Raw genomic sequence first — 230686 nt, forward strand, 5'->3', positions numbered from 1 at the left:
CCGCGTGTGGCCCAACGACCTCGATGTGCTGCGCCACATGACCAATGGCCGCTACTTTGCCATTCTGGATCTGGCGCGGGTCGATCTGTTGTTGCGCTCGCGCGTCTGGCAACGCGTCAACGCGCAAAGGTGGTATCCCGTCGTCACGCTCGAAACGATACGATTTCATCGATCGCTGCATCTATGGGAGCGCTATGACGTCACGACGCGGGTGATCGGCTGGGACGAAAAACATGTGTTTCTGGAGCAGGGATTCATTCGCGGCGGAACCCAGGTCGCGATCGGCGTCGTGCGAACGCGGTTCCTGAAGCGCGGCGGGGGCACCGTGCCGACCCGGGAACTACTGGCTTGGATCGGCGTGACCCAGCCATCACCCGATCTGCCCGAATGGGTCGCGCAGTGGAACCGGGCCGAGGGCGGCGCGGCGGTGCATGAGCAATCCGTTGCGCAAACTTGAGCGCCGCGACGGCAGTCGCGCACGGGCATACCGTCAGCGGTCGCCATGGTTTTCGGCCGTGCCGGCGGTATGGCACTCGGCGTGACCGACGAGCCGATTGCCGCCCGAGCAGCGGGCCCGATATTCATCGACGAGACGAGGCTCGATTGCTTGCCGCGACTCGCGCGTCGATGATCGGCTTGCCCATCTCCCCGAACCACTCGTCACGACGACTCGGGTAACAGGTGTAGAGAAAGCGCGCCGCTTTCGAAACCGTCCCCAGGCCACTTCAGGCCGCGCCGGCCAGCTCGCCGGCGCTGGCCGCGGCACTCGCCAGCCGGCGCGCCGGGCGCTTCAAGCCCAGATGCTCGCGCAGCGTGGTGCCCGTGTAGTCGTCGCGGAACAGGCCGCGCCGGCGCAGTTCCGGCAGCACCAGCGCGATGAAGTCGTCGAGTCCGCCCGGCAGGGTCGGCGCCATCACGTTGAAGCCGTCCGCGCCGTAATGGACGAAGCGCTCCTCCAATGCGTCGGCGATCTGCTTCGGCGTGCCGATCACCTGCCAGTGACCGCGCGCGCCGGCGATGCGCAAGGCGAGCTGGCGGATCGTCAGGTTCTCGCGGCGCGCCAGCTCCAGCGTGAGCGTCTGGCGGCTCTTGCTGGCGTTGGTCTCGGGCAGCTCGGGGATCGGGCCGTCGAAGGGATGGGCCGACAGGTCGAAGCCGCCGGTCAGGCCCGAGACGAAGGCCAGCCCGACCACCGGGTCGATCAACTGTTGCAGGGCCTCGAACTTCTCGCGCGCCTCGCTCTCGTCGCGGCCGACCACCGGGAACACGCCCGGCATGATCTTCAGCTCGTCGGGCTCGCGGCCCCATTCGGCCATGCGGCCCTTCACGTCGGCATAGAAGCTCACCGCCTCGTCGAGCGTCTGCTGCGCGGTGAAGATCACCTCGGCGGTGCGCGCGGCCAGCCGCTTGCCGGCCTCGGACGAGCCGGCCTGCACCACCACCGGCTGCCCCTGCGGCGCGCGCGGGATGTTCAGCGGCCCGCGCACCTGGAAGAAGCGGCCGCGATGCTCGAGCACCTGGCGACCGGCCGGATCGAAGAAACGACCGGCCGCCTTGTCGCGCACGAAGGCGTCGTCGTCCCAGCTATCCCACAGCGCGCGCACCACGTCGGCGAATTCCTCGGCGCGATCGTAGCGCTCGGCATGCGCGTAATGTTCGTCGCGATTGAAGTTCTCGGCCTCGTGGCGGTTCGACGAAGTGACCAGGTTCCAGCCGGCCCGGCCGCCGCTCAGATGGTCGAGCGAGGCGAACTTGCGGGCGATGTGATACGGCTCGTTGAAGCTGGTCGAGGCCGTGCCGACCAGGCCGATGCGCTCGGTCACGGCGGACAGCGCCGAGAGCAGCGTGATCGGCTCGAACTGCGCGTTGTAGCTGTGCGCGGTGCGGCTCAGGTAGTCGACATCGTCGCCGCGCGTGCCCACGCCGTCGGCCAGGAATACCAGGTCGAACCTGGCCGCCTCGGCCGCCTGCGCGAGCCGCGCGTAATGGCGGAAGTCCACGCCCGCGTCGGCCTGCGTATCGGGATGCCGCCAGGCCGCGATGTGATGGCCGGTCGGATAGAGGAAGGCGCCCAGCGCCAGATGTCCGCTGCGGGATCGGGTCATGGATTCGGTCTCGATGAGATGGCGACGGCGGCGCGGGTTCGGCGCGGCGCGGCGTGCTTCAGAACACGCGGCCTTCGGTCAGGTGGGTGGTGGTGCCGTTCAGCTCGTAGTCGCCCACCACGCGCGCCTTGTGCAGCAGCGGGTTGTGGCTGAAGATCGTGCGCAGGTTGCGCCAGTGGCGATCGAGATTGTGGCGCCGCGAGGTGGCCGAGGCGCCGCCCACCTCGAACAGCCGCTCGGCCGCGTGCAGGGCCAGCTTGCTGACCACCAGCTGGGTGCGCGCGGTGGCCAGCGCGCCTTCGAGTATCAGCGCATCGGCTTCGGGCGCGCCGGCCTCGATCGCGTCGGCGGAACGATCGAGCACGCGCGCGTTCTCGCGCACCAGCGCGTCGATCGCGTGGCTGTGCGCCGTCAGCTCGCCCACCGTCTGCTGGATGAAATGGTCCTCGCGCGCCGAGGCGGCCGGGCTGTGCAGCACCGGGCGCCCGAATTCGATCACGTAGCGGCGCGCGTCGGCCGCCACGTTGCGCACGATGCCGGCCGCCACCGCCACCAGGTGCAGTTGCCGCAAGGCGCCGCCGTGGCGGCCCACCAGCGAGCCGCTGTCGCGCTCGACCACCTCGTCGGGCTCCACGCGCACCTGGTCGAGCACCAGGGTGCCGCTGGCGGTCATGCGCTGGCCCATGCCGTCCCAGTCGTCGTCGATGCGCAGGCCCTCGCGCGCCACCGGAATCACGATCGCCACGCGCGCGTCGTCCTCGCCCTGCACGTTGATGCGCGCGTAGTCGGAGAACAGCGTGCCGGTCGAATAGTATTTGCGCCCCGTGGCGAGGAAGTGGTCGCCCTCGCGCACCAGGTTGGAGGTGACTTCGCCGGGGCGCGAGGTATGGCGCTCGGTCAGCGCCCCACCGAAGATCGCGCCCGACAGCACGCGCTCGACCTGCAGGTCGTTCGAGGCCGAGCGCGGGGACAAGCGCAGCGCCTCGGTCACGTCGTAGTGCAGCCGCAGCGCGTGCGAGAGACTCGAATCGGCGGCGGCCAGCGTGGCGATCACCTCGAACAGCTCGACCAGGCTGGCGCCCAGGCCGCCGCGCGCGGTCGGGATCCGCAGCGCGCCGAGCTCGGTGCCGCGAAACTTCGCGAACCCCTCGAAGGGCAGCTCGCGATCGGCCTCGCGCTGCGCCGCGCCCTCGCCGATCTGCCTGGCCAGTTCCGGTAGCGCGGCCAGCGCGGCATCGAGACGGGAACGGGAGGCGATGGTGTGCGGGGCGTTCATGCGGGGCATCCTTGTGCGGGTTTCGTCAGGCGCGCCGCCGGGGCTTCCGGCGGCGCGCCTGACAGTATAGGAATCGCCTCGCGGGGCAGTTCGACCGATTTCAGCTAAGGATATGCGGGGCGAGGATAAGCTCGCCCCGCGTTGGCGGCGCCGGTTCGCGCGCTCGGATCAGACCCGCTCGCGTTGCAGCTCGACCACGTTCACCCCCGCGCCGAACACCTCGCGCACCAGCGGCAGCAGGTGATCGTGGTGCGTGAGGAACAGCACCTGGGTGCGCGAGGACAGCTCGCGCAAGGCTTCGAGGCCGGCCTTCGAGCGCGCGTCGTCGAAGTTGATGAAGAGATCGTCGGCCACGAAGGGCAGCGCCGCCTTGTGCTCGAGCTGCAGCTCGAGCGCGGCGATGCGCAGCGCCAGGAACAACTGGTCGCGCGTGCCTTCGCTCAGCCCGCCCACCTCGACCGAGCGACCGCTGGCGCGCCGCGCCGACAGCTCGGGCGGCTGCCGCTCGGTATCGACGGTCAGGCGCAGGAATTCGCCCAGCGTGAGGCCCGCGAAGATCTCGCCGGCGCGGCTCAGCATCGGCCCCTGCTTCTGGTCGCGATAGCGATCGATCGCCCAGCGCAGCAGGCGGCTCGCGGTGGCCGCCTCGATGTACTGCTCGGCCGTGTCGCCCATCGCGGCCAGCGCCTCCTGGCGCCGCGCCTCGGCCAGCGCCGCGCTCGACTGGCCGGCGATCGCCGCCAGCGCCTGGCGCGCCTCCAGTTCGCGGCGGGCCAGCTCACTGGCGGCGGCGTTGAGCCCGTCCTGTTCGCGCCGCGCCGCCTCCAGTTGCGCGGGCACCTCGGCCAGGTCGTGCCGGTCGATCTCGGCGGCAATCTCGTCCTGCGAGAGGCCATCGCCGTCGCGCAGCAGCGCGGCCTGCGCCGCCTCGATCTCCTCGCGCAGGCGGCGTTGCTGGTCCGAGCGCGCGGCCAGCGGCAGGGCCTCGTCGATCGTCGCGGCGCCGGCGCTGGCCAGCAGCGGCGCGATGCGCGCCTGCTCGGTGGCCAGCGTGGCCTGGGCCGCCTCGAATTCGCGAGCGGCCTGCGCGATCGCCTCGTCGGCACGCGTGATCGCCTCGGCCGTCTTGCGGGCGCCGTCGAGCCTCGCGGCCAGCGCCCGTGAAATGGCGGCGCCCTCGCCGGCCTCGCGCACGGCGGGGTCCTCGAGCGCATCGGCCAGCCGGCGCGCATCCGCGTCGCGCGCGTCCAGCTCGGCGCGCATCGCCTCGATGCGCCGCGCCGGCTCCTCGGCCGCCGCGAGCTCGGCCACCACCTCGTTGGCGAGATCGACGGCGCCTTGCGCCGCCGCGTCGGTGCTCGCCACCTCGGCCAGCCGCGCGTCGGCCAGCGCGGTGCGCCATTCGCGCAACCAGTCCTCGTGCTCGCGCTGCGCGCGCTCGACCTGCGCCGCGGCCGCCTCGCGCTGGTGCCCGGCCTCGGCCACGCGCTCGTCGTGGCCGCGCCGCTGTTCGGCGGCACGCTCGGCGGCCTGCACGAAGGCCTCGGCCGACATGATCCACTTGCCCAGCGAGTCCGCCTCGGTAGCGGGCGCCACCGACAGCAGCGCCGTGACCAGCGCCTGCTGCGCGTGGCTGCGCTCCGCGCGCGCGGCTTCCAGCTCGCGTGCCAGCGCGTCGAGCTTTTGCTGCGCGGCGAGTGCGGCATCGCGTTGCGCGAGCCAGGCGCCGATATCGTCGAGCGCGATGCCGGGCAGGCCGGCGCCGGCCGCGAGATCGGCCCAGGCCTGGCGCGTCGCGTCGAGCGAGCGCGTCGCCTCGGCCAGGTCCGCTTCGCGGCGCGCCAACTCGGCCTGCGCCGCTTCGCGCTGCTGGCGCAGCGATTGCAGTTCGGCCGCGGCCTGCACGGTATCGAGCTGCGAATCGACCAGCACGTCGGCATGCCGGATCGCGTCGTCGACCGCCGCCGCGCCGTCGGGCAAGGCCAGCGCGCCGCGCTTGACCTCGCCCCAGGCCTGGTCGCGCTGCTCGCGCGCGGCCCGCACCTCGCTGCTGGTGACGACATGATTGCCCTGCGCGAAGTGCTGCTCCTGCAGCGCGAGTTTCTCGAAGCGCTCGCGAGCCTCGCCCAGCGCGCCACGCGCCATGGCGGCGGCGCTCGCCGCCTCGCTGTCGGCCTTCTGGCAGGCGTTCAGGCGCTGTGCCGAAGGCAGGTCCAGCGTTCGCAACTGCGCGACGGGCATGCGCCAGCGGCCAAGCCGGTCGAGCGCCTCGTCGAGCGCATGTCCGGCTTCGGCCCGCGCCTGCTCCTGCGCGCGTTCCTTCGCCTCGCCGTGGCGATGGGCCTGGGCTTCGGCCAGCGCGAGGCGCAGCGCATCGGGCACGGCCTCGACCACGATCGCCTCGCGTTGCTTGCGCAGCCGATCGAGCGCGCGCTCGCGTTCGTCCAGCGCGTCGCGTGCGCCGGCCAGCGCCTGCGCCAGCCCGCCCTGGCGGCGCAGCAGATTGCTGACCGTCTTGAGCGCCAGCGCGGACGGCAGCGCAGCCCGCAAGCCCGCTTCCTCGCGCGGCCAGCCCAATTGCCCGGCCGCCGCCGCCGCCGCGTCGAGATGCTGCCGCCGCGCCGCCTCGACGCCCGGCAGCGCCTTCTCATGCGCCGCGCAACTCGCGCTCAGCGCCGCCAGCGCGTCGATCTCGGCAGCGAACTTCAGCGCCTCGGGATCGGCGACGATGGCTTCGCGCGCGGCCTGCCGCCGGGCCAGGTCCTCGCGATGGAATTCGAGGCCCTTGGCGCCGACCGCGAGTTTTTCCCGCGCCGCCAGCAAGTCGGCCGTCGCGCTGGATGGCAGCTCGACCACGCCGCCCAGCTCCGCCAGTTGCGCGGCCTTCTCGCGCCAGCCATGCAGATAAGGCGCGAGCCGGCGCACGCGTTCCAGCGTCGAGCGCAGCCGGTCCACCTGCCGGCGCCGTTCGTCGGCCCCGGCGATCTCGCGGCGTACCGCGTCGAGCGCGTCCTGGCGTTCGGTCCAGTCGCGGGTGCGCACCTGGACGGCCTTCAGTTCGCTGCTGGCCGCGGAGAAATCGGCTTCCGCCAGGGCAAAGCTCGTGCGCGTGGCGCGCGGCGCCCACAGGCCGGCACGCAGCGCCTCCAGCTCCTCGCGCACCGGGCCCAGGCTGCCGACGCCGGCCGCCGATTCGAACAGCACCTGCCCGAGCCGGTCCGAGGCGTCGAGCAGGCTGCGCCCGCCGGCCACCAGCCGCTCGTGGTCGAGCCCGAACATCTGCTCGAAGAACTCGCGCGTCGCGCCGTCGAGCACGGCGTCGAGGTGGTCGTCGGGCAGCTTGCCGTCCTCGGGCGTGCGCAGCGAAGTGCGCCCGCGCGCGCGATGGAAGGCCAGCGCGCCGCCGGCATGATCGAGCAGGCCGCCGAGCCGCAGCTCCGGCGTGTCGTGCAGGAAATCGAGCGGCGTGCGCTGCTTCATGCCGAACAGCAGCTCCGACACCGCGGTGCGCACGGTCGACTTGCCGGCCTCGTTGGGCCCGACGATCACGTGGAAATCCTGCGCGGCGGCCGGGAAACGCAGCGTGGCGTCGGTGAACTTGCCGTACTTGAACAGATCGAGTTGACGGATCCGCATCGTTCATTCCCCCCGCGCCAGACGGGCCAGCAAGGACTCGCCGACCTGGCCGACCAGCGCCGACAACTCGCCCGAGCGCGCCTTCGACAGCATCGGCACGTCCTCGCCGCGCACCTCGCTGCGTACCTTGCCGACGAAGGGTTTCAGCTCGCGATCGAGGCTCGCGAGGAAATCGGGATCGTCCACCGCCTCGGCGAGGATCCGCTTCAGGTCCTCCAGTGCCTCGAGCGCCTCGCCGTGCTCGGCCGCGGGGGGTTCGGTGCGCAGCTTGACCTTCTCCAGCCAGAGCCGTTCGTTGCCGATGATGCCGATCTGGTTCAGCACCTCGGCGCGCAGTTCGGCCGCGCGCCCGAACAACTGGCCGTGCAGCGGCGAGGCGCCGGTCACCGTCACGCGGACCGCGCGCGGCACCTCGCCGTCGCTGGCGAGCAAGGCTTCGAGCGCGCGGCCCGCCTTCTGCGCCAGCGCCTCGATGGTCTCGCAATCGCCCGCGTCCACCTCGACCGCCTCCCAACGCAACACGTCGATGAACAGTCGCTCGACCCGCGTGCGCGCGCCGTCCACCTCCACCAGCACCGCGCCGCGCCGGCCCGTCTCGCGGATATGGCGCCCTTGCAGGTTGCCGGGGAACACGATGGTCGAGGCCTCGTCCCATTGCTGGAATTCATGCACGTGGCCGAGTGCCCAGTAGTCGTAGCCCTTGGCATGCAGTTCGGCGCGCGAGCACGGCGCGTAGTTCGCGTGCGCCGCGTAACCCTCCAGCGCCGTGTGCAGCACGCCGATGTTGTAGTGGCCCGGCACCGGGTCGGGATAGGCGATCGCCAAGTTGTCGGTCACGGACTTGTCGCGAAAGCTCTGGCCGTGCAGCGCGACCTTCAGGTCGTCGAGCCGGAAGGTCGCCGCCTTGCGCGAGGGAAACACCGTCACGTTGTCGGGCAGCGTCAGCTTCCTGCTCATCTCGCTCTCGGCGTCGTGGTTGCCCCACAGCAGGTAGACGGGGATCCCGGCACCGCGCAGCCGGCCCATCTGCTGGCCGAAGAAGATGCCGGTGTTGTGGTCCTTCCAGTCGCCGTCGTACAGGTCGCCCGCGATCACGACGAAGGCCACGGCTTCCTCGATGGCGCGGTCGACCAGCGCGCGCAGCGCCTCGCGCGAGGCGTTGCGAAGCTGCGCGGCCGGCGCGTCGGGATACGCGCTCAGGCCATGCAGGGGGCTGTCCAGGTGAATATCGGCCGCGTGGATGAACTTCACGGCGAGTCCTCTCGTTCGAATCGGTGGGGGATGGCCGGGCCGCGCGCCGGCGCCTGAGGGACGGGCGCGGCGCGGGCCGGCACGGTTCCCGGATTGTAGAGGGCAATCGCGGCGGGAAGGGAAAACGCCGCGCGGGGATTAGCCGGGCGGCCGGGACGGGACCGGGTCGATCCCCGCGCGAGGACGGGGCGATGGCGGGTAGGCGGCCCGCCTATCGCACCCGAACTCGCGCGGTTTGAACGGGTCCCGCGTGCGATGCGGCGGCCCGTGCCGCGACGCTCAGCGCACCGCGGTGGCCGGGCGTGGCCGGTCCGGCGCGGCGGGCATCGTCAGCCGCGTCACCTGCAGTTGCGGGTCGGCGGCGATCTCGTGCTCGTCGAACGGCACGCGCAGCCAGCGACGCGCCGCGTAACGACGCGTGCCGTCGGCGAAATGCGGCGAGGCCGGATCGTCCGATTCCGAATGCGCGAGCAGCGTATAGGCATCGGCGCCATGCGCGTCGAAGCTCACCACCTGCAGATAGCTGTTGCCGCCGACCGTGTCGGCCGAGATCGGCGCGTTCGCCCGGCTCTCGCCGTAGTGGCAGATCGAGGCGAAATAACCGAGGCCCGAGCAGCCGCCATAGAGCGGCACCGGCACGCCGTCGCGCGTCAGGTAGAGCGTCTCGCCGCGCGTCGCGTCGAGCGCGTAGCCCGCCTCGCCGACGGCCAGGATCGCCGCGCCGAAGGCCTCGGCCACGGCCGGCTCGCCCGCGCGGATGCCGGCCGGCGTGTGCAGCGGATCGGCCGGATCGAAGGGCCTCGCATAGAGCTTGCCGGCGTCGATTTTCTGGGCACGCTCCCAGAACCGATCCCACAGATAGGCACCGCGCGCGTCACGTTCGGCCGCGCCGTTCCAGGCTCGCAGGATCCGACACGCATCGGCGGTCTCGACCGTGCGCGGCGGCGTGAAGCTCGCGCCGCTCAGCGGATCGCGCGCGACCGTGATCCGTGCCGTCGCGCAGACCTGGTCGAGCACCGGCCGCTTGAACAGCGCGGCGGCCAGCGTGTCGCCCTCTAGCGTGAAGCGGCGCACCTCGGCGGCCGTCAGCGGCTCGCGCGCGGCGCCCTGCTCCGGCGCTGCGTCCGGCGCGGCGGCCTGGCCGGCGAGCTGCAGGCCGAGCCGCGCGCGCAGGTCGAGCGGCGCGACGCCGATCCCCATCACGCGCGGAAAACCGGTCAAGGGCGCCGCCGGGTTGGCGAGCCAATAGCTGTTGTTCATGTTGGCCACGAAGTCGCGCCGGGCCAGTATGGGCATCGCCGCAGCCGGCATCGAGCCGCGCTGGACCGCGGCGGCGTCGCCGCGCCAGGCGCAGGCCGCGCGCGAGCCGTCGAGGAAGGGCACGCCCGGCAGCTTCGCGTCGACCACCTTGCCCAGCGGCGTGGTGCAGCGATCGGCCAGTTGATCGGGCACGTCCGGCACGTTGCCGACGTCGGCATACCAGACCTCGGGCTGCCGGCGCCCGACCACCAGCGTATTGACCCAGGGCATCGCGGCCGAGGTCTTCAAGGTGGCGACGAAGGCATCCAGCGAGCCCGCGCGCCCGAAATCGAGGAAGGTCTGGAAGATCCGGTGGTTGTCGCGGTTCACGTCGCGCAGCGCGAAGGCCTGCCCACGCGTCCAGCCCAGCGCCGGCGACCACGACGACAGGTCGACCACCGGCCCGTATTCAGTGGTGTAGAGCGTGCGCGTCACCCCGCCCAGCGTGCCGTCGGGCTGCCGCACCGGCACCGTCAGCGTGACGGGCCGCATCGCGACGCGCCGGCCGTCCATCAGGTACTGGGTGGGATCGTCGTCGGCGAGCCTGAGTTGGAACACGCCGAAGCGACGCGCGCTCGATACCGTGTGGGTCCAGGCCACCTCGTCGTTGAAGCCGATCATGATCACGGGCACGCCCAGGAAGGACGCGCCGCTGACATCGAGCTGGCCCGGAATCGTCAGTTGCGCCTGGTAGAAGCGGTCCGGGCCGCTCCAGAACCAATGCGGATTGCCGAACAGGATCGGCTCGCCGCCCGTCGCGTCGCGGCCGAAAGCCATGCCGTTGCTGCCGATGCCGTAATGGCCGCCGACATGCAGCTGGTTCGGGTCGAGCCCGGCCAGCGCGGGCGCGGCGGTATCGCGGGCGGCATGCGGGGCGGGTTGCAGAGCAGGCTGCGAGGCGGCCGGTGAAACGGGCTGCGGGACCGGTCGAGAGGCGGGCGGCCGCGCGCTCGGCTGCGCCGCCTGGGCGGCCGCCGGCGGATGCGCGTTGGCGATCGCCTCGACGAAGCGCGCCTCGCCGCCGGCCAGGTTGGCCGCGTTCAGGCGCCGGTAGATATCCGCATCGGTGATGTCCGCCAGCCAGGGCGCCGCGCGGCAGGCCAGGTGGCGCCCCGGCGCGCCGCCCGCGCGAAGCTCGCCGAGGTAACGGTCGTAGCCGGCCGCGAAACCGCGCACGAGCTGGCGGAACCGCTCGGGCTGGCTGTCGCGATAGCGCTCGATGCTGCCCGCCGAATCGGCCAGGCGGAAGAAGAAATCGGAATCCAGGTTGGTCGGCTCGCCCAGCGTCGAGCGTGCCGCGGGCTTGCCCTGGGCGCCGAAATAACGCGAACGCTCGCCGCGGTAGGTGACGAAGGCCTCGGCCATGGTGCAGAGGTTGTCGCTGGCCTGCGCATAGCCGTAGCCATAACCGAGCGCCTCCCAATCTCCGGCCTCGATGTGCGGGATGCCGTCGGCGGTGCGCCGGATCAGCACCGTGTCGCCGCCGGTCTCGATCCGGGCCATGCCGGCCGCCGGTGCCGAGCCGGCGCAGCCGGCAATCGCGGCCACGCCCGCGAGCCCCGCCAACAGCGACAGCGCGGCCAGGCCATGACGAAGCAGCCGGCCGGATCGGCCAATCGCGCCGCGCCGCTTCGTTGAAACTGATAGGAACATGCTGATTCAATCCGTAATGCCATGCCGCGAGCGAGCCTCGCGCGCGGCCGGTGATGTCGAATGCGAAGCGCCCGCGCTTGGCAGGCAGGCTTCGCCCTATCCCCAGTCGGACCATTGATTTGTTGTTATGAGACGCGTGCGATGACGCGATTGAACATCGGTGGCGGCTGCCGCGAATCCCGCCACGCGATGAATCGATCCGCATGATATATCGTTGCAGGCACAACGATCATCCTCGATTCCGGAATGATCCGCCCGACTCCCGCAGGATCATCCTCCCAGTTCCGGCAGGCCGCGAGCCGACCGTTCAGCCCGCGCCCTGCCGGTCCTCGTGCCCGGCCGCCCCGGCCAGCGCGGCCTCGTCGGGCGCCGGCCGCTGCTTCGGCCGGCAATCGGCGCAGTAGCCGTGCAGCACGAGATGGTGACCGGTCAGCAGGTAGCCCAGCGCATCGGCCGCGGCCTTCTCGCGGCCGTCGATCAGCGGGTCCGAGAACTCGTCCACCTTGCCGCAGCTCAGGCAGATGATGTGATCGTGGCGCTTGCCGTCGTTGAGCTCGAAGACGTGCCGGTTGCCGTCGAGCGTGCCGCTGGTCAGGATGCCCGCCTCGACGAATTGCGACAGCACGCGATACACCGTGGCGAGGCCGATGTCGATCTTCTCGGCCATCAGGTGGCGAAACACATCCTCGGCGCTGACGTGGCGCGGGCCCGCCGCCGCGAAGAACTCCAGCACCTTCACGCGCGGCAAGGTCGCCCGCAGCCCCGCTCCCTGCAATTGTTCGAGTACCGGCATCGGCATGGATGAATCGTCGAAGAGCGGACTTGCCGGGCCAGCCGCCACGCGCATCGGCGCGGCGGCTTCGGCGAAATCCGTGGTCCGGGAAAATCCGGCGCGGCCCGAAGGCACCACACCGGCACGGCTGCACGGCAAGCCCCACCGCGCATGGGTATTACGATAACCGACAAAAATGCAAATGAGAATCATTTGCACAAATCGAGACAGTTGCGCATCATATCGCGACCTTGAACAACGGAGCACTCCGACCATGACGCAAGCCAGTCCCGCCACCCTCGCCCATGCCGCCCCGGCCGGCCGCGCGCTCGTCGACATCCTGCTGTCGCGACAATCGCATTTCCAGCTCGCCGAGCCGGCACCGCGCGACGAGGAGATCGAGCTGATCTTCGACGCCGCGATGCGCGCGCCCGACCATGCGCAACTGCGCCCCTGGCGCTTCGCACTGATCCGCGACGAGGCCCGCGCCGAGCTGGCCGAGGTGCTGGTCGAGCTGGCCGCCGCGCGCGAGCCGCAACTCACGCGCGACGAACTCGAGTCGCGCGGCGACACGGCCCGCTCGACGCCGCTGATCATCGCCGTGGCAGCGGCGATCCGCGAGGACGGCGGCATCCCCGAGGTCGAGCAACTGCTCTCGACGGGCGCCGCGACGATGAACATGCTGAACACGATCCATGCGCTCGGCTACGGCGCGTTCTGGATCACCGGCGACGACAGCTACGATCCGAAGCTGCCCGCCGCGCTCGATTTCGAGCCCGGCGATCGCCTGCTCGGCTTCCTGCTGGTCGGCACGCCGGTGTCGCAGGATGCGCCGCCGCCGCGCCCCTCGCGCGCCGATCACGTGCGCGAGTGGCTCGGTCGTTCGTCGATCTGAATCTGAGGCCGATCCGGCTGGATGACCCCGGGGCCGCCCGGCGGCCCCGGGCATCGCGCCCGGCGTCAATGCGTGCGGGCGCTGTCGTGCGTGGCGGCCAGGTCCTCCAGGCGCGTGCTGCCGCGATCCTCGTAGGTGAAGGCATCGCCGCGCGCGGTCTGGATGATCTGGCCGCGCTCGATGCGGATCACGCGATCGGCCACGTGGAAGTAGCGATCGTCGTGCGAGACCACGATCAGGGTCTTGCCCTGGCGCTTCAGCTCCGGCAGGAACACGGTGTAGAACACGCGGCGGAAGGTCGGATCCTGGTCGGCCGCCCATTCGTCGAACATCATGATCGGGCGCTGCTCGAGCATCGCGTGCACCAGGGCCAGGCGCTTGCGCTGCCCGGTGGATAGATCGATGGTCGAGAACACGCCGTCCTCGATCTTCACCTTGTGCGCGATCTCCAGTTGCTCCAGATAGGCCTGCGCGCGCGCGACCAGCGCCGGATCGTGCACCACCAGGTCCTCGAACAGGTGATAGTCGGCGAACACCGCCGAATAGAGCTGCCGGTAGGCGTCCATGCGCTCGGCCGGCACCGGCTCGCCGTTGAACAGCAGCTCGCCCTGCCCGGCCTCGTAGAGCCCGAGCAGCAGCTTGATCAGGGTGGTCTTGCCGCTGCCGTTCTCGCCGATCACGAACAGCATCTCGCCGCGCTCGATGCGCAGGTCGATCGGGCCGAGGCGGAACGGCGGCTGCTCGCCCACCGCCGGGAATTCCCAGCACGCGCGGCGCAGCTCGATCTCGCGCAGTTCGGCCAGCGGCGCCGGCGCCTCGCCGTCGAGCAGGCGCGCCTCGCGGTTGGTGAACTGCTCGGTCAGCTCGGCGATCCGCTGGAACGAGATGCGCGCCTGGCTCAGCGCCGGCAGGCTGCTGGCGATGGTCTCGACCGGGCCGCGCACGTAGAGCAGCACGATCACGAAACCGCTGACCACCTCCGGCGACACGCCCAGGCGCTGCTGCAGCAGGAGCAGCACGCCGATCACGATGAAGAACAGCGTGGTGACCGAGGCGCTCGCGCCGTAATAGAGGCGCATCGCCTTGATCTTCAGGTCGGCCACCTGGTCGGCCGCGCCCGCCAGGCGCACGCCGAACACGCGCTGGCGCCGGTCGCGGTTGATGCGCAGCTCCTTGGCGCCCTCGGTGATCGCGCGGTACTGCTTCTGCAGGTCGTCCTGCGCGCCGCGCACGCCGCGGTAGTACTGCCCCCACTTGAGGCTCGCGTACTGGTTGATCAGCGCGCCGACGATGATCGCCACCAGCGCGATCAGGAACAGCACCGGCGAGAGCACCAGCATGTAGGCCACGCAGCCGGCGGCGACGGCCGCCGCGACGGCGAAGTTCGGGAAGCTGAAGGTGAAGGCGCTGACGGTCTCGACGTCGCTGTTCAGCGTCGAGAGCAGGCGGTGCGTCTTGTAGCGCTCGAGCGCGGCCACCGGGGCGCACACGATGCGCGCGGAGATGTCCTTGCGCAGCGCGGCGATGATGCGCTGGCCCGTGACGCTGTTGCCGATCCCGGCGACGGCGCTGCAGAACAGCGTGACGAGGCAGAGCGCGACGAAGGTGACGGCCGTCTTCGTGCCGATGCCCTCGGGCGCATGCAGGCTGGTATTGATCACCGACAGCAGCCAGGCGGTGCAGAGGCCGCCCACGATGCCGAGCAGGGTCGCGATCAGCGTGATCGGCAGGAACGGCCGCAGCAGTTGGATCAGCGTGCCGCCGTAGTTCGCGCGCTGGGTGTCGCGCTGGTCGCGAGTCATCCGTGTTTCCTCGAGTTCATGGTGTGTTCTGGTGATGCCTTGCGTGGGTCGGGGCCCGGCTCGGGCGAGTGCCATGGCGCGTAGCGTAACGCGATCCCGCGACCGCGCGAACCGCCGGGCTGCCCTTCCTGGGGCCGGCCGGATTGGGAAGCACGCTCGACTGCCGGCCGAATCCGCTCGTGGAATGCCCGGCCCGGGCGCACTGCCGCGATAATGATTCTTATTTGCAACTCGCGAATGATATTAGCTGGGCACCGAAATGGCAACCGCGCCGACGCGCCGCAAGCGGGTTTCCGCACCGGCCGGCGCGGCTTTCGGCGTCTTCGGGGCAGCCCGTGGCGGCCCCTGGACAGGCCGTTCGGCCGGAACTGTCCGGCCCCGTTTGTTTCGATTGTGCGCACCCAAAATACTGGATATATTCACAGCACTGTATTGATAACCAGTATCGAGGTGAGCCATGGAACATCGCGTACGACTTGTCAACGACACCGACCGTCAGGTCTTCGCCTGGCTGCGCAGCCAGGCCGGTGATATCCGCGTCGCGCGGGCGCTGCATCAGCTCGGGCGCACGCGCAAGCCCTATGTCTCGGCGCTGTGCCGCTATCTCGGGCTGCGTCCGCCGCTCACGATCCAGCGTCCGGTCCGCCGCGCCGCCGCCGATCACTCCGTCGGCGATCACTACCTCGCGCTGATCCGTCAGCATCTCGCCAGTCATGCGGCCCGCTGAGCCTTGCGCCGGCTGGCGCGTCTCCATTGCCACCACGCTGGCCTCCCGTTCGGGCGAGGCGTCGCGCCGCCGTGCCTTCACGCTCGGCGCACCGCAGCGTCATGCGCGGCACGCAACGTCCTATCGCGACTATCGCGACGCCACGCGCATCGGGGCCGAGGTGGATCTGGCGGAGCCGCTCGCCGGCGCGGCCTGAAGATGAACGGCGGGGAACGGCGGGGAACGGCCGGCATGAATGGATACGCCGGTTTCGCGCTTCGCGCGGCGGCCGGGGTTTGCGGCGCCGCTCGCGGGAACATGCCTGAATCGGGCGAGCGGCCTTGCACCGCTCGCCATGTCTACCGCGTTTCAGGGGCTCAGGGCTTCATGCTGCCCGTGCGCACGAAACGCTCGTGCCAGGACAACGCCTCACCCAGCAGATGCGGCGTCTGCTTGCCGAAGCTCTCGCGGCTCGCGCGTTCGAAGTAGTCGGCCAGCATCGGGCGGAAATCCGGATGCGCGCAGGTATCGATGATCTTGCGCGCGCGCTGGCGCGGCGACAGCCCCCGCAAGTCCGCCAGGCCCTGTTCGGTCACCACCACGCCCACGTCGTGCTCGGTGTGATCGACATGGCTGGCCATCGGCACGATCCGCGAAATCGTGCCGCCCTTCGCGGTACTCGCCGACATGAAGCAGGACAGGTAGCCGTTGCGCGCGAAGTCGCCCGAGCCGCCGATGCCGTTCTGGATCTTCGTGCCCATCACGTGCGTCGAGTTCACGTTGCCGTAGATGTCGGCCTCGATCATGCCGTTCATCGCGATGCAGCCTAGCCGGCGCACCAGCTCCGGGTGATTGCTGATCTCCTGCGGGCGCAGCAGGATCTTCGAGCGGAACAGCGCGATGTCGTCGGCGAAGCGCTTCACCGCCTCGGGGCTCAGCGACAGCGCGGTGGCCGAGGCGAAGCTCAGCGTGCCGTTGGCGAGCAGGTCGAGCATGCCGTCCTGGATCACTTCCGTGTAGGCGCTCAGGTTCGTGAAGCCGCCCTCGCCGAGCCCGGCCAGCACCGCGTTGGTGATGTTGCCCACGCCCGATTGCAGCGGCAGCAGGTTCGCCGGCAGGCGGCCGCGGCCGATCTCGTGGCGCAGGAAGTCGATCAGGTGGGCCGCGATCTGCTTGGAGGTGGCGTCCGGCGCGTTGAAGGCATTGCTGCGATCGGGCGCGTCGGTCTCGACGATCGCGATGATCTTCTCGGCCGGGCAGCGCAGGTAGGGTTCGCCGATCCGGTCGTCGGCGGCCACCAGCGGGATCGGCTTGCGATGCGGCGGCAGCGCGGTGCCGTAGTAGATGTCGTGCATGCCGTCGAGGCCGAGCGGCTGCCGCGTATTCACCTCGAGGATCACCTTCTTGGCCTGGTCGAGCCAGGTCTTGTTGTTGCCCACCGAAGCCGAGGGAATCAGCAGCCCGTCCTCGCGAATGCCGGCCACTTCCACCACGGCCACGTCCAGGTCGCCGAACAGCCCGAACCAGGCGTATTGCGCGACATGGCTCAGGTGGATGTCCTGGTAGTCGAGTTCGCCGGCATTGATCTTCTCGCGCAGGATCGGATCCGATTGATACGGCAGGCGCATCGAGATGCCGTCCGCCTTGGCCAGCGCGCCATCGAGTTCGGGCGCCGTCGAGGCGCCGGTCAGCACGTTGATCCGGAAGTCCTCGCCGCGCGCATGCGCGGCCGAGATGCGCGTCGCCAGCGCGGCGGGCACGGCCTTCGGGTAGCCGGAGCCGGTGAAGCCGCTCATCGCGACCGTCATGTTCGGCGCGATCAGCGCGGCGGCTTCGTCGGCGGTGCGGATCAGGGAGCGCAGGGATTCGGCAAGGATTCGGGATGTGGGCATGGCGGAAATCGAACGGGTCTGTTGGTATCGCGTCGAGCGGCGCCGCGGCGGGGGTGTCTCGGAAGCGGCGCGTGGCCTGGCGGCTTGCGGCGGCAGGCCGAGGGCAGGACACGGCGCGCAGTATCGCCCAGGCCGCCGCCGGCATAGAGGCGCCATGCTGCAAAACTGCATTGCCGGATTCGCTCGGTATCCGGGCGCCAATGGCATGCAACGCGACGCGAAACGGGTTGCTTCCGCGCCGCTTCCAAATGCTTCCATGCCGCGCCGAGCCCCGCCGGAATTGTGTCTCCGCCGTAAGCCCGCGTTGTGGACTGGAAATACTTCCGATTGCCAATTGAAATATTTTCGGCAACTATCGATCGGCGCGTTTTGCCGCATGAGACGACGCGCGGCGCCAACTCACAAAACAAATCCCTCTCGCGATCCGATGAACAAGCCCAGACTCCTGCCCTACGTTTCCGCGGTACTCGCGGCCACGTTGATGGGGGCATGCGGTGGCGATACCGAAACATCCGCCCCCGCCGCCTCCACCCCGCCCGCCACCACCGACTCCACCTGTCTGGCGATCGACAGCAGCGGCTCGACCGCCGTGGTCGGTTCGAGCCAGCCCGGCGACCCGTCCCTGCCCGAGCCCGCTTCCGGCTATCGCAAGGGCCTCAAGCCGATCACCGCGAAAAGCTACCTGGTGGCCACCTCGAACGCCTACGCGAGCGCGGCCGGTTGCGCGGTGCTGCGCAAGGGCGGCACCGCCGCCGACGCGGCGGTGGCCGTGCAGGCCGTGCTCGGCCTGACCGTGCCCGAGGCGACTGGCCTCGGCTCGGGCGGCGTGCTGCTGTACTTCGATGCGCGCAACAAGACGCTGCAGGCCTACGACGGCCGCGAGACGGCACCGGCCGCCGCCACCGAGAACTACCTGCGCTATGTCGACGACACCAGCGACCAGTCCGCGCCGGTGCCGAGCGCGCGCGCGAGCGGCCGCTCGATCGGCACCATCGGCGTGCCGCGCCTGATCGAGTTGCTGCAGCGCGACCACGGCAAGCTGCAATGGCGCGACCTGTTCGGCGATGCGATCTCGCTGGCCAGCAACGGCTTCCCGATCGGCGGCCGGCTGGCGGCCGCGATCTCCTCGAACGCCGCGAGCCTGAAGCGCGACGCCGAGGCCGCCGCCTACTTCCTCAATGCCGACGGCTCACCGAAGGCGCTCGGCACCGTGCTGAAGAACCCCGCCTATGCCGATGCGCTGACGCAGATGGCACAGAACGGCGCGAATGCGCTCTACTCGGGTGCGATCGCACAGGACATCGTCGCCAAGATCGCCACCACCACGGGCGCCGACGGCTCGAAGATCACCCCGGGCAAGACCACCCTGGCCGACCTCGCGGCCTACCAGGCCAAGCGCCGCGACGCGATCTGCACCACCTATCGCGGCAGCTACTGGGTCTGCGGGATGCCTCCGCCGTCCTCGGGCGGGATCGCGGTGGCCTCGGCGCTCGGCATCCTGGAGAACTTCGACCTGAAGTCGATGGGCCCGGCGGCGATCGACCTCGAAGGCGGCAAGCCGAGCGTGCAGGGCGTGCACCTGATCACCGAGGCCGAACGCCTGGCCTATGCCGACCGCGACAAGTACGTGGCCGACACGGACTTCATCCCGCTGCCCGGCGGCAGCGCCGACACCATGCTGAACAAGCCCTACCTGAAGCAGCGGGCGGCCCTGATCAGCACCACCAGGAGCATGGGCACGGCGCAGCCCGGCGATCTCGGCGCGATTCCGCTCGGCGTCGATACCACCCTGATCGAGCACGGCACCAACCAGTTCACCATCGTCGACGGCGACGGCAACGTGCTGAGCGCGACCACCACGGTGGAGTCGAGCATGGGTTCGTTCCACATGACGCACGGTTTCCTGCTCAACAACCAGTTGACCGACTTCTCCGCCTCGCCCACCGACAGCAACGGCGCGCTGGTCGCGAATCGCGTGCAGCCGGGCAAGCGGCCGCGCAGCTCGATGGCGCCGACCATCGTGTTCAAGGTCGCGGCGGACGGCTCGAAGGGTGATTTCGTGATGGCGACCGGCTCGCCCGGCGGCGGCACGATCCCGCAATACGTGCTGAAGACGCTGGTCGGCACGCTCGACTGGGGGCTCGACGCGCAGCAGTCGGCCGGGCTGATCGACTTCGGCGCCAGCAACAGCCCGACCACCACGATCGGCGGCGAGCATCCGAACGTCGACACCAGCAACAGCGGCGCGAACGATCCGCTGATCGCGGGGCTCAAGGCGCTCGGCCACACCGTCTCGACCTCGGCGCAGGCCAGCGGCGTGAACACCGTGCTGCGCATCCAGCGCAACGGCACGAACCTGCTGCAAGGCGGCACCGATCCGCGTCGCGAGGGGGTGGTGCTGGGGGATACCATCACGCCCTGACCGCGTGACGATGCGCTTCGCCGCGCTGCCCGACCGGCATCGCGGCGAACCGCCCAGGCATTCAGCGCCGCGTGGCAGCGGCGCGCCGAACCGGCCGGCATCGCGCCGGCCTGCTCATCTCAATACACATCGCGCAGATAACGCCGCTCCTTCGACATCTGCGCCACATACTCCCCCGCCCTCGCCTCGTCCATGCCGCCATGCGCGGCGACCACGTCCTTCAGCGCCAGGTCGACATCCTTGGCCATCCGCGAGGCATCCCCGCAGACGTAGAAATGCGCGCCGGCCTCCAGCCAGGACCACAGCTCGGCGCCGCGCTCGCGCATGCGGTCCTGCACGTAGACCTTGCTTTCCTGGTCGCGCGAGAAGGCCAGGTCCAGGTGCGTGAGCAGGCCGTCCTCGCGCATCGCGGCCAGCTCGTCCCGGTAGTAGAAATCGGTGGCCGCGTGCTGCTCGCCGAAGAACAGCCAGTTCCGCCCGCTCGCGCCGCGCGCGCGCCGCTCGTGCAGGAAGCCGCGGAACGGCGCGATGCCGGTGCCGGGCCCGACCATCACGATCGGCACCTCGCCGCTCGCGGGCGGCCGGAAGTGCGCGGACTTCTGCACGAACACCGGCACGCCGCCGTCGCCGGCACGATCGGCCAGGAAGGTCGAGGCCACGCCCTTGCGCTCGCGCCGCCCATTGCTGTAGCGCACCGCCGAGACGGTCAGGTGCACCTCGTCGCGATGCGCGGCCGGGCTCGACGCGATCGAATACAGGCGCGGCTGGATCCGCTTGAGCATGCCGACCAGCTCGGCCGCCGACAGATCAACCGGGAATTCGTGCAGCACGTCGGCCAGTTGTTGCCCCCACAACCAGTTCTTGAGATCGCCCTTGCGCTCGTCCGACAGCAGCGACTTCAGCGCGCCGTTGCTGCTGCGCTCGGCGATCAGCGCGAGCGCATCGGGATGCGGGCGGGTGATGTCGAGATGCCGGCCCAGCGCATCGGCCAGACGCACGTCGCCGACGCCGCTCACCGTCACGGGTGTATCCCCCGAGAGCCTGGTCAGGCCCAGCAGCTCGTCGACCACCGAGGGGCAGTTGGTCGGCCAGATGCCGAGCGCGTCGCCCGCCTCGTATTCGAGCGCGGTGCCCTCGGTCGACAGCGACAGGTAGCGCGTGTCCTTGGCCGCGCCGGGCTGGTTCAGCTTCAGGTTGGCCACCAGCTTCGAGGTCGCCGGCCGCGCCTTGGTGGGCAGCAGCGAGGGAATCGCGCCGCCGTCGGGCACGGCGTGCAGCGCCGCGTCGACCGCCTTGATGCGCGCGATCACGCGCTCCAGCCAGCTATCGGCGGCGGGCTGGAACTCGACGTCGCAATCGACGCGCTCGCCCAGGCGCTCGCCGCCCAGCTCGGCCAGCCGCGCGTCGAGCCGGCGGCCGTGGCCGCAGAACGCGTCGTAGTTGCGGTCGCCGAAGGCCAGCACCGCGTAGCGCAGGCCCTCGACGCGCGCCGCGCCCTCGGCCGCGAGCGCGTCCCAGAACGCGGCGCCGTTGTCGGGCGCGTCGCCGTCGCCGAAGGTGCTCGTCATCAGCAGCGCGTATTGCGCGTTCGCGAACACGGCGGGCGTGGCATCGGCCATGCAGGCCACGCGAATCTCGAACCCCGAGTTCATCAGCAGCGTGGCGTACAGCTCGGTCAGCGATTCGATGTTGCCGGTCTGCGAGGCCCAGAGCAGCACCACCTTCGGCCGCGCATGGACGATCCGCACGCCGGCCGCGGCATCCTGCGCCTCGATCGCGCCGCCCGCGCCCGGGATCGGCAAGCCGGCACCAGGCATGGCCGGCAACTCGGCGCGCGGCGCGCGGCTGTAGAGCCCGGCCAGCATGCCGTCGAGCCACAGGCGCGTGGCCGGCGCGCAAGGCGCGTTACCCGGCAGCACCGGCACGCCATCGGCGGGCGCGGCGCGCAGGCCGTTGAGAAAGCCGGCGAGATAGACTCGTTCGGCATCGCTCAGGCGCGGCGCGGCGAGATCCTGCAGGCCGAGCGCGGCCGCGAAGGTGTCGAGAGCTGCGGACATGGTCGATTCCTGGTGCGCGGCCGTCGCGATCGGAGCGGCGGCCTGCGGGTTCGATTCAGGGGCCGCGCCGGCGGCTTGCGCCGGCGCGACGGCGGCCGCGGACGCAACCCGCGTCAGCGACACCGCGCAGAATTTCAGCTCGGGTTGCAGCGAGATCGGATCGACGGCGTCGCTGGTCAGGGCGTTGACGCAGAGATCGTCGCCATACACGTCGTTCCAGTGCATCGGCGCGAAGGCCGCGCCCGGCAGCACGCGGTCGGTCACCACCGCCGGCAGCACCGCGCGACCGCGCCGCGAGCGCAGCTCGACGCTGTCGTTGGCGGCGATGCCCAGCGCGGCCGCATCCTCGGGATGCACCTCGACGAAGGGCTTGGGGTTCAGCTTGTTGAGCATCGCCACCTTGCCGGTCTTGGTCATGGTGTGCCACTGGTGCTGCAGGCGCCCGGTGTTGAGCACGATCGGGAATTCGGCGCTGGGCAGGTCCGTCGCCTCGGCATGAGGGCGCGCGAGGAAACGCGCGCGGCCGGAAGGCGTCGGGAACACCAGGGCCGGCACGCTGCCGTCCCCGGCCACGCGCAGCGGCTGGCTCACGCCGTCGTTGAGGTAGCGCAGCGGGTGGCGGTCGTTCGCATCGTCGGGCGGACAGGGCCATTGCAGCGGCGTCGCGCGCAGGGCGCGGTGGCTCGCGCCGCGCAGGTCGTAGCCCGTCCTCGGGTTCGAGAAGCGCACGATCTCGTCGAACACCTGCTCGGCCGAGTCGTAGTCGAAGGCCTCGCGAAAACCCATCTCGCGCGCCACCGCCGCCACCATCGCCCAATCGGCGCGCGCCTCGCCGGGCGGCTCGATGGCCTGCCGCGTCAGCGTCAGGTTGCGCTCCGAGTTGATCATCACGCCCTCGGCCTCGGCCCACAGCGCGCCCGGCAGCAGGATGTCGGCGTAGCGGTTGGTCTCGGTATCGAGGAAGGCATCCTGCGCGATCACCAGCTCGGCCGCTTGCAAGCCGGCGATCGCCTTGGCGCGGTTGGCCACGGTCGCCACCGGGTTGGTGCAGATGATCCAGCAGGCCTTGATCTCGCCCGCGGCCATCTTCTCGAACATGTCGACGGTGCCGCCTCCGCCGCCGTCACGGCGCAGCGTGCCGGCCGGCAGGCGCCAGACCTCCTCGACGAAGCGGCGGTCCTCGTCGTCGAGCAGGCTGCGCTGGCCCGGCAGGCCCGGGCCCATGTAGCCCATCTCGCGCCCGCCCATCGCGTTGGGCTGCCCGGTCAGCGAGAACGGCCCGCTGCCGGGCCGGCAGATCGCGCCGGTGGCCAGGTGCAGGTTGCAGATCGCATTGGTCTGCCAGGTGCCGCGCGTGCTCTGGTTCAGGCCCATGGTCCAGCAGCTCATCCAGTCGCGCGCCTCGCCGATCATGCTCGCGGCGCGGCGGATGTCGGCCTCGGCCAGGCCGGTGATGGCGGCCACCTTGTCGGGCGTGTAGTCGGCCAGGAAGGCCGGCATCGCCTCCCAGCCTTCGGTATGCGCCTCGATGAAGGCCGCGTCGGCATGGCCTTCGGCATGCAGCAGATGCAGCAGCCCGTTGAGCAGGGCGAGGTCGGTGCCGGGCTTGATCTGCAGGAACAGCGAGGCCTTGTCGGCGGTGGTGTTGCGGCGCGGGTCCACCACGATCAGCCTGGCGCCCGCCTTGACGCGATCCATCATGCGCAGGAACAGGATCGGGTGGCAATCGGCCATGTTCGCGCCGATCACGAAGAACAGCCCGGCGCGGTCGAAATCCTGGTACGAGCCGGGCGGGCCGTCGGCGCCGAGCGAGAGCTTGTAGCCGCTGCCGGCGCTGGCCATGCAGAGCCGCGAGTTCGACTCGACGTGCGAGGTGCGGATGTAGCCCTTGGCGAGCTTGTTGACGAGGTATTGCGCCTCGATCGACATCTGCCCCGACACGTAGAAGGACAGCGCCTCGGGTCCGTGCGTGTCGAGCACCTCGCGCAGCCGCCGCGCGGTCTCGACGATCGCCTCGTCCACCGCCAGCGGCACCGGATCGCGTTCGCGCGCGTCGCGCAGGTAGGCCGTTTCCAGCCGCCCGGCATGACGCAGCGCGACGTGCGCCGACGAGCCCTTGGTGCAGAGCCGGCCGAAGTTCGACGGGTGCTCGGTATCGCCCGATACCTTGACCACCTCGCCGTCCTCGACATGCAGCACCATCCCGCAGCCGACGCCGCAGTAAGGACACACCGTCTTCACGCTCGTGCTCGCCATGCCTGCTCCGTGTTCGCCCGCCTGTTCCTCTCCGATCCGTTCGGTCTCGTGCCGCCGCGCTCAGGCGGTGCCGACCCAGACCAGCCCGTCCTCGATGCGCGAGGCATAGACGCCGACCGATTTCTCGGGCGCCTCCACGCACTCGCCGGTGCGCAGGTCGAAGTGCTGCTTGAACAGCGGCGAGGCCACCACCACGCGCTCGCCGAGGCTGCCGACCAGGCCGCGCGAGAGCACCGCGGCGCGCGAATGCGGGTCGATGTTGTCGATCGCGTAGATGTCCACGGCGCCGTCGCCGGCCTCGACGCGGAACACGGCGACCTGGCCGCCGTTGACGAGCGCGCAGACGCCCGTGTTCGGCACGATGTCGTTCAGTTGGCAGACGGGCGTCCAACTCGAGGCGGACGAGGTGGACGAAACGGTCGATGGTGCTTGCATCAGGGTTCTCCGGAATTCGTGATGAGTGGGCGGCCCTCAGGCCGTCACGGCTTCGGTGGCGGCCGGCGCCTCGGCGCGTTCCTCGGGCGTCGCCGGCCGGATCTGGCCGCGTTCCTCGACGAAGGCGATGGTGGTGTCGGCCGCCTCGCTGTTGACGAAATGGCGGAAGCGGCGGCGCGTGGCCGGGTCGCTCACGGCCTTCTTCCACTCGCACTCGTAGGTCTCGACCACGTGCGCCATCTGCGCCTCGAGTTCCTCGGCGAGGCCGAGCCGGTCGTTGACCACCACGTCGATCAGGTAGTCGAGCCCGCCCTCGAGGTTGTCGCGCCAGGTGCTGGTGCGCTGCAGGCGATCCGCGGTGCGGATGTAGAACATCAGGAAGCGATCGACGTAGCGAATCAGGGTCTCGCGATCGAGGTCGGAAGCCAGCAGCTCGGCGTGGCGCGGCTTCATCCCGCCGTTGCCGCAGACATAGAGGTTCCAGCCCTTCTCGGTGGCGATCACGCCGACGTCCTTGCCCTGCGCCTCGGCGCATTCGCGGGTGCAGCCCGACACGCCGAACTTGATCTTGTGCGGCGCGCGCAGGCCCTTGTAGCGGTTCTCCAGGTCGATCGCGAGGCCGACCGAATCGCCCACGCCATAGCGGCACCAGGTCGAGCCCACGCAGGACTTCACGGTGCGCAGCGACTTGCCGTAGGCATGGCCCGACTCGAAACCGGCCGCGATCAGCTCCTCCCAGATCAGCGGCAGTTGCTCGACGCGCGCGCCGAACAGGTCGACGCGCTGGCCGCCGGTGATCTTGGTATAGAGGCCGTACTTCTTCGCCACCTGGCCCACCGCGATCAGGCCTTCGGGCGTGACCTCGCCGCCCGGCATGCGCGGCACCACCGAATAGGTGCCGTCGCGCTGGATGTTGGCCAGGTAGTAGTCGTTCGAATCCTGCAGGCTCGCGTGCTCGCGCTTGAGCACGAACTCGTTCCAGCAGGAGGCCAGGATCGAGGCCGCGGTGGGCTTGCAGATATCGCAGCCGAGCCCCTTGCCGTACTTCGCCAGCAGCTCGCCGAAGCTGCGGATGCCCTCCACGCGCACCAGGTGGTAGAGCTCCTGGCGCGAATAGGCGAAGTGCTCGCAGAGGTGATTGTTGACGGCCAGGCCCTGCTTCTTCATCTCGGCCTTCATCACCTGGGTGACCAGCGGCACGCAACCGCCGCAGGAGGTGCCGGCGCCGGTGCAGGACTTCAGCGCGCCGATCGAGGTCGCGCCATTGACCACCGCCTCGCAGAGCCGGCCCTTCGAGACGTTGTTGCAGGAGCAGATCTGCGCCGTGTCCGGCAGCGCGTCGACGCCCAGGCCCGGCCTGGCGGCGCCGTCCGATTGCGGCAGGATCAGCGCCTCGGGCTCGGCCGGCAGCTCGATGCGGTTCAGCATCATCTGCAGCAGCGTGCCGTATTCGGCCGCGTCGCCCACCAGCACCGCGCCGAGCAGTTGCTTGCCGTCGGCCGAGGTGACCAGCTTCTTGTAGACCTCGCGGCGCCCGTCCGCGTACTGCACCACGCGGCAGCCTGAGGTCTTCGCGTGCGCGTCGCCGATGCTGGCCACGTCCACGCCCATCAGCTTGAGCTTGGTGCTCAGGTCGGCGCCGGCGAACACGGCGTCGCCGCCCGCCAACTGCTGCGCGACCACCCGCGCCATGTCGTAGCCCGGCGCCACCAGGCCGAAGGTCTGGCCGTTCCAGGCCGCGCATTCGCCGATCGCGTAGATGTCGGCATCGCTGGTGCGGCAGGCGCTGTCGATCGCGATCCCGCCGCGCGGGCCGATCTCCAGGCCGCAGTCGCGCGCGAGCTGATCGCGCGGGCGGATGCCGGCCGAGAACACGATCATGTCGGTGTCCAGATGGCTGCCGTCGGCGAAGCGCATGCGATGCGTGCCAGCCTCGCCGTCGACGATCTCCAGCGTGTTCCGGCCGGTATGCACCTGCACGCCGAGCGCCTCGATCCGGCCGCGCAGCATGCTGCCGCCGCCCTCGTCGACCTGCACCGCCATCAGGCGCGGCGCGAACTCCACCACGTGCGTGTCGAGGCCCATGTCGCGCAGCGCCTTAGCGCATTCGAGGCCGAGCAGCCCGCCGCCCACCACCACGCCCGAGCTGGCGCGCGCCCCGCAGGCCTGCATCGCGACCAGGTCCTCGATGGTGCGGTAGACGAAGCAATCCTCGCGATCGCGGCCCGGCACGGGCGGCACGAAGGGCGAGGAGCCGGTGGCGAACACCAGCTTGTGGTAGGCGATGGTCTCGCCGTCGGCGAGCGTGACGGTGCGCGCGGCGCGGTCGATCGCGGCGGCGGCGGTGCCCAGGCGCAGCTCGAATTGCGGATGCGACTCGAAGAAGCCCGGCGCGACCAGCGAGAGATCCTCGGCCGACTTGCCGGCGAAGAATTCGGAAAGATGGACGCGATCGTAGGCGGGACGCGGCTCCTCGCACAGCACGACGACGCGCCAGGCTTGCCCCGGCATGGCGGCGAGCGATTCGAGCAGCTTGTGGCCGACCATCCCGTGACCGATGACGACGATAGGGTTCATGGTGCGTTTCTCCGTGTGCCGGGTATCAGTTGACGACGTTCGCGGCGAGCGCGCTGGCGCGCAGCGCGGCCTCGCGGGCCATGTGCTCGGCGCTGAAGCGCACCGCGATCGCGCACAGCGAGGTGACCAGCACCACGCCGCCGAGCAGGGTGAGCGTGGTCTGCACGTCGCCCACGCCCTTCATCAGGAATCCGGCGGCCACCGCCCCCACGTTGCCGCCCGCGCCGACGATGCCGGCCACCCCACCCAGCGCGTTGCGATCGACGAAGGGCACCAGCGCGTAGGTTGCGCCGCAGGCCATGTGGGTGAACAGGCCGAAGGCGACCATCGCCAGCACCGCCACGCCGACCTGCCCCGCATGCGAGAACGCCAGCAGGCCGAGCCCTTCGCCGGCGATCAGCACCGCCAGCAGCATCGAGCGCACCGCGAGACCACGGCGCGCGGCGATGCGATCCGACAGCCAGCCGCCGAGCGCCCGCGCGAACAGCGCCAGCAGGCCGAAGATGCCGGCCGCGAGGCCCGCGTCGCGCAGCGACAACTGGAAGTGGTTCACGTAGTAGAGCGAGGCGATGTTGTGGATGAACACCTCGACCCCGAAGCAGGCGCCGTAGGTGATGGCCAGCATCCAGACGCGGTAGTTCCGGGACGCGGCGATGAAGCTCGCCCAGCCGCCCTTCTTGCCGCTCTCGACTGTTTCGCCGCGTGCGCGCAGCGTCACGAAATCGCCGCGCGGGCTGTCCTGCGTGCCGCGCCAGTAAGCCACGGCCATCAGCAGCATGGCGATGCCGGGCACCACCAGCGCGACGCGCCAGGCCGAGCCGTCGCCCAGGCCCAGCAGCAGCGCGGCCGACACGAACAGCGGAATCAGCGCCTGGGCCGCGCCCGCGCCGGCATTGCCCCAGCCGGCGGTGGTCGCGTTCGCGGTGCCCACCACGTTGGGCGCGAACATCACCGAGGTGTGGTACTGGGTGATCACGAAGCTGGCGCCGACCGCGCCGATGCCGAGCCGGCAGAGCATCAGGCTCCAGTAGTCGTGCGCGAAGGCGATCGCGATCACCGGGATCGCGCCGAGCACCAGCAGGCCGGTATAGACGCGGCGCGGGCCGAAGCGGTCGCAGAGCGGGCCCACCAGCAGGCGCACCAGGATGGTGGCGGCCACCGCGGCAATATTGATGTCGGCCACCTGGCCCGCGCTGAGCTGGAACTGCCTGGCGATCAGCGGCATCAGCGGCGCGCAGGCGAACCACGCGAAGAAGCAGACGAAGAACGCCATCCAGGTGAGGTGGAAGGCACGCATCGGCGCGGTGCCGAAGCTGAACAGATCGATGCGGGTGGCCTTGTTTGACATGTGGGGTCTACCAAAACGAAACGGCGTCCTGCGAATCCGGTCGATAGACCGGATGCACAGGACGCCGTTGTCCAGAAAGCCCGTCGCCGGGCCGCTCAGTATTCGTTGCTGCCGGGCACGTCGCCGTTGACGCGCCCGGTCGATGCTTCGCAAGCGTCGTGCCAGACGAGGGTTTTCCTCGTCCGGCCTGGCTTTCCGGCGATTTCGCGGGTGCTTGCACCGGCCCGGCGCGTCACGCGATGACGCAGCCCCGCACAGTTGTGGTGCGGCGCAGCACTGCCGACGTGCGATCGTCGTGCACCGCCAGCGGGTGCCGCCCCGGGACCTGCCGGCCGCCGCCGGCCGCTCGGCGCCATCGGCCGCGCGCCCGCCTGCCGCGTCGCGCCGGCCTTCCAGCATCGTCGTGCCGCGCCGCAATGAAGCTGGCGCGCTTATTGCAATAAAGGAAACGCGCCGGCAACGATGTCGGCGCACGCAAGACAGACGAACCGGGCCGCGCGGCGTATCGCGGCGGCCCATCCGGACAACGGCGTCCCGAACGCCCGGCCGCATGGCCGGCGCGCGGCGTCGTGCGGTTCCGGCGGCGCGCGCCGCCTCGTGCGCCACACTGGAACTGACGAGAATGACGAACCCCACTGGCAAGGTCACCCTGCTCGGCGCCGGCCCAGGCGATCCGGAGCTGCTGACGATCCGCGCCGCCCGGCGCCTGGCGGCCGCCGACGTGGTGCTGCTCGATGACCTGGTCGACCCCGCCGTGGCCGAACTCGCGCCGCGGGCGCGCATCGTGCGCGTCGGCAAGCGCGGCGGCTGCCGCTCCACCCCGCAGGCCTTCATCGAGAAGCTGATGCGCCGCTACGCGCTGCGCGGCCTGCACGTGGTGCGCGTCAAGGGCGGCGACGCGCTGCTGTTCGGCCGCGCCGGCGAGGAGCTGGCCGCCCTGCACGCGGCCGGCGTGCCGGTCGAGATCGTCAATGGCATCTCCTCCGGTTTCGCGGCGGCCGCCGAACTGGGCGTCTCGCTCACGCATCGCCGTCACTGCCAGGGCGTGACCTTCGTCACCGCGCACCTGCAGGACCACGGCGAGCCCGACTGGGCCGCGCTCGCGGCCGGCGGCACCACCCTGGTGATCTACATGGGCATGAGCCGGATCGAGCGCGTCGCCGCCGGCCTGCTCGGCACGCTCCCGGCCGCCACGCCGGCCGCCGTGGTGCAGTGGGCCGGCACCGCGCGTGCGCGTGCCTGGCACGGCGCGCTGGGCGCGCTCGCCACCGATCCGGCCGCCGCCGGCCTCGGCAGCCCGGCCGTGATCCTGGTCGGCATGGCGATCGGCGAGGCGCTCGCCATGCTGCCGCCGCAAGCCGGCCAGCCGGCCATCGACGCGGAGCGCCTGTCCGATGCGGCTTGAGCCTGATCGCCGCGCCCCGCGCGCCCCTCGCCTTCGTCCGATGGCACCCTGCCGGTCGCGCGGGCCGGCACGCGCCTGTCCGGGGCCGCTGGCATGATGGACGCGCACGACGCCCCGCGCCCGCTGCGCGTGCTGCTGGTCACGGATACGGACAAGCCGATCGGCGCCTTGCGCGACGCGCTCGCGCGGCTCCACTACGAGATGCTCGACGAGGTGGCCACCCCGGCGCGCCTGCCGGCCGTGGTCGAGAAGGAGCGCCCGGACGTGGTGATCATCGATACCGAATCGCCCTCGCGCGACACGCTCGAGCAACTGGCGGTGATGCACGCACGCGCGCCGCGCCCGGTGCTGATGTTCAGCCCCGATGCGGACCAGCAGCTGATCCGCGCGGCGGTGGGCGCGGGCGTGAGCGCCTACCTGGTGGAAGGCCTCTCGCCCGAGCGGCTCGCGCCGATCATCGAGGTGGCGCTCGCGCGCTTCTCGCACGACGAGGCGCTGCGCCGTCGCCTGGCCGAGGTCGAGAACGAGCTGGCCGACCGCAAGCTGATCGATCGCGCCAAGCGCCTGCTGATGGAGACGCGCCGGCTCGGCGAGCAGGATGCCTATGCCACGCTGCGCCGCCGCGCCATGGACCAGGGCATCCGCATCGTCGAAGCCGCGCGGCAGATCCTCCTCGCAGCCCGAATTCCCGATGGTGAAGCATGATGAAACCGACTTTCCCGCCGCCCGAACGCCGCGAGCTGCGGCTCGGCTTCGTCGCCCTGAGCGACGCCGCGCCGCTGGTGGTCGCGCAACGCCTGGGGCTCGACAAGCGGCACGGCCTGGCGCTGACGCTGGCGCGCCAGCCTTCCTGGGCCAGCCTGCGCGACCAGCTGCTGACCGGCCAGATCGACGCCGCGCATGCGCTCTACGGGCTCGTTTATGGCGTGCAGTACGGCATCGGCGGGCCGCGCGCCGACCTGGCCGTGCTGTCGGTGCTGAACCGCAACGGCCAGGCGATCACGTTCTCGAACCGCCTGGCCGATGCCTGGCGCGAATCGGGCGAGCTGCGCGCGGCGCTCGCCACGCTGGGCCGCAAGCCGGTGTTCGCGCAGACCTTCCCCACCGGCACCCATGCGATGTGGCTCTATGCCTGGCTCGCCGCGCACGGCGTCGATCCGCTGCGCGAGGTGCGCAGCATCGTGATCCCGCCGCCGGGCATGGCCGAGGCGCTGGCCAGCGGCGAGCTCGACGGCTTCTGCGTCGGCGAACCCTGGAACGCGGTGGCCGAGGCGCAAGGCGCCGGGCGCACGGTGGCCGCCTCGAGCGAGGTCTGGCACGACCATCCCGAGAAGGCGCTGGCCTGCCGCCGCGAGTTCGCGGCGCTCTATCCGAACACGGCGCGCGCGCTGATCCGCACGCTGCTCGATGCCGGCGCCTGGCTCGACCTGCCCGGCAATCGCGCGCGGGCGGCCGAGTGGCTGGCCTCGCCCGAGGCGCTCGACGTGCCGGCCGCGCGGATCCTGCCGCGCCTGCTCGGCGACTACGGCGACGGCGCGTTCGCGAAGCCGCCGGCGCCGGTGCGCTTCCACGATGGTGGCGAGGTCAACCGGCCGCGCGCGTCGGATGGATTGTGGTTCGTCTCGCAGTATCGGCGCTGGGGCATGTTGACGGCCGAGCACGACGACGCGGCGATCGCGGCGGCGGTGACGCAGACGGCCTTGTATGAGGAAGCGGTGGCGGGGTATGTGCCGCTGGGGGACGAGCCGGGACGGTAGGCAGCCGGGGCCGCCGCGCCGAGGCCGGTTCGCGCCGATCTCCACGTGGAGATCGGCACCACACATCCCGTGGATATGAACCAAGCCGCGACGGCAGTTCGCCATCGAGCCGCCGTCGCGGCATGCCTGGCTCTCGATGCAAAATGCCGCTCGACCTGTGAACCAGATCGGGCGGCATTTTTTCGACGGCATCGACCAGCGCGACCGGCGCGCCGGCCGGGCTACAAGCCAGCCAGGATGTCGTTCAGCTCGGCCGCGATGGCCGCGTCGCTCGTTGCGGGCGCGCGCAATGCATCGATCGCCTCGGCCAGCGCCGCGAGCGGCGGATTGCGCATCAGTTCCACCAGCGCGATATCGGCACCGAGCCTGGCGCGGACCGCCGTCTGCACCTGCATCGCCGCCAGCGAATGCCCGCCCAGCTCGAAGAAGCGATCGCCGCGCCGCACCGGCTCCACGCCGAGCACGGCCGACCAGATGCCGGCCAGGGCCAGCTCGGTCTCGCCCCGCGGCAGCGCTCCCGTCTCTTCGCCGGCCTGCGCGGCCGGCTCCGGCAAGGCGCGCCGGTCGATCTTGCCGTTCGGGTTGAGCGGCAACGCCTCCAGCACCATCACCGCCGACGGCACCATGTAGTCGGGCAGGCGTTCGGCCAGCGCCGCACGCAAGGCCGCGCCCTCCACCGCCGCGCCGGCGGCCGGCGCGACATAGGCCAGCACGCGCAGCCCGCTCGGGCCCTCGCGGGTGATCACGGCCGCCTCGCGCACGCGCGCATCCTGCAGCAGCACCGATTCGATCTCGCCGAGCTCGATCCGGAAACCGCGGATCTTCACCTGATGATCGGCGCGGCCCAGATAGGCCAGCGTGCCGTCCTCGCACCAGCGCACGATGTCGCCCGTGCGATAGAGCCGCGCGCCCGGCACGGCGGCGAACGGGTCGGCCACGAAGCGCTCGGCCGTCAGCCCCGCGCGATCGTGATAGCCGCGCGCCAGCAACGGCCCGCCGATGCAGAGTTCGCCCGCCGCGCCGAGCGGCACCGGGTTGCCCTGCATGTCGAGCACCGCCAGCCTGCGGCCGGGCAGCGGGCCGCCGAGCGGGACCTGGGCCGGCACCTCGGCCGCCGCGTCCTTCAACATCGCGCTGCAATCGAAGTAGGTCGCCGTGACGGTCGCCTCGCTGGGCCCGTAGGTATTGGCCAGCGTGAGCGCCGTGAGCCCGGCCGCGCGCCAGGCGCGCACGCCGTCGGCCGGCATCGCCTCGCCGCCGGCATGCACGCAGCGCAGCGTCGCGAGCGCGGCGCGCGCCTCGGGCCGCGCGGCGAAATCCTGCGCCAGCGCGTTCCAGTAGGCGGTGGTCAGGTCGGCCACGGTGATCCGCTCGCGCTCGACCTCCTCGGCGAAACGTCCGGTGCTCCACAGCTCGGGGCCGCGCACGATCAGGGCCGCGCCCGAAGCCAGGGTCGGGAAGACCTGCTCGACGAAGCCATCGAAATTGAAGGTCGAGAACTGCAGCACGCGATCCTGCTCGCCGATGCCGAACATGCCGATCGACACCTCGGCATGGCGCGCCAGCGCATCATGCGTGATGCCGACGCCCTTGGGGCGCCCGGTCGAGCCGGAGGTGTAGATCAGGTAGGCCAGGTGGTCGCCCTGCACGGCGCACACGGGCGCGCTGGACGGATGGCCGCTCGTCTCGGCCGCCAGCTCGGCGATATCGAGCGTCGGCACCGGCATGCGGCCGCGATCGTCGGCGCCCGCGCCTTCGGTCAGCGCCAGCGCGATGCCGCTGTCCTCGATCATCATCGCCAGCCGCTCGGCCGGATAGGACGGATCGAGCGGCACGTAGGCGCCGCCCGCCTTCAGCACGCCGAGGATCGCCACGATCATGCCGGCCGAGCGCTCGATCGCGATCCCGACGCGCACATCCGGGCCGACGCCGGCCGCGCGCAGGGCATGAGCGATGCGGTTCGCGCGCGCGTCCAGCGTGCCGTAGTCGATCGTCTCGCCGTCATGCACCAGCGCGACGGCCGAGGGCCGACGCGCCGCCTGCTCGGCGATCCGCCGATGGACCGGCGGCAAGGGCGCGACTTCGGCACCGCGCCCCCAGTCGGCCAGCGTGGCACGTTGGTCCGCCGGCAGCGGATCGAGCGCGCCGAGCCGCGCCTCGGGGTCGGCCGCGAAGGCGTCGAGCAGCGTGCCGAGCTGGCCGGCCAGGCGCGCGATCTGCGCCGCCGTGAACAGGTCGCCCGCATAGGCGAATTCGATGTCGAGCCGGGCCGCCGGGCTCTCGCCGGGCGTCGCGGCATGCGCCGCGCGAGCCTGCGTGACCGACAGCGTCAGCGGGAAGCTGGTGCGGTCCTCGTTGCGCAGCCCCGAGAAACGCAGGCCGTGCGGCGAGGCATCGTCGAGGATCGCGTCGACCGGGTAGTTCTCGAACACCAGCAAGGTGTCGAACATCGGCTGGCCGCCGTCGATGCCGGCGCCGCGCTGGATCTCCACCAGCGGCAGGTGCTCGTGCTCGCGCGCGGCCACGCCGTCGCGCTGCACCACCGCCAGCCACTCGCCCACGCGCATCGAGGGCGACGGCGTGCCGATTACCGGAATCGTGTTGATGAACAGGCCGAGCATGCGATCGGCGCCCGGCAGCGCATCGGGCCGGCCTGCCACGGTCGCGCCGAAGCTCACGGTGGCCTGCCCCGTGTAGCGCTGCAGCAGCACCAGCCAGGCGGCCTGCACCAGCGCGCTCAAGGTGGTGCGCTGCGATTTCGCGAAGGCGGCCAGGCGCGCGGTGCGAGCCGCGTCGCAGCTCAGGTTCAGCACGCCGTGGCGCGCCGCGTGGGCGGCCTCGGAGCCCGGCGCCGGCAGGGCCTGGGTCAGCAAGGTCGGACCGTCGAGACGCGCGGTCCGCGCGCGCCACCAGGCATCGCTGGCCTCGCGCGGCTGCTCGGCCAGCCAGCCGATGAAGCGACGATAACGGGCCGGCGCCTCGGCCGGCACGGCGCCGCCATAGATCGACAGCACCTCGGCCAGCAGCTGCGCCGCGCTCCAGCCGTCGAGCAGCACATGATGGAAGGTCCAGACCACGTGATGCCGCGCCTCGCCCGTGCGCAGCAGCGTGACGCGCCACAGCGGCGGGCGCGCCAGGTCGAAACCGCGCGCCAGATCGTCGGCCGAGAAGCGGTCGAGCCGCTCGGCGAGCGGGGCCGGGCCGTCGCGCCAATCCTCCTGCGAGAGCGGCGTCGCCACCTCGCGTGCCACCCACTGGCGCGGTTGATCGTCGAAGCTCAGCACGCCGGTGCGCAGCACGTCGTGACGCTTGGCGACCGCCATCCAGGCGGCCTCGAAACGTGTCGCGTCGAGCCCCTCGACGTCGACGCGCAACTGGTTCACATAGGCATGCTGCTGGGCGCCGAGCAGGCTGTGGAACACGATGCCGGCCTGCATCGGCGCCAGTGCATAGAGATCGGCCAGCTCGGCGGCCGGCACCGGCAGCGCGTCGAGACGCGCCTGGTCGATCGCCGCGAGCGGCACGTCGGACGGCGTGAGGCCGGCCGCGCCGCTGGTGCAGTGTTCGAGCACGGCGGTCAGCTCGGCACGCAGCTCGGCCGCAAGCGCCTCGAGCGTAGCCGTGTCGTAGCGGTCGCCGCCCGGGTGGCGCAGCGCGATCGACAACTCGCCGTCGCGAATCTGCGCGGCAATGTCGAGCGCGTGGGTCGGCCGGTTCTCGGCGCCGACACCGCGGCCGCCGCGTTCCGCCGCCAGGCGCCAGGCGCCCGCGCCGAGCGAGCCGTCGAGCTGGCCCAGGTAGTTGAACAGCACGTCGGCATCGCGGATGTCGGCGAGCGCTGCCTGTGCGGCGGCACTGCCGGCATATCGCAGCATCCCGAAGCTGTTGCCGCCGTGCGGTACCGCTCGCCGTGCTTCCTTGACGCGCTTGATGGCCGAGCCAAGCTCGCCGCTCGCCGCCAGCGGCAGCGGATGAAGGCTGGTGAACCAGCCCACCGTGCGGCTGACGTCGAGTTCGCCGAGCGGCGCGTCGCGGCCATGGCCTTCGACATCGATGCGCAGCGCCTCGCGGCCGGCGAAGCGGCACAGCACCCGGCCCGTGGCCGCCAGCAGCAGGTCGGCAAGCTGGGTTCGGTAGGCCGCGTTGGCGGTTTGTTGCAGGGCTTGCGTGGCGGCGCGCTCCAGCGTGACGGTGGCGCTGCAGGCGCCGGCCGGCGTGCCGGCACGCGCCGGCAGCGACGCGTCGATCTCGCCGAGCGTGCGCCAGTAGTCGAGGCTGGCAGCCACCTCGTCGGCTTGCGCCGCCTCGTGCAGACGCCGCGCGAAGCCGGGATAGGACAGCGTCGGCGAAGGCAGCGCGGCCGTCTCGCCAGCCTCGAGCTGGCGATAGACGCGATGCAGGTCGTCGAGCAGAATGCGCCAGGAGACGGTATCGACCGCCAGATGATGGATCGCGATCGCGATACGCCAGCTACCGTCGCTCACGCCGATCACGAGCGCGCGCAGCAGCGGGCCGCGCTCGATGTCGAGCGCCGACTGGATCGTGTCGCAAGCCGCGTCGATCGCGGCGGGCTCGACGCCGGTCAGCGTCGCGACCAGCGGTGCCGCGTCCGGCGCCGCGAGGTGCTGCCGCCAGCCTTCGGGCGTCGAGGACAAGCGCAGGCGCAAGGCCGGATGCGCCGCCGTCACGGCACGCAGGGCCTGTTCCAGGCGCGCTGCGTCGGGGGCGGTTTCCGTGGCCAGCAGCACCGACTGGTTCCAGTGATTCGGCTGCGCGAACGCCTTCGACAGGAACCAGGCTTGTACCGGCATCAGCGGCACGGACGCGCCGTCAGCGGTGGCGGCGGCGTCCTCGGCGGCCATCGCCTGCGGATTCGCGCTGCCCTGGTACAGCGGTTCGGCCACGGCGGCCAGCTCGGCGACGGTCGGCTGCTCGAAGATCTGCCGGGCCGTCAGGCGGTAGCCGGCTTGCCGGGCGCGCGCGACGATCTGCAAGGCCAGGATCGAGTCGCCACCGAGTTCGAAGAAATCGTCGTGACGGCCGATGCGCGCGCCTCGCAGCAGCGTCGACCAGATCGACGCAAACTCGGCTTCGATGCCTTCATGAGGGGCTTCGTAATGAGCGCCCGGGTCGGCTTCGGCGGCCGGCAGCGGCAGCGCGCGGCGATCCACCTTGCCGTTCGGATTCAAAGGCAGCGTGTCCAGAACCACGATGCGCCACGGCACCATGTAGTCCGGTAGCCGAGCCGCCAGCGAGGTTCGTAGTGCGGCGACATCGGGCGTGGTGCCTGTCACGTAGCCCACCAGCTTGCCTTCATGCGCGATCACCACGGCCTCGCGCACCGAAGCATCCGCCGTCAGCGCCGATTCGATTTCACCCAGCTCGATCCGCAGGCCGCGAATCTTCACTTGATGATCGATCCGGCCCAGATAGTCGATCGCGCCATCGGCACGCCAACGCGCGAGATCGCCCGTGCGATAGAGCCGCGCGCCCGGTTCGTCCGCGAACGGATCCGGCACGAAGCGTTCCGCCGTCAGATCGGGGCGGCCCAGATAACCTCGTGCCAGCCCCGCTCCGCCCAGATACAGCTCGCCCGGCACGCCAGGCGGCACCGGATTCAGCCTCGCGTCGAGCACCCAGGTCTGCGTGGCCGCGATCGGGCGGCCGATCGGCACCGCGCGGCCGGCTTCGTCCACGCAAGCCCAAGCGGTCACGTCGATCGCCGCCTCGGTCGGCCCATACAGGTTGTGCAATTCCACGCCCGGCAGCACGGCCGCCACGCGCTCGCGCAGATCGGCCGGCAAGGCCTCGCCGCTACAGACGATACGCTTCAGCGTCTTGCCGCAAGAGGCTGCCGCTTCCGGCATCGCCACGAAGGCTTGCAGCATCGACGGCACGAAGTGCAGCGTGCTGACGTCGTGCGCCACGATCGTCTGCGCCAGTTCAGCGGGATCGCGATGCGCGCCCGGCGCCGCGATCGCCAGCCGCGCGCCCACCATCAACGGCCAGAAGAATTCCCAGACCGACACGTCGAAGCTGAACGGCGTTTTCTGCAACACCGTCTCGCCACGTTGCAGCCCGTATTCGCGCTGCATCCAGATCAGGCGGTTCGACAGGCCGTCGTGGCGGTTGCCCACGCCCTTCGGGCGCCCCGTCGAGCCTGAGGTGAAGATCACATAGGCGAGGTTCGCGCCATGCAATTCGACATCGGGATTGGTGGTTGGGAAGGACGATACGTCCAAGGTTCCAATGTCGACACGCTCGACGCCCTCTCGCGACGGCAGGTCGAGGCCGCCCTGCGCAAGCAGCAAACCAATCCCGCTGTCATCGATCATCGCGGCGATCCGATCGGCCGGATACGAAGGATCGAGCGGCACATAAGCCGCGCCGGCCTTCATGATCGCGTACAAGGCGATCACCAGTTCCAGCGAGCGCTCGGCGGCAACACCAACCCGCGACTCCACGCCGATCCCACGCGAACGCAGCCAATGCGCAAGGCGATTCGCGCGCGCATTCAACTCGGCATAACTGAGCCTGGTTTCGCCAAACACCAGCGCATCATCCTCGGGATGCGCAGCGGCATGACGCTCGAAGGCACGAAACACCGGCTCGATCTCGTCATAACGCGTGCGATTGCGGCTCCAGCCGTCCAGCATCGCGCGCTCGTCCGCGTCCGTCAGCATGACATCGGCGATACGCATCGACAGGTCGCCCTGCGCGATCGCCTCGACACAGCGCCGATAATGCGCGGCCAAGCGCGCGATCGTCGCTTCTGAAAACAATTCGCGCGCGTAGCTGAATTCGAAGCCAAGCCCGCCCTGCCCATCCTCCTGCGTAGTCAGCATCAACTCGACCTGCGCCATCGCGCTCGGCAGGGGATGCGGCTCGATACCCAGGCCCGGCAAGCCTTCAAGCACCCGCCAGTCACGTCGCTGGTGATTGAACATCGCCTGGAACAGCGGGCTGTGGCTGAGGCTGCGCTCGGGACGCAGCGCCTCGACCAGTGCATCGAACGGCAGGTCCTGATGCGCCTGCGCGCCGACCGTGGCCGTGCGCAGCCGGTCGAGCAGCATGCCGAGCGTCTCGTCGCCGTCGAAGCTGGCGCGCATCACCTGGGTGTTGACGAAGAAGCCGATCAGGCGCTCCGTCTCGACGCGGTTGCGGTTCGCCACCGGCACGCCGACGCGGATATCGTCCTGCCCCGTGTAGCGATGCAGCAGCGCCTGGAATGCCGCCAGCAGCAGCATGAAAGGCGTGGCCGATTGCTGCTGCGCGCGAGCCTTCACGGCTTGCGCCAGTTCGGCGGGCACGCCCAGGGCGTAGCGGCCGGCCGTGTAGTCGCCATGCGCGCTGCGCAGGCCATCCATCGGCAGGGCCAGCACCGGATGCGAATCGCCGAGCACGGCCTTCCAGTAGTCGAGCTGGCGCTCGCGCTCGCCGACTTCGAGCCAGTCGCGCTGCCAGGCGGCGTAGTCGGCATACTGGATCGGCAGTTCCTCGAGCGCCCGGGTCTCGCCCGTCACGCGGGCACGGTAATTCGCGACCAGTTCTTCCAGCAGCACCTGCACCGACCATCCATCGGAGACGATGTGGTGCATCGACAAGGCCAGCAGATGACGGCCGCCCTCGCCCCGGTACAGCGCCGCGCGCAACAACGGCCCCGCCGCCAGATCGAAGGCTTCGTCGGCCAGCGAGCGAGCCGCCGCTTCGAGCGCATCGCCAGCCACCGTCTCCTCACGCCAATCGAGCGAGATGACTTCATCGACGAAGGCCTCGACCTCGCCGGCCTGGTTCGCGACGAAGCGCGTGCGCAGCACCGCATGGCGCGCCACGATCGCCGCGAAGGCCTCGCGCAGCGCCGCCGCGTCGACTTCGCCCGTCAGCCACAGGCCGCCCGAGACGTGGTACGCGCGATTGTCCGGCGACAGTTGCGCGAGCACCCATTGGCGGCGCTGCGCGTACGACACCTCCACCGGCTGCCCGGCCGCGCGCGCGCGCGGCACGATCGGGAACTGCGCCGGACTCACGCCGTCAGCCTGCATCTTTTCCCAGAACAGGCGTCGTTTTTCCGGTGCCAGCTCGATGAAGCGCGCGGCGATGCGGGCGGCCGTGGTCTTGTCCATGAATGCGTTCAAAGCGTGTCCATAAAGAGATCGAGGCTGAGCAGCGCGTCGTCGCCGGGCTGGCTGCCTCGCACCTGCGCGATGGCCTTGGCCTGCGCGGCCAGCGTGCGGGCCTCGAACAGCGTGGCGAGCGGCAGGCTCGCGTTCAGTTCGAGCCCGATCCGGGCGTTCAGGCGAACGACCAGCAGCGAATGCCCGCCCAGGTCGAAGAAATCGTCATGGCGGCCGATGCGCTCGATGTCGAGCAAACCGGTCCAGAGCGTCGCGAGTTCGGTTTCGATGCCTTCATGAGGGGCTTCGTAATGCGCGCCCGGATCGGCTTCGACGACCGGCAACGGCAGCGCGCGGCGATCCACCTTGCCGTTCGGATTCAAAGGCAGCGTGTCCAGTGCCACGATGCGCCACGGCACCATGTAGTCCGGTAGCCGTGCCGCCAGCGAGGTTCGCAGTGCGGCGACATCGGGCGCGGTGCCTGTCACGTAGCCCACCAGCTTGCCTTCATGCGCGATCACCACGGCCTCGCGCACCGAAGCATCCGCCGTCAGCGCCGATTCGATTTCACCCAGCTCGATCCGCAGGCCGCGAATCTTCACTTGATGATCGATCCGGCCCAGATAGTCGATCGCGCCATCGACACGCCAACGCGCGAGATCGCCCGTGCGATAGAGCCGCGCGCCCGGTTCGTCCGCGAACGGATCCGGCACGAAGCGCTCCGCCGTCAGGTCGGGGCGGCCCAGATAACCACGCGCCAGCCCCGCTCCGCCCAGGTACAGCTCGCCCGGCACGCCAGGCGGCACCGGATTCAGCCTCGCGTCGAGCACCCAGGTCTGCGTGGCCGCGATCGGGCGGCCGATCGGCACCGCGCGGCCGGCCTCGTCCACGCAGGCCCAGGCCGTCACGTCGATCGCCGCCTCGGTCGGCCCATACAGGTTGTGCAATTCCACGCCCGGCAGCACCGCCGCCACGCGCTCACGCAGATCCGCCGGCAAGGCCTCGCCGCTACAGACGATGCGCTTCAGAGTCTTGCCGCAAGAGACGGCCGCGTGGGGCATCGCCACGAAGGCCTGCAGCATCGACGGCACGAAGTGCAGCGTGCTGACGTCATGCGCCACGATCGTCTGTGCCAGTTCGGCGGGATCGCGATGCGCGCCCGGCGCCGCGATCGCCAATCGCGCGCCCACCATCAACGGCCAGAAGAATTCCCAAACCGAGACGTCGAAGCTGAACGGCGTTTTCTGCAACACCGTCTCGCCACGTTGCAGCCCATATTCGCGCTGCATCCAGATCAGGCGGTTCGACAGGCCGTCGTGGCGATTGCCCACGCCCTTCGGGCGCCCCGTCGAGCCTGAGGTGAAGATCACATAGGCGAGGTTCGCGCCATGCAATTCGACATCGGGATTGGTGGTTGGGAAGGACGATACGTCCAAGGTGCCAATGTCGACACGCTCGACACCCTCTCGCGACGGCAGGTCGAGGCCGCCCTGTGCAAGCAGCAAACCAATCCCGCTGTCATCGATCATCGCGGTAATACGATCGGCCGGATACGAAGGATCGAGCGGCACATAAGCCGCGCCGGCCTTCATGATCGCGTACAAGGCGATCACCAGTTCCAGCGAGCGCTCGGCGGCAACACCAACCCGCGACTCCACGCCGATCCCACGCGAACGCAGCCAATGCGCAAGACGATTCGCGCGCGCATTCAACTCGGCATAACTGAGCCTGGTTTCGCCAAACACCAGCGCGTCATCCTCGGGATGCGCAGCGGCATGACGCTCGAAAGCATGAAACACCGGCTCGATCTCGTCGTAACGCGTGCGATTGCGGCTCCAGCTATCCAGCGTCGCGCGCTCGGCGTCATCGGTCAGCGCAATATCCGCAACCCGCCCATCGGCGCCGACCATCGCCTCGACGCAGCGCTGGTAATGCGCGGCGAACCGGGCAATCGTCGCCTCGGAAAACAGTTCGCGCGCATAGCTGAACTCGAAGCTCAGCGTGCCGTCGACATCCTCGCGCGTATCGAGCATCAGCTCGAACTGCGCCATCGGCGCCGGCAAGCGGCAAGGCTCGATCGCCAGGCCGGGTAGCCCGTCCAGCACCCGCCAGTCGCGTCGCTGGTGATTGAACATCACCTGGAACAGCGGGCTGTGGCTGAGGCTGCGCTCGGGGCGCAGCGCCTCGACCAGCACGTCGAACGGCAGATCCTGGTTCGCCTGCGCGCCGGCCGTGGCTTCGCGCAGGTGATCGAGCAGCGTGGCGAGCGTCTCGTCGCCGTCGAAGCGCGCACGCATCACCTGGGTGTTGACGAAGAAACCGATCAGCCCGGCCGTCTCCACGCGATGACGGTTCGCCACCGGCACGCCGACACGGATATCGTCCTGCCCCGTGTAGCGATGCAGCAGCGCCTGGAACGCCGCCAGCAACAGCATGAAGGGCGTGGCCGACTGCTGCTGCGCGCGGGCCTTCACGGCCTGCGCGAGCGAGGCCGGCAGGCTCAGCGCATGACGGCCCGCCGTGTAGCCGCCCTGGGCGCTGCGTGCGCCGTCCATCGGCAGGGCCAGCACCGGATGCGTATCGCCGAGCGCGGCCTTCCAGTAGTCGAGCTGACGCTCGCGCTCGCCCGCAGCAAGCCAGTCGCGCTGCCAGGCGGCGTAGTCGGCGTACTGGATCGGCAGTTCGGCAAGCGCCCGGGTCTCGCCCGTCACGCGGGCACGGTAATGCGTGACCAGCTCGTCGAGCAGCACCTGCACCGACCATCCATCCGAGACGATGTGATGCATCGACACCGCCAGCAGATGACGGCCGCCCTCGCCCCGGTACAGCGCCGCGCGCAACAGCGGCCCCGCGGCGAGATCGAAAGGCTCGTCGGCCAGCGAGCGGGCCGACGCTTCGAGCGCATCGGCGGGCACCGTCTCGGCGCGCCAGTCGAGCGACACGGCATCGTCGATGATCGCCTCGACCTCGCCGGCCTGGTTCGCGACGAAGCGCGTGCGCAGCACCGCATGGCGCGCCACGATCGCCGCGAAGGCCTCGCGCAGCGCCGCCGCGTCGACCTCGCCCGTCAGCCACAGGCCGCCCGAGACGTGATACGCGCGGCTCGCCGGCGCCAGTTGCCAGAGGAACCATTGACGCTGCTGCGCGAACGATGCCGGCGTGCGTTGGCGCGTTGCCTCCGGCAGGCGCGGAATCGCGGCCAGCTCGGCAGCGGATTCCAGCGGCGCGGCGGGCGCCGCCTGGATCGGCGCGAGCGCCGGCTGTACCCCGGCCGAAGACGGTACCGGCTTGCTCGCCGCCGGTTTGGCCGCCGCCGATTTCTCGGCCAGCTCGGCCAGCGTCAGGCGCTGGAACAGTTGCTTCGGCGTGATCGTGATGCCGAGCTTGCGTGCGCGCGCCACCACCTTGAGCCCCAGCAGCGAATCGCCGCCGACCTCGAAGAAATTCCGGCTGCGGCCGATTCGGGCGCGATCGATCTCGATCACCTCGGCCCAGATCGTCGCGATCGCCTGTTCCGTCTCGCCGCGCGGGGCGTCGTCGGCGCCGGGCGCCGCATCGGTCGCCTCGCCGGCAGCGGCTTCGGCTTGCGTCGGCGCATTCGCCGCTCGCGCCAGATGATCGTCCAGGCCAGCCCGCAACGCGGCGCGATCGAGCTTGCCATTGGCGTTGAGCGGCAGCGCGTCTAGCGCGATCGCCTCGGCCGGCACCATGTAGTCGGGCAACACGCCCGCCGCCGCTTCCAGCAGCGCCTTGCCCGCCGCGCCGCCCACCACGAAGGCGGCCAGCCGCGTTCCGGCCGGCGTCTCATAGGCCAGCACGGCCGCCGCGCGCACGCCATCCAGCTTCGCGAGCCCGCGCTCGACCTCGGCCGGCTCGACGCGATAACCGCGGATCTTGACCTGGTCGTCGGCACGCCCACGGTATTCGAGCAGGCCGTCGGCACCGATCCGAGCCAGGTCGCCGGTGCGATAGAGCCGCTCGCCGGCCGTGAACGGATCGGGCACGAAGCGCTCGGCGCTGAGCCCGGCGCGGCCGTGGTAACCGCGCGCCACGCCGGGGCCGCCAACGTACAGCTCACCATCCTCGCCATCGGCCACGGGCGTCATGCCGGCATCGAGCAGGTGCAGGCGCATGCCGGGCAGCGCCTGGCCGAGCGGCAGGTCGCGCTCCGCGCCGGCGCCCTGCCAGGCATGCATGGCCACGCCGACCGTGGTTTCGGTCGGGCCATAGTGATTGAACACGCGGCAGGCCGGCGCCAAGGCCGAAACGCGCGCGAGCAGCGCGGCCGGCGTGCGTTCGCCGCCGACGATCAGCGCGTCGGCCGGCAGCACCTGCTGCGGCTGCGCCGCCGACAGCAAGGCGGCCAGATGGCTCGGCACGATCTTCAGCACGCCGACGCGATGCGCCGCCATGTAGCGCGCGAAGGCATCGGGCTGGAATACGAGATCCGGCGCGATCAGGTGCAGCGTGCGCCCCGAGGCCAGCGCGCCGAACAAGGTGGTGTGACCCAGGTCCGCCGCCGGCGTCGACACCATCGCGAACGAGGATTCGGGCCGCGCATCGAGCGTCGCCAGCATGCCGCGCACATAGTTCTCGAGCGCGCGATGCGTGACGATCACGCCCTTCGGCTCGCCCGTGGAGCCCGAGGTGTAGATCATGTAGGCGGCGCGATCGGCATGGCGCGAGCGCGGCACGATATGGGCCACCGGCGCCGCCGGCACCTCCAGGCGCAGGGCCATCGGCACCGCGTTCGCCAGCACGAAGCCGTCGGGCAGCGGCACCGCGTGCAGCAGAACGGCCGCGCCGCTGTCGGCCAGTTGCGCCGCCAGGCGCGCGGCCGGCGCGCGCGGATCGAGCGGCAGCCAGGTGGCGCCGGCCTTGAGCGCGGCCAGCATCGCCAGCACGTGCTCGATCGAGCGCTCGGCCAGCACGGCCACGCGCGATTCGTCGGCGATGCCCTGCATGCGCAGTTGCGCGGCCAGCGCATCGGCCGCCGCGTCGAGCGCGGCATAGCTCAGGCCGCGCTCGCCTTCCAGGCCGTCGCGCAGCGCGATCGCGGCGCCGTCGCGCGCGACGCTGGCATCCCACATCGCCAGGAAGTCGGTATTAGCCGCGTCGTCGGCCGGATCGGCCTGCGCCGCCTCGGCGATCGCCACGGCATCGGCGATAGCGCCGGCCAGCGGTGCTTCGGCATCGGCTACCAGACGCGCCGCGAATGCCTGGAAGCGCGCGGCGAAGCGCGCCACGAAGGCGGCATCGAACACCGCGTCGTCATAGGCGAGCAGGCAGTCGATCGCCTCGCCGCGATCGGTGAAGTCGAGTGCGAGATCGAAATGCGGCGCGTCGTTGAGCAGCACGCGCAGGCGCGCCTCGAGCGGCGCGAAACCGCGCGTCTCGAACGGCCGCTGCTCGGTCAGCTTGACCTGGAACAGCGCTTCGTCGCCGCTCGCGCGATTCGGCAGCAAGGCGCTCGTCAGGCGGTCGAACGGCACGTCCTGGTGCTCGTGCGCGGCCAGCACCGTATCGCGCGCCGCATCGACCAGCGCCGCGAAGCCCTGTGTCGCGTCGATCCGCGTGCGCAGCACCTGCACGTTGATGAAATAGCCGATCAGCGCCTGCGCCTCGGGCCGCTTGCGCAGCGAGACCGGCGCGCCGACGCGGATGTCGTCGCGGCCGCTCAGCTCGTGCAGCACCGCGTCGAGCACCGCCAGCATCGCCATGAACGGCGTAGCATGACGCTCGGCCGCGAAGCGCCGCAGCGCCTGGGCGGTGCCGCCCGGCAGCGAGAATTCGAACCCGCGCTGCCGGCCGGGCGCGCCGGCCTCGCGCGGGAACAGGCGTGCCGCGGCGGACGGATCGCCGTCGGCGGCCAGTTGGCCGCGCCAGTAATCGAGCTGTCGCGCGAGGGCGGCCTCGCCCAGCACGGCGCGCTCCCAGGCGACGTAATCGGTGTATTGCCAGGCCGGCGCGAGCGAGGCATCGAGCCGCGCCGCCGGATCGACATCGGCCGCCCGGCCGGCGCGCGCCGCGTAGGCTCGCGACAGCGCGTCGAGCAGCACGTTGACCGACCAGCCGTCGGCCACGATGTGATGCAGCACGATCAGCAAGCGATGCGAATCGGGCGCGACACGCAGCAGGTGCGCCCGCAGCAGCGGCCCGGTTTCGAGATCGAACGGTGCCTGCGTGACTTCACGCGTCAAGCTGTCGAGCGCGGCCGCGCGCGAGGCGTCGGGCAAGCCGTCGAACGTGGTGACGGGCAGCTCGATCGCCAGCTCGTCTTCGATGACTTGAAGCGCCTCGCCCTCCTCGCCCAGTTCGAAACGCGCGCGCAGCACATCGTGCGCGCGCACCACGTCACCGAGCGCGAGCCGCAGCGCGTCAACGTCGAGCGCGCCGTCCAGGCGCAGCTCGCCGCTCATGTTGTAGGCGGCGCTGGCCGGATCGTGCAGCCAGGTGAGCCACAGGCTGCGCTGCGCATCCGAGGCGACGGCCACCCGGCGCGCCGCCGCGTCGAGCGGTCTGAAATCGGCGCCGGCGGCCACGCTGCCTTGCGCGAGGCGCTCGGCGACGCGCGCCGCCGAGGCGCGCAAGCTCGGCGCGGTGAACACGTCGCGCGCCGTGTAGTCGATCGCCCAGCGCGCCTGTACCGCCGAGGCGAGTTGCACCGCGGCCAGCGAATTGCCGCCATGGGCGAAGAAGCTCGCCGAGCCGGCCGGCGAAGCCGGCAAGGCAGGCAGGGCCTCGCGCCACAGCACCGCCAGCGCGGCCTCGATGTCGGGATGTGCCGGCGGCTCGATGTCGTTCGCCACCGGGGCCGAAGCCGCCTCGCCTTGCCGATCGACACGCTGCCCGTGCTCGAGCCACGCATAGGCGTCGAGCGAACGATCCCGCCAGCCGCGCACGCAGGCGGCGCGCTGCACCTTGCCGCTCGAAGTCTTCGGCAGGCCGCCCGGGTTCAGCAGCACCACCACGGCAGCCGGCTCCCCGCAAGCGAGCGCGACCGCCTCCGTCAGCGCGGCCGCGATCGCCTCGGGCGTCGCCAGCTTGCGCACGTTACGCGATACCTCGGCCGCGATGCCGACGCCTTCCTGCCCGTTCAATTCCACCGCGAAGGCGGCCACGCGGCCGCGTCGCACCAGCTCCACCTCGCGTTCGATGCCCAGTTCGAGATCCTGGGGATAGAGGTTGCGGCCGCGCACGATCAGCAGATCCTTGATGCGCCCGGCCACGTACAGCTCGCCTTGGTGGATGAAACCCAGGTCGCCGGTACGCAGCCAGGTGGCGCCCTCGCGCTCGACGAAGCTGGCGGCGGTGGCATCGGCTCGGCGCCAATAACCGGCCGCCACGCTCGGCCCGCGCACCAGGATCTCACCGATCGCGCCATCGGCCATCACCGCGCCGCTGGCCCGATCGACGATCTCGATCGCGTGCTCGCTCGGCACGCGCCCGCAGGAAACCAGCTCGGTGCCGTTCGCGTCCGCCTCCGCACGCCCGGCTTCGAGCGCCTCGACCGAGAAACCCGGCGCATGCGCGCCGCGCCCGCGGCCCACGCCGCTCACGTAGAGCGTGGCCTCGGCCAGGCCGTAGCACGGGAACAGCGCGGCCGGATCGAAGCGCTGCGCCACGAAGCGCTCGACGAAGGCGTCCAGCGTGGCCTTGCGCACCGGCTCGGAGCCCGAGAAGGCGAGCCGCCAGCTCGACAGGTCGAGCGCGGCGCGCGCCTCGTCGCCGATCCGGTCGGCACACAGGCGATAGGAAAAATCGGGGCCGCCCGAGATGGTGCCGCGATGGCGCGCAATCGCCTCGAGCCAACGCACCGGCCGTTCCAGGAAGAACTGCGGCGACATCAGCACCAGCGGAATGCCGCTGAACACCGGCTGCGAGAGCGTGCCGATCAGGCCCATGTCGTGATAGAGCGGCAGCCAGCTGACGAACACGTCCTCGGCCGTCACGCCCAGCCCTTCGCGGATCGCGATCTCGTTGGCCCACAGGCTGCCATGGGTGACCATCACGCCCTTGGGCGTGGAGGTCGACCCCGAGGTGTACTGCAGGAAGGCGATGTCGGAAGCCGCAGCGCGATAGGGTTCGAAGGCGCGAGCGTCGATGCCCTCATGCTCGATCGCATCCATCTCGATCAGCGCGGCGCCGGGCGCGATGCTCGCGAAGGCCTCGCCGAGCTTGTCGGCCAGCGCGCGCGTGGTGACCACGAAGGCCGCCTCGGCATCGGCCGCGATCGCGGCCAGGCGCGCCAGGTGCTGGCCGCGCAGCGATTCGGGCGGATAGACGGGCACGGCCACCGCGCCGGCGTAGAGACAGCCGAAGAACGCGGCCACGTAGTCGACGCCGCTGTCCATCGCCAGCAGCACGCGGGCCGCCTGCGCGCCGGCGCCGCGCTCGCGCAGCAGCGCGGCCAGCGCGGTGGCGCGGCGATCGAGCGCCGCGTAGTCGTAACGGGTGTCGCCCTGCGCGTCGACGGTCACCAGCGCGGTGTCCGCCGCGCGCTGCCCGGCCAGCGCGCGCAGCCGTTCGATCATGTTCTCTGCCATTTCCGTACCTCGCCCTACCTTCATTGCCCCGCCGCGTCATGCGCGGCGTTTCCGGGCGCCATCGCGCCCGACCCTCGTCTGGTCACGGCCGACGAATCCGACCAATCCGATGAATCCGACAATCGGCCGTCACTCCTCGCCGTATTCGTGATGCTCGTGGCTGCCGTGCGGCAGATGGCGATGCTCCTTGCCGTGCCAGGCCGGATGCGGCGCATACGGGCTGTCGGGCGAGACGATCTTGTGCTGCTGCCAGTGGCGCGCGCCGGCCTCGTCGGCGGCGGCCGGCCTCGACTGCACCACCACCGGCTCGGCCGCCTGGCGCTTGGGCGCGAAATCGGCGGCGATCACCACCTCGCGCGGTGCGTCGCCGAACGCGTTGCGCGCGGCCTCGGCATCCTGTTTCTGGCGTTTCAGGAACGGGCAGCGATCGTCGGCCGGCACGTTCGCGTCGTCGAGGAAGTACTGCTTCCATTCCAGGTTGCCGGGGTCGCCGTGGAAACCGAGGTCCGGATGCGCGCCGATCTCGTCCCAGGTCTGCAGGCGCTTGCGCACCTGGTTGCGCGCCTCGCGGCCGATCACCTTGTTGGTGATGGTGTCGACGAACACGCTGCGCGGCTGGAACAGCAGCACCATGCCGGGGCCGAGGTTGCGGCTGTGTCGCGCGCGAAACGACGGGCAGGCGCACACCACGAAGGTTTCCACGCCGGCGAACGAGAACTCCCAGGCGCCGTCCGAGGGCGGCGGCTGCTGGTCGGCCTTGGGATCGGGATCGACGTCGTGCAGGTGCTGCAGGATCCGCCAGAAGTGCTGGTGGTAGGTCTCGTGCGAGAGCGGTTCGGCGTCGGGCTCGAAGAAGATCGCGATGTTGTTCTTGCGATACTCCGGACGCGACACCAGCTCCGAGAAGGTCTGCATGGTGGCGGGCAGCTCGGCGATGTCCTTGCCGTTCACGTAGCCGTAGAACATCTCGCCGCGCTTCTCGGCCATGGTGCCGAAGAAGCACGGGTATTCCGGGTGCATCACCTGCTCGCGCAGCGTCGCGTAGGCCGCGTCGAGCCAGGCCGGCGGGTTCGCCGCGGCGCCCAGCGCGCGGCCCGCGATGATGCGGCTCTTCCAGTCGCCCGGATCAAAGCCCTCGCTGCCCGGTGTCGCCACATCGGTTTGCGGCATCACGTTGACCTCATCCTCGGTTGATCGCATTTCATATCCTTGTTCGTCGCCAGCGCGGGCGAACGTGCCGGGCCGCGCGGAATGCGCGGCCCACCAGTCAAGAGCGGACGGCGGCGCCCGCCCTCAGGCGGACGCGCCGGCCTTCGCGTTTGCATCGAGTTCGGCGACCAGCGCCTGCACCCAGTCGTTCGGGATGATCGGCTGGTGGTAGGTGCACTCGCCCGAGAGCACGGTCGAGCCGTGCAGGCGACCGTCGGGGATCAGCACCTTGTCGCCGACGTTCATCTTCAGCTGCATGCCGACGTTGCCCCAGAACAGCATCTGCCCTTCCTCGATGGTCACCAGGCGGTGGTCGTTGTGGACATGGGTGGTCGAGCACATCTCGAAGGGCTCGACGAAGGTCTCGCGATCGATGCCGGGGCATTCGACGTCGATTCGGTCGCTGATGCGATGCGCGAACTTGATGTAGTGGCGGATCGACGACAGCCACAGCAACTGTTCGCCGAGGTCCCAGCGGGCGCGCTCGCAGAGCCGCTCGGCCGCGGCCGCGCCCTGCACCGCCTGCGTGTAGGCGGGCGTGCCGAACTGCGCGGCGATGGTCCTCAGCGCCTGCTCGAAGCGCGCCACCAGTTCGTCGGCACGGCGCGCGAATTCGCCCGGCTCGCGGCCGGCCGGCACCAGGTGCGCGCAGGCGCGCTCGAGCGCGGCGCCGAAGGCCAGCCATTCGGCCTCGGCCGCGAAGGCCGCGCCGACCAGCCCGAAGGCGCGATCCGGGCGGCGGCCCAGCGCGTACAGCAGGTTGGCCTTGGCGGTGCTGGTCGGCAGGTAGAACTGCCAGTAGGCGTGCTGCTGGCGCGTCACGCCCACCGAGGCGGCCACCTTCTCGAGCAGCGCGTCGGACGGCAGGTCGCCCTGCAGTTGCGGGCGCAAGGATTCCGGCAGCATGTCGAGGAAGCCGCTGGCGGTGGCGCGGGCCAGCGCGCGGCGCCTGGACGGCGCCAGCGTCCAGCGCTGCACGGTGATGAAGCGCAGGCCTTCCTGCAGGTAGTCGTTGCGCATCAGGCGCGCGAAGTTCTCGCCCCAGAACGCCGTCTCGTCGTCGACGATGCGCTTCAGGCGCGCGGCCGCGGCGGCCGGCTCGGCCTCCAGCGCCTGTTCCTGCGACAGGTACTCGAAGGCATAGGCCTCGAGGAAGGGCACGATCTGCGCGCCGAACACCTGCACGTCGTCGCCGTAGAAGCCGCTGAAGTGCTGCCATTCCTCGGCATCGGCGCTGCGCGGCAGGCGCGCCACGCCCAGCTCGTAGATCGACAGCAGGGTGCGGCCCGAAGCCAGCGCCGGCAGGCGGCTGACGTTGTGCATGCGCACCGGCTTCTGGAACTTCAGGAACTCGAAATCCTCCGGTCGCAGCGGGCGGCGGTGGAAGTCGTCCTCGAGCAGCAGTTCGCTGACATGCGCGCTGCGGAACGCGTGCGCGGCGGAGAACTGCTTGATCAGCTCGACATAGCGTTCGCTCTGGCCGACGAACGGCGAAAAATCAAATAGCAAAGGCATGGCTTGCGTCATGACGAAGGTTCCTGTGAAGAGATCTCGGAAGCGCGCGCTCGGCCAGGCGGCCGACGGGCGCGGAAAGAAGCCGGGAGTGCCGGCGAGCGGCATCGCGCGCGGCGAAGCGGCGCCGGGCGGAATCGCGTGAGCAGCGCGACGGCGATGCCGGCGGCGCGCTGAAATCGAATACCCGGCGCGAGGCGCCCGGGTGGACTGGACGAACTGCAATCGACATCGTCATGCACACGTCAGCGAGATTCATGTTCCCTCCATTGCCCGTGCGCGGCCGCGCCCAGGCATCGTTGGCGCCGCCGCTCAAGTCAACTGCACGACCCTCGCTTCGGCCCGAAGCTGTCGTACGCGGGTAAGTTATAAAAATTCACAATGCAAATCGGAATGATTCGCATTCTATATTTCAATTTCACGACCACTTCGTGACCGCCGCTGTCACGCACACCCTCACTGCCGGTACACGCTCCCGGACCAACCGGGTGAAGCCACCCGGGCTAGCGGAGCGCCCGGGCTTGTTGCATGGCGGCGGGACCTGCCCGCCGCCGGGTGGGTTCGATCAGAAGTCCGAGCGAACCGTCAGCATCACGTTGCGGCGATCGCCGAACACGCTGTAGAAGTTGCCGGGCGGACGGATGTAGTAATCGCGATTGAAGATGTTGTTCAATGCGAGCGTCGCCTGGACATGCTTGTTGAAGCGATAGCCGACCTGCGCGTTGAAGATCGCGTAGGCGCCCTGCGAGACGTTACGGGTGATCTGGGTCTGCGCCAGCACGCCGCCGCCGATCGACAGGCCGCGCACCATGCCGCGCGTGAACTCGTAGTTGGTCCACAGCTTGAACTGGTGACGCGGATCGGTGCCGTCGGTCAGGTTGGCCGTATCGTTCTCGAACGACTCGTTCAGGTACGTGTAGCCGGCGTAGATGTTCCAGTTCTCGACCGGCTGGCCCGTGACCTCGAACTCGAAGCCCTCGTCGCGTGCCTTGCCGCCGGGCACCACGAAGGTCGGGTTGTTCGGGTCGGTGATCGAACGGCCGTTGTCGTTGATGCGGAACAGCGCCGCGGTGGTCGACAAGCGACCGCCGAGGAAGGTGTTCTTCACGCCGACTTCATACTGCTCGCCGGTGCGCGGGCCGATCGCACCCCCGCCCGCCTCCGCGCCGGTCTGCGCGGCCAGGAAGCGCGAGTAGCTGACATAGGCCGTGGTAGTCGGCGTGATGTCGTAGACGAGGCCAACCGAAGGCAGGAAGCGGTGATTGATGTCGGCATCGGTCGACCAGTCCTGGGTGGTGGGCACCAGGCTCTGCGAGCGCTGCTGGTAGAACGCCAGGCGACCGCCGAGCACCAGCGTGAGCGGATCGAGCAGCTTCACGCGCGCCTGCGTGTAGAAGCCGTACTGCACCTGCCGCACGTTCTGGCCGAAAGTGGTGGGCACCACCACCTTGTTCATCGCGCTCGGATCGAACAGATTGCCGATGCCCAGCGGCGCGAAGCCCGAATAGGCCGTCTCCGACATCACGGAATAGTTGGCGCCGAAGGTCAGCGTGTGGGTGCGGCCGAACAGCTGCACCGGGCCCGACACGTTGGTGTCGGCACCGAACCAGTCGTAGGTATTGCGCTGGGTGCGCTCGTTGAAGCGGGTCGTGCCGTTCACCAGCGCGCCGGGGCCGGTGTCCGCATAATCGGCCTTGGCCAGCATGTGGCGATAGAACAGCGTGGTCTGCGACTTCCAGCCATTCTCGAACTTGTGGACCAGGTTGCCGTTGACTTCCTGGATCGAGGTGTAGCTGTAGTTCCAGTCCGGCGCGAAGTTCTGCGAGTACGAACTCGGCACGCGCCCGACGATGCTCGTCAGCGAGTTGTTGAAGGCGGCCGATGCGCCGTAATCGAAGCCCGAGGCAGGCGCGACCTGGTAGCCGGCCGACAGCGACAGCGTCGTGCGCGGCGTGATATCCCAGTCGAGCGCGCCGTACGCCGTCACGTCCTTGGTGCGCGAGCGATCGATCGACTGATGCTGGTCGGCGCCGACGATCACGGCACGGCCGCGCAGCGTGCCGTCCTTGTTCAGCGAGCCGGTCACGTCCACCATCTGGCGCACGCCGCCGAACGAGCTGATCTGGGTTTCGGTGCCGATATGGAATTCCTTTTGCGGACGCTTGCGCACCAGATTGACGGTGCCGCCCGGCTCGCCCGCGCCGTCGAAGGTGCCCGACGGGCCGCGCAGGATTTCGATGCGGTCGTAGATGCCGAGATCGAATTGCGTCAGGTATTGCAGGCCACCCACGATGGAGGTGCCGTCGAATTCGATGCCGAGCTGCGTGCCTCGCGCGCGGAAGTAGGCCGTGCCGTCACCGTAGTTGACCGAGGTCACGCCCGTCACATAGCGCAGCGCGTCCTGGATGGTGGTCAGGTTCTGGTCGTCCATGCGCTGGCGCGTCAGCACCGAGACCGAATAGGGAATCTCCTTGATCGCGGTCGGCGTGCGGCCGCCCACGGTGGCGTTGCGAGCAACGTAGGAGCCGCTGTCCTCCGTGGTCGCATCGGCCGTGGCCGACACGGAGACCGTGGGCAGCACGTTGCTCTGCGCCGCACTGCCCGCCTGCTGCGCGTGCGCCGCGCCGGCCCAGGTCGCGCACAACGCGATCGCGATCGGCGTCAGCCGGATCGCCCCTGCCTGTCGATACGAAACGCGTCTGCCGCGTCGCCACACGTCCATCGAGATTCCCATTTGTTGACTGCGCTCCAAGTGTGGTTTCGTCCGCCGTCGCCCGGAACAACGACCCGGCGGCCGTTTGTAAGAATCACCGAATGCAAGCGAAATGCTGGCAATGACATTTCGAGATACGGTTGATCGCGTCCGGTCGGCCTACGCACCTTCCCCACGCCGGAACGCGAGACGGAATATTACCGATAACGATTCTCATTTGCAATTCATTTACGAACGCAAACACGATGAAATTGCCCTTGCGGAACCTGGCTTCCAATCGTTCGAATGCATCGGCGCCGCAGCGGAGATGCGCGGCGTGCGCGAGGCGGCAGGATGCGAGGGGCGGCGCGCATTTGCCGGGCATTTCCGGCGTATTTCGCCGGCCCTGCCGCCCTGGATGCCGCATCGACGGGATTCCTTATCGAATGGAATGGCGTAACGATGCGTCAAGCCGATTACGCGCGGCAATTCGATGAATCGACGCAGCGACGCGCCGGCCGGCGGCAAGCCGCCCGGCGCGTCACGATCGTGATAGGAAATGAGGGGGATGGCGGCACGATCGGAACCGATCGCCGCGAGCCGGGGCGCGGCACGCGCGCGCCTCGAAAGGCATGCGCGTGCCGCCCCGGCCTCAAGTCGAGGTGGCCGTCTTGCGCAGCATCAGCGCGATCAGGTAAGGGCCGCCGATCAGGGTGGCCACCAGGCCCGAGGCCACTTCCTCGGGGAATACCAACTGGCGGCCCAGCCATTCGGCGAAGGTCATCAGCAGCGCGCCGATCATCGCCGCCACCAGGATCTGCGAGGCGGGCCGGCGCGCGCCCGAGAAGCGCGCGATATGCGGCGCGATCAGGCCGACGAAGGACAGCGGGCCGACCAGCAGGGTCGAGGCGGCGGTCAGCACCGCGGCCAGCAGCAGGATCAGCAGGCGCGCGCGCCCGACCGGGATGCCGAGCCCCCCCGCCACGCCGGCGCCCAGGCCGAGCGTCTCGATCCAGCGGCTCATCAGCGGCGCGCAGACCAGGCCGAGCAGCGCGATCACGGCGGCGGCGTAGGCGATCGGCGCCTGCACGTAATAGGTCGAGCCGACGATGAAGTTGAGCAGCAGCCCCACCCGCGAATCGCCGCTCGACATCATGGCGCTGACCACCGCCTGCAGCAGCGCGCTGATCGCCACGCCGATCAGCAGCAGCCGCTCCGGCGCGAAGGCCACGCGCGAGCCGAGCCACATCAGCACCGCCAGCGTGACCACCACGCCCACCAGGCAACTGAGGAACAGCATGCCGGGCCCGGGCGTCACGCCCATGAACAGCGCCACCACCAGGCCCAGCATGCCGCCCGAGCTGACGCCGAGCAGGTCCGGGCTGGCCATCGGATTGGCGGTGATGCGCTGGATCAGGGTGCCGCCGATCGCCAGCAGCACGCCGGCCGCGGCCGCCGCCACCGTGTGCGGCAGGCGCCAGAACATGATGGCGCGGATCTGTTCGAGATCGCCGATGCGCCAGCCGTCGACCGTGCGCGTCACGCCGAAGCTGAGCGCGAGCACCACCACCAGCGCCAGCAAAGCCAGCGGCAGGCGGCGCGCGAGCCGCGCGGGCGCCGGCGCGGCGATGCCGGCCGCGTGCAGGTCCGGCTGGGCGCGCAGGCGCGGCAGCAGGAACAGCAGCAGGGGCACGCCGATCAGCGAGGTGACGGTGCCGGTCGGCAGCAGATGCGCGGAGAACAGCTCGGCGGACGACACCACGCGCACCAGTTCGTCGGTCAGCCACAGCAGCGCGGCGCCCAGCAGCGGTGCCCAGACCAGGCGTTGGCCGAGCCGGCGCGCGCCGGCCAGGCGCGCCAGGGTGGGCGCGGCCAGGCCGACGAAGCCGATCACGCCGACCGTCGAGACCACCGCGGCGGTCAGCACCACCGCCACCAGCAGCGCCACCACGCGCGTGCGGTGCAGACCGACGCCGAGGCTGCGCACGGTCGAGTCGCCGGCATCGAACACGCCGAGCGGACGGCGCAGCAGCACGGTCACGATCGCGCAGCCGAGCACCGCCAGGCCGAGCATGCGGCTCTCGTGCCAGCCGGTCTGGTCGAGCGCCCCGCCGCCCCAGATCATCAGGCCGCGCAGCAGCTCGAAGTGCGCCATCGACAGCGCCAGGCTGATCGCGCCGCAATAGAGGTTGACGATCATGCCCGAGAGCACCACCGCGAGCGGCGCCATGCGCTGCCGCGCCGACAGCGCGAACACCGCCAGCATCGCCAGCAGGCCGCCCGCCAGGGCGATCGCGGGCCGCCCCGCCACCAGCCAGGACGGGCCCCACAGATCGGCGATGATCAGCGCGAGATAGGCGCCCGGGAACACGCCGAGCGTCATCGGCTCGGCCAGCGGATTGCGCAGCACCTGCTGCGCGAGGGTGCCGGCCAGCGCCAGCGCGCCGCCGCACAGCAGGGTCATGGCGATGCGCGGCAGCATGCTGTCGCGCACCAGGATCTCGCGCAGGTTGTGCGGATCGGGGGAGCTCAGCGCCTGCCAGAAGGAGGCGCCGTCGAGTTCGGCGCGGATGCCGAGGATCGCCAGCAGCAGCGAGACCGCGATCATCGCGCCGATCACCCACCAGCGCGTGTCGCGCGGCGCGGCCTGGCGCGGCAGGCTCATCAGGTTACGCAACACCGCCGCCTCCCGCCTCGATCGTGCCCAGCGCGGCGTCGATCGCCCGCGCGAAACGTTGCATCGACACCAATCCTCCATACGGCGCGATCACCGGCAGCTCGGTCACGCGGCGCTCGCGCACCGCCGGCAGCGCGTGCCAGATCGCATTGCCGGCCAGGCCGGCACGGGCCGGCGCCTTGACCGGGCCGACCAGCAGCACGCTGGCCTCGGGCACCTCGGCGAGCCGCTGCAGCGGCACCAGCGAATAACCGGCCTGGGTCGGCCAGACCGGGCCGCCGTCGCGCGGATGCGCGGCATTGCGCACGCCGATCTTGCCGAGCATCTCGTCGAACAGGCTGCCGCGGCCATAGACGCGCAGGTGCCGGTCGTCGACCAGGTCGGCCACGATCACCGGCTTGCCGAGCCGCGCCGGCCGGGCGGCGAGCCCGGCGCGCACGGTCTCGATGGTGCGCGCGGCCTCGGCCACCAGCTCGACGGCGCGCCGCGGGCGGCCGACGCGCGCGGCCAGCTTGCCGGTCTCGTCGCACAGATCGCGATACGGCGTCTCGCTGGTCATGTACTGGCTCAGGATGATGGTCGGCGCGATCCGCTGCAGGATGCGGATCGCCGGCGCGTGGCCCGGCGTGAGCACCAGCAGGTCGGGCTTGAGCGTGAGCAGCACCTCGAAGTTCGGCTGGTACAGCAGGCCGACATCGGCGATGCCCGGCGGCAGCGGCGGCTCGACGATCGCGCTGCGATACCAGTCGGGCAGCGTCACGCCGATCGGCACCACGCCGAGCGCGAGCAGCGTCTCGGTGAGCTCCCAGTTCATGGTGACGATGCGCGTCGGGATCGCGGTGGATTCGGCGGCACCGGCGGCAGGATCGACGGCGGCCGGTGCCGCTTGCAGCATGCCGGGCCGCGCCAGCGCGCCGAGCGCGCCGAGCGCGCCGAGCGCGCCGAGCGCGGCGGTCGCGCCGGCCAGGCCGAGCGCCCCGCCGCGCGCGAGCCAGCGGCGCCGGCCCGCATCCGGGTGAAGACGAACGCGACTCATCGCGGATAACCGATGCGGTGGCCGCCGACCGGATCGGTCATCACGCCCATCGGCACGCCGTAGATCGCCTCCAGGCTGTCCTCGCGCATGATCTCCTCGGGGCTGGCCTGCATCAGCACGCGGCCGTGGCGCAGCGATACCAGCTGGGTGCAGAAGCGCGTGGCCATGTTGACGTCGTGCAGCACCACCACGGCGGTCATGCCGCGTGCCTCGCAGAGCGTGCGGATCAGTTGCAGCACCTCGAGCTGGTGGCCGATGTCGAGCGCCGAGGTGGGCTCGTCGAGCAGCACGCAGCGGCTGTCCTGCGCGATCAGCATGGCCAGCCAGACGCGCTGGCGCTCGCCGCCCGAGAGGCTATCGACGGGACGCTCGGCGTAATGCGCGACGTCGGTCGAGACCATCGCGTTCTCGACGTGCTCGTGATCCTCGCGCGTGAAGCGGCCCAGCGCGCCGTGCCAGGGATAGCGACCGAGGGCGACCAGCTCGCGCACCAGCAGGCCGTCGGTGGCCGGCGTGTATTGCGGCAGGTGCGCGACCTGCTGCGCGAAGCGCCGGTGCGGCCAGCCCGCCAGCGGTTCGCCTCCGAACGCGATGCTGCCGCGCGTGGGCGCATGCAGGCGCGCCAGCAGGCGCATCAGCGAGGTCTTGCCGGAGCCGTTGTGGCCGATCAGGCCGACCACCTGCCCGGCCGGGATGTCCAGCGTGATGTCCTGCAACAGCAGTTTGTCGCCGATCGCGAAATCGACACCTGAAAGTCGGTAGAGCGGCGTATCGCCGGCGGATGTGGTCACGGCTTCGGTTCCATCGTCTGCTTGGTCTGGCGGGAACGGCGGGCCGAGGCCCGCCGGGGCGTCATTATCCGACAGTTCGGCCGTGCCGCGCGTCGTCGCCGCCGATTTCCGCCGATTCGCCGGCCGCCGGCGCAGCGGGAACCGCCGGGGCCGCCGCCAGCGCGCGCAGGCGGCGCGCGACGCCGGCATGCACCTCCGGATGCAGCACGATCCCGCTGTGCGTCGCATCCGCCTCGATCACCTCGACCTCGGCGCTGGTATGCGGCCGCCAATCGCGCTCGCGACCCGCCACGGCATCGCGCGTGGCATGCCAGAAGCTCAGCGGCACGTCGATGCGCGGCAGCGCGTGCGCGAGGCGCAAGCGGTAATGCAGGCCGTCGATCTCGGCGGCGCGCGCGAACAGCGGCGCCAGGGCCGCGCCGTCGGGCTGCGCGGCCAGCCACGCCGGCAGCGCGGCGAGCGCATCGGCGCCGGCCACCTCGGCCTCGGCGCCCGGCTCGTCGTGCGCATCGGCGGTGCGGATCGCCGTGTCGAGCAGGCCGAGGAAATCGACCCGGTGCCCGAGCGCGCGCAGCCGCGCAGCCACCGTGAAGGCGATGCGGCCGCCGAACGACCAGCCCAGCAGCCGATACGGGCCGGCCGGCTGCGCCGCGAGGATGGCGCGCGTGCAATCCTCGGCCAGCGCCTCGAAGCTCGCGGGCCAATCGGCGGGAACCGATCCGGGCCGGGCGAAGCCGGGTGCGCGCAGCGCCACCACCGAGGCCACGCCCTGCAGCGCCGCTGCCAGGTAGCGGTATTCGCCGGTCAGGCCGAAGCCGGGATAACAGCAGAACAGCGTGACCGGCGCGCGTGCCGCGTTGAGCGGCTGCAGCCTCGCGTCGGGCGCCGGCGCGAGACGCGCCTCGGCGTGGAAGCGCTCGCGCCAGACCGCGAAGGCCGCCGCGACGGCGGCGTCACCCACGGCCACGCTCTCGCCCGGCGCGCCCTCGGGCAGATCGCCGAAGCGGCGCGGTGCCGCGTGCGTCGGATCGGCTGCGCCGTGCGCCATGCCGGCGAGCGCACGCACCTGCGCGTCGAACACCGTCACCAGGCGCGCCAGCATCGCTTCGTCGACCGAACCATCGGCGGCGCTCCAGTCGACCTTCAGGCAGCCCTCGGCGATCAGGCCGTTCAGGTCGAGCCAGTGGCGCGCGCCGGCCGCGACGCGGCCCTGCGTGCCGTCGCCGCTGTCCTCGGCGGCAAACGTGAAGCGGCCCGCGCCGAGCCGCTCCTCGAAGCGGCCCAGGTAGTTGAAGCCGACCGTGGTGGCCGGCAGCGCGGCCAGCGCCGAGCGCGACGAGGCCAGCCCTGCGTAGCGCAGCAGGTTGTAGTGCAGCCCCTCGGCCGGCAGCTCGGCGCGCGCGGCACCGATGGCGCGGCGCGTGGCATCGACATCCTCATGGGCCGCCACGCGCAGCGGATATTGCGTGGTGAACCAGCCGACCGTGCGGCTCAGGTCGACGCCGGGCACCTGGTCGCCGCGACCGTGACCTTCCAGCTCGACCACCACCGGCACGGCCGGCAGCACCTCGGCGCAGGCATGCGCGAGCGCGGCCAGCAGCACCTCGTCGATGCGCCAGCCGGCCTGGGTGAGCCGGGCGGTCGCCTCGGCGTCGAGCGTCCAGGCCTGATGCCGCTGGCCGCCCTCGGCGCGCGGCGCGGCATCCTCGGCCGCGCCGAGCCGAGCCTGCCACCAGGGGAGCTCGGCCAGCAGTTCCGGCTGCGCGGCATAGGCAGCCAGGCGCCGCGACCAGTCGCGCCAGCGCGTCGGCGGCTTCGGTAGCGCCGGCGCGCGGCCGCTGCGCAGGGCGTCGTAGGCGCTCAGCAGGTCGTCGAGCAAGATCCGCCAGGACACGCCGTCGACCACGATGTGATGCACCACGATCAGCAGCCGCGCGCCCTCGGGCGTGGCGAACGCGGCGGCACGCAGCAAGGGGCCCGCGGCCAGGTCGAGGCTGCCGTGCAGGCGATCGGCATGCACGGCCAGAGCCGCGCTCCAGTCGCCGGCCGCGGCGCCCTCATCGAGCTCGATCGTCTCGAAGGCCGCCTCGGCCAGCGCGTCGGAAGCCGGCACGATGGTCTGCGTCCAGGCCCGGTCGGCCGCCTCGCGCGTGAAACGCGCGCGCAGCGCGTCGTGCGTGGCCAGCACCGCCGCCAGCGCGCCGCGCAGGGCACCGGCATCGAGCGGCTCGGCGCTCGCCAGCAGCACTGACTGGTTCCAGCGCGAAGGCGCATCGGGGAACTGCTCGAAGAACCAGTGCTGCATCGGCACGAGCGGCACCGCCAGCGGCACGTCCGAGGCAGCGTCGTCGATCTCGCCCCCCGCACCGCCCTCGCCCGCCTCGGCGCGCTCGGCGACCCGTGCCAGCTCGCGCACGCTCGAATGCTCGAACACCTGCCGCGCCGTCACGATCCAGCCCGCCGAGCGCGCCTGGGCGATCACGCGCAGGCTGGAGATCGAATCGCCACCCAGCGCGAAAAAGCTGTCGGTCACGCCGAAATCGCCGCGCCCGAGCACGGTCTGCCAGATCGCCAGCAAGGCGGTTTCGAGCGGACCTTCGGGCGGCACCGCGCCGGTCTCGACGGTATCGTCGGGCTCGGGCAGCGCGCGCCGATCGAGCTTGCCGTTGGGCAGCGTCGGCAGCGCGGCCAGCGCGACGCAGACCGACGGCAGGTGCGAGGCCGGCAAGCCGGCCGCGAGCGCCTCGCGCACCGCCGCCGGGCTGGCCTCGCCGGTGTAGTAGGCCACCAGCCGCTTGCGCTCGCCCGCGCCGCGCAGCTCGACCACGCCCTCGCGCACGCCGGACGCGCGCCTGAGCGCCGCCTCGATCTCGCCGAGCTCGATGCGATGGCCGCGCAGCTTGATCTGCTGGTCGAGCCGGCCGAGGAAGTCGATCACGCCGTCGGGCCGCGCACGGCACAGGTCGCCGCTGCGATAGACGCGCGAACCGGGCGCGCCGGTCGGATCGGGCACGAAGCGCTCGGCCGTCAGCGAGGGCCGGCCCAGGTAGCCGTGCGCGAGCGTCGGCCCGCCGATGCAGAGTTCGCCGAGCGCGCCGTCGGGCGCGCGGTTGCCGTCCAGGTCGGCCACATAGGCATGGCGCGACGGATAACAACGGCCGATCGCGACGATCGCGCTGGAAGCGTCCGCGACACCGACCGGATGATGCAGCGCGGCCACCGTGGTTTCGGTGGGCCCGTAGAGATTGTCGATCGCCACGCTCGCCAGCGGGCCGTCGAGCCACTTCGCGAGTGCATCGCCGGGCAGGCCCTCGCCGCCCACCGTGATCTGCCGCAGCGACAGGTCCTGCGCGGCCGGCAGCGCGATGCGCCATTGCTGCCATAGCGCGGTCGGGATCCGCGCGAAGCTGACGCGCTCGTCGATCAGCGTGCGGTTGAGCGTGTCCAGTTCCCAGGCGCGCGGGCCGCGCATCACCACGCGCCCGCCCGCGATCAGCGCCGGCAACAGCTCGTGCAGCGCGACGTCGAAATTGATGGTGGAGGATTGCAGCACCGTATCGGTCTCGGCGATGCGGTGGTCGTGCAGGAAGTCCTCCAGGTGCAGGGCCAGCGCGCCATGCGCGATCGCCACGCCCTTCGGCGTGCCGGTCGAGCCCGAGGTGTAGATCACATAGGCCAGCGATTCGGGATGCAGCGTCAGCGGCGCAGCCGGCGCGGGTTGCGCGGCGCTCTCGCCCGCCGGCGCCTCGCGCCACGACCAGGCGTCGATCGCGCGCAGCGGCGCGAGCAGCTCGCCCCATTGCGCGCGCGTGGCCTCGTCGACGATCACGCGCTGCACGCCGGCGTCGGCGATCATCGCGCGCAGCCGCGCTTCCGGGTATTCGGGGTCGAGCGGCACGAAGGCACCGCCGCCGTGCCAGACGCCGAGCAGCGCGGCCGGCAGCGCCAGCGAGCGCGTCAGCAGCAGGCCCACGCGCTCGCCCGGCGCGAGGCCGTCGGCGCGCAGCGCGGCGCCCAGGCGCGCGGCCCAGCCGTCGAGTTCGGCGTAATGCAGCGTCGCGCCCTCGCAGCGCAGCGCGACGCGCTCGGGGCACAAGGCGGCGCGCGCGGCCACGCGCCGATGCGCGGGCTCGAACGGGCCGCGCGCGATGTCGGCACGCGCGGCCTCGTGCTCGCGCGGCGCGGCGAGGTCGGCCACGCGGCGCGACGGCTCGGCGGCGATCTGCGCCAGCAGCGCCGTGTAGTCGTCGAGCAGGCGCGCCACCGTGGTCTCGACGAAGCGGTCGCTCGCATAGGTCAGCGCCAGCTCGAAGCTGCCGCCCGCGCCGCGATCCTGGCCGTTCAAGGCGAGATCGAAACGCGCGGTCGGCGCGGCATTGGCCACCGGCTCGGCGCGCAGGCCGGCCGGCAGCGCCGCGGCTCCGCCGGCCCGCTCGACGGCCAGGTCGAACATCACCTGGAACAGCGGCGAGCTGTCCAGGTCGCGCTCGACCGACAGCGCATCCACCAGCCGCGCGAACGGCACGTCGCGATGAGCCTGCGCATCGAGCACGCGCTCATGCGTGGCGCGCAGCAGCTCGACGAAGGGCCGGGCGCCGTCCAGGTCGGTGCGCACGATCAGCGTGTTGACGAAGAAGCCGACCAGCGCCTCGGTCTCGCGGCGCTCGCGCCCGGCCGAGGGCACGCCCACCACCACCGTGCGCTGCGCCGCGTAACGGCCCAACACCACGCCCCAGGCCGCCAGCAACAGCGTAAACGGCGTGCTGCGCTGCTCGCGCGCGATCGCGCGCAGCCGCTCGGCCAGCGGCGCCTCCAGCACGCGGCGCACCGTGCCGCCCTCGTGCGAGCGCTGCTGGCGCGGCGGCAGATCGCGCGGCAGCGTGATCGCGCCCGGCGCGCCGTCGAGCACGCTGCGCCAATGGGCGATCTGCGCGTCGAGCTCGTCGGCGGCCAGCCATTCGCGCCGCCACATCGCCACGTCGGCGAATTGCACGGGCAGCGGCGCCGGCGTCTCGCCGCGATAGAAGGCCAGCAGGTCGCGGAACAGCAGGTCCATCGACCAGGCATCGGCGACGATGTGATGGACCACGAACTGCAGCACGCATTCGTCGGGGCCGATCTCGAACAGGCCGACGCGGATCGGCGCGCCGCCCGTCAGGTCGAAGGGCGCGCAGCCGAAGGCGTGCAAGGCGGCGGCGAGCGCCTCGGGATCGCGGCCCACCGCGTGCGCGGCGAAGCCGTAGTCGCGCCTGGGCGCCTGCTGGCCGGCCGGCGCGAGTTCGACCGGGTATTGCATCGGCACGCCGTCGCCGGCCTCGAAGCGCAGCCGCAGCGCCTCGTGGCGCTCGACCAGCGCGCGCAGCGCGCGATGCAGCGCCGCGAGGTCGAGCGGGCCGCTCAGCCGCAAGGTCTGGGTCAGGTGATAACCGGCGTGGGCCGGATCGAGGCACCACAGGAACCACAGCCGTTCCTGGGCCGGCAGCAGCGGGAAGCGCGCCGGGCGCGGCGCGAGCGGCACGGCCGGCAGCGCCGAGGTGTCGATGCCCTGCGCGCGGGCGCGGGCGCGGAACAGCGCGCGCTTGTCCTCGGGCAGCGCCGCGTATTGTGTCGCGAGCCGCAGCGCGTCGGGCCGGGCGGGAGAGGTGTTGTCCGTCACGTCATTGATTTCCAGTCTGTCGGCCGGCGCCCCACTCGCGAGGCGCCGGACCGGGGATGCGCGGCGGCCTGGCCGGGTCGCCCCGGCGGCCGCCGCGCATCGCTAGCCCTCGATCGGGCTTTGCGTGCTTACAGCGAATCGAGCAGCCCCTGCATCGCGTCGAGCGCCGAGCCGCCGCCGGCATCGCCCGCGCCGCCTTCGCGATCGAGCCGCGCCGCCAGGTCGGCCGCGCGCGGATGCGCGAACAGCAGCGCCAGCTCGACCTGCCGGCCGAGCCGCTCGCCCAGCCGCGCGGCGACCCGCACGGCCGCCAGCGAATGGCCCCCCAGCCCGAAGAAGTCGTCGTCGATGCCGACCCGCGGCAGCGCCAGCACCTCGGCCCAGGTCTCGCAGACCAGCGTCTCGGTCGGCGTGCCGGGGACGACATAGCTGTCCTCGTCATGCGCGGCGACCTCCGGCAGCGCATTGCGATTGAGCTTGCCGTTTGAGGTCAGCGGCAGCGCCTCGAGCCGCACGATCTGCGCGGGCACCTGCTGCATCGGCAGTCGCTCGGCCAGTTGCGCGCGCAGGCCCGTTATCTCGGCCTCGCCGGTCACGTAGGCCACCAGCCGCCGCGCGCTGCCCTCGCCGACGATCCGGCAGGCCGCGCCGCTCACGCCCTCGATGCCGCGCAGCGCCGCCTCGGTCGCGCCCAGCTCGATGCGGAAACCGCGCAGCTTGACCTGCTGGTCGGCGCGGCCCAGGTATTCGAGTCGGCCGTCGCGGCGCACCCGGCACAGATCGCCGGTGCGATACAGGCGCGCGCCCGGCGCGCCGTGCGGATCGGGTATGAAGCGCTCGGCGCTCAGGCCCGGGCGGCCGAGATAGCCGCGTGCGAGGTTCGCGCCGCCGATGCAGAGCTCGCCGATGCCGTTGTCCGGCACCGGCTGGCCGCTCTCGTCGAGCACCTGCAGCGTGGTGTGCTCCAGCGGCGCGCCCAGCGTGATCGGCGCGCCGGCCTCGAGCCGCGCGGCGCTCGACCAGATGGTGGTCTCGGTCGGGCCGTACAGGTTCCACAGCGTCACGCCGCGCGCATGCAGCGCCTCGGCCAGGTCGGGCGGCAGCGCCTCGCCGCCGCTCAGCGCCGTGAAGCGCCCGCGCCGGCCCTGCCAGCCGCCGTCGAGCAGCACCCGCCAGCCCATCGGCGTGGCCTGCATGACGGTGGCGCCGCAGGTGTCGGCCAGCGCCGCCAGCTTCGGGCCGTCGATCACGGTCTCGCGCGTCGCCAGCTCGATGCGCGCGCCGCAGGCCAGCGGCAGGTACAGCTCCAGCGCGGCGATGTCGAAGGACAGCGTGGTGACCGCCAGCCAGACGTCGTCGGGGCTCAACGCCAGGCGCGAGCGCAGGCTGTCGAGGAAGCGCGCCAGCGCCCCGTGCGAGACGCCGACGCCCTTCGGCCGGCCGGTCGAGCCCGAGGTGTAGATCACGTAGGCGAGCCGGGCCGGATCGAGCGGCGGCAGGTCGAGCGCGGCCTGCGGATCGGCGTCGGCCGGCGACTGCGTGGCAGCCGCGTCGATCTCGATTTGCCGATGCGCCGTGCCGAGCGCGGCGAGCCGCTCGCGGCCGGCAGCGTCCACCAGGGTGCAGGCCAGCGCGGCGTCCTCGATCATGCCGGCCAGGTGCGCATCGGGATACGCCGGGTCGAGCGGCACGTAGGCCGCGCCGGCCTTCAGCACCGCGAGCACGGCCACCAGCATCGCGCCGGAACGCGCGGTGCACACGCCCACCAGCGCCTCGGCGCCGATCCCCTCGGCGCGCAGCTTCAGCGCCAGGCGGGTGGCGCGCTCGTCGAGTTCGCGATAGCTCAGCGCCTCGCCCTCGCAGTGCAGCGCGATCGCCTCCGGCGAGCGGCGCGCCTGCGCGGCGATCCGTTCGTGCGCCGCCACGAAGGGCTGCGCCTCGAAGCTGCCGCGGCTCGCCACCGGCCGCGCGACCAGCGCCAGCTCGCGCAGGCGCGGGCCGCCGACGACGCCACCGGCCACGATCTGCCGCAGCAGCGCGCGGTAGTCGTCGAGCAGGCGCTCGACAGTCTCCCGATCGAACAGGTCGGTCGCGTAGCCGAAGGACAGCCCGATGCGCTCGCCCACCGACACGCCCAGCGTGAGGTCGAACTGCGCGGCGCTGCGCTGGCTGCCGAACGGGCTCAGGCGCAGCGTGTCGGCCACGCGCCGCTCGGTGGCGCCCTGCTGCACGTCGTAGTTGAACATCGCCTGGAACAGCGGCGTCTGGCTCGCCACGCGCTGCGGCTGCAGGGCGTCGACGATGCGCGCGAACGGCACGTCCTGGTTGGCCTGCGCGTCGAGCACGCGCTGCCGGACCTGGGCCAGCAGCGCCTCGAACGGCAGCGCGCCCGACAGCTCGGCACGAATCACCGCCGTGTTGACGAAGAAGCCGATCAGCGGCTCGATCTCGATCCGCTCGCGCCCGCCCAGCGGAATCCCGACGCGGATGTCGCGCTGCCCACCGTAACGATGCAGCAGCGCGTGGAAGGCCGCCAGCAGGATCATGAACAGCGTCGCGTCATGATGGCGCGCATAAGTCTGAAGGGCATCGGCCAGCGCCCGGTCCAGCTCCGCGCCGACCTGGCCGCCGAGGCCGTCGCGCCGAGCCGGCCGCGGCCGGTCGGCGGGCAGCTCCAGCACCGGCTGCTCGTCGCCGAGCGTGTCGCGCCAGTAGTCGAGCTGCGCCTCGAGCACGCCCGCGTCGAGCGATTCGTGCTGCCAGACCGCGTAGTCGGTGTACTGCACCGGCAGCGCGGGCGCATAGGCGCCGGCGTCGCCGCGCACGGCGGCCTCGTAGGCGGCGCTCAGTTCGTCGACCAGCAGGTTCATCGACCAGCCGTCGGTGGCGATGTGATGCAGCGTGAGCTGGAACACATGCGAGTCGCCGCCGACGCGCGCCAGCCGCGCGCGCAGCAACGGCCCATGCCGCAGGTCGAACGGCATGGCGCCGCCCTCGCGCAGCCAGGCCGTGCAGGCCGGCGCTTCCGGCGAGGCGAAGCCCGCCTCCTCCCAGCCGGCGCGCAGCGTGTCGTCGATCACCAGCCAGGGCGCGCCCTGGCGTTCGTCGAAGCGCGCATGCAGCATCTCGTGGCGCGCCACTACCGCGTCGAGCGCGGCCCGCAGCAGGCGCGCGTCGAGCGCGCCGTCGATGCGCACCGCCAGCGACAGGTGATAGGCCGGGTTGTCCGGCGCCAGGCGCCAGAGGAACCACAGCCGGGTCTGGCCGTGGGTGGGCGGCGCCTCGCGGCGGCCGGTGCGACGCACCGGCGGCAGCACCCGCGCGCCCGGCGCCGCGCCGGCTTCCAGCCAGGCGGCCAGCGCCGCCAGCTCGGCATGGTCGAACAGCGCGCGCAGCGGCACCTCGCGGCCCAAGGCGCGTTGCAGCCGCGCGGCCACCTGCAGCGCCAGCAGCGAATGGCCGCCGAGCGCGAAGAAATCGTCGCGGGCGCCGACCCGCTCGATGCCGAGCACGGCCTGCCAGATCTCGGCGACGGTCGCCTCCAGCGGCGTGGCAGGCGCCACGTAGCCGGCGCTCGCGGCGTCGAGCGCCGGCAGCGCGCGGCGGTCGAGCTTGCCGTTGGGCAGGGTCGGCAGCGCATCCAGCACGCCGATCGCCGAAGGCAGCATATGCGCGGGCAGGCGCTGCGCCAGCGCCTCGCGCAAGCGCGCCGGCTCGGGCGCCGCGCCATTGCGCGCGGGCACCACGTAGGCCACCACGCGGCGCGCGTCGTCCTCGCCCTGCACCAGGGCCAGCGCCTCGGCCACCTCGGGCAGCGCCACCAGCGCGGCCTCGATCTCGCCGAGTTCGACCCGGAAGCCGCGTACCTTGACCTGCTGGTCGAGCCGGCCGACATAGGCGACGCCGCCATCGGGCAGCCAGCGGCAGATATCGCCGGTGCGGTACAGGCGCGAGCCCGGCGCGCCGAGCGGATCGGGCACGAAGCGCTCGGCGCTCAGGCCCGGGCGGCCCACGTAGCCGCGCGCCAGCGTGTGGCCGCCGATGCAGAGCTCGCCCACGCCGAGCGGCGGCACCGGCTCGCCGTCGCGATCGAGGATCCGGTACAGGCGCGAGGCCGAGGGCCGGCCGATCGGCACCGCGAGGCTGTCGCGATGCGCATCCTCGACCGGCAGCACCGAGGACACCACGGCGGTTTCGGTCGGCCCGTAGGTATTGACCAGTTGCACCGCGCCGAGCGGGCCGTCCCGCCATTGCGCGACGGCCGTACCGGGCAGCGCCTCGCCGCCGATCGTCATGCGGCGCAGCGCGAGGCCGGGCCGCGGCCGCGCCTGCCGCGCCCATTGCTTCCAGTAGCCGGTCGGCAGGTCGGCGAAGGTGACGGCGCGTTCGGCCAGCACGCGGTCGAATTCCTCGGCGCTCCATAGCGCCGGCCCGCGCATCTCGACCGAGGCGCCGATCGCCAGCGCCGGGAACAGTTGCTCGACCGAGGCATCGAAATTGACGGTCGAGAACTGCAGCACGTGATCGTCGACGCGCAGGCCGTGGTCGGCGAGGAAATCGTCGATATGGCGGCTCAGGGCGCCGTGCGTGAGCGCCACGCCCTTCGGCCGGCCGGTGGAGCCCGAGGTCGAGATCACGTAGGCGAGCTGCTCGGGATGCGCCTCGCCGGCCGGATCGCCCTCGGCCAGCTCGGGCGCCGCCAGCAGCGGCCCGACTTGCAGCACGGTGCGGCCCGCCTGCGCCAGCCAGTCGGCGTGACGCGGCGCGGTAAGCGCGTCGGCCAGCACGATCGCGATGCCCACGTCCTCGCACAGCTCGCGCAACCGCTCGCGCGGATAGTCGGGATCGAGCGGCACATAGGCGCCGCCGGCCTTGAGCACGCCGAGCAAGGCGGCCACCAGGGCCGGCGAACGCTCGACGCAGACGCCCACGCGCGACTCGGCGCCCACGCCGAGCGCGGCCAGGCGGTGCGCGATGCGGTTGGCGGCGCGATTGAGCGCGGCGTAGTCGATGGTCTCGTCGCCGCAGCGCACTGCCAGCGCATCGGGACGCGCGAGCGCGGCGGCCTCGAAGCGCGCGATCACGCCTCGATAGGGATGCGCCCCGCCCGCCTCGCTCGTCCCGTGCGAAGCCGCCACGGCGCTGCCGGCCTCGCCGGCCGGCCCCGCGATGCGCAAGGCGGCCAGCGTCTCGACCTCGGGCCGCGCCAGTTGCGCCAGCACCGCCTGATAAGCCTCGGCCAAGGCGTCGATGCCGGCCTCGGCCAGGCGCGTCGCGTCCCAGCTCCATTCGAGGCCGATCCGCTCGCCGGGCAGGATGCCGAGCGTGAGCGGATAGTGGGTCTGCTCGAACGAGGTCGAGGCGTCCACCGTCAGGCCCAGCGATCCATCGCGCAGCGACGGGTCGATCGGGTAGTTCTCGAACACCAGCAGCGAATCGAACAGCTCGCCGCCGCCCGCCCATCGACGCACCGAGGTCAGCGGCGTGTGCTCGACCTGGCGCAGCTCGACATTGCGCAACTGGATGGCGGCGAGCCAATCCTGCAGCGGCGCGTCGGCGGGCACCTCGATCCACATCGGCAGGCTGTTGATGAACACGCCCTGGATCGCGGCGGCGCCGGGCAGGTCCGAGGGACGGCCCGACACGGTCACGCCGAAGGCCGCCTGGCGGCGATCCGCGAGGCGCGCCAGCACGATCGCCCAGGCGCCCTGGATCAGCGTGTTGAGCGTGATGCCGCGACGGCGCGCGGTCTCGGCCAGCGCGGCCGACAGGTCCGCGTCGAGCCGGGCGTCGCGATGCCGGAAGCCCGGGCCGCCTTGCGCGAGATGCGCCTGCGCCTCGGCCGTCGAGAGCGAGGGCAGGCCGTCGAGCAGCAGCGCCGGCCGGTCCACCTGGGCGAGCCGCTCGCGCCACCAGTCGGCCGGCTCGGGCTGGCGCGCCAGCCAGTCGAGATAGGCGCCGAACGGCACCACCGGTTCGAGTTCGGGCGGCTTGCCCTGGCAGGCCGCCGCGTAGCTGCGCGTGAGCTCGCCGAGCAGTTGCGACTGGCTCCAGCCGTCGGACAGCGCGTGATGGTTGAGCCAGGCCAGGTCATGCGCGCCGTCGGGACGGCGGAACAGCGCGACGTGCATCAGCGGCGCGGCGTCGAGATCGATGCGCCGCGGCGCCTCCTCGTCGAACCAGCGCGCGAAGGCTTCCTCGTAGTCGTCGCGCTCGCGCCAGTCGTGCACCTCGAAGGGCAGCGGCACCGAGGCCTGCACGGCCTGCAGCATGGTGCCGCCGTGCGCGCGCACGAAGCGCGTGCGCAGCACCGGGTGCCGTTCGACCACGGTGCGCCAGGCCTCGCGCATCGCCTCGATGTCGACCGCGCCCGACAGGGTCAGGCGCTTGCGGTTCAGGTACGCGCCCGCCTCCATCAGGCTGTGGAACAGCAGGCCCTGTTGCAGCGGCGTGGCGGGATAAAGATCGTCGAGCGCGGTGCCGGCCAGGCCCAGCGCCTCGAAGCCGGCCTCGTCGAGCGCGGCGCGCGGGAAATCGGCCGCGGTGGCACGCGGCTCGGCCTGCTCGCAATGCGCCACCAGGCTCGCGAGCTCGCGGCCGAAGGCGGCCACCAGGGCATGCTGGCGCTCGGGCGAGACCACCGCCGGATCGAAGCGCCAGGTGAAGGACAAGCGGCCCTCGACGATCAGGCCGTTCAGCTCGACCGGATAGACCAGGGTTTCGTCGGCCGGCTGCTGGCTGCCCGATTTCTCGCTCGCGAAGCCGAACGGGCCGTCCTCGGCGAGGCTGCCGTCGAACTGGCCGAGATAGTTGAAGCTGATGCGCGGCGCCGGCAGCGCGGCCAGCGCGTCGTGCACGGCGGCGTCGCCATAGCTGCGCAGCCAGCCCCAGGAGGCGCCGCCGTCGGGCAGCGCGCGCAGCCGCGCCTTGGCGCCGATCAGCGTCTGCGCGTCGTCGGCGAGCGCCGGCAGCCAGGCCGGGAAGCGCGTGGTGAACCAGCCGACCGTGCGGCTCGGATCGAGATCCTCGCGCGCCGGGCCGGCCAGGTGCTGGTACAGGTCGCGGCCATGGCCTTCGAGCGCGACCAGCGCGCCGCCGCCGCCGAAGATGCCCGCCACCGCGCGCGACAGCGCGGCCAGCAGCAGTTCGTCGATACCGAGCCGGTAGGCGCGCGGCGCGGCGCGGCGCAGCGCCTCGGTGTCCTCACGTTCGAGCTTCCAGTCGATCAGGTCGCTGGTGGCGGCCGTGCCGGCCGGCGCCTCGAGCGGCGCCACCGCGTCGGCCAGCGCCGCCTGCCAGGCCGGCAAGGCGGCGGCGATGCGCGCCGGCGTGGCCGCCTCGCGCTGGGCCGCGGCCCACACGCTCCAGGGCAGCGCCGCGTCGAGCGCGATCGCGCGGCCGGCGACGGCCGCCTCGTAGGCGGCGGCCAGGTCAGCCAGCAGGATGCGCCAGGACACGCCGTCCACCGCCAGGTGATGGATCACCAGCAGCAGGCGGCCTTCGACGGCGCCGTCGGCAAGCTCGGGCGCGCGGAACGCCACCGCCTTGACCAGCCGGCCCGCGAGAGGATCGAGCGAGCGCTGCGCTTCCTCGCCCGCCTGTTCCAGCGCGGCGGCCCAGCGTTCGCCGGCCGGGCGCAGGTCGATCGACCGCACCGGCACGGCCGGCGCGTCGGCCAGCACACGCTGCTGCCAAAGGCCGTCGGCATCGCGCTCGAAGCGCAGCCGCAGCGCGTCGTGACGCGCGATCACGGCAGCCAGCGCGCGCTCGAAGGCCGGCAGGTCCAGTTCGCCGCGCACGCGCAGCAGGACCGATTGGTTCCAGTGCGCCTCGCCTTGCGGATAACGCGTGTGGAACCACGCTTGAATCGGAGTAAGCGGCAGCGGTTCGCGGATCTCGACCTGCTCGGCCTCGCCGTCGAGCGGCCGCATCACGGCCGCCAGGCGCGCCACGCTGGGCTGCTCGAACACCTGGCGCGGGCTCAGCAGCCAGCCTTGCGCGCGGGCCTTGGCGATCAGTTGCAGGCTCAGGATCGAATCGCCGCCGACCGCGAAGAAATCGTCGTCGATGCCGAGGTCCTCCCGCTTGAGCACGGCCCGCCACCAGCTCAGCAGCAGACGCTCGGCCTCGTTGCGCGGCTCGGCGCGCGAGCCCTCGGCCGGCGCGATCTCCACGGCCGGAAGCGCGGCGCGATCGACCTTGCCGTTCTGCATCAAGGGCATGCGCGCGAGCACGGCGATCGCGGCCGGCACCATGTGGGCCGGCAGTTGCCGGGCCAGCGCGCGCTGCAGCTCGGGGCCGTCGAGCGCGACGCCCGCCGCGCCGACCACGTAGGCGACCAGGCGCGCCACGCCGCGCTCGCTGGCCAGCACCACCACCGCCTCGGCCACGCCGGGCAGGCGCCGCAGCGCCGCCTCGATCTCGCCGGGCTCGATGCGGAAGCCGCGCAGCTTGATCTGCTGGTCCAGGCGGCCGAGGAAATCGATCGCGCCGTCGGCGCGGCGGCGGCACAGGTCGCCGCTGCGATACAGGCGCGAGCCCGGCGCGCCGAGCGGATCGGGCACGAAGCGCTCGGCCGTCAGCGAGGGGCGATCGAGATAGCCGCGCGCCAGCGTGTGGCCGCCGATGCACAGCTCGCCGAGCGCGCCGATCGGCGCCTCGTTGCCGTCGCGGTCCAGCACGCGCGCGGTGCGCGAGGCATAGGGCACGCCGATCGAGACGATCGCCTGCGAGGCATCATCGGGCGTGGTGGCGCGGTACATGCAGGCCACCGTGGTTTCGGTCGGGCCATACAGGTTGGCCAGGCCGATGCGGCCCAGCGGGCCGCGCTGCCATTGCGCCAGCGCGTCGCCGGGCAGGCCCTCGCCGCCCACCGTGATCTGCCGCAGCGCGGCCAGCGCCTCGGGCGGCGGCGGCGTGCGCAGCCACTGCTGCCAGTAGGCGGTCGGCAGGCGCGAGAAGGTCACGCGCGCGTCGATCAGGTGGCGGCTGGTGGTGTCGATGTCCCAGGCCTCGGGGCCGCGCATCTCGATCCGGCCGCCCTGCAGCAGGGCCGGCAGCATCTCGTGCAGCGCGACGTCGAAATTGATGGTGGAGGACTGCAGCTGCGTGTCGGCCGCGCTGATCGCGTGCGCGGCGATGAAGTCGTCGAGGTGGGCGGCGAAGGCGCCGTGCGAGATCGCCACGCCCTTCGGGCGGCCGGTCGAGCCGGAGGTGTAGATCACGTAGGCGAGCTGGTCGGGATGCGGGTCCGCAGGCGTCGAACCGGCGTGATCGCTTTCGGCCTCGGCGGCAGCCAGCGCGCCGACGTCGATCGCCACGCGCCCGGCGAACAGCTCGCCGCAGCGCGCCTGCGCGTCGGCATCGGTCAGCACCACCTTCACGCCCGCGTCGTCGAGCATCATCGCCAGGCGCTCGGCCGGATAGGCCGGGTCGAGCGGCACGAAGGCGCCCGGCGAGCGCAGCGTGCCGAGCAGCGCCGCGACCATGCCGAGCGAGCGCGTCATGCAGATGCCGACGCGTTGGTCGGGACCCACGCCGGCGGCGGCCAGCGCACGCGCCACGCGCGCGGCATGGCCGTCGAGCTGCGCGTAGGTGGCGTGCTGCCCCTCGCAATGCGCGGCCGGCGACGCCGCGTGCCGCGCGGCGCTGGCCGCGAAGCGCGCCGGCACCGAGCGATACGGCTTGGCCGGCACGCGCGCCTGCTCGGGCGCGGCCGCGCCGAGCGCGCCGAGCGGCTGGTCCGGCGCGTCGAGCACGGCCTCGAGCAGCAGCACGTAATGGTCGAGCATGGCCTCCATGGTGGCGCGCTCGAACACATCCTCGGCATAGGTCAGCGCGACCTCGAAACCGCCGGCGCGCTCGCGGGCGTCGAGCACCAGGTCGAAACGCGCGGTCTGGGTGCCGATCTCGTGGGTCGACACCTCCAGCCCCGGCAGGCGGATCGGACCGCCATCCTCGCCGAGGTAGTTGAACATGGCCTGGAACAGCGGCGTATGGCCGAAGCTGCGCTGCGGCTGCAGCGCGTCGACCAGCTTGGTGAACGGCAGGTCGGCATGCGCATGCGCTTCCAGCACGCGCTCGCGCACCTGCGCGAGCAGGGCCGCGAAGCTCGGCACCCCCGCCAGCTCGGCGCGGATCACCAGCGTGTTGACGAAGAAACCGATGGTGCGCGCCACCTCGGGCCGGTCGCGGCCCGCCACCGGCACCCCGACACGGATGTCCTGCTGGCCGCTGTAGCGGGCCAGCAGCAGCTCGTAGACGGCCAGCAGGGTCATGAAGGGGGTCGCGTCGGCGGCCGTGGAGACACGCATCAGCGCCGCGTGCAGCCCGGGCGCGAGCACCCGCGCGATGCGCGCGCCGGCGCCGCTGCGCAGCCCGGCGCGGGTGCGTGCCTTGGGCAGCTCCAGCACCGGATGGTCCTGGCCGAGCCGCTCGCGCCAGTAGTCGAGCTGGCGCGCGAGCGCGCCGTCGTCGAGCCATTCGCGCTGCCAGAGCGCGTAGTCGCCGTACTGGATCCCGGCCGTCGAAGACGGCGCCGCATTCGCGCCGTCGCCCTTGCCGCTCGCCTCGCCGAGGCAGGCCGCATAGGCCGTCGCGATCTCGCCGACGAACACGCCGATCGACAAGCCGTCCGAGACGATGTGATGAAGCGCGACATGCAGCACGTGATCGTCGGCGCCGAGCGAGACCAGCATGACGCGCAGCAGCGGCCCGCGCTCGAGATCGAAGGGCGCGGCCGAGCGGCTGGCCAGCAGCAGGTCGAGCGCGGGGCCCTCGCCTTCGGCCGTCACGGTTTCCCAGCCGAATTCGCCGGCCACGGCGGTCTGGTACGGGATGCCGTCGACTTCGTCGAAGCGCTGGCGCAGGCTCTCGTGCGCTTCCACCACGCGCGCCAGCGCGGCGCGCAGCGCGCCGATCTCGAGCCGGCCGCGCAGGCGCACCGCGCCCGTCACGTTGTAGGCGGCGCTGGCCGGATCGAGGCGCCACAGGAACCACAGCCGCTCCTGCGCATGCGACAGCGGGAAACGCCGCTCGGCGCCGGGGAACGGCACGATCGGCAGGCGCGCGGCGTCGATGCCGCGCTCGCGCAGGCGGCCGCGGAACACGGCGCGCTTCTCGGGCGGCAGGGCGACATAGGCCGTCGAGATCGACAGCAGATCGTTCGACACTTCGCTCACGGATTCACTCTTCAGGTTCGGTTTCGGAACGGCCGACGGCCGCCTGGCAGGTGCTGCCGGCGGCCGGGCCGAGGCGCGTCGCGCGCGGCGCGGGGCGGGCTCGCTTCAGCGCGTCATCGCCACCAGCACGCGGCGCTTGCCGGCGAAGGGCGCGCGGCCATGCGACATCAGCAGGTTGTCGAGCAGCAGGATGTCGCCCGCCTGCCACGGGAACGACAGCATGGTGTCGCGATAGACGGCGCGGACCTCGTCGAGGATCGCGTCGTCGATCGGCGTGCCGTCGCCGAAATAGGTATTGCGCGGCAGGCGGTCGGGCTCGACCACTTCGAGCATGGCCTCGCGCACGCCTTCCGGCAGGTTGGTCACGTGGAACAGGTGGGCCTGGTTGAACCAGACCGTCTCGCCGGTGGCGGGATGGACCAGCTCCGACTGGCAGACCTGGCGCGTGCGCAACTCCTCGCCGTCGTCGAGCCATTCCCAGGCGATCCGGTTGGCCGCGCAGTAGCGCTCCACCTCGGCGCGATCCTCGGTGCCGAACACCTGCTGCCACGGCAGGTCGAGGCCGTTGCCGTAGTTGCGCACGTACATCACGCCGTGCTCGGCGAAGCGGCGGCGCAGCGCCGGGTCGATGCGCTGGTACACCAGCCGGCTGTCGGCCACCGGCGTGGCGCCGCCCTGCTCGGCCGCGATCTCGCAATAGAAGCCGATCGAGCCGGGCCACTTGAGCGTGTAGGACTGCTCGTTGTGCTGGTCGATCCACTGGCTGGCCGGATATTCGGTCGAGGAGAACACGCCCTTGTCGACGCGGCTGCGCGGCGTCGAGCCGAATTCGTATTCGTGGATCGGTTCGCCGAAACGGCCGGCGAAGGCCTCGAAGCCGGCCGGCCCGACCGGCGCGAAGCCGCGCACCAGCACGCCGCCGTAGCGCGTCTTCTCGCGCGCGGCCAGCTCGGCCAGCGCCTCGGCGGCGCTCGCCAGCGCGGGCGCCGCGGCCGCCTCGCCGCCGGCCCCGGCCGGGCTCAGCACCAGCACGCGCGTGCCGTTCTGTTCGAGTTCGCGGGTATCGAGCGCCAGCGCCGGGCGCGTCGTCGTCATTGCGTCCATCCTGCCTCCGTCGGCAAGGCAGCCGGAGCCGCCGGTCGCGCCAGCGCGCGGCCGAGCGATTCGGCGACGCGCTCGAGCAGGGCCGGCAGCTCGGCTTCGAGATAGAAATGGCCGCCGGCGAAGGCGTGGAAGCCGCATTCGCCGCGCGTCGTGTCGCGCCAGTGCGCGACTTTGTCGGGGTCCGCGGTGGCGCTGTCGTCGCGGCCGGTAAACACCGTCACCGGGCAGTCGAGCGGTGCGCGGCCGACATCGGCCGGGAACGCGGCGGGATAGATGCCGCACAGATGGAAATCGGCGCGCAAGGTGGGCAACAGCAGCTCGATGAAGTCGCGATCGCGCAGCAGCGCCTCGGGCGTGCCGCCGAGCGCGCGCAGCTTGTCGACCATCTGCTCGTGCGAGCAGCCAAGCCAGTGGGTTTCGTGCTTGCGCCGCGACGGCGCGACCGAGGCGGAAGCGCCGAGCCAGACCGGCAGCTCGGCCCCGCGCTCGCGCAGCGCATGAATCAGCTCATGGGCGACCAGCGAGCCCATGCTGTGGCCGAACAGGGCGTAAGGCCGGCTGCGATCGCGGCGCGCCAGCAATTCGGCGCCCAGCACGTCGAGCAGGCTGGGCCAGTCGCTCAGCACCGGCAGCGCGCGGCGCAGGCCGTGGCCTGGCAGCTCCAGCGCGATGAGCTCGACGCCGTGCGGCAGCGCTTGCGGCCAGCGCCGGTACAGCGAGGCGGCGCCGCCCGCGTGGGCGAAACAGAACAGTTGCACGGGCGGCAAGGCCGCCGGCAGGCCGGCGTGGACCGACATCGCCGACATCGATCAGTTCGCCGCGCGCTTGGCGTCGTCGTCCATCGCGCGACGCAGGCTCGCCGGGCGCATGTCGGTCCAGACCTCGTCGATCCAGGCCAGGCACTCGGCCTTCTTGCCCGACTTGCCGGCCTCGCGCCAGCCGGCGGGAATCGCCTTGTATTCCGGCCAGATCGAGTACTGTTCCTCGTCGTTCACGACCACATGAAACGTCGTATCGTCATCGCCCCAGCTCATCGCTTGCTCCGTTCGACCGGCTTGCCGGCCAGTGAAAGATTGAATAAACGAATCTCATTTACACACCTCGGTGTGACGTGGCCCATTACGTCGAGCGAATCGAGGCGGCGTCACCGGGCCCTGGGGCCGCTGCGAAGCTTCTCGTCCCGCAAATGAGAATCATTGGCATTTGGTTGCGTACTCTGACGGCCGCGCCCCGCCTTGTCAAGTGACTTCGCGCTTTGGCGAGGGACTTTTCGCCCGCCCGGCGGCCGTTTGGCGGATTTTCATCGATTCGAAACAGAATCCTGTTCGAGGCATCCCCGGCCTGATCCGGGAGCATTCCACGCAGATTCTTGCGCGCCGGTTGACGGTTACACTCTGCAAATGAGAACCATTTGCATTAATTTTCAAACTATCGGAACATAGCGCCACTTCAAAACAGAACCAGAGAGAGCCGAACACCATGCATGCCGAGATCCAACCGCATGCCGTCGCGCAAGCGTCCGTCCCGAGGGCCGTGCGCGCCAACCCGGCCCGGGAGCGGCGCGGATGAGCGCTCGCCTGCCGCCCGCCACGGCCGACGAGGGCAAGGCCGACGATGCCACCCTGCCCGAGCGCGCCATCCAGCTCGCCGCCGATGTCACCTTCAGCGCCCATGCCCTCGCCGAGCAGCCGCCGTTCTGCGCGCAGCCGCTGCGCGACGGCGAGCTGCGCCTGTGGCTGCTGCGCCCCGAATGGCAGTTGCTGTCGAAGGAGGATGCCTTCGCGCGGCTCTCGCCGTTCGAGCGCAAGCGCGCCAAGTGCTTTCCGCAGCCGGCCATCGGCAAGCGTTTCGCGGTCGGCCGCGCGGTGCTGCGCGGCATCCTCGGCGGCATGCTCGGGGTGGCGCCGCAGGCGCTGGAGCTGGCCGACCATGAAAGCGGGCGCGTCACGCTCGGCTCGCCCGCCACGGCCGAGCCGCTGGAGATCGCCGTCGCCTATGCCGGCATCTGGATCCTGATCGGCGTAAGCACGCAGCCGCTCGGCCTGGCCACCGCGTTCTCGGTCGGCGAGGCGGTCGACCGGGACGAGCAGCATCGCATCCGGCTGGCCAGCGTCGCGCATGCCGCCGGCACGCTGTCGGCGGCCGGTTATCTGTCGCAGCCGCTGGAGGAACATGCGCATCGCGTGCATACGCACGATGCCGGCAGCTGGCGCGTGCTCGACCTGCCGATGCCGGGCCGTCAATGCGTGGCCGCGCTGGCCGCGCGCGAGATGCGCGAGGTGCAGGCGAGCGGCTGGAACACGTCGGTGAAGCTGCCGCCTTCGGCGCCGGCGGTATCGAACACGCGCGCCGCCCGGCACGCGCGCGATGTCGAGGCAGGCAGCGGGCGCGGTTTCTGAAGCGCCGTCGCGCAACCATGCGCGACGATGCGCGATCCTGCGCGCCGCCGCGCATCCGCCACTCACGCCTTTGCCTTCGCCTCGACGGCGGCTTTCCATCGTTCACAAACTTACTGTCCGGCGCCTGCCACGCGGGCCGCGACGACGTTGCCACGCCCAGGGCGCGTCGATATATTACGCACCACGCCTCGCGCGACGACGCATCGCGCAGCAGGCCCGAGGACGCGATTTCGCGACAGGCCGGCCGCCTCGCGCCCCTTCATCCGAATCAGACGGTGGATCGATGACGTCACGCAAGAATCGCTTCCTGGTGTACCTGCTCGCCGCCCTGCTCGGCGTGATCGCGGTGCGCGTGGTGCAGCACATCCGCGGCGAGCCCGACGGCTCGACACCGCCCGTCACGGCGAACGGCAGGCAGGAAGACAGCGCCGAGGAGGAGGACAACCCCTTCGCCGAGAACGTGCCGGCCCACGACGCCTACGACAGCTTCATGGAGAAGCTCGGCGACGATCCGAAGTTCAAGCTGCTGCTGGCCGGCGACAAGCAGGGCAGCGGCCGTGAGAAGGGTTTCGGCCTCGCCCAGGATGGCCTGCCGCGCCTGACCGACGCGCAGCTCGAACAGCGTCTGGTGCTGATGTCGAAGGTGGTGGGCGGGATGCCCGACGGCGATTGCCAGGCCCTGTCGCGGCCCACCGTGAACACCGCCGACAAGCAGCGCATGCTCGACGACGCGATCGCGCGCTTCGACGAGGCGGATGCGACGGCCTGGTTCGATTTCTCGCTGGCCTCGGCCAAGGCCGTGCTCGACAACACGCCGTTCGCGCAGCCCGATCGCGCGGCGGTGACGGCCGCCCTGCAGAAGATCGTGCAGCAGGTGCCGCAGGCGGACCGCCAGAAATTCCTCGACGCCACCAGCAAGCCGGCCACCGCCACGCCGGCCGACACCTGCTGGGCGATGCGCACGCTGTATCGCAATGCCGCCGCGCTGGGCGAGCCGGACAAGGCGGCCATCGCGCGGGGGCTGGTGGTGGCGGTGAACTGAACGCACGCGGCATCCCCGGGTACGCCGTATTCGCCCCCGGGCTGCCGACGATGTTCCCATCGGCCACCGACGCGTAGTCGTCCTTGTCGGTCGGATTCACGAGCGGGTAGCGCAGCGTGTCGTTCACGATCCACGCCCGCTGGTCGACGATCAGGTTCCGCGGCACCACCGTGACCGACATCGCGGTATCGCGCGGCGACACCGTGCCGAAGGGCTCCAGCCGGTCCTGCTCGGCGTCCGACTGCGGCACCGAGGCGAAACCGCCGAGCGGCACCGGCACGCCGACGCTGATCTCGGGCAAGGCGGCGGCCGGCCGAGACCGCGAACATCGCGGGACGATCGCCAGTCCTTTCCTTTCATTGCGGGGTTCCCGCGAACGGAAATGCGACGCGTCGCATTCTTACCGCAATATTTCCGTAGACATGCCGAAAAACGAAAAACACTGTCTTCCCGTTTTTCGCGCCGATTTGACAATTCTTAACACCACCAAGGCGCGAGCACCCTGCGCCGGCGCCATCTGCTGCCGATAAGCAAGGCCACGGACACGGAATTCGATAGGCACCTCATCGATTCGTCTGACCCGTGCATTCCCTTGCTTCTTTTCACGGCCCAGGAACGGACCATCCCATGCGTCTCAAGCATCTCTCTGCCAAGGCTTCCCTCTTGCTCACGTTCGGCGCGCTGAGCCTGGTCGTCCTGATCGTCTCGGGCTTCTCCCTGAAGGCGCTCGGCGACGCGAACCAGCGTTTCTATCGCTACGTCAACGGCATCAACGCACGCGCCGACATGGCCCGCGCGATCCGCGCCGCCGTCGACGATCGCGCGGTGGCCGTGCGCAACCTCGTGCTGGTCAGCTCGCCGGCCGACGTGGAGCTGGAAAAGGCCGCCGTGCTCGCGGCCGAGCAGCGCGTCGAAACCCATCTCGAGGAATTCGGCCGGATGGTCGCGAACGCACGCGACATGTCGGACGAGTCGCGCCACCAGGCCGCCGAGATCGCGCGCATCGAGGGGCTGTACCGGCCGGTCGCGCTCGACATCGACCGCCTCGCGCTGGCAGGCCAGCACGACGCCGCGATCGCCGAGATCATCGAGAAGTGCCGGCCGCTGCTGGCCGCGCTGATCCAGGCCTCGAACACCTATGCCGATGCCACCAGCCGCCGCTCGGCCGAGCTGATCGTCGAGGCCGAGGCGCGTTACGCGGTGGAACGCGCGCTGCTGGTGGCGATCTGCCTGGTCGCGATCGCCATCGCGGTGGCGGCCGGCGTCTTCATCACGCGCCGCCTGCTGCGCCAGCTCGGCGCCGAGCCGGCCGAGCTGGCGAGCATCACGCAGCGCGTCGCTACCGGCGACCTGAGCCCGGTGCCGGGCGCCGGGCAGGCGCCCGCCGGCAGCGTGCTGGCCTCGATGGACGAGATGCAGCGCAGCCTGGTGACGCTGCTGGCCCAGGTACGCTCGGCCGCCGAGAACATCGCCTCCGGCTCCGGCCAGATCGCGGCCGGCAATACCGATCTGTCCTCGCGCACCGAGCAGCAGGCCGCCTCGCTGCAGGAAACCGCCTCGAGCATGGAACAGCTCACCGCCACCGTGAAGCAGAACGCCGACAACGCGCGCCAGGCCAATACGTTGTCGGCCAACGCCTCCGAGGTGGCCACGCGCGGCAACGCGGTGGTGGGCCGCGTGGTCGAGACGATGGGCGAGATCAGCAGCAAGTCCGCGCGAATCGCCGACATCACCGGCATCATCGAGGGCATTGCCTTCCAGACCAATATCCTGGCGCTGAACGCCGCCGTGGAAGCGGCGCGCGCCGGCGACCAGGGGCGCGGCTTCGCGGTGGTGGCCGGCGAGGTGCGCAGCCTCGCGCAGCGCTCGTCGAGCGCCGCGCGCGAGATCAAGGAGCTGATCGGCGGCTCGGTGCAGCAGATCGGCGATGCGGCCCGGCTCGCCGACGAGGCCGGCGCCACCATGACGGCGGTCACCCAGGCGGTCGGCCAGGTGACGGATATCGTCGGCGAGATCGCCGCCGCCTCGGCCGAGCAGAGCCGCGGCATCGAGCAGGTCAACCAGGCGATCACGCAGATGGATCAGGTCACGCAGCAGAACGCGGCGCTGGTCGAGGAAGCGGCGGCCGCCTCGACGGCGCTGGAGGACCAGGGGCGCCAGCTCAATGCCAGCATCGCGGTGTTCCGCATCGACACGGCGACGGCCCGCGCCTGAGCCCGGGCAGGCCACCGCCGCGAATCACGAAATTCGTGCGGCTCTAGCGGCTCTAGCAGCTCAAGCGGCCGGCTCGGCGTCCCGACGGCGCACCTTGCCGCCGCCATCCCCGGCCAACTTGCCGCCCTCGGCGATCGCCATCTCGACGAAGGCCTCGGTCGCCACGCTGCGATAGGCGCCCTTGCGCAGCAGCAGCGCGGCGGTGCGCTCGGGCAGCGCCGGCTCCAGCCTGACCAGGCGCAGCCCCGGCTGCTCGCGCGCGATCGCCGCCGGCAGCAGCGTGGCCAGCGTGCCGCGCCGCACCAGTTCGATGCTCGCGCCGATCGAATCGACCTCCATCGCGATACGCGCCGCGATGCCCTGCGCGCGCAGGTAGCGGTCGATGGTATGGCGCGTCGCGAACTCGCCATGCAGCAGCACCAGCGCCTCGTCCGCCAGCTCCCGCGCCGGCAGCGCCGTGCGCCGCCGCGCGCGCGGATGCGCCTCCCCCACCACCATCGCCAGCGTCTCGACGAACAGCGGCCGCACCTCGATCTCGGGCGACTGCGTCTGGCTGAAGGCGATGCCGAGATCGATCGCATCCTCGTTGAGCATCGCCTCCATCGCATCCTGGGTCGACTCCACCAGGTCCAGCGTGATGCCCGGATAACGCCGATGAAAACCGTCGAACAGCGGCCCCACCAGGTAGGCGGTGAAGGTCGGCGTGACCGCGATGCGCAGCGCGCCTCGACTCAGATCCCGCACGTCGTGGATCGCGCGCCGCCCCGCCTCGAGGTCCTGCAGCGCGCGCCGCGCATGCTGCAGATAGGCGACGCCCGCGTCGGTCAGGCCGATCGCGCGGCCCGAGCGATCGAGCAGCGGCGCGCCCAGCGCGTCCTCGAGCTGGCGGATCTGTTGCGACAGCGTCGGCTGCGAGACGTGCAGCGCCTCGGCCGCGCGCGTGAAGTTGCGGTGTTCGGCCACCGCGAGGAAATACCGGATGTGCCGCAGCAGCATGAGGGTCCCTGAACTATTGGTTTTACCAATACCGATGATAATAAACCGGTCTTGGACGCTATGGCAGCGGCGGCGCATGCTGCGCTCATCGGTTCATCACCGGACCATGAAGGAGCGACCATGCAGGACATCATCGACGGCTTCCTGAAGTTCCAGCGCGAGGCCTTCCCGCAGCGCTCGGCGCTGTTCCGCGAGCTGGCCGGCAGCCAGCATCCCCGCACCCTGTTCATCTCCTGCTCGGACAGCCGGCTGGTGCCGGAGCTGGTCACGCAGCGCGAGCCGGGCGACCTGTTCGTGATCCGCAACGCCGGCAATATCGTGCCGTCCTACGGCCCGGAGCCTGGCGGCGTGAGTGCCTCGGTGGAATACGCGGTGGCCGCGCTGGGCGTGAGCGACGTGGTGATCTGCGGCCATTCCGATTGCGGCGCGATGACGGCGATCGCCACCTGCCGCTGCCTCGACCACATGCCGGCGGTGCGCAGCTGGCTGCGTTATGCCGATTCGGCGAAGGTGGTGAACGAGGCGCGCGAGCATGCCGACGAGCGCGCACGCGTCGATTCGATGGTGCGCGAGAACGTGATCGCCCAGCTCGCCAACCTGCGCACGCATCCCTCGGTGCGGCTCGCGCTGGACCAGGGGCGGCTCGCCCTGCACGGCTGGGTCTACGAGATCGGCACGGGCTCGATCGAGGCGCTCGACGGCGCCACCGGCCGCTTCGTCTCGCTCGCCGGACATCCGAATGTGCGCGCCACGCCGGCGCGGCTCGGCGCGGCCGCATGAGCCACGCCCTTCCCCTCATCGTTCATCGACGATTTCCGTCGCCTTCACCCAGAAAGGAGTCAAGCATGCCCCAGTCGCAAACCAGCCAGGCGCCGCGCCAGGCACTCACCGACACGATCCTCGACGCGAAGATCCGCAAGGACCTGAGCTTCGAGCAGATCAACGAAGGCACCGGCCTGAGCCTGGCCTTCGTCACCGCGGCCCTGCTCGGCCAGCACGCGCTGCCCGAGGCGGCCGCGCGCGCGGTGGCCGCCAAACTCGATCTCGACGAGCACGCGGTGCGCCAGTTGCAGACCATCCCGCTGCGCGGCAGCATCCCCGGCGGCGTGCCGACCGACCCGACCATCTATCGCTTCTACGAGATCGTGCAGATCTACGGCTCGACGCTCAAGGCCCTGGTCCACGAGCAGTTCGGCGACGGCATCATCAGCGCGATCAACTTCCGGCTCGACATCAAGAAGGTCGACGATCCCGAAGGCGGCTCGCGCGCGGTGATCACGCTGGACGGCAAGTACCTGCCGACCAAGCCGTTCTGAAGCGGCGCGGGCCAGGCGCGCCCCGCGCGGCACGTCAGGGCGCCTTGGCCTTGACGGCGGCGGCGGCGCCGGCCGGCCCCGGCGTCCAGATGCGGATGTCGGTGGCCTTCACGGCCACCGGGATCATGCCGGCCGCGCGATAGGTATCGGCGATGCGCTGCTGCTCGGCGAGCTGGTCGCGACGCACCGGCACGATCTCGTAGCTGCGCCGGCTGTTGGCGAGCGTGACGGTCGCCTCGGGCAGGTTGCCCCACACGGGCGCGAGAATTTTCGCCGCCTCGTCGGGATGCGCCTTGACCCACCTGCCGGTCTGGTTCAGCAACTCGAACACCGCGCGCAGCGCATCCGGGTGCCGTTCGACGAAGGCATCGGTGGCGGTATAGAAGCGGTTGTACTCGGCCAGGCCGTCGCGCCCGTCGGCGATCACGCGAACGTGGTCGTCGCGCTGCTCGGCGGCGAGGAACGGATCCCAGATCACCCAGGCATCGACATTGCCGCCGCGAAACGCGGCCAGCGCGTCCGACGCTTCCAGGTAGCGGATATCGACGTCGCCCGGCGCGAGCCCGGCACGCTTGAGCGCGGCCAGCAGCAAATAATGGCAGCCCGAGCCCTTGGCCACCGCCACGCGCTTGCCGCGCAGGTCGGCCACGCCGTGGATCGGCGAATTGGCCGGCACGATGATGGCTTGCGCCGAGGGTGCCGAGGTTTCCTCGGCGTAGTAGGTGAGCGGCGCGTGGGCCGCCTGGGTGAACAGCGCGAAGGCGTCGGCCACGTCGGCGTTGAGGTCCACGCTGCCGCTGTTCATCGCCTCCAGCAGCCCGCTGGAGAACTCGTGCCAGCGCACGTCGTAGCCGAGCGCGCCGAGCCGCCGCTCGAGTTCGCCGTTGCGCTTGAGCAGGATGAACAGCGTCGAGGAACGCTGGTAGCCGATCGACACCGTATCGCGGGCGAGCGCGGCGCTCGAATACGAGGCGACGGCGGCGCCGACGCCGAGCGCCAGCAGCGAACGGCCGAGCAGGCGCAGCACGGCGCGACGCCGGCCGGCGAACGATGGCATGGACCACGACGACATGAACAGGACTCCGGAGCGGGTGAGCCGGAAACTATAGCGAAGCCGGGCCGGGCGGCTAACCATCGATATCGCATATCGTTAGCAGCGCGCGCGGCGCCATGGCGCGCCATGCGAACGGCTGGCGAGCGGCTTGCAGGGGTATCGCTGCGGCTTTCGATTTGTCCTGCTACATTGCATCCATCCACCGGCCCGCGGGCCCACGGATGCGTCCGGCAGAGGCGAGCCGCGTGCCTGTCTCGCCCCTGTCGTTGCGCGTACCACCAAAACCATCAATCTTCAGGAGAAAGTCAAGATGCGTACGACCCGCAAGCTGTCTCTTGCCGCGCTGACGTTGTCCCTCTCGCTCGGTATTTCCGGTATCGCCCTGGCCCAGACCGACGCCGCCGCCCCCGGCGCCGATGCAGCCGCCGCGGCCAGCACGCCCACCAAGGCCGAGAAACGCAAGGCCGCCCGTGCCAAGCACAAGGCCGAACGCAAGGCCGCCCGTGCCAAGAACAGCGCCGAGCTGAAGGAACTCGAGAAGAACGGCTACAAGCCCTCGGCCAACGATCCGAACTATCCGGACGACCTGCAGAAGGCGCAGCAGCGCGCGGCGGCCGCCAAGGCCGCCTCGGGCCAGTAAGCCAGGCGGTATCCCGCCACGACAGCACCGGCTGCACGCGCCGCCGGTGCTGGTTCCCCGCCGGACTTTCCCTTTTCTCTCTCCTCCTCCGCCGACGAACGCGTCGATCGACTCACGTCGCGATCGCCACGTGCATCGCTCTTCAGGGATGCGAAACAGGCGAATTCGCGCCGCCGTCGCGCCCTGCCGCCCGACCCGCTTCCGTCAGCGCATCAAGCCTGGCCTTGCCCCGCCGCCGTGAGACGACGCGCCGTCAACGCATGTATCGGCGCCGAGACATGTGCCGCGGCGCCGGCCCGCGAGGCACGCGCTCCGGCGAACCCGGCGCCGCCGGTCGACACGCCCGGGCGCCGCGCCGCCGTGTCGAGCGCCGCGGCCGGTGCAAGCTCGGCCGGGCCGCCACTGAAATCGGGATCGCAGGCGCCGCAACCGGAGCGGCAGGTCGCGGCCGAGAGGTCCGCGTCATCGGGCGCCGGCGCCGGTGCCACCGTGCCGCCCACCTCCAGCGCGGCGATCCCGGTGGCCAGGATCAGCGCGTGGATCGCGCGCCGCATCGCCGCCAGTTGGCGGTAACGCTGCAGATCGGCGTCGTAGGCTTCGAGCGCGACGGCCGCGCGCGGCGCGATCTCGAAACCCTCGCCCCTGGCCTGCACCAGCCCGGCCGTCACCAGCGTGCTCAGCACGCGATCGACGAAACCCTGGCGCTCCTCGAGCGTGGCGTCGTGCGGCAGTTGCGGCCCGTCGGCCAGCGCCAGCAGCGCCGAGGGCGCCACCGGCTGCTGCAGCTCGGCCGACAGCGCGGCAACCCGCTTGGCCACCTCCATGCGCGCCACGCGCATCACGTTGGCGCGCCGGAAGCCGCGCGAGGTGAAATCGTCCAGCCAAGCCGCCAGCCAGTACCAGCGCAGCCAGACCCGCAGCACCAGGCGCGCGGAATCGTGTTCGTGGAATTCGTGGCGGCGCAGGTAGACCACGTAGCGCGCCCGGCCGGCGGCGGCCTCGCTCAGCGTCAGCGCCACCGGCGCCGCCGCCTCGCCGCCCGCGGCCAGGCCCCGGCCGCTGATGGTCTCGCCGACCAGGCCCGTGACCCGTAGATGACGATCGTGGCCGGCACGCGCCGCAAGATGCGCGATCACCTGCATGCGGCCGCCGGACTGCCCCACCTGCCGCTCGCAGGCGATGCGCAGCGCCCGCCCGAGGAACCATCGATTGATCGACATGCCGGTCTCCGTGAAATGCTCGATGTCTGACGAAGCGGATCGACACGCCGGGCTGCTGCTGTAAAAACTACAATCGCGCGCGCCGGATTGTCGTCCTGGTACGCCATCGCCGCGCCGCCCGCGCCGCGATGGCGGCTGGCGGGCGGCGCGACGAAGGCGCGGGGAAAACGCGTCGGTTCGAGCAAGATACGGACCAGCGCGCCGCGATCGAGGCGCGGCGCGGCCGAGCGCGGCACCGCCGGCTAGCGCACCACCACCATCTTGCCGCCGGCCTGGTTCGCCTCCATCACGCGATGCGCCTCGTGGATCTGGTCGAAACCGAATACGCGCGAGGGCTTCACGTCGAGCCGGCCCGCCGCCGCGTCGGCCGCGATCGCCTGCAGCGGCACGTCCGAGAGCGGGAAACCGGGCGTGCCGAACACGAAGCTGCCGAAGAAGCTCAGGCACACGCCGCTGGCCATCTGCAGCAGCGGATTGAAATCGCGGATCGGATCGAGCCCGCCCAGCCAGCCGGCCAGGCAGGAGCGCCCGCCCCGGCGCAACAGCGAGAGCGAATCGAGCAGCACCGAATTGCCGACCAGGTCAAGCACCTTGTCCACCTGCCGCGCCTCGGCCAGGTGCGCCGCCAGGTCGGGCCGCTCGATCTCGCAGCGCGCGGCGCCGAGCCGTTCGAGCATCGCGAAGCGCTCGGGGTTGCGGGTGGTGGCGATCACGCGCGCGCCGGCATTGACGGCCAGCTTCAGCGCCGCCTGCCCGAACGAGGAGGTCGCGCCGCGGATCAGCAGCAAGTCGCCCGCCGCGAGTTCGAGGTTGCGGAACAGGCAGGTCCAGGCGGTCGCGTAGGTTTCGGGAATCGCGGCCAGCTCGGCCCAGGGCAGCTCGGCCCAGGGCAGCTCGGCCTCGATCAGCGCGACGTTCGACACCGGCGCGCGCGTGAATTCCGCGTAGCTGCCGTTGATGGTGCGCCCCAGCCCGCCCATCAGCGCGGCCACCTTCGCGCCCACCGGGAATTCGCCGCCCGGGCAGGACTTGACGATGCCGACGCATTCGATGCCGCTGACCGGCGCGGCCTCGGCCCATTCGCCGCGCCGCATGTGCATCTCGGCGTGGTTGATGCCGAAGGCCTTGACCTCGATGACGACATGGCCGGCCAGCGGCTCGGGATCGGGGATCTCCCGGTAGACGAGGCTGTCGAGGCCGCCGAATTTGTCCAGGACGATCGCGCGCATGATGGATTTCCTTGCAGGGGGATGAGAGCCCATCCGCTTCACCGCGACAGGACACGGCATGGCGGGCGGGACGGGGCCGGGTGCGGACCGGGATCGCGTTGTCGCGAGTAACCCGGTAAACGACGGATCGAAGGTTACTCACCACTTAGTAACCTGTTAAACATATTTTTAAAGGTTACTTTGCCGACCGCCTGCCGACGTCGATTCACGTCCTGCCGCTATACTTGCCGCTCGATCCCGCACCGGCCCCGCCGGCCGGCCCGCCAGACGCGCCCCGTCGCGTCGCCCGATCCGCTCATCCCCTCATGCGCGCCACCCTCGATCGTCGTACCGCGACCGCCCTGCTGGTCGCCGCCGTGTTCTTCATGGAAAACCTCGACGCGACCGTGATCGCCACCGCGCTGCCCACCATGGCGCGCGATTTCGGCACCGCGGCGGCGCATCTGTCGATCGGCGTGTCGGCCTACCTGGTGGCGCTCACCGTGTTCATCCCGATCAGCGGCTGGATGGCCGACCGCTTCGGCGCGCGCCGCGTGTTCGCCGCGGCGATCATCGTGTTCACGCTGTCCTCGCTGCTGTGCGCGGCCAGCGGCAGCCTGCCGGCCTTCACCGCGGCGCGCACGCTGCAGGGCCTGGGCGGCGCGATGATGGTGCCGGTCGGCCGGCTGGTGGTGTTGCGCAACACGCCGAAGGAGCAGATCGTGCGCGCCATCGCGATCCTCACCTGGCCCGCGCTGGTGGCGCCGATCCTCGGGCCGCCGGTGGGCGGCTGGATCAGCACGCACTGGAGCTGGCACTGGATCTTCCTGCTCAACCTGCCGCTGGGCGCGATCGCGCTGGCCGCCGCGCTGCTGCTGGTGCGCAACGGCGAGGCGAAGCGCGCGCCGTTCGACCTGACGGGCTTCGTGCTCACCGGGCTCGGATTCGGGCTGTTCATGGCGGGCCTGGAGGCGGCCAGCCGCGACGACGTCTCGCGCCTGCTGGCGCTGCTGATGCTGGCGGCCGGCGTCGCGCTGCTGGTGATATCGGCGCGCTACCTGGCGCGCGCCGAGCATCCGCTGTTCGGCCTGGCGCCGCTCGCGATCGATACCTTCCGCGTCACGGCCGTGGGCGGCTCGCTGTTTCGCACCGCGATCGGCACCGCGCCCTTCCTGCTGCCGCTGATGTTCCAGCTCGCCTTCGGCTACAGCGCCGTGGAGGCCGGCACCCTGCTGCTGTGGCTGTTCGCCGGCAACCTGGCGATGAAGCCGGCCACCACGCGGATCATGCATGCCTTCGGCTTTCGCCGGGTGCTGATCGGCAACGGCGTGCTGGTCGCGCTCGGCTTCGTGGCCTGCTCGATGCTGAACGCCGACACGCCGCACTGGCTGGTTTGCCTGCTGCTGTTCGCCACCGGCATGACGCGCTCGATGCAGTTCACCGCGCTCAACACGATCGGCTTCGCCGACGTGCCGCAGGCGCAGATGAGCCATGCCACCACGCTGTTCTCGGTGCTTCAGCAGATGAACGCGGGGATGGGGATCGCGGTCGGCGCGCTGGCGCTGTCGGTGGCCGGCATCATGGGCGGCTCCTCGCCGGGCAACCCGGGGCCCGGCGACTTCCAGCTCGCCTTCGACCTGATCGCGGTGCTGGCCGCGCTGGCGATCGTCGACAGCCTGCTGCTGCCGCGCGATGCGGGGGAGAAGATTCTCGCGCGAGGGCGTTGAGCGGCAGCGCCTCGGGGCCGCTTGCCTGGGCGATCGATCCCGAGGCGCCGCGCCGCTTGACTCGACGAATCGGCGAACCGGCAGCGCCGGCTTGCCGGGTCGATCTCCATCGTGGCTTCAGCGCCCCGGCTGCGCGGCCTCGGCCGACAAACCCTCGACACCCTCGCCCTCACGCCCGGCCGCGGCCGGCATCGCGCCATCCGCCGCCGAGCGATGCTCGTCCCGCAGTTCGCCGTGCAGCGCCGCGCGCAGGCGCTCGCGATCGAGCGCGCCCTCCCAGGCACAGACCACGATGGCGGCCACGCCGTTGCCGACCAGGTTGGTCAGCGAGCGGCATTCCGACATGAAGCGATCGATGCCGAGCACCAGCACCATCGCCGCCACCGGCACGGTGGGCACCACCGAGAGACTGGCCGCGAGCGTCACGAAACCGGCGCCGACCACCGCCGCCGAGCCCTTCGAGGTCAGCATGGTGACGGCCAGCAGCGTCAGTTGCTGGGTCAGCGTGAGCGGCGTGTTGGTGGCCTGGGCCAGGAACAGCACGGCCAGCGTCATGTAGAGGCTGGTGCCGTCGAGGTTGAAGGAATAACCGGTCGGCACCACCAGCCCCACCACGCCGCGCCGGCAGCCGAGCTGCTCGAGCTTGAGCATCAGCTGCGGCAGCGCGCTCTCCGAGGTCGAGGTGCCGAGCACGATCAGCAGCTCCTCGCGAATGAACACCAGGAAACGCAGGATGCTGAAGCCGGCCAGCCGCGCCACCGCGCCCAGCACCACGAACACGAACAGCAGCGCGCTCAGGTAGAAGCAGGCGACCAGCTTGAACATCGGCAGCAGCGAACCCACCCCGAACTTGCCGACCGTGAAGGCGATCGCGCCGAAGGCGCCGATCGGCGCGACGCGCGTGATGAAGCCGACGATGCGGAACATCATCGCCGCGGCGCCGTCCACCAGGTCGACCACCGGCTTGACGCGCTCGCCCAGCACCGACAGCGCCGAGCCGCACAGCAGCGCGAGCAGCAGCACCGGCAGGATCTCCTCGTGCGTGAAGGCGCCGACGAAGGTATCGGGCACCACCTGCATCAGGAAGCCGGTCAGCCCCTCGCCGTGCGCGGCGCGCGAGACGTAGCCCGATACGGCCGAGGCGTCGAGCGAGGCGATCGACACGTTGAAGCCGGCGCCCGGCTGCAGCAGATGGCCCATCAGCAGGCCGAAGCCGAGCGCGACGGTGGAGATCAGCTCGAAGTACAGCAGCGCCTTGCCGCCGGCGCGGCCCACCGCCTTCATGTCGCGCATGCTGGCGATGCCGGTCACCACCGCGCAGAACACCACCGGCGCGATCACCATGCGGATCAGCCGCACGAACAGGTCGCCGAGCGGTTTCAGCGCCTGCGCCGCCGAGGGCGCGAAATGGCCGACCGCGACACCGAGCGCGATCGCCACCAGGACCTGCAGATAAAGATGCCGCCAGAGCGGCACGGATTGCGTGCGAGTCGCCATTGTCTCCTCCGGAAGGTAGGCGTGCGTCGTCCCCGCCGCCCTGTTGACGGGCGGTCGCAGCGACGGTTTCAGGAAAACCGGCGGCCGGCGGGATGCGCCGCCGCCTGCTGCTGCCCGGTAGCGCGGGCAGCGATGGATGCCGCGGCGCTCAGGCCGCGGCGGTTGCCTGGGTCGCGTCGATCAGCGCCCAGGGGCGCGCCGCGCGATGCGCCTGCTCGAAGGCCTCGATGCGGGCCTGCATCGACAGCGTCAAGTCGATGGTGTCGAGGCCGTCGATCACCATCCGCTTGTGGCGCGCGCCGAGCGGGAACGCATAACTGCGCCCGGCGGCCGAGTGCACCGTCTGCGCCTCCAGGTCGATGCGCAGGTTGCCTTGCGGGTTCGCCCGCGCGTCGGCCGCCAGCGCATCCACCTGCTCGCGCGGCAGCGCCACCAGCAGCAGGCGGTTGTTCATCGCGTTCGAGTAGAAGATCTCGGCGAAGCTCGGCGCGATCACCGCCGCGAAGCCGTATTGCAGCAGGCCCCAGACCGCGTGCTCGCGGCTCGAGCCGCAGCCGAAGTTGGCGCCGCCCAGCAGCACGGCGGCGCCTTCGTAACGCGCGTCGTTCAGCACCGAATCCTCGCGCGCGACGCCCTGCGCGTCGTAGCGCAGGTCGTACAGCAGCCCGCGCGCGAGGCCGGCCTTGTCGATGCCGCGCAGGAACTGCTTGGGCATGATCTGGTCGGTGTCGAGGTTCTCGATCGGCAGCGGCAAGGCGCGGCCCTCGATGGTGGTCAGCAGGCTCATCTCAGCGCTCCAGGGTGCGGATGTCGGTGATGCGGCCGGTCAGCGCGGCGGCGGCCGCCATCGCGGGGCTCATCAGGTGGGTGCGGCCGCCACGGCCCTGCCGCCCCTCGAAGTTGCGGTTGGTGGTCGAGGCGCAGCGCTCGCCGTCGGCCAGGAAATCGTCGTTCATCGCCAGGCACATCGAGCAGCCCGGCTCGCGCCATTCGAAGCCGGCCTCGATCAGCACGCGCGCGATGCCCTCGGCCTCGGCCTGGCGGCGCACGCGCCCCGAGCCCGGCACCACCATCGCGCGCACGCCGGCCGCCACGCGCCGGCCCCGCACGATGCCGGCCACCGTGCGCAGGTCCTCGATGCGGCCGTTGGTGCAGGAGCCGATGAAGACGCGGTCGATCGGCGTGCCGGCAATCGGCTCGCGCGCCGCCAGGCCGATGTAGTCGAGCGCGCGGCGTGTCGATTCGGCCTCGCTCGGCGTGGCCTGCTCCTCGGCGGCCGGCAGCAGCGCGTCGATCGCGATCGCCTGATCGGGGCTGGTGCCCCAGGTCACGAAGGGCGCCACCTCGGCCGCGTCGAAGCGGTGCTCGGCATCGAACACGGCGCCCACGTCGCTGGCCAGCGCCTGCCAGTCGGCGCGGGCGGCCGCCCATTGCGCCTCGTCGAAGCGCGTATGCGCGCGCACGTAGTCGAAGGTGGTCGCGTCGGGGGCGATCAGCGCGGCGCGCGCGCCGGCCTCGACGGTCATGTTGCAGAGCGTCATGCGCGCCTCGGCCGACAGCGCGTCGATGGTGGTGCCCGCGTACTCCACCGCGTAGCCGCGCGCGCCCTGCGCGCCGATGCGCGCCACCAGCCAGATCACCAGGTCCTTCGAGGACGTGCCGAAAGGCAGCTCGCCGTCGATCACGATGCGCATGGTCCGCGCCAGCCGGTAGACCAGGGTCTGCGTCGCCAGCACGTGCTCGACCTCGGAGGTACCGATGCCGAAACCGAGCGCGCCCAGCGCGCCGTAGGTGGTGGTATGGCTGTCGCCGCACAGGATCACCATGCCGGGCCGCACGAAGCCATGCTCGGGCGCGACCACGTGCTCGATGCCCTGGTCGGGGTCGTTGGTGCCGAACAGGCGGATCCCGGCGCGCTCGCAGTTGCGCGCGAGATTGCTGGCCTGGTTGGCCGAATCCGCGTCGAGGATCACCCGCGGGCGCTCGGCGTGGGTCGGGATGATGTGGCTCACCACCGCCACCTGCTGCCTGGGCCGGCGCACCGCGCGGCCCTTCGCGTCGAGCCCGGCAAAGGCCTGCGGGCTGGTGTATTCGTTCATCAGGTGCAGGTCGACATAGAGCAGCACGTTGTCCGCGTCGAGCGGCTCGACCGTGTGCGAATCGACCAGTTTCTGGTACAGCGTCCGGATCGCCATCCCGGCTCCTTTCGTATCGTGGGTGTGATGGGTCGCGGCGCGTGGGCCGCGCCGGCTTCGTGTTCAGCCGCGCAGGAACGGCAGCGCCGCGTCGAGCAGCGCCTCGGGCGCTTCCTCGGGGATGTAGTGGCCGCAGGGCAAGGCGTGCCCCGTGACCGCATCCGACCAGCGGCGCCATTCGGCCAGCGGATCGAAGCACTGGCCGATCACGCCCTCGGCGCCCCACAGCGCGAGCATCGGGCAGGCCAGCTTGCGGCCCGCGGCCAGGTCGGCGCGGTCGTGTTCGAGGTCGATCGTGATCGAGGCGCGATAGTCCTCGCAGATGCCGTGCGCGGTGCCCGGCGCGGACAGGCAGCGCAGGTATTCGGCATAGGCTTGCGGCGTGAAGGGCTTGAGCCCCGCGCTGCGCGCGCCGATGGTCTGCTTCAGGTAGAGGTCCGGGTCGGCCTCGATCAGCGTTTCCGGGAACGGCGCCGGGCGCACCAGGAAGAACCAGTGCCAGTAGGCGCGCGCGAAGGCGAACGAGGTCTGCTCGTACATCGCCAGGGTCGGCGCGATGTCGAGCGTCACCAGCCGGCGCACCGCCTCGGGATGGTCGAGCGCCAGGCGCACCGCCACCCGCGCGCCGCGATCGTGCGACAGCACGTCGAAGCGCTCGAAACCGAGCGCGCGCATCAGCTCCACCTGGTCCTGCGCCATGCGCCGTTTCGAATAGTTCGCGTGATCGGGCAGGCCGGCGGGCTTGCCGCTGTCGCCGTAGCCGCGCAGGTCGGCGGCCACCACCGTGAAGTGCCGGGCCAGCACCGGCGCGACGCGATGCCAGATCGCGCGCGTCTGCGGATGCCCGTGCAGCAGCAACAGCGCGGGGCCGGTGCCGCCCTTCCAGGCCTGGATATGGGTTCCGTCGGTCTCCACCGAGACGGATTCGAAGTCGTCGAACATGGTTCCTCCAGCGTTTTTTGTAGTCTAATTGCTGCCTTGAACGCCATGGTATCGGCGAAAGCAAACCGGTATTAACCTGAGGGAACAAATGGACGCGATCTCCGATCTCGCGCTGTTCGAGCTGGTGGTGCGTCAGGGCAGCCTCAGCGCGGCCGCGCGCGAGCTGGGCGTGACGCCGCCCTCGGTCAGCAAGCGCCTCAAGCAGATCGAGCTGCGGCTGGGCGTGCGCCTGCTCAACCGCACCACGCGCCAGATCAGCGTGACCACCGAGGGCGAGCTGTACCTGAACAACGGCTCGCGGATCCTCGCCGAGCTGGCCGAGCTCGAGCAACTGGTGAGCCGCAGCCGCGCGGCGCCGGCCGGGCTGCTGCGCGTCAACGCCTCGTTCGGTTTCGGTCGCACCTGGGTGGCCGCGGCGATTTCCGAATTCGTCGCCCGCCATCCCTCGATGGAGATCCAGCTGCAATTGACCGACCGGCCGCTGAGCCTGCAGGAACAGGCTTTCGACGTCGGCATCCGCTTCGGCGACGTGCCCGAGGCGCGCATCAACGCCAGGCGGCTGCTGCGCAACCGGCGCATCGTCTGCGCGGCGCCGGCCTACCTGGCGCGACACGGCACGCCGCGCACGCCGCGCGAGCTGGCGCAGCATCCCTGCCTGGTGCTGCGCGAGAACGATTCCGCTTATGGAAGCTGGCACTTCACGCGCGGCAGCCAGGAGGAAACCGTGAAGGTGCGCGGCCCGCTCAGCAGCAACGACGGCGCGGCGGTACTGAAATGGGCGCTCGACGGGCACGGCGTGACGATCCGCTCGCAATGGGAAATCGATGCGCTGCTGCGCGAGGGTTCGCTGATGCCGCTGCTGGCCGACTGGAGCCTGCCCAATGCCGATATCTACGCGGTCTACCTGGAGCGCAACCAGCTCTCGGCGCGGCTGCGCACCTTCATCGATTTTCTCGGGACGCGGCTGCCGCAGATGCTCGGCATGCCGGCGGAACGCCGGCGCGGCGGGTGAACCCCGTCGAGCAATACCTCGAGCGGCGTTCGGCAGTGCCGCGCGTCGATGCCCGCCGCCGCGCAGCTTTGCGGCGCGGCACCGGTATTCGCCGCGCTCGGGGATCCGACGCGCCTGCGAATCATCGCCAGGCAGTACGACGCCATCCTCTGGTCGAACCGCTTGGCGCGATCACCTCGGCAACCGCTAGAATTACCGTTTTCGTCCGGAATATGTCCATGTCCTTCGCCTCGCTCGGCCTGATCGCTCCGTTGCTGCGCAACCTGCAGGAACTCAACTACCAGACACCCACGCCGGTGCAGGCCAAGGCGATCCCTGCCGTGCTCGGCGGCAAGGACGTGATGGCCGCGGCGCAGACCGGCACCGGCAAGACGGCGGGTTTCGCGCTGCCGCTGTTGCAGCGGCTGGTGCAACACGGCCCGGCGGTGGCCAGCAATCGCGCGCGCGTGCTGGTGCTGGTGCCCACGCGCGAGCTGGCCGAGCAACTGCTGCAGAGCTTCGTCGACTACGGCAAGGGCCTCGATCTGCGCTTCCTGGCCGCCTATGGCGGCGTGAGCATCAATCCGCAGATGATGAAGCTGCGCAAAGGCGTGGATGTGCTCGTCGCCACGCCGGGCCGCCTGCTGGACCTGAACCGCCAGAACGCGGTGCAGTTCGACCAGGTGCAGACGCTGGTGCTGGACGAAGCCGATCGCATGCTGGACCTGGGCTTCGCGCGCGAACTCGATGCCGTGTTCGCCGCCCTGCCCGAGCGGCGCCAGACCTTGCTGTTCTCGGCCACCTTCAGCGACGAGATCCGCGCCATGGCGGCGAACATCCTGCGCAAGCCGGTCGATATCAGCGTGAGCGCGCCCAACGCGACCGCCAGCAAGATCAGGCAATGGGTGGTGACGGTCGACAAGCGCAACAAGCCCGAGCTGTTCATGCATCTGGTGGCGCGCAACAAATGGGAGCATGCGCTGGTGTTCGCCAAGACGCGCAACGGCGTGGATTACCTGGCGGCCGTGCTGGAGCAAGCGGGTTACGCGGTGGACACCATTCACGGCGACAAGCCGCAACCGGCGCGGCTGCGTGCGCTGGAGCGCTTCAAGGCGCGCGAGATCCAGATGCTGGTGGCCACCGACGTGGCCGCGCGCGGGCTGGATATCGACGATCTGCCGCTGGTGATCAACGTCGATCTGCCGATCGTGGCGCAGGACTATGTGCATCGCATCGGCCGGACCGGGCGCGCGGGTGCGAGCGGCGTGGCGGTGTCGCTGGTGTGCGCGGACGAGGCGCCGCAACTGGCGGCGATCGAGGCGCTGATCCGGCAAACGCTGCGACGGGAGGAAGAGCCGGGGTTTGAAGCCGAGCATCGCGTGCCGGAAACCAGCGCTTCGGGCGAGCTCATCAAGAAGCCGAAAAAACCGAAGAAGCCGAAGGCCGGGCAGGCGGTGGGGCAAAGGGCTGAAGTGACGGGGATGGATACGATTCACACCATCGGCAGCCCGTTCAGCATGCAAAAGCCGCGTGGGAAGACTGGCGGGAAGCCGGCTGCGGGTGGTTCACGCAAGCCGGCGGGTAAGCCTGGTGGTGGGCGGGGCAAGCGCCAGGCTTGATTCATTGGGCGGGCTTATCGTGGATTGCGGCTTCGGGTCCGACGCAGCCAGATTGCGTAGACGCTCAGCAGAACGATCACTACGGCATCGACGGGCAGCAGCATGGGCAAGGGACTTTCCCATTTGTCCATGTTCGTGGTTTGGCCGTAGTATGGCGGGCCGTCTCCGTAGGCTTCCTGCAGATTGAGCACGTTGAACGCCGCGGCAAGCGCCACCACGACGAGAGCCAGCAGCCCCAAAGCGATTTTCAGACGGCGCTGCGTCATCGGTATTTCACCGTTAGCGCGAGATGGCAACCCGGCAAACTGCACGCCAGCCCAGTGAGCCTGCCGATTTCGTCGCCATATGGTTTCGACATGGATTTTTCCTCGTTTTTTGCCAGGCGAGTCTAGGCACGTGGCCTGGACGAGGTAAGTGTGTGAATTGCCGCAATCGCGGTACGTCTGTAGCAGAAGGGTTGCCGCAAAGGCCCAGCCTTACCTCGGCGGACCGGTGCCCGCGGCAGCCTCGCAAAGCAACACCTCCCACGCAGACATAGCGTCAATCACTTGTTGAGCGCTCACAACTTCTGCATGCTGCGCAATGATTTTTGTCGAGCAGAACTTCTTGAACATCGCCAATCTTCGCGAGCCGCTGCGAAACGAGGCTTTGCGGCCCGCGCTCTCGCAGCCGGCCGACCAGTCGCGGAATCTGCGGCGGCGTCAATCCGAGTCGCTCGGCCGCTCGCCACGGCTTGAGACCGCTGTCCGCGACCTCCTTAATGACCTTGAATCGGTCCAGCTCCCGTATCGTCATCGTGATCCGTTCTGTTGCAGTCATCGAAGCTCCTAGCACCGGACAACCGGCGGCCGGATAGCTTACGCGGCGCGAAAGCGGACATTTGAACTTAGCCACTACATACGAGAAATTTCGAATTCTCTTTATGTCCAACTAGTTGTTGGAGCAACTATTTAACTGCCCGGCAGTGGCGGGTTTTTTTTTGGCGCGGGATTTCACACGGCAGAAGTCGCCGCCCCGAGCCACATTCGGTGCCACTAGGCGGACCTGCACGCAGCAGCACGTTGGTTACCTCACCTTGCTGTTCCAGCGATTGCCTCTGGCAAAGTCTGTCGACCACTACGCTGCGCTGCTTCACGGGACACGCCAGCTCAGCTCGAATGAGTTATAGATTTGCTCGCAGGAAGTCCACGACCTCCTGGTCGATCTGGTGATGAATCTCCACGCGATCGATCCCGGGCGCATCCTGGCAGATCCGTGCCGCACTGACTGCGACCGAGGCCGGGCAAGGATCAATGAAAACGAAGTGGTTGCCTGGCACGATGTGGACTGCAGGCGGTGTGGGCAAGCCTGACACAACGGCAAGAGAGTTTCTCGCAGAACCAAGATAGCTATCGTCCTTCGGACGATAGAGCATCGTCGGCACGCGCACAGCGGATAAGCCGGGTGCCTCAAACATCATGGCCAGTGGATCCATCAGCACCAGGGCCTTCAGGCGGCGATCGACGGGCGGTTGCCAGGTTACCAGTTCAGCGGGTACGGCCGCTTTACCTTGAACACCGTTCGTACCATTGCTGGATGCTGAACGCGGACATGATCCCGGATCATCGTGGTTCGCGCAGTACGCACTGGCGTACGCAAAGTCGGGTTTCGCTCCCGCCAGAATCAGCGCCGTGTAGCCGCCTGCCGAGTATCCGATCATGCCGATTCGTCCGGCCTCGGCGCTTGCCGAAAACCGTGGATCTGTGAGGACTGCATTGAGCGCGGCCTCTGCCTGCCGGGGTCGATCGATCAGAATCTGGGCTTGCGATGGCGCTTGGGGATGGCCTGAAGCGTCCCCAACGTGCGTCGGCAAGACGGCGATAAATCCGGCGCGAGCCAGAGCGCTAGCCAATTCACGGTGGCTGAAGGGGCTGCCACCTCGTCCGTGTGAAATCAATACAACCGGGAAGCGGTTATCCGGCACCGGCGGAGCATTGCGCGTCGCCTCGACAGTGAACGGCCCCGCTTGCCACGGAACCTCACGCTCATGCGTTGGGTAAAAGACGACCGTGTCGAACGAGGCCGCGTCGTCCACCACCGTAAGGCGGATTACTCCTGCGTTAAAAGCGGCCGGGGCAGCTAGCGCGGAACACGTACATACAATTGCCAGTACAAGAGTCGCTATCCAACGCATAACACTACTCCTAGCCAGCCGGAATGAGAGGCGAAGGATATCAGAACGCTCTTACACGTTTGATGACTGATAGACGTCGTTTATCGATCGCTTACATTGACCGCTTCGGATCGTTCAGAGCCGTTCGCCGCGCGCCAGATCCGCCATCCGCTATCGCGTGCCCATCCCGTCGCAAACTGCGCGCGATAGCGAGATAAATCATACGGTCCCGCAGGTCAGCAGACGGCCACGGCGTTCGGCGCCGCTGACGTATCGCGGGCAGTGGGCTCCGTGTGCAGCGTGGTGCGGGAGGGAGCGCAGCGGACGACACGGCCCCGCGCGCCTCGACGCGGCAAAGGCTTGCGCTACGGTCGCGGTACTAGGGTGTCTGCTTCTGGACGCGCGTGTCGAAAGGCGCCGTGCCGTTCCGATAGGTGATGTTGGCTGCCGCCATGATGGCAGCAATGTTGCCCAGCGAACATCCGTTCTCCACCCGGCGTATATCGTATGTCCGGCGATGCGGGCCTCGGAAGTCGGGCCGGCCGGCAGCGGGGAAGACGTGCGCGACAGAAATCAACGACAAATGCGTCGGGAGCCACACATGAAGCAGACCTTTTCAGGCGTCGACATCCTGAGATTCGGGCTCGCCATCTATCTGATGGTGTTCCATACCATCGGCGCCTACGTGGGCAGCCAGCGGATGCCATTTCACGAGCTGCTCGGGCTCGGCGGCTTTGCCACCAGCACCTTCTTCCTGCTGTCCGGCTTCATCCTCTCGCATGTGTATTTCGGCGCGGCCTCGGGTGCCCTGCGCGGCGGCGCCCGCACCTTCTTCGTGAAGCGGCTGGCCACGCTCTACCCCACGCATCTGATCTCGCTGGCGTTTTTCATCGCCGTGGCGCTCGCCACGCACCAGGACATCAACCGCTTCATGCTGTCGTCGATGGAAGGCGATCCGGTGCGGGTCGTCACGCTGCCGCCGCTGGAGACGGCCTTCAACATGCTGCTGACGCTCAGCCTGCTGCATGCCTGGAATCCGCTCTATGTGCAGATCAATCCACCGTCGTGGTCGCTGTCCGCCCTGTTTTTCTTCTATCTGGTCTTTCCGCTGCTGGCGCCGCGCCTGCTGGCGATGCAGCGCAAGCTGCACTTCGCCGTGCTGCTGTGGGTGATCTACCTGATTCCGCCGATCGTCGCCAGCAGCCTGCACTGGTATTCACCGGCGGGCGTGGGCATCGTCACCACCTGGCCGCTGATGCGGCTGCCCGAATTCATGATCGGCATCCTGCTCTACGGGCTCTATCGCGACGGCGTGCTCCAGCGCTTCACGGCATCGCGCCAATGGGTGTGGGCGCTGCTGGCGTTCGCGGCGCTGGGCTTCGCGCTGGCGTCGGGCCTGCAGGCGCACGGCCCGCGCTTCTGGGCCTATGTGATCCACAACGGCGGCCTGCTGCCGGCGGAGCTGGCGCTGCTGGTGGCCTGCCTCGCCTGCCGGGCCCTCCCCGGCGGCGTCACGAAACTGGCCGCGCGGCTCGGCAATGCCGCGCTGTCGATCTTCGCGATCCATCTGCCGCTGTTCCTGGTGTTCGTGCGCGTGCAGAAGCTGATGGCGGTGGACATGACGCCGGCCGCCTGCCTCCACGACCTCGGCGCGTGCCTGGCCTCGGCCAAGCTGGCAACGCCCGCGCTGGGCGGCTATCCGCTCTATCTGCTGGCCACGGTGATGGTGGCGGTGGTGTTCCAGGAGCGCGTCGTGACGCCGGTGCGCGACCGGATACGGCGCCGCCTGCTGGCTCCGCGCGTGCATGCCGAGGTGTCGCGGGTCGGCCTGTAGGCGCGGGCCGCGCTCAGGTCAGGACCGGTTGCAGATAGCCGGTGAGAATCAGCGTGGCCTGCACCGCGCCGAACACACGATGGCGCCGGCCCCGGCGATGGCCACCGCGCGCTGCGTGGCCTGGAGCCGGGTGCGCAGGTGGATGCCGCGGCCGCTGATGAAGCGGTTCGCGCCGATCGCGCCGAGCCCGAACAGCGTCACGGTCAGGGCCACGCCGGCGGCGATCGCGAAGCTGGCCGCGATGCCGATCCACGGCGCGAGGGTGGCCACCGAGGCGATCAGCACGAAGATCGAGCCCACGCAGGGCCAGATGCCCGAGACGAAGCCGGTGGCGGGCAGCTGCGAGGCAGCGCGCCAGCGCGACGGAGTGAACGCCACGGCGCGGCTCGACCGGCGCGCACGCAGCCGCAGCTTCGCGCCCAGATAGGTGGGCGCGTCGTCCGGGGCCTCGCTCGCGTTGGGCACCAGCCGGATGGCGCGCGGGTATTTCCGCTTCCAACTGAGCCTACGCGACATTGAGGAACTGTTATTCGAGCGCGGCGTGAGCGTCAGCCACGAGACGATCCGCCGATAGTGCGACAAATTCAGCGCGACCTTCGCCCGGCGGGTCAAGGCTGCGCGACGAAAGTCGGGCCGCATCTGGCGTCTGGACGAAATGTTCGTGAATCTGCGCGGCGAGTCCTGGCTGCTGTGGCGGGCGGTCGACGAACGCGGCACCGAGCTGGGCTGCAGAAGCAGCGCGACAAGGCCGCAGCGAAGCGCTTTTTCAGCGTGTGCTGCGTTCCTTTCCGCCGCCGCGCAAGATCGTCACCGACCCGTTACGCAGCTACCCGGCTGCCAAGGCTGACATCCCGGCGCTCGCCAACGTCAAGCACGTGTTCGTGAAGGCCGCTGCGCGCGTGAACAACCGCGCCGAGAACAGCCATCAGCCGACCCGCGAACGCGAGCGACGCATGCGAGGGTTTCGCGACCCGACGCGCACTCAGGCTTTCCTCGAGAGCTTCGGCTGATCCGCCTGCACTTCGCCCTGAAGCGGCATCTGCTGCGCGCTTCGCTTTATCGCAAACACCTCGCCGCACGCTTGTCGACGTGGTGTGCATTGGCCGAGGTCACCCAGAAATCCCTCTGCCGCATGAAACAGGCAGGTCACGCTCGCCCTCTTGTGAACATACTCCGCTAACGTGACAGCGCCATCGGCAGGCATGGCAAGACCTTGGCACGGCGTTCGCCGTCGGCATCGACGAGCGTCGCGCCGCGTAACAGCAGGCGTGTTGCCGAGAGGCGACGGGGCCGTTTCGGGCCGCCGGAAGATGCGGAGCGACCCCCGTTTGTTTCAAACTTGCAACAACGCCGGCGTGTATCCCTTTTCTTCTGGTGGCTCAAGCACTTGGCGCACATTTGGCGTCGATTTCCCGGGGTCGGTCGCCAGCGCCGGAAGCGGTGTTTTCGAGTGGTTTCCTGCACCTGGATAATATGAGATTCGGGATATTTCGGGGCTCGCATCCACCTCGAAAAACGAGACGGCAATTCGAATATCTGGATATCTCGGCATACGTCAAAAAAATCATGCAACCCAAAAACCAATTCGGTAATTTTTCCCATCATGAAATGAATCGTGAATGGAAAATCTCGAAAAACGCCGGCCGTTCACACTGATTCGATCCACGTCGTCAGACAGATCGGCGTCAGGAAGTGCGGATCTGCAACGCTTCCCGGCGCGCCCTCGAAAAATGCCCGTGAAACAAGGCCGGAAAGGTTGCAAGGTAAATTTTCCGGCACCCGATCCGGGCCGGGATTTTTTCCACGTCGTGCAAGCGGCCGGCGAACCGATACCCTCCCCCGGCACCCGGCCATCATCGAATTTTCATGATCATTTTCAACATCATTATTCGTCGCTCGGATATCAAAACTCTCATCAAAAAATCAATCGTCAGATCATTAACATTGGATGACATATCGGCCCAATTTATCCGTTACATTTCGAAACACATTAAAAAACAAGCGTCAATATACTGCGATCCCTTTCACCCCAACCCGGAAGCCACCGCAGTGCCGCACACCGATAAAAACCCGTTTTCTGCCGAAATCGGCATTGACCTGACGAATCCAGAGTCTCAAAAGTCGGACACTTCGAAGTCCCGTAGAAAGTTCATGTCCTACCTGCTCGGCACCGCTAGTGGCCTGGCGGTCGCGGCGTGTGGCGGTGGCGGCAACGACGCCGAGGCCGCGATGCGCCACGGTCGCCCGAACGGCACCGGCACCACGAGTACCACCACGGGTTCGGCCGCCTCGTCGTCCACCACCAGCTCGTCCACCTCGAGCAGCACCACCACCTCCACCAGCAGCACGCCGTACTTCTACGGCCTGAACGGCCACATGGCCTACGACGCGGGCATCTATCACACGATGTCGGCGGCCGCGCAGCTCGCGATGATCAAGGACCTCGGCGCCACCATGTACCGCTGCGACGTGGCCGGCTCGGGCATGGCCCAGACCCTCGCCACCGCGCTGAAGGGCGCCTTCGCCAACAGCGGCGTGGCCATCATGCCGGTGCTGAACCCGTTCTCGGCCGGCTGGAGCGCGTCGATGAGCGAATCCGCCGCCTACACGCTCGGCTACAACCTCGGCACCAGCTGCACCACGCCGCTCAAGGGCCTCGTGCAGTACGTCGAATGCGGCAACGAGCTGGACACGGCCGTGCTGACCGGCGGCGACGGCAGCAACACCGACAACTACAGCCCCTCGGGCTGGCCGGCATTCCGTGGCGTGATCCGCGGCATGATCGACGGCGTGAAGGCCATCGATTCCACCATCAAGGTGGGCGTAAACGTGGGCGTGCCGCTCGCCTATCGTGCGCTGCAGATGCTGTGGAGCGGCATCACGCCGGACGGCAGCGCGAACGGCGTGACGGGCGCGGCCTCGGTGCGCTGGGACATCACCTGCTACCACTGGTACGAGAGCTCGGGCGACATCACCTGCGGCTGGAGAAGCAACGCCTGCTACAACGTGCTGCAGGCGCTGAAGGATTCGTTTGGCATGCCTATCTTTTTGACCGAATGGGGCTGGGCCGGTGCGACCGACACCCAGACCGGTCAATCGGCCTACGTCACGCGTGCGCTGACCGAGTACAGGCAGATCAAGGACACCTACAACATCCAGTCCGTGATGATGTACGCGATGATCGACGACCAGTACGGCCTCGTGAAGACCGATGGCGTGACCAAGATGCCGGCCTATACCACCTTCAAGAACTTCGTGGCCGCGAACCCGGTTTGAGCGGGTGCAGTGCGGGGAGACCAACCCGGTAAGGCCGACGCGCCATGCGGTATCGGCGCGGCGGCACACCGGCCCCAGTCAGTCTGGCCAAACAGAAAATGCCTTTCCTGAAAATGATTTAGCTCGTGACAAGGAAACAAAAGCATTCTGTGGGCGCTGTCACCTTGACGGTGCTGGTCGCGTAAGAGGGGCCGATGAAACCAAAATCGCTCTACCACGGCCATCGATTCCCCGCAGCGATCATCAGCCAGGCGGTGCGCTGGTATTTCCGCTTCCAGCTGAGCCTACGCGACATTGAGGAACTGTTATTCGAGCGCGGCGTGAGCGTCAGCCACGAGACGATCCGCCGATGGTGCGACAAATTCGGCGCGACCTTCGCCCGGCGGGTCAAGGCTGCGCGACGAAAGTCGGGCCGCATCTGGCATTAGGACGAAATGTTCGTGAATCTGCGCGGCGAGTCCTGGCTGCTGTGGCGAGCGGTCGACGAACGCGGCACCGAGCTGGGCTGCAGAAGCAGCGTGACAAGGCAGCAGCGAAGCGCTTTTTCCAGCGTGTGCCGCGTTCCTTTCCGGCGCCGCGCAAGATCGTCACCGACCCGTTACGCAGCTACCCGGCTGCCAAGGCTGACATGCCGCATGAAACAGGCCGGTCACGCTCGCCCCCTCGTGAACATACTCCGCTAACGTGACAGCGCCATGCCGTGGCCGCCGTTCATCCCGATGTTGCTCGCGTCGCCATAGACGCCGATCCGTCTCATGCCGTATCTCTATCCGTTCAGTTTGCCGTGGCAAGGACGCGCATATAGTACAGCCTGCCCGGCGACGGCGGCCGGATCGGGCCTGGAATCGAGTTCGGATCGGCTTCGAACGAGGGCGCCGCAGCGCGTGGCGGCGCCCGCCTCAGGACGCCACGGCGACGGCCCGGGCCTGCAGGAAGCGTTGCAGATAGGCCTCGAAATCCGCCTGCACCTCGGGATGGCGCAGTGCGAATTCCACGGTGGCCTTCAGATAGCCGAGCTTGCTGCCGCAATCGAAGCGCTCGCCGGCATAGCGGTAGGCCAGCACCTGCTCCTCGGCCAGCAGCGATTGCAGCGCGTCGGTCAGCTGCAGTTCGCCGCCGGCGCCGGGCCGTAGCGCGCGGATATGCTCGAAGATGGTGGGCATCAGCACATAGCGGCCCACCACGCCGAAATTCGACGGCGCGTCGGCCGGCGCGGGCTTTTCGACGATGCCCGACAGCTTGATCACGTTGTCGCCCCACAGGCGCCCGTCCACCACGCCATACGAGGCGCTTTGCGCCCGCTCGATGGTTTCGACGCCCACCACCGAGCTGTGATAGTGGTTGAACACGCCCACCAGTTGCTTGGTTACGGGCTGCGGGGCATACAGCAGATCGTCGGCGAGGATCACCGCGAACGGGCTGTCGCCCACCAGCTTCTCGGCGCACAGCACCGCGTGGCCGAGGCCCAGCGCCGTGGCCTGGCGCACGTAGAAGCAATCCACGTTGGCCGGCTTGATATTGCGCACCATGTCCAGCAGTTGGGTCTTGTTGCGCGCCTCCAGCTCGGCCTCGATTTCATATGACTTGTCGAAATGATCCTCGATGGCGCGCTTGCCGCGCCCGGTCACGAAGATCAGCTCGGTGATGCCCGCCTCGATCGCCTCCTCCACCGCGTACTGGATCAGCGGCTTGTCGACGATCGGCAGCATTTCCTTCGGGCTGGCCTTGGTGGCCGGCAGGAAGCGCGTGCCGAGACCGGCCACGGGAAACACGGCTTTGGTGACTTCCAGCATGGCAGGCATGTCCTCGGATTCCTGGGTGACGACGTTTTGGGGTTCCCGCAAGCCCGTTGCAGGCATTTTGCGGGCGTCATGCAAGCGGCTAATAGGCGCCGTCGCGGTGCAGCACCACGCCGATGGTCTTGAACAGGATGGAGATGTCGCTGCGCAGCGACCAGTTGCGCACGTACCAGGCGTCGAGAAACACGCGCCGCGCGTAATCGGTGTCGTTGCGCCCGCTCACCTGCCAGAGGCCGGTCATGCCGGGCTTGGCCAGCAGGTAATAGGCGGCGTCGTCGCCATAGCGCTCGATCTCCTTCTCCACCACCGGGCGCGGGCCCACCAGGCTCATCTCGCCGCGCAGCACGTTCCACAATTGCGGCAGCTCATCGAGGCTGGTCTTGCGCAGCAGCGCGCCGATCCGCGTCACGCGCACGTCGTGCTTGAGCTTGAAGTCGCGCTCCCATTCGGCGCGGGCGGCCGGATCGCGTTCGAGCAGCGCCTTGAGCACGGCGTCGGCATCGAGCACCATCGAGCGGAACTTGTAGCACTTGAACTTGCGGCCGTTCTGGCCGATTCGCGTGTGGCCGAAGAAGGCCGAGCCGCCGTCCTTCGCCACAAGCAGCGTGAGCAGCGCGAACACCGGCAGCAGCATCAGCATCAGAAAGCCGCCGGCGGCCACGTCGAAGATCCGCTTCAGCACCTTGGCGGAAAAGCGCGTGAGGTTGTTCTGCACGCGCAGCATCATCACCTCGTGGCCGAAGAAATACGACACGTCGGTGCCGCACAGCGGCACGCCACGCATCGGCGCCATCACCGTCACCTCGCGTATCCCGCTCTTGCTCAGATCGCGCACCCAGGCGTTACGCAGCTCGCGGTCGTCGGGCTCCAGCGCGATCACCACCTGGGCGCCGGGCAAGGCCCGCAGCGTGTCGGCGGACAGCCCGCGCAGCACCGGCACCTGGCCCACGAACTTGGCGTCGGCGCGCGCATCGGGTGCCACATAGGCCACCACGTCGGCGCCCAGATAGAGCTGGCCGGACATCATGCGGGCCGCCTCCAGCGCCGACTCGCCGCAGCCCACGATCAGCGTGGGCCGCTTCCACAGATGCGCCATATCGAGGATTTTCTTGGTGAGCAGGCGCAGGCTCGGCACCAGCACGAACGCGCCGCTCCAGGTCAGCGCCCACCAGCCGCGCGAGAACATGCCCTTGGTGAGCGTGGTGAGCGCCAGATGCGCCACGGCCAGCACCACCAGCGCCTCGAACACCTCGCGCAGCTCGCGCCAGAACGGCCGGCGCACGCCGTAATGGCGCACCCGCAGCCAGAACCAGATGGTGCCGGCGCAGGCCAGCAGCATGTACACCACCATCGGCTGCTGGCTGACGGTCTTCCAGATGCTCAGTTGCGGTGCGCTCGCGAAAGTGCCGAGAAAATGCGTGGTGATCAGCAGGGCGAGCGCGAAGCCCAGCACGTCCGAGGATGCGAGCGCCACCTTGATCGTCAGGGCCGGGAACGGGCGCAGCTCGACTTGCCGCGCTGACAGGCTGTCAATACCGATGGTTGAGCTCACTTTGGCTTACCTCGCAGGGATGGGTGCCGCTGGTTGAAACTCTTCGCCGATCGGCTTGCTTCGCATAACGAATCGATCGGACCGTTGAGGGAGATGCTAGGGTCAACCCGATCCCGATTCGGTACGGCGTCGCACAAAACGCCGTGCCCGATCGCGAGGCGCCGAGCCGGGCTGCGCGATCAGCCGATCACGCGATGCCGTCCTCGATCAGGTTGAACAGGTACTGGCCGTAGGCGTTCTTCTTCAGCGGCGTGGCGAGCCGCTCCAGCTGCGCCGCGTCGATCCACTGGCGGCGATAGGCCACCTCCTCCGGGCACGCCACCATCAGGCCCTGGCGCTTTTGCAGCGTGGCCACGAAATTGGCGGCCTCGGTGAGCGAATCGTGGGTACCGGTGTCGAACCACGCATAGCCGCGCCCCATGATCTCGACATGCAGGCGCTGGCGTTCGAGATAGCGGCGATTCACGTCGGTGATCTCCAGCTCGCCGCGCGCGGACGGACGGATATCGGCGGCGATGTCGCACACCTGGTCGTCGTAGAAATACAGGCCGGTGATCGCATAGTTCGAGCGCGGCGCGAGCGGCTTTTCCTCGATCGACACGGCATTGAAATGCGGGTCGAACTCCACCACGCCATAGCGCTCGGGATCGCGGACGTGATAGGCGAACACGGTGGCGCCCTCGGCATGGCGGTCGGCCAGTTCGAGCTGGGCCACCTGGTCGTGGCCGTAGAAGATGTTGTCGCCGAGTATCAGCGCCGACGGGCCGCCAGCTACGAACTCGCGGCCGATGATGAAGGCCTGCGCGAGGCCGTCGGGCGACGGCTGCTCGGCATACTGGATGTTCATGCCCCAGCGGCTGCCGTCGCCGAGCAGCGCGACGAAGCACGGCAGATCGCGCGGCGTGGAGATCAGCAGCACGTCGCGAATGCCGGCCACCATCAGCGTGCACAGCGGGTAGTAGATCATCGGCTTGTCGTAGACGGGCAGGATCTGCTTGGAGACCGCGTGCGTGATCGGATACAGGCGCGTGCCCGATCCGCCTGCGAGGATGATGCCCTTGCGTGTGTGGTGCATATGGGTCCGCCTGCGGGATTGCGTGGGTAGGAAGCCGGCATGGATCGCGCAGGCCGTCGAGTCGGCCACCTCGTCGCGCCGGCGCGCCGGCACGGCGCCGGGCGACGCGCCAGCTCAGGAGGCGGCCGAGCCCTGGCCGCCGCCGGTGCCGGCTTCCGCGCCGGGCGCGTGGCGCAGCCGCAGGCCCTCGCTGATGCCGCGCAGCACGCTGCGCCGGCCGGCCGCCGTGAAGCGCACGCACTTGGCCAGCATGGCCGCCACCGAATAGGCCTGGGCCAGCTGCGCATAAGGAAAGCCCAGGTTCTTGCGGCTGAAATACAAGCGGTTGCGCGTGCAATAGAACAGGCTGAACGGGCTTTCGCCGCCGCCGGTGGAAAAGCTCACCTTGTGCGCGACGCGCGAGGCCGGCACGTACCACGGATGGATGCCGGCGCGATTCATGCGCCACACGAAATCGGTGTCGTCGTAATAGACGAAGTAGTTCTCGTCCATCATGCCCACCCGCGCGAACACGCTGCGATGCAGCGCCATGAAGCAGGTGGGCGCGTATTCGGCGGCGCCGGGCGCATCGAACTGGCCCAGATCCTCGCAGCCGTCGCCGCGATGGGTGGTGATAGCCTTCATGCGCGAGATCGTGCCGCCCGCGCACCAGATCCGATTGGTGCCGTGATAGAGGATCTTCGGAAACGTGACGATCGGCACGGGGCTCGCCGCGATCGGCGCGATCAGGTTGGCGATCGTATCGGGCCCGTCGAACGCCACGTCGTTGTTGGCCAGCAGCACGTAATCGCAGCCCTGCGCGAGCGCGAGCCGGATGCCCTGGTTGTTGCCGCGCGCCACGCCCAGGTTGGCGTCGTTGAACACCACCTGCGCGTCGAGCCCGGCCGCCTCGGCCAACTGCCGCGACATCAGGCTGCCGCTGTCGGTGGCGCTGTTATCGATCACATAGAGCCGCAGCACCACGCCCGCCTGCGCCGCAAGGCTCGCGAAGAAATCCGCCAGCACGTCGTCGGACTGATACAGCACGGTCACCACGCCCACCCGCGGCTTCACGCGTGCCTCGCCCATCGCCGTGTCCTGCGCGTGCGCGTTCATGCCGCGACCCGGCTGGCCTGGTACAGGCCGCGCGCCTGCATCTCCACGATGCTCAGCTCGTAGTTGTCGGGCTTGACCTCCTGTTCCTCCACCCAGGCGGCGAAGCGTGCGATGCCCTGCTCGAAGCTCACCTTGGGCTCGAAGCCGAGCCATTCGCGCGCGCGCGTGAGGTCGGCGTAGTTGTGGCGGATGTCGCCCAGGCGAAACGCGCCGGTCACGTTGATCGGCACCGCGCTGCGATACAGCGCGCCAAGCCGCTCGGCCACCTCGATCACGGCCGTGCGCTGCCCGGAGCCGATGCCGAACACGCGGCCGCTCGCCTCGGGGCGCATCAGCGCGGCCTCGGTGGCGTCCACCACGTCGTCGATATAGACGAAGTCGCGGCTTTCGAGGCCGTCCTCGAACACGTTGATCTCGTTGCCATTCTTGATGCGGGTGGAGAAGATCGACAGGATGCCCGTGTACGGATTCGACAGCGACTGGCCCGGCCCGTACACGTTCTGGTAGCGCAGCGCGGAGGCGCCGATGCCGATCGAGCGGCACACCGTCATCACCATCAGCTCCTGGTCGTATTTGGTGATGCCGTATACGGAGGACGGATGGATCTTCGATTCCTCGTCGGTGGGCAGGCATTGCAGCGGCTCGCCCGACACCGGGCACAGGTAATCGAAGCGGCCGGCCAGCAGGTCGGCCTCGCTGCGCGCGTCCGGATACACGATGCCGAGCGCCGGCGAGCGATACTTGCCCTCGCCGTAAATGGCCCGCGAGGAGGCCACCACCATCTTGCGCACGGTGTTGTTGCGGTTCTTGACCAGGATGTCGAGGATCAGCCCGCAGCCGCCCACGTTCACGTCCACGTAATGCTCGACCTCGTACATCGACTGGCCGGTGCCGGTCTCGGCCGCCAGATGCACGATCGCGTCCTGGCCGCTCATCGCGCGCTCCAGGGTGGCGCGGTCGCACACCGAGCCCTCGATCATGCGCACCGAGCCGCCGAGCGAACGCAGCAGCGCGGAATCCTGGTAGGGATCGGCGCCGTGGATCTGCTGGGCGAGATTGTCGAGCACGGTCACCGTCGCGTTCTGCGCGACCAGCTTCCTGGCGAGATGCGAGCCGATGAAACCGGCGCCGCCGGTGATGAGGATCTTCATGATGTGCAGTGCTCCCAGGTTTGCGTGTTGCGGTTGTAACGCCGGATCATGCGTGCCGGATTGCCCGCCACCACGCAGTAGTCGGGCACGTCGCTCGTGACGACGGAATGGCTGCCCACCACCGCGTGGCGCCCGATCACCACGTTCGGCAGGATGATCGAATTGAAGCCGATGAAGCTGCCCGCGCCGATCACCACGCGGTTGCCGCGCATGCGCAGGCGCATGCCGATGCGCACCGGGTCGAGCACGTCCTCATACGGATGCTCGACATCCACGATCGCGCAGTTGCCGGTGATCGTGACGCCGTCCTGAATATCGATCGAGGAGCCGCACACGATATGCACGTTCTGCTCGATATTCACGTCGCTGCCGATCGCGAGCCGCGGCGGGCGCAGCGCATCGCCCACCACCAGCTCGATGCGCGCGCCGGCGCGGATCAGCACGCGCTCGCCGAGCGCGGCGTGCTGCACGTTGGCCAGCAGATACGGCGGGAAGATCACGCTGCCCTCGCCCACCCGGCCGAACACGCGCGCATACCAGAGCCGCGTCTTCAGGCCGAAATAGGCGTGCCGCAGCGCATTGGTCCGATCGATCCAGCCCATCTCGGCCAGTTGCGCGAGGCGGCGCGGCAGCACGCTCATGCGCGCACCGTGGGGCGACCGGCCAGCTGCTTGGCCGTGACATAGAGCGAGCGCAGCAGCCGCGGCGAACGGCGCAGCGCATGCAGCACGCGCTGCTTGACGCCCACCTCGGCGAAGCCGGCGCTGCGGCTGATGCAATGCTCGAACTGCTCGTAGAGCCCGCTTTCCAGATAGAGGATCGCCGAGCGCAGCAGCACGCCCGCCCGGCCCCGATCCACCACCTCGCGCTTCATGCCCAGCGCCTCGGCCAGGTTGCAGGTGCGCATCAGATCCTCGATATTGGTGGCGTGGCGCTCGGGGTTCAGGATCACGGTGGAGGTGAAGCCCTTCGGATTGACGCGATACACGCCCAGCTCCTGGTCCAGATAGGCGGCGCGGCTGCCGTGCAGGCATTGCACGAGGTTGGCCACGTCGGCCACCACCTTGAGGTCGAGATCCACGGGATGGCGGCGCCGCAAGGCCGCGCGAAACATCACCGAGCTGTTGAGAAAGAACGGCCCGTGCTCGATCAGGAATTCGGCGTCGAACACCGGCGGCTTGACGCGCGCCAGCGCGAACGCCACCGGCGCCCCGCTCACGGCGTCGACGGTGCGCATGCGGTGCGCCACCATGCCGAATTCGGGCTGGGTCTCCAGCACCTCGAGCTGGCGCGCGAGCTTGCCCGGCAGCATCATGTCGTCGCCGTCGACGGTGGCGATATATTCGCCGCGCGCCAGCGCCAGGGTATCGGCCAGGTTGCGCGAATAGCCGACATTGCGCGCGTGCGCGGCCACCCGGATCACATCGGGATGGCGGGCGCGAAATGCCTCGATCACGCCCGGCGAGCCGTCGCTGGAGCCGTCGTCGCCGATCACGATCTCGAACGGCACGCCCACGCGCTGGCTCAGGATGCTGTCCAGGCACGGGCCGATATAGCGTTCGAGGTTGTAGCAGAGCACGACGACGGAGATCACCGGATTCACGTCCGGATCGAGTTCGGCGGGATTCATTCGCGGCCCTCAGTTGACGGCGAAGCGCCTGGCCAGCGCCATCGCCTTGCGTTGGGAAATGGGCGACACCACGATCATCGCGGCCACCATCAGCAGCCACATGCAGCCGAGCACCGGCAGCAGCACGAGGCGCTCGACGGGCGGCGGCGCCGCGTAATGGAAGGCGGCGCCCAGCACCGCCACCACCAGCACGCGCGCGGCCAGGCCGCGATACCAGACGCCGTTGATGCCCGGCAGGAAGCGGCGATGCACGATGCCCACCCACACGCACAGCTGCACCAGGTTGATGGCCAGCCAGGTATAGGCCGCGCCGAGCGCGCCGTAATGGATCGCGCCCACCAGCACCGCGGGCACCAGGATCGCCACGAAGCCCAGGTTGCCCTTGATGTGCAGCGAGAGATCGCCGTCGGCGTACTGGATCAGGAAGGACAGCCCGGCGATGGCCGAGCAGGCGTTGCCGAGCGCATAGCATTGCAGGATGCGCAGCGCGTCGGGATTCATCGGCAGGCTGCTGGACCACAGCCGAAACACCAGATCGGGCACGCTTGCGAACAGCAGCGCCACCGGGATCACCACGATCATCATGATCTCGCTGGCCAGGAAGTAGCTCGATTTCAGCGCGTTGACATTGCGCGCGCTGTCGGCCGTGAAGCGCGGCGTGAACGATTGCTGCACCGGGTTGGCCAGCAGCAGGATGCCGCTCGCCAGCAGCGTGGCCATGCTGAACACGCCGAACGCGGACAGCGGCAGCAGCTTGGACAGGATGATCTTGTCGGCCTGGGTGGAGGTGGCCCACATCAGCGCCGAGAACGCGATCGACAGCGACAGCCGCGCCCGCGCGGCCAGCACCTCGCGCGAGAAGGTGCGCGACAGCACCGGCGCGCCGATCGCGCGGCCCAGCAGCACGCGCATGGTGATCGCCTCGCCGAGGATCGCGCCCAGCTGCCAGAGGAAGAACACGTCCACGCGCGGCCAGATCGTGATCAGCGGCACCACCAGCACGGCGCGGATCACGGCGAAGATCACGATCACCGTGTTGAGCGTGGCCTGGCGATCGATGCCCACCATCCCGCCGCGATAGAGCGAGGACAGCCAGCGCGCCGACACGGTCAGCACCATCAGCACGAAGGCCAGCTCGATGTCGTGGGTGGGCAGCGATTTCGCGTTGAGCCAGCCGGTGGCGAAGAACGGTGCGGCGAAGCCCGACAGCACGATCAGCACCAGGCAGATGGCCGAGACGAACTTTTCGAGCGATTGCAGCAGTACCCGCACCTCGCGATGGGCCGCCTCGCCGTTGGCGCGCGCGAGTTCGCGGCACAGGGTGGGCGACAGGCCCAGGTCCAGCAACTGCACCCAGGCCAGGAGCACCGCGTTGAAAGCGATCAGCCCGTATGCCTCCACGCCGAGATGATGCACGTACACCGGCACCATGATCATGCCGAGCACGACCGTCGCAATCTGACCCGCATAGTTGGCAATTAGGCTGCGCTTGAGCATCGTGTTGGGCGATAGAAGTCGGAGGAAGGATCGGCTCGGCATGCTGCACCGCACGCTGCGAAGCCAGGGTAGTGAGGGAAAATCGGCGGGAATGTGCGGGCTCGCACACTGCCCGCCGCTTCGCCGCGCGCGCTTCAGGGGTAGCACTCGGCCTCGAACAGCGGCTTGCCCTCGGCGTCCTTGGAGGCCAGCAGCGGCGCCTGCTCGATCGGCCAGTCGATCTTGATCATCGGGTCGCTCCACAGCAGGCTGCGCTCGTATTCGGGAAACCAGTAATCGGTCACCTTGTAGACGAACTCGGCCGACACCGACAGCACCACGAAGCCGTGCGCGAAGCCGGGCGGAATCCACAGCTGGCGGTAGTTCTTCGCGCTGAGCCTGACCCCGGCCCACTTGCCGAAGTTCGGCGAACTCAGGCGAAGATCCACCGCCACGTCGAACACCTCGCCCGCCACCACCCGCACCAGCTTGCCCTGCGGACGCACGATCTGGTAATGGAGGCCGCGCAGCACGCCGCGCATCGAGCGCGAATGGTTGTCCTGCACGAACTCGAAGCCCTGCGCCACGCTTTCCTCGAATTCCCGGGCGTTGAAACTCTCGTAGAAGAAGCCGCGTGTGTCGCCGAACACGGCCGGCTCGATGATCTTCACTTCGGGCAGCGCGGTGGCTGTCACTTGGATGGCCATGTCGGCGTGCTCCCTGTCGCGGCGTCGATCGGGCTTCTGGGGCGCACGGCCGGGCGCAGATCACGCCTGCTTCGCATACGCGTCCACCTCCCATTTCTGATATTCGCCGCAGGCCACTTCATTGACCCAGCGCTGGTGGTCGAGATACCAGCGCACCGTTTTCTCCAGGCCGGTCTCGAAGCTCTCGGTGGGCATCCAGCCCAGCTCGGTCTGCATCCGGGTGGCGTCGATCGCATAGCGGCGGTCGTGGCCGGGCCGATCGGACACCATGCGGATCTGCTCGCGATAGGAGCCGGCGCGCCTGGGCTGGAAGCGGTCGAGCAGGTCGCACAAGGCGCCCACCACGTCGAGGTTGGTCAGCTCGTTGCGCCCGCCGATGTTGTAGGCCCGGCCCGGCACGCCGCCGGCCAGCACCTGGCGCAGGGCGCTGCAATGGTCGCCCACGTAGAGCCAGTCGCGCACGTTCTGGCCGTCGCCGTAGATCGGCAGGCTGTTGCCTTCGAGCGCGCAGCGGATCATCAGCGGGATCAGCTTTTCCGGAAACTGGAACGGCCCGTAGTTGTTCGAGCAATGGGTGGTGAGCGTCGGCAGCCCGAAGGTGTGATGCCAGGCGCGCACCAGGTGATCGGAGGCGGCCTTGGTGGCCGAATACGGGCTGTTGGGCGCATACGGCGACTGCTCGGAGAACGGCGCGTCGTGCGGCCCGAGCGAGCCGAACACCTCGTCGGTGGAGACGTGCAGGAAGCGGAACGCCCGCTTCTCGGCGGTGCCCAGGCCGAGCCAGTAGCGATGCGCGGCCTGCAACAGCGTGAAGGTGCCCACCACGTTGGACTGGATGAACTCGGCCGGCATCCGGATCGAGCGGTCCACATGGCTTTCGGCGGCGAAATGCACGATCGCGCGCGGCCTGTGCTTCTCGAAGACATGATCCATGGCGACGCGATTGCAGATGTCGGCCTCCACGAAACCGTATTGCGACCGCGCCTGCAACAGGTGCAAGGTGCTCCGGCTGCCCGCGTAGGTCAGCTTGTCGACATTGACCACCGGCTCGGCCTCGCGGCTCGCCCAGTCGAGCACGAAATTCGCGCCGATGAAACCCGCACCACCCGTCACTACGATCATGACCGCTCCTCGTCCGTTGGCGCCGGCGCGCAAGACATGCGCGCACCGGCAAATTCCATCCATGCCGGCGGCGCATCCGTGCGGCCGGCCTTCGCTTGCCCTTCCCTGTTTCGACGTGCCAGGGCATTGAAACGCGTTGCACCGCATCAATCGGTGCGATCACACACATAGGCGGGCGCGCGCGTGCTATGCCACCGCGGAGCTGTGATTCAGATAGGCGGACGAATAGCCGTAGCCGAGCCGTTCGCTGCGCCGCAGCGGCACCGCGTTGAAGATCGCGCCCACCGTCCAGGCGCCGGCGCGATCGAGCTTGGTGATGGTTTCCTCGATCTCGTCCTCGGTATGCATGCCCGAGCGCAGCACCAGCACGGTCTTGCCGCCGCCGTGCGAGACGATCGCGGCGTCGCTCACGGCCAGCAGCGGCGGCGTGTCGATGATCACCAGGTCGAAGCGCTGCTTGAATTCGTCGAGCAGGCGCCGGAACGCCGGCATCATCAGCAGCTCGGACGGATTGCCCGGATAGCGGCCGCAGGAGATCAGCGACAGGCCCGGCACGCCGGCCGGCTGGATCGCCTGGTCGATCTCGATGCGCCCGGCCAGCAGCTCGGCCAGGCCGCCCGCGTTCGGCTTGCCGAAGAACGAGGCGAGCCGCCCGCAGCGCATGTCGGCATCCACCAGCAGCACGCGCTTTTGCGTCTCCGCTTCCAGCACGGAGAGGTTGGCGGCCACGAAGCTCTTGCCGGTGTCGGGCGTGGGCCCGGTCAGCACGATCACGCCGTCGTCGGGGCGCGCCTCCTGCTGGAAATGCAGGTGCAGCGCCGTGCGCAGGCCGCGCAGGGCCTCCACCGAGGCGTCGTGCGGAAAGCTGCGCGCGAGCAGGTATTGCGAGCTGGCCGGTTGCAGGCTCTCGGCCGCCGAGCCGGCGCCCGCGGCCGTGCGCGCGCTCGGCAGCAGGGCCGGCCGGCGCTGGAGGCGCGCCTCGGCGGGCTGGAACGCCAGGTTGCGCGGCATGGCCTGGTCGAGCCGCGCCTGCTGGGCGCTGTACAGCACCGAGGCCAGCATCGGCATGCGCAGGCTGCGCTCGATGAATTTCGAATCGGTCACGCCGGTCAAGTAGCGGCTGCGCAGGAATACGAACAAGGTGCCGAGCATCAGGCCGAGGCCCAGGCTGCTGGCCATGATGATCGGCACCGCAGGCGAGACCGGATCGGCCGGGCGCACCGCGTTGTCCACGATATGCACGTCGCCGGTGGTGCTGGCGCGGCGCACCGTCAACTCCTCGGCCTTGTTGACCATCGCGATATAGATCGATTCGGCCACCTTGGCATTGCGGCTCAGGTCGGCATTGGTGCGCTCGGATTCGGGCATGCGCACGAAGCGCGCGTCGAAGCGGGCCTTGGTGGCCGTCAGCTGCGCGAGCTGCTGGTCGATATTGCGCATCGGCGCGCTGTCCGGCGTGAAGTTCTGCGCCATCTGCGTGCGCTGCAGTTGCAGCATCGCGATCTGGCGCTCCACCTCGATCGCCCCTTGCAGGTAGGACTGCGCCTCGGCGGTGGGCTGCAACGAGCCGGTGGACGCCTGATAGCCCATCAGCGAGGCTTCGGCCTGGCGCAGCTCCTCGCGCAGGCGCGGCAGCTCGCGATTGATGAAGTCGAGCGTCTTGCCGTCGTTGGCGCGGCTCTCGGCGATGGTGGCCGCCACATAGCCCTGCGCGATCGCGTTGGCCACGTCGGCCGAGCGGTCGGGGCGGTCGCTGGCGAAGGTGATCTGCACGAGCCCGGTGCCGCTGCCCTTCTCCAGGATCTTGAGCTGCTTCGAGAAGCGTTGCAGCGCGTTCACGCCGTTCCAGGCCGTCACGTCGAATTCGGTGTTCGGCCGCGCATCGAGCCGGCGCACCCGGATCGACACGCCGTCCATCTGCGCCGTCTCGCCTGCCTTGCCGGTCAGCAGCACGGCGCCGCCGGGCGCGATCAGCGCGAACGCGCCGTCGCCGAGCGCGCGCAGCCGCAGCTTGCGGTTTTCCAGCTCGGGCGGCACCTGCATCGCCTCGATATCGATCCGCTCGCCGCCCCAGGCATAGGAATCGAGCCCGAACCAGGGCCGCGACGGCCGGCCCGGCGTGGCGAACTTGCGGGCGATCGCGCCGAGGATCGGCAGCGTATGGGGCGCGGTGGCGATCTCGTAGCCGTATTGATTCACCACCGGATCGAGGATCGAGCGGCTCTGCAACATGCCGATCTCGGCATCGGTGCGCCCGGTGCCCTGCCCCACCACCAGTTGCTGGCCGTCGGCGGCGAAGCCGAGCGCGTTGCGGCCCTGCGCCTCCACCCGGATCATGGCGCTGGCCGAATACACGGGCGAGGCCAGCCACACATAGATGCCGGCCAGTGCCACCACCGCCGCGGTGATGGCCGCGACGGTCCAGGCATGGTCGCGCAGCAGGCGCAGCATGCCGAGCGGGTCGGGCATCTCGTCGGGCAGGCCAACGGAATGCCGGGCGTTCAGGTTCGGAGTGTTCACGTTGATCGTTCCTCCAGGCCGGGATCGATGTCGATTTCGGTGTCGGTTGAATGGGGCTGCGCGGCGCGCGTATCGGGGCTCATCGCGTGGCGGCGTAGAACAGGTACATGCTGGTGACCGTCGGCAGCAATTGCTCCAGCAAGCGGTTGACCTGCGCGATCTGCGCCGTGCCCACGTACACCACGTCGAGCGGCTTCAGGTCGAACTGGGTGGACAGCAGGATCGAATCCACCTGGGTCATGTCGAGCCGGTAGATGCTGGGCCGGGCCGGATCGGCGGCGCTCCTGCGGATCACGAGGATCTGGCGCGGCTGCGCGCTCTGCGGATTGATGCCGTTCGCGGTGGCGATGGCGTCGGCCAGGGTCATGCGCCCCTTGTCCATGAACAGCGTCTGCGGCTTGGCCACCTCGCCGAGCATGAACACGCGGCTCGCGTTGTGATCGGGCACATAGACGATGTCGCCGGTTTCGAGCACCACGTTCTGCGAAACGTCGCCGCGGTCGAGCGTGCGTTGCAGGTCGAGCACATAGGTCTGGCCGCCGCGCGTGAGCTGCACGCGTTGCAAGTCCGCATCGGCGAGCGAGCCGCCCGAGCGGGTGATCGCGTCGAGCACGCTGAGCTTGAGGTCCGTGATCGGCAGCGAGCCCGGGTTCTTCACCTCGCCGGCAAGCTGCACCTGCTGGCTGCGGAACTGGATCACGCGCACCTCGAGCTGCGGCTTGATCGCATAGCCGCCGAGCCGCGACACCAGCATCGCGCTGATCTGCGCGGCCGTCTTGCCGGCCACCTCCACGCGGCCCACGGTGGGGAAATAGATGGTGCCGTCGGCCGCCACGCGCGAGCCGTCGGGCGTGATCAGCACGCCGGGCGAGCCCGGCGCGCCCGCGCCGTTGCCCAGCGCGGCAATGCCGTCGAGCTGCGGCAGCGGCGCGGTGGCGGCCCCCACGCTCAGCTCGGGATGGCCCCATACGGTGATGCCGAGGATATCGCCGCGCCCCACGCGGTAATCGTCGTGCGGCTGGCCGGCCGATTGCGGCGGCAGCGGCATGGCCTCGGCCGTGGCGCGCAGCTGACCGCTGATCACGTTGGCATCGATCGGATGCACCGCATAGGTGGGCGCCGGCGCGCCGTCCTTCGGCGCTTCCTGCATGCGCGACGCATCGAGCGCCGGCCCCGGGGCGTAGGCGCAGCCCGCCACCACCCAGCCCACCAACAGCGCGAATATGCTGCCCTTGTGTCTCATGTTGGTCTTCCCGTAACGATTTGCCATCGAAGGTTGACGAAGCGCCCGATATCGTTAGCACTGCGAATCCGTGATCGCGCTAGGGCGCGGATCGGATCGCGGCGCGATATCGTCGGCGAGGCCGGCGTCGGGTTCGATTCCCTCGGCCAGGTGAATCGATGATCGGCCGGGCTCAGCAGCCGACCGCGTAGACGCGCTGCCCCAGGTAGCTGCCCTGCGATTTGCCGCCGATCTCGGTCACGCGCCGTGTGCCGCCGCCTTCGGCGCCATCCTCGGAGCTGGCGCGCAGCAGGCGCTGGAATTCGCGTCGCACGATGGCATAGCACTCGCAGGCGGAATCCTCCAGGCCGGCGCGATCCACGATGGTGATCTTGCCGCGGCGCTGCGCGATCAGGCCGGCATCCTGCAGCTTGCCGGTGGCCTCGGTCACGCCTTCGCGGCGCACTCCGAGCATCGAGGCGATCAGCTGCTGGGTGACGGCCAGCTCGTCGGTTTCGAGCCGATCCTGGGTGAGCAGCAGCCAGCTGCTGACCTGGCGCACGATGTGATGGCGGCGGTTGCACAGCGAGTTCTGCGCCACCTGGGTCAGCAGCGCCTGGATGTAATGGAGCATCAGCCGGTGCACCAGGCCGTGGCGGTCGAACTCGCGGCGAAACAGCTGCGCGTTCATCGCATAGGCATAGCCGCTGTTGCGCACCTCGATGCGGGTGGGCATGGTGAAGCCGCCGGTGAGCGCCGGCACGCCGATCACCCCCTCGTTGCCCACCGCCGCCACTTCGACCGTGGCGCCGTCGGCCATCAGGAAAATCATCGAGACGATGGCCGAGGTCGGGAAATACATTTTCTTGACTGTTTCGCCGGCGTCGTACAGCAATTGGCCGAAACGCAGCGGAACGAGTTGGAGATGCGGCGCCAGCACGTCGAATTCCGACGCGGGCAAGGACGCGAGCAAATGGTTGGCAGGTTGTGTATTCATGACGTCGGCAGGAGTATTGGCGCTGGATCAACTGAATACCGAAATATTCAGGGACGAAATCGAGTTGCCATGTTGCGATGCAGTGTTCGCGGTGCATCAGGCTCAATTCGGTGCGGCACATCTGCCGACGGCGCCCGGCCGTTGACGGCATTCATACAGCGATAAGCGTGCCAACGCTCACAAGCCATTGTTTTATATGGGTAAATTTTATTTTGTTTTAACCACTCCGGCCGTTTTGGCCGGAAATGTCTCGAAAATGAGCGATTTCCCCCGGACATTTTCGGAACGCGATGCAATGCACAAGATGTTGCATTGCACCCGGCCATCCGCGCACGCATGGTGAGAAAGGACGCCATGCGCTGCGCGTACCCGGCGGATTCGCGAAAAACACGATTCGGCGGCCGGCGGGATTCGTTTCGAAACGCGTCATAACTGATACGCGCCAATCCGGGCGAAGCGCGGCGTTTTATTTTCATTACCGTGCCATGTGCACGAGGATCTTGCGTGCGGCACGAGCTTTGTGCGAATCCGAACCGAACCCGCCCCATGCGCTGCATAGCATCGCCTCACCTGTCGGCGCCGGCCGCACCGCGCCGGGCCGGCGCGCAACGATTCGATACGGAGGTGGCGGGATGAGGGTCGCACTGGTTCACGACTGGCTGGTCACGTACGGCGGCTCCGAGAAGGTGCTGGAACAGATCGCCGAATGCTTTCCGGATGCGGACATCTTCAGTCTCGTCAACTTCATGCCCGGGCACGCGTTCCTGGACAGCCGGCGGGTTTCCACCTCGTTCATCCAGAAGCTGCCGTTCGCGAAGCGCCGCTATCGCGGCTACCTTCCGCTGTTCCCGCTCGCCATCGAGCAATTCGACCTGTCCGGCTACGACCTGGTGGTGTCGAGTTCGCACGCGGTGGCCAAGGGCGTGCTGCTGGGCCCCGACCAGCTGCATGTGAGCTATGTGCACTCGCCGATCCGCTATGCGTGGGATCTCCAGCATCAATACCTGAACGAGAGCGGGCTGGCCAAGGGACCGCGCTCGCTGCTGGCGCGCGCGGTGCTCCATTACCTGCGGATCTGGGACGTGCGCAGCGCCAATGGCGTGGACCGCTTCGTGGTGAATTCGCGCTTCATCGGGCGCCGCGTCGAGCGCGCCTATCGACGCGAATCGGTGGTGGTGCATCCGCCGGTGGACGTCGAGGCGTTCGAGCCGTGCGCGCGCAAGGAGGCGTTCTACGTGACCGTCTCGCGGATGGTGCCGTACAAGCGCATGGACCTGATCGTGGCGGCGTTCGCCGGCATGCCGGAGCGGCGCCTGGTCGTGATCGGCGACGGCCCGGACATGGACAAGGTGCGCGCCCGGGCCGGCCCCAATGTGACGATCCTCGGGCACCAGCCGTTCGCCGTGCTGAAGGATCATCTGCAACGCGCGCGCGCCTTCGTGTTCGCCGCCGAGGAGGATTTCGGCATCTCGGTGGTGGAGGCGCAGGCCTGCGGCACGCCGGTGATCGCGTTCGGCAAGGGCGGCGCGTGCGAGACGGTGATCGACGAAACGCAGCCCCACCCCACCGGCCTGTTCTTCGCGACGCAGACGGTGGAGGCGATCCAGGAGGCGGTGGCGCGCTTCGAGGCCAACCTCGGCCGCTTCTCGCCGGTGAGCTGCCGTCTCAATGCCGAGCGCTTTTCGAAGGCGGAATTTCGTCGTGGCCTGCTCACGGCGATCGTCGACGCCACCGAGGGCCGCGAGCAGGTCGGCGCCATCCGTGCGATTCGCACGGCGCTCACCCAGCTGCAGCGCGCCGATCAGGAAGCCGATCGCGAAGCCGATCGCGAAGCCGATCTTCAGGCCGATGCGCAGGCGGCGCCCGCCGCGCTGAAGATCGGATGATTCGACGCTGCGTGTGCTGTCGCACCGATCGGCCGAGCCGGCCGGTTCAATAGTAGAGCAAATCGTGTGACGAACGCGAAGGCATCCGAGCCGTGGCCGTCACGCGATGTTCCGCCGGGCCCGATGATGTATTTCCCCTTTACCAAGGAGTTCGCGATGTCCAACCTCGCCGGTCTGTCCGAAGCGCCGGATCAGCAACACCAGGCTTTGCAACACGACGACACCCCCTTTCTCACCGAGCTGCTCGATGCCGGGCTGCTGATCTCCACCGGAGTGGACGGCCTGTATGGCCGCAGCGCAGCCTTCGAGGACGTGGTCGAGCGCGTCAACCAGCTGATCGGCCGATGGGGCCAGGGCAAGGACGTGGAGGTGATCCGCTTTCCGCCGGCCATGAACCGCCAGATCCTGGAGGAAGCCGGCTACTGGAAGCACTTTCCCGATCAGATCGGCAGCGTGTTCTGCTTCAGCGGCGACGAGCTGGGCCACCATCGCCTGCTCAAGTGCCTCGACAAACAAGAGGACTGGACCGAGGATCTGAAGCCCACCCGGCTGGCCGTCACGCCGGTGGCCTGCTATCCGCTGTATCCGGTGATGGCCGCACGCGGCCCGCTGCCGGCCGGCGGCCGGGTGGTGGACATCTTCTCGTATTGCTGCCGGCACGAGCCGTCGAAAGACCCGGAGCGCATGCTGATGTTCCGCCAGCGCGAATTCGTGTGCCTGGGCACGCCCGAGCAGGTGCAGGCCTTCCGCGAGGATCTGATGGCCTATGCCCAGGAAGCGATGGCCGCGCTCGGCCTGCCGGTGTCGATCGACCTGGCCAACGATCCGTTCTTCGGCCGCATCGGCAAGGTGATGGCCGACAGCCAGCGCCGGAACGCGCTCAAGTACGAGCTGCTGGTGGCCGGCATCAACCCGGGCAAGCTCACCGCCTGCGGCAGCTTCAATTACCACACCGACCGCTTCAGCGAGCTGTGGAAGATCCACACCGCGAGCGGCGAGATCGCCCACACCGGCTGCTGCGGCTTCGGGCTGGAGCGCCTGTCGCTGGGCCTGTTCCGCCATCACGGCTTCGACACCGCGGCATGGCCGCCCTCGGTGCGCGCCGTGTTGTGGGGCGAGGCCGCCTGAGCCGGAGACCGATTTCCAAGCTGTCCGGGCACCGCCCGAAAAACCACCGCCGCCTTGCCACACCACGGAGACTTGCCATGAAGAACACATTGCGCACCTTGATTGCCGACCTCAAATGCCTCGACGTACCGATCGAGATGCTGACCGACCGCACCGACCTTTACGCGGTGGGCCTGACCTCGCTGAGTTCGGTGCAGATCCTGCTCGAAATGGAGCGTGAATTCGACATCAGCGTGCCGGATTCGATGCTCACCTACGAGCTGTTCGCCAGCATCGACTCGCTGGCCGCGGCGGTGGCCGAGCTGCAGCGGGCCAAGGGGGCGCCGCCCGCGCACGAGGCCGGCGAGACCGACCGCGCCCGAGTGGAAGCGGTGGCCGTGGCCGCTCCCGCCACCGGCCGCTGAGCATGGAGGCGCCCGCCGCCGCCCACGCCCGTGCGCTCGACAATTTCGATGCGATCCGCCTGATCGCCGCGCTCGTCGTGCTGTACGGGCATGCGTATCCACTGACGGGCAGCGAACTGCCGCCGATGTTCGGCAACGAGGTGGCCACCCTGGCCGTGAAGGTGTTCTTCGCGATCAGCGGCTACCTCGTGATCGAAAGCTGGCGGCGCGACCCGTCGCCTAGCCGCTATCTGCAGCGGCGCATGCTGCGCATCTTCCCCGGCCTCGCGGTGGCCGTGCTGTTGAGCACCTTCGTGCTCGGCCCGCTGGTCAGCACGCTGCCGCTCGGCGATTACCTGCGTTCGCCGCTGCTGCCGCGCTATCTGCAGAACATCGTGCTGCGCTCCGCCTCGCTGCTGCCCGGCGTGTTCCACACGCTGCCCTATCCTGACGCGGTGAACGGCTCGCTGTGGACCCTGCCGATCGAATTCGGCATGTATCTGGTCACGCCGCTGCTGGTGCTGCGCGGCGCCGGCCAGAAGCTGCGCATCCTGGCCGGCTGCCTGGCCCTGTGCGCGGCGAGCCTCGTGCTGCTGCGCATCGAGCGGCTCGAACTGGCCGGGCACGGCCGCGCCCTGCTCGACGCGCTCAACGTGGCGCCCTATTTCCTGATCGGCGCGGCCTGGCGCATCGCCGCGCCGGCGCGCCTGTTCAACGTGCAGGCCGCGCTGCTCGCCCTGCCCCTGCCGATGCTGGTGCCCGGCAACGGCGCCGCCTACGAGCTGAGCCTCTATCTGGTGCTGCCCTACGCGATCCTCTCGCTGGCGCAGGCCAAGCCGGCTTGCCTCGGCTGGGCCGGGCGCTTCGGCGATTTCTCGTACGGCGTCTATATCTACGCGTTTCCGGTGCAGCAGACCGTGGCGTTGTGCTTCCACACAGATCGCCATCCGCTGCTGAACGCCGCGCTCTCGATTCCGCCCACTGTGCTGCTGGCGGCGCTGTCCTGGCATGGCGTGGAAAAACGCTTTCTGCATCTCAAGCCGCGCGGATCGTCCACGCGGCGGGAGGCGTCCCGCGCGAAGCCGATCGCCGGTTGAGTGGCGCGGCCGTCGCCCACCTCGAGGAGTGGCCCATGAAACGCCTGATCGATCCGTAGCGCCTGTTCTACGGCATGAACATCCACCCGCAATACAGCGGCGCGCCCTGGTTCAAGACGCCGGCCGAGGTGATCGAGGAACTGGACGAGATCGGCTGCACGGCTTGTGCCCGGCTTGTGCCCGGCTAGAACGGCCGACCCGGGCGCTCCAGCTCATCGAGCACCTCGCGCAGCCGCCGCGCCGACACCTCCCAGCGAAACCGCCGGGCCCGCGCCCGTCCGCTCGCGCGCAATGCGTCCCGCAGCGCCGGGTCGGTCATCATGACGGTGAGTTTTTCGGCGATGTCGTCCACCGAGCGCGCCTCGCAATACATGGCCGCGTCGCCGCACACCTCGGGCAAGGCCGCCTCGCGCGACGCGATCACCGGGCAGCCGCACAGCATCGCCTCCAGCGGCGGCAGGCCGAAGCCCTCGTAGAGCGACGGAAACAGGAAGCAGGCCGCGTGCTCGTAGAGCGCCTTCAGTTCGCCGTCGGACACGAAGCCGGCCGGCACCACATGCGGCGAGAGGGTGTGGCTCGCCTCGTAGCGCGATTTCGCCTTCGCGTTGAACACCCGCAGGTCGCAGCCGCCCACCACCACGAACTGCCAGTCGTGGCCGCCGTCGAGCTGCTCGATCGCCGCCATCACGCGTGCCAGGTTCTTGCCCACCGACAGGCTGCCGACGATCAGCACATAGTTGTCGTGGCGCAGGTTCAGCCGCGACAGCACCCGCATGTCCGACTCGACGCGGCCGAAATGGTCGACGCCGTTCGGCACCACCGAGATCCGCGATGCCGCGATGCCCAGGCGCGCCACGATGCGCTGCTTCGAGAATTCGGAGACGGTCACGATATGGCGGGCCGTGCGCGTCAGCACGGCATAGGCGAGCCGATACCAGAGTCGGTATTTCCACGAATAATTGTCGGGCAGGTCGTAGACGGCCACGTCGTGCACCATCAGCACCTGCCGGCGCGCGAACAGCGGGCCGATATTGCACAGGCTCAGCAGGGTGCGCCCGTCGAGCGCGAACGGCAGGCCCAGTTGCTCCCACACGGCGCCCTTCAAGCGCCGCGCGCGCGGCGTGGCACCCGGAAACGGCGGCGCCTCGCGCGCATTGGCCGGCAGCAGCAGGGCCGGCCCGGCGCCGGCTGGATAGAGCCGCGCGAACGCGAGCGCAAGTTCGTAGCCCACCCTTTGCACGCCGGTCATGCGCTGCGACGCGAATTTCCCGTTGATCGCGAAATCGGCGCCCGCGCCGCGGCCCGGCCTCGCCGCGGCATCGCCGCCGCCGGGCCCGGGCGAGGCCGGGGGGCCGTTCGGGGGCGCGGCGCGCACATGGGTTTCCTTGATCGTCTGGCTCATCGGGCGGGGCTCTCCGTGCGGGTTCGCGGCGACGCGTGTCAGCCCGCAGGGTCTCGCGCCGCGCGCCGCGCGCACCGTGCGATCGCGCACACAGGCGCCGGCCGCCGGCAAGGTGCGATGCCGAACCGAACGATTGCCGCGATGCCGCGAGCATGGGCGGGCTGCATCGAGACGCCGGCCGTGCCGCAAGGCCGTGCGGCACCCGTCCTCGCCTCGCTTCGAACCGGAACCTCATGGCCAGCACCGCCGCTTCCCATCGTCTCGATCATGTCGACGCCATGCGCGCGGTGGCCGTGCTGCTCGTGATGTGGACGCATTACGCCGAGCTGTATGCGCATCTCGCCGGCTCGCAGTTCGCGCTCGACGCCGTGCAGCGCCGCTTCGATTTCGGCCGGATCGGCGTGGTGATCTTCTTCTGCATCAGCGGCATGCTGATTCCGACCAGCTTGCGCGCGGGAACGCCGGGAGCTGCGCGCCGCTTCGTGATCCGGCGCGTGTTCCGGCTCTATCCGGCCTTCTGGCTGTCGCTGCCGATCGGCTATTTCGCCTATTGGGCGCTGTTCGGCAGGCAGATGCCGATGGCCGGCCTGGCGGCCAACCTCACGATGATCCCCACCGCGTTCGGCCGCGAGCCGGTGATGGCCCATTACTGGACGCTCGAAACAGAGCTGTATTTCTACGCGCTGTGCCTCGCGCTGCACACGTTGGGCGGCCTGCACCGGATGCGCGCGCTGTGCCTGGCCTGCCTCGGCCTGTGCGCGGCCTTCGTGGCGGTATCGGCCCTGAAGCTGCTGCCGGCCGACGCGCTCGGCCAATACAAGGGCCTGCCCTATCACCTGGCGATCATGTTCTGGGGCGCGTGCTTTCGCAAGGCATATGACGATCCGTATGCGCGCGTGAGCCTCGGCCGCGTGTCGATCTCGAACCGCACGGCGGTGCTGGCCGTGAGCGCGGTGGTGGCCGGCCTCGCCGTGCTGATGGCCGGCGTGGATCTGCTCCATCGCGACTACGCGCATGTGTCGACCTCGCTCGGCTATCTGTTCGGCCTGGCCGCCTTCGCGCTGCTCGCCACGGTGCTGCGCATCCATGCGCGCGGCTTCGCGCGGCTCGGCGAGATCAGCTATTCGGTGTATCTGCTGCACGGCGTGCCGCTCTATTTTATTTACTGGTTCTGCCGGATGCACGACCTCACCGGCGGCCCGCTCGGCCTGTACATGGCGCTGACCGTGCCGCCGGCGCTCGCGCTCGCCTGGGCCAGCTATCGGCTGGTGGAGACGGCCGGCATTCGCGCCGGCCATGCGCTGAGCCGCGCCGATGCGCGCGCGCGGCCGGGCGTGGCGGCCCGTGCGCCGGGCCCGGGCCTCGATGCCGCGCGCGACGACGCATGAGCGCGCCCGCTCCCCCCTCACCCCGTTTCGCCCCGCCGGAGATGCCGATGTACGCCAGAGCGATTTCGATGCTGTTCTATCTGTTCTTCACCTGCGTGATCTTCAACCCGCAGGTGTCGGGCATCACCATCTACCTCTATACGCTGCTGCCGTTCCTCGATCCGGACTTCGGCGCGTTTTTGCTCACCACCTCGCGGCGCTGGGCGGTGCCGATGGGCATCGCCGTTCTCGTGTGCCTGCTCAGCCATCCGATGGTGGCGGCCAAGGTCGTGTCGGTGGCCGTCTGCGTCGGCTATCTGATGTATACGATCGCCAAACGGATCGATTACCTGCATCCGTGGATGGCCGTCAACGTGCTGTTCGGCACCGCCCAGTTCGTGCTGTATTACGCCGATTACGGCCTGTCGGTGCAGCTCGGGCCCGACGCGGTGTCGAAGATGCTGTGGGGCGACGCCGCCACCCAGACCAATACCAATTACTACGAGATCCTCTATTTCGCGCGCGTCAGCGGCTTCTCGCGCGAGGCCGGCTTCTTTGCCACGCTGCTGTCGGCCTCGTTCGTGCTCTATCTGTTCCAGGGACGGCGCAACCGCTGGATGCTTGGGCTCTACTGCATCGGTCTGTTCATCAGCCTGTCGAAGGCCTCGTTCGTGCTGCTGATCTTCGCCGCCATGTACGGCATGCGGCGGCAGTTGCGGGCGATCCACCCGCTCGTCTCGCTGCTCGGCTTCTTCGTGGTGACAATGGCGATCGCGGTGTATATGGCCCAGCACGATTTCTTCGGCTCCGAAACCTTCGCGCACCGCTTCGCCGGCTATCCGTTCCTGCTCGATGCGCAGTTCGCCGACCTGGTTCGCGGCGTCACCGCCCGCCAGTTGAACGACGAATACGGCTATCTGCCCTATGTGGCCATCAATCGCCAGCTGTATTTCATCAGCGACGTGACCTTCACCAGCATTCCGGGCCTGCTGGCCGACCTCGGGCTGCTCGGCGCGCTGGTGGTGCTCGCCGTGTTAGCGTTCACGGCCAGCGACGGCTTCGTGCTGCTGCTGTGCCTGCTGATCACCGCCACCGTGGGCATGACCACCGTCACCTCGTTCGTGCCGATCGCCTATCTGGTGGCCTACTGGCCCGGCTTCGTCTCCTATCTCGCCGACCAGCGCCGGCGCGCCGAGCGCCTGGCGCTCCAGCCCCGCATGGTGACGCGGCCCAGGCCCGCACCGGGGCCCGTGACCGCCGCCGAGCACTGGCTGCGATGAGCGTGCGCCGATACGCCGGCCACGCCATGGCGCGACGGCGCGGCCGGCTCGTGCCGCAGCCGTTTTTCCCGCTGCTGGCGTGCCTGCTGGCGCTGCTGTGGCCGCTCGTCTGCCGGGCGCAGTTGCGCGGCGTCGATGCCACGGGCGGCCTGCACGGCGTGCCCGGCGAGCCGATCGTGCTGCGTTACGAGGCCAGCGTGGCCGACGCGCAGGGCGCCACGCTGTCGGTGGAGGTGTTTGCCTTCGACGACACCGGCCGGCCCGCGCCCACCCCGATCGCCACCGTCTATCGAGCGATCGGCGCGGGCCGCACGCAGGCGCTCGCGAGCGTGCCCGTCAGCGTGACGCGGCCCGGCTTCTATCGCGCCGATGCCGAGCTGAGCGGGCGCTCGGGCGCGCGGCTCGGCCGGGCCAGCACCAGCTTCGCGATGGCGGCGCCGCGCCCGGGCGTCGGCCTGCCCGATTTCGGCGTGGTGACGCATTTCGCGCAGGCCCAGGGCGCGCCCTCGGTGCTGCTGCCGCTGGTGCGCCAGGCCGGCTTCTCGTGGATACGCGACGAACTCTACTGGCAGGAGATCGAGAAGACGCCCGGCCGTTTCCGCTTTCCCCCGGCCTACGACGCCTATCTCAGGCAGGCCGTGCGGCTCGGCATCTCGCCGCTGGTGGTGCTCGATTACGGCAACGCCGGCGCCTATCCGAAGCTGTTCGGCGCGTCGGCCTTCCCGCAGACGCCCGAGGCGCGCGCGCTGTTCGTCCGCTATGTGAGCGGCGTGGTGAAGCGCTACGGCGACCTGGTTCATCACTGGGAGCTGTGGAACGAGCCGTCCTTCGAACAGATCGGCTATGCCAACTATCTGGCGCTGCTGAAGGCCTCGTACGCGGCCATCAAGGCGCTGAGCCCCGGCGCCACGGTGCTGGCCTGCGGCGGCGGCGGCACCGGCGGCGGGCCGGGCGGCGACTGCCCGATCGAGCTGATCGAGGCCGGCGGCCTGGAGGCCCAGGACGGCTTCAGCGTGCATCCCTATATGTCGCCCAACACGCCCGAATACGGCTATCCGGCGAAGGGCGGCCCGATCGACACGGTTAGCATCCCCACCACCTGGCCGTATCTGCAATCGGTGGCCGCGCGGCATCCGCGCCGCGACGGCCGCCCGCTCCAGGTGTGGGTGACCGAGTTCGGCTGGCCGGTGAACCCGAAGGTGCCTGGGCAGGACGAGGCGAGCCAGGCTGGCAACCTGGTGCGCAGCTATCTGCTGTCGCGGCGCGCCAATGCCGTGCGCGTGCTGTTCTGGTACGACCTGATGGACGACGGCACCGACCCGAACAATATCGAGCACAACTTCGGGCTGCTGCATCACGACATGTCGCCGAAGCCGGCCTTCCTGGCCGCCGCGGTGCTGAGCGCGACGCTCGGCCAGCGGCCCTGGCACGACGCGCCGGTGGACAGCGGCGAGATCAAGGTCTATCGATACGGTAGCGGCGACGACGCGGTGCTGGCGGGCTGGACGGTGGGCACGGCGCCGGGCGTGGCGTCGATCCGGCTACGGCCGGGCCGCTATATCCAGCGCGACTGGCAAGGCGTGGAAAGCCCGGTGACGGTCACCAGCCAGCCGTTCGAATGGATACTCGGGCCGCTGCCGCGCTATCTGCTCGCCGTGCGGGACACGGGTTGAGCCGCGCGCTAGCGCCGCCGGCCGTCGTCGAACAGGCGGCGCAGCCAACGTGCCGCAGCGCTCGCCGGCCGGCGTCGCTGCGCATCGGCCGGGCGGCGACGCGCCTCGATCTCCTCGCGCGTCAGCATGCGTTCGGTGCGCGTGTCGGCGCGCCGGGCCGCGATGCACAGCGCCATGACCACCACGATCGCGACGATTTCCAGTACGGCGATGACGATCATGTAGCGCATGGCGTCGAGGCAATGAGGTGGCGGAGGCGAGACGAAACCGGGTGCCGGCGCACCCGCGCCGCCAGTGTGCCACAGCCTGCGCGTGCCGCCGCCACCTTGCCCACCCCACCGAATGGACCCGACCCGTGCACTGGCTCAGCTATCTGACGAATTTCGGCGACCCCTATCTCACCGTGCCGCTAGCCGCGCTGATCGCGCTGTGGCTGGCGGCGGCCCGCGCGCTGCGCGCCGCCTGCATCTGGTCGTGCGGCATCGCGCTGAGCGCGGCGCTGGTCGCCGCGAGCCGGATCGCGCATATCGTGTGGGGCGTGGAGCTAGCCGCGCTGCACTTCACCGTGGTCAGCGGGCATGCGATGCTGGCCGCGGCCGTGTATCCCACCGCGCTCGTGCTCTGCGACAACCGCGGCCGGCGCGAGCATCGGCCGGGGCCCGGCCTGGCCGGCCTCGCCTTCGCCGCCGTGATCGGCGGCTCGCGCGTGCTGCTCGGCTATCACTCCACGGCCGAGGTGATCAGCGGCCTTCTGTCGGGCGCCTGGGTGGCCATGCTGACCTGCGGCCATCTCGCGTTCGCCCGCCCGCGCGGCTTCGCGCTGCCCGATCCCGCGCCCTTCGCGGCCGCCGCGCTGGCCGCCGTCGTCATGTATCACGGCAAGGTGGCGCCAGTGTCGGCCTCGATCGATCGCAACGCCGTACAGCTTTTGCAATGGGACAAATCACAAGCCGGTAAAAACGGCGAATGACGCCGATTCGAAATCGATTGAAAGGCACCTTGGTTTTCTATCTGCTCGAATCAATTCGATTCGCGCCGTCGAGATGCGATCGGGAATAAATTACCGGTTCGATTCGAATGCGCCGCGCGTGCATTGTGACGCTTTACAAATATTACAGACGCCTTCCTTTTCAAATGAGCACTGAGGTTTTTTTTGAAAATTCGGATCTCGCCGGGAATACGATGCAAATCGGATAATTAAAAAAATGCGCAAACGTTTTACGTAATACGAATCTTCTTGAATTTGAATCAAAAATCCCGCGCTCGATGCCGTCGCGTGTCGAGCGAGCGAGTGTTCGTGACACGCGGCAGCCATCCTGTCGGTTCGCTGCCGAGCGCGAAACGCTTGCCGGACAAGGCGATGCGCCGATCGAAGCTGGCCGACCACGGCGAGCTGCCGCGATTTGCCGCGCGTTTCTCGAGTAATCGAGGCGATATTCAATAAACTACCAATTAGAAAGTTATAATCGCCTGCACTCGCGCATCGCATCGACGATACAAGTCGAGACAAATGGAAATACACAGACACGCAAGCCAAGCAAAAAGATTGTATGTTATGTTTTATATTGAAAATCAATGGATTCCCGACCGATGTAATTGCTAAATATTCTTACATTGAAAATTGACCGGCATTGATTTCGGCAAACAATAGCCACGGTCGCCGATGGCATGGCAAGTCAGATTTCTGACTTAGTATAGATCATACCAAAGGCAATCAAAGCGCCACGATCGGCAAGCCGAATTCCGTCGAATCTCGCCGGATTCCTGCCTTGGTCAGAATCGCATGCGCCACGCCGTCGGCCCCGGTGTCGTCCGGGGCGGGCCGACGGCATTCCGACCAAGGAACGATGCAGCGTCGCGCAGGGTGCCTGGCACCGCTGCGCACCCTGCATCGATCCATATCGCTCGATGCGCGCGCCACGGCCATGCGCCGCGTGCGGTATCGAACTGAAGCGGTCGGGCCGTGCAATCACTGTGATCCCCAGTTCTCCTGATCGAGGCCTGGTCGAACCGATGAATGAAGCGGCGAAGCGTCGTCGACGCTGGACGAAGGAGCGCAAGTGGGCAATCGCGCGCGAGAGTTTCGATCCGTCACCTCCTTGAAGGCGGTGGCGGAGGGCACGGTGTGAATCCAAGCCAGTTGTCCCGCTGGCGTAGGCTGTATCGGGACACGCTGCTGGCGCAGGCACGGACGCAGGCCGACGAGGAAGCCGCGACGAGCGCCGAGCGAACGGAGTAGCAACGAAAGCGTTCAGCAAGCATTCAAAAATGGATGTGTCGGCTGCGGACGGGTCATGCCCGGCGGGCCGAACCTCATCATCGGCCTGTATCCCTGCCGCCTGACACACCTCAGGCGCGGTTACTCAACGAGGGCGATATGCAAGAACCACACTATGTTGTTTCCCCGATTTTCCGGACTTCGGCCCCGCCGGAAGCCAGCACGCGATCGAGCGAGCAGGTGCAGGCCCAGCCCGCGCGCCCGTGCATCTACCTGTCGCGCCTTCCCGACGCGACCCTGGTGGCCTACCTCCGGGAACAACAGTGGGAGGTGCTGTGCGCCAGCTCCGCGAACGACGCGCGCAAGCTGGAAAACCCCGCCGCCGCGCACGCCGGCATCATCGACGTGGACAGCTTCAAGACCCGCGACCTCGCCGCGCTGGAACCGCTCTTGCGCCACAAGCAGATCGGCTGGATCGCCCTCGTCGATCCCGCGCGCCTGGCCGAGCCCGAGGTGCGCAAGCTGATCCACCAGTGCTGCTTCGACTACGTGAAGCGCCCGCTCACTCGCACGATGATCGGTTACCTGGTCAGCCACGCCTACGGCATGGTGAGCCTCGGCGAGAGCGAGCCGGCCGCCGAGGCCGGCGCGGCCAACGGTGTGGGCTATGCGATGGTGGGCACCTGCGAGCCGATGAAGCAGCTGTTCCGCACCATCCGCAAGGTAGCCAATACCGATGCGTCGGTGTTCGTGTCGGGCGAATCGGGCACCGGCAAGGAGCTGACGGCGATCGCCATCCACAAGCAGTCGTCGCGGCGCAAGGCGCCGTTCATCGCGATCAATTGCGGGGCGATTCCCCATCATCTGCTGCAGTCCGAACTGTTCGGCTATGAGCGCGGCGCCTTCACCGGCGCCAACAAGCAGCGCGTGGGCCGGGTGGAGGCCGCGCACGGCGGCACGCTGTTTCTCGACGAGATCGGCGACATGCCGCTGGAAAGCCAGGCGAGCCTGCTGCGCTTTCTCCAGGAAGGCCGGATCGAGCGGCTCGGCGGCCACGAGTCGATTCCGGTGGACGTGCGCGTGGTATCGGCCACCCATGTGGACCTGGAAGCGGCGATCCGCAACGGCCAGTTCCGCGAGGATCTGTTCCATCGCTTGTGCGTGCTGCATATCGAGGAGCCGCCGTTGCGCGCGCGCGGCCGCGATATCGAGCTGCTCGCCAATCATGTGCTGCAGAAATTCCATAGCGATGGCGCCCGCAAGATCCGCGGATTCACCGCCTGTGCGATCTCAGCGATGTATGGCTATCCGTGGCCGGGCAATGTGCGCGAGCTGATCAACCGCATCCGCCGCGCGATCGTGATGGCGGAAAGCCGGCTGATCTCGGCTGCCGATCTCGGCCTCGACCGGTTCTCGGCGCAGCAGCATCCCATCACGTTGGCCGAGGCGCGCGAACGCGCCGAGAAGAGCCTGATCGAGGCGGCGCTGCTGCGCCATCGGCGCCGGCACCTGGAGGTGGCCACCGAACTCGGCGTGTCGCGCGCCACCCTGTATCGGCTGATGAACAGCTACGGGCTGTAACGCGGTGGCGCCCGCCAGGCCGAAAGGCCCGAAGGCCGCGAGCCCGGAAGCCCGGGCTCGCCAACGCTCACACCAGCCGGCCGTAGTTGTCCTCGAAGCGCACGATATCGTCCTCGCCCAGATAGGTGCCCGACTGCACCTCGATGATCTCCAGCGGCGTCTTGCCGGGGTTCCCAAGGCGATGCACGGTACCGAGCGGGATATAGGTGGATTCGTTTTCCGACAGCAGGAAGCTGTCCTCGCCGCGTGTGACCTGCGCCGTGCCCTTCACCACCACCCAGTGCTCGGCACGGTGATGATGCATCTGCAATGAAAGCTTTTCGCCCGGCTTCACCACGATGCGCTTGACCTGGAAGCGCTCGCCCGAATCGATCGAATCGTAATGCCCCCAGGGCCGATGCACCTTGCGATGGTTGTCGGCCTCGGGCCCGCGCTCGGCGCGCAGCCGCGACACCACCGCCTTGATCTGCTGGGCGTTGTTGCGATCGGCCACCAGGATCGCGTCGGCCGTCTCCACCACCACCATATCGTTGAGCCCCACGCAGGCGATCAGGCGCCCCTGCGAATGCGCGAAGGTGTTCGCGGTGCCCTCGAACATCACCCGGCCCTGGGCCACGTTGCCGGCCGCATCGCGCGGCAGGATCTCCCAGATCGCATCCCACGAGCCCACGTCCGACCACGGCGCATCCATCGGCACCACCACGCCGGGAATCTCGGCGCATTCGGCCAGCCGTTCCATCACCGCATAGTCGATCGAGTCGTCGGGACACACGCTGAATTCCTGCCGGGCCGGGCGCACGAACACCGGATCGTCGGCGCCGTTGCGCAGGGCCGCCCGACATGCCGCGAGGATATCGGGGCGGGTGGTGGCGATCGCCGCCAGCCACACCGAGGCGCGCAGCACGAACACGCCGCTGTTCCACAGATACTCGCCCGAATGCACGTATTGCTCGGCCAGTTCGCGGCGCGGCTTCTCCACGAAGCGGTCGATCGCGAAGGCGCCGTCCTGGCCGAGCGGCGCGCCCATGCGGATATAGCCATAGCCAGGCTCGACGCGGCGCGGCACCACGCCGATGGTGGCGATCGCGCCGTTGGCCGCGTGGCGCGCGGCGCGCAGCACCGCGGCCTGGAACGCCGCGATGTCGGGTACCGCGTGGTCTGCCGGCATCACCACCATGATCGCGTCGCCCTCGCCTTCGGCACTCACCAGCGCCGCGAAGGTCAGCGCCGGCGCCGTGTTGCGCGCGCACGGCTCCAGCACGATGCGCGCGGGCTTGCCGCACGCGCCCAGTTGCTCGGCGCTGATGAAGCGATGGTTCTCGCCGCACACCAGCACCAGCTCCTCGGCCAGCGGCCAGGCCTGCTGCATGCCGTCCAGGCGCCGCGCGGTGGCCATCAGCAGCGAATCGTCACCGAGCAGCCTGAGCAACTGCTTCGGGTAATGCTCGCGCGACAGCGGCCAAAGCCGCGTGCCCGAGCCGCCGGCCAGGATCACATGGCGGATCGGCAGCTCGGCGGCCTCGGCCGCGCTCGCGGCCTGCGTGGATTCGAATGCGTCGGGTGTGCTCATCGATGGGCTCCAGTCTCACGGGGGATACGCGCCATCCCGGGCGAGGCCCGCAATGCGGGCGCGCGAACGGGTGGGCGCGAACGGGGTGACTCAACGTAAGAGCATGGCCGGCGCGGCACCGTTCGGTGCCCAACACTCGCGCCCGCGCGACGCGATTGCGGCCGTTTCGACGGTGCCGCGTGCGTGCCGACAACAGCCCGCCTCGGCCCGCCGATCAAAGTGTGCAAGCGCACCGAACGCAGGCATGCCCACATTGCATGCTGGATTCAGCCGATGCACCGCGTAACGAAGCATTCGGGCTTGGGGGCAAGGAGCGCATTCGATCGTGGAGGGGGCACCCCGTGCGAATCGAAGCGCTTCCGTCAGTGGCCAGAGAGATTCATCCATAAGAGACCGCACACCAAAATGGAACCTGTCGTTTTCAACGGACATGCCGGGTGGCTGCACGCTGCCCGCGGCGACTACGGGGTCGTCCTTTGCAATCCCTTCGGCCACGAGGCGATGTGGCTGCACCAGGCGATGCGCCAGTTCGCCGACTGCCTGGCCCTGCGCGGCATCTCGGTGCTGCGCTTCGATTATCTGGGCACCGGCGATTCGAGCGACACCGGCGGCTGGGTGCGCCCCGAGGACTGGGTGGCCGAGGTGGTGGAGGCGGTGGGCTGGCTGAAGCGCGCCGCGCAGATCGAGCGCGTGTCGCTGGCCGGCTTCCGGCTTGGCGCGACCGTGGCCGCGCTGGCCGCGCGGCAGGCCGAGGTGGAATCGATCGCGATGTTCGCGCCGGTGGTGTCGGTACGCCTGTTCCTGCGCGAAATGAACCTGCTGCACCAGACCTGGAAGCGCAAGGCCGGTATCGACGACGGCGACGAGGTGGCGGCGCACGACGTGCGCGAGATCTTCGGGCATCGCTTCAGCGCCGAGGGGCTCGATCGACTCGGCGAGTTCGACCTGTGCCGCGAGCCGCGATCGTCGGCCGCTCGCGTGCTGATCGCGCACAGCGGGCAGCACGACGGCAGCCTGGCCCTGGCCGAGCATTTCGCGGCGCAGGGCGTGGCGGTGGAATCGATCGAATTCCCGAATTACCTGCAGGCGCTCTGCCCCGCCTGGCTGACCGAATCGCCGGTGGCGATGCTGAACCTGGCCGCCGATTGGCTGTCCGCGCAGGCCCGCATCGCGATCGGCACGGCGCCCGGCGCCGACGACGGCGCCGCGCATCCCGGCATTCCGGTGCCCGGCGCCGTCGAGCGACCGGTGAAGGCCGACGACGGGCGCCTCACCGGCATCCTGTGCGAGCCCGTGGCGCCGCGCGACGCCGGCAGGCCGGCCCTGCTGATCGCCAATACCGCGGCCACCCATCATGCCGGCGACGGCCGCTTCGGCGTGGAGCTGGCGCGCGAGATGGCCTATCACGGCTATGCGTCGCTGCGCGTGGATGCCGACGGGATCGGCGACAGCACCGGCGCCACCGCGCTCAGCGTGCCCGGCCAGCTCACCTACGATTCGATGGCCTCGGACCTGTCGCGCTGGGTGGATTGGCTGGTGGCGCGCGGCCATCGCCAGGTGGTGATCTTCGGCATCTGCGCGGGGGCCTACACGGCGCTGATGGCAGCGCGCGACACGCTGGCCGTGCGCGGGCTGGTGCTCGTCAATCCGTCCAGCTTCCTGCTGCCGGAGGGCTGCACCATCCAGCAGGCCGCGCTGCTGCCGCGCGGCTCGCCGCGCGCCAACCTGCGCTCGATGGTGCGCGCCGACAAATGGAGCAAGGTGCTGCGCGGCGAGCTGAGCCTGGTACCGGTGGCGCGCACGCTCTGGCGCCACGGCACGGCGCGCGTGCAGCGGGTGGTGGCGATGTGGTCGAACGACATGCTGTGCTCGACCAATGCCAGCCACCAGGTGCAGCGGATGTTTCGGCGCATCGATACGGCCGGGGTGCGGGTGCGCCTGCTGTTCAGCCCGCAGGATCACGCGCTCGACGAGTTCTATATGCACTTCGGCATCGGCCGCCAGCGGCTCGAACGCTTTCCGCAGCTGCTGGCGCGGGTGCTGGTGGAGATGGATCACGAGGTGCTGAACCGGCGCGCGCGCGCGCGCGTGATGACCGAATGCTTCGCGGTTCTTCAGGACGTGCACCTGGCCGCCCAGCAGGAAACGCCCTGTCCCGTCGCTCCGGGGGCCCAAACGGAGTTGACGCTGACCTGATTCCACCCGACCGGCGCCCGGCAACCTCTCGCTCATCCTACGCCACATGAACAACCCGACGATCCTCCAGTTGCAGCGGCAGCTCGGCCAACTCAATCGGCAGGTACAGGAGGCCAAGCTGCGCGAGAAACGCGCCCGGCTCGAACAGATCGCGAACGACGTCAGGGAATTCGACATCAGCGAACTCGAACTGCTGCGCGCCGGTGGGTTCCTCAAGGCGCGCCGCAAGAAGGTGCGGCCCAAATACTACAACCCGGCCACCGGGCAGACCTGGTCGGGCCGGGGCAAGCGGCCGCGCTGGCTGGTGGGCCGCGATCTCGACGAGTTTCTGATCCGGGGCGCGACGCGGGCTTGATCGCGCGGCCGTGATCAGGGCTCGCCGACGCGCGGCAGGTCGAGCGCGAGGGTCTGGGCCAGATGCGCGACGAACACGTCCAGCCGAGCGTTGCGCCTGCGCCGCGCCGGATACAGCGCGCGAATCGCCGTCGTTGGCGCGAAACGGGCCGTCCGGCCGATGCACGAGCGGCGGGCCCTTCGCCTTACTGTAGGTCCACGCATGCACCTCGCCGCCGCCGGTAACACCAGGCAGGCATGGCCGGCCAGCTCCGCCGGCTGGCGCGGCTCGCCGCGACGGGCCAGATAGGCCTGGCTCGCCATCGTCGCCAGGCGGCTCTCGGCCAGGCCCTGCATCCTCATCGAGGAATCGGGCAGATCGCCGTGCCGGATCGCGATGCACCAGCCGCCCGGCGCCAGCAGCGCATGCACGCCCGCGAACCCGGCAGCCGTCGTATGATCCCGACCAACAGCGGGCTCTCGGCCGTTGGCCGCTTGCGGCCAGCACCTGACGTTCGGCGAGTAGGGAGTCCTGCCGTTGGAACGGCTGCAGTACTCCGTTATCCGCCGGATGAGCTACGCGCACAATTCGGCCTTTGCTGAGGCTAATATGTCGACACCGCTACGCTCGGTCACTGTTTCAGACAGATTCCAATGGCCACTATGGCTGCCCGGAGTTCAGCTGTGTTCTGCTGCGCCATGCCTCGCCCTACAAAACGAAAGGGAAGCGATGACAAACGGCTTCAACGACATAGGCTTTCTTGGCGACGATCTGGATTCGTGGCGTGATAACGTCCGGGCTGAATTTCCAGAATCATTCGCGATTGCCGACCGCATGAACCGAATGGGGATGCGAATGATCCGCGATATTCCAGAAGGTGAGCGCCCCTTATCCCAAGGCCTTGCGCTTGCCGGTTTCTACCGCGCGTTGCAGTCCTTCCAGTCTGCGATCTTGCTCGCCGAGCGCGGGGCACTCGCCGAGGCTCGGGCACTCGTCCGTCTTTGCTGCGAGGCAGTCATCCTAGTCGGTGGACTGCTTAAAGTTGAAGGAACTGTCGAGAAGTTGAACGAGGACCACGAAAAGCACGTCCTGTCTATGGCGAATTCGATGATTGAATTAAACCGTCAGGCGAAAACGGGAGCGGATCTAACGCCGTTCGAGAGCGAAGTGGCGCGGGTGAAGGCCGAATATCCGGAAGAGCAGAAGCCTGCTTCGCTCAAATGGGCATCAATGGCTGCCCAAGCGGGACTTGGCCGGCTTTTCGAACTTTCCTATCGCCTCCCGTCAGGGGATGGTGCGCATGTCACGCTCAGCGCGCTTCATCGGCACTTTGACAAAGATAAAGAAGGTGAAATTGTCGGGATGATTTTCCATCCAGATAAGTCCGACCTGCAGTCTACTATGCTAGCGGCAAATGCTTCACTGATTCATGCGTTGGGACTAGTTCAGGAATTCATGGACCTTGGCCAGTATGAAGCGGAGATCCGTGATCTTTTGCTGCAATGGTCCGTCACTCGCAAGGAACTTGAACACGAATAGCGAGCCGTAGGTATTGGCTGCGATCTCAACGCTCCAAGCTGTGAAGCCGGGCCGTCCAGCCGAAGAGGAACACGACGCGCGGAGCGCGTATAGCGCGGACTACCGAGGAGCTCGTGAGTTCTTTGATGCTTAGCTACCGTCCGGTGCTCCGATGCCGCCAGGATCCTAAAAAATCGGTTGGATTGGCAGCGCTGCGACGGGTGGCCCGGTCAAAGCATAATGGTGCTCAGTTGGCCCTTCGCTTCGCTCCGTTGAAGCCACACCGATGATTTCTAGTCCTTGACATCGAGCGCAGTTGATACGTCCTTCCAGCGCTCGGCGTTATCACGTAGCGCGTCGGCCTTCGCCACAAAGACGCGATAGCCTTCTGACCCTCCTGCCAGCCAGACCGGCGGTTCGTTGTTAGAGGCTAGATTGACGATTGCCAGGGCAAATTTTTGCGGATCGCCGGCCTGTTGGTGGTTGTTGGCATCCAGCGATTTTATTCGCGCCGCCGAGAACTCCGCGTAGTCGTCGATCGTGATGTCACCGTACTGGACGGAGCTGCGATCAAGGAAATCCGTGCGGAAGCGGCCGGGGTAGATGCAACTGACTTTGATTCCGAAAGGCATTAGTTCCTCAGCCATAGCCTCAGACCATCCGCTGATCGCGTGCTTACTTGCGCAATAGATGGACGACCCTGCGCCCCCGCTCATGCCGGCGATCGAAGAGATGGTGATGATGTGGCCCGATCGCTGGCGTCGCATGATCGGTAGAACAGAGCGGGTCACATCGAAGACCCCGTACACGTTCGTATCGAACTGGCGGACAAGTTGTTCGCGCGAAACTTCCTCAAATGCCCCGAGCTGACCATAGCCGGCGTTGTTCACCAGCACATCGATCGTGCCGAACCGCTCAAACGCATCGCGCACCGCGGCCTCGACCGAGGCGGGCTGCGTCACATCAAGCGTTAAAGCGCAAAGCTGATCGCGGTCGGCATGCAGCGCATCGACTAAGTGCTGTCGATCCCGAGCCGTTGCGATGACCTTGTTACCAGCGGCTAGCGCAGCGCGAGCGATTTCCAGGCCAAAGCCACGGCTCGCGCCCGTGATGAACCAAGTTTGCATATTAAAGTCTCGTCGAAGGTTCCCCAGTGCCCCGATGAAGGGAAAGCTGGGGAGGGGGTGTTATTGGACTGAGTAGCCGCCATCCACCATGAGGATGTGACCAACGACAAAGCTCGATGCGTCGGAAGCGAGCCACAGCACCGCTTCCGCGACTTCTTCGGGCTTACCGGTACGGCCGATCGGATGCGCGGCACGAATCGGCTCCATGACGCTGTCCGATCCGGCCAGCTCTACGAAGCGGTCGATCATGGGTGTGTTGATCGTCCCTGGACCGACTGCGTTGATGCGAATACCCTGTTTTGCATAGTCCAGGGCAGCGCCGCGCGTGAGGCCTAGGACGGCATGCTTGGATCCTGAATAGGTCGTGAGGCCGGGGATGCCAACGACGGCCGACATTGACCCCATGTTGACGATCGCCCCGCCCCCTTGCTTGAGCATCTGGGCGATTTCAGCGCGCATCGAAAGCCAGACGCCGCGCACGGTGACGTCGAAAATTTCGTCATAGGTGCCGGACGGCTGTTCTGCGAGCAGGGCCGAGTTCTGCGTAAGGCCCGCATTATTGAAGGCAATATCAAGCCGTCCGAACGTCGTCACAGCTTGATCGATAAGGGACTGTACCTCGCCTTCCTTGCTCACATCGGTTTTCACGAAGATCGCTTTGCCGTCAGCCTCCCGAATGAGCTTGACGGTTTCCTCGCCAGCGTTGGGGTTTATATCCGAGACGACAACGCGCGCGCCCTGTGCCGCGAACGCTATAGCGGTTGTTCTACCGATGCCGGAGCCGGCGCCTGTTATGAGGGTAACTTTGCCGTTCAATTCTGCATATTGAGCCATGGGTCTATCCTTTGTTGTTTGGGGAAATGAGCCGCAATAGAGGCGTTAGGCCGGGACAGACTCGCCAGCCGGGCGGTAGGGCGGGTAATCAACGTACCCGTGTGCCCCGCCCTCATAGTATGTGGCGCGATCTGGCTGATTAAGCGGCCAGTCATGGCGCAGGCGGGCAACCAGGTCGGGATTGGCAATAAACGGCTGTCCAAAGCCGGCGAGGTCGATGACACCATTGGTGATAAGCTCGTTCGCCCGAGCTTTCGTCATTCCACCGTCGAGCAGAATTGCCGTATGCGGCGCGACTGCGCGCCACTTGATGAGCAATTCCTTGATGAGTTCGCTTGTCGGCTTCTGGCCGGCGGGGGTATTGAAGAACCCCGTTTGATCCATGACGTGAAAGTAGGCGATGCCACGTTCACCCAGGGCTTTGCCTAAGCTGACATAGGTTTCCTCGGCGTCATCAAACATCGGGACTGAGCCGATGACCCCGTAGGGAGTCAGGCGAATACCAACCCGGTGCGCGCCGATTGCAGCGCTGACGGCGTCCACGACTTCAAGGGTGAACCGCGTCCGCCCTTCAATCGTCTTGGCCGAGTAGCGATCCGTGCGATCGTTGATATGCGGATTTAGAAATTGGTCGAACAGGTAGCCATTCGCCGCGTGCAGCTCGACACCGTCGAACCCGGCAGCCATCGCGTTCCGCGCAGCGGTTGCGAAATCCTCGACAACCCGCGCAACTTCGTCGGTTTCGAGAGCGCGGGGGCGAGACGCCGGGACAAAGCCGATTGCCCCATCATCGGCGCGGCCGAACGCCATTGCACCTTCCGCTGCTCGATCAGTCGAACTAACCGGGGCGTGGCCGTCAGGTTGGTTCGACGTGTGCGCAATGCGCCCGACGTGCCAGAGCTGGATGAACATCCGTCCACCCACTGCGTGAACCGAGTCCGTGACCCGGCGCCAACCGGCGATTTGTTCGGGTGTGAAAATGCCGGGATTGTAGAAATACCCTTGGCCTTCATGTGATATGGGCGACCCTTCTGAGACGATAAGGCCGGCCGTTGCGCGTTGCGTGTAGTAGAGCGCAACGAGATCGGTCGCAGCGTCGTCGGGACCGCGCGAGCGGGTCAGTGGGGCCATGAAGATGCGGTTCGGCAACTTCAATCCGGCCAAGTCGAATGGTTTGAAAATAGCTTCCATAGTGCGAGCCTCGCGTTTCGTGACGCCTTGAATTTTAGGGTCGCCTGCATGATATGCAAATCGGATATAATTCCATTCACTAGAGAAAATATCTCTATCATGCGCATCTACGTTGAAAGCATCACTGCCATTCAAGCTTTCGTGTTGGCAGCCGAGCGGCGGAGCTTTAAGCACGCCGGTCAGGCGATGGGGCTGACGCCGTCTGCGATCGGCAAGGCAATTCAAAAGCTCGAAGAGCAGCTAGCAGTTCAACTATTCCATCGGTCAACACGATCGATCGCGATCACCGAGGAAGGGGCACTTTTCCTCGATCGGTGTCGCCGCATTCTTGGTGAGATCGAGGCCGCCCAAGCGGAGGTTACAAACGCTCGCGCTGCGCCGCACGGGCGGCTGAAAATCGCCCTGCCAGTTGAACCAACGCTTTTGTTGCCAGCGATCACTGCGTTCAATGAGGCATATCCAACTATCCAACTTGATCTGGACATCAACGATCGGTTTGTTGATGTCATAGACGAAGGCTTCGACGCAGTGATTCGATCGGGTGCGCCGATTGACAGCCGCTTGCGTCATCGAAAACTTGGGGATTTCGGTTGGAGCTTCGTCGCTTCACCAGACTACATCGAGCGGTCTGGACGACCAGAGAACTTGTCGGATTTGGCAAACCACGCTTGTTTGCGCCAACGCCTTGCGCAAACCGGGCGGCTTATGCCTTGGCCGGCACCCACAAGTGGCGAAGTGCCAGTAGCAGAGGCGACCATTACTGCGACGATGATGGAGCCCCTTCTCGAATTGGCCACTCGAGGTCGAGGCATCGCCTACCTGCCCGACTTTGCGGTGCGAACAAGTGTGGAAGATGGACGGCTGATCGAAGTTTTGAATGGAGCGACAATGGAAACTGGGGCACTCCACATTCTATGGCCTGCCAGTTACTACCCGCTGCCGAAGGTGCGGGTTTTTGTAGACTTCATGTCTACTTATGTCGCCCGCCGCTTGTCGGAAAGCAGCCGACCAGACCGCGGGGGTGGCTACAAGGGGCAAAGCTAGTCGGCCGGCCTTTTTCTTTGGAGAGGTCGCACGTGCGACCACATCCTGCGATCTTGTCCAGGCCTCGATTATCAAACCGCTGATGAGCGAGCCGCTCGTCGCGCCAGACTGGAGCCCTGACCACAACATCTCGCCGGGGTCAATCCATGACACTTTTATGCAACGTGGAAAGACGGAAGTTCGCTACTGTGTTCCCCCTCGTATAGTTCTTCGTGGTCGCGCTAATGACTGCTCCGTAGTTGTGAGCAGACGTGGCTGTCGATGCGACCCGAATGACAGCAACGGGTCGATTGCCGCCATTGACACTGCCTCATTTAGAAAACCAGCACAGCTGAACAACCGCCAACGCCATCACCCCGCGGAGCAGCCCCCCCTCAAAACACAACACGGGGGCATCAAACCGCATTCCGATGCCCCCGCAACCAACCCGCAACCGCCTCCCGATCAGGAATGCGACGCGGCAGCCGCGCTCGCGGCCCTCTCCTGCTTGGCTTTCTTCGAGGCCTCGTGATGGCCGATCGCGCAGCCGGCAGCCGCGCCCAGCACCGCGTGATGGCCGGCCACATGCCCGGCCACGCCGCCCACCGCCGCGCCCTTCAGGCAGCCGGCAGCATTCGCGTTGGCGCCTGCCGCGAGCAGGCCGATACACGAGAAGGTGATCAACAGACGTTTCATGGTCGAACTCCGTATTCGAGCGTGTGAATCGCGACACGCAAGTCGCGATGGAAAGCGTATTGTGCGGGTCGACCCGGCGCCGGTCCACCGGCGATGCCCTTGCTTACCGAAGCGACAAACCTGTTACAGGTCCGGCCCTTGCAACGACGCGAACCACGCCCAGCAACACGGAAAGCAATCCGAAACACTTTCGGAGCGCTTTCAATTCGCTCAGCTCGGCGCCCGGACTTCAGGGCGCGAGCCGCGTGAACACGTAGTCGTGGTTCTTCACCAGCGCCTGGTGACAGGCGAAGCAGGTCTTGTGCTGCGCCTCGTCCACCGGCACGCCGTTGATGAAGCGGCCGAAGCCCCAGCCGCCGGTGGCGGCATAACGCTTCGAATCCTTGACCATCACCTGCACGGTGGTGGCCTTGCCGGCCACCGTCGCGGTAGGCGATTCCTCCGATTGCTTGCGCTTGTAGGCGAGCTTGACGAGGATCGTGCCGTCGGGAAACGGCAGCGTCGACTTCTGCAGCGCGGCCACCGCGATCGGGTTGCCGAGCACCACGCGCAGCTCGTCGAGCGGCGCGGGTTCCTCGGCCGGCGCGATCATTTCCCACTTGCGGTAGCCGGGCGGAATCGTCACGCCGTAGATCGGCGAAGCGGCCGAGGCTGCCGCCGGTTTCGCCGGCTCGTCGGCCTTCGCCGCCTGGGCGGCGAAGGCCGACAGCAGGCAGGCGCCGACAGCAAGCCTGGAAGTCAGTCGAGCGAAGGACATGGACACACCTCCGTCCATCAGAGCTTGGTCACTTGCAGGATCGCCTCGGCGAACGCCTGCGGCGCTTCCTGCGGCAGGTTGTGGCCGATGCCGCCGCTCAGCGTCTGGTGGCGATACTTGCCCGTGAACTTCTTCGCGTAGGCGGCCGGCGCCGGGTGCGGCGCGCCATTGGCATCGCCTTCCATGGTGATGGTCGGCACCGAGATCGACGGGGCGGCCGCGAGGCGCTGTTCCAGCGCATCGTACTTGGCCTCGCCGCGCTCGAGCCCGAGGCGCCAGCGGTAGTTCGAGATCACCACGGCGACGTGGTCGTCGTTATGGAAGGACGCGGCGCTGCGGGCATAGGTGGCGTCGTCGAAGTTCCACTTGGGCGAGGCCAGTTGCCAGATCAGCTTGTTGAAGGCATCGCGGTTGGCCGCGTAGCCGGCCGCGCCGCGCTCGGTCGCGAAGTAGAACTGATACCACCACTGGAACTCGGCTTGCGGCGGCAGCGGCGCCTTGTTCGCCGCCTGGCTGCCGATCAGGTAACCGCTCACCGACACCAGCGCGACCACGCGCTCGGGCCACAGCGCCGCGATGACGTCGGCGGTGCGCGCGCCCCAGTCGTAGCCGCCGAACACGGCCTTGTCGATCTTCAGCGCGTCGAGCAGCGCGATGGTGTCGACAGCCGTCACGACCTGCTGGCCGTTGCGCGGCGTATCGGCGGACACGATGCGGGTCGAGCCGTAGCCGCGCAGGTACGGCACGATCACGCGGTAGCCGGCCGCCACCAGGCGCGGCGCCACCTCGGCATAGGAATGGATGTCGTAGGGCCAGCCGTGCAGCAGCACCACCACCGGGCCCGTCTTCGGGCCGACGTCGACATACCCGACGTCGAGCACGCCGGCCTTGATCTGCTGGATATCGGAGAAGCCCGCGCTGCCGCTGCCGGCGCGCATGGCCGCGCCGGCCTCGGGCGTCTGCGCCTGGGCCAGGCTGCTCAGGCTGAGATCGATCAAGCTGACGCTGGCCAGCGTGGTACCGAGAATGCGACGGCGCCGCAGGTTGACGTTGTCCGACATGTTCCGTTCTCCTTGATGCGAATCGCGCGAATGACGCGAATTTCGTCTTTGCAGAATGAGTCGCGCCTCCCTTGCGGCACGCCCCCCAGTGATCCGCCCGACTGCCCGCTCCGCCTTGGCGGATGCGATGCAGCGAACGTCTGGCCGCATTTATAGCGGAGCCCGCAAGCCGCTTTGTATCGCAGTGTGTCCACGCCGGAACACGACACATAGCGAATCAAAATCGCCGCGCTCGGATACACGTGGGCCCCTTACACTGGCCGCATCCGGTGCCTGTCGTAAGCATCAAAAGTAAATTGAAAGCATTTCGTCAGGATGACGAGGGATCACGGCGAAGATGATCGTTTGCCTGCTGCAAGCTATTTCGGAATGGCTCACAATCATGCCCGCCACGCCGCGTGCCATGCCCCGGGGCGCCTTGCCAAAGGCACGGCGGCGCTGCAATAAATCGATTACGAATGCTCACCATACCTGGAGGAGAGACCGATGGCTGACAGCCCTCAAGACGATGCACGCAAACGGAAACCGCTATGGGTCTGGGTCGCGCTGCTGATTCCGTATGCCGCCCTGCTGTGGCTGCCGTTCTACAACTACGGCAAGCCCGCCTTCGCCGGCCTGCCGATGTTCTACTGGTATCAATTGCTGTGGGTGCCGGTCACCTCGGTCCTGCTGTACCTCGTCTACCGGAGTGAGAAATGAACGGCAACATCGCCATCGATCCGGTCGCGATGACCGTCTTCATCGCCTTCTTCGCGCTGGTCACGGTGCTCGGCTTCGTGGCCGCGCGCTGGAAGCGCGGCGACCTCACCCAGCTGCATGAATGGGGCCTCGGCGGCCGGCAGTTCGGCACCGTGATCTCCTGGTTCCTGGTGGGCGGGGATTTCTACACCGCCTACACGGTGATCGCGGTCCCGGCCCTGGTCTACGCGGTGGGCGCCTACGGCTTCTTCGCGCTGCCCTACACGATCGTGGTCTATCCCTTCGTGTTCGCGGTGATGCCGCGGCTCTGGAAGATCGCGCACGCGAAAGGCCACATCACGGCGGCCGACTACGTGCACGGCGAGTTCGGCGGCAAGCTGCTGCCGGCCGCGATCGCCGTCACCGGCATCGTCGCCACCATGCCCTACATCGCGCTGCAACTGGTCGGCATGCAGGTGGTGATCAAGGGCCTGGGCGTGAGCGGCGAGCTGCCGCTGGTGATCGCCTTCCTGATCCTCGCGCTCTACACCTATACGAGCGGCCTGCGCGCGCCGGCGATGATCGCCTTCGTGAAGGACATCATGATCTACATCGTGGTGATCGCGGCGGTCTGCCTGATCCCGGTGAAGCTCGGCGGCTACGCGCACGTGTTCGAACTGGCCGACGCGCACTTCGCGGCCAAGGGCGGGCCCACCGGCATCCTGCTCAAGCCGACGCAGTTCACCGCCTACGCCTCGCTCGCGCTGGGCTCGGCGCTGGCCGCCTTCATGTATCCGCACACCATGACGGGCGTGCTGGCCTCGGGCTCGGCGGCCACCGTCAAGAAGAACGCGATCTTCCTGCCGGCCTACACGCTGCTGCTCGGCCTGATCGCCCTGCTCGGCTACATGGCGATCGCCGCCGACATCCACGTGAGCTCGCCCACCGACGTGGTGCCGGCCCTGTTCCACACGCTGTTCCCGTCGTGGTTCGTCGGCTTCGCCGCCGCCGCGATCGCGATCAGCGCGCTGGTGCCGGCCGCGATCATGTCGATCGGCGCGGCCAACCTGTTCACGCGCAATCTGTGGCGCCCGCTGGTATCGCCGAACCAGTCGGCGGCCGGCGAGGCCTCGACGGCCAAGCTGGTCTCGCTGCTGGTGAAGTTCGGTGCGCTGATCTTCATCGTGGTGCTGCCCACGCAGTACGCGATCGACCTGCAGCTGCTGGGCGGGATGTGGATCCTGCAGATCCTGCCGGCCGTGGTGTTCTCGCTCTACACGCGCCGCCTGAGCACGACGGGCCTGCTGCTGGGCTGGCTGGTGGGAATCGTGGTCGGCACCTCGCTGGCCGCCTCGCAAGGCCTGAAGCCGGTCTACACGCTGCACCTCGGCTCGGCCTCGTGGACGCTCTACATCGGCCTGATCGCGCTGGTGCTCAACATCATCGTGACCCTGGTGGTGTCGGCGCTGACGCCGGCCAAGCGCGCCCAGGCGGCAGCCGCCTGAAGCGCGCCGGGCCGCCGGCCGCCGCGCAACCCGTGTGCGTGGCGGCCGGCGGCCCGGCCTTTTTCGAAGTTGTCCGCGCAAAGGCGCCCGCATCCGTCAGCTCGGATGCGGGCGCCTTTGGCTTTACAGCAGCCCGGTGGTCAGCGCCTTGAGGGTGGCGGCCGCGCGCGTCGAGCAGTCGAGCTTGCGGAAGATGCTCTCGACATGCGTGCGCACCGTGCTCGGGCTCAACGCCAGCACGCGCGCCGCTTCCTTGTTGCTGAGGCCGCCGCTGATCTGGCGCAGCACCTCGATCTCGCGCGGCGACAGCAGCGGCGTGGCGGGCCGCCTGGGCGCCGGCGCGGGGCCGCCCGCGGTCTCCACCAGGGCCGTGATCACCTCGGGATCGAAGCGCCCGGCCGCGGCCTCGGCCTGCAGCAGGCCGGCCGCCGCGTCGATCGAATGCGCGGCGCGCCAGGGCCGCGCGTCGAGCAGCGCCTGGCAGGCCACCGCGCCGGCCAGCAGGCGCTGCGGCACGTCCAGCGCCGTGCCCGACAGGCCGCGGAAATAGCCGCTGCCGTCGAGCCGCTCGTAGGCATGCGAGGCCAGCCCCGCCGCGCCGCGCAGGCCGCCGATCTGCTGCGCCGCGCGCGCGGTCCAGTACGGCACCAGCCGCACCTGCTCCCATTGGTCGCTCGACAAGCGCCCCGGCGTATCCCAGAGCCGGTTCGGCAGCGCTGCGCGGCCGATGCCGTGCAGCAGCGCGGCCGCCTCCAGCTCGGCGCCGATCGCGGCATCGAGGCCGAGCCGTGCCGCCGCGCGCGAGGCCAGGCTGGCCACGCGGCGCGCATACCCGGCCAGCCAGGGCAGCTTCAGCTCGGTGACGTCGGCCAGCAGGCTCAGCGCCACGTCGGCCGTGTCCTGCTGGTCGGCCAGGCGCCAGCCGGCGGTGTCGGGTTCGCCGGCATCGAGCGTGTCGAGCCAGGCTTCGGCATGGGCGATGCAGAGCTCGGCCAGCGCGGCGGGATACTTCGCGCCGCCCTGCGCGCGCAGATAGGCCAGCGCCGCTTCGCGGCCGTGCGCGCGGGCGAGGATTTCCAGGTCGCTGGCGAGATTGACGAAATAGACGGTGGACGGCACCGCGTCGCCGTCGAGCCCCTCGGGCATGCCCTTGCCGTCGTGGCGCTCGAAGATGCGCCGCAGCGTCAGCACCACCCCGGACGGCATGCCGAGCGTGACCGCGATGTCGCCGGAGATCTCGCAGTGAATCAGCGCCAGCGGCACGATCAGCGAATGCATCTGCGCGCTCATCGGCGGCAGGCGCTGCGCCATCATCGCCTCGCGCGAGGCCACGTCGTCGCCGAGCAGGTCGGCGAAACCGCTCGCGTTGGCGGTGCAGCCGGACCAGCGCAGCATCGCGGCGGCACGCGCGTGGTTCTGCGCCTCGGGGCCGGCGCCGGCCTCGGCGGCCAGCCAGCCGGCCAGGCAGGCGGTGCGGCGCGAATGATCGGTCGAGCGGCCCATGCTGAGGTCGCCGACGAAGGCCAGCGCGAGGATCGCGTCGGTGAGGCTTGCCGTGCTTGCGGACATCGTGATCGGGATGGCGGGAGGAAGGTTCGGATTGGGGCGCGAACGGCGCCATGACGACTGCCAGGCGGCCCGGGCGACCGGGTCGGTCGATCGACCGATACCGGCGCGAGGCGCCAACGACGACACTGGCTACCAGTCGAGCCGATATCGCAGCTCGCACCACTTACCCAGGAGATCGTCATGAAGCGCCATTCTATCGCAGCCCTGATCGCCGGTTTCGGCCTTGCCACCGGCCTGGCCGGCTTTTCGGCCGCCGCCGCCGCGGCCGAACCCGCCGCCTCCGTGGTGATCGTCCACGGCGCCTTCGCCGACGGCTCGGACTGGGCCAAGGTGGTGCCGCTGCTGCAGGACAAGGGCATCCACGTCACCGTGGTGCAGAACCCGCTCGACTCGCTGGCCGGCGACGTGGCCGCCGCGACGCGCGCGATCGACAAGCAGCCGGGCAAGGTGGTGCTGGTCGGCCACTCCTGGGGCGGCACGGTAATCACCGAGGCCGGCCGCGACGACAAGGTGGCGAGCCTGGTGTACGTGGCGGCCTTCGCGCCCGACGCGGGCCAATCGGTGGCCGACGTCTCGAAGGACGCGCCCAAGTCGCCCGGCATCGCCCGCGTGGAAGCCGACAGCCAGGGCTGGCTGAGCCTGCCGGCGCAGGCGGTGGCCGAGGACTTCGCGCAGGACGTGCCGGCCCGCGAGGCGCGCGTGATGGCCGCCACCCAAGGCCCGATCAAGGGCAGCGCGTTCGGCGAGGCGGTCTCGAGCGCCGCCTGGCACGACAAGCCCTCGTACTACATCGTCAGCCAGCACGACCGGATGATTCCGCCCTCGCTGGAACGCTCGATGGCCAAGGCGATCGGCGCGAAGGTCACCGAGCTGCCGACCAGCCACGTGCCGCAACGCTCGCGTCCGGCCGACGTGGCGCGCGTGATCGAGCAGGCAGTGGCCGCCGTCAAGTAAGCCCGCGCCAGGCACCGCGCGCCACGCTGGCAACCGGCTTGTATCGCACTGTATCCGACTCGATCGACGATACATGCACATGCAATTCGGGCCCGCCGCGAAACAAAGCGGACAAGTGCCGATGTTCCAATCTCGTCATGCCGAACGGGATGCGAGAAACCGCGCGACAAGGCAGGAAAGCCAGGCCGCACGATTCGAGTCCAGCAAGGCATGAATTACTGATCGCACGATCGCATCGCATACGATTTATATCGGCGGCGATGCGCGACACCACTGAACTACACCACCAGGAGCACACCATGAGCAAGATCGACAAGGTTCTGTACACCGGCAAGACCCACACCACCGGCGGCCGCGACGGTGCCTCGCGCAGCGATGACGGCCGGCTGGACGTGCGCCTGTCGCCCCCGGGCAGCAGCGGCGCCGGCACCAACCCGGAGCAACTGCTGGCCGCCGGCTGGTCGGCCTGCTTCATCGGCGCGATACAGGCCGTGGCGCGCAGCCAGGGCGTCAAGGTGCCGGCCGACGTGTCGGTCGATACCGAGATCGACCTTGGCACCAGCGACGAGCAGTACTTCATCCAGGCCCGCCTGAACGTCAGCCTGCCGGGCCTCGATCGCGAGGTGGCGCAGTCGCTGGTCGACGCGGCGCATCAGGTCTGCCCGTATTCGAAGGCCACCCGCAACAACATCGACGTCACGCTGAACCTGCTCTGATCGACTCGCGCGCAGCGGCGGGCACGGCGCCCTCGCCCGCCGCCGCCGCGCGCGAATCCGGCAAGACCCAGCCCTGCCCGTATCACCCGACTACGCAAACCTTCGACATTTGAGGTCCACCATGAAACACCGCATCGCCGCTTCCGCCTTGTTCGTCGCATTCGCCGCCGCGCTCGCGGCACCCGCCATGGCCGCCGGCCAGGTCACCGGCAGCTTCGGCGACAGCGTCGCCACCGCCTCCGCCGCCCCGCTCGCCAGCCCCGGCAGCGATACCGCCGCCACCCGCCAGGCAAGCAACGGCCCGCTCACGCGCGCCCAGGTGCGCGCCGAACTCGCGCAGATCGTCGCCGCCGGTTATTCGCCGAGCCGCCCCAACGATCCCTACTACCCGGACAACGTGCAGGCCGCGCTCAAGCGCGTGCAGGACATGAAGATGGCCTCGAACGACACCGCCGCCAGCAGCTACGGCGCCGACATGCCGGCCATCGCCGAATCGGGCAGCCGCGTGGTGATCACGCGCGTGGTGGAGCGTTCGGTGTACTACGGGCATTGAGCGCGTGGCGCGCCGGCCGCGTGGCGGCGAGTTCATCCGGGCTGGATTGTCCGGCTCGCCGTCGCGCCGCCACCTCGTTCGTGCCCGCGATGTTCGCCGGCCCTGGCCTTGTGCTCCCGATCCAGGTCGTGGGCACAAGGCCAGGGCCGCTTTCGTCTGGAACGGCGCGACGCGCGCGCTAATCACGAAAAAACGGCGCACGCGGCGCCGTCGTCATGGACCCGATTCAAGGATTCGACTCGCGGGCCGGCAATCGAGCCCGGCTCGCCGCACGCGACGTCGCGCGCCGCCCCTTCCCCTCATTCCGCGCCCTCGCGCACCGACTTCACCAGGTTGTCGCGCAGCGTGACCACCGCCTTCTGGGTCTTGTCGAACTCCTCCGGCGTGAGCCCGCAGGCATCCACCAGACTCACGCTGGCGAGGTCCTCGCGCAGCCGCCAGCCCTTGCGGGTCAGGCTGACCAGCACCTGGCGCTCGTCGTGCGCGGCGCGCTGCCGTTGCAGGTAGCCCATCGCCTCGAGCTTCTTCAGGATCGGCGTGAGCGTGTTCGACTCGAGGAACAGCTTCTCGCCGAGCTGGCTGACGGTCTGCTCGTCCTGCTCGGAGGCCGCCACCAGCGTGATGTACTGCGTGTAGGTGAGCCCCAGCTCGTCCAGCACCGGCTTGTAGGCCTTGCCGAACGCCAGGTTCGCCGAGTAGACGGCGAAGCAGAGAAAATCGGCGAGCTTCGGGATGGCCGGTTCGGCCTTGTCCTTGCGGGTCATGGGCGCCCCTGTCGATGCATGGTGTCGAAGCGCGAATTATATATCGGATGCGATATAGTCGCGTGACGAAGTTTTCGGCGGGCGGAACGACGGCGAACGGCGAAAGCCGAGCCGGGCGGGCTCGGCGTCGACATCGCCGGTCGATGGCACCGGGCCGTGCCGGGCGGCACGGCGGCGCGCGCCCCGCATCAGGAATGCGCGTAGATCGCGTCGATCTCGGCCTGGTCGCGCCGCGCCGAGGGCATCTGCATCACATCGCCAGCGGCCGGGCGCGTCTGGGCGCGGGCCTCGACATCGGCCGCGCCGTCGATGCGCGACAGGGCCGCCTGGATGTTGGCCGGGTATTGCGTGTGGTCGCTGGCCGGGTTGTAGCCGGCCTGTTCGAGCTGAACCAGCTCGGCGCGGACCTGGGCGCGCGTGAGACCTTCCTGGCTGGTCTGGGCGAAGGACAGCGCCGGGGCGGTGGCGAGGGCGGCAAGGGCGAGGACGTGGGCAAGCTTCATGGTATTTCTCCTGGGTTCAATGGGACGGCATTCGGTTGCGGGTTTCGGTACGCAGGGATGCTGATCGCGTACCGTCAGTAGACCGCGCCCACGTATCCCGTCTGTTTCCGCGCCCGGCCGCTTTTGCATGCCGATGTTTCGCGACGCGCGCTGGATACGTCGCGGTACAAAACCTCACCACCGTGCTTGCCGGGTGCCGGGAGCACGGCACAGCCGCCATGCGTCACCCCGAGCAACCCGCGCCGCCATTGCGGGGATCGCGAAACCTCGCTATACATGCCGGTTCGCCCGCGCGGGCCCGAGGGCCGTGCCCGCCGTTTTCTCCATTCGGACGACACACCATGACCTATACCTACACGTTGACCGATGTCGCGGACGAAACCGTCCGCAAGCAGATCGCCGCCCCGCTGGTGGCCTACAACGACCGCAACGGCGGCCCGAGCGGCAATCGCCCGCTGGTGGTGGCCTTGCGCGACGCGGCCGGCGAAGTCACGGGCGGCCTGTGGGCCTCGACCGCCTACGGCTGGCTGGCCATCCAGTTGCTGGTGGTGCCGGAAAGCGCGCGCGGCGGCGGCGTCGGCACGCGCCTGATGCGGATGGCCGAACAGGAGGCGCTCGCGCGCGGCTGCCACGCGGCCTGGCTCGATACCTTCGAATTCCAGGCGCGGCCGTTCTATGAGCGGCTCGGCTACCAATGCTTCGCCGAGCTGCCCGACTATCCGCCGGGCTTCTCGCGAATGTTCATGAAGAAGACGCTGCGCCCGCTCTGAGCCGGCACGCGAATCGGGCGCCACGGCCGGCTGCCGCCGGGCCGGGAAGCCCGCCCGGCAAGGCCCGCAGCGTAGTGGTCGGCCATCGCGGCACACGCCCCGGCGCGTGCGCGCGCGTGCGCGCCCGCGCGCGATCCGGCCCCCGCTCGCCAAAAAAGCAACCCGGCCCGCGCCCTTGTGTAAACTGCTGCCTTTTTTTCACGTTCGCAGCATGTCGTCACTCCCGCAGCGCAGCTCCCTGCACGCGCCGGCCCTCGTCCGCATCCTGACCCGCCTCGGCGGCACCGACGTGCAACGCACGGCGCAGCCGCTCGCCGATCGGCTCAGCCAGTGGGTGGCCTGGACCGACGCGATCGCGCTCTCCTCGGTGCTGGCCGCGCCGGCGCCGGTGGTGGCCGGCCTGCGCGGCAACGGCGAGGACGAGGCCGCGCGCGGCCTGAGCCTGCGTTCCTCATTGTCGAAGGCGATCGCCAACGACGCGCTGCTCGCGCCCGCGCGCCAGCTCCGGCGCGGCGGCGCGTTCGCGCCGGCCCAGTTGGCGCGGCCGCCCGAACCGGCGGAGACGGACGCGGATTTCGCGCTCTATCGTCAGTGCTGCCTCAGCCTGCAGCAGAAGATGGAGAGCGAGATCGGCGACCTGCGCGCGCGCCTGCGGCCGCGACTGGCCGCGCAATCGCCGGCGCTGGCCAAGCTGGCCGCGCTCGACGCCACCATGGAACGCGCGCTCGCCGCGCGCGAGCGCAGCCTGTTCGGCGCGGTGCCGGGCCTGCTCGGCGCCTATTTCGAGCGGCTGCGCGCGGATGCGAAAGCGGCGCGCGCCGAAGCCGAAGCTGAAGCCACCGACGGCGATGGCAACGGCGAAGCCGCGCAAGCGGGCAGCGGCGGCAACGACAGTGACAACGATGGCGGCAGTGGCAGCGGCCCGGCTAACGGCCATGCAAGCGGCCCTGCAAGCGGCCCTGCCGCGGCGCCGGCCGCTGCCCCGCTTACCCGGGCCGCCGAAGTCGCGCCGCCGCTGCGTGCCCGCCTGGCCCAGGCCAGCGCGCCCGACAGCTGGCTCGACACCTTCCGCAAGGACATGCAGAGCGTCCTGCTCGCCGAACTCGATCTTCGGTTTCAACCGGTGGGAGGGCTGCTCGCGGCTCTCCGCGCCCGCTAATCCCAAGCCTATGTCCCGACTTCGTATCGATCTCCTCGTTTTCCTCGCCGGCCTTGCCGTGGTGGGCTGGATCGGCGCCGGCTACCTCGGCGGCAATCCGCTCGCGCTGGCCGTCACCGTGCTGATCGCCGCCTTCTACCTGGGCGGCGCGCTCGAACTGCATCGTTACCGGCAGGCCACCGCGAGCCTGGCGCGCGCGCTCGGCTCGGCCGCCGCGCCCGCCTCGCTCGATGCCTGGCTGCAGCCGCTGCACCCGAGCCTGCGCAGCGCCGTGCGTGCGCGCGTCGAAGGCGAGCGCGCCGCCCTGCCCGCGCCCGCGCTCACGCCCTACCTGGTCGGCCTGCTGGTGCTGCTGGGCATGCTCGGCACCCTGCTCGGGATGGTCGCCACGCTGCGCGGCACCAGCGCCGCGCTGGACGGCGCCACCGGGCTCGACGCGATCCGCGCCGCGCTCTACGCGCCGATCCGCGGGCTCGGCTTCGCGTTCGGCACCTCGATCGCCGGCGTGGCGAGCTCGGCGATGCTCGGGCTGCTCTCCGCGCTGTGCCGTCGCGAACGGCTCGAGACGGTGCAGAAGCTCGACGCGCTGGTGGCGTCCACGCTGCGGCCGTTCTCGCACGCGCATCAGCGCGAGGCGGGTTTCGCGCTGATGCAGCGGCAGGCCGAGGCCATGCCGGCCCTGGTCGAGCGGCTGGAGGCGATGATCGCCGCCATCGAGCGCCAGGGCGCCACGCTCGGCGAACGCCAGCTCGCCGGCCAGCAGGCCTTCATCGAGCAGGCCGAGGCCAGCCACACGCGCCTGGCCGCCATGCTCGGCGAGACCCTGACCCGCAGCGCGGCCGACAGCGCGCGCGCCGCGGGCGCCGCCATCGTGCCGGTGGTCGAGGCGGCGATGGCCGGCCTCGCGCAGGAAAGCGGCAAGCTGCACGGCACGCTGATGCAGGCCGTCGACCGGCAGCTCGACGGCCTGACGGCCGGCTTCGAGACGAATACCGCGCGCGTGGCCGGCATCTGGAACGAGGCGCTGGCCGAGCATCGCCGCTCGGGCGAAGCGCTCGCGGGCGAGCTGCGCGGTGCGCTGGAAGGCTTCAACAGCAGCTTCGAGAATCGTTCGGCCGCGTTGCTGCGCGAGGTCGAGAAGCGCCAGGCGCTGGCCGCCGAAGGCGCCTCGCGGGCCTGGGACAGCGTGCTCGCGCGTCACGAGGCCAGCGGCGAGAAACTCGCCGACGACAACCGCCAGGCGCTCAGCGCCGCGGCCGCCACCTTCGAGACCCATGCCGGCGCGCTGCTGCGGGAATTGCGCGCCGCGCAAGGCGAGCTGCAGGCCGGCCTGGCCGAACGCGACGAGACGCGCCTGGCGGCCTGGACCGGCGCGCTGGCCGCGATGAGCACGACGCTGCGCGAGGAATGGCAGTCGGCCAACGCGCAGGCCGCGCGGCACCAGCAGGCCATCTGCGCGACGCTCGAACAGACCGCCGGCAAGATCGCCGCGCAGGCCGGGACGCAGGCCGATCGCGCGCTCGGCGAGATCACGCGCGCGGCCGAAACCGCTGCCTCGGCCTGGCAGGCCGCCAGCACGCAGGCGGCCGAGCGCCAGCAGGCGGTGGTCGAGGCGCTGGCGAAGACGGCCGGCGAAGTGGCGGCGAGCACCGAAACCAAGGCGAACACGACGCTGGCCGAGATGGCCCGCCTGGCCGCTACGTCGTCGGAAGCCTGGCAAGCAGCCAGCACGCAAGCGGCGGAACGACAGCAGGCGATCTGCGATGCGCTGGCCAGGATGGCCGAGGACGTGGCCGCGCAAACCGAGTTGCGCACGAACGGCACGATCGCCGAGATCGCGCGTGCGGCTGAAGCCAATGCAACGGCATGGCAGCTTGCCTCGACGCAGGCGGCCGAGCGCCAGCAGGCGATCTGCGACGCGCTCGCGAAAACCGCCAACGACGTCGCCGCGCAAACCGAAGCGCATGCTAGCGGCACCATCGCCGAGATCGCCCGCGCCGCTGAAGCCAACGCGACGGCATGGCAGCTTGCGTCGACGCAAGCTGCCGAACGTCAGCAAGCGATCTGCGATGCGCTCGCGAAGACCGCCAACGACGTGGCCGCGCAAACCGAAGCGCATGCCAGCGGCACCATCGCCGAAATCGCCCGCGCCGCCGAAGCCAACGCGACGGCATGGCAGCTCGCTTCGACGCAAGCAGCCGAACGCCAGCAAGCGATCTGCGACGCACTCGCGAAGACCGCCAACGACGTGGCCGCGCAAACCGAAGCGCATGCCAGCGGCACCATCGCCGAAATCGCCCGCGCCGCCGAAGCCAACGCGACGGCATGGCAGCTCGCCTCAACGCAAGCAGCCGAGCGCCAGCAGCGGATCTGCGACGCCCTGGAAAAAACCGCGGCCGAGATCGCCACGCACGGCGAAACGCAGGCCAAGGGCACGCTGGAGGAAATCGCGCGCGCGGCCGCGGCCCACGCCGACGCGTGGCAGGCGGCCAGCACGCAAGCCGCCGAGCGCCAGCAAAGCATCTGCGACGCGCTCGCCCAAACCGCCGACACGATCGCCGCGCAAACCGAAGCCCATGCCAGCGGCACCATCGCCGAGATCGCGCGCGCTGCCGAAGCGAATGCCGCCGCCTGGCGCGATACCGCTCGGCAAGCCGCCGAGCGCCAGCAAACCATCTGCGACGCACTCGCCCAAACCGCCGACACGATCGCCGCGCAAACCGAAACCCACGCAAACGGCACCATCGCCGAGATCGGCCGCCTGGTCGATGCGGCCTCGCAGGCGCCGCGCGCCGCCGCCGACGTGGTCGCGGAACTGCGCCAGAAGCTCTCCGAGAGCATGGTGCAGGACACCGCGATGCTGGAGGAGCGCGGCCGCCTGCTGTCGACGGTCGCCACCCTGCTCGACGCGGTGAGCCACGCCAGCAACGAACAGCGCACGGCGATCGACGCGCTGGTCTCGACCTCGGCCGAGCTGCTGGAGCGCGTCGGCACCCGCTTCGACCAGCAGGTCGAGGTCGGCGCGCAGGTGCTGGAAGGCGCCTCGGCGCAGGTCGGCGGCAGCGCGGTGGAAATGGCCAGCCTGGCCGACGCGTTCGGCCAGGCCGTGCAGCACTTCGGCGATTCGAACCAGAAAATGATGACGCAGCTCGCGCGCATCGAGGCCTCGCTCGACAAGTCGCTCGCGCGCAGTGACGAACAGCTCGCCTACTACGTCGCGCAGGCCAAGGACGTGATCGACCTGAGCCTGATGTCGCAGAAGCAGATCGTCGAGAACCTGCAGCGCCTCGACGGAGCGAAGCCGGCATGAACGAGGAAATCGACGGCGGCGTGGAGCCGACCGCGCCCGTCTGGGCGGCCTTCAGCGACCTGATGGCGGCCCTGCTCGGCGCCTTCGTGCTGATCCTGGTGGGTGTGATCGGCATGCAGCTGGAGGCCTCCTCGCGCCTGGCCGACGAGGTCAGGCAGCGGCAAGTCGAAACCCAGCGGCGCAAGACGCTCGAGCAGGCGCTGGCCGGCCCGCTCGCGGCCGGCCGCGTGACCCTGGTGGACGGGCGCATCGGCATCGCCGGCAACGTGCTGTTCGCGGTGAACTCGGACCAGTTGCAGCCCGAGGGCCGCGACCTGCTCAGGAGCCTGGCCGGGCCGCTCACGGCCTACCTGCACGATCGAGACCAGATCCTGATGGTCAGCGGCTTCGCCGACGACCAACTGGTGCGCGCCGGCAATCGCCGCTTCGCCGACAACTGGGAACTGTCCGCCGAACGCGCGCTGACCGTGACGCGTGCCTTCATCGATTCGGGCGTGCCCGCCGCCTCGGTGTTCGCGGCGGCCTTCGGCTCGGAGCAGCCGGTCAGCTCGAACGCCGACGAAGCGGGACGCGCGCGCAATCGGCGCGTGGAGATCGCGGCCGTGCCGCGCCCGACCAGCTCGACGGCGGCGACGGCGGGCGCCTCGCCTGCCTCGGGCACCGCGGCCAAGGCGGCGAACTGAAATGAGCGCCATGCACGAGCCGCTGCCCGAGCCGGTCGGCGACGCCGCGGCGCCGGCCGTTCCCGCATCCCGCGAGGATCGGCATGCACCCACCCGCGCCCGGCTCGACGATTGGCGCGAACGAGGCGCCGAGCGCCTCGATCCGGCGGGTTTCGCGCGCATCGAGGCGCTGCTGCGGCGCGCGAGTGCTCATCAAGGCGCCGTCGGGCGCGTGCTCGACGCGCGTCTCGATGCATTGATCGAAGCCTTCGCGGCGGCGTTCGACGCACGCCAGGCGCATGTCCAGGAAGCGGCCGATGCCATCGGGCAGACACCGCCCCCGCGTACCGCTGCGCCGAGCCCGTTCGCCACGCTCGCGCTCGACAAGACACGCACCGCGCGCAGCGGCCCGCCGCCCGAGTTGCTCGACTACTTCCGTGAAATCTGGTCGAGGCTGAGCGCCGATCAGCAGGTCCAGCAATCGCTCGACATCGTGCCGAAAAACGCCGGCCCGCTCAATTCGAGCAGCCTGGTGCATCGCGCGCTGCTGCTGATGCGCGAGCTCTCGCCCGAGTATCTGCGGCAGTTCCTGTCCTATGCCGACGCGCTGTCCTGGCTCGAGGACATGCAGGCCGATCCGGCCGCGGCGACGGCGAAGGAAGCGCCGCGCAGCGCGCCGGCGAAAAAGGCCCGGCGCACGCGCGCACGCTGAACCCGCCCACGCGGCGCTGCCGCCGCTACGCCTCGATGGCGGCGCGCTCGCGAGAGCGCCCGCCCCGCGCGCCGCGCCTGAGCAGATCGAAGGCCATCAGGTGGCTCGCCCCCGAAATGCCCACGCCGTACAGCGGAATCAGCGCCATCGGCAGCGTCTGGATATTGGCCATGCGCGGATCGTGCAACAGGAAGAAGGTCAGCCCCGTGCCCACCGCCACCACGAAATCGGCGAAGCCGAACAGGTGGAACATCAGGTAGCGCCCGCGGCTGGCCGGCAGCAAGGTGACCAGCAAGGCCAGCACGCCCGCGATGAAATCGCCCCATCCGGCGTTGCGGACGAAGGCTTCCGGCAGCAGGTCGTGCCCGCCGTACCAGAAGAACACCAGCGCGGCACCGATCCGCCAGATATGGAAGCTGGTGAGCGGCCTCAAGCCGAGTGCCGCGATATAGGCACGAAACCCTCGCGACATCGCATAGATCGCCACCGGCACGACGATGCCCAGCGCGATCAGCGCCGCCAGCGACAGCGACGGCAGCAGGCTGTAGAGACCGGTGAGCGCGGCGCCCGCCACGGCCAGCCCCCACAAGACAAGGACGGTGAGCAGCACGCGTGTACCGCGGCGCAGGTCGATCCCGGTTGGATGATTCATGGTCATGCTCCTGGTTGTCCGGCGCCTCGCGCCGGATCTGTTGCATTGACGAGCGGCCGGCACATTCGCTTGCCGACTCGCTCTTATAATGGGCGCTACTCGCCGGCCCGCCGGCGCCGCATCCCTCGAACACGCATCGCGGCCACATCGCGACGCCCTCACCGAACCCGCCATGACAGCCGACCAGGAGGCGAACCTCGCGCCCGATACCGAGGACGCAGGCAGCGAACGCTCCCCCCGCCAGCGCATCATCGAGGCGGCCTTCCGGATCTTTGCCGAGAAGGGCTACGAGAGCGCCAGCACGCTCGCGATCGCCACCCAGGCCAAGGTCTCGAAACGCGACATCTACGCCAACTTCAGCAACAAGCAGGACATGCTGCTGGCCTGCATCGAGGGCCGCGGCCAGCGCATGAACCTGGGCGCCGCGCTGCCGCGCGCCACCTCCGCCGCGATGCTCGAAAAGGTGCTCGCGAGCTTCGCCTCGCGGCTGCTGGTCGAGGTCACCGATCCGATCATCATCACCATCTACCGCCTGGCGATCGCCGAGGTGGCGCGCGCGCCGGAAATCGCCCGGACGCTCGACCGGATCGGCCGCAAGGCCTCGCAGCAGGCGTTGACGACGTGGCTCGCGCAAGCGCAACAGGACGCGCTGCTCGGCGAGGGCGAGGCAGCCGCGCTGGCGGCCGAGTTCCTCGCGCTCGCCTGGAACGACCTGCGCACCGACCTGCTGCTCGGCGTGGCGCCGCGGCCCTCGGCCGAGGCGCTGGCCGAGCAGGCACGCCAGGCAGCCGCGGCCTTCATGCGCCTGCATGGCAAGCCGGCGCCGCGCGCGCGCCGCAGCGCCGGCGCCTGAGCGTCGTTCAGGCGCTCACTTGCCCTGGAACACGGGCTGGCGCCCCTCGAGTTCCGCGCGGCGCCCTTCCACGAAGTCCTGCGACTGGAACAGCCCGCGATACTGCTCGGTCAGCTTGAACAGCGCGGCGTTCTCGGCCGGGTCGATCGCCAGGTGCGCCGAGGCGAGCGAGGCCTGGATGCCCAGCGGCCCGCAGGCCGCGATCCGGCCGGCGATCTGCACCGCCAGTTCGAGCGCCGCCTTCGCATCGGGCGCGATCGCCTGCACCGTGCCCATCCGATATGCCTCCTCCGCGCTCCAGTGATCGCCGGTCAGGATGTAGCGCATCGCATTGCCCCAGCCCGCTTCCCGCACGAAACGCACGGTCGAGCCGCCGCCGGGGAAGCGGCCATGGGTGTTCTCGTCCTGGCCGAAGCGCGTATCGGCCGCCGCGACGCGGATGTCGCCCACCAGGAACAACTCGTGGCCCATGTCCCAGGTGTCGCCATGCGCGACCGCCACCAGCGGCTTGGTCAGGCGCGGGCTGGGCGTGGTCGCGAGCGGGTTGATGGTGCCGCTCAGCGCGATCGGCGTCTTGTTGCCGAGCGCGCGGAAGCCGTCGATATCGATGCCGCGCGAGAATTGCTCGCCATGCCCGAACAGCACCGCGGCCCGCAGCGAGGGATCGTGGTTGTAGCGGTAATAGGCCTCGGCCAACAGCTCGAAAGTTTCCGGATCGACACGGTTCTGGTTCGCCGGGCGATTGATGCCGAGCAGCACGACCTGCCCGCGGCGCTCGACGCTCAGCTTGGCGCCCGAGGCGAGCGGCACCTCGTCGAGCCGGGTCGGTGCCACCTCGGGCGTTGGCGTCATGCCCGGCGCCGCCCCCTGCGCCTCGGCCGGCCCGGACAGCGCGCCCAGCGCGGACGTGCCGCCCAGCACCGCGGCGGTTTTCAGGAAGCCGCGCCGGGCGCGATCGTTCAAATCGGTCATGCTCCATCTCCTGTCGATGGTGAAAAGGTCGAAATACATCGGCATATCGATGCCCGCCGCGGGACAAGAATCGGACATCGCCCTCGCCTCGCCATTGATCAGAGGACTCCTGAGGAAGATGTCTTTCGATACGCTTTCAAATACACCGATAGCCTGCCTGGTCGCGGCTGGAACACGCTTCGTCCCGTCATCCGGCAGTGCGAGGCAGGTTACGGTACCGCACAGTACCACATCGACAAAAAGCGTGCGCAACCCGGCCGCCGACCTCGATCGGGCCATCGCCAGCGACTTCCATATCGTTTAGTATCTATATCGAATCGTCTTTGCGGAGTTCGACATGGCAAGCATGGGGCGTCCCCGTACCTTCGATCGCGACCAGGCGATCGAGGACGCAATGCATCTGTTCTGGGAAAACGGCTACGAATCCACCTCGCTGAGCCAGCTCAAGGCCGGCATCGCGACGGGGATTTCCGCGCCGAGCTTCTACGCGGCCTTCGGCTCGAAGGAAGCGCTGTTCCAGGAATGCGTGCAGCGCTACCTGGGCACCTATGCGCGGGTGACGGAATGTCTGTGGGATAGCGCGCTGCCGCCGCGCGAGGCGATCGAGACGGCATTGCGCCGCTCGGCGAAGATGCAGTGCGAGCGCGGCCATCCGAAGGGCTGCATGGTGGCGCTGGGGGTGATGAGCGCGCCGTCCGAGGAACACGCCGGCGTGACCGCCTCGCTGAAGCAGTCGCGCACGCGCACCCGCAACGGCTTCGCCGCCTGCGTGCAGCGTGGCATCGACAGCGGCGAGTTGCGCGCCGAGGTGCCGGCCGCCGCGCTGTCGGCCGTGTTCGACAGCTTCCTGCTCGGCCTGAGCACCCTGGCGCGCGACGGCGTGCGCCACGCGGCGATGGAGGCCGCGATCACGCAGGTCCTGACCGTCTGGGACGCCGCCAAGGCTTGAGCGCGACGCAGATGCGAGCCGGCGAGCCACCAGCGTGGCTGCCGGCCCCGCCCGCCGGGATCAGAACAGATACATGCCGGCGACGAACACCACGCCCGAGAACAACAGCGCCGTCACGCAGTAACCCATGATGTCGCGCACGCCGAGCCCGGCGATCGCCAGCGCGGGCAGCGCCCAGAACGGCTGGGCCATGTTGGTCCAGGCCTCGCCGTAGGCGATCGCCATCGCCGACTTGCCGAGATCGGCGCCCAGCGCCTGCGCGGCCGGCATCACGAAGGGCCCCTGCACGACCCAGTGGCCGCCGCCCGAGGGCACCGCGAAATTGATCAGCGCCGAGCTCAGGAAGGCCAGCAGCGGGAAGGTGTGCACGTTGGCGACGTCGACGAACCACTTGGTGATCACGCCGGCCAGCCCCGAATGATCCATCAGCGCCTGGATGCCCGCATAGAACGGGAACTGGATCATGATCGAGCCGGCGCCGCGCGCGGCCGCGCCGATCGCGCGTGCATAGGCCATCGGCGTGCGATGCAGCACCAGGCCCGCGGCGAGGAACACCAGGTTGACGGTGTCGATGTCGAGCACGAAGCCCTTGACGCGAGTGCGGATCACCAGGAACACCACGCACAGCAGCGCGACCAGCAGCGACAGCAGGCGGCTCTCCTCCATGCGCTCGGCCCAGGTCGCGTTCGGCCCCAGCACGCGCTCGAAGCTCGGCGCCTCCTCCAGCAGCTTCGGGTCGATCGACACCACTTCATGCGGCTTGGGCATCATCAGGCGCGCCAGGATCGGCAGCATCACGATCAGGCCGATCGTGATGAAGGCGTTGTAGCCGGTGAAGATGGTCTGCGACACCGGAATCAGGCCGACCAGCTTCTCCATCGGGTTGCCCTTGGTGGCCGCCACCAGCGGCACCGAGCCGGACAATCCACCGTGCCAGGTCAGGAAACCCATGTAGGCCGAGGCCACCAGCAGCCGGTAGTCGGAGCCGGGCACGCGCCGCGCGACCTCGCGCGCCAGCATCGCGCCGAGCACCAGGCCGAAACCCCAGTTGATCGCGCAGGCGATGCCGGCCACCAGGGCGACCAGCATCACGCCGCCGGCCGGCGTCTTCGGCGAGCTGGCCAGCGCCACCAGCAGGCGCTTGACCGGCCCGGAGCTGGCCAGCGCATGGCCCGTCACCAGGATCAGCGCCATCTGCATGGTGAAGGCGAGCAGGTTCCAGAACCCGCTGCCCCACAGCAGCACGAGTTCGGCCGGCGCCTTCGGCGTGAGCGAGAACGCCAGCACGAAGGTGACGACCGTGAGGAAGATCGCGAAAATCAGCGGATCCGGCAGGACCTTGTGCACGATCTGGGTGAAAAAGCGGGAAATACGGGAAATCACGGGGTCTCCTCCGAGGGTGTCGATATCGGTGCTTTGTTGGGTACGGCGCAAACGAAGGCGACATCATACGTCCGCTCTCGCCGGCGCGTCGGCCCGTGTTCGCCGTGCCCCTCGACGCCCTCCTGGTGCCCCTTCGTGCCTTCCGCGCCGCACGGGCCGATGGCTAGCCCCGGTCTGTCGCGCGGATCGTGTAGTCGGCCATGATCGACCAGTCGCGCTCGCCGCCGCCGGCCTCCACGGCACGGCTCATCTGCTGCCTGACCGCATCGAGCATCGGCAACTGCCGGTCCAGCGCCTCGGCTTCCGCGCCGGCCAGGCGCAGGTCCTTCAGGCCCAGCCGGGCCTTGAATCCGGGCTCGTACTGCTCGCGCAGGATGTTGCCCGAATAGACCTGGTAGGAGCGGCTGCCGAACAGCGTGCCCAGGATCAGCTCGAAGAAGCGTTCGCGCTCCAGGCCGTTGCCCTCGGTCAGCACCACGGCCTCGGCCATCGCCTCGATCGCCATGGTGATCATCATGTTGCAGGCGATCTTGGCCGCGTGGGCGGTGGGCGGCGCCTCGCCCATGTCCCAGATGCGCTTGCCGAGCACCTCGAGCGCTGCCCTGGCCTTGTCCAGCGCGGCGGGCGCGCCGGCGGCGAGGATATTCAGTTCGCCGGCCGCGGCCACGTCGGGCCGCCCCAGCACCGGCGCGGCCACGTAATCGATGCCCGCCGCGCGGTGATGGCCGACCAGTTCGCGCGACAACGATACCGAGATGGTGGAGGCCACCACGTGCACCAGACCGGCGCGTGCCGTGGACAGCACGCCCTGGTCGAGCAGCACCTCGCGAATCGCGGCATCGTCGGCCAGCATGGTGATGGCCAGGTCCGCCTGCAGTGCCTGCGTGGGCGCGTCCACCGCGCTCGCCCCGTCGACCGCCCCGCCCGAGCGGTTCCAGATCTTCACGTGATGGCCGGCCGCAACCAGATTGCGCGCCATCGCGCGTCCCATGGCGCCAAGGCCGAGTATGCCGATTTCCATTGTTTCTCCCGATCGATGAATAGATACTTTGCGAGATATTTATACTAATCGATACATATATACTTGACAAGGCGGGGTATCCCCTTTAGTTTACCGATCGATACATAAATAAGACTTGCATCACCGCAGCCGCCAATGTGTCGTGGTCGACGTTCGTCCATTTTTGTATCGAATGGTATGTATTTATCATCAACGACCGGAAACCAAGACCGTGACCACCCTGAGTTCCACCACCACGCAAGCCGGCTCCGCTCGCCTGCCGCTGGCCGCCCTGCTGGCGCTGGCGATGACCGGCTTCGTCTGCATCATGACCGAGACCTTGCCGGCGGGCCTGCTGCCGCAGATGGCGGCCGGCCTGGACATTTCCACCTCGCTGGCCGGGCAGACGGTGACGGCCTACGCGGCCGGCTCGCTGCTGGCCGCCATTCCGCTGACCATCGCCACGCAGCGCTGGCGCCGCCGCAAGGTGCTGCTGCTCACGCTGGCCGGCTTCCTGGTGTTCAACTCGCTCACCGCGCTGTCCGACAACTACGCGCTGACCCTGCTCGCACGCCTGCTGGCCGGCGCCTCGGCCGGCCTCGCCTGGAGCCTGCTGGCCGGCTACGCGCGTCGCATGGTGCCGGTGCGCCAGCAAGGCCAAGCGATGGCCGTGGCGATGGTCGGCACGCCGATCGCGCTGTCGCTGGGCGTGCCGCTCGGCACCTGGCTGGGCGGCGCGATCGGCTGGCGCAGCGCGTTCGCGATCATGTCGGTGCTGAGCCTGGTACTGATCGCCTGGGTGCTCGCCAAGGTGCCCGACTACCCCGGGCAGGCCGGGCATCAACGCATGCCCTTGCGCAAGGTCCTCGTCACGCCGGGCGTGCGCCGCGTGCTCGGCGTGGTGATCGCCTGGATGCTCGCGCACAACCTGCTCTACACCTATGTCGCGCCGTTCGCGGCCCTGGCCGGCCAGGCCCGCCATGTCGACCTGGTGCTGCTGGTGTTCGGGCTGGCCGCGCTGGCCGGCATCGCCGTCACCAGCCGGCTGGTCGACCGGCACCTGCGCGCCGCGGTGCTGGCCAGCCTGGCCGGCTTCGCGCTGGTCGCGCTGCTGTTCGCCGGGTTCGCGACGCTGCCGGCCGTCCTCTATGGCGGCGCGGCCGCCTGGGGGCTGAGCTTCGGCGGTGCCGCGACCCTGCTGCAAACCGCGCTGGCCGATAACGCCGGCGACGGCGCGGACGTCGCGTTGTCGATGAACGTGGTGGCCTGGAACGGCGCGATCGCCGGCGGCGGCCTGCTCGGCGGCGTGCTGCTCGATGCCTGGGGCGCGGCCTCGTTCGCGCCCGCGCTGGTGCTGCTGCTCGCGATCGGTTTCGTCACGGCCTGGTGCGGCAGCGCCCATGGTTTCCGCCCCGGCCCACGCCATATCAAAGGTCACTGAGTCATTCGATCCACTTCACTTTTTTCATAAGGAGTCTTCATCATGTTTCGACGCCTGTTGCAAGGCATTGGCTTCACCCTGTCACTGCTACTCGCCGGCCCCTCGTTCGCGGCCGATGAGTTCCCCTTGCCGCCCGGCTTCACCAGCGGCTACGAGACCATCGACGGCGTTCGCCTGCACTACGTGAAGGGCGGCAGCGGCCCGCTCGTCTACCTGGTGCATGGCTTCGGCCAGACCTGGTACGAATGGCACCAGCTGATGCCGGAACTCGCCCGCAATCACACGGTGGTCGCTCCCGACCTGCCGGGGCTGGGGCAATCCGCCGAACCCGGCTCGTATCGCGCCACCGAGGTCGCGCCGCTGTTGCACCAACTGGCGCTGCGGTTCAGCGGCCAGCGCCCCTTCGATCTGGTCGCGCACGACATCGGCATCTGGAACACCTACCCGATGCTGGTCCGGCATCCCGAGGACATCCGCCGCGCGGTCTACATGGAGGCGCCGATTCCGGACGAATCAATCTATTCGTTCCCGGCCTTCACGCCGCAAGGGGAATCGCTGGTCTGGCATTTCAGCTTCTTCGCCGCCGATGAGGACCTGGCCGAAACCCTGATCGCCGGCAAGCAGCGCTTCTTCCTCGAGCATTTCATCAAGAAGCACGCCAGCAACCAGGCGGTGTTCACGCCGGCCCTGCTAGACCGCTACGCGCGCTCCTACAGCAAGCCGCACAGCCTGCACGCCGCCTTCGGCTATTACCGCGAGCTGAACCAGGACGTGCGGGACAACGCGGAGCTGTCGCGCAGCAAGCTGACGATGCCGATGCTGGCGATCGGCGGCGGCGGCCATGGCGGGCTCGGCCAGTTCGAGGCCGACCAGTTGCGCCGCTACGCGACGCAAGTCAGCGGCCGCGTGCTGCCCGATTGCGGCCACTGGCTGCCGGAGGAATGCGCGGCACCGCTGAACCACGCCGTGATCGACTTCCTCGACGCGCCCTGATGCGAGCGGCTGCCCGAGCGTTCCAGCCGGGCAGCCTTCGCGGATCCGGTATCGAGCACGGCCGAAACGCATCCGCATTTCGAATGCGTGAATATTTCATTACATCGATCCGACGTCGACTCGCGCTTCGTAACCCGGCGACAAGGATTCTGGCTGGAACAGCTGTCATCAAGCGACCTTAAGCTTGTCTTCAGGTTCGCCTTCGTAGGATCGCGAACGAAACGCGGTATCCACGCGATGCTTCGATATCGCGCCACCCACGACAGCGAACGCCAGCCATGTCCCCAGCCCCGACCGTAGCCAGCCACGCCCCGCTCGCCGTATCCCGCGCGCAAACCGAGGTGCCTGTCCTGAAGACGTTGTTCCTGCAGGCGCCGTCCTATGACGGCTTCGATGGCGGCGCCGGCTCGCGCTACCAGGCCAAGCGCGAGATCCGCTCGTTCTGGTATCCCACCTGGCTGGCCCAGCCCGCCGCCCTGGTGCCCGGCAGCCGCGTGCTCGACGCGCCCGCCGACGATTTGTCGGTGGCGCAAACGCTGGAGATCGCCGCCGACTACGAGCTGGTGATCATCCACACCAGCACGCCCTCGTTCCCGACCGACGCGGCCTTCGCGCAGGACCTCAAGCAGCGCAATCCCTCGGTGCTGATCGGCATGGTCGGCGCCAAGGTGGCCGTCGATCCGCACAACTCGCTGGTGGCCTCCAACGCGATCGACTTCGTCTGCCGCGAGGAATTCGACTACACCTGCCGCGACGTGGCCGAACGCAAGCCCTTCGCCGACATCCTCGGCCTGAGCTACCGCGCCGCCGACGGCGCGATCGAGCACAATGGCGCGCGCCCGATGATCGAGGACATGGACGCGCTGCCGTTCGTGGCGCCGGTGTACCAGCGCGACCTGAAGATCGACAACTACTTCATCGGCTATCTGAACTACCCCTATGTGTCGATCTATACCGGCCGCGGCTGCCGCTCGAAGTGCACCTTCTGCCTGTGGCCGCAGACGGTGGGCGGCCATCGCTACCGCGTGCGCTCGGTCGAGAACGTGCTGGCCGAGGTGAAGTGGATTCGCGACAACATGCCGGAAGTCAAGGAGATCATGTTCGACGACGACACCTTCACCGACTTCAAGCCGCGCGTCGAGGAGATCGCGCGCGGGCTCGGCAAGCTGGGCGTGACCTGGTCCTGCAATGCCAAGGCGAACGTGCCGTACGCGACGCTGAAGATCATGAAGGAGAACGGGCTGCGCCTGCTGCTGGTGGGCTACGAATCGGGCGACGACCAGATCCTGCTGAACATCAAGAAGGGCTTGCGCACCGATATCGCGCGCCGCTTCAACGAGGACTGCAGGAAGCTCGGCATCAAGATCCACGGCACCTTCATCCTGGGCCTGCCCGGCGAGACCAGGGACACCATTCGCAAAACCATCGAATACGCGAAGGAAATCAATCCGCACACGATCCAGGTCTCGCTGGCAGCGCCTTATCCCGGCACGCGGCTCTACGAGCAGGCGATCGAGAACGGCTGGCTGGAGGAGAACAAGACCATCAACCTGGTCAGCAAGGCAGGCGTGCAGCTCGCCGCGATCGGTTATCCGCACCTGTCGAAGGAAGACATCTATCACGAACTCGAACACTTCTATCGGGCCTTCTACTTCCGGCCCGCGAAGATCTGGGAGATCGTGCGCGAGATGCTGGGCAGTTGGGAGATGATGAAGCGGCGCCTGCGCGAAGGCGTGGAGTTCTTCCGCTTCCTGCGCGCGCACGAGGCCTGAGCCGCCATGCTGGAGCGCGAATCGCTCAACACCCTGCGCGCCGCCGCGCTGCGGCGGATTTCCCACGCGATGCCGGTCGCGCTGATCGCACTGGTCACGATGACCGCCTTGATCGCCGCGCACCGGGTGCCGGCCACCGAGGTGCAGCGGATCGTGGTCGATCTGGTCTCGGCCTGCGCCGCCTTCGGCGTCGCCTACACGCTGCTGTCCGCCTCGCTGGTCGGCCGCTTCCTGGCACGGCCGCGCGCGGCTCCGGTCGCCTTCCCGCCCGTCACGCTGATGAAGCCGCTGCACGGCGACGAATGGCGGCTCGTCGAGCATCTCGCCAGCTTCCTCGAACAGGATTATCCCGGCCCGATCCAATACGTGTTCGGCGTGCAGGATGCCGAGGATCCGGCGCTGCATGCCATCGCCGAACTGCGCGTGCGCTATCCGTCGGCCGATATCGCCACCGTCGTCGACGCGCGCCTGTACGGCCCCAACCGCAAGATCTCCAACCTGGTCAACATGCTGGAGCAGGCTCGCCACGACCTGCTCTGCTTCGCCGACAGCGACGTGCGGGTCGGACGCGACTACCTGGGCATCGTGGTCGGCACGCTGCAGTTGCCCGGCGTCGGGCTCGTCACCAGCGCCTATCGCGGCGTGAGCGCGCCCGGCTTCTGGCCGCGCGCCTCGGCCGCCTCGACCAACTACGCCTTCTTTCCCGGCGTGGTGATCGGGCTGGCCACCGGGCTCGCGCGGCCCTGCTTCGGCCAGACCATCGCGATCGATCGCGCCACCTTGAACCGGATCGGCGGCCTCGGCCACTACGTCCATCATCTCGCCGAGGACCACGCGATCGGCGAGGCGGTACGCGCCACCGGCGCGCTGGTCGCGATCCCGCCGCTGCTGGTCGAACACGCCTGCGTCGAGGCGAGCTCGCGCATCTACTTCACGCACGAATCGCGCTGGAGCCGCACCATCCGCGCCGCCGATCCGCTCGGTCATCTCGGCGCCGCGCTGATGCATCCACTGCCCTTCGCGCTGCTCGCCGTGCTCGCCTCGGGCGGCAGCGAGCACGCCTGGCTGCTGGCCGGCGCGGCCCTGCTCGCGCGCTGGATGCTCAAGTGGCGCGTCGATCGCGTGTTCGGCCAGCCCTTCAGCGACTGGGCCTGCCTGCCGCTCTACGACCTGATGCAATTCCTGATCTACGTCGCGAGCTTCGGCCTGAGCGACGTGGTCTGGCGCGGCCGGCGCTTTCGCGTCGATCCGGGCGGCCGCCTCACGCCGCGCTTGGACGAGTGAGCGCGCGTTGCGCTTGCCGCCAGGTCGCCGCGCCGGCTCGGATCGACGCCGCGAGGCCAAGCTGAGATGAAATCGATCGGCGCCGTTGCCGCGGCCCTGGGGCTCGCCATCGCCGTCTGGCTGATCTGCCGCGACCGGCCCGAGGCGATCCTGGCCTTGTTGCGCGAGGCCGGCGGCGGCCTGCTGATCGCCGCGGCCGCGCATGGCCTGCCGATGCTCGCCAACGCCGCCGACTGGCGCCTGCTGCTGCGTCCCACGCGCCGCCCGCCGCTCGTCACCATGCTGAAACTGGTGCTGATCCGCGAATCGATCAACGGGCTGCTGCCGGTGGCGCGAATCGGCGGCGAGGTGGTGTCGTTCCGGCTGCTGCGCGGGCTGCGGATCGGCCCGAGCGCCGCCATCGCCAGCCTGGTGGTGGACATGCAACTCACCCTGATCAGCCAGGTGGTATTCGCCCTGCTCGCCTGCGCCTGGCTGCTGCACGGCAACGGCGCGGGCAGCGGCGACACGTTCCGGCAGATCCTCGCCGGGCTGGCCCTCGCGGTGCCGGTGCTGGCCCTGTTCGCGGCCGTGCAGCACGCGCGGCCCTTCCGGCGCCTGGCGGGCATGCTCAATCGCGTCACCAGCGGCGGCTTCGTCGAGCGCATCGGCGCCTCGGCCGCGCGCATCGATCTCGCCGTGATGCTGCTGTGGCGCAATACCGGCATGGTGCTGCGCTACCTGCTGATCTGGCAGACCCTGCAATTCATGGGGTTTTCGCTGGAGATCTGGCTCGCCCTGCATGCGCTCGGCGCCCAGGCCGGCTTCGTCGACGCGATGGCGATCGAGGCGCTGATCCAGTTCCTCAGCAGCATGGCCTTCCTGGTGCCGGCCGGGATCGGCATCCAGGAAGGCGGCTTCGTGGTGATCGGCGGCCTGTTCGGCCTCGATCCCGCCCTGTGCCTCGCGCTGGCCGGCGCGCGACGCCTGCGCGACCTGCTGTTCTACCTGCCGGGACTGGCGGTCTGGCAGCTCACGGAATGGCGCGCGCGCCGGGCCCGGGTCGCCGAGGCCTCGCGCCCGGCCTGAGCCCGGCGCGTCATCGACGGGCGCGGCCCAGTCTGCTTCAATGCGGGCGCGGCGTCCAGGCGTCGAGGATCGCCGCCAGCACCACGATCTCGGCATCCGCCAGGTGTCGATCGGCCGAGGCCACCGCCAGGCACTGCTCGATGGTCCGCTTGCGCAGCTTGGGATCGTCGATCTCAGCGAGCAGCGGCTTGAGCGAGGCCGGGTCGAGAACGGCCGAGAGGGTGCCGGACGAAGCCTGGCCGAGCGCCTGGTCCTCGCACAAGGCCTGCACGATGCGCTCGAATTCGGCCGTGCCGAGCCCGAGCTTGCGGGCAATGCCCAGCGTCTCGATCACCTGTTCCTCGCGACGATCGATATGACCGTCCGCTATCAGCACCAGCGCCACGATGCGGGCTGCCGCCTGGGGGCTGTTGCGGGGATAGCTTCTCATGCTGCCGATTCCTTTGCGGTGGATGCCGCCTCGTGAGTGAGGCACCAGTGTCGGCGAATTCGGGCATCGGAAAAATCAGAGATTATTGTCGCTACACTTCGGAAAAACCGAAACAAGGCAAGCCGGTCGCCTTGACGATTCTTCAAGATCTTTCATGCTCGTGCGGGTCCGTGGCCGCGTATCATTTTGGCTCCCGGGCGTGACGCCGGCATGCCATGCACGGGTGAATCCCGCCCCCGTCCGAAGCGCATCGGGAAGGCATGGACGACGAGCCGAAGTTGTTTCGCGCCCGGCGAAAAATAAGCATCCACCCTGCATTTAATGACAGCTCCCGAAACCGGGTCGAGCGTCTATGCTCCCAGCGAAGGACGCGTCGTGCGTTCAGGCAAGCCATTACGATCTGCCTTCATCGTCACCCCTTCCATCACGAATTGACCGACTCACGTGGAGAACATGCATTCCGAGGCAGGCAAGCTCGCCCCGCTCCCGTCTCGTCGCCCGGGCGGCGGCTGCACGCCCGTGATGGGATGGAGCCGGCATGATTCGGGCGAACCCGTCGCCGCCGAATTGAGCCTCGCGGTGCTGTCCCACGACCGGCACGGCAACGTGATCACCACCGCGGCGGCTTCCGTCGGCCTGCACGAGGTGGCGGTGGCGATCGTCGAACTGGCGCGCCGTCTGCGCAAGCAGATCTACTGCGGTTATCGCGGCCTGTTCCTCAGCGCCGACCACGATACGCAGCCGCAGGACATCGTGCGCGCCTATACCAGCTTCACCAGCCTCGGGCGGGAAAGCGAAGCACGCTGATTCGCCGGCGGCGCCCGCCGCCGCGCGCCCTGGATCAGTCCAGCCGCATCGTCCCTCCCGCGCCTCTCCCTGTTCGAAACCCATCTCCCTCGCCAGCCCCTTCATTGCCGGCCGATTCGCGCGCCGCAATCGCGTTACCATGCGCATCGCCCCGCGCGGCAAGCCGGCAATCACGCGCGGATTACGAATTGAAATGAAGCGGTTCCGAGGCAGAGATGGCTGAAAACACGTTCAGGATCGGCGCCGATTCCTTTACCTATCGCTTACGCGAACAGGACGGCGGGACCCTCGTCGAACGGGACATGCTGATGTCGGGCGCGGGTGGCAGCGAATTCCGCGTAACCCAGGCGATCTGCGCCGGCGGTGCGCCCTTGCTCGACTTCCTGCGCGCCGATCCGCATGCCGCCGCCATCGAGCACGTGGTGGGGCCGCGCATCGCCGACATCGCGCTCGACATGTCGGAGCAGGCCGACGCGGCAGCCGCCCCGAGCGTGCCGGACGCGCTGTCGGCGATCGGCGAGATCGCCTACCTGCCCGACGAGGCCCGGCTCGCCAGGCAGGCCTGGCGCATCATCCAGGCGCTGAAGGCAAGCACCGCGTTCTACTTCCTGGTCGACACCGACGACGAAGGCGAAATCCGCGCGTATCGAATCATCATCCTCTCGCCGGCTTTCGGAAAGGCCATGCAGACCTACGTGCATCGCCGCTGGTATTCGACCGATCCCTTCCTGATCCACGCGCGGAAAACCCAGCGCGTGTGCTTTTCCTCCGATGTCGGCCTGATCGAGAACCTCGGCGGCAGTTGGCGCGAAATGGCCGAGTTCGCGCGCGAGAACGGCATGAAGAGCTGGCTGGCCGCGCCGGCCCACGAACCGCGCTCGCGACGCTTCGGCGTGCTCTACGTGGCCAACGACACGCTGCCCTCGCAGGAGGGCGAGGCACCGCTGCGCGGGAACGTCGCCCTGTTCCGCACGCTCTCGCGCGAGATCTTCGAGTGGTATGAAAGCCGCGCGCGATCGGACAAGATCATCGAACTGGGGCTGAGCTCGCAGGAGCTGCGCGTGCTCAGCGGCCTGTCGCGGCAATTCCCGCTCGAGCTGATCGCCGACACGCTCGAGATCGGCAACACGGTGCTGCGCGACCGGCTGCTGCCCGCGATCCGCGCGAAATTCTCGGTCTCGCGGATCGGCGAGGCCGTGCGCGAAGCCGAGAAGCACAACCTGCTGATGGCGATCGGCGAGCGCAAGGTGGCCTACATCGTCTATAGCGAGACCTACGGCATCTTCCTGCGCGAGGAATACGGCGCGCAATTCTGGTCGCAACTGAACCCGTCGGGCATCGACCGCGCGCAGATCTTCAAGGATCCCGAGGCGGCCCGCCATTATTTCCAGCCGCGCGGCGGCTCCGCGGCCTACGTGATGCGGCGCGTGGACGTGCATCACACCGCCAGCGTGGCCACGCGCCAGGAATGCCTGGCGGCGGGCCTGCCGGGCTGGGAGCCCGGGCACCTGTCGAGCGAGGGGCCCAGCGACGATTCCGGCACCTGGGGCGCGCTCGATGCCTCGCACCTGAATCGTCAATAATCGCGCCTAGCATTTCCTCGCCGGAGGTTCAAGCGGGTTGAACCTCCGCATCCGGGGCGCCTAGAATCCTCCGCTTGCAAGCCATTGCGATGCGGTCGGCGGTGCCTCGCCGGCGCTTCGCGTCGCGCCCCGGTCGGCATCGGCAGGACCGCGCCGGCATGCCCCCTTTCGACGTGTGAGAAACGCCCGTGGCCGAACCGTCTTCATCGCTCCCTGCCCGCGCCATCCCCGGCCCGGCCGGCATGTCGAGGCGCGAAGGCCACCTGTCACGCCACCGTCCCCGGTTTCGACGCGAGATCCTCTCGCTCGCGTCCCGCCTGTGTGCTCTGACGCTTCCATCCTCGGAATCAGGCGGTCTCGTTGCGCCCATTCACGCCCGCAAGGACCGCGACGCGCGCAACATTTTTCTTCCACTCCCGCCGCGCCTCGCGCGGGTACCGGCCATCCGCCGAAGCGAACCGCAAGGGACGAACGCTTGAACGCCAGCCAGCCCATCGATCCACACGAGTTCGTCCGCATCCTGGCCGCCGGGCGCAGCATCGATGCATGCGCACACACCTTCGTCCATATCGGCGACGAAGGCCTGTGGTGCCGCAATCCCCATGGGCTCGATGCTTACTTCGGCCGCGCCCTGCCCTCGGTCGACTACGCCCGCGAGATCCTCGTCGCGCTCTCGCGCGGCACGGTGTTCGGCGCGGTGCCGCGGCGGACCGGCGACTGAAGCCGGGCCACGGCACGACGCGCCGCGCTCAGCCGCCGCCGTTGTGCGAACCGTCGCCGGTGCCGGGCTGGTAATTGCTGATCGTGCTGCGGTCGACCAGGTTGGTGGCCGGCGTGAACCCGAGCACCGACGCCGCCGAGCCGCTCGTGACGTTGCCCGAGATCCGCATTCCGGCGCCGCCCTGGCTCAGCCCGCCGCCGGCACTCATCACCGCGACGGCGTCGCCCTTGGCATTGAGGATCAGGTTGTCGGCGATCGTGTCGTTCGAACCGTTCATGGTACGGCTGTTCGAATCGGTGCCGGCCACGATGCCCATCCATTGCGAGCCGTCCGTCACCGAGTTCCGGATCGTGTCGCCGGTCGCGCCCATCAGCGCGAAACCCCGCCCATAGGCATTCGCCAGCGCGTAGTCATGAGTGAACAGATTGCCGGAATCCTGCCGGCTGTCGAAGGTGTAGGAGTCGTCCGAGTAGGAATCGTCGCCGGCCTGGTAGACCTCGTTGCTGTCGACCGTGTCGTTCAGCGAGCCGTTCATCAGCGCGATGCCGTCGGCATTGCTGCCTTCCACCAGGTTCCTGACGATCTGCGCGCCGCTCGCGCCGTCCAGGCGGATGCCGTTCGAGGCCGCGCCGAGCGTGGTGACGTGCTCGACCCGGTTGTTCGCGCCGGTCACGTCGATCGCCGCGGCCAGCGGCTGCGAACTGCGGTTGGGCGCGCGCGTGGAAGTCACGAGATTGGAGAGCGTCGCGCTGCCGGTGAGCTGAAGCGCCTCCTGGTCCGGATTGCTCGCCACCAGGATGGTCTGGGCGCCGGCGCCCGTCACCGTCACGCCGCCGAGCGTGAGGACCGCGCTGTGCAGGTAGGTGCCGGCCGGAATATAGGCCGTGCGGTGCTGCGAGGCCGCCGTGTTGAAGGCGTTCTGCATGGCCTGCGTGCAGTCGCTCCTGCCGTCGCCGATCGCGCCGTAATCGGCGACATTGAGCGAATTCGCGGGCTGCGCCACGGCGGCGGCCGGTGCGCCGGGCGAATCGCCCGGCGTCGCCGCGATCGCCGTGGTCGTGCCGAGTGCCGCCCAGGCCATCACGGCCGAGGCGACGGGAATCAGCCTGGTTTTCATGATCTCACCTCATGACGCGGCCACCTCGCGTCCGGCCGCGATGCCGTTTCAACGATGAGGAAACGGCGGCCCGCGATGCGAGGGCCGCCGGCGTCACGCCGGGGCCTCCATCGGCCCCGGCATCGGGATCACCGCGTTACTGCCCGAGATCCTTGGCGAAGCGCAGGCTGTAGCCGAGCGTGCCGACGCCGCCGATGGTGTTGCAGGTCGGCGAGGCGGTACCCGGCGCGCAATCGGCATCGCGGTCGAAGGACCAGAAATGCAGGCCGGCCAGGCCGTTCTTGATCACGAAGGCCGACACCGCGTCGGCATCGGAGAGCGTGAAGCTCTCGCCGGCCGAATCGTTGCCGCCGATCATCGGCGTGATCTCGATCTGGCTGTACGGCACGCCCCAGTGATCATGCAGGTTCATGGCCGCCTGGATGGCCGACTGCCCCATCTGGCAAGCGCCGCCCACCAGCACGCAATTGCCCGGCAGGGCCGAGCCGTAATCCATCGTCATCAGGTCGATGGTGTAGTTCTTCAGGTTCGAGCTCTTGATCGCCTGCATCACCCAGTCGCCGAGCACGTTGAAGCTGTCCGGCGCGCTGGCGCCCCAGGACGTGGCCTGGGTGGCGCCGTTCGGTGCCGGGGCCACGGTCTGCAGCGTGAAGCTGAAGCGCAGATTCGGGAACTGCTGCTGGGCGTTGGCGGCACGCTGCACCAGGCTGTTGATCACGGCCTGCGACTGGCCCCCTTCGATATCGAAATCGATGCCGACCAGGTTCTTGGACGCATAGCGGTTGATGAACGTCGTCATGCCCGCGTCGGTGCCGCAGGTGAAGACGCCCGCCGCGCCGCCGGTCGACAGGATGTAGTTGACGTTGGCGGCCGACAGCAGCGGCACGTTGACGGAAGCCAGCGTATTGCCGGCCACGCCGCCCCAGTTCTCGCTGCCGCATTCACCGTTGGCGAAAGCCAGCGTGAGCGTGTGGGTGCCCGTCGGCAGCGCCGAGGCGATCGGCTTGAGCGAGCCGGTCACGTTGGTGGAGATGGTGTTGGTGTTCCAGTTCAGCGAGATCGAGGTGTCCTTGTACGGGCCGTAGATGAAGCCGGCCGCCGTGCCGGTGGGCGAGCCCGTTCCCAGCCCGCTGCCGCCGCCGTTGCCGTTGCCGGGATCCGTGCCGCCCCCGTTGCCCGGGCCGGTGCCGGAGCCCGAGACCGGCGTCCACAGCGAGGCCACGGTCGGGTTCCAGCCGGTGCCGGTGTAGTCCGTCTGGTTGACGAGCGCCTGGTAGTCGCTGCCGTTGTAGGTCACGATGGTGCCGGCGGCGTAGAAGGTATCCGGCGCCCAGGCCGCGGCGGCCATCGCCGCGTGCGGGGCCGCCGTCGACAGCAGCAGGGCCGCCGCCGCGTTCAGCACCAGGGCCGGGAATGCCAGACTCTTTCTCTTCATTTTGATATTCATTTCTTGTATTCCTGATCAATGGGAGAGGATGGGTATCACGAATCTTCTTGCATTCTTATTCGCTCATCCATCGATTTCGATGGCGGCGTTGCATTATTGAAGATTATCCGCAATCAGGAAGCTGGCAGGAATATCAGGTTTTCCGGATTTCTCGCCGGGCCCGAAGTTCGTCTGTATGTAGTCGCTTCACAAACTACAGACGCACCGCCCGGCAAGCGATTTGCATGTTAAGTAGTTACACCATTGCGCAAGATCCAGCCGACACGACCCGCAACGCATCGACGGCGGCCACGTCGGAAAGCTCGAATTCACCATCCAATTCTTATTGGATTTTTATAAACCATTCACCAAGTAATGATTAAATCAACCGAATCAATTCCGTGGTCTCAATTCGAAATCCGGTCGATGCGATGCATCCCGTCGACGATGAAACGAATCACGTCGGAATGCATCGCAAGGCCTGGAGATACCTCGCTCGGCCCGCTCAGGAACGAGCCTCGGCCCCATCCGCCGGGTCCGGCCGGCGCAGCTTGTGGGTCACCTCGTCGAGCTTGTCGCCCAGCATCCGGCGCACCGCCACGTAGAACACCGGGATCAGCAGCACGCCCAGCGCCGTGGCGAACAGCATCCCGCCGATCACGCCGATGCCGATCTCGTGCCGCGAGGTCGAGCCCGCCCCGCTGGACAGCACCAGAGGCAGCACGCCGAGGATGAAGGCCATCGAAGTCATCAGGATCGGCCGCAGCCGCAGTTTCGCCGCGCGCAGCACCGCGTCGTACAGCGTCAGGCCCTCGGCCTGCCCCTCGATCGCGAACTCCACGATCAGGATCGCGTTCTTCGCGGCCAGCCCGATCACCGTGACCATGCCGATCTTGAAGTAGATGTCGTTCGGCGTATTCGTCAGCAGGCAGAACGAGAGCATCCCCAGCAGGCCGAGCGGCACCACCAGCAGCACCGAGACCGGCACCGACCAACTCTCGTAGAGCGCCGCCAGGCACAGGAACACCACCACCACCGACAGCAGCATCAACTGCGTGGCCGAATCGCCGGCGATGATCTCCTGGTACGACTGCCCGGTCCAGTCGGCCGCGAATCCCGGCGGCAGGGATTTGTCCACGATCTGCTGCAGCGCCTGCATGGCCTGGCCGGTCGAATAGCCCGATGCGGCGTTGCCGACGATCTCGACCGCGGAATAGCCGTTGTAGCGCGGCAGCGCCTGCGGGCCGACGCTCCAGACCGAGTGGATCACGCTCGACAGCGGCACCATGTTGTACGGGCTGATCGCCGCGTTGCTGGAAGACGGATCGACCGGCGCGGTGGAGGTGCTGACCGTGCCCGAACTCGAGGCCGAGGCCGAGGCGGTGCCGCCGCTCGTGGTGGAGGCGCTCGCATTGGTCGGCGTGTAGAAGTGGCCCAGCGCATCGAGGCTCATGCGGAACGGCGCATCCGCCTCCAGGTAGACGCGCTTGACGCGGCCCGCGTAGGTGAACTGGTTCACGTAGAACGGCGCCAGCTCCATCTGGATGGTGTTGTAGACGTCGGACAGCGACAGCCCCATCGATTCGGCCTGCACGCGATCCACCGAGAGCTTGAGCTGCGGCGCCTCGGGCAGCGAGTTCGGCCGGATGCCGTACAGCACCGCGCTCTTCGCGGCCGCGCCGAGCAGCATGCCCTCGGCCTGCCCGAGCTGCGCGCGGGATTGTCCGGCGCGCGCCTGCAGGTACATGTCGACGCCGCCGAACTGGCTCAGGCCGCGGATGGTCGGCAGGTTCACCACGAAGATCTGCGCGTCGTTGATGCCGTGCAGGATCCCGTTCGCCTTCGGGATCAGTTGCATGGCCGTCTCCGAGCGCTGGCCCCAGTCGGTGAGCTTGATGAAGGCCATGCCGACGTTCTCGCTGCTGCCGACGAAGCTGAAGCCCTCGATGCCGAACACGTCGTCGATATCCTTGCCGATCGCGCTGTGCTTCAGCCGCTCGCGCACCTCCTTCATGACCCGGTCGGTGTTCTGCAGCGTCGAGCCGGGCGGCAGGTTGACCAGCGCGAGCACGAAACCCTGGTCCTCGTCGGGCACGAACGAGGTCGGCAGCCGCGTGTAGAGGAAGCCGGCCAGCACGCTGACGGTCACGAAGGCCACCATCCAGCGCGGCACATGGCGCACCGCGCGCGCCACCTGGCCGATGTAGGTCTCGCTGAGCCGGTTGAAGCCCGACTCGAAGCGGCGGAACACGAGGTTCGGCTCGCCGTGCCGGTCATGCTTCAGGATGGTGGCGCACAGCGAGGGCGTGAACGACATCGCGAGAAAGGCCGAGAAGGCCATCGACACGGCGATGGTCAGCGCGAACTGCGCGTAGATGATGCCGGTGGCGCCCGGTTGCAGGGCCGAGGGCACGAACACCGCGGCCAGCACCACGGTGATCGCGATGATGGCGCCGGTGATCTGCCCCATCGCCTTGCGGGTGGCCGCGCGTGGGTCCAGCCCCTCCTCGCGCATGATGCGCTCGACGTTCTCGATCACCACGATCGCGTCGTCCACCACGATGCCGATCGCCAGCACCATGCCGAACAGGGTCAGCTGGTTGATCGAGAAGTGCAGGGCCGACAGGCCGATGAAGGTGCCCAGCAGCGCCACCGGGATCACCAGGGTCGGGATGATGGTGGCGCGGATGTTCTGCAGGAAGATCAGCATCACGAAGAACACCAGCACGATCGCTTCCACCAGGGTCTTGACCACGTCGAGGATCGAGGCCGTGATGAAGGGCGTGGTGTCGTAGGGCACGTCCCAGGTGACGCCGTTGGGCAGGTCCTTGGCGAGCACCGCCATCTCGGCCTTGACCGCCTTGGCCACCGCCAGCGCGTTGGCGCCGGGCAGCAGGTAGATGCCCAGGCCGCCCGCCGGCTTGCCCTGGTAGATGGCCGAGGTGCCGTAGCTCTGCGCGCCGAAGGTGATGCGCGCCACGTCGCCCAGGCGCACCACCGTGCCGTCGTTCTTCGACAGCAGGATGATGTCGCGGAACTGCTGCAGCGAGGAGAACAGCGTGTCGCCCGACACCGTCGCCGTGAACGTCTGCCCCTTGACGGCCGGGTCGGCGCCCACCGAACCGGTCGCGAACTGCGCGTTCTGCGCGCTGACCGCGTTCTGCACCTGGGTGGTCGACAGCCCATAGGCCTGCAGCTTGTCCGGGTCGAGCCAGATGCGCATCGCGTACTCGGCGCCGAGCATGAAGGTATTGCCCACCCCGTTGATACGCGCGATCACCGGCTGGATCTGCGAGGCGATCACGTCGCTCAGGCGGGCCGCGTCGATGTCGGGGTTGCTCGATTGCAGGCTCAGGAACATCAGGATGTCCGGGCTCGCCTTGGCGACCTGCAGGCCCTGCTGCGTCACCTCGGTGGGCAGCAGCGGCTCGGCGAGCGCGACCTTGTTCTGCACCTGCACCTCGGCGATGTCGGCATTGGTGCCGGTGGCGAAGCTCAGCGTGATGGTGGCCTGGCCGTTGCCGTTCGACGCCGAGCTGAAATACAGCAGGTTGTCGATGCCGGTGAGCTGCTGCTCGATCACCTGGGTGACGGTGGATTCGAGCGTGGCGGCGTTCGCGCCGGGATAGGTGGCGGTCACCGTCACCTGTGGCGGCGCGATGTCGGGATAGGAGTCGATACCCATCTTCAGCAGCGAGATGGTGCCGATCAGGCAGATCAGGATCGGGATCACCCAGGCGAACACGGGACGATCGATAAAGAAGCGCGGCATGGATCGTTCTCCTCAGGATGCCTGGCCGGCGTGCGGCGCGGATGCGGCGCCCTGGGCCGCGGCCGGCGCCTGCCAGGGGCCGGCCTTGACGGTCACGCCCTCGCGCGCGCCCTGCAGCCCGGTGACGATCACCTCGTCGCCGGCGGCCAGCCCGCTGGTGACGATCCAGTCGTTGCCATAGCTGGCGCTCGCCTCCACGTTGCGGCGCTGCGCCTTGCCGCCGGCCACCACCATCGCATAGGCACCCACCACGTCGCGCTGGATCGCCTGCTGCGGGATCAGGAACACGCCGTTGCGCCGGCCGAAGTCGGCCTTCAGGGTGACGAACATGCCGGGCAGCAACTGGTGCTGCGGGTTCGGGATGCGTGCGCGCAGGTTGACCGCGCCGGTGGTCGCGTTCACCTGGGCATCGGAGAAGTCGAGCGCGCCCGCCTGCTCGTAGGTGCTGCCGTTCGGCAGCGTGACGCTGACGGCGGTGTCGGCCTGTCCCGCGAGCGCGACATGGCCCGCGCCCTGCGCCTGGCGCAGCGTCACCAGGTCGGCCGCGCTGAGGGTGAAGTTGACGTAGAGCGGATCGATCTGCTGCACGGTGGCCAGCAGCGTGCCGCTCGCGCCGGCGTCGGACACGCCGCTGCCCACCACGGTGCCGGCGGTCACCTGCTGCTCGCCCGCGATGCCGGTGATCGGCGAGGTGACCTTGGTGTAGCCCAGGTTCACGCGGGCGCTTTCCACCGAGGCCCGGTCGGCCTGCACCTTGGCGGCCGCGCTGCGCTCGGCCGCATCGGCGTTGTCGACGGTCTGTTGCGACACCGATCCGACCGGCAGCAACTGATGGTCGCGCTCGGCCGTGATGCGATCGTTGACGTAGGTCGCCTGGTCCTCGGCCAGCGTGGCGAGGCTGTTGTCGAGCACGGTCTTGTAGTAGCTCGGGTCGATCTCGAACAGCGTCTGCCCGGCCTTCACCTCGCTGCCCTCGGCATAGCTGCGCTTGAGCAGCACGCCCGACACGCGGGCCGTCACGTTCGCGCTGTAATAGGCCGACAGGCGGCCCACCAGGTCGCGCGTCAAGGGCACGTCCCGCGGCTGCGCCGTGACGGTGGTCACCACCGGCGGCGGCGCGGGCGGCGGCCCGCTCTTGCCGCATCCGGCCAGCGCCAGCAAACCCGTGGACAGCAGCGATGCACCCAGGAAAGATCGATTCATGTCACACCACACCGAATTCGTGAAATGGAAAACCCGCGCGGCGCGGTGAAGCCGTCGCCGCCGGATGGAGAAAGCGCGGGAGTCGGGCTCGCGAGCGGATCGGGCGGCCCCGCGATCCGTGCGGCCGATCAGTCGACGCCGGTCGATGCGGTGTTCGCCGGCCTGGCCTGCGCCGACGAACCCAGCTGCGTTTCGTGCGCGTCGTCCCATTGCCAGCCGCCGCCGAGGTTGCGGATCAGACTGACGCTGCTTTGCGACAGCAAGGCACGCGTGTCCTCCAGGTTCTGCCGCGCCTGGATCAGCGTGAGCTGCTGGGTCAGCAGGTCCTGCTCGCTGGCCGTGCCGATGCGCTGCTGCGCGCTGGCGCTGTCGAACAACTGCTGGTTGCGGCGGTAGATGCCCGCATACGAACGGGCCTGGTCCTGCAGGTGGTTCAGCGAGGACAGGCTGTCCTCGACGTTCTGGAACGCGCCCAGCACCGTCTGGCGATAGCTGGCGACATCCTCGTCATAGGTCGCGCGCGCCTCGCGCACGGCGGCCGTGCGCGCGCCGCCGTCGAAGATCGTCGCGGCCAGCGTGGGGCCCAGGGTCCAGAAGCGGCTCGGCACCGTGAACAGGTTGGCCAGCGTGTTGTGCTGGAAGCCGCCCTCGGCCGAGAGCGTGAGCGTCGGGAAAAAGGCCGCCTCGGCCACACCTATCTTGGCGTTGGCCGCCGCCGCGGTGCGCTCCGCGCTGACGACGTCGTAGCGTCGTTCCAGCAGTTGCGACGGCAGGGCCAGCGGCACCGCCGGCAGCGCGAACGCATAGTCGGACCTGGGCTCGATCGAGAAGCCGCCGGGCGCCACGCCGACCAGCACCGCGATCGCGTGCTCGTCCTGTTCGCGCGTGATCCGCGTCGACTGCAGCGAGGCGATCACCAGCTCAAGCGTATCCTGCGCGTTGAGCACGTCGTCGTTGGACGAGGTGCCGAGCGCGAAACCGCGGCGCGTCATCTCGAGGATCCGTTCGTCGATGCGGCGCTGCTGGGTCAGCAGGTCGATATCCATGTCGGCCTGGCGCAGCTCCAGATAATCGATGGCCAGGCTGGCCGCGATCGACAGGCGCTCGCCCGCCAGTTGCGCGTCGCTGGCCTGCGCGCTGGCCTTGCTCGACTCGATCTGGCGGCGCACGCTGCCCCATAGATCGAGCTCCCAGCTCGCCGTCAGCGAAGTGGAAGCCAGGTTGCTCACGCCCGCCTGCGAACTGCCGCTCGATGCCGCGTTCGTCCCGCTGCCCGAGCGGGTGCCCGAGAGGTTCGCGCCCACCGTCGGGAACAGGCTGGCGCGGTCGGCCGTCACCGTCGCCAGCGCGAGCCGGTAGGCCGCCTCGGCCTGCGCGATCGACTGGTTGGCCCGCTGCGAGCGCTCGATCAGGTCGGTCAGCGTGGCGTCGTGATAATCGAGCCACCAACTGCTCGACAGCGAGGCTTGCGGGTTCGCCTCGGCGCGCTGCCAGTTGGCCCCTTCCTTGAAGGCGAGCGGCAGGTCCATGGTCGGCTTCCGGTAGTCCGGCCCCACCGCGCAGGCGCTCAGTGCGACGGCCACGGCAGCCGTCGCCAGCCAGCGCGCCGCGCGTCGCGCTTCCATTACAGAAACTTTCGGATCGCTAAGCGATGCATGCTTGCCGGAATCCGTGTCTTGTCGATCTGCTGGGGCCATGCGGCTCGTCCTGTCCTGGTTTCCCGGCTCACGCGTCGTAATCGCCAGAAATGAGCAAGCTCGCCGCGCCGCGCGAAAAGCCCTCGCATCGGGCGATGGCGAGCCGGGAATAGTGGTCTAATCAACTTGTCTGGCTCGCAGCTTAGAGCGTTTTTTTTGACCCCACTAGACGAGCTATTCGCATTGATGTCGTCCGAAATTGAGAGGAATCGATGATCGACCTCAACGAGATCTACCTGTTCGTCGAAGTGATACGAGCCGGCAGCTTCGCCGAAGCCGCGCGCCGTCTCGGCATGCCCGCGAACACCATCAGCCGGCATATCCAGGCGCTTGAAAGCAAAATGAAAAGCCCGCTGATCCTGCGCACCACGCGCAAGCTGACGCTTACCGCGGTCGGCCAGGCCTTCTACGATCAATGCGCGCAGAACGTCGCCGACATCGTGCAGGCCAGCCAGGAAGTCAGCGATATCCATGCGACGCCCGGCGGTTCCCTGCGCGTCGCTCTCCCCGGCGACTTCTTCCATGTTTTTCCTGTCGCCTGGATCACCGAATTCCTGTCCGCCTACCCGTCGGTCAACCTCGAATTCCTCACCGACGACGCACGCGCGGATCTGGTCACGCACGCCGTCGACGTGGCTTTCCGCCCCGTCTTTGCCCTGGAGGACAACACCGTGCGCCGGGTCATCTCCTCGGCGCAGCGCCGCTTGGTCGCCGCGCCGACCTATCTCGCCGCTCACGGGATTCCGCGCACGCCGGACGAGCTGTCGCGGCACGACTGCCTGTTGCTGTCGCGCACGCCCGGCCTCGAGGTCTGGCATCTGAGCGGGCCGCAGGGCAATGCCCGGGTGGAAGTGAGCGGGCGTTTTCTGAGTAGCTCGATCGAGCTGATTCGCAAGACGGCCATCGAGGGGCTCGGCATCGCCCTGCTTCCCGAGGTCTGCATGCAGGCGGATATCGATGCGGGACGCCTGGTTCCGGTCCTCGACGACTATCGTGCGACGAACGCCCAGTTCTGTGCGGTGTTTCCGAGCCATCGCTATATCCGGCGCGTCACCACCCTCTTCGTCGACTACATCCAGGACAAGATCCGGAGTACCCGCGCACTGCCCGAGGCGGCGTCGCGCCTGACTGTCTGAAACCTGAAGCGCGGCTGTCAGGAAAATTACTGTGCCGCGTGGAGGTCAGTCACCCGGATTCGGGCACTAGCCCGAAGCGCCGAAGCTCGCTAGATTGGCAGCGCCGGATCGGGGCCGCGGCAACGACCTGCACGTCCGGTCCGCGGACGTCGCACCAAACCTCGATGTCCCAACTCGTCATCGCACAACCGGGAGCCTTCGATGAGGCGTACGCAGGAGCAGGCCATGCACACGCGTGCCAGGATCCTCGACTCCGCGGTCCAGGCCTTCCTGCGGCAAGGCCTGTCGCATACCTCGCTGGCCGATATCGCCGGCGTGGCGGGCGTCACGCGCGGCGCCGTCTACGGGCACTTCAGGAACAAGTCCGCCTTGTTCGAGGCCATGCTCGAGCATGCGGGGCTGCCCGTCGATCCCTTCCTGATCGCCTGGCACGCGCCGGAGCCGGACCCGCTCGAACAACTGCGGGCGGCCCTGGTCCGCCATCTCGCGCGGGTGTTGTCGAATGGCGTCGCGCGGCGCGTCTACAGCATCGTCCATTCGCGCTGCGAAGTATCGGAGGAGACCCGGGAGTTCTGGGAGAAGGTGCATATGGGGCGCCGCGCCGCCGAGCAGCGCATCGTCGATGCACTGGCCGATGCGCACGCGCAGGGACAGCTCGCGGACAACGCGGATATCGCGCAACTGGCGGCCTTCACGCACGCCAGCCTGATGGGCTTCTTCATTCGCAGCCTGGCGGAACAGGCGAGCATCGCGCCGCGCCAGAGCGCCGAGCATGTCGTCGATCTCGCCTTCCTGCTGCTGCGCCCGTTCGAGGCGGCGGATTGAGTCGCGAGCGCGTTCACGGCACTCGCGATGGCACGCGCCCCTCGAACCGCGATCGGCTCGCGCGCGAGCGACGAAGCCCATGCCTTCGGCCGCCTGCTGCTGCGTGCCGACCTGGCCTTGCACCAGGCCATCACGCGATGCACGCAGGACGCCCTGCAGGTGACGGCGCAGCAGGCTCGCGTGCTGTACCTGGTCGGGCAGCCCGAGCTGGCCCGCGCCGCCGACATCTCGCGTCAATGCGAGGTCGATCCCAAGGCCATCACCTGCATGGTCGATCGGCTGGTGCGCAACGGTTTCCTGCAACGCCGACGCGGTACGATCGATCGGCGCGTCGTCGAGCTGGTGCCGACGGCGCGTGGGCGGGCGGTGGCCGCCGGCGCACCGGCGGCGTTCCGCGAGGCGCATGAGTGGCTGTTCGCGGGCTTCGAGGCGCAGGACATGGCGCGCCTGGCCACGCTGCTGCGGCGCATTCTCGAACGATAGCGCCCGCCTCGCCCTTCAGAGCCGGAATGCGCCCGGCAACAGGGCATCGGCCGTGGTCACCTGCGTCTGCCCCTTCAGGTTGCTCAGCACCACCTCCAGGTCCGCTCCGCCCAGTTCGTGGATCACCTGGCGGCAGGCACCGCAGGGCGCGATCGGCCCGTCGGTGTCGCCCGTCACCGCCAGCCGCACGAAATCGCCCGGGCGATGGCCGGCCGCGATCGCGGCGAACAGCGCCGTGCGTTCCGCGCAATTGCAGAGGCCGTACGAGCCGTTCTCGACATTGCAGCCGTGAAAGACCTTGCCGTCGCGCGTTTGCAGCGCGGCGCCCACCTTGAAGTTCGAATACGGCGCATAGGCGCGCTCACGCGCGAGCTTCGCCTGTTCGACCAATGTATCCCGTTCCATGTCGATGTCCTTGTGTTGTCGATAAGCTGCCTATCGCGCCGTGGCGCCGGCCGCTCGCGGCGCGGCCAGGAAAGACTTGCCGTCCTCGAACGCGTCCAGCCCGAACCACGACGCGAGACTCTGGCCGATGTCGGCGAAGCTGTCGCGCACGCCGAGGCTGCCGGGCGCCACCTGCTTTCCATACACCAGCACCGGCACGTGCTCGCGCGTGTGATCGGTGCCGGGCCAAGTCGGGTCGCAGCCGTGGTCGGCCGACAGGATCAGCACGTCGTCCTCGCGCAGCAGCGGATACAGATCCGGCAGCCGCGAGTCGAAATACTCGAGCGCCGCCGCGTAACCGGCCACCTTGCGCCGGTGCCCGAAGTTCTGGTCGAAGTCGACGAAGTTCGTCATCACCAGGCTGAAGTCGGGTGCCTCGCGCGCGGCCGCCAGCGTCGCGTCCCACAGGCCGTCCAGGCCGTTGGCCTTGATCTTCCGCGTCACGCCCATCCCGGCGTAGATATCCGAGATCTTGCCGATCGCGATCACCTGCCCGCCCGCGCGCGCGAGCTTGTCGAGCACGGTGGGTGCGGGCGGCGGCACCGCCAGGTCGCGGCGATTGCCGGTGCGGGCGAAGTTTTCCGGCGCGTCGCCGACGAAGGGCCGCGCGATCACGCGGCAGATGTTGTAGGCATCCACCTCCTCGCGGGCAATCTCGCAGAGGCGATAGAGCCGCTCGAGGCCGAAGCTGCCTTCGTGGCAGGCGATCTGGAACACCGAGTCGGCCGAGGTATAGAAGATCGGCTTGCCGGTGGCGATGTGCTCGGCACCGAGCGAGGCGATGATGTCGGTGCCCGAGGCGTGGCAGTTGCCGAGGTAACCCGGCAGGCCGGCGCGTCGCACGATCGCGTCGAGCAGCGCCGGCGGGAACGAGGCCTCGCGCTCGCCGAAATAACCCCAGTCGAAGCGCACCGGCACGCCGGCCATCTCCCAGTGGCCGGACGGCGTGTCCTTGCCCGAGGAGCACTCGCGCGCGGCGCCGTAGGCACCGAGCAGCGCCGGCGCCGACGACATGCCCGCCGGCAGCGCGCCGCCGGCCAGCGCGCCGGCCAGCCCGATGCCGAGTTGCTCGAGATGCGGCACGCGCAGCGGCCCGCCACGGCCGGCCTCGCCCTCGCAGCGGCCGGCCGCGCAATGCTCGGCGATATGCCCGAAGGTGTTCGAACCTTGATCGCCGAAGCGTTCGGCATCGGGCGCCGCGCCGATGCCGAGCGAATCGAGAACCAGAACTAGCGCACGCATGATGCTCGCTCCTTGCCCGGCACCACTTAACGAACCAGCCGATGAATGGTGGGCGGCAGCGGCTCGGCGCTGGCGCCGAGCAGGTAGGCGCGCTGCACCTCCGCCAGCGCGCGCGCGGCGGCCGCTTCGTCGCGCGCATGCACGTAGCCGAGCGGATCGCCCGCGTTGACCTGCTGCCCGAGTTCGACGAGATCCGACAGGCCGACCGAATAATCGATCGAGTCTTCCGCGCGCGTGCGGCCACCGCCGAGCGCCACCACCGCCAGGCCGAGCCCGCGGCAGTCGACGCGCTGCACCACGCCGCCGGCCGGCGCCGGAACCGGCACCTTCACCGCGGCGGCAGCCAGGTATCGCGCCGGCGCCTCGACCAGGTCCTTCGGGCCGCCGAGCGCGGCCACCATGGTCGCGAAACGCTCGGCCGCCGCGCCGGAATCGAGCGCGCGCTGCAAGGCGGCCCGCGCCTGCGCCTCGTCGGCGGCCAGGCCGCCCGTCACCAGCATCTCGGCGGTGAGCGCCATGGTGACCTCGTGCAGCCGCGCTGGACGCGACTTGCCGCTCAGGTAGTCGATCGCGCAGAGCACCTCGATCGCGTTGCCGGCGCAGGGCGCCAGCGACTGGTTCATGTCGGTCAGCACGGCGGTGGTCTTCATGCCGGCGCCGTTGCCGACATCGACGATGCTCTGCGCCAGCTCGACCGATTTCTCGAAGCTCGGCATGAAGGCGCCCGAGCCGACCTTGACGTCCATCACCAGCCCTTCGAGCCCGGCCGCCAGCTTCTTGGAGAGGATCGAGGCGGTGATCATGGCGACCGATTCCACCGTCGCCGTCACGTCGCGGATCGCGTAGATGCGCTTGTCGGCCGGCGCCAGCTGGGCGGTCTGGCCGATGATGGCCACGCCGACCTCGCGCACCGTGCGGCGCAGCAGCTCCGGATCGGGCGTGACGTCGTAGCCGGGGATCGCGCTCAGCTTGTCGAGCGTGCCGCCGGTGTGGCCGAGCCCGCGCCCCGAGATCATCGGCACGTAGCCGCCACAGGCGGCGATCATCGGCCCGAGCATCAGGGACACCACGTCGCCCACGCCGCCGGTCGAATGCTTGTCGATCACCGGGCCGTCGAGCGCCAGCGAGCGCCATTCCAGGACCTGGCCGGAATCGCGCTGCGCGAGCGTGAGGGCCACGCGCTCCTCGACGGCCAGGTCGTTGAAGAACACCGCCATCGCGAACGCGGCCACCTGGCCCTCGGTCACGCTGCCGTCGGTGATGCCGCTGACGAAGGCCGCGATCTCGTCGCGGCTCAGCGGCTGGCGATCGCGCTTCTTGCGGATGAATTCCTGGGGCAGAAACATATCGGATTCCTTTCAATAAGTGAGGGACGGCGCGCCGCCGGGGCCGTGACCTAGCGCGGCCGGCGCCCGGACTCCATCGTCCGTGTCGTCGTCGTTCCACGAGGTCAGATCGATCAGGTGCAGCGCCGTCAACGCGGCTTGCGCCAGTTGCTTGCGCGCCCGATGGTTGACTGCGGGAACCATCATGCGAATCTCGCTCGTCAATGCAGGGAAAAGAACAGGCCGGCGATCGCCGCGCTCATCAGGTTCGACAGCGTGGCGGCGGTCAGCGCGCGCAGCCCGTGCCGGGCCACCTCGGAGCGCCGCTCCGGCGCCACCGCGCTGAAGCCGCCGGCGAGGATCGCGATCGATGAGAAGTTGGCGAAGCCGCACAACGCGAAGGATACGATCGCGATGGTCTTCGGGTCGAGCACCTGCAGCCCGGCGGCCATCACCTTGGTGCTGTCCTTCAGGTAGGGCGAGAGATCGCCATAAGCGACGAACTCGTTGAAGATCAGCTTCTCGCCGATGAAGTTGCCGGCCAGCGCCGCGTCGTGCCAGGGCACGCCGATCAGCCAGGCCAGCGGCGCGAACACCACGCCGAGGATGCCGAGCAGGGTGAGGTGCGGAAAGCCGACCAGGGTGGCGATGCCGCTCACGATCGCGTTCATCAGCGCGATCAGGCCGACGAAGGCGATCAGCATCGCGCCGACGTTCATGGCGATGCGCATGCCGACCGAGGCGCCCGAGGCGGCCGCCTCGATCACGTTGGCGGCGCGCTGCTCGTCGAAGTCGAGGCCCTCGATCACCACCCGGCTGGGCTCGTCGGTCGGATACAGCAGCTTGCCGAACAGCAGGCCGCCGGGCACCGCCATCACCGAAGCCGCCAGCAGGTATTCCATCTTCACGCCGAGGCCGGCGTAACCGACCAGCACCGAGCCGGCGATCGAGGCCATGCCGCTGGCCATCACGGTGAAGATCTCGGCGCTCGTCATCTGCCGCACGAAGGGCTTGACCAGGGCCGGCATCTCGCTCTGGCCGAGGAAGATGGTGGCCACCGCCGAGCAGCCCTCGATCCGGCTCACGCCGAGCAGCTTCGAGAGCAGCGCACCGAAGATGCGCACGATCCACTTCATCACACCGATGTAGTACAGCACCGCAATCAGGGAAGTGACGAAGATGATCATCGGCAGCACGCGCAGCCCGAACACGAAACCGCCGTCGCCGAACAGATCGAACATCTTGTTGCCGACCAGGCCGCCGAACACGAAGGCGATGCCGTGATTGCCCATCTCCAGCACCTGGTTCACGCCGTTGGCGGCCATCGCCAGCGCGGCGCGGCCGGGCGGCACGAACAGCACCAGGGCGCCGAGCACGAGCTGGGTCGCCAGGGCCGCGAGCAGGGTGCGCAGGCTCACGCCACGCCGATTGTTCGACAGCAGGTAGGCAATCGCCAGCAGGCAAGCCATTCCCAACAGACTACGCAGAATATCCACCCTCGCTCTCCTCTTGTCTCTTCATGTCATGGCGCCCTGCCCGGGCGCCTCGATATCGTTTCGATGCTCATGTCGTGCCCGGCTCGCGCCGAGCAGTATGCGCCCTTGCCGTCGCGGCGCAAGCGGGTTCGTGCGGATAGGCACGCGAGCCGTCATCAGAACTGGTAGCCGACGCTCGCGTAATAGCCCCAGCCGTTCGAGCGGTTCTGGAACGGGCCGTCGCCGAAGTTCAGCTCGGTGCCGGCCCACTGGCCGCCATGGTGGAAATAGCGGGCCGCGGTCCAGAAACGCCAGTGCTTGAACGAGTAGATCAGCACGTTGGTCGACACGAAGGCGGTATCGGTACGCGTGTTGTCGCCGGTTTCCTCGCGCAGCTTCGAGCCGAAGTCGTAGTTGAAGAAGCCGACGTAGAGCAGGTTGCCGCCATGGAACGTGCCCAGCGGCAGGATGTACTTCATCTGCGCGCGATAACCGTCCCAGCTGTTCTGGTTCGCGGCGCCGTAGTTCTCCCACTGGCGATGCAGGTAGAGATTCGCGGAGAGCATTAGCGGCGTATGCGTGTCGATATCGGTGCCGATGCCCGCATACAGCGTGTTCTGCCGGCCGGGCGTGTTGTGCCCCTGGTCGTAGATCCAGTCGAAGGCCACGTACCATTCCTTGAACGGACCGATGGCGAGCGACTTGCCGAGCAGGTGGTCGATCGAGACGCGCGGCTCCTGCTCACTGAACACCGGCGAGCCCTTGTTGGTGAAGCCGCCGTCGTAGCCGTTGCCGACCCCGAGCACGCGCGGCACGTCCACGTAGCCGTAGAGATCGAACGGCCCCTTGCGGCCGAAATACTCGTACTCGAGATAGAGGTCGTTGGTCCGGTGCGGGCCGAAGCGGATGTTCTTCGAACCGATCAGTCCGATGCTCTGGTGGAACCAGTCCGACAGATAGGGCGAAGGCGGCGTCACCGTCGCCGCGGGCGCCGCGGGCAACACCACCTCGCTCTCGGCCAGCACCGTCGCGCCGGCCGGCTGCCCGGCCATGGCCGAGGTGGACGCCAGGGCCGAGGTGGACGCCAGGGCCGCCATCACCGCCACGCCTGCCGCCGGCCGTTTTTTTGTTTTCTTTTTCTTATTCTGTATTCCTGCATGCATACAGGTGACTCCGCTCTCTCAGGTTCTTGGTATCGGATTCCCGGCCGATCGATGTCGGGCTCGGGTCGCAGGCCGGCGCGCTGCCCTATATTCGCGCGCGCCGCCTGCTTCGGGTGCGTCCTTGCTTCGAGATCGCCCACCGGCCGGCTCGCGGCTGCCGGTCCTGCCGGGCGGGCAGACTCATGCAGGATCCGTGCCATATGTTGACCGATCGGACAGCTCGAACGCCGGTGTCTCCAACCGGCGGCGCGCAGTATAAACCAATGGGCCGGCGCGTAAACCAAAGCGCAAGAATCTGGCGGCGGAAGCCGGAAACGTCGTGCCGAAAGCTCCGATCGCTCAGCCTTCGCGCTCGACCGCCTGCGGCTCGCGCAGCCGGTTCGCGATCCGCGTGGCCTCGTAATAGGCCGGATTCGGCGGACGCTTCAGGTAGCGGCCCGCGCCGCGCACGGCACGCAGTTCGCCGTCGGCCCAGGCCAGCGCGCCGCGCGTGAAGGTATGCGTGGCCAGGCCCCGCACCGTCATGCCCTCGAACACGTTGAAGTCGACCTGCTGGTGATGCGTCTTCACCGAGATGGTCTTGGTCGCGGCCGGGTCCCAGACCACCAGGTCGGCATCGGCGCCCACCTGCACGGCACCCTTGCGCGGATACAGGTTGAAGATCTGCGCGGCATTGGTCGAGGTGATGCGCACGAATTCGTTCGGCGTGAGGCGCCCCTGGTTGACGCCGTGATGCCAGAGCACCGCCATGCGATCCTCCACGCCACCACAACCGTTCGGGATGCGCGTGAAGTCCTCGCGGCCCATCGCCTTCTGCGAGGCGCAGAACACGCAGTGATCGGTCGCCGTGGTATGCAGCTGTCCGGCCTGCAGCGCGCGCCACAGCGCGTCGCGGTGCTCGGCGGAACGGAACGGCGGGCTCATCACGTGCGCCGCCGCGCGATTCCAGTCCGGATCGCGATACACCGCCTCGTCGATCACGAGATGGCCGGGCAGCACTTCGCCGAACACGCGCAGGCCCTCGTTGCGGGCACGCGCGATCGCGTCGACGGCGTCCTTGGCCGAGACGTGAACGATGTAGACCGGCACGCCCAGCACCTGCGCGATGCGAATCGCGCGATTGGCCGCCTCGCCCTCCACCTCGGGCGGACGCGACAGCGGATGCGCCTCGGGCCCGGTGATGCCGCGCGCGAGCAGCGCGCGCTGCAACTGGAACACCAGCTCGCCGTTCTCGGCATGCACGGTCGGCAGCGCGCCGAGTTCGAGCGACCGCGCGAAGCTGTTCACCAGGATCTCGTCGTCGGCCATGATCGCGTTCTTGTAGGCCATGAAGTGCTTGAAGCTGGACACGCCGTGCTCGTGCACCAGGGTGCCCATGTCGCGATGCACGGATTCGTCCCACCAGGTCACGGCCACGTGGAAGCCGTAGTCGGCAGCGGACTTTTCCGCCCAGCCGCGCCAGGTGTGGAAGGCCTCCATCAGCGACTGGCGCGGGCTCGGGATCACGAAGTCGATGATGCTGGTGGTGCCGCCCGACAGGCCCGCCGCGGTACCGCTGTAGAAATCGTCGCTGGCGGTGGTGCCCATGAAGGGCAACTCCATGTGCGTGTGCGGATCGATGCCGCCGGGCATCACGTACTGGCCGTGCGCATCGACGATCTCGGCGCCGGCCGGCGCCTCGATCCGCTCGGCGATCTGCAGGATCGTGCCGCCGTCCTGCGGGTCGGCGCACAGCACGTCGGCGCGGTAGCTGCGCTCGGCATCGACCACGGTACCGCCACGAATCAGGGTTGTCATCGCAATGCCTCCTCGCTATCTGAATGAACTGGAACGAGCTGGATCGGGCGACGCGCTCAGGCGCTCGCCACCTGCGCGCGCCGGCTCGCGCCGAGCTTCATCCAGCTGCCATAGACCAGGGACGCCAGCACCAGGCCGACGAACCACGCATAGGTATAAAGGGTGTTGAAGAATGCCGGCACGTTCGGGAACGCGGCCGGAAACGCGACGTGCAGGAAACCGGGCAGGTTCGGCAGCACGCCGGCGGCCAGCGCCACCAGCGCCGCCGGGTTCCAGCCGCGCACGTAACTGAACGGCCCCGCCGCGTCGAACAGCGCGCGCGCATCGAGCCGCGTGCCGCGGATCAGGAAGTAGTCGACCATCAGGATCCCCGCGACCGGGCCCAGCAGGGCTGAATAACCGACCAGCCAGGTGAAGATATACCCGTCGGTGGTGGCGAGGATCTTCCACGGCATCATCAGGATCGCGATGGTGGCGGTGATCATGCCGCCCGCGCGATACGAGATGCCCTTCGGCCACAGGCTGGAGAAATCGTAGGCGGGCCCCACCAGGTTGGCCGCGAGGTTGCAGCACATGGTGTCGAGCGTGAGGATCACCAGCGCGATGCCCACGCCGATGCCGGTCATGCGGCTCGCCAGGTCGATAGGATCCCAGATGGTCTTGCCGTAGATCACCACGGTGGCCGAGGTCACCACCACCGAGACCACCGACAGCAGCGCCATCGGCACCGGCAGGCCGATCGACTGCCCGATCACCTGGTCGCGCTGGCTGCGCGCGAAGCGGGTGAAATCGGGGATGTTGAGCGCGAGCGTGGCCCAGAAGCCGACCATCGCGGTCAGCCCCGGCCAGAAGGTGGCCCAGAACCGCCCGGCCTTGGCGCCGCCGGCCGCGAACTGCGAAGGCGTGGACAGCATCGAGCCCACCCCGCCCGCCTTCGAGGTCGCCCACCAGACCAGGGCCGCGCACATCAGCACCTTGACCGGCGCTGACCAGCTCTCGAGCCAGCGGATCGAATCGGTGCCGTGCAGGATGAAATAGAGCTGCAGTGCCCAGAACGCCAGGAAGCAGGCCAGTTGCCCGACCGAGATGTCGACCAGCGGCAGTGCCGCGCCATGCAGCGCATTGCCGGTCAGGATGTTGAGCAGCGTGTAGATCGCGCTACCGCCGAGCCAGGTCTGGATTCCGTACCAGCCGCAGGCGACGATGGCGCGCAGCAGCGCGGGCAGCTTGGCGCCCTGGGTGCCGAACGAACTGCGCACCAGCACCGCGTAGGGGATGCCGTGCCTGGCGCCGGCATGGCCGATCAGCAGCATCGGCACCAGCACGATCAGGTTGCCGAGCAGGACCGTCAGCACCGCCTGCCACGGCGACATGCCCTGCTCGGTCAGCCCCGCCGCCAGCATGTAGGACGCGATGTTCATCACCATCCCGACCCATAGCGCCGCGAAGTGATACCAGCGCCAACTGCGCTGCGCGGCCGTGGTCGGCGCCAGGTCCTCGTTGTAGAGACTGCCGCCGGCCACGGCCGGTCCTGCCTCGCCGGCCAGGCCGGCGGACTGCGCTGTGAGCTTCATCGAATCGACTCCACGGAATCGCTCGCGCCGTCCCGGCAAGGCCCGGGCCGCGGCGTGAACCGTTCGCTGGCGGCGCGCGAGAGGCCTGCCCTCGCGTGCCGGACGCCGGTCAGGCTGCCTTCACGTGCGGCTCGGCGGGTGCCGTGGACGCCGCGCCGGCATCCACGCGCGCCGGATTGTTCGGGTGCGTGGTCCAGTTCGCGTAATCGCCGGCGTCGACGCGCTCCATCGTGATGCATTGCTCGACCGGACAGACATGCATGCATAAATTGCACCCGACGCACTCGGCGTCGATCACCTCGAAGTGGCGCTGCCCGTCCTTCTCGCGCGTGATCGCCTGGTGCGAGGTGTCCTCGCAGGCGATATGGCAGAGCCCGCACTGGATGCAGCGGTCCTGGTCGATGCGCGCCTTGATGTCGTACTTGAGGTTCAGGTACTTCCAGTCGGTCACGTTCGGCACCGCGCGCCCGCGCACATCCTCGAGCGTGGCGTAACCCTTCTCGTCCATCCAGTTCGACAGCCCGTCGGCCAGGTCCGAGACGATCCGGAATCCGTAATGCATCGCCGCCGTGCAGACCTGCACGCTACCGGCGCCGAGCACGATGAACTCGGCCGCGTCGCGCCAGGTGGAAATGCCGCCGATGCCCGAGATCGGCAGGTTCGGCGTTTGCGGATCGCGCGCGATCTCGGCCACCATGTTCAGCGCGATCGGCTTCACGGCCGGGCCGCAGTAGCCGCCGTGGGTACCCTTGCCGTCGACGGTCGGCATCGGCGCCATCTGGTCCAGGTCGACGGCGACGATCGAGTTGATGGTGTTGATCAGCGACACGCCATCGGCGCCGCCCTTCCAGGCCGCGCGCGAGCCCATGCGGATGTCGCTGATGTTGGGGGTGAGCTTAACCAGGCAAGGCAGCCTGGTGCCCTCCTTCACCCAGCGCGTGACCATCTCGACGTATTCGGGCACCTGGCCGACCGCCGCGCCCATGCCGCGCTCGCTCATGCCGTGCGGGCAGCCGAAGTTCAGCTCGACCGCGTCGGCACCGGTATCCTCGATGCGCGGCAGGATCCATTTCCAGTCCTGCTCGTTGCAGGGCACCATCAGCGAGACGATCAGCGCGCGATCCGGCCAGTCGCGCTTGACCTGGGCGATCTCGCGCAGGTTCACCTCCAGCGGACGATCGGTGATCAGCTCGATGTTGTTGAGCCCGGCGATGCGCTGGCCGTTCCATTGCACGGCGCCGTAGCGCGAGCTGACGTTGACGACGTGCGGGTCCAGCCCGAGCGTCTTCCAGACCACGCCGCCCCAGCCGGCCTCGAACGCGCGATTGACGTTGTAGGCCTTGTCGGTGGGCGGCGCGGAGGCGAGCCAGAAGGGATTGGGCGAAGTGATGCCGGCAATGCTGCAGCGAAGATCGGCCATGTTCGGCTCCGTGAAGGTGGGGTCCTGGTCGTGTGCGTGGCTGGGGCGTGGCCGGCGGTTCAGGCGGCCTTGGCGTCGCGCCGCGCGAGCGTCGCGTCGATCGCGGCGGCCGCGCGCTTGCCGTCCTCCACCGCCTGCACCGTGAGGTCGATGCCTTCGGTGGCCGCGCAATCGCCGCCGGCCCATACATCGGGCAGCGCCGTGCGTCCCTCGGCGTCGACGGCGATGCGCGTGCCGTCCGCCGTCAGCAAGCCGGCTTCCACGCCGGCCGGCAGCAGCGTCTGGCCGATCGCCTTCAGCACCATGTCCGCCTCGATCAGGCAGCGCTCGCCCGAAGCCGTCTCGAACTCGACGCCGCTGACCCGCCCGCCCTCGCCCGTGATGCGCAGCGGCCTGGCATGCGTGAGCAGGCTCACACCGCTCTTCTGCGCGAACTCGCGTTCGGCCCAGGTCGCGCTCATCGATTCCACGCCGCGCCGATAGACCATCGTCACGCGCTCGGCGCCGAGCTTGCGGCTCTGCACGGCCGCGTCGATGGCGGTATTGCCGCCGCCGATCACCACCACGCGCCGGCCCACCGGCACCTGCTCCAGCGCCTCGGCCTGCCGCAACCCCTCGATGAAATCGACCGCGTTCATCACGCCGGCCAGCGGCTCGCCCTCGATTCCGAGCGCGCGCACGCCGCCCAGGCCGATCGCGAGGAACACCGCGTCATGCTGCTCGCGCAGCGCCTCGAGCGTCAGCTCGCGGCCGAGCGCCAGGCCCGTGCGCACGGTGATGCCGCCCACCGACAGCAGCCACTCGACTTCGCGCTGGGCGAAATCGTCGACGGTCTTGTAGGCGGCGATGCCGTATTCGTTGAGGCCGCCGGCCTTCGGGCGCGCGTCGAACAGCGTGACGCGATGCCCGGCCAGCGCGAGCCGGTGCGCGCAGGCCAGCCCCGCCGGCCCGGCGCCGACCACGGCCACCTGGCGGCCCGTATCGGGCGCGCGCCGGAAGGTCACCGCGCCGGTCTCCATCGCCCAGTCGGTGGCGTGCCGCTGCAGCGCGCCGATCGCGACCGGCTGGCTGTCCTGATGGTTGCGCACGCAAGCGCCTTCGCAGAGAATCTCGGTCGGGCAGACCCGCGCGCACATCCCGCCGAGCGGGTTGGCCGACAGGATGTCGACGGCCGCGCCTTTCAGGTTGCCGTGGCCGATCTTGCGGATGAAGCTCGGGATGTCGATCCCGGTCGGGCAGGCCTGCACGCAGGGCGCGTCATAGCAGTAATGGCAGCGGCTCGCGGCGGCGGCCGCGGCGGTGGGATCGAGCAGCGGCGCGATATCGGAGAATTCGCAGGACAGTTGCGTGGACGACAGGCGATGCGCGGCGATATCGCCGGCTGGCTGGGTGCTCATACGCGTTCCTTCGACGGGTTTGGGGACGACACCGTCCCTGCCGGCTGCGCGGGCGCAGTCGGGGGCGGTTGTTTTTCGAACGTTTCAGGCTTGGGGCGAGCGGGCGATGACGGGCCCGCCGGCCGACTTAGGGCGGGTGCTTCATGAGACGGGCTCGCAGGCGCGCGACAGCATGGCGTGCAGCAGCACGTTCGCGCCGGCCTCGATCCACTCGGGCGTCGCGTCCTCGATCTCGTTGTGGCTGATGCCGTCGACGCAGGGCACGAACACCATCGAGGTGGGTGCCACCTGCGCCAGGTAGCAGGCGTCGTGGCCCGCGCCCGAGACGATCTCGCGATGCGGGTAGCCGAAGCGCTCGGCCGCTTCGCGCACGGCCTGCACGCAGGCGGTATCGAAGGCCACCGGCTTGTAGTAGAAGATCTGCTCGAGCGCGGTGTCGAGCCCGATGCCCGCGCTGATGCGCGCCACGCCCTCGCGCAACGCGGCGTCCATCTTGGCGAGCACCGCGTCGTCGGGATGCCGGAAGTCGACGGTGAAGAACACACGGCCGGGAATCACGTTGCGCGAGTTCGGGTACACCTGCATCATGCCGACCGTGGCGCAGCCGAAGGGCGCGTGATCGAGCCCGATCCGGTTCACCAGGTCCACCACGCGCGCCGCGCCCAGCAGCGCGTCGCGCCGGCGCGGCATCGGCGTGGGCCCCGCATGCGCCTCCTGGCCGGTCAGCGTGATCTCGTACCAGCGCTGCCCCTGCGCATCGGTGACGATGCCGATGGTCTTGTGCTCGGCCTCCAGGATCGGCCCCTGCTCGATATGCAGCTCGAAGGCGGCATGCAAGGGCCGGCCGCCGCAAGGCAGCTCGCCCGCGTAGCCGATTCGCTCCAGTTCCTCGCCGATCGTGCGGCCGTCCACGTCCTTGCGCGACAGCCCGTATTCGAGCGAGAACACCCCGGCAAACACGCCCGAGGCAACCATCGCCGGCGCGAAGCGCGAGCCCTCCTCGTTGGTCCAGATCACCACCTCGATCGGGTGCTCGGTCTCGATGCCGTGGTCGTTGAGCGACCGGATCACCTCCAGGCCGCCCAGCACGCCGTAGATGCCGTCGAAGCGCCCGCCGGTGGGCTGCGAATCGGCATGCGAGCCGGTCACCACCGGCGCCGCATCGCGATGGCGTCCTTCACGGCGCATGAACACGTTGCCCATCCGGTCGACGCCGATGCTGCAACCCGCCGCCCTCGCCCATTCGACGATCAGGTCGCGGCCCTGCTTGTCGAGATCGGTCAGCGCCAGGCGGCAGACGCCGCCCTTGGGCGTGGCGCCGATCTTCGCCATCGTCATCAGGCTCTCCCACAGGCGCCGGCCGTCGACCTGGAGCATCGGGTCGTGGCCTGCCCGCTTCACTGCTTCCGATATTGCGTTCACTCGTATCTCTCCCAGGGGATCTGTCACGCTGCCTGCTTCGGTCGCCGCCGGTGCATGCCCGGTCTATCAAGGGGCATCGCCGCACGCGCACGGTGCATGTTCTCGTCATGGCTCGGATCGCGATCGACGCGGGAGGGTATCGCTTTCGCCGCCCGTCTAATCTTGTCCGATCGGACAGGTTTTAAGTCGAAAATATTGGCAAATCAACTACTTTCTTTTCGACGGATGCAGAGCGAGAAGCGTGCCACTGCACTGCAGCAGCGATCGCGAGGCCGCCACGAGCCAGGCGTGCCAAGCGCCTGCCGAGCAGCTAGAATGACGCGCAACGCGGCATCCGCGCCGCGCGAGGCCCTGGATGAAACATGACGAAGCAGTAGCCGGCGTGCCGGCAGACGAGGAGACGGCCGCCCCTTTGCGGCGGCGCAAGGCACACATTCGCGAGTCGAACGAAGCGCAATTGCTGGCCTGCGCGGAGGCGGTGTTCGCGGAACGCGGGCTCGACGGCGCCAGCACCGCGCTGATCGCCGAACGCGCCGGGGTGCCGAAGGCCAACCTGCATTACTACTTCCCGACCAAGCTGGCGCTGTACCGCCGCGTGCTCGAGGACCTGTTCGACGACTGGCACCAGGCGGCCGGCGCCTTCGAGGGCGGCGACGATCCGGTGGAGGCGATCGGCGGCTACGTACGCGCCAAGATGGAGCTGTCGCGGCGGCGCCCGCTCGGCTCGAAGGTCTGGGCCAACGAGATCATCCGCGGCGCGGAGCACATGCAGGACATCCTCGCGCAACGCGTGAAGCCCTGGTTCGATACGCGCGCCAAGGCGATCGACGACTGGATCGCGCGCGGGCTGCTGGCGCCGGTCGATGCGCATGCCCTGCTCTACCTGATCTGGGCGACCACCCAGCACTACGCCGATTTCGACGCGCAGATCCAGGCGCTCAGCGGCAAGCGCGCGCTCACGAAAAAAGCCTTCGAGACCAAGACCGAGCAGGTCGTGCAACTGGTGCTGCGCGCCTGCGGCGCGGTATCGCCGGAACGCGCCGGGCGGAAGTAAGGATTCCTGTATCACCTATCGTCGAGACGGCATTGGAGGCCGCCTCGACGATGCGCGTGCGCAAACGCCGGCTGCGGCCATGCGATCCCGAGCCGACTCATGATCGGACGCCCGACCGGAAAGCAAAACGAATACTGAAGAAATAATAACGAAAGACATTCGCCATCTCCCCATCACACATCGCTACCGACTGACCTGTCCGGTGACATTCAGATGACGAAACACGCTGTCATCGCTCGTAAAAAACGTTTTCACGCAGTTGAAATTTTGCAATTCTAAAATCCGGCTCCAGCAACAATCGGTGAGTCGCCGCGGGTTCTCGTCCAGGGAATGAACGGCCGCTCGTGCACCGGAAGTTGCTGGCAGCCGCAGTAAACAATTCGTTATGCGAATTAGTTCAGCAACGAAGAACCCACCAGGCCAAACCACACGAGGCAGCGGGATCGACAGGAAAATCCAGATTTTCCGGCGCGCTCGATGAGGCTTGTTTCTCACCTCCAAGAATTGAAAGAAAACGGATGAAAGCTCAAAAGATCACGGCCGCCCTCATGGCGATGGGCGCGTTCGCAGGGGTTGCACACGCACAGAGCAGCGTCACGCTGTACGGCATCGCCGACGCCGGCTTCCTGTACAACAACAACGTGAAGGGTGCCAAGCAGTACGCACTGTCGAGCGCCACCTCGTCGCGCTGGGGCCTGCTCGGCTCCGAGGACCTGGGCGGCGGCGTGCGGGCCATCTTCGATCTCGAGAACGGCTACACGATCGGTACCGGCTCACTGAGCCAGGGCGGCCTCGAGTTCGGCCGCAAGGCCTTCGTCGGCCTGGCCAGCAGCCACTGGGGCACGCTCACGCTCGGCCGTCAGTACTCGGCCAGCAACGACGCCACCGCGAACTTCGCATCGGGTGCGGACTGGGCCGCATCGGGCCTGGGCTTCGGCACGCGCGCGGCCGACGTCGACAACGTCGATACCTCGAACCGCGTGCAGAACGCGATCAAGTACACCAGCCCCAGCATCCAGGGCATCACGGTCGGCCTGCTGTACAGCCTGGGCGGCCAGGCCGGCCACGCCACGCAGAACGAGGTGCTCGACGCCGGCGTCGCCTACTCGAACGGCCCGGTCAAGCTCGGCGCGAGCTACATGTACACGAAGGACCCGTACTACGCGACCTTCGGCGACCAGGGCAACTCGTCCTCGCCGTCCTCGTCGGCCACCGGCGCCAACAACAACATGCCGAGCCGCATCTTCGGCGGCTACGCCTCGGCCGGCTCGCAGCAGATCATCACGGCCGGCGGCTCGTATGCCTTCGGCCCGGCCACCGTCGCGGTGCTGTACTCGAACACGCAGTTCCAGAACCTCGGCACGGTCAACGCGATCGGCAGCTTCGGCACCAAGTACAACGGCGGCACGGCCACCTTCAACTCCGGCGAAGTGAACCTGAAATACCTGCTGACGCCGGCGCTGACGCTGGCGGGCGCCTACATCTACACGCACAACAGCGGCGCGGACGGCGTGGGCAGCGCGCATTACAACCAGTTCAACCTCGGCACCATCTACTCGCTGTCCAAGCGCACCTCGCTGTACGCGATCGGCTTCTACGAGGCCGCGTCCGGCACGGACTCGACGGGTGCCAAGGCGGTTGCGAACTTCAGCGGCTCGACGGTCTCGGCAACGCCGCACGCGGTGGCCGCCATCGTCGGCATGACGCACAAGTTCTGAGCATCACGACAATCCGAGCGTCTCCGGGGTCGATCCGCCCCGGACGCCTTTTCGACCGGTCTCTCGCGAGACCGGTTTTTTTTCGCCCGAATCGAGACCGGTCTGTCCAGGTGCAGGTCCGGCCGCCGTCACTCACTGGCAACTGTAATTCGCCGCATCCCGGATCGAACCCGTGCCCGTGTAGGTGGCCTTGGTCGGATACATGCAGATGGGTTGGCTGGCGCTGCCGTCCGCCGAGCTCAGATGAATGCTGGTCGGCGCCTTGCCGTTCTCGACCCAGTCGACCAGGTTCGCGTAGAGATCCTGACGGTCCGCCGCCGGCAGCGGCACCGTGCCGGCCGATTGCACCGGCCCCGCCGTGCCGGGAACGCCGCCGTAGCCGCTGCAATGCCCCATCCCCGGCACCAGGAACAGCCGGTCGAACTGCTGCACCGCCGCCACGCCGCCCATCCGGCTCGCCACCCGCTCGTAGTAGTTGATGCTGCCGGACGGCGTGATCAACTGATCGGCAAGGCCGTGGTAATGCAGCACCTTGGCGCCGGCCCGAACCAGCCCCGACAGATCGGGATCGTCGGTATTGATGTTGCCGAACGAGGCCTGCAGCGAGATGCCCTGGTCGTAGGCACGCGCGAGATCGGCATAGGCCAGGCTCTGCCACTTGTTCGCGCCATTGCCGCTGGCATTGATGAAGTTGGCTCCCGCATAGGTCGGATCCTGCAACTCCAGCGCCACCATGTCGGTCGAGATGCTGAACGGCGTCGCTCCGGCCAGTGCACCGGTTTCGGTGCCGCGCATCATGCCGAACCACAGCTGCTTGCCGGCCAGCGAGCTCGCCGTGCCCGTGTCGGCGGCCGGCGCCGGCACGGAACCGTCGCGCGTGATCCCATGCGTGGCAGCGCTCGCCAGCGCCGGGTCGAGTACCAGCGGGTCGCCGGCCTTGAACGCTTTCACGGCAATGACACGGGTGTTCGCATCCGGCGCGAACCGGGTCTTCATGCTGGCATCGCAAGCCAGCGCGGTTGCCGCTGGCGTGCCCGCAGCCGGGGCGGCGCTGCTCGGGCCGTCGTCGTGGCAGCCCGACAATGCCGCGGCGCCGATCGCCGATGCGGCAAGTGCGAGGCCGACGCGTCGCTCGACGCGACCACGGCCTGTCCTGTTCGTTGTTTTCATCTCCGCTCCTCCATCTTTTTTTGTCTGGTCGAAAGCTTCGTCATGCTCAGAACATGTGCCGCACGCCCGCCATCACGCCGAGCTGGCCTTGCCCCGGCGACGGCGTGGTGCCGCCGCCACCGGCACTGACGCTGAAGGCCGCGTGCGCGCTGTTGGCGAGGTAGGCACCCTGGAGATAGACGGCGGTCTGCTTCGACAGGAAGTAGGTGCCGCGCAGCACGCTCAGCGTCGCGCGCGCATCCTGGCCCGAGACGTCGACGCGATAGACGCCGCCATCCACCAGGAAGGCGGGCGTGACGTAGTAGTTGGCGGTGAGATAGAACAGGTTGGAGTGCAGGTTCGGGCCGCTCGATGCGCCGGTATCGACCCAGCGGCCGATCCAGCCGCCGCCGATCCTGATGCCATAGACGCTCAGATAGCCATTGAGCTGGGCGCGATCGTCCCGGTCCCCGTTGGCGCCCAGCGATACCGGCTTGACGCCATCAAAGAAACTGGCGGCCGCGTTGGTGCCGCCGCGCTGCGCCTCGTAGGACGCAGCCGCGCCGAAGCCGTTCGCATCGTACTTGAGCATCGCCGACCAGAGCCGGCATTAGGTCGCATCGCCGGGCACCTGCCCCGCGCAGGTACCCTGGCCCGGCGAGTTGCCGGTGCCGGCCGAATCCCTTCCGAACGAATACATCGCGCCGAGCGTCAGCCCGCCGAACTTGCCGCGCCAGGCCACCGAATTGTCGGCGCGGCCGTTCGGGATATAGGCATCGAGCGAGGGCAGCCCATAGATGTTCGGGCCGAGCAGGTCCGCGTCGAGCACCGCGAGATAGGTCATGGTGTACTGGCGGCCGAAGGACAGCGTGCCGTAGGGACTGTCGATGCCCACCCAGCTCTGGCGGCCGAACAGGCGACCGCCCTGCCCGAGCGTGCCGTTGCCGACGTTGATGCCGCTCTCGAGCGCGAACACGGCCTTGTAGCCGCTGCCGAGATCCTCCGAACCTCGCAGCCCCCAGCGCGAGGGCAGCTCGCCAGTGATCGCCGGCATTCGGACCACGCCCTTGCCGGCCGGATTGGCATGCGATACATATTCGACGCCCGTATCGAGGATGCCGTACAAGGTCACGCTGCCCTGCGCGAAACCGCTGGTCGCGAAGCCGAGCAAGGCGCCGCCCACGAGATACCGAAATCTCATACTGTCTCCAAACTTTTATAGGGATTTTCCGATTTTCTTGGTATGACTAAGGAATCGTTCTCAATCGGATGGCGTCGATACTAGCGAGGCCATTTCCGAGGGTCCAACACCGATTGGGTATCGGTTGATATCTCTCGGGTATATAGGTCCTCGCGGGGCGCATGAAACGCCGTGCCGCCAGAAAAGCACCGCCTGCAAGCCACGGCTACAGTAGAATGCGGATCACCCCACATCGGGCTCGACTGCCGCCAGGCAAGGCAAGCGGCTCAGGCTTCGCCCAACTCACTCTTCGACGGCAAGGAAACATGGAGCTACGCCATCTCCGCTATTTCATTGCGGTCGCCGAGGAACGGAGCTTCACGCGCGCGGCGCAACGCCTGCATATCGCGCAGCCGCCGCTGAGCCGGCAGATCCAGCAACTGGAACAGATCCTCGGCGTGCAGTTGTTCGAGCGCAATTCGCGCCCGCTCAAACTCACGGAAACGGGCGGCTTCTTCTATCAGCACGCGGTGCAGCTTCTCGCGCAGACGGTCGAGCTCGAATCGATGACGCGCCGCGTCGGCAAGATCGAACGAAGCCTGTCGGTCGGCTTCGTCGGCTCGACGCTTTACGGCATGCTGCCGAAGGTGATACGCCGCTATCGCCAGCGTTATGCGGAGGTCGAGCTGAGCCTGCACGAGATGTCGACGATGGACCAGGTCAAGGCCCTGAAGGAAGGCGCGATCGATGTCGGCTTCGGCCGTATCCGCCTCAACGACCCGAGCATCCGCCGCGTGGTGCTGCGCGAGGAGCGCATGATCGCGGCGCTGCCGGTGGGCCATCGGCTGTGCGAGGCAAAGCCGCTGCTGTCACTGCACGACCTGCTCAACGAAACCCTGATCATCTTCCCGAAGGCGCCGCGCCCGAGTTACGCGGACCAGGTGCTGACCGCCTTCCACGATCGCGCGCTCAAGCCCACGCGCGTGCTGGAGACGCGCGAGCTGCAGGTCGCGCTCGGCCTGGTGGCCGCCGGCGAAGGCGTGTCGATCGTACCGCGCAGTGTCTATGGCCTGAAGCGCGACGACGTCGAATACAAGGACCTGGACGATGCGAAGCTGGTATCGCCGATCATCATGAGCATGCGCATGCTGGAGGAATCCGAGGATCTCGAGCGCATGCTGCGCCTGATCTACGAGCTGTACGACGAGGAAGGCATGGATTACCTGCCGCCGACGGAACGCGGCGAACCAGGCTCGCCAGGCTGAACGGCAACGACGAATGCGCGGCGGTCTTTCGACGCCGCGTGCCCTGCCGCTCAGACCCGGTCGTTCAATCCCCGACGCTCAGCCCCCGCCGTTCAACCCGTATCGCCGCCCGCCACCGGCAGCACCGTGCCGGTGATGTAGCTGGCCTCGTCGCAGGCGAGGAACAGGATCGGCGCGATCTGCTCGTCGAGGCTGCCGTAGCGCTTGAAGAAGGTGGAATCGGTCACCTGCCGGACCGCCTCGCCCATCCAGGCCCGCTCCTGCTCGGTGTCGCCGGCGGCATTGCGAGGCACCCGTCTCGGCGGCGCGTCGGTGCCGCCCGGCGCGGTGGCGACCACGCGGATCCCGTGTTCGGCATACTCCATCGCCAGCGACTGGGTCAGCGCGTTGACGCCGCCCTTGGCGGCCGAATAGGGCACGCGTCGAATGCCGCGCGTGGCGTTCGACGAGAGATTGACGATGGTGCCGCCGCCGCGCGCGAGCAGATGCGGCAGCACCGCGTGACAGGCGTACAGCGTCGGCATCAGCGAGCGGCGGATCTCGGCGTCGATCTGCGCCGGCTCGAACTCGGCGAACGGCCGCATGCGGATCGCGCCGCCCACCCCGTTGATCAGGATATCGATGCCGCCGAAGGCCTGCGCGGCGAAGGCCATCGCCGCGTGGGCACCTTCATGGGTTTCCAGGTCCGCGACGAAGCCGGCCGCCTGATCGCGCGGCGCCTGCGCGGCCACCTCGGCCACGAACTCGGCGCGATCGACCAGCAGCACCTTTGCGCCCTCGGCCGCCGCGCGCAAGGCCACGCCTCGCCCGATCCCCTGCGCCGCCCCGGTGACGACGATCACCTTGCCGGAGAACCGTGCCATGCTCATGCCGCCTTCGCGTTGGAATTGGGGGTGAATTTCTCGTAGTGGAAGCTGCGCGGCTTCACACCCGTCTCGTCGAAATACCGGCGCACCGCGTCGACCATCGGCGGCGGCCCGCACAGATAGACGTCGACCTCGCCGTCGTTCAGCGCATCGGCGGGGATATGCTGCGTCACCCAGCCCTTGCGCGGATGCGTCGAAGCCGCATCGGTCACCACGGTCGCGAAGCTGAAGTTGGGCAGCCGTGCCGCGTAGGCCTCGATCGCCTCGACCCGGACCAGGTCGAGATCGCGCGTGACGCCGTAGATCAGGTGCACCCGCTGCGTCGACGCGCTGCGCGCCAGCACCTCCAGCATCGACAGGAAAGGCGCGAGGCCGGTGCCGCCCGCGAGGAACAGCAGCGGCCGCCGCAACTCGCGCAGGTAGAAGCTGCCGAGCGGCCCGTGCATCCGGAGCGTGTCGCCGGGCCGGGCCGCCTCAAGCCAGCGGCTCATCACGCCGCCGGGGATCTTCTTGATCAGGAACGCGAGCCGCGTATCGCCGGGCGCCGAGGAAAACGAATAAGCGCGATGCTGCCCGCTGCCGGGCACCTCGATGTTGACGTACTGGCCCGGCAGGAACACGGGCGCCGACGCATCGGCCTCGAGTTCGAGCACGATGGCCGCGTCCTCGTGCGGCTCCACCTTGCTCACGGTCGCGGCGAAACCGCCTTGCCCCGTCTTGCACACTTGCGACGAGGCCGGCACCGCGATCACGCAATCGCTTTGCGGCACCATCTGGCAGGTCAGCACCAGCCCCTGGTCCTTTTCGTCCTCGCTCAACGCATCCTCGATGTAGTCGTCGCCGAGTTCGTAGCTGCCGCTTTCCGCGCGGCACTTGCAGGTACCGCACACGCCGTCGGAGCAGTCCATCGGCAGGTTGATCCTGGCGCGGAAAGCGGCGTCGAGCACCTTCTCTCCCGCCTTGCATTCGATGAAGCGGGTCACCCCGTCCTCGAAATTCAATGCGATCCGGTAGTCGGACATGGCCTCTCCTCCTCTTCCCTCGTCGGCGGTGCGACGCGTATCAAACGTGGTAGACATCGAGCACCTGCCGGATATAGTCGTTCTTCAGCACGATCTTCTTCGACGAGATCAGCAGCGCGTCGCCGACCCGGCGCAGCGTGACGAACAGCGTGCCGAAGAATTGATCGGTCTCGCGATAACGATGGCTCAGCGTCAGGAAATTGCAGCGCAGGTCCACCTCGTCCTCGCGCTCGGCCAGCACCTCGACATTGGCGAGGTTGTGGCTGGTGCGCGGCTCGGGCGTGGACGCGCCGCTGCGCTCGGTCTTGATGCGGAACACGCGATCCTCGAGGCCGCCGCGATCGGCGTAGTACATCAGCGAGATCTGGCTCAGCGGGTCCTCGGTGGGCCGGTCGTCGTCGTCCCAGGCCGGCATCCAGTAGGTGACGTCGTCGGTATAGCAGGCGAGCCATTCGTCCCATCGACGATCGTCGAGCAGGCGTGCCTCGCGATACAGCGCGGCGCAGATGGCGTGATGGTCGAAGCTCATGCCCGCACCTCGCCGCGTTCCTGCTCCAGCGCCTCGCGCATCACCTCCACCCAATACTCGTGCTGGCACACGAACAGGCCCTCGTCCTCGCTGCGCGCGCCCGAGATGCGCGGCTTCAGGCCCATGCGCGCCGCGTTCTCGTCGGGGCCGTCGACCCACAGCGGCGCGCCGCGCGACAGGTCGTTCCACATCGCCGTGATGCCGGCATAACCCGACTGGCAGGCGCGGAATTCCTCCAGGTCGTCCGCGGTGCCCATGCCCGAGACGTTGAAGAAATCCTCGTACTGGCGGATGCGCGTGGTGCGATCGGCCTGGCTCTCGCCCTTCGGCGCGAAGCAGAAGATGCTGACCTCGGTGCGGTCCACGTCGAGCGGGCGCACCACGCGGATCTGCGTGCTGAACTGGTCCATCAGGAACACGTTCGGGTAGACGCACAGGTTGCGCGTCTGGTTGACGATGAAGTCGGCGCGAGCCTCGCCCACGCGCGCCTCGATCTCCTCGCGATGCTGGTAGACGGGGCGCACTTCCGGATTCATGGTCTGCGTCCAGAGCAGGATGTGGCCATGCTCGAAGCCATACACGCCGGCCACCGACTTGCTCCAGCCGTTCGCATCGACGGCCTTGGTGCCGTCCTCCTTGCGCCGGCCCATGGTCGCGGCGTAGTTCCAGTGCACGGTGCTGACGTGGTAGCCGTCGCAGCCGTTCTCCATCTGCATCTTCCAGTTGCCTTCGTAGATGTAGGAGGAATTGCCGCGCAGCACCTCCAGGCCGTTCGGCGCCTGGTCGACGATCTGGTCGATGATCACGCGCGCCTCGCCGAGGTAGTCCTCCAGCGGCGCGACATCGGCAGCGAGGCTGCCGAACAGGAAACCGCGGTAGTTCTGGAAACGCGCGACGCGCTTCAGGTCGTGCGAGCCCTGGGTGTTGAACTGCACGGGATACTTGGTGGTCTTCTCGTCCTTCACCTTCAGCAGCTTGCCGGTGTTCGAGAAGGTCCAGCCATGGAACGGGCAGGTGAAGCTGCCCTTGTTGCCGTGCTTGCGCCGGCACAGCATTGCGCCCTTGTGCGCGCAGGCATTGATCACGGCATGCAGCTCGCCGCTCTTGTCGCGCGTGATCACGATCGGCTGGCGGCCGATCCAGGTGGTGTAGTAGTCGTTGTTCTCCGGCACCTGGCTTTCGTGCGCCAGGTACACCCAGTTGCCCTCGAAGATGTGCTTCATCTCCAGTTCGAACAGGGCCGGGTTGGTGAAGATATCGCGGCGGCAGCGGAACACGCCGGCCTGGCGGTCGTCCTGCACCGCGGTGGACAGCAGTTGATCCAGCTCGCTGGTGTCGAATGTCTTGACGGTCATGGGGGTGTCTCCACGTGTATTGGGGAATGACGGCCTCGATGCCTGAAGCAGGCGATCGGAGGTGCTTCGTCAATCCGTCATGGAGCGGATTTATAGCGCTCGGCGCAAACCAGCGTCCAATACTTTTGAGCGCCCGTTTTTATACTTTTCAGGTATGAGACACGATCGATTTTCGTGGAATTTCGCCTTCATCCATACCTTTCACAATCACTCATCGCCCGCGAAAGCCTTGCTGGAAGGCACCGGCGAAGGCCGGTGCATGGGACGGGCGCGTGTTGTGGAAAGGCCATCGCCAAGCTCGCGACGAGCGAAAAAAACGGCTGCCCGGCAGCGGCGTGGAGGGTTTTCCCCGATGCTTCGGACAGGCCGATCACTCGATCGCGCCGTGCATGGCTCGGCAGCCGCCCGCGCCGCGCCGGCTTCCCGATAGGCAAACGAGAAATTCGGACAGGGCCGATTGTCCGAATCGCCCCATATCGATTAAAAGCTTTCTTGGCGTGGCACTGATACGGAGTACAAAGCAAAAAGCACCTGCCATTGTGAACGCATGATGGACGGACTCGGCGCCCGCATGTTCAACAGAAAGCGAGGCCCGATATGAATGCCAGGGAATACATCAGGATCCGAACCGTGATTCCGCGGTTCGCGCTCGCATGCGCGGCCGCCTTGCTGTTGGCGGGATGCGACGCATCGAAGTCTGCGTTGTTCGCGACAACGGCTTTCGATCGAGGCGACGCGCCGTCGGCTGGCAGCCAGCCCGGGCGAGCCACCTCCCATCACAATTACACCAGCGTCGAGGACTGAGAAAAAGCGACTGGATTGAATCCGCCCACACCTTCGGCGGAGTGAGACTTCACCGACAAAGCAGCCTATCGGCAACTCCGACGATGGCCGAGCGTTTGACGATGAATGGGCCTTGCTAGATGGCGGAAGGCAGCCGGAGTCGAACCGACCCGGGAACGATTGACGTCCCCAACCGGGTTTGAAGCCCGGCCGCACCACCGGATGCGAATGCCTTCCGCGATGAAGAAACGCCGCCGCGCCTAGCCCTGCTGCAGATCCTGCCCGGGGCCGTCGATGCGCAACAGATGGCGGTCGCGATGGAAGCGAGTATACCCAACGCGGTCGAAGAATTCGAGGATCTGGATCGCACGCTTGCGACCCAGCCCGCTCGCGTCGCGAAAGGTCGCCGCGTCGAGCGAGCCGCCATGGCGGGCCGCCACCTCGGCGATCAGCCGCGCCAGCTCGGCCACCACCTCGCGGTGATAGAAAAGATCACGCACCACCTGGTGCAGCTCGCCGCGTCGCGCGAGCTTGCGCAGCAGCGTGCGCACCGCCTCCTCCTGGCTGCCGGTGGCCGTCGCCAGGTCGCGCACCCAGGGCGGGTCGTAGCGCCCCGCCGCGATCAGCGGCAGCAGCCGTCGAGCCTGCGCCTCGTCGGCCGGATCGAGGTTCGCCGTGTGCGCGGGCAGGCGTACCCACTGGCCGTCGCGCACCACGCTGCCCTGGTTCGCCATCTCGTCGATCAGCGCGCGCCACAGGGCCTCGTCGGCCAGCGGCAAGGCGATGCGCCGCAGGCGGCCCAGCTCCGGGCCCGGCTCGTCCGGCGAACGCTGGTGGAACTGCGCCAATGCTTCCAGCACACGAGCGCGCAACGCTTCGCGATGGCGCGGCGCGATCGCGCGCGGGCCCGCGCCGCCCGGCACCACCGCCGCGCCCGGCGGCAGCGGCAGCGCTTCGGCCGGCAGCCCGGTCAGATGCATCAAGGTGGCCAGCGGCACGCCGAGCGGCGCCTCGTCGAGCAAGGCATCGAGCCGGCCCTGGTCGAGCCATGCGGCGATCGCGTCGAGCCAGGCGCGGCGCGCCGCCGAGCGGCGCTTGTGCGCCGGGCCGAACGGATCGAGCACTCGGCCGCCGCCGACGGTACGCGTCGCCTGCGCGTTACGCACGATGAAGCGATCGCCCGGCATCGCGAACATCGGTTCGTCGAACACCAGTTGCGCGCGTGCCGATTGGCCGGCGGCGATCGTCTCGCCGTCGATCGGCACCACATGCGCCACCTGGTGCTGGGTGCCGAGATGCACGTGCAGCGGCGCCCAATGCGCGAGCGTGAGGTCCGCATCGGGCAGCAGGCGCAATTCGACGTCGATGCGCGGCGAGGTGCTGGCCAGCCGCGCGTCGACGATCGCATCGCCCCGCGAGAGCGCCGCCTTGTCGATGCCGGCCAGGTTGAGCGCGCAGCGCTCGCCGGCATGGCCGGTCTCGGCGGGCCGGTTCTGCGCATGCAGGCCGCGCACGCGCACGGTTTCGCCGCCGCGGGCCACGCGCAGGCTGTCGCCCGCCTGCACGCGGCCCGCGAAGGCCGTGCCGGTCACCACCGTGCCCTGCCCGGCCAGCGTGAACACGCGATCGACGGCGAGCCGGAACAGGCCATCGTCGCGTCGCGCGCGCCATTGCGCGGCCAGCTCGCGCAGCGCGGCGCCGAGCGCGGCCACGCCGGGGTCGTCGGCCAGCGTGGCGCGCGTCTCGAAGATCGGCGCGCCGGCCAGCGCGGTGGCGCCCAGCCAGGCGCGGATCTCGGCGGACACCTCGGCGATGCGCGCCGCGTCGACGCGATCGCACTTGGTGAGCGCGACGATGCCGTGCCTGACGCCGAGCAGTTCGAGGATCGCGAGGTGTTCGCGGGTTTGCGGCATCACGCCGTCGTCGGCGGCGATCACCAGCAGCGCCACGTCGATCCCGCAGGCGCCGGCCGCCATGGTGTGCACCAGCCGCTCGTGGCCGGGCACGTCGATCATGCCGAGCACCTCGCCGTTCTCGAGCGGCGTGTAGGCGTAACCGAGCTCGATCGAGATGCCGCGCGCCTTCTCCTCCTTCAGGCGATCGGTATCGACGCCCGTGAGCGCACGCACCAGGGTGGTCTTGCCATGATCGATATGGCCGGCGGTACCGACGATCACGAGCGCGCGTCCCGCGTCGCGGCCGCCTCGCAGAGCGCGAGCAGCTCGGCCTCGTCGGCGGCTTCCAGGCAGCGCAGGTCGAGCCGCAGCGCATCATCGGCGATGCGTCCCACCACCGGGCGCGTCCAGCCGCGCAGGCGGGTCTCGAGCTGGCCCAGCGCGCGCCCGCCGCGCTTGCCGGAAGCCACTCTCACCACCAGCCCGTGGCTGGGCAGCACGTCCACCGGTAGCGCGCCGCTGCCGATCTGGCTGAACATCGGCTCGGCGCTGACCGTGTAGGCCTCGCCGATCGCGCGCTGGAAGGCCGGCAGCACGCGCTCGGCGGCCGCCGCGATCTCGGCGTGCGAGCGCGTGAGCAGGCGCAGCGTGGTCAGCCGCTCGCGCAGGAACTCGGGCGAGCGATAGAGACGCAGCACCGGCTCCAGCGCGGCGAGCGTGAGCTTGCCCACGCGCAGCGCGCGCTTGAGCGGATGCTTCTTGATCTTCGCCACCAGCTCGCGCGAGCCGACGATCAGGCCCGCCTGCGGGCCGCCGAGCAGCTTGTCGCCGCTGAAGGTGACCAGGTCGGCGCCGGCGGCGATGGTCTCGCGCACGGTCGGCTCGCGCGGCAGGCCCCATTGCGCGAGATCGACCAGGGTGCCGCTGCCGAGATCGACGGCCACCGGCACGCCGCGCTCGCGGCCGAGCGGCGCGAGTTCCTCGATCGTGACTTCCTTGGTGAAGCCGCTGATCGCGTAATTGCTGCAATGCACCTTCATCAGCAGCGCGGTGCGCGCGCCGATCGCCTCGGCGTAGTCGCGCGCATGCGTGCGATTGGTGGTGCCGACCTCGCGCAGGCGCGCGCCGGCGCGGCTCATGATGTCGGGAATCCGGAACGCGCCGCCGATCTCGACCAGCTCGCCGCGCGAGACCACCACCTCCTTGCGCGCGGCCAGCGCCGACAGGCTCAGCAGCACGGCGGCCGCGTTGTTGTTGACCACGGTGGCCGCCTCGGCGCCGGTCAGCTCGCAGATCAGCCCGTCGATCAGGTCGTCGCGATCGCCGCGCCGGCCGGTTTCCAGGTCGAACTCGAGGTTCATCGGCCGCGCCAGCGCGGCCGTCACGGCCTGCACCGCCTCGTCGGGCAGCAGCGCCCGGCCGAGGTTGGTATGCAGCACCGTGCCGGTCAGGTTGAACACCGCCTTCATCTCGCCGGCGTCGGCCGCGGCGAGCCGCGCGGCCACCTCGGCGGCGACGCCGGCCTCGTCGGGCGTCACGGCGCCCGACGGATCGCGCCGCGCCGCCTCGCGCCAGGCGTCGAGCGCGGCGCGCACGGCCGCCAGCACGCGCGTGCGGCCGTGCGAATCGACCAGCGAGCGCAGCGGCGCGGACGACACCAGCCGCTCGACCGAGGGCACGCGCGCCAGCAGGGCGTTCAGTTCATTGAGGCCGGTATCGCTCAAGGACGGGCTCCGTTCACGATGCGTCGGAGGAAGGCAGCTCGGGCCACAGCAAGGGGTTCGGCGAACTGCGCCGGTAGCCGGCCTCGTTCATCAGCAGGTCGAGCGTGAGGCTGGCCAGGTCGTCGGCGAGCGGCTCGAAGGCGTAATCCTTCTCCTGGTAGCCGATCTTGCGGTAGGTATGGCATTCGTCGCAGGACTCGGCCTTGATCGCCTCGCTGCCGCCCTCGATGCCGTGATAGGCGATGCCCTTGGTCGAATCGCAGTTCGAGCACTTGGTGCGGACCATGTGCCATTCGCTGCTGCACAGCGAGCACTGCAGGAAGCGATAACCCTGCTGCGCGCCGACGCGGATCACGCTGGCCACCGGATGCGAGCCGCACACCGGGCACAGGCCCGGCTGGTCCAGGTAGGGCACCTCGGCGGGCTGCACGCGCGAGGCGAGATCGGTCCACACCACCTGCAGCGCGGCCGCGATGAACGGCGCCGAGGCGGGCTCGACCTCCTCCACCCGCAGCGCGACGATCGCGTCGGCCTGGGCGTCGAGTTGGGCGGGCGTCTTCAGGCGAAGCTGGTCGATCAGCTTGGCCAGCGGCGGCGTGACCAGCCCGGCATGCTCGATGCTGTCGAGCAGGCGCTGCAGCACGTCCTGCCACAGCGGATCGCGCGGACCCGACATGGCCGGCACGATCGGCATCGAATGCATCTGCGCGTGGCGCACGGCCTCGGGCGTGGGCGGGGTGGCCTCGAGCGTGCCGAGCACGGCATGCTGGGCGTCGGCCAGCGTCGCCATCAGGCGCAGATAGCCGGAAATCGGATTGAGGTCGGCCAGCTTGCGCAGCCGCGCGGCGCGCTCGGCGAACACGCTGGCGCGTTCGGGAAGCCGGAAGCGGGGAATCGCCGAATGATCGAGGGCCGCGATGTCGTTCGGGTCGAGGATGCGTTGTGTCACGTGGGTCACCTAATACTGTCTGGCCGGCGCCGCGATACGGGCGCCGGATGTTTCGCCGCGATCGGCCTTTCGCGGGACGCGGCAGCCGCCGCGGATTCTCATGCCGATCGGGTGGGGTTGCCGGCTCGGGCGCCGGTCGTGTCGGCAGGCGGCAGGCGAAGCACCGCGGTGAAGAATAGCAGCTTCCGGGTGCGCTTCGCCAACGCCCGCGCGCGAATCGGATTCGATTACCCGGCTTGCGCCGCGCAATCGAAATGGATTCGTACCGAGCCGGGTGGAAATCGGCCGATGCGCGCGATCGTGGACGGCGGATGCGCCGCGAAAGGCGGGCTGGATCCGCGGGCTGGATCGCGCCGGATCGCGCGATGCCCTCGCCTACCGCCCGCCTTCGTTTCGACCGTTTCGATCGTTTCGCGCGCTGGACCGGGGCCGAAACGACGAAGGCGATCCGGTCACCGAATCGCCTTCGCGCCTGCTTCCGGGGCCAGGCATCGACCCCGGTGTGCCCTTGCCTCAATGCGGCCGTCCCGACTCCTTCACCGCCTGCCGGAACCACTTCGGATGATGCTTGCGGGCCCAGCCGAGCGTGACGGTGCCGCGCACCATCGCGCCGATCGAGCCCTTCACCCACAGCGCCGCGTAGATGTGGACGATGATGCTGGCGATCAGCACGAAGGCGGCCACCGCATGCGCCACCGCCGCGAGGCGAATCACCTCGATCGGGAAGTACAGCGAGAAATACCGCCGCCAGATCACGATGCCCGAGAGCAGCAGCACCAGCAGGCAGGCCACCAGCGTGAAGAACAGCAGCTTCTGGCCGGCGTTGTAGCGGCCGACCGGCGGCAGGTTCTCCTCGCGGTTGTTCAGCACATCGTCCATCTGCCGCAGCCACTGGCGATCGTCCGCGTCGATCAGGTTGTGGTGCCAGTAGCGCAGCACCATGATCGCGAAGGACACGAACATCACCACGCCGACGAAGGGATGCAGGATCCGCGTCCATTGCCCGCCGCCGAACAGCGCGGTGAGCCAGAACATCGACGGATGGAACAGCGCGAGCCCCGACAGCGCGAGCAGCACGAACGAGATCGCGGTGATCCAGTGATTCGAGCGCTCGTTCGCCGAGTAGCGCACGATCAGGTTCGGATCTTCATGGCTCATTTCACGTCCTCCTTGATCCGGCGTGCTTCCTCGCGGGCGGCGGTTTCATCCTCCTCCGTCACCTCGTTCGGGCCGATGCGCGTGTAGTGGAAGAACCCGGCCAGCGCGGTCAGCGCGAGGCCGGCCACCGCCAGCGGCTTGGCGATGCCCTTCCACAGCTTCACGAACGGGCTGATCGACGGGTTGTCGGGCAGGCCGTGGTAGAGCGAGGGCTTGTCGGCGTGATGCAGCACGTACATCACGTGGGTGCCGCCCACGCCCTGCGGATCGTACAGCCCCGCGTTGGCGAACCCGCGCTCCTTGAGGTCGACCACGCGATCGGCGGCCTGCTGCTTCATGTCCTCCTTGGTGCCGAACATGATCGCGCCGGTCGGGCAGGTCTTCACGCAGGCCGGCTCCTGCCCGACCGCGACGCGGTCCGAGCAGAGCGTGCACTTGTAGGCGCGATGGTCGGTCTTCGAGATCCGCGGGATGTTGAACGGGCAGCCGGTCACGCAATAGCCGCAACCGATGCAGTTCTCCTCGTGGAAATCGACGATGCCGTTGTTGTACTGCACGATCGCGCCCGGCGAGGGACAGGCCTTCAGGCAGCCCGGATCCTCGCAGTGCATGCAGCCGTCCTTGCGGATCAGCCACTCGAGGTCGCCGGCCGGGTTCTCGTATTCGGTGAACCGCATCACCGTCCAGGAATGCTCGGTGAGGTCGGCCGGATTGTCGTAGACGCCGACGTTGGTGCCGATTTCGTCGCGCAGGTCGTTCCACTCCATGCACGCCGTCTGACACGCCTTGCAGCCGATGCACTTGGACACGTCGATCAGCTTGGCGACGGTCCCCGTGACCGGGTCGCGCGCGGTCGGCGGCGGCGTGGTGGTGGCGGACACCCGTTTGATGTCCAGCGATTGCAATGCCATCTCGGGTTCCCCTTATGCCTTTTCCACTTTCACCAGGAACGACTTGAATTCCGGTGTCTGCGAGTTGCCGTCGCCCACGGACGGAGTCAGGGTATTGGCGAGATAACCGGGCTTGGTGAGCCCCTTGAAACCCCAGTGCAGCGGAATGCCGACCGTCTGCACCTTGCGGCCGTCCACCGTGAGCGGCTTGATCCGCTTGGTCACGAGCGCCACCGCCACGATGTAGCCGCGGTTCGACGAGACCTTGACCATGTCGCCGTGCACCACGCCCACTTCCTTGGCCAGGTCCTCGCTGATCTCCACGAACTGCTGCGGCTGCACGATCGAGTTCAGTCGCGCGTGCTTGGTCCAGTAGTGGAAATGCTCGGTCAGGCGATAGGTGGTGGCCGTGTGCGGGAACTTGTCCGGCGTGCCGAACGCGGCCCGGTCGTCCGGGAACACGCGCGCGGCCGGGTTGTTCAGCGCGCGCGGGTTGCCGGGGTGGAACGGGTTCGCGGCCAGCGGCGTCTCGAACGGCTCGTAGTGCTCGGGGAACGGGCCTTCGTTCATGCCGTCGCGGGCGAAGAAACGCGCCACGCCCTCGGGATTCATGATGAAGGGCCCCATGCCGTTCTCGGGCGGTTCGTCGACCTTGTAGTCGGGCACGTCGTAACCGGCCCAGGCGCGGCCGTTCCAGCCGATCAGCTTGCGGGTCGGGTCGAAGGGCTTGCCCGCCGTGTCGCAGGAAGCGCGGTTGTAGAGGATCCGCCGGTTGGCGGGCCAGGCCCAGGCCCAGCCGAGCGTCTGGCCGATGCCGGTCGGGTCGGCATTGTCGCGCCGCGCCATCTGGTTGCCGGCCGCCGTCCAGGCGCCGCAGAAGATCCAGCAGCCGCTCGAGGTCGAGCCGTCGTCCTTCAACTGCGCGAAGCCGGCCAGTTGCTCGCCGCGCTTGACCAGCACCTTGGTCGGATCCTTCGGGTCGGTCAGGTCGGCCAGCGCGCGTCCGTTGAACTCCATCGCGAGTTCCTCGGGCGTCGGGCTTTCCGGGTTCGCGTACGGCCAGGTCAGGTTGACGATCGGATCGGGATACTTGCCGCCGTCCTTCTTGTAGGCCTCGCGCATGCGCAGGAACAGCCCCGACATGATCTCCAGGTCGCTGCGCGCCTCGCCCGGCGCGTCCGCGCCCTTCCAGTGCCACTGCAGCACGCGCCCGGAATTCACCAGCGAGCCGCGTTCCTCGGCGAAGCAGGTGGTCGGCAGGCGGAACACCTCGGTCTTGACCGCCGCGGGGTCGACCACGTTGTAGTCGTCGTGCGGCTTCCAGAACTCGGAGGTCTCGGTGGCCAGCGGATCCATGATCACCAGCCACTTCAGCTTGGCCAGCGCGGCCGCGGTCTTGGCCTTGGACGGCGCCGCCGCCAGCGGGTTGAAGCCCTGGCAAATATAGCCGTTCATCTTGCCCTGGGCCATCAGCTCGATGGTCTGCAGCAGGTCGTAGGGCTTGTCGAGCTTGGGCAGGTAGTCGTAGCCGAAGTTGTTCTCGGCGGTGGCCGAATCGCCCCACCACGACTTCATGAAGCTGACGAAGAAGGCGCGGTAGTTCTTCCAGTAGCTGAGCTGGTTCGGCCGCAGCGGCTGGCTGGCGCGCTTCTTGATGTAGCCCTCGTAGTCCTGCTCGGCCTGCGACGGCAGCGTCATGTAGCCCGGCAGCAGGTTCGACATCAGGCCCAGGTCGGTCAGCCCCTGGATGTTCGAGTGTCCGCGCAGCGCGTTCATGCCGCCGCCGGCGATGCCGATGTTGCCGAGCAGCAGTTGCACCATCGCGCCGGTGCGGATCATCTGCGCGCCCACCGAGTGGTGCGTCCAGCCCAGCGCGTAGAGGATCGTGCCGGCGCGCCCGGGCACCGCCGTGGTGGCGAGCATCTCGCACACCTTGAGGAACTTGTCCTTGGGCGTGCCGCAGATACGCTCCACCATCTCGGGCGTGTAGCGCGAGTAATGCTGCTTCATCAACTGGTAGACGCAGCGCGGATGCGCGAGCGTCGCGTCGACCTTCACGAAGCCGTCGTCGCCGCGTTCGTAGTCCCAGGTCGACTTGTCCGGATAGGCGTGCTTGTCGGGGTTGTAGCCCGAGAAGATGCCGTCGTTGAAGGCGTAATCCTCACGGACGATGAAGGGGAAATCCGTGTAGTTCTTGACGTACTCGTGCTGGATCTTGTCGTTCGTCAGCAGGTAGTTGATCACCCCGCCGAGGAAGGCGATGTCCGTGCCGGTACGAATCGGCGCGTAATAATCCGCCACCGATGCCGTGCGTGTGAAGCGCGGGTCCACCACCACCAGTCGCGCCTTGCGGTGCGCCTTGGCTTCCGTGACCCACTTGAATCCGCAGGGATGTGCCTCTGCGGCATTGCCACCCATCACCAGGATGACGTCTGCGTTCTTGATGTCGACCCAATGGTTCGTCATCGCGCCGCGGCCAAACGTCGGGGCAAGACCTGCCACCGTCGGGCCGTGTCAGACACGTGCCTGGTTGTCGAACGCGAGCATCCCCAGACTGCGAACCGTCTTGTGGGTCAGGTAACCCACCTCGTTGCTGCCGGCCGAGGCGGCCAGCATGCCGGTGGTCAGCCAGCGGTTGACCTTTTGGCCGTCCGGCGTGGTCTCGACGAAGTTCGCGTCGCGGTCTTCCTTCATCAGCTTCGCGATACGGTCGAGCGCCGCTTCCCAGGAGATCGGCTCCCACTTGTCGGAGCCGGGCGCGCGGTATTCGGGCTGCGTGAGCCGGCTCGGGCTGTGGATGAAGTCGATCAGGCTCGCGCCCTTCGGGCACAGCGTGCCGCGATTGACCGGGTGGTCGGGGTCGCCTTCGATGTGGATGATGCTCGACTTGGCGTTTTTCGCGCCGTCACCGAGGGAATACATGAGGATCCCGCAGCCCACCGAGCAATACGGGCAGGTGTTGCGGGTTTCGACAGTACGCGCCAGCTTGTATTGGCGGACCTCCGCGAGTGCTTCGGCGGGCGAGAATCCCAACAGGGCGAGACTCGATCCGGCGAGCGTGGAGGCCGTCACCTTCATGAACTGGCGCCGGGACATGTGGAGCATGATGGTCTCGGCTGTGATGTACGGGGAACAATCTTTTTGTGACGACATTGTCGCGCGACGATTTTACGCTGATTAATCCGCCCCCGGATATCGGACAAATCAACGTTGCGCATTTTGTTTATAGGAAATGAAATTGCCGATGGGTAGTGGGGCGGGTCCGGATTTTCACGTCGCGGGGGGACTTCCGGCGCGGAACTGCTCGATGAGAATCCTCGACCGGCAAGGGATTTCGTCACGCCCAGAAAGTCTCGTTGTATTTTTTAATATATAGCGATTCGATATCCGTCCTTCGATCGCGCCGCTCGAGTCGATTCGAAATCTCCGGGCAAGAAAATCATCGGAATGCGAATTGTTCGCATAAAGAATCGAGCTCTCGCTATATTCAAATAAACATAGCGATTCGTGTCGGGCGATTCCGTAAATCGATTGGAACGCGAGCAAGCAAGAGCGGCGGGCGCACGTCCGAGCGCGCGCCCGCCGAGGGGGGAAATCAGGAAGAAGAGCCGCTCAGCTCGCGTCGCGCGGTTCGGCGAGCTGGAACAGGCAATCGCCGCGGCGCACCTGCGCGGGCACGCGGCGGCAGACCACCTCGCCGGCAGCCTCGAAGCAATGGACCACCGGCTCGCGCAGCGGCGTGTCGGGGAAGTGGATGCGCGCGGCCGGCTGGCCCTCGCGCACGACATCGCCCAGCTCGACCAGGGGCTCGAATACGCCGTGCTCGTAGGCATAGACGAAGTGCCGGGGCCCGCTGGTGCGCATGAAGCGCGTCACCGCCGGCGGGCCGTCCGGCACCAGCGGCCCGCGCAGCACGCCGAGGAAGCCGAGGAAGTTCAGCAGGCCCTGCCAGCCCTGGCGCAGCAGCGCCGCGTCGGTCATGCCGGCACCGCCCAGCTCGGTCAGGATCGAGATCGCGCCCTGGCGCCGTGCCGCCGACGAGGCATAACTGGGATTCGGCGCGTTGAGGTAGGCGCGCGGCAGGCCGAAGGCGCTCAGCAGGGCCTTCACGTGCTGCTCCTCCTCGGCGTCGCGCGGCTCCAGCGCGATCAGGTTGCCGCCGTGATAGATCAGCGAACTGCCGCCCGAATGCAGGTCGACCAGGTAATCGGCGCGCGCCAGCAAGGCATGTTCGATGTAGTCGGCGATGATCTGGGTGGGCGTGCCGGCCGGGTCGCCGGGGAAGCTGCGGTTGAGGTTGCCGTCGTCGAGCGGCGAGGTGCGCAGCCCCGCCTCCGCCGCCGGGAAATTCGCCATCGGCAGCACGATCACCTGCCCGCGCACCTGCTCGGCCGGCAGTTCGCGGATCAAGCGCGAACTGAGCACCTGGCCTTCGTATTCGTCGCCGTGATTGCCCGACATCACCAGCACCACCGGCCCCTCGCCATTGCGGATCGAGGCGATCGGCACCGGCAGCCAGCCATAGGCGGAGCGGTGCACCGAATGCGGCAGGCGCAGGTAGCCCGCATGCTTGCCTTCGGCATCGAGGTCGATTTCACACTGGATCGGGTTCGGTCGTCGGGGGGATACGTCGGTCATGATCGGGTGGAGAAGCTCGGAAACGATAGTCGCAGCTTACCGGCATTCGCGCCGCTCCGGGGCGCGAGCCGCCCCCGCTCGGGACCGCGCGAGCCCGCCGGCGCGGGCACGGCGCTTGCGGTGGCCGAGGGAAGCTTGCAGCCGGCTTCGCGCCTGCCTTGCGTATCGATGGCGAGATCGGCCTCGCGTGGTGCCCGGCTCGCGCCGGACTCGCGCCCGCCCGCCAAGGCCGGCGACGACGCCCGACGCGGCCGCCGTCGCCCCCTCGCCCGGACGATCGACTAAACTTTTCGGGACAGAATGCGTCGGACCGCCAAACCATCAACAGAATGCGCGCTCGCCGCGCCCGCGCTCGACACCATGAAGCCCTTGCTCTCGCAACCACCCGAAAAGCTCGTCAAGACCAATGTCAACTGGGCGCTCGACGCGTTCCGGCGCTTCTCCGCCGACCACTGCACCACCATGGCGGCCAGCATCGCCTTCTACTCCGCCTTCTCGCTCGCGCCGATGCTGGTGATGGTGATCGCCGTGGCCGGCTGGTTCTTCGGCGCCGATGCCGCGCGCGGCGAGGTGTTCAACCAGGTCCACAGCCTGATCGGCAACGACGCCGCGGCCGGCGTGCAGACCATCGTCGAGAACGCGCACCGTCGCGACAGCAATGGCGGCGCCGCGGCGGCGATTTCCTTCGTGATGCTCGCGATCGGCGCCTCGGCCACCTTCTCCTCGCTGAACACCGCGCTCGGCATGGTCTGGCCGAGCCAGGAAAAACGCTGGTCCTCGGTGTTCGGCCTGGTGCGGGTGCGGCTGATCTCGTTCGGGCTGGTGCTCGGCGTGGCCTTCCTGCTGATCGTGTCCCTGCTGCTCGACACCGCGATCACCTTCATCGGCCGCTGGTTGTGGGGCGCCACGCCCTTCGTGCTGGTCGGCAACCTGCTGCAGTTCACCGCCGGCATCGCGATCCTCGCCTGCGCCTTCGCGGCCCTGCTGAAGTTCCTGCCCGACGCGCACGTCACGCGCCGCGACGCGCTGACCGGCGGCATCGTCTCGGCCGTGCTGTTCTCGGCCGGCAAGAAGCTGTTCGCGCTGTACCTCGCGCACGCGGGCACCGCCAGCGCATTCGGCGCGGCCGGCTCGCTGGCGGTGCTGCTGATGTGGCTGTACTTCTCGGCGGCCGTGCTGCTGCTCGGCGCGGAATTCGCCGCCGCGCGCGGCGACGCGCGACGCGCACGCACGGACGCCGCGCACGAATAGGCAGAATCCCTGATTCGCCGGTGCCGCGCCCCCGCGCGGCCCGCTCCCGCCGCGTAATCGATTTCAGATCCCGCCCAAAACTGGCGCGCCGCTGACATTCCCGCCAGCCTGGCCAGCCCGCCGAGCGCAAAAGCGCACGCGCAAACGTTCAACCGCCTCGATTCCTGCATCGAAACCGCCCGATTCCTGACGGGATCCGGCATGGCCCTCATTTCCCACAACAATCACGAAGGGATGCCGGAAATTGACTCCCGCATTGGAAATAATTTCATAGGCTATTGATCTAAAAGGAATTTTTATCGTTGTGACGTTTTGGAGACACTTTATTTTTTTGGGTTTCTTGCGAGATACGCACTGCGCTATTCTCCAATCCGCAACAAATAACGAATCACTTTGCGTGGAGAACACTACCTATGAAAAAACTCGCTCTGTCTACCCTCTCGCTGGCTCTCCTCGGTGCCGCAGGCGCAGCGCACGCTCAATCGAGCGTCACGCTGTACGGCGTGATCGACACGGCGATCACCTACGTGCACGGCAACAACGGCACGGGTAACAACGCCTGGCAGATGAACAGCGGCAACCTGCAAGGTAGCCGTTGGGGCCTGAAGGGCGCGGAAGATCTGGGCGGTGGCCTGAAGGCGATCTTCCAATTGGAAAACGGCTTCAACTCCAATGACGGCACGCTCGGCCAAGGCAAGCGCATGTTCGGTCGCCAAGCCTACGTCGGCCTGCAAAGCGACAAGTACGGCACGCTGACGCTGGGCCGCCAGTACGACCCGCTGGTCGACATGGTCCAGGCCGTCACGGCCGACAACTACTTCGGCAGCGTGTTCGCCACGCCGGGCGACGTCGACAACAACGACAACAGCCTGCGCGTCAACAACGCCATCAAGTACACCTCGCCGGTGTTCGCGGGCCTGCAGTTCGAAGGCTTCTACGCACTGGGCGGTGTTGCCGGCTCGAACGGCTCGGGCCAGACCTGGTCGGCCGCACTGGCCTACAACAACGGCCCGATCGGCATTGCTGGCGGCTACTTCTACGCCTCGAACCTGTACGGCGCCGCGCGCGGCACGAACTGGGGCGGCACCTCGGACGCGATCTTCGACGGCCCGATCAACAGCGGCTACACCAACGCGAAGTCGATCGGCATCGGCCAGGTTGCCGGCCAGTACACGTTCGGCCCGTTCACGGCCGGCCTGGGCTACAGCAACGCGCAATACAAGCGTGACGCGTTCTCGTCGTTCGGCCAGACCGAGAAGTTCAACACCGGTCGCGCCTTCGCCACGTACCAGGCTACCCCGGCCCTGCTGCTCGGCCTCGGCTACTCGTACACCAAGGCGAGCGGCGACACGGACGCCAAGTATCACCAGGCTTCGCTGGGCGCGGACTACTCGCTGTCCAAGCGTACCGACGTCTACCTGGTCGGCGCGTACCAGCACGCGAGCGGCACGCAACGCCTCGCGAACGGCACGACGCAAGCCGCCCAGGCTTCGATCGGTTCGTACGGCATCGCCGGCACGAGCTCGCAGGAACTGGTCGCGCTGGGTCTGCGCCACAAGTTCTAAGCGAAGCTGTCGCCACGGCGATCGACGGTGCCTGCGGGCGCCGTTCGATGCCGAGCGATCGAACCAGCCCGAGGCTTCGCGCCGACGGCTGGTTTTTTTTCGTCCTGCCGTTCCGGCACGGGGCTGTCTGCCCTGGCGGCGGCGAGCCCCCGGCGCCCTGTCGGATCGATCGCCGCCGGCACGCTTCGCGCGGCCCGAGCCACTTGTCCCACGACCTCCACGCCGCGCGCGGATAAAAAAATCCCCGCGCGCTCTTCGCACACGGGGATCTTTTTGGGCTGCCTCGACGTTCCGGAACGACCCGGGCGTCCTGCAATTCCCTTATGCTGCTGCGTCCTTCAGCTTCTTCAGCGCACGTGCCTTGACGCGCACGCTCGCCGGCTTGGCCGGGAACCAGCGCTCTTCGCCCGTGAACGGATCCTTGCCGAAGCGCTTCTTCTTCGCTGCCACGGCTTGGGCCGAGATCTTCAGCAGACCCGGCAGCGTGAACTCGCCCGCACCCTTCTTGTGGATCGAACCGAGGATCACGTTTTCCAGCGTCGCGAGCACGGTCTTGACCGTCTTCAGCTCGACTTCAGCGCGCTCGGCGATGTGCGTCGCCAGCGATGCCTTGGTGAAGCTGTCCTTGATCGGCGTCGGAGCGGCCGGCACCTTCGCGGCAGCCTTCTTGGCCACTACTTTCTTCGCGGGCGCTGCAGGTTTGGCAGCCACTTTCTTGGCCGGTGCGGCAGCCTTCTTGGCCACCTTTTTTGCGGAAGTCGCCATGTTTCTCCTACCAGGTGTGGTCGTTGGATTCGAAGCACACGACGTGCATGCTTCAAGGCCGGATTCTACAAGCGGCGCGACGCTTCGTGCAGCACTTTTATGCGGAATCTGCGGGTTTTCGGCAGGTTTTGTTGCTCGCCGCTGACTGGCTAGCCCGATGGCGGCCCGGTCGACTCGCGAAACCAGGGCGGCGCGGCTCGAATTATGTGCGACGCGCTGCGCCGCGCCGGACCTTCGACGATGCGAAACATCTCCGCACGCCGCGTCGAAAACCCCTTGTTTACCGGCGGCAAACGCCATTCGAGCGGCAACGCCGCCGCCAGCGCGCCAACTAAACAACGGCTCGCGCAAACAAAAAAGCCCCGGCGCGATGCCGGGGCGAACGGAACAACCACCACATGGACGATCGGTGAAGCGGCTTTCGCTCAGGCCACCTGCTGGAGCACCGGCAGGCAGGAGCGCAGATAGGCCTCGAATTCGCGGCGCACCTCGGGATGCTCGAGCGCGAGCTCGACGGTGGCCTTCAGGTAGCCGATCTTGCTGCCGCAATCGAAGCGGGTGCCGAAGTAGCGATAGGCCAGCACCTGCTCCTCGGTCAGCAGCGACTGCACCGCGTCGGTCAGCTGCAGTTCGCCGCCGGCGCCCGGCTTGATGCGGCGCAGGTGATCGAAGATGCTCGGCATGAACACGTAGCGGCCCACCACGCCGAGATTGGACGGCGCGCTCTCGGGCGCCGGCTTCTCGACGATGCCCGACAGTTTGATCACGTCCTCCTCCCATTCGCGGCCCTCGACCACGCCATAGGAGCGGCTGTCCTCGCGCGCGATGGTTTCGACGCCGATCACCGAGCTGTGATAGTGGTTGAACACGTCCACCAGCTGGCGCAGCACCGGCTGCTCGCCGTGCAGCAGGTCGTCGGCGAGGATCACCGCGAACGGCTCGCCGTGCACCAGCTTCTCGGCGCACAGCACCGCGTGGCCCAGGCCCAGCGCCTCCGGCTGGCGCACGTAGTAGCAGTCGACGTTGGACGGCTTGATGCCGCGCACCAGTTCGAGCAGCTTGTCCTTGCCGCGCGCCTCGAGCTCGGCCTCGATCTCGTAGGACTTGTCGAAGTGATCCTCGATGGCGCGCTTGCTGCGCCCCGTCACGAAGATCATCTCGGTGATGCCGGCCTTGATGGCCTCCTCGACCGCGTACTGGATCAGCGGCTTGTCGACGACAGGCAGCATCTCCTTCGGGCTGGCCTTGGTGGCCGGCAGGAACCGCGTGCCGAGCCCGGCGACGGGGAACACGGCCTTCTTGACTTTGAGCATGGTGATGAAATCCCGGAGAAAGTGACGGCCGCACAACGCGCGGCCCGATGAAACGGCATGGCCGGTCACGCCAGGGCGTGCCGGAGCGGCCGGCGGCGCGATGCAGTGCGCCGCCCCGCTTGCGCGGCGCTAGGGGCGGGCCGCGCGGGGCCGGACCAGGCCGGCCGCGAGCGAGGCACCGCGCGCGCGGCCGATCATTCGAACTCCTCCGTCAATGCCGCGTCGCCGCGCTCGAATCCGAAGCGGCTGATCGGTTCGTTCTTCAAGGCGTCGCGATAGGCCGACAACACGACCATGACCAGCAGTACCGCGCCGCTTGCGATCCAGTTGATATCCATCTTGAAATCCCTCATCTGTTTCGACCCGAACCCAAACTATCAGAAAAAAATCGGCAAATAATTGGGCGGATTTCGCCACCTGGAACGGCGCGGGCAGCGAAACGTCTTGTTGCAATTTCATGCGGTTTTTTTTCGTTCATCGTTCGATTTCTCACGCCTTAGGATCAGGGTGCGCCAAAGGGCGAACGGCCGTTCGCCCGCCGCGCATCGTTCGCTATTTCAGGCCAAGGAAACCGACGCATGAATGCTCCCAGCGCGCCGACGCTCGCGCGGCCCGCCGCTCCCGACAACAAGGACGCGTTGATCGACGCCCTGCGCGGCTTCGCTGCGCTGCTGGTGGCCTATTTCCATTGCCGTCAGATCGTCTGGATCGGCATGCAGGCCTTCCATCGCGCCCACGGCCACGCGCTCGATCCGAACGCGCTGGCCGCCTACCTGACCTTTCCGTTCGCCTGGGGCTCGGCCGGCGTGCCGATCTTCTTCGTGATCAGCGGCTACTGCATCCACCGCAATATCGCGCTGAAGCTGGCGGCCGCGCCCGGCACCCGGCTCGACGTCGCCAACTTCTGGGCGCGCCGCTTCGCGCGCATCTACCCGGTGCTGCTCGCTGCGCTGCTGCTCACGCTCGCGCTGGACCTGGTGAGCCTGCAGTTCACGCCGGTCAGCCACAAGATCCGCGAGATCGGCTGGCAGGCCTTCCTGGTCAACCTGCTGTCGCTGCAGGGCATCGCCGGGCAGACCTACGGCTCGAACGGCGCGCTCTGGACGCTCTCGCTCGAGGTGCAGTTCTATGCCGTCTACCCGCTCTGGTTCGCGCTGCGCAAGCGGATCGGCATCATGCCGCTGGTGGCCGCGGTCGCCATCGTCAACCTGGCGTCGGCCTGGCTGTTCGAGCGCCACGACATCCAGGTGTTCACCTCCTACTGGCTGTCCTGGACGCTCGGCGCGCTGATCGCCGAGCTGCGCGCGGGCCGCGGCGCGAACCGCCTGCCCTCGCGCGGCTGGTACCTGGCGGGCGCGTCCGGCATCGCGCTCGGCTGCGCGGCCTTCCACTTCGGCCAGTACGGCGCGTTCCAGCTCTGGTCGCTCGGCTTCGCCTGCTACCTGTATGCCGCGATCGCGCGGCCGGCGCCGTCGAACGCGCTGGTGCGCGGCTTCGCCTGGTTCGGCGAATTCAGCTACTCGCTCTACCTGATCCATCTGCCGCTGTTCGTCTGCCTCGGCTCGCTGCTGTACCGCTCGCAACTGCAGACCGCGATCTGGCCGTCGTTCCTGTTCCTCGCCGCGGCGATCCCGCTGGCCTGGCTGTTCTACCGCGCCGTCGAGCGGCCCGCGATGCGCTGGTCGGCCAGCCTCAAGCCCGCGCCGAAGACGGCGCCCGCCACGGCGCCGGCGGCCGCGGCCTGAGCCAACGGCCGGACTCGACGATGCGCCGGCCCCACGACATCCCACGCCGGCCTGCCCAGGCCCCGCGCCCCTGCCGGGCGCGGCCGCGCGGCGATGCGCGCTCGGCACGGCAGGGCACGCCCCGGCTCGGCGCACATCGC

At 68.8% G+C, this 230686-nt stretch carries 167 protein-coding genes, 1 tRNA gene and 3 pseudogenes (1 of these 171 running past the window's edge); 67 read left to right on the forward strand and 104 right to left on the reverse strand.

Annotated features, from left to right (window positions below):
- Positions 1-457, forward strand: the 3' portion of a protein-coding gene (locus BM43_RS07275) for a thioesterase family protein (protein WP_036056087.1). Its footprint begins 89 nt before the window's first position; only the last 457 of its 546 coding nucleotides appear in the window; its start codon lies beyond the left edge, outside the window; the stop codon is at positions 455-457.
- 268 nt (positions 458-725) lie between these two features.
- Here the strand turns inward: BM43_RS07275 and BM43_RS07280 are convergent, their stop codons facing one another.
- The 6 genes from BM43_RS07280 to BM43_RS07305 form a co-directional block, all read right to left on the reverse strand.
- Complete coding sequence (locus BM43_RS07280) at positions 726-2105, reverse strand: LLM class flavin-dependent oxidoreductase (RefSeq protein ID WP_017921218.1); 1380 nt, start codon at positions 2103-2105, stop codon at positions 726-728.
- A gap of 58 nt (positions 2106-2163) precedes the next feature.
- The gene (locus BM43_RS07285) at positions 2164-3381 is read right to left on the reverse strand and encodes an acyl-CoA dehydrogenase family protein (RefSeq protein WP_172535093.1); all 1218 of its coding nucleotides are present in this window, start codon (positions 3379-3381) and stop codon (positions 2164-2166) included.
- 168 nt (positions 3382-3549) lie between these two features.
- Positions 3550-7017: an ATP-binding protein gene (locus tag BM43_RS07290; protein WP_036056084.1), complete on the reverse strand. Its 3468-nt coding sequence runs from the start codon at positions 7015-7017 to the stop codon at positions 3550-3552.
- 3 nt (positions 7018-7020) lie between these two features.
- A complete protein-coding gene (locus tag BM43_RS07295) occupies positions 7021-8268 on the reverse strand; it encodes a metallophosphoesterase family protein (RefSeq protein WP_036056082.1) in 1248 nt (415 codons plus the stop codon).
- A gap of 279 nt (positions 8269-8547) precedes the next feature.
- Entirely contained in the window at positions 8548-11220 is a 2673-nt protein-coding gene (locus BM43_RS07300) for a penicillin acylase family protein (RefSeq protein WP_080742170.1), read from the reverse strand.
- A gap of 307 nt (positions 11221-11527) precedes the next feature.
- Positions 11528-12019 (reverse strand): Fur family transcriptional regulator, encoded by a 492-nt coding sequence (locus BM43_RS07305; RefSeq protein WP_042285847.1) that lies wholly within the window; start codon positions 12017-12019, stop codon positions 11528-11530.
- Positions 12020-12266: 247 nt separating this feature from the next.
- Between BM43_RS07305 and BM43_RS07310 the strand changes: the two genes are divergently transcribed.
- A complete protein-coding gene (locus tag BM43_RS07310) occupies positions 12267-12887 on the forward strand; it encodes a nitroreductase family protein (RefSeq protein WP_036056081.1) in 621 nt (206 codons plus the stop codon).
- A gap of 65 nt (positions 12888-12952) precedes the next feature.
- Here BM43_RS07310 and BM43_RS07315 read toward each other — a convergent pair whose 3' ends face one another.
- Positions 12953-14689, reverse strand: a complete 1737-nt coding sequence (locus BM43_RS07315) for a cyclic peptide export ABC transporter (RefSeq protein ID WP_036056079.1) — start codon at positions 14687-14689, stop codon at positions 12953-12955.
- 457 nt (positions 14690-15146) lie between these two features.
- Between BM43_RS07315 and BM43_RS07320 the strand changes: the two genes are divergently transcribed.
- Positions 15147-15416 carry a CppA family protein gene (locus tag BM43_RS07320; RefSeq protein WP_036056077.1) on the forward strand — a complete coding sequence of 90 codons (270 nt, stop codon included), beginning with the start codon at positions 15147-15149 and terminating at the stop codon, positions 15414-15416.
- Positions 15403-15612 carry a hypothetical protein gene (locus BM43_RS07325; protein ID WP_036056076.1) on the forward strand — a complete coding sequence of 70 codons (210 nt, stop codon included), beginning with the start codon at positions 15403-15405 and terminating at the stop codon, positions 15610-15612. Before BM43_RS07320 ends, BM43_RS07325 begins: the two co-directional genes overlap by 14 nt.
- Before the next feature lie 160 nt (positions 15613-15772).
- Here BM43_RS07325 and BM43_RS07330 read toward each other — a convergent pair whose 3' ends face one another.
- Positions 15773-17287, reverse strand: coding sequence for a succinyl-CoA:acetate CoA-transferase ScpC (locus BM43_RS07330; protein ID WP_013690444.1), 1515 nt, complete (start codon positions 17285-17287; stop codon positions 15773-15775).
- A 427-nt stretch (positions 17288-17714) separates the two neighbouring features.
- Between BM43_RS07330 and BM43_RS07335 the strand changes: the two genes are divergently transcribed.
- Positions 17715-19709 carry a gamma-glutamyltransferase family protein gene (locus tag BM43_RS07335; protein WP_036056074.1) on the forward strand — a complete coding sequence of 665 codons (1995 nt, stop codon included), beginning with the start codon at positions 17715-17717 and terminating at the stop codon, positions 19707-19709.
- A gap of 119 nt (positions 19710-19828) precedes the next feature.
- On the opposite strand, the gene BM43_RS07340 is transcribed toward BM43_RS07335, so the two are convergent.
- From BM43_RS07340 to BM43_RS07355, 4 genes are read right to left on the reverse strand one after another with little or no spacing between them, the layout of a single operon-like run.
- Positions 19829-24022, reverse strand: coding sequence for a bifunctional nitrate reductase/sulfite reductase flavoprotein subunit alpha (locus BM43_RS07340; RefSeq protein WP_036056069.1), 4194 nt, complete (start codon positions 24020-24022; stop codon positions 19829-19831).
- A gap of 60 nt (positions 24023-24082) precedes the next feature.
- On the reverse strand, positions 24083-24457 hold the full coding sequence (nirD, locus tag BM43_RS07345; protein WP_013690447.1) for a nitrite reductase small subunit NirD: 375 nt from the start codon (positions 24455-24457) through the stop codon (positions 24083-24085).
- 36 nt (positions 24458-24493) lie between these two features.
- A complete protein-coding gene (gene nirB / locus BM43_RS07350; protein WP_036056068.1) occupies positions 24494-27034 on the reverse strand; it encodes a nitrite reductase large subunit NirB in 2541 nt (846 codons plus the stop codon).
- A 25-nt stretch (positions 27035-27059) separates the two neighbouring features.
- Entirely contained in the window at positions 27060-28382 is a 1323-nt protein-coding gene (locus BM43_RS07355) for an MFS transporter (protein ID WP_013690449.1), read from the reverse strand.
- A 622-nt stretch (positions 28383-29004) separates the two neighbouring features.
- On the opposite strand from BM43_RS07355, the gene cobA reads away from it, so the two are divergent.
- The 3 genes from cobA to BM43_RS07370 all read left to right on the forward strand — a co-directional run bounded on the left by cobA (position 29005) and on the right by BM43_RS07370 (position 31544).
- Positions 29005-29787: a uroporphyrinogen-III C-methyltransferase gene (gene cobA, locus BM43_RS07360; RefSeq protein WP_013690450.1), complete on the forward strand. Its 783-nt coding sequence runs from the start codon at positions 29005-29007 to the stop codon at positions 29785-29787.
- A gap of 96 nt (positions 29788-29883) precedes the next feature.
- Positions 29884-30492, forward strand: coding sequence for an ANTAR domain-containing response regulator (locus BM43_RS07365; protein WP_025099122.1), 609 nt, complete (start codon positions 29884-29886; stop codon positions 30490-30492).
- Entirely contained in the window at positions 30489-31544 is a 1056-nt protein-coding gene (locus BM43_RS07370) for a CmpA/NrtA family ABC transporter substrate-binding protein (protein WP_036056067.1), read from the forward strand. Before BM43_RS07365 ends, BM43_RS07370 begins: the two co-directional genes overlap by 4 nt.
- Before the next feature lie 221 nt (positions 31545-31765).
- On the opposite strand, the gene BM43_RS07375 is transcribed toward BM43_RS07370, so the two are convergent.
- The 6 genes from BM43_RS07375 to BM43_RS07395 all read right to left on the reverse strand — a co-directional run bounded on the left by BM43_RS07375 (position 31766) and on the right by BM43_RS07395 (position 53659).
- A complete protein-coding gene (locus BM43_RS07375) occupies positions 31766-39667 on the reverse strand; it encodes a non-ribosomal peptide synthetase (protein WP_036056065.1) in 7902 nt (2633 codons plus the stop codon).
- 8 nt (positions 39668-39675) lie between these two features.
- Positions 39676-48204, reverse strand: a complete 8529-nt coding sequence (locus tag BM43_RS07380; RefSeq protein WP_036056063.1) for a non-ribosomal peptide synthetase — start codon at positions 48202-48204, stop codon at positions 39676-39678.
- 129 nt (positions 48205-48333) lie between these two features.
- The gene (locus BM43_RS07385) at positions 48334-49404 is read right to left on the reverse strand and encodes a YqcI/YcgG family protein (RefSeq protein WP_036029368.1); all 1071 of its coding nucleotides are present in this window, start codon (positions 49402-49404) and stop codon (positions 48334-48336) included.
- Positions 49405-49497: 93 nt separating this feature from the next.
- Positions 49498-50940, reverse strand: a complete 1443-nt coding sequence (locus BM43_RS07390; protein ID WP_036056061.1) for a cupin domain-containing protein — start codon at positions 50938-50940, stop codon at positions 49498-49500.
- Positions 50912-51184 carry a hypothetical protein gene (locus BM43_RS40205; protein WP_124076689.1) on the reverse strand — a complete coding sequence of 91 codons (273 nt, stop codon included), beginning with the start codon at positions 51182-51184 and terminating at the stop codon, positions 50912-50914. The genes BM43_RS07390 and BM43_RS40205 overlap by 29 nt, the downstream gene beginning before the upstream one ends.
- 306 nt (positions 51185-51490) lie before the next feature.
- Positions 51491-53659, reverse strand: a complete 2169-nt coding sequence (locus tag BM43_RS07395) for a TonB-dependent siderophore receptor (RefSeq protein ID WP_036056060.1) — start codon at positions 53657-53659, stop codon at positions 51491-51493.
- Positions 53660-53855: 196 nt separating this feature from the next.
- On the opposite strand from BM43_RS07395, the gene BM43_RS40210 reads away from it, so the two are divergent.
- Positions 53856-54077: a hypothetical protein gene (locus BM43_RS40210; RefSeq protein ID WP_144417632.1), complete on the forward strand. Its 222-nt coding sequence runs from the start codon at positions 53856-53858 to the stop codon at positions 54075-54077.
- Between the two features lie 192 nt (positions 54078-54269).
- Here the strand turns inward: BM43_RS40210 and fhuB are convergent, their stop codons facing one another.
- The 8 genes from fhuB to BM43_RS07435 all read right to left on the reverse strand — a co-directional run bounded on the left by fhuB (position 54270) and on the right by BM43_RS07435 (position 77095).
- Positions 54270-56297 (reverse strand): Fe(3+)-hydroxamate ABC transporter permease FhuB, encoded by a 2028-nt coding sequence (gene fhuB / locus BM43_RS07400; RefSeq protein WP_230676429.1) that lies wholly within the window; start codon positions 56295-56297, stop codon positions 54270-54272.
- Complete coding sequence (locus BM43_RS07405) at positions 56287-57330, reverse strand: ABC transporter substrate-binding protein (protein ID WP_036056058.1); 1044 nt, start codon at positions 57328-57330, stop codon at positions 56287-56289. The genes fhuB and BM43_RS07405 overlap by 11 nt, the downstream gene beginning before the upstream one ends.
- Positions 57327-58121, reverse strand: coding sequence for an ABC transporter ATP-binding protein (locus tag BM43_RS07410; protein WP_017922115.1), 795 nt, complete (start codon positions 58119-58121; stop codon positions 57327-57329). The genes BM43_RS07405 and BM43_RS07410 overlap by 4 nt, the downstream gene beginning before the upstream one ends.
- Positions 58122-58185: 64 nt before the next feature.
- Positions 58186-63777 carry a non-ribosomal peptide synthetase gene (locus BM43_RS07415; protein WP_052710563.1) on the reverse strand — a complete coding sequence of 1864 codons (5592 nt, stop codon included), beginning with the start codon at positions 63775-63777 and terminating at the stop codon, positions 58186-58188.
- Positions 63778-63905: 128 nt separating this feature from the next.
- Complete coding sequence (locus tag BM43_RS07420; RefSeq protein ID WP_036056057.1) at positions 63906-74957, reverse strand: non-ribosomal peptide synthetase; 11052 nt, start codon at positions 74955-74957, stop codon at positions 63906-63908.
- A 105-nt stretch (positions 74958-75062) separates the two neighbouring features.
- Positions 75063-76052, reverse strand: coding sequence for a TauD/TfdA family dioxygenase (locus BM43_RS07425; RefSeq protein WP_230676428.1), 990 nt, complete (start codon positions 76050-76052; stop codon positions 75063-75065).
- The gene (locus BM43_RS07430) at positions 76049-76858 is read right to left on the reverse strand and encodes a thioesterase II family protein (RefSeq protein WP_052409205.1); all 810 of its coding nucleotides are present in this window, start codon (positions 76856-76858) and stop codon (positions 76049-76051) included. The genes BM43_RS07425 and BM43_RS07430 overlap by 4 nt, the downstream gene beginning before the upstream one ends.
- 12 nt (positions 76859-76870) lie before the next feature.
- Positions 76871-77095: an MbtH family protein gene (locus BM43_RS07435; RefSeq protein WP_013690465.1), complete on the reverse strand. Its 225-nt coding sequence runs from the start codon at positions 77093-77095 to the stop codon at positions 76871-76873.
- 531 nt (positions 77096-77626) lie between these two features.
- Between BM43_RS07435 and BM43_RS07440 the strand changes: the two genes are divergently transcribed.
- The 4 genes from BM43_RS07440 to BM43_RS07450 all read left to right on the forward strand — a co-directional run bounded on the left by BM43_RS07440 (position 77627) and on the right by BM43_RS07450 (position 81716).
- Positions 77627-78460, forward strand: coding sequence for a 4'-phosphopantetheinyl transferase family protein (locus BM43_RS07440; RefSeq protein ID WP_036056053.1), 834 nt, complete (start codon positions 77627-77629; stop codon positions 78458-78460).
- Positions 78461-78743: 283 nt separating this feature from the next.
- Complete coding sequence (locus BM43_RS07445; protein WP_036056052.1) at positions 78744-79502, forward strand: hypothetical protein; 759 nt, start codon at positions 78744-78746, stop codon at positions 79500-79502.
- A gap of 116 nt (positions 79503-79618) precedes the next feature.
- Entirely contained in the window at positions 79619-80032 is a 414-nt protein-coding gene (locus tag BM43_RS40215) for a hypothetical protein (RefSeq protein ID WP_144417633.1), read from the forward strand.
- A 97-nt stretch (positions 80033-80129) separates the two neighbouring features.
- Positions 80130-81716 (forward strand): methyl-accepting chemotaxis protein, encoded by a 1587-nt coding sequence (locus BM43_RS07450; RefSeq protein ID WP_036056051.1) that lies wholly within the window; start codon positions 80130-80132, stop codon positions 81714-81716.
- Between the two features lie 60 nt (positions 81717-81776).
- On the opposite strand, the gene cynR is transcribed toward BM43_RS07450, so the two are convergent.
- A complete protein-coding gene (gene cynR / locus BM43_RS07455) occupies positions 81777-82712 on the reverse strand; it encodes a transcriptional regulator CynR (RefSeq protein WP_036056050.1) in 936 nt (311 codons plus the stop codon).
- Positions 82713-82832: 120 nt separating this feature from the next.
- Between cynR and BM43_RS07460 the strand changes: the two genes are divergently transcribed.
- Both BM43_RS07460 and cynS read left to right on the forward strand, forming a co-directional pair.
- Positions 82833-83492 carry a carbonic anhydrase gene (locus BM43_RS07460; protein WP_036056045.1) on the forward strand — a complete coding sequence of 220 codons (660 nt, stop codon included), beginning with the start codon at positions 82833-82835 and terminating at the stop codon, positions 83490-83492.
- A 65-nt stretch (positions 83493-83557) separates the two neighbouring features.
- Positions 83558-84028: a cyanase gene (cynS, locus tag BM43_RS07465; RefSeq protein WP_025100266.1), complete on the forward strand. Its 471-nt coding sequence runs from the start codon at positions 83558-83560 to the stop codon at positions 84026-84028.
- A 34-nt stretch (positions 84029-84062) separates the two neighbouring features.
- On the opposite strand, the gene BM43_RS07470 is transcribed toward cynS, so the two are convergent.
- Entirely contained in the window at positions 84063-85100 is a 1038-nt protein-coding gene (locus tag BM43_RS07470) for an aliphatic sulfonate ABC transporter substrate-binding protein (protein ID WP_080742139.1), read from the reverse strand.
- Between the two features lie 292 nt (positions 85101-85392).
- Here BM43_RS07470 and BM43_RS07475 point away from each other — a divergent pair, with 292 nt between their 5' ends.
- Positions 85393-85722: a DUF4148 domain-containing protein gene (locus BM43_RS07475; protein ID WP_013690473.1), complete on the forward strand. Its 330-nt coding sequence runs from the start codon at positions 85393-85395 to the stop codon at positions 85720-85722.
- Between the two features lie 212 nt (positions 85723-85934).
- On the opposite strand, the gene BM43_RS07480 is transcribed toward BM43_RS07475, so the two are convergent.
- Both BM43_RS07480 and BM43_RS07485 read right to left on the reverse strand, forming a co-directional pair.
- A complete protein-coding gene (locus tag BM43_RS07480; protein WP_036056044.1) occupies positions 85935-86942 on the reverse strand; it encodes a hypothetical protein in 1008 nt (335 codons plus the stop codon).
- Between the two features lie 242 nt (positions 86943-87184).
- Positions 87185-88171 (reverse strand): zinc-binding dehydrogenase, encoded by a 987-nt coding sequence (locus BM43_RS07485; protein ID WP_036056042.1) that lies wholly within the window; start codon positions 88169-88171, stop codon positions 87185-87187.
- Positions 88172-88476: 305 nt separating this feature from the next.
- Here BM43_RS07485 and BM43_RS07490 point away from each other — a divergent pair, with 305 nt between their 5' ends.
- Positions 88477-89877, forward strand: a complete 1401-nt coding sequence (locus BM43_RS07490; RefSeq protein ID WP_013690476.1) for a DHA2 family efflux MFS transporter permease subunit — start codon at positions 88477-88479, stop codon at positions 89875-89877.
- Between the two features lie 117 nt (positions 89878-89994).
- Here the strand turns inward: BM43_RS07490 and dctA are convergent, their stop codons facing one another.
- The 4 genes from dctA to BM43_RS07510 all read right to left on the reverse strand — a co-directional run bounded on the left by dctA (position 89995) and on the right by BM43_RS07510 (position 94511).
- Positions 89995-91374, reverse strand: a complete 1380-nt coding sequence (gene dctA, locus BM43_RS07495) for a C4-dicarboxylate transporter DctA (protein WP_036056041.1) — start codon at positions 91372-91374, stop codon at positions 89995-89997.
- Between the two features lie 148 nt (positions 91375-91522).
- Complete coding sequence (gene leuD / locus BM43_RS07500; protein ID WP_036056039.1) at positions 91523-92161, reverse strand: 3-isopropylmalate dehydratase small subunit; 639 nt, start codon at positions 92159-92161, stop codon at positions 91523-91525.
- A gap of 1 nt (position 92162) precedes the next feature.
- Positions 92163-93569: a 3-isopropylmalate dehydratase large subunit gene (leuC, locus tag BM43_RS07505; protein WP_036056036.1), complete on the reverse strand. Its 1407-nt coding sequence runs from the start codon at positions 93567-93569 to the stop codon at positions 92163-92165.
- A gap of 63 nt (positions 93570-93632) precedes the next feature.
- On the reverse strand, positions 93633-94511 hold the full coding sequence (locus tag BM43_RS07510; protein ID WP_036037750.1) for an alpha/beta fold hydrolase: 879 nt from the start codon (positions 94509-94511) through the stop codon (positions 93633-93635).
- Between the two features lie 88 nt (positions 94512-94599).
- Here BM43_RS07510 and BM43_RS07515 point away from each other — a divergent pair, with 88 nt between their 5' ends.
- Together BM43_RS07515 and BM43_RS07520 are read left to right on the forward strand one after the other, a co-directional pair.
- Positions 94600-95523, forward strand: coding sequence for a LysR family transcriptional regulator (locus BM43_RS07515; protein ID WP_013690481.1), 924 nt, complete (start codon positions 94600-94602; stop codon positions 95521-95523).
- 218 nt (positions 95524-95741) lie between these two features.
- Complete coding sequence (locus BM43_RS07520; protein WP_036056034.1) at positions 95742-97121, forward strand: DEAD/DEAH box helicase; 1380 nt, start codon at positions 95742-95744, stop codon at positions 97119-97121.
- A gap of 14 nt (positions 97122-97135) precedes the next feature.
- Here the strand turns inward: BM43_RS07520 and BM43_RS07525 are convergent, their stop codons facing one another.
- The 3 genes from BM43_RS07525 to BM43_RS07530 all read right to left on the reverse strand — a co-directional run bounded on the left by BM43_RS07525 (position 97136) and on the right by BM43_RS07530 (position 99198).
- Complete coding sequence (locus BM43_RS07525) at positions 97136-97387, reverse strand: hypothetical protein (protein ID WP_036056032.1); 252 nt, start codon at positions 97385-97387, stop codon at positions 97136-97138.
- Positions 97388-97661: 274 nt separating this feature from the next.
- Positions 97662-97940, reverse strand: coding sequence for a helix-turn-helix domain-containing protein (locus BM43_RS38520; protein ID WP_219847292.1), 279 nt, complete (start codon positions 97938-97940; stop codon positions 97662-97664).
- A 343-nt stretch (positions 97941-98283) separates the two neighbouring features.
- Positions 98284-99198, reverse strand: coding sequence for an alpha/beta hydrolase family protein (locus BM43_RS07530; protein ID WP_230676427.1), 915 nt, complete (start codon positions 99196-99198; stop codon positions 98284-98286).
- Positions 99199-99874: 676 nt separating this feature from the next.
- Between BM43_RS07530 and BM43_RS07535 the strand changes: the two genes are divergently transcribed.
- Positions 99875-101107, forward strand: coding sequence for an acyltransferase family protein (locus BM43_RS07535; protein WP_036056030.1), 1233 nt, complete (start codon positions 99875-99877; stop codon positions 101105-101107).
- Between the two features lie 48 nt (positions 101108-101155).
- On the opposite strand, the gene BM43_RS42185 is transcribed toward BM43_RS07535, so the two are convergent.
- Positions 101156-101746 carry a hypothetical protein gene (locus BM43_RS42185; protein ID WP_236717790.1) on the reverse strand — a complete coding sequence of 197 codons (591 nt, stop codon included), beginning with the start codon at positions 101744-101746 and terminating at the stop codon, positions 101156-101158.
- Positions 101747-101762: 16 nt separating this feature from the next.
- On the opposite strand from BM43_RS42185, the pseudogene BM43_RS42190 reads away from it, so the two are divergent.
- Positions 101763-102117 (forward strand): annotated as a pseudogene (locus BM43_RS42190) (DDE-type integrase/transposase/recombinase).
- A 166-nt stretch (positions 102118-102283) separates the two neighbouring features.
- Here the strand turns inward: BM43_RS42190 and BM43_RS40220 are convergent.
- Positions 102284-102712 carry a hypothetical protein gene (locus tag BM43_RS40220; RefSeq protein ID WP_144417635.1) on the reverse strand — a complete coding sequence of 143 codons (429 nt, stop codon included), beginning with the start codon at positions 102710-102712 and terminating at the stop codon, positions 102284-102286.
- Between the two features lie 14 nt (positions 102713-102726).
- On the opposite strand from BM43_RS40220, the gene BM43_RS40225 reads away from it, so the two are divergent.
- The 3 genes and pseudogenes from BM43_RS40225 to BM43_RS40230 form a co-directional block, all read left to right on the forward strand.
- Complete coding sequence (locus tag BM43_RS40225; protein ID WP_124083725.1) at positions 102727-103059, forward strand: hypothetical protein; 333 nt, start codon at positions 102727-102729, stop codon at positions 103057-103059.
- Positions 103060-103258: 199 nt separating this feature from the next.
- Positions 103259-104383 carry a hypothetical protein gene (locus tag BM43_RS07550; protein WP_052409203.1) on the forward strand — a complete coding sequence of 375 codons (1125 nt, stop codon included), beginning with the start codon at positions 103259-103261 and terminating at the stop codon, positions 104381-104383.
- A 194-nt stretch (positions 104384-104577) separates the two neighbouring features.
- Positions 104578-105017, forward strand: a pseudogene (locus tag BM43_RS40230) (IS6 family transposase); the annotation flags it as partial.
- A 265-nt stretch (positions 105018-105282) separates the two neighbouring features.
- On the opposite strand, the gene galU (BM43_RS07560) reads toward BM43_RS40230, so the two are convergent.
- The 13 genes from galU (BM43_RS07560) to BM43_RS07620 form a co-directional block, all read right to left on the reverse strand.
- Positions 105283-106176 (reverse strand): UTP--glucose-1-phosphate uridylyltransferase GalU, encoded by an 894-nt coding sequence (galU, locus tag BM43_RS07560; RefSeq protein ID WP_036056028.1) that lies wholly within the window; start codon positions 106174-106176, stop codon positions 105283-105285.
- An 88-nt stretch (positions 106177-106264) separates the two neighbouring features.
- On the reverse strand, positions 106265-107668 hold the full coding sequence (gene wbaP / locus BM43_RS07565; protein ID WP_461610082.1) for an undecaprenyl-phosphate galactose phosphotransferase WbaP: 1404 nt from the start codon (positions 107666-107668) through the stop codon (positions 106265-106267).
- 253 nt (positions 107669-107921) lie between these two features.
- Positions 107922-108809: a glucose-1-phosphate thymidylyltransferase RfbA gene (rfbA, locus tag BM43_RS07570; RefSeq protein ID WP_036056026.1), complete on the reverse strand. Its 888-nt coding sequence runs from the start codon at positions 108807-108809 to the stop codon at positions 107922-107924.
- Between the two features lie 114 nt (positions 108810-108923).
- Positions 108924-109904 carry a glycosyltransferase family 2 protein gene (locus BM43_RS07575; RefSeq protein ID WP_063769157.1) on the reverse strand — a complete coding sequence of 327 codons (981 nt, stop codon included), beginning with the start codon at positions 109902-109904 and terminating at the stop codon, positions 108924-108926.
- Entirely contained in the window at positions 109901-111055 is a 1155-nt protein-coding gene (locus BM43_RS07580; RefSeq protein ID WP_036056024.1) for an NAD-dependent epimerase/dehydratase family protein, read from the reverse strand. Before BM43_RS07580 ends, BM43_RS07575 begins: the two co-directional genes overlap by 4 nt.
- Entirely contained in the window at positions 111052-111696 is a 645-nt protein-coding gene (locus BM43_RS07585; protein WP_036056023.1) for an acyltransferase, read from the reverse strand. Before BM43_RS07585 ends, BM43_RS07580 begins: the two co-directional genes overlap by 4 nt.
- A complete protein-coding gene (locus BM43_RS07590; RefSeq protein WP_036056022.1) occupies positions 111693-112685 on the reverse strand; it encodes a glycosyltransferase family 2 protein in 993 nt (330 codons plus the stop codon). The genes BM43_RS07585 and BM43_RS07590 overlap by 4 nt, the downstream gene beginning before the upstream one ends.
- A 9-nt stretch (positions 112686-112694) precedes the next feature.
- A complete protein-coding gene (locus tag BM43_RS07595; protein ID WP_036056021.1) occupies positions 112695-114182 on the reverse strand; it encodes a lipopolysaccharide biosynthesis protein in 1488 nt (495 codons plus the stop codon).
- A gap of 134 nt (positions 114183-114316) precedes the next feature.
- Positions 114317-114868: a dTDP-4-dehydrorhamnose 3,5-epimerase gene (gene rfbC, locus BM43_RS07600; protein ID WP_036056020.1), complete on the reverse strand. Its 552-nt coding sequence runs from the start codon at positions 114866-114868 to the stop codon at positions 114317-114319.
- 60 nt (positions 114869-114928) lie between these two features.
- Complete coding sequence (gene rfbB, locus BM43_RS07605; protein WP_036056019.1) at positions 114929-115990, reverse strand: dTDP-glucose 4,6-dehydratase; 1062 nt, start codon at positions 115988-115990, stop codon at positions 114929-114931.
- Positions 115991-116176: 186 nt separating this feature from the next.
- Positions 116177-118510 carry a polysaccharide biosynthesis tyrosine autokinase gene (locus tag BM43_RS07610; protein WP_017919577.1) on the reverse strand — a complete coding sequence of 778 codons (2334 nt, stop codon included), beginning with the start codon at positions 118508-118510 and terminating at the stop codon, positions 116177-116179.
- Between the two features lie 79 nt (positions 118511-118589).
- Complete coding sequence (locus BM43_RS07615; protein ID WP_042285550.1) at positions 118590-119753, reverse strand: polysaccharide biosynthesis/export family protein; 1164 nt, start codon at positions 119751-119753, stop codon at positions 118590-118592.
- A gap of 172 nt (positions 119754-119925) precedes the next feature.
- The gene (locus BM43_RS07620; RefSeq protein ID WP_036056018.1) at positions 119926-120729 is read right to left on the reverse strand and encodes a Crp/Fnr family transcriptional regulator; all 804 of its coding nucleotides are present in this window, start codon (positions 120727-120729) and stop codon (positions 119926-119928) included.
- A 632-nt stretch (positions 120730-121361) separates the two neighbouring features.
- Here BM43_RS07620 and BM43_RS07625 point away from each other — a divergent pair.
- From BM43_RS07625 to BM43_RS07640, 4 genes are all read left to right on the forward strand, one after another.
- Positions 121362-122615, forward strand: coding sequence for a glycosyltransferase family 4 protein (locus BM43_RS07625; RefSeq protein WP_036056017.1), 1254 nt, complete (start codon positions 121362-121364; stop codon positions 122613-122615).
- 156 nt (positions 122616-122771) lie between these two features.
- Positions 122772-123743, forward strand: a complete 972-nt coding sequence (locus BM43_RS07630; RefSeq protein WP_080742141.1) for an amino acid--[acyl-carrier-protein] ligase — start codon at positions 122772-122774, stop codon at positions 123741-123743.
- A 77-nt stretch (positions 123744-123820) separates the two neighbouring features.
- Positions 123821-124147 carry an acyl carrier protein gene (locus BM43_RS07635; protein ID WP_036056016.1) on the forward strand — a complete coding sequence of 109 codons (327 nt, stop codon included), beginning with the start codon at positions 123821-123823 and terminating at the stop codon, positions 124145-124147.
- A gap of 2 nt (positions 124148-124149) precedes the next feature.
- The gene (locus BM43_RS07640; protein ID WP_036056014.1) at positions 124150-125223 is read left to right on the forward strand and encodes an acyltransferase family protein; all 1074 of its coding nucleotides are present in this window, start codon (positions 124150-124152) and stop codon (positions 125221-125223) included.
- Between the two features lie 184 nt (positions 125224-125407).
- Here the strand turns inward: BM43_RS07640 and BM43_RS07645 are convergent, their stop codons facing one another.
- The gene (locus tag BM43_RS07645) at positions 125408-126625 is read right to left on the reverse strand and encodes a glycosyltransferase family 4 protein (RefSeq protein WP_036056013.1); all 1218 of its coding nucleotides are present in this window, start codon (positions 126623-126625) and stop codon (positions 125408-125410) included.
- 233 nt (positions 126626-126858) lie between these two features.
- On the opposite strand from BM43_RS07645, the gene BM43_RS07650 reads away from it, so the two are divergent.
- Genes BM43_RS07650 through BM43_RS07660 form a run of 3 tightly spaced genes read left to right on the forward strand, consistent with a single transcriptional unit; the run spans position 126859 to position 130945 of the window.
- On the forward strand, positions 126859-128013 hold the full coding sequence (locus BM43_RS07650) for an acyltransferase family protein (RefSeq protein ID WP_036056012.1): 1155 nt from the start codon (positions 126859-126861) through the stop codon (positions 128011-128013).
- 47 nt (positions 128014-128060) lie between these two features.
- Entirely contained in the window at positions 128061-129272 is a 1212-nt protein-coding gene (locus tag BM43_RS07655; RefSeq protein WP_036056010.1) for a hypothetical protein, read from the forward strand.
- The gene (locus BM43_RS07660; RefSeq protein ID WP_036056008.1) at positions 129269-130945 is read left to right on the forward strand and encodes a glycoside hydrolase 5 family protein; all 1677 of its coding nucleotides are present in this window, start codon (positions 129269-129271) and stop codon (positions 130943-130945) included. The genes BM43_RS07655 and BM43_RS07660 overlap by 4 nt, the downstream gene beginning before the upstream one ends.
- A gap of 8 nt (positions 130946-130953) precedes the next feature.
- Here the strand turns inward: BM43_RS07660 and BM43_RS07665 are convergent, their stop codons facing one another.
- Positions 130954-131175: a hypothetical protein gene (locus BM43_RS07665; RefSeq protein WP_036056007.1), complete on the reverse strand. Its 222-nt coding sequence runs from the start codon at positions 131173-131175 to the stop codon at positions 130954-130956.
- Positions 131176-131300: 125 nt separating this feature from the next.
- Between BM43_RS07665 and BM43_RS07670 the strand changes: the two genes are divergently transcribed.
- Together BM43_RS07670 and BM43_RS07675 are read left to right on the forward strand one after the other, a co-directional pair.
- Positions 131301-131915, forward strand: coding sequence for a phosphatase PAP2 family protein (locus BM43_RS07670; RefSeq protein WP_036056006.1), 615 nt, complete (start codon positions 131301-131303; stop codon positions 131913-131915).
- Positions 131916-133322: 1407 nt separating this feature from the next.
- Positions 133323-134744 carry a sigma-54 dependent transcriptional regulator gene (locus tag BM43_RS07675; RefSeq protein WP_036056004.1) on the forward strand — a complete coding sequence of 474 codons (1422 nt, stop codon included), beginning with the start codon at positions 133323-133325 and terminating at the stop codon, positions 134742-134744.
- Positions 134745-134811: 67 nt separating this feature from the next.
- Here BM43_RS07675 and BM43_RS07680 read toward each other — a convergent pair whose 3' ends face one another.
- Positions 134812-136314: a mannose-1-phosphate guanylyltransferase/mannose-6-phosphate isomerase gene (locus BM43_RS07680; protein ID WP_036056001.1), complete on the reverse strand. Its 1503-nt coding sequence runs from the start codon at positions 136312-136314 to the stop codon at positions 134812-134814.
- Between the two features lie 405 nt (positions 136315-136719).
- Between BM43_RS07680 and BM43_RS07685 the strand changes: the two genes are divergently transcribed.
- Positions 136720-138510 carry a serine aminopeptidase domain-containing protein gene (locus BM43_RS07685; RefSeq protein ID WP_036055999.1) on the forward strand — a complete coding sequence of 597 codons (1791 nt, stop codon included), beginning with the start codon at positions 136720-136722 and terminating at the stop codon, positions 138508-138510.
- Between the two features lie 46 nt (positions 138511-138556).
- Complete coding sequence (locus BM43_RS07690; protein WP_013697548.1) at positions 138557-138865, forward strand: H-NS histone family protein; 309 nt, start codon at positions 138557-138559, stop codon at positions 138863-138865.
- A 14-nt stretch (positions 138866-138879) separates the two neighbouring features.
- On the opposite strand, the gene BM43_RS07695 is transcribed toward BM43_RS07690, so the two are convergent.
- Positions 138880-139275 carry a LysR substrate-binding domain-containing protein gene (locus BM43_RS07695; protein ID WP_036055998.1) on the reverse strand — a complete coding sequence of 132 codons (396 nt, stop codon included), beginning with the start codon at positions 139273-139275 and terminating at the stop codon, positions 138880-138882.
- Between the two features lie 106 nt (positions 139276-139381).
- Between BM43_RS07695 and BM43_RS07700 the strand changes: the two genes are divergently transcribed.
- Entirely contained in the window at positions 139382-140383 is a 1002-nt protein-coding gene (locus BM43_RS07700) for a DUF5677 domain-containing protein (RefSeq protein ID WP_126241299.1), read from the forward strand.
- A gap of 272 nt (positions 140384-140655) precedes the next feature.
- On the opposite strand, the gene BM43_RS07705 is transcribed toward BM43_RS07700, so the two are convergent.
- Genes BM43_RS07705 through BM43_RS07715 form a run of 3 tightly spaced genes read right to left on the reverse strand, consistent with a single transcriptional unit; the run spans position 140656 to position 143514 of the window.
- On the reverse strand, positions 140656-141489 hold the full coding sequence (locus tag BM43_RS07705) for an oxidoreductase (RefSeq protein WP_036055994.1): 834 nt from the start codon (positions 141487-141489) through the stop codon (positions 140656-140658).
- Between the two features lie 60 nt (positions 141490-141549).
- The gene (locus BM43_RS07710) at positions 141550-142323 is read right to left on the reverse strand and encodes an SDR family oxidoreductase (protein ID WP_036055993.1); all 774 of its coding nucleotides are present in this window, start codon (positions 142321-142323) and stop codon (positions 141550-141552) included.
- A 45-nt stretch (positions 142324-142368) separates the two neighbouring features.
- Positions 142369-143514, reverse strand: coding sequence for an alkene reductase (locus BM43_RS07715; protein WP_036055992.1), 1146 nt, complete (start codon positions 143512-143514; stop codon positions 142369-142371).
- A gap of 99 nt (positions 143515-143613) precedes the next feature.
- Here BM43_RS07715 and BM43_RS38525 point away from each other — a divergent pair, with 99 nt between their 5' ends.
- Positions 143614-144558, forward strand: coding sequence for a LysR family transcriptional regulator (locus tag BM43_RS38525; RefSeq protein ID WP_080742138.1), 945 nt, complete (start codon positions 143614-143616; stop codon positions 144556-144558).
- A gap of 444 nt (positions 144559-145002) precedes the next feature.
- Here the strand turns inward: BM43_RS38525 and BM43_RS07720 are convergent, their stop codons facing one another.
- The 3 genes from BM43_RS07720 to BM43_RS07730 form a co-directional block, all read right to left on the reverse strand.
- Positions 145003-145233, reverse strand: coding sequence for a hypothetical protein (locus tag BM43_RS07720; RefSeq protein WP_013690488.1), 231 nt, complete (start codon positions 145231-145233; stop codon positions 145003-145005).
- A 229-nt stretch (positions 145234-145462) separates the two neighbouring features.
- Positions 145463-145990, reverse strand: coding sequence for a cytochrome P460 family protein (locus BM43_RS07725; RefSeq protein WP_036055990.1), 528 nt, complete (start codon positions 145988-145990; stop codon positions 145463-145465).
- 17 nt (positions 145991-146007) lie between these two features.
- Positions 146008-147051 (reverse strand): alpha/beta fold hydrolase, encoded by a 1044-nt coding sequence (locus BM43_RS07730; protein WP_036037767.1) that lies wholly within the window; start codon positions 147049-147051, stop codon positions 146008-146010.
- A gap of 486 nt (positions 147052-147537) precedes the next feature.
- Between BM43_RS07730 and BM43_RS07735 the strand changes: the two genes are divergently transcribed.
- Both BM43_RS07735 and mctP read left to right on the forward strand, forming a co-directional pair.
- A complete protein-coding gene (locus BM43_RS07735; RefSeq protein WP_013690491.1) occupies positions 147538-147750 on the forward strand; it encodes a DUF3311 domain-containing protein in 213 nt (70 codons plus the stop codon).
- Positions 147747-149234 (forward strand): monocarboxylate uptake permease MctP, encoded by a 1488-nt coding sequence (mctP, locus tag BM43_RS07740; protein WP_036037770.1) that lies wholly within the window; start codon positions 147747-147749, stop codon positions 149232-149234. The genes BM43_RS07735 and mctP overlap by 4 nt, the downstream gene beginning before the upstream one ends.
- Positions 149235-149357: 123 nt before the next feature.
- Here mctP and BM43_RS07745 read toward each other — a convergent pair whose 3' ends face one another.
- A complete protein-coding gene (locus BM43_RS07745; RefSeq protein WP_042285530.1) occupies positions 149358-150803 on the reverse strand; it encodes an HD domain-containing phosphohydrolase in 1446 nt (481 codons plus the stop codon).
- Positions 150804-150983: 180 nt separating this feature from the next.
- Between BM43_RS07745 and BM43_RS07750 the strand changes: the two genes are divergently transcribed.
- The 3 genes from BM43_RS07750 to BM43_RS07760 all read left to right on the forward strand — a co-directional run bounded on the left by BM43_RS07750 (position 150984) and on the right by BM43_RS07760 (position 153026).
- Complete coding sequence (locus BM43_RS07750) at positions 150984-151757, forward strand: alpha/beta fold hydrolase (RefSeq protein WP_036055988.1); 774 nt, start codon at positions 150984-150986, stop codon at positions 151755-151757.
- 299 nt (positions 151758-152056) lie between these two features.
- Positions 152057-152473 carry an organic hydroperoxide resistance protein gene (locus BM43_RS07755; protein WP_036055986.1) on the forward strand — a complete coding sequence of 139 codons (417 nt, stop codon included), beginning with the start codon at positions 152057-152059 and terminating at the stop codon, positions 152471-152473.
- A gap of 121 nt (positions 152474-152594) precedes the next feature.
- A complete protein-coding gene (locus tag BM43_RS07760; RefSeq protein WP_036055984.1) occupies positions 152595-153026 on the forward strand; it encodes a DUF4148 domain-containing protein in 432 nt (143 codons plus the stop codon).
- A gap of 299 nt (positions 153027-153325) precedes the next feature.
- Here BM43_RS07760 and BM43_RS07765 read toward each other — a convergent pair whose 3' ends face one another.
- Both BM43_RS07765 and BM43_RS07770 read right to left on the reverse strand, forming a co-directional pair.
- A complete protein-coding gene (locus BM43_RS07765; RefSeq protein WP_025100244.1) occupies positions 153326-153790 on the reverse strand; it encodes a MarR family winged helix-turn-helix transcriptional regulator in 465 nt (154 codons plus the stop codon).
- 188 nt (positions 153791-153978) lie between these two features.
- A complete protein-coding gene (locus BM43_RS07770) occupies positions 153979-154293 on the reverse strand; it encodes a DUF4148 domain-containing protein (protein ID WP_036055982.1) in 315 nt (104 codons plus the stop codon).
- Positions 154294-154634: 341 nt separating this feature from the next.
- On the opposite strand from BM43_RS07770, the gene BM43_RS07775 reads away from it, so the two are divergent.
- The 5 genes from BM43_RS07775 (at position 154635) to BM43_RS07795 (ending at position 160906) form a co-directional block, all read left to right on the forward strand.
- Entirely contained in the window at positions 154635-155063 is a 429-nt protein-coding gene (locus BM43_RS07775) for a GNAT family N-acetyltransferase (protein WP_036055981.1), read from the forward strand.
- 211 nt (positions 155064-155274) lie between these two features.
- Positions 155275-156222, forward strand: coding sequence for a DUF3348 domain-containing protein (locus BM43_RS07780; protein ID WP_036055979.1), 948 nt, complete (start codon positions 155275-155277; stop codon positions 156220-156222).
- 10 nt (positions 156223-156232) lie between these two features.
- Positions 156233-159532 (forward strand): DUF802 domain-containing protein, encoded by a 3300-nt coding sequence (locus tag BM43_RS07785; protein WP_036055977.1) that lies wholly within the window; start codon positions 156233-156235, stop codon positions 159530-159532.
- Positions 159529-160215 carry an OmpA family protein gene (locus tag BM43_RS07790; RefSeq protein ID WP_036055975.1) on the forward strand — a complete coding sequence of 229 codons (687 nt, stop codon included), beginning with the start codon at positions 159529-159531 and terminating at the stop codon, positions 160213-160215. The genes BM43_RS07785 and BM43_RS07790 overlap by 4 nt, the downstream gene beginning before the upstream one ends.
- 10 nt (positions 160216-160225) lie before the next feature.
- Positions 160226-160906 carry a DUF2894 domain-containing protein gene (locus tag BM43_RS07795; RefSeq protein ID WP_052409206.1) on the forward strand — a complete coding sequence of 227 codons (681 nt, stop codon included), beginning with the start codon at positions 160226-160228 and terminating at the stop codon, positions 160904-160906.
- 25 nt (positions 160907-160931) lie between these two features.
- Here the strand turns inward: BM43_RS07795 and BM43_RS07800 are convergent, their stop codons facing one another.
- Positions 160932-161558, reverse strand: coding sequence for a hypothetical protein (locus tag BM43_RS07800; RefSeq protein ID WP_042285527.1), 627 nt, complete (start codon positions 161556-161558; stop codon positions 160932-160934).
- Between the two features lie 172 nt (positions 161559-161730).
- Between BM43_RS07800 and BM43_RS07805 the strand changes: the two genes are divergently transcribed.
- Positions 161731-162411: a TetR/AcrR family transcriptional regulator gene (locus BM43_RS07805; RefSeq protein WP_036055974.1), complete on the forward strand. Its 681-nt coding sequence runs from the start codon at positions 161731-161733 to the stop codon at positions 162409-162411.
- A gap of 15 nt (positions 162412-162426) precedes the next feature.
- Here the strand turns inward: BM43_RS07805 and BM43_RS07810 are convergent, their stop codons facing one another.
- Positions 162427-163383, reverse strand: a complete 957-nt coding sequence (locus BM43_RS07810) for an enoyl-CoA hydratase-related protein (protein WP_080742140.1) — start codon at positions 163381-163383, stop codon at positions 162427-162429.
- Between BM43_RS07810 and BM43_RS40240 the strand changes: the two genes are divergently transcribed.
- Together BM43_RS40240 and BM43_RS07815 are read left to right on the forward strand one after the other, a co-directional pair.
- Positions 163382-163687 carry a hypothetical protein gene (locus tag BM43_RS40240; protein WP_144417636.1) on the forward strand — a complete coding sequence of 102 codons (306 nt, stop codon included), beginning with the start codon at positions 163382-163384 and terminating at the stop codon, positions 163685-163687. The two genes, BM43_RS07810 and BM43_RS40240, sit on opposite strands and share 2 nt — an antisense overlap.
- 33 nt (positions 163688-163720) lie before the next feature.
- Positions 163721-164332 carry a TetR/AcrR family transcriptional regulator gene (locus tag BM43_RS07815; RefSeq protein WP_036055973.1) on the forward strand — a complete coding sequence of 204 codons (612 nt, stop codon included), beginning with the start codon at positions 163721-163723 and terminating at the stop codon, positions 164330-164332.
- Positions 164333-164392: 60 nt separating this feature from the next.
- Here BM43_RS07815 and BM43_RS07820 read toward each other — a convergent pair whose 3' ends face one another.
- Positions 164393-165715 (reverse strand): TIGR00366 family protein, encoded by a 1323-nt coding sequence (locus BM43_RS07820; protein WP_036055971.1) that lies wholly within the window; start codon positions 165713-165715, stop codon positions 164393-164395.
- A 163-nt stretch (positions 165716-165878) separates the two neighbouring features.
- The gene (locus tag BM43_RS07825) at positions 165879-166736 is read right to left on the reverse strand and encodes an NAD(P)-dependent oxidoreductase (protein WP_036055969.1); all 858 of its coding nucleotides are present in this window, start codon (positions 166734-166736) and stop codon (positions 165879-165881) included.
- A 211-nt stretch (positions 166737-166947) separates the two neighbouring features.
- Between BM43_RS07825 and BM43_RS07830 the strand changes: the two genes are divergently transcribed.
- From BM43_RS07830 to BM43_RS07850, 5 genes are all read left to right on the forward strand, one after another.
- Entirely contained in the window at positions 166948-168156 is a 1209-nt protein-coding gene (locus tag BM43_RS07830; protein WP_036055968.1) for an MFS transporter, read from the forward strand.
- Positions 168157-168198: 42 nt separating this feature from the next.
- Positions 168199-169149 carry an alpha/beta fold hydrolase gene (locus BM43_RS07835; protein WP_088555544.1) on the forward strand — a complete coding sequence of 317 codons (951 nt, stop codon included), beginning with the start codon at positions 168199-168201 and terminating at the stop codon, positions 169147-169149.
- Between the two features lie 350 nt (positions 169150-169499).
- A complete protein-coding gene (hpnJ, locus tag BM43_RS07840; RefSeq protein ID WP_013690509.1) occupies positions 169500-170921 on the forward strand; it encodes a hopanoid biosynthesis associated radical SAM protein HpnJ in 1422 nt (473 codons plus the stop codon).
- Between the two features lie 99 nt (positions 170922-171020).
- Complete coding sequence (hpnI, locus tag BM43_RS07845) at positions 171021-172205, forward strand: bacteriohopanetetrol glucosamine biosynthesis glycosyltransferase HpnI (RefSeq protein WP_042286161.1); 1185 nt, start codon at positions 171021-171023, stop codon at positions 172203-172205.
- 66 nt (positions 172206-172271) lie between these two features.
- Positions 172272-173273 (forward strand): lysylphosphatidylglycerol synthase domain-containing protein, encoded by a 1002-nt coding sequence (locus BM43_RS07850; RefSeq protein ID WP_036055965.1) that lies wholly within the window; start codon positions 172272-172274, stop codon positions 173271-173273.
- Positions 173274-173310: 37 nt separating this feature from the next.
- Here BM43_RS07850 and BM43_RS07855 read toward each other — a convergent pair whose 3' ends face one another.
- Positions 173311-173703 carry a tellurite resistance TerB family protein gene (locus tag BM43_RS07855; RefSeq protein WP_036055963.1) on the reverse strand — a complete coding sequence of 131 codons (393 nt, stop codon included), beginning with the start codon at positions 173701-173703 and terminating at the stop codon, positions 173311-173313.
- A gap of 453 nt (positions 173704-174156) precedes the next feature.
- On the opposite strand from BM43_RS07855, the gene BM43_RS07860 reads away from it, so the two are divergent.
- The 3 genes from BM43_RS07860 (at position 174157) to BM43_RS07870 (ending at position 176814) form a co-directional block, all read left to right on the forward strand.
- Positions 174157-174510, forward strand: a complete 354-nt coding sequence (locus BM43_RS07860; protein ID WP_036055961.1) for a hypothetical protein — start codon at positions 174157-174159, stop codon at positions 174508-174510.
- A 215-nt stretch (positions 174511-174725) separates the two neighbouring features.
- Positions 174726-176093, forward strand: a complete 1368-nt coding sequence (locus BM43_RS07865) for an autoinducer binding domain-containing protein (RefSeq protein ID WP_036055959.1) — start codon at positions 174726-174728, stop codon at positions 176091-176093.
- A gap of 475 nt (positions 176094-176568) precedes the next feature.
- Complete coding sequence (locus tag BM43_RS07870) at positions 176569-176814, forward strand: hypothetical protein (RefSeq protein WP_036055958.1); 246 nt, start codon at positions 176569-176571, stop codon at positions 176812-176814.
- A gap of 28 nt (positions 176815-176842) precedes the next feature.
- On the opposite strand, the gene BM43_RS07875 is transcribed toward BM43_RS07870, so the two are convergent.
- From BM43_RS07875 to BM43_RS07895, 5 genes are all read right to left on the reverse strand, one after another.
- Positions 176843-177931: a glycosyl hydrolase family 28-related protein gene (locus BM43_RS07875; RefSeq protein ID WP_052409260.1), complete on the reverse strand. Its 1089-nt coding sequence runs from the start codon at positions 177929-177931 to the stop codon at positions 176843-176845.
- 136 nt (positions 177932-178067) lie between these two features.
- On the reverse strand, positions 178068-179366 hold the full coding sequence (locus BM43_RS07880) for a carbohydrate-binding protein (RefSeq protein ID WP_230676423.1): 1299 nt from the start codon (positions 179364-179366) through the stop codon (positions 178068-178070).
- Positions 179367-179862: 496 nt separating this feature from the next.
- The gene (locus BM43_RS07885) at positions 179863-183129 is read right to left on the reverse strand and encodes an efflux RND transporter permease subunit (RefSeq protein ID WP_036055955.1); all 3267 of its coding nucleotides are present in this window, start codon (positions 183127-183129) and stop codon (positions 179863-179865) included.
- Between the two features lie 12 nt (positions 183130-183141).
- Positions 183142-184332: an efflux RND transporter periplasmic adaptor subunit gene (locus tag BM43_RS07890; RefSeq protein WP_036055953.1), complete on the reverse strand. Its 1191-nt coding sequence runs from the start codon at positions 184330-184332 to the stop codon at positions 183142-183144.
- A 128-nt stretch (positions 184333-184460) separates the two neighbouring features.
- Positions 184461-185957: an efflux transporter outer membrane subunit gene (locus BM43_RS07895; protein WP_036055952.1), complete on the reverse strand. Its 1497-nt coding sequence runs from the start codon at positions 185955-185957 to the stop codon at positions 184461-184463.
- Positions 185958-186241: 284 nt separating this feature from the next.
- Here BM43_RS07895 and BM43_RS07900 point away from each other — a divergent pair, with 284 nt between their 5' ends.
- From BM43_RS07900 to BM43_RS07910, 3 genes are all read left to right on the forward strand, one after another.
- Positions 186242-187165, forward strand: a complete 924-nt coding sequence (locus BM43_RS07900) for a LysR family transcriptional regulator (protein WP_036055951.1) — start codon at positions 186242-186244, stop codon at positions 187163-187165.
- 201 nt (positions 187166-187366) lie between these two features.
- A complete protein-coding gene (locus BM43_RS37460; protein WP_025099583.1) occupies positions 187367-187990 on the forward strand; it encodes a TetR family transcriptional regulator in 624 nt (207 codons plus the stop codon).
- A gap of 27 nt (positions 187991-188017) precedes the next feature.
- Complete coding sequence (locus tag BM43_RS07910; protein ID WP_052409259.1) at positions 188018-188473, forward strand: MarR family winged helix-turn-helix transcriptional regulator; 456 nt, start codon at positions 188018-188020, stop codon at positions 188471-188473.
- A 15-nt stretch (positions 188474-188488) separates the two neighbouring features.
- Here BM43_RS07910 and BM43_RS07915 read toward each other — a convergent pair whose 3' ends face one another.
- The 11 genes from BM43_RS07915 to BM43_RS07965 form a co-directional block, all read right to left on the reverse strand.
- The gene (locus tag BM43_RS07915) at positions 188489-188878 is read right to left on the reverse strand and encodes a cytidine deaminase (RefSeq protein WP_036037817.1); all 390 of its coding nucleotides are present in this window, start codon (positions 188876-188878) and stop codon (positions 188489-188491) included.
- Between the two features lie 30 nt (positions 188879-188908).
- Complete coding sequence (locus BM43_RS07920; RefSeq protein ID WP_088555543.1) at positions 188909-190159, reverse strand: phosphopentomutase; 1251 nt, start codon at positions 190157-190159, stop codon at positions 188909-188911.
- A gap of 26 nt (positions 190160-190185) precedes the next feature.
- Positions 190186-191505, reverse strand: coding sequence for a thymidine phosphorylase (gene deoA, locus BM43_RS07925; protein WP_036055950.1), 1320 nt, complete (start codon positions 191503-191505; stop codon positions 190186-190188).
- A gap of 12 nt (positions 191506-191517) precedes the next feature.
- Entirely contained in the window at positions 191518-191691 is a 174-nt protein-coding gene (locus BM43_RS07930; RefSeq protein WP_036055949.1) for a deoxyribose-phosphate aldolase, read from the reverse strand.
- A gap of 14 nt (positions 191692-191705) precedes the next feature.
- The gene (locus tag BM43_RS07935; RefSeq protein WP_013690527.1) at positions 191706-192980 is read right to left on the reverse strand and encodes a NupC/NupG family nucleoside CNT transporter; all 1275 of its coding nucleotides are present in this window, start codon (positions 192978-192980) and stop codon (positions 191706-191708) included.
- A 155-nt stretch (positions 192981-193135) separates the two neighbouring features.
- Positions 193136-194056, reverse strand: a complete 921-nt coding sequence (locus tag BM43_RS07940) for a nucleoside-specific channel-forming protein Tsx (protein ID WP_042286150.1) — start codon at positions 194054-194056, stop codon at positions 193136-193138.
- A 405-nt stretch (positions 194057-194461) separates the two neighbouring features.
- Positions 194462-195919, reverse strand: coding sequence for a dihydropyrimidinase (gene hydA, locus BM43_RS07945; RefSeq protein WP_036055945.1), 1458 nt, complete (start codon positions 195917-195919; stop codon positions 194462-194464).
- A 56-nt stretch (positions 195920-195975) separates the two neighbouring features.
- The gene (locus tag BM43_RS07950) at positions 195976-197493 is read right to left on the reverse strand and encodes an NCS1 family nucleobase:cation symporter-1 (RefSeq protein ID WP_025099591.1); all 1518 of its coding nucleotides are present in this window, start codon (positions 197491-197493) and stop codon (positions 195976-195978) included.
- 109 nt (positions 197494-197602) lie between these two features.
- Positions 197603-198913 (reverse strand): NAD-dependent dihydropyrimidine dehydrogenase subunit PreA, encoded by a 1311-nt coding sequence (gene preA, locus BM43_RS07955; protein WP_025099592.1) that lies wholly within the window; start codon positions 198911-198913, stop codon positions 197603-197605.
- A gap of 59 nt (positions 198914-198972) precedes the next feature.
- Complete coding sequence (locus BM43_RS07960) at positions 198973-200310, reverse strand: NAD(P)-dependent oxidoreductase (protein WP_036055943.1); 1338 nt, start codon at positions 200308-200310, stop codon at positions 198973-198975.
- 141 nt (positions 200311-200451) lie between these two features.
- A complete protein-coding gene (locus BM43_RS07965; RefSeq protein ID WP_036055942.1) occupies positions 200452-201732 on the reverse strand; it encodes a Zn-dependent hydrolase in 1281 nt (426 codons plus the stop codon).
- 355 nt (positions 201733-202087) lie between these two features.
- Between BM43_RS07965 and BM43_RS07970 the strand changes: the two genes are divergently transcribed.
- A complete protein-coding gene (locus BM43_RS07970; RefSeq protein WP_013690534.1) occupies positions 202088-202786 on the forward strand; it encodes a TetR/AcrR family transcriptional regulator in 699 nt (232 codons plus the stop codon).
- A gap of 518 nt (positions 202787-203304) precedes the next feature.
- Positions 203305-204504, forward strand: a complete 1200-nt coding sequence (locus tag BM43_RS07975; RefSeq protein ID WP_036055941.1) for a porin — start codon at positions 203305-203307, stop codon at positions 204502-204504.
- Between the two features lie 132 nt (positions 204505-204636).
- Here the strand turns inward: BM43_RS07975 and BM43_RS07980 are convergent, their stop codons facing one another.
- Positions 204637-205674 (reverse strand): tannase/feruloyl esterase family alpha/beta hydrolase, encoded by a 1038-nt coding sequence (locus tag BM43_RS07980; RefSeq protein WP_080742218.1) that lies wholly within the window; start codon positions 205672-205674, stop codon positions 204637-204639.
- Between the two features lie 46 nt (positions 205675-205720).
- Positions 205721-206854 (reverse strand): annotated as a pseudogene (locus tag BM43_RS07985) (porin).
- 305 nt (positions 206855-207159) lie between these two features.
- Here BM43_RS07985 and BM43_RS07990 point away from each other — a divergent pair.
- The gene (locus BM43_RS07990) at positions 207160-208098 is read left to right on the forward strand and encodes a LysR family transcriptional regulator (RefSeq protein WP_036055939.1); all 939 of its coding nucleotides are present in this window, start codon (positions 207160-207162) and stop codon (positions 208096-208098) included.
- A gap of 92 nt (positions 208099-208190) precedes the next feature.
- Here BM43_RS07990 and benD read toward each other — a convergent pair whose 3' ends face one another.
- The 12 genes from benD to BM43_RS08060 all read right to left on the reverse strand — a co-directional run bounded on the left by benD (position 208191) and on the right by BM43_RS08060 (position 223907).
- Complete coding sequence (gene benD / locus BM43_RS07995) at positions 208191-208967, reverse strand: benzoate diol dehydrogenase BenD (protein ID WP_036055938.1); 777 nt, start codon at positions 208965-208967, stop codon at positions 208191-208193.
- The gene (gene benC / locus BM43_RS08000; protein ID WP_036055937.1) at positions 208964-209986 is read right to left on the reverse strand and encodes a benzoate 1,2-dioxygenase electron transfer component BenC; all 1023 of its coding nucleotides are present in this window, start codon (positions 209984-209986) and stop codon (positions 208964-208966) included. The genes benD and benC overlap by 4 nt, the downstream gene beginning before the upstream one ends.
- A gap of 40 nt (positions 209987-210026) precedes the next feature.
- The gene (gene benB, locus BM43_RS08005) at positions 210027-210515 is read right to left on the reverse strand and encodes a benzoate 1,2-dioxygenase small subunit (protein WP_025099605.1); all 489 of its coding nucleotides are present in this window, start codon (positions 210513-210515) and stop codon (positions 210027-210029) included.
- Positions 210512-211870, reverse strand: coding sequence for a Rieske 2Fe-2S domain-containing protein (locus tag BM43_RS08010; protein ID WP_036055936.1), 1359 nt, complete (start codon positions 211868-211870; stop codon positions 210512-210514). The genes benB and BM43_RS08010 overlap by 4 nt, the downstream gene beginning before the upstream one ends.
- 924 nt (positions 211871-212794) lie before the next feature.
- Positions 212795-212890, reverse strand: a tRNA-Sec gene (locus tag BM43_RS08020).
- A 23-nt stretch (positions 212891-212913) separates the two neighbouring features.
- Complete coding sequence (gene selB, locus BM43_RS08025; protein WP_036055935.1) at positions 212914-214830, reverse strand: selenocysteine-specific translation elongation factor; 1917 nt, start codon at positions 214828-214830, stop codon at positions 212914-212916.
- The gene (selA, locus tag BM43_RS08030) at positions 214827-216272 is read right to left on the reverse strand and encodes an L-seryl-tRNA(Sec) selenium transferase (protein WP_036055934.1); all 1446 of its coding nucleotides are present in this window, start codon (positions 216270-216272) and stop codon (positions 214827-214829) included. Before selA ends, selB begins: the two co-directional genes overlap by 4 nt.
- A gap of 13 nt (positions 216273-216285) precedes the next feature.
- On the reverse strand, positions 216286-217221 hold the full coding sequence (fdhE, locus tag BM43_RS08035; protein ID WP_036055933.1) for a formate dehydrogenase accessory protein FdhE: 936 nt from the start codon (positions 217219-217221) through the stop codon (positions 216286-216288).
- A 513-nt stretch (positions 217222-217734) separates the two neighbouring features.
- Entirely contained in the window at positions 217735-218379 is a 645-nt protein-coding gene (locus tag BM43_RS08040) for a formate dehydrogenase subunit gamma (RefSeq protein WP_036055932.1), read from the reverse strand.
- Positions 218376-219290 carry a formate dehydrogenase subunit beta gene (gene fdxH / locus BM43_RS08045; RefSeq protein ID WP_013690553.1) on the reverse strand — a complete coding sequence of 305 codons (915 nt, stop codon included), beginning with the start codon at positions 219288-219290 and terminating at the stop codon, positions 218376-218378. The genes BM43_RS08040 and fdxH overlap by 4 nt, the downstream gene beginning before the upstream one ends.
- Positions 219291-219302: 12 nt before the next feature.
- A complete protein-coding gene (gene fdnG / locus BM43_RS08050) occupies positions 219303-222374 on the reverse strand; it encodes a formate dehydrogenase-N subunit alpha (RefSeq protein ID WP_080941766.1) in 3072 nt (1023 codons plus the stop codon).
- A gap of 507 nt (positions 222375-222881) precedes the next feature.
- Positions 222882-223907, reverse strand: coding sequence for a succinylglutamate desuccinylase/aspartoacylase family protein (locus tag BM43_RS08060; protein WP_036055930.1), 1026 nt, complete (start codon positions 223905-223907; stop codon positions 222882-222884).
- Positions 223908-224267: 360 nt separating this feature from the next.
- Between BM43_RS08060 and BM43_RS08065 the strand changes: the two genes are divergently transcribed.
- Positions 224268-225158: a YihY/virulence factor BrkB family protein gene (locus BM43_RS08065; protein WP_013690557.1), complete on the forward strand. Its 891-nt coding sequence runs from the start codon at positions 224268-224270 to the stop codon at positions 225156-225158.
- A 63-nt stretch (positions 225159-225221) separates the two neighbouring features.
- Here BM43_RS08065 and BM43_RS40245 read toward each other — a convergent pair whose 3' ends face one another.
- Positions 225222-225566 (reverse strand): hypothetical protein, encoded by a 345-nt coding sequence (locus BM43_RS40245; protein WP_144417637.1) that lies wholly within the window; start codon positions 225564-225566, stop codon positions 225222-225224.
- A 5-nt stretch (positions 225567-225571) separates the two neighbouring features.
- Here BM43_RS40245 and BM43_RS08070 point away from each other — a divergent pair, with 5 nt between their 5' ends.
- Positions 225572-226723, forward strand: a complete 1152-nt coding sequence (locus tag BM43_RS08070; RefSeq protein WP_036055929.1) for a porin — start codon at positions 225572-225574, stop codon at positions 226721-226723.
- A 321-nt stretch (positions 226724-227044) separates the two neighbouring features.
- On the opposite strand, the gene BM43_RS08075 is transcribed toward BM43_RS08070, so the two are convergent.
- The 3 genes from BM43_RS08075 to BM43_RS41600 all read right to left on the reverse strand — a co-directional run bounded on the left by BM43_RS08075 (position 227045) and on the right by BM43_RS41600 (position 229139).
- Positions 227045-227488 (reverse strand): HU family DNA-binding protein, encoded by a 444-nt coding sequence (locus tag BM43_RS08075; protein WP_036055928.1) that lies wholly within the window; start codon positions 227486-227488, stop codon positions 227045-227047.
- Positions 227489-227913: 425 nt separating this feature from the next.
- The gene (gene galU, locus BM43_RS08080) at positions 227914-228801 is read right to left on the reverse strand and encodes a UTP--glucose-1-phosphate uridylyltransferase GalU (RefSeq protein ID WP_013690560.1); all 888 of its coding nucleotides are present in this window, start codon (positions 228799-228801) and stop codon (positions 227914-227916) included.
- A 194-nt stretch (positions 228802-228995) separates the two neighbouring features.
- On the reverse strand, positions 228996-229139 hold the full coding sequence (locus BM43_RS41600) for a hypothetical protein (protein ID WP_013690561.1): 144 nt from the start codon (positions 229137-229139) through the stop codon (positions 228996-228998).
- Between the two features lie 240 nt (positions 229140-229379).
- Here BM43_RS41600 and BM43_RS08085 point away from each other — a divergent pair, with 240 nt between their 5' ends.
- Positions 229380-230546: an acyltransferase family protein gene (locus BM43_RS08085; protein ID WP_036055927.1), complete on the forward strand. Its 1167-nt coding sequence runs from the start codon at positions 229380-229382 to the stop codon at positions 230544-230546.
- Positions 230547-230686: the final 140 nt, after the last annotated feature.

Origin of the sequence: Burkholderia gladioli, assembly GCF_000959725.1 — a bacterium.
In the GTDB taxonomy this organism is placed as follows: Bacteria; Pseudomonadota; Gammaproteobacteria; order Burkholderiales; family Burkholderiaceae; genus Burkholderia; species Burkholderia gladioli.

Coding starts and splice junctions, on each gene's coding strand:
- BM43_RS07280 (WP_017921218.1), bottom strand. CDS start 2,105: ATGACCCGATCCCGCAGCGGACATCTGGCGCTGGGCGCCTTCCTCTAT.
- BM43_RS07285 (WP_172535093.1), bottom strand. CDS start 3,381: ATGAACGCCCCGCACACCATCGCCTCCCGTTCCCGTCTCGATGCCGCG.
- BM43_RS07290 (WP_036056084.1), bottom strand. CDS start 7,017: ATGCGGATCCGTCAACTCGATCTGTTCAAGTACGGCAAGTTCACCGAC.
- BM43_RS07300 (WP_080742170.1), bottom strand. CDS start 11,220: ATGTTCCTATCAGTTTCAACGAAGCGGCGCGGCGCGATTGGCCGATCC.
- BM43_RS07305 (WP_042285847.1), bottom strand. CDS start 12,019: ATGCCGATGCCGGTACTCGAACAATTGCAGGGAGCGGGGCTGCGGGCG.
- BM43_RS07310 (WP_036056081.1), top strand. CDS start 12,267: ATGACGCAAGCCAGTCCCGCCACCCTCGCCCATGCCGCCCCGGCCGGC.
- BM43_RS07315 (WP_036056079.1), bottom strand. CDS start 14,689: ATGACTCGCGACCAGCGCGACACCCAGCGCGCGAACTACGGCGGCACG.
- BM43_RS07320 (WP_036056077.1), top strand. CDS start 15,147: ATGGAACATCGCGTACGACTTGTCAACGACACCGACCGTCAGGTCTTC.
- BM43_RS07325 (WP_036056076.1), top strand. CDS start 15,403: ATGCGGCCCGCTGAGCCTTGCGCCGGCTGGCGCGTCTCCATTGCCACC.
- BM43_RS07330 (WP_013690444.1), bottom strand. CDS start 17,287: ATGCCCACATCCCGAATCCTTGCCGAATCCCTGCGCTCCCTGATCCGC.
- BM43_RS07335 (WP_036056074.1), top strand. CDS start 17,715: ATGAACAAGCCCAGACTCCTGCCCTACGTTTCCGCGGTACTCGCGGCC.
- BM43_RS07340 (WP_036056069.1), bottom strand. CDS start 24,022: ATGGCGAGCACGAGCGTGAAGACGGTGTGTCCTTACTGCGGCGTCGGC.
- nirD (WP_013690447.1), bottom strand. CDS start 24,457: ATGCAAGCACCATCGACCGTTTCGTCCACCTCGTCCGCCTCGAGTTGG.
- nirB (WP_036056068.1), bottom strand. CDS start 27,034: ATGAACCCTATCGTCGTCATCGGTCACGGGATGGTCGGCCACAAGCTG.
- BM43_RS07355 (WP_013690449.1), bottom strand. CDS start 28,382: ATGTCAAACAAGGCCACCCGCATCGATCTGTTCAGCTTCGGCACCGCG.
- cobA (WP_013690450.1), top strand. CDS start 29,005: ATGACGAACCCCACTGGCAAGGTCACCCTGCTCGGCGCCGGCCCAGGC.
- BM43_RS07365 (WP_025099122.1), top strand. CDS start 29,884: ATGGACGCGCACGACGCCCCGCGCCCGCTGCGCGTGCTGCTGGTCACG.
- BM43_RS07370 (WP_036056067.1), top strand. CDS start 30,489: ATGATGAAACCGACTTTCCCGCCGCCCGAACGCCGCGAGCTGCGGCTC.
- BM43_RS07375 (WP_036056065.1), bottom strand. CDS start 39,667: ATGGACAAGACCACGGCCGCCCGCATCGCCGCGCGCTTCATCGAGCTG.
- BM43_RS07380 (WP_036056063.1), bottom strand. CDS start 48,204: ATGGCAGAGAACATGATCGAACGGCTGCGCGCGCTGGCCGGGCAGCGC.
- BM43_RS07385 (WP_036029368.1), bottom strand. CDS start 49,404: ATGCGATCAACCGAGGATGAGGTCAACGTGATGCCGCAAACCGATGTG.
- BM43_RS07390 (WP_036056061.1), bottom strand. CDS start 50,940: ATGACGCAAGCCATGCCTTTGCTATTTGATTTTTCGCCGTTCGTCGGC.
- BM43_RS40205 (WP_124076689.1), bottom strand. CDS start 51,184: ATGAATCTCGCTGACGTGTGCATGACGATGTCGATTGCAGTTCGTCCA.
- BM43_RS07395 (WP_036056060.1), bottom strand. CDS start 53,659: ATGGGAATCTCGATGGACGTGTGGCGACGCGGCAGACGCGTTTCGTAT.
- BM43_RS07405 (WP_036056058.1), bottom strand. CDS start 57,330: ATGAGTCGCGTTCGTCTTCACCCGGATGCGGGCCGGCGCCGCTGGCTC.
- BM43_RS07425 (WP_230676428.1), bottom strand. CDS start 76,052: ATGACGACGACGCGCCCGGCGCTGGCGCTCGATACCCGCGAACTCGAA.
- BM43_RS07430 (WP_052409205.1), bottom strand. CDS start 76,858: ATGTCGGTCCACGCCGGCCTGCCGGCGGCCTTGCCGCCCGTGCAACTG.
- BM43_RS07435 (WP_013690465.1), bottom strand. CDS start 77,095: ATGAGCTGGGGCGATGACGATACGACGTTTCATGTGGTCGTGAACGAC.
- BM43_RS07440 (WP_036056053.1), top strand. CDS start 77,627: ATGAGCGCTCGCCTGCCGCCCGCCACGGCCGACGAGGGCAAGGCCGAC.
- BM43_RS07445 (WP_036056052.1), top strand. CDS start 78,744: ATGACGTCACGCAAGAATCGCTTCCTGGTGTACCTGCTCGCCGCCCTG.
- BM43_RS07450 (WP_036056051.1), top strand. CDS start 80,130: ATGCGTCTCAAGCATCTCTCTGCCAAGGCTTCCCTCTTGCTCACGTTC.
- cynR (WP_036056050.1), bottom strand. CDS start 82,712: ATGCTGCTGCGGCACATCCGGTATTTCCTCGCGGTGGCCGAACACCGC.
- BM43_RS07460 (WP_036056045.1), top strand. CDS start 82,833: ATGCAGGACATCATCGACGGCTTCCTGAAGTTCCAGCGCGAGGCCTTC.
- cynS (WP_025100266.1), top strand. CDS start 83,558: ATGCCCCAGTCGCAAACCAGCCAGGCGCCGCGCCAGGCACTCACCGAC.
- BM43_RS07470 (WP_080742139.1), bottom strand. CDS start 85,100: ATGTCGTCGTGGTCCATGCCATCGTTCGCCGGCCGGCGTCGCGCCGTG.
- BM43_RS07475 (WP_013690473.1), top strand. CDS start 85,393: ATGCGTACGACCCGCAAGCTGTCTCTTGCCGCGCTGACGTTGTCCCTC.
- BM43_RS07480 (WP_036056044.1), bottom strand. CDS start 86,942: ATGTCGATCAATCGATGGTTCCTCGGGCGGGCGCTGCGCATCGCCTGC.
- BM43_RS07485 (WP_036056042.1), bottom strand. CDS start 88,171: ATGCGCGCGATCGTCCTGGACAAATTCGGCGGCCTCGACAGCCTCGTC.
- BM43_RS07490 (WP_013690476.1), top strand. CDS start 88,477: ATGCGCGCCACCCTCGATCGTCGTACCGCGACCGCCCTGCTGGTCGCC.
- dctA (WP_036056041.1), bottom strand. CDS start 91,374: ATGGCGACTCGCACGCAATCCGTGCCGCTCTGGCGGCATCTTTATCTG.
- leuD (WP_036056039.1), bottom strand. CDS start 92,161: ATGAGCCTGCTGACCACCATCGAGGGCCGCGCCTTGCCGCTGCCGATC.
- leuC (WP_036056036.1), bottom strand. CDS start 93,569: ATGGCGATCCGGACGCTGTACCAGAAACTGGTCGATTCGCACACGGTC.
- BM43_RS07510 (WP_036037750.1), bottom strand. CDS start 94,511: ATGTTCGACGACTTCGAATCCGTCTCGGTGGAGACCGACGGAACCCAT.
- BM43_RS07515 (WP_013690481.1), top strand. CDS start 94,600: ATGGACGCGATCTCCGATCTCGCGCTGTTCGAGCTGGTGGTGCGTCAG.
- BM43_RS07520 (WP_036056034.1), top strand. CDS start 95,742: ATGTCCTTCGCCTCGCTCGGCCTGATCGCTCCGTTGCTGCGCAACCTG.
- BM43_RS07525 (WP_036056032.1), bottom strand. CDS start 97,387: ATGACGCAGCGCCGTCTGAAAATCGCTTTGGGGCTGCTGGCTCTCGTC.
- BM43_RS38520 (WP_219847292.1), bottom strand. CDS start 97,940: ATGACTGCAACAGAACGGATCACGATGACGATACGGGAGCTGGACCGA.
- BM43_RS07535 (WP_036056030.1), top strand. CDS start 99,875: ATGAAGCAGACCTTTTCAGGCGTCGACATCCTGAGATTCGGGCTCGCC.
- BM43_RS42185 (WP_236717790.1), bottom strand. CDS start 101,746: ATGCGGCCCGACTTTCGTCGCGCAGCCTTGACCCGCCGGGCGAAGGTC.
- BM43_RS40220 (WP_144417635.1), bottom strand. CDS start 102,712: ATGATGGGAAAAATTACCGAATTGGTTTTTGGGTTGCATGATTTTTTT.
- BM43_RS40225 (WP_124083725.1), top strand. CDS start 102,727: ATGGAAAATCTCGAAAAACGCCGGCCGTTCACACTGATTCGATCCACG.
- BM43_RS07550 (WP_052409203.1), top strand. CDS start 103,259: ATGTCCTACCTGCTCGGCACCGCTAGTGGCCTGGCGGTCGCGGCGTGT.
- galU (WP_036056028.1), bottom strand. CDS start 106,176: ATGCTGGAAGTCACCAAAGCCGTGTTTCCCGTGGCCGGTCTCGGCACG.
- rfbA (WP_036056026.1), bottom strand. CDS start 108,809: ATGCACCACACACGCAAGGGCATCATCCTCGCAGGCGGATCGGGCACG.
- BM43_RS07575 (WP_063769157.1), bottom strand. CDS start 109,904: ATGAACGCGCACGCGCAGGACACGGCGATGGGCGAGGCACGCGTGAAG.
- BM43_RS07580 (WP_036056024.1), bottom strand. CDS start 111,055: ATGAAGATCCTCATCACCGGCGGCGCCGGTTTCATCGGCTCGCATCTC.
- BM43_RS07585 (WP_036056023.1), bottom strand. CDS start 111,696: ATGAGCGTGCTGCCGCGCCGCCTCGCGCAACTGGCCGAGATGGGCTGG.
- BM43_RS07590 (WP_036056022.1), bottom strand. CDS start 112,685: ATGAATCCCGCCGAACTCGATCCGGACGTGAATCCGGTGATCTCCGTC.
- BM43_RS07595 (WP_036056021.1), bottom strand. CDS start 114,182: ATGCTCAAGCGCAGCCTAATTGCCAACTATGCGGGTCAGATTGCGACG.
- rfbC (WP_036056020.1), bottom strand. CDS start 114,868: ATGGCCATCCAAGTGACAGCCACCGCGCTGCCCGAAGTGAAGATCATC.
- rfbB (WP_036056019.1), bottom strand. CDS start 115,990: ATGATCGTAGTGACGGGTGGTGCGGGTTTCATCGGCGCGAATTTCGTG.
- BM43_RS07615 (WP_042285550.1), bottom strand. CDS start 119,753: ATGAGACACAAGGGCAGCATATTCGCGCTGTTGGTGGGCTGGGTGGTG.
- BM43_RS07620 (WP_036056018.1), bottom strand. CDS start 120,729: ATGAATACACAACCTGCCAACCATTTGCTCGCGTCCTTGCCCGCGTCG.
- BM43_RS07625 (WP_036056017.1), top strand. CDS start 121,362: ATGAGGGTCGCACTGGTTCACGACTGGCTGGTCACGTACGGCGGCTCC.
- BM43_RS07630 (WP_080742141.1), top strand. CDS start 122,772: ATGTCCAACCTCGCCGGTCTGTCCGAAGCGCCGGATCAGCAACACCAG.
- BM43_RS07635 (WP_036056016.1), top strand. CDS start 123,821: ATGAAGAACACATTGCGCACCTTGATTGCCGACCTCAAATGCCTCGAC.
- BM43_RS07640 (WP_036056014.1), top strand. CDS start 124,150: ATGGAGGCGCCCGCCGCCGCCCACGCCCGTGCGCTCGACAATTTCGAT.
- BM43_RS07645 (WP_036056013.1), bottom strand. CDS start 126,625: ATGAGCCAGACGATCAAGGAAACCCATGTGCGCGCCGCGCCCCCGAAC.
- BM43_RS07650 (WP_036056012.1), top strand. CDS start 126,859: ATGGCCAGCACCGCCGCTTCCCATCGTCTCGATCATGTCGACGCCATG.
- BM43_RS07655 (WP_036056010.1), top strand. CDS start 128,061: ATGTACGCCAGAGCGATTTCGATGCTGTTCTATCTGTTCTTCACCTGC.
- BM43_RS07660 (WP_036056008.1), top strand. CDS start 129,269: ATGAGCGTGCGCCGATACGCCGGCCACGCCATGGCGCGACGGCGCGGC.
- BM43_RS07665 (WP_036056007.1), bottom strand. CDS start 131,175: ATGCGCTACATGATCGTCATCGCCGTACTGGAAATCGTCGCGATCGTG.
- BM43_RS07675 (WP_036056004.1), top strand. CDS start 133,323: ATGCAAGAACCACACTATGTTGTTTCCCCGATTTTCCGGACTTCGGCC.
- BM43_RS07680 (WP_036056001.1), bottom strand. CDS start 136,314: ATGAGCACACCCGACGCATTCGAATCCACGCAGGCCGCGAGCGCGGCC.
- BM43_RS07685 (WP_036055999.1), top strand. CDS start 136,720: ATGGAACCTGTCGTTTTCAACGGACATGCCGGGTGGCTGCACGCTGCC.
- BM43_RS07690 (WP_013697548.1), top strand. CDS start 138,557: ATGAACAACCCGACGATCCTCCAGTTGCAGCGGCAGCTCGGCCAACTC.
- BM43_RS07705 (WP_036055994.1), bottom strand. CDS start 141,489: ATGCAAACTTGGTTCATCACGGGCGCGAGCCGTGGCTTTGGCCTGGAA.
- BM43_RS07710 (WP_036055993.1), bottom strand. CDS start 142,323: ATGGCTCAATATGCAGAATTGAACGGCAAAGTTACCCTCATAACAGGC.
- BM43_RS07715 (WP_036055992.1), bottom strand. CDS start 143,514: ATGGAAGCTATTTTCAAACCATTCGACTTGGCCGGATTGAAGTTGCCG.
- BM43_RS38525 (WP_080742138.1), top strand. CDS start 143,614: ATGCGCATCTACGTTGAAAGCATCACTGCCATTCAAGCTTTCGTGTTG.
- BM43_RS07720 (WP_013690488.1), bottom strand. CDS start 145,233: ATGAAACGTCTGTTGATCACCTTCTCGTGTATCGGCCTGCTCGCGGCA.
- BM43_RS07725 (WP_036055990.1), bottom strand. CDS start 145,990: ATGTCCTTCGCTCGACTGACTTCCAGGCTTGCTGTCGGCGCCTGCCTG.
- BM43_RS07730 (WP_036037767.1), bottom strand. CDS start 147,051: ATGTCGGACAACGTCAACCTGCGGCGCCGTCGCATTCTCGGTACCACG.
- BM43_RS07735 (WP_013690491.1), top strand. CDS start 147,538: ATGGCTGACAGCCCTCAAGACGATGCACGCAAACGGAAACCGCTATGG.
- mctP (WP_036037770.1), top strand. CDS start 147,747: ATGAACGGCAACATCGCCATCGATCCGGTCGCGATGACCGTCTTCATC.
- BM43_RS07745 (WP_042285530.1), bottom strand. CDS start 150,803: ATGTCCGCAAGCACGGCAAGCCTCACCGACGCGATCCTCGCGCTGGCC.
- BM43_RS07750 (WP_036055988.1), top strand. CDS start 150,984: ATGAAGCGCCATTCTATCGCAGCCCTGATCGCCGGTTTCGGCCTTGCC.
- BM43_RS07755 (WP_036055986.1), top strand. CDS start 152,057: ATGAGCAAGATCGACAAGGTTCTGTACACCGGCAAGACCCACACCACC.
- BM43_RS07760 (WP_036055984.1), top strand. CDS start 152,595: ATGAAACACCGCATCGCCGCTTCCGCCTTGTTCGTCGCATTCGCCGCC.
- BM43_RS07765 (WP_025100244.1), bottom strand. CDS start 153,790: ATGACCCGCAAGGACAAGGCCGAACCGGCCATCCCGAAGCTCGCCGAT.
- BM43_RS07770 (WP_036055982.1), bottom strand. CDS start 154,293: ATGAAGCTTGCCCACGTCCTCGCCCTTGCCGCCCTCGCCACCGCCCCG.
- BM43_RS07775 (WP_036055981.1), top strand. CDS start 154,635: ATGACCTATACCTACACGTTGACCGATGTCGCGGACGAAACCGTCCGC.
- BM43_RS07780 (WP_036055979.1), top strand. CDS start 155,275: ATGTCGTCACTCCCGCAGCGCAGCTCCCTGCACGCGCCGGCCCTCGTC.
- BM43_RS07785 (WP_036055977.1), top strand. CDS start 156,233: ATGTCCCGACTTCGTATCGATCTCCTCGTTTTCCTCGCCGGCCTTGCC.
- BM43_RS07790 (WP_036055975.1), top strand. CDS start 159,529: ATGAACGAGGAAATCGACGGCGGCGTGGAGCCGACCGCGCCCGTCTGG.
- BM43_RS07795 (WP_052409206.1), top strand. CDS start 160,226: ATGCACGAGCCGCTGCCCGAGCCGGTCGGCGACGCCGCGGCGCCGGCC.
- BM43_RS07800 (WP_042285527.1), bottom strand. CDS start 161,558: ATGAATCATCCAACCGGGATCGACCTGCGCCGCGGTACACGCGTGCTG.
- BM43_RS07805 (WP_036055974.1), top strand. CDS start 161,731: ATGACAGCCGACCAGGAGGCGAACCTCGCGCCCGATACCGAGGACGCA.
- BM43_RS40240 (WP_144417636.1), top strand. CDS start 163,382: ATGCTCCATCTCCTGTCGATGGTGAAAAGGTCGAAATACATCGGCATA.
- BM43_RS07810 (WP_080742140.1), bottom strand. CDS start 163,383: ATGACCGATTTGAACGATCGCGCCCGGCGCGGCTTCCTGAAAACCGCC.
- BM43_RS07815 (WP_036055973.1), top strand. CDS start 163,721: ATGGCAAGCATGGGGCGTCCCCGTACCTTCGATCGCGACCAGGCGATC.
- BM43_RS07825 (WP_036055969.1), bottom strand. CDS start 166,736: ATGGAAATCGGCATACTCGGCCTTGGCGCCATGGGACGCGCGATGGCG.
- BM43_RS07835 (WP_088555544.1), top strand. CDS start 168,199: ATGTTTCGACGCCTGTTGCAAGGCATTGGCTTCACCCTGTCACTGCTA.
- hpnI (WP_042286161.1), top strand. CDS start 171,021: ATGACCGCCTTGATCGCCGCGCACCGGGTGCCGGCCACCGAGGTGCAG.
- BM43_RS07850 (WP_036055965.1), top strand. CDS start 172,272: ATGAAATCGATCGGCGCCGTTGCCGCGGCCCTGGGGCTCGCCATCGCC.
- BM43_RS07855 (WP_036055963.1), bottom strand. CDS start 173,703: ATGAGAAGCTATCCCCGCAACAGCCCCCAGGCGGCAGCCCGCATCGTG.
- BM43_RS07860 (WP_036055961.1), top strand. CDS start 174,157: ATGCATTCCGAGGCAGGCAAGCTCGCCCCGCTCCCGTCTCGTCGCCCG.
- BM43_RS07865 (WP_036055959.1), top strand. CDS start 174,726: ATGGCTGAAAACACGTTCAGGATCGGCGCCGATTCCTTTACCTATCGC.
- BM43_RS07875 (WP_052409260.1), bottom strand. CDS start 177,931: ATGAAAACCAGGCTGATTCCCGTCGCCTCGGCCGTGATGGCCTGGGCG.
- BM43_RS07880 (WP_230676423.1), bottom strand. CDS start 179,366: ATGAAGAGAAAGAGTCTGGCATTCCCGGCCCTGGTGCTGAACGCGGCG.
- BM43_RS07885 (WP_036055955.1), bottom strand. CDS start 183,129: ATGCCGCGCTTCTTTATCGATCGTCCCGTGTTCGCCTGGGTGATCCCG.
- BM43_RS07890 (WP_036055953.1), bottom strand. CDS start 184,332: ATGAATCGATCTTTCCTGGGTGCATCGCTGCTGTCCACGGGTTTGCTG.
- BM43_RS07895 (WP_036055952.1), bottom strand. CDS start 185,957: ATGGAAGCGCGACGCGCGGCGCGCTGGCTGGCGACGGCTGCCGTGGCC.
- BM43_RS07900 (WP_036055951.1), top strand. CDS start 186,242: ATGATCGACCTCAACGAGATCTACCTGTTCGTCGAAGTGATACGAGCC.
- BM43_RS37460 (WP_025099583.1), top strand. CDS start 187,367: ATGAGGCGTACGCAGGAGCAGGCCATGCACACGCGTGCCAGGATCCTC.
- BM43_RS07910 (WP_052409259.1), top strand. CDS start 188,018: ATGGCACGCGCCCCTCGAACCGCGATCGGCTCGCGCGCGAGCGACGAA.
- BM43_RS07915 (WP_036037817.1), bottom strand. CDS start 188,878: ATGGAACGGGATACATTGGTCGAACAGGCGAAGCTCGCGCGTGAGCGC.
- BM43_RS07920 (WP_088555543.1), bottom strand. CDS start 190,159: ATGCGTGCGCTAGTTCTGGTTCTCGATTCGCTCGGCATCGGCGCGGCG.
- deoA (WP_036055950.1), bottom strand. CDS start 191,505: ATGTTTCTGCCCCAGGAATTCATCCGCAAGAAGCGCGATCGCCAGCCG.
- BM43_RS07930 (WP_036055949.1), bottom strand. CDS start 191,691: ATGATGGTTCCCGCAGTCAACCATCGGGCGCGCAAGCAACTGGCGCAA.
- BM43_RS07940 (WP_042286150.1), bottom strand. CDS start 194,056: ATGGCGGCCCTGGCGTCCACCTCGGCCCTGGCGTCCACCTCGGCCATG.
- hydA (WP_036055945.1), bottom strand. CDS start 195,919: ATGACAACCCTGATTCGTGGCGGTACCGTGGTCGATGCCGAGCGCAGC.
- BM43_RS07950 (WP_025099591.1), bottom strand. CDS start 197,493: ATGAAGCTCACAGCGCAGTCCGCCGGCCTGGCCGGCGAGGCAGGACCG.
- preA (WP_025099592.1), bottom strand. CDS start 198,913: ATGGCCGATCTTCGCTGCAGCATTGCCGGCATCACTTCGCCCAATCCC.
- BM43_RS07960 (WP_036055943.1), bottom strand. CDS start 200,310: ATGAGCACCCAGCCAGCCGGCGATATCGCCGCGCATCGCCTGTCGTCC.
- BM43_RS07970 (WP_013690534.1), top strand. CDS start 202,088: ATGAAACATGACGAAGCAGTAGCCGGCGTGCCGGCAGACGAGGAGACG.
- BM43_RS07975 (WP_036055941.1), top strand. CDS start 203,305: ATGAAAGCTCAAAAGATCACGGCCGCCCTCATGGCGATGGGCGCGTTC.
- BM43_RS07980 (WP_080742218.1), bottom strand. CDS start 205,674: ATGAAAACAACGAACAGGACAGGCCGTGGTCGCGTCGAGCGACGCGTC.
- BM43_RS07990 (WP_036055939.1), top strand. CDS start 207,160: ATGGAGCTACGCCATCTCCGCTATTTCATTGCGGTCGCCGAGGAACGG.
- benD (WP_036055938.1), bottom strand. CDS start 208,967: ATGAGCATGGCACGGTTCTCCGGCAAGGTGATCGTCGTCACCGGGGCG.
- benC (WP_036055937.1), bottom strand. CDS start 209,986: ATGTCCGACTACCGGATCGCATTGAATTTCGAGGACGGGGTGACCCGC.
- benB (WP_025099605.1), bottom strand. CDS start 210,515: ATGAGCTTCGACCATCACGCCATCTGCGCCGCGCTGTATCGCGAGGCA.
- BM43_RS08010 (WP_036055936.1), bottom strand. CDS start 211,870: ATGACCGTCAAGACATTCGACACCAGCGAGCTGGATCAACTGCTGTCC.
- BM43_RS08040 (WP_036055932.1), bottom strand. CDS start 218,379: ATGAGCCATGAAGATCCGAACCTGATCGTGCGCTACTCGGCGAACGAG.
- fdxH (WP_013690553.1), bottom strand. CDS start 219,290: ATGGCATTGCAATCGCTGGACATCAAACGGGTGTCCGCCACCACCACG.
- BM43_RS08060 (WP_036055930.1), bottom strand. CDS start 223,907: ATGACCGACGTATCCCCCCGACGACCGAACCCGATCCAGTGTGAAATC.
- BM43_RS08065 (WP_013690557.1), top strand. CDS start 224,268: ATGAAGCCCTTGCTCTCGCAACCACCCGAAAAGCTCGTCAAGACCAAT.
- BM43_RS08070 (WP_036055929.1), top strand. CDS start 225,572: ATGAAAAAACTCGCTCTGTCTACCCTCTCGCTGGCTCTCCTCGGTGCC.
- BM43_RS08075 (WP_036055928.1), bottom strand. CDS start 227,488: ATGGCGACTTCCGCAAAAAAGGTGGCCAAGAAGGCTGCCGCACCGGCC.
- galU (WP_013690560.1), bottom strand. CDS start 228,801: ATGCTCAAAGTCAAGAAGGCCGTGTTCCCCGTCGCCGGGCTCGGCACG.
- BM43_RS41600 (WP_013690561.1), bottom strand. CDS start 229,139: ATGGATATCAACTGGATCGCAAGCGGCGCGGTACTGCTGGTCATGGTC.
- BM43_RS08085 (WP_036055927.1), top strand. CDS start 229,380: ATGAATGCTCCCAGCGCGCCGACGCTCGCGCGGCCCGCCGCTCCCGAC.